Genomic DNA, 230,686 nt, shown 5'->3' with positions numbered 1-230,686 from the left:
ATCACTGTGGAATAATTTCTCCTAATTTTGAGCCGTGGAGAAATCGACCGGGCCAGGATGCTCGAAAGGACTATTGCGTGACCTGCGGCCCGGCTGTGGTAAACCAAGCCCTGGTTCAGATTATGAACCAGGTATATCGGGATGTCTTGTACGCCGATGATAATACCCGCAGTCAGAAGATTGAGAGCGGATACGAAGTGATCAGGCGCAGCTCGTTCATATCGACCAGGGCGTTGGCGTCGGATGAGCGAGCCGTCGCATAGCGGGCTTGGATCGTAAGATTTTTAGCTTGTCCTGATTGAATGACATACTTTAGATCGATGTCTCGCTCCCAATGTTTGACATTTGGCCCATAGCGGTTCGCATAAAGATGATTGGCTTGCGTTCCATCGATGTCCCAGCCTTTAACATACCGCGCCATCAGGCTCAGGCCCGGAATGCCGGACGCAGCAAAGTCGTAGTCATATCGGAGCTGCGCTGACTTCTCGTTTGGGCCATTGAAGTCGGAGTACTGAACTGAATTGGCAATCCATAACCTTCCATATTGTCCAGGAGTTCCCTGATGATCGAATGCCTCATCACCATGAACTTGCTGGAAAGCAGCGCTAATGCGATGGCCACCGTACTTTAGGCCGCCAGCGACACTCCACGTGGTGTTTACAATGTCGCCTGCTTTTTCAGCGCCTTCGCTGACAGTTCTATATGCGTTTACCGTGGAGTCCCAAGCCAACAGGTTAGTGATGGGGTAGGAGTAGGTACCACCAATGTAGTATTGGCGCCATACGTCTTCTAGCTCAGACCCATATACCAATAATGACATGCTGTTCGACGGCTTGATCACAACTCCAGCGTATTTTGCTGATCGAGCATCGATTGTGTTGTTAGCATTTGTGAACGTCAGCCCGATGGGGCTGTCGTGACCTTGGTCAACCCGCGAACTACCGCTGGTGAAATAACCGAAGTCAAACATGACTGATTGAATTTCATTGCTTTGTAGCGAAAATCCTGTGTAGCTCTGCGGCAAAAGTCGGCTGTCAGAGTAATTAAAAACAGGGTTGTCGGTCTGTTGGCTTCCATATTTTAGTACTGTATTAGAAATACGGATTTTTATAGCGGCGTTAACTCTTTGCTGGTACTCCTGGGGATGACCATCGCTGCCAACTGGCATCAATCCAGCCCCCACCCTTCCTGGGCCGCCATCGAGCTTTTGCGCAGAGTAGCTTTGGAGGTCGAATCCAACACCCACCATGCCTTGTGTAAAGCCAGATCGGTAATTGAGCATGATTGCGTGAGCCCATTCTTCCGCGTAATTCTGAGTGCCTGGAGCGCGATTGATGAAGTTTCTGTGGAAGTAGAAGTTTCTGTACAGCATGTCCAGCGCGGAATCTTCGACAAAACCTTTGGTTTGAGATTGCGCTGATTCAGACGCGGCAACGTAGAGTGGCGACGCAGCAAGCAACGCAAGCAACATTTTAACTTTCATGTGAGCCCCGACCTGATTTGGCAGACTGTAAAGTCGCATCCTATTTTTTGTTTTTTAACAACGGTCGGGCGAGCCCCGCTCGAAGGGCTCGCCTGTAAAGCATCAGCCCATCCAAGCACTCACGGGTGCTTGGGTCTCGTGCAGTTCCCTCACTGTAATCTCGACGAGGCTAGGGCCGCTATGGGCTAACGCTTGCGCAATTGCCTCCTGAACATTGTCGTCTTCACGAACGTGCCATGACTTGATCCCGTGCGCCTCGGCAACTCTGGCGCTGCTGCTATTGCTAAAGTCGACCGAGAAATACCGTTCGCCATAGCTCGCGAATTGCCCTGCTTTGATCCAGCCGTAATTACTATTACTGAGCACGATCATCGTCACGGGGATATTGAGTCGGTAGATCGTCTCCAGCTCGCTGGACGAAAATCCAAAGCTGCCGTCTCCCATGATTGCTATGCACTTCTGATGCGGTCTGGCGTAGTAGGCGCCGACGACGCCTGGAAGTGAGTAGCCCAGCCCTCCGTGGAAGCGGTTGTAGACAATGTTGTTGCCGGCATCTGGCACGTCCAGATAAGCGGAGAGAAACGGTGTAGGTGTACCAGGATCAATCACCAGTACGGCGTCGTCTGGTATAACGCTCTGGAGGGCCTTGACCACGACTTCAGGCTCGATTTGCCCCGGCTTCGAATTGAGCGGACGATGAAGGGCCGTACTTCGAGCTGCTTTCACCGTGGCGACGGCATCTAACAGGTCGGGACGTTCCACCGCCGGGTCAGATTTGGCGACTTCGAGAAGCTGCCTCAGAACGGTGCGCGCATCGCCGAGGAGGGGGAACTCGGTATTGTAATTGCAACCAATCACATGCGGATCGATGTCGATATGCCCAATCCATTTTTCACCGATTTTTGGATTTGCCCACTTTTCCGTGACGACAGAGCCTGCCCGGGTGCCGATGAAGATGATGAGGTCGCATGTTTGCATAAACGCACGTGCTTCAGCGGTCGAACCATTGGTACCTACAACACCTACCGAAAGCGGGTTGCGGTCTGAGGCTGCTCCCTGGCCGCTGATCGACGTTGCAATGGCGACGTCTAGGTAAGCGCTCAGTTCCCGCAGTTCATCCCACCCACCTGACAAAACCAAGCCGCCAGCGCATACGAAGACCGGACGTTTTGCAGCCCTGATCGCTTCTACTGTAGCTTTTACAATCTCTGGATCAGCTGCAGGCCTGACAGAGGGGAACTGATTGAACTGATCGAAGGCATAAACTTCAGCTTCATCCAGCTCGCCTTTCATCACGTCATACGGGACTGCTATGTGAGCGGCTCCAGGTGCGCCGGATGTCATCTCCAGGAACGCGGTGCGCAAGATTTTTGGCAGGCGGCCAGGCGTCTCAACCACAGAATTCCATTTGGTAATGGGCTTGAACAGGGCTTTCATGTCCAGCTCGGTCAGTACGAATTTGTCACGACCTGCGACTGGAATATCAGAGTTAATGCCCAGTACGCTCACTGACGAACCATTGGCTTCAGCAATCCCCGGTAGCATGTAGGTAGCCCCCGCGCCGCTTGGGCCCTCGCAAACGCCTATCTTGCCGGTGAGCTTCGCGTAAACATACGCCATGTAGCTCGCACAGCGTTCGTCGCGTGCAAGTACGTGGGTGATGCCGTGGTCTAGGCGGTACAGGGAGTCGTAGAAGGGAAGGCTGGTGTCGCCTGTGACACCGAAAATATGCTTGACGCCTTGGAGCTGCAACATACGTACAAGCGCATCAGCGCCGGTAACTGTCTTCGGACTATTGTTCGTCATGGGAAGATAAGCCCTTCTCTGATTTTTGTAACGGAAAGTCGTTCACCTGCTCGGTAATAAGTGAGCGGTGGAGTACGCCAGTTTCGAAATCCAGTTGTCTTTCAGGTCGCACAAGGCAGTGTTTTCTACGACGAGATCCGACTGCGCCGGCGAGTGACGTATTAATTACGCATCGATGATGAAGCACAAAGCAAGCGTAAATAAGTGTTGGTTCGTTGACTTTTAGTCAGCACGGGCTGTCCTGACAAAAAGTAATGGATAACCCACTTATATACGCTTGTCCTGGTGTGGGTGTTCCGCGAAGATGCAGAAAACGCCCCAGTCGTGAGGCTTTTGAACCAGCAAAATGGTTAGGTGAGGTGGTCACATGTCGCAAAATGGGTTCAAGCTTGGTGTGGTCATGTTGGCTACGAGATTCCCGAGGCCACTTGGTGATATTGGGAACCCAGAATCGCACGGGCTACCCGTTGAGTTCCTCGTCGCTCCAGCTGCAACGACGTCGTCAGTAGTCAGCGCCCACGCGATTCCAACAGACGTTGTAGACAGCTTCATAGAGGCCGCTAAGACGTTGGTCGATCGTGGCTGCCACGGTATTACCACCTCATGTGGCTTCGCGTGCGGGATCCATGATGAGCTACAAGCGGCATTGCCGGTTCCGATCGTCTCGTCGTCCTTGAACTTGGTACCACACCTTGCCAGCCGTTTTGGCACAAACACGCCATTGCCCGTCATCACCTACGATAGCCAGGTACTCTCAAAGTATCACTTCGGACGATTTTGGGCGCCTAACGTGGTAGTCCAAGGGATTGAGAAATCAGGTGAGCTTTACACCGTGATCAAAGGAGATAAAGAAATACTTGATGCATCGCTTGCTGAGCGGGGCGTGTTGGAGAGTGTCGAGAAGGCTTTAAGCCGATACCCAACCAGTAAGGCGATATTGCTTGAGTGCACAAATCTTCCGCCGTATAGACAGGCAATTGAGAAATATTTCGGCCTTCCTGTGTTTGATATTTTTTCAGCGCTTGAGACTTTGTTTGATAGGCCGGGGTTTCGCAACTTTGTATAACGCTTCGTCAACGAGATAATAAAATGAATGTTGTCGTGGTTGGTGCTGGTATTGTCGGAGTCTGCACAGCGATAGAGCTGGTCAAAGCAGGTGCGAAGGTGACGATTGTTGAAGCTGAGTCCCCAGGTGGTGAACAAGCCGCGAGCCATGGTAACGGGGCATGGCTGAGCCCAGCGTCTGTCGTACCGATGTCAATGCCTGGCCTTTGGAAAAAAGTACCCGGATACTTACTGGATCGAAGTGGCCCACTGACCATACGGTGGAAATCGCTGCCAGGGCTGGCCTCGTGGCTTTTGAAATTTACCCTGGCAGGCGCTTCAATTTCCAAGGTAGAGAGAACATCGAGAGCGTTGAATCAGCTTCTTCGTGACGCTCCTCACCGTCATGCTCGATTAGCTGAAGAAGCAGGCTTGAGTCACTTGATTCGCCAAGACGGTTTGCTTTATGCGTATCCGAGTAAAGAAGCCTTCGCGGATGAATCGCTGTCGTGGAAGCTGCGAAAAATGAATGGCGTTCGGTGGCAAGAGTGGGATGCGCTGAAGATAAAAAGCAAGATTCCTCACTTGGCCCCCAAATACACATTCGGTGCTTGGGTGCAGGACGGTGCCCACTGCCTTAACCCCGAAGAGTATGTGAGGGGGCTTGCGAACTACGCAGTGTCTCTAGGAGCAGACTTTATAAAAGGTACTGTGACCAAGGTTGATGTCAAGGGAAATGTGCATATCAATGGCGAGCTGCTGTCCACCGATAAAGTTGTCCTAGCCTGTGGCATTGGATCCAGAGTCCTCGCCAAAATGGTGGGAGATGACGTACCCATGCGCAGTGAGCGAGGGTACAACGTTGTGATTAAAAAGCCGGAATTCGAGCTTGCGTTCCCGGTCATGCCGAGTGACGGAAGGATGGCTAATACGTCCACCAACGATGGACTGCGGTTGTCTGGCCAGGTTGAGCTTGCCGACGAAGCGGCCGGCCCTGACTGGCGTCGAAGCGACATCCTGCTCCATCATGCAGCACAGACTTACCCATCGTTGATCGGTGAAAAATACGACCCCGCGACAATGACTCGATGGATGGGGAAGCGTCCCTCCATGTCAGATGGACTGCCAGTGATTTCGCGTTCGCGTGCGAGCGCCAGGATCGTATACGCATTTGGGCATGGTCACGTTGGGCTGGCTGCCGCACCGAAGACTGCAGAAATCGTTTGCAGCATTGTAATGGATCGCAATGCACACCCGAGTTATCGTGAGTTTTCAGTGCAGCGCTTCTTCGGGAATCTAAACTTCAACGCCTCTATCGAGAAGGAGCCGAAACTTGGTTGAGAAGGTTGTTTAAAATAGATTTATCTTGAAATACCTTGATGATTGATGTGGCTGCGATACATAATAAGCTTTACTGAGTCTTAGGCTCACTAAAATGATTACTGCCTCGAAAATAATATTTTCAAAGATACGAGGGGTGTATTAGATGAAATCGCATTTTTCCAAAAAAACTTTCCGTGCGGGCTTGTATGCAGCGCTCATTGCTGGTAGCTGCGCGACCATGCTTGCGCAAGCAGAAACATCGATGGAGCGAGTTGAGCGGACTAAAGTCCTCCGGGTCGGCGTAGTGAATGGGGCTACGCCCTATTATCACAAAAGCTTGATCACCAATGAATGGTCAGGGTTTGGCCCAGATTTTGCTAAAGATCTTGCGGCGGAATTGCACGTAGATATCAAGTACGTGGAAACGACTTGGGGTAACGCTGTTCTTGATCTTCAGGCCAACAAAATTGATGTGATGTTTGGCATGGCTCCTACCCCCGCCAGGAAGGAGACCGTCAATTTTTCAAAGCCAATTTTTCAAAATACCTACACCATGGTGTGCAAGAACGGATACCCCGAGAAGACATGGGATCAGTTTAATTCACCCGATTCGAAAATATCCGTTGATGTAGGTTCCTCAATGGATAATTTTGCGACATCGATGCTCCCCAAAGCCTCAATGTCGCGGCTTGAAAGTACCAGTGCAGCGACGATGGCCCTACAATCCGGAAGAGTGGATTGCCAGATACTCGTGATTTTACTGGCTCAGCCACTCCTCAAGAAAGTACCGACCCTCGGTACCATCCAGGTGCCTACACCTGTCCTGGCCGCGCCGGTCTCAATAGGGATGCAGAAAGAAGCGGATACTGTGTTCATGGATGTGATGAACAAGTGGGTGGAAAAAGAGCAAAAAAGCGGCGAGATTCGCAGAATAATTCTCGATAATATGCAAAAGCTTGCTGGTGTAGAGCCAGCTTCTTTCCCCGCTTCGGTCAAATTCGAGTAGCCACCATGCCTTCGTATATTTGGGATTTTTCGTTTTTAATGACCTACCAGTCCCTCTTCGTGACGGGTATTTGGTACACCTTGCTGTACACCGCCATTTGTGTCGTCTTGGGCATGCTCATCGGCGTACTTACCGCACTGCCAAGATTGTCCCGTAGTGTGTGGATCTGCAGTCCTTTTCGTGCATACGTGGAGGTTTTCCGCTGTACACCAGTATTAGTGCAGTTAGTGTGGTTTTACTACGCGCTGCCAGTTCTGACCGGAATTCAGATTTCAGCAATGACAGCAGCTGTTCTTTGTCTTTCGCTGTACGGCGGTGCGTTTTATTCGGAGATATTCCGAGGTGGGATAGTTTCGGTGGACGAAGGGCAGTCCGAAGCGGCAAGGGCGCTGGGTATGCGGCGTGGACAGGTCATGTGGCGAGTTGTATTGCCACAAGCACTGAAACGTATGGTACCGCCGCTGGTAAACCAATCGATTATGCAGCTCAAGAATACATCGCTTCTTTCGGTATTGGCGCTTCCTGATTTACTATATCAAGGCCAGGTAATCGCCCACGATTCCTACCGCCCTCTGGAAGTTTATACGGTGATCGCACTCGCTTATTTTGTCATTCTCTTGCCGGCGACCATCCTGTCCAAACGCCTTGAACGTCGCATGAGCAGAAATGTAGGAGCATAAGCATGACCACGCCCATAATTACAATCAGCAACCTCAAGAAATCCTTTGGCCAGCTCAATGTCTTGACGGACGTATCCCTCGAAGTCAATAAAGGCGAGGTTGTCGCACTTCTTGGCCCTTCGGGTTCAGGGAAGTCGACATTGCTACGCTGCGTAAACCTTTTGACTGTCCCTGATGGCGGTTCAATCAAGGTCAACGCCCATGCCATGAGTTTCGGGAATGGCCGCCATTCAAAGCTCCCCGGTGACCGGGAATTGGCCAAGTTTCGCGCCAACACTGGTATGGTGTTTCAGCAATTCAACCTCTTCCCACATATGACCGTTGTGCAAAACGTGATGGAAGGTCCGGTCACGGTGAAGAAGACGTCCAAGGAAATTGCGCGAAAACTTGCGATGGATTTGCTTCGCAAGGTGGGCCTGGCGGATCGTGCGGAGTTCTACCCGGACATGCTCTCAGGTGGTCAGAAGCAACGGGTGGCAATTGCGCGCGCGTTGGCAATGGAGCCTTCCGTCATGCTTTTTGATGAGGCGACCTCTGCGCTTGACCCTGAATTGGTTGGGGAGGTGCTCGGAGTCATGAAGTCGTTGGCGAGCGAGGGCATGACGATGATTCTTGTCACCCATGAAATCGCTTTTGCCCGTGAGGTCGCCGACAAGGTTGTCTTCATGCGCGATGGTGTGGTGGTCGAAGCAGGGCCGCCCTCTGTTGTCATCGATAATCCCAAATGCGATGCCACCAGGAGTTTTTTGAGTCATTTTTATGGAAACAGCGCAGTTGCCTGATCACGCAGGGTGGCTTCGCGGCAAGTGTCATTGTGGTGCGATATCATTTTCATTTCGCATCACAAATGACTTTTTTACCGAGTGTAATTGCACTTATTGCACGCGAAAGGCAGCGAAGCACTACAGGGTTGATTCTTCTGGGTTTAATCTCGATCACCCACAATGCAGGATGATTGCCTACAAATTCGGCACTGGGAGAGCTGAGCATTTCTTTTGTTCGCGCTGTGGGGTGCACGTTTATTGTCACCCCAGATCTGCTCCAAATGAAATAAACGTGAATCTTAATTGCTTACTGGATGCGCATATACCATGGATGTCTGGCCTTAAGGCGAAAGCGTATGATGGTCGAGCCTTGTTTCGCTGACGGGGCAGCATGATGATCTGAACATCCTCTGTTTCAGCAGCTTATCTTCAGCATCGCAGCAACGGCCTCGCTCAGCCATAAAGATTCAGGACGGGAGCACTCATGGATCTGGCGGATCCTTGAGGTAGCCCGTCCTTTGGTTCTTGTCCTCCAGATGCTCGACATGCTTGAAACCTGGCGCGACGCCGCTTCATTGCCGGCTGCGTTTGCTTGCAACCCCGATGGTTGAAAGGGCCTGGATGTAAAGGATCACCTGAAGCTTGAGCCCAAGCGCGGGCTTCAATATGCGTTCCCCCTGGGATCGAACTCAGGAGCTTCCAGCATCGTCTGCATCGCTGATCAGAGACGTCGCTGCACTGCGTGTTGTTGGCCAGCAATTTCGAACCTGTTGCCCATTTGCAGTGTCGCGTTGAGATATAATCTCACTGGCTACGGATAAGTAGTTAACTAGCAGACAAAGGCACCGTCTGGTATCAATACAAAACCGCTTTGGATCAGTGAGTCATAAGGTACAAGCTATGCGCCGTTTCCTCCCATCGCTGTCCGCATTGCAAGCTTTTGAAGCAGCAGCTCGCCATCTGAGCTTTACGCGCGCTGCGGAGGATTTGCAGATCACACAGAGCGGGATAAGTCGGCAAATATCAAACCTCGAAAAACAGCTTGGTGTGGAGCTATTCCAGCGTGCAGGGTCGAGATTGATCCTGACTGATGCAGGGAAAAAATATCTCAGAGACGTAGATGTGATGCTTAATCAGCTGGAGGAAATGACGATTGACATCGTACGAGGGCGTAAAGCTGACTCGTCGTTGAAAATTGGTGGCAACCCAACCTTCATCTCGCGGTGGCTGGCACCACGTTTGAAGCAATTCATGGTGGGCGCGCCCGGGGTGCCCATCGAGATCTCTCCGGTATCTGCTGACATTGACTTCCAAACGAGTCCGATCGACATCGCCATCATCAGGGGAGCAGGGGCGTGGGCAGGCGCAAGGGCTCTGGAGCTATTCGTTGAGGAGCTGGTCGTTGTTGCGTCTCCCGAGCTGATCGCTCCCACGAAAAAGCTCAATTTCCTGGACTTCTCCCAAATCCCGACGCTGCAAAACTCGAGTAGACCAAGTCTCTGGCTGCAGTGGCTTAGGGCCTCACGAACGGAGCACAGCGGATTGATCCAGGGTGTGCGGTTTTCACAGAGTGACATGCTGATCAATGCTGCCGTGAGCGGGCTTGGTCTTGCAGTCGTTCCAATCCATTACGTGAGAAAAGAACTGGAAAACGGCCAGCTTCACCTGCCGTTTGGCCCCCCCGTTCGATCTAGCGACTCTTACTGGATTGTCAGCCCAGAACGCAAAATGCACAAACAGCATGCTCTGATCTTTCGTGACTGGCTAATCCAGCAGGCGAGAAAAGATCCGTTCACACTCCCCAAATAAACCGCGTTGACGTGATGGTCACCGCAAGCTGTGCTAGATTGATGACCGTTTACGTGAAGTGCTTTACTAATGGGCTCAATCGTGGTGTCGAGGATGTTTTTGTAAACAGCTTGCTATCAGGATTCGAGATTTCGAGTGGCTCTAGCTTTAAAAAAATCTCCTTTAACGCGCTTTCAATTCTTGACGTAATTTAATACGAGAGGCGTGGGTCATCGAGATCACTGCGGTGGGGTTACTGGGTAGGTCAGTCTGGTCGCAATGGCTGAGAATGAGTCATAATTTAGGTCATTTCTGATTCAGATATAGCTGAAAAACCATAGATTTCAACGGTTCGCAGGCCCGATGCGTATCTCGTTTATCGCTCCGCGTTCATTGCATGTGGATGGCTCATGCCGGGCATGTGGACATTTGGCTTATTCGGTGTGCGCTAGCAGCGCAGCATTTTTGCGTAGCTGATCCAAGTAATTCGCCCATTGCTGTGCCGCCTCTCGGCGTTGTGGCAGCAATTGGGCGCGCGCGTAAACCGCGCCCAGCGCGCCCGGCATGCGGTGAGACAACGACAACTCCAATACAATCGGATCGACGCCCAAATGCTCGTGGGCGATAGTGCGGTAGGTGGCGCGGAATCCGTGCGCGGTGATGGGGTAGTCCGGCCATATCCGCTGATAGGCCTTGGCCAAGGACGTGGCGTCAATTGGGTAGCCTGGATAGACTGGTGAGACAAAGACCCAGCCATTGCCTGCTTCATCCACCACCCGCCGTTCATGGAGTTCACGCAACAGTACAAGGGCCTGCTCCGGGAGTGGCACGATGTGTTTGCTCTTGTCCAGATGGCGGGTCTTCCCGACTATATAACGCCAGTCGGCGCTGATCAGGTCGACGTCTTCCCAACGCATTTTCACCAGTTCTCCAGGGCGAACAGGCAGGATCACGAGCAGGCGCATCGCTGTGCTCACACTGCTTGGGCTTAGTTGATCCAGACGCAGCAGAAAGTGACCCAAATCGGCTGGTCGTTCGATCGCTGGATTGCTGGTCACCACATGGCGAACCTTAAGCTCTTCGGTGTTGCTCAGGGCCACGTTGCGCTCCACCCAGCCACGGCCCTCGGCAAAGCCGAGGACGGCGCGGATGATGGTACGCACGCGCTTTGCCATGGCCAATGTGCGTGCGCGGCGCAGGGTAGCGATGATCTCGATGATGTGGTCCAGCTTGATCTCGCTGACGGGGATACTGCCGATCGTGGGCAGGATGTGATTGTTCAACGCGCCGCGAAAGCCCGCGAGGGATTTGCTCACGAGGTCGTGCGATTTGAAGGCCAGCCACTGTTCGGCCACGTAACTGAAGGTGCGTTCTTCATTGAGTAATTGATCGGCGATTTTCTTGCGTTTGGCCTTCAACGGGGCGACGTGTTGGGCTACGTTCTGGCGCGCAGCTCGGGCCAGGTCGCGGGCGTCTTTCAAGCCAATGTCGGGATAACGGCCGATCGCATAGACGTTCTCCTTACCGTGCAGGCGATACCTCATCCGCCAGTACTTGGCGGCAGGCTTGCTCGACTTCTGCGAGGCCTGGACATGCAGGTACAGACCTGGCACCTCGCCGTCAGCGTACTTGCCAGGTTCGGCAATGGAGCGCAGGAATGCATCGCTGAGTTTTCGCCGCAATCCAGGCGTAGAAAGGGAAGTCGTCATGTGCGGGTACTTTTTTTCGAAACGGGAAAAGTACCCAAAAATATACCCGCAGGCGCGTCGGAAAAGAGTGGAATTCGACGGACGGCTCTGGACCATGTTAAGAAGTAAGATACTGAATTGATTGGTTTTTGTGGATCTTGATGGAAGTCAGTCACAGGCTATCGGGATCCCCAAAGAACATCTGAATCCGCGACCTCAACCAGCGCTCCGCCGGGTCATTGTCCTGCGCCCCTCGCCAAGCCATGTGCAGCTCGAAGCTGCGCACCGTTATCGGCAGGTCTTCAGCCCGCAACCCGCCCGCAGCCGTGAGTGCATCAGCGGTGTAATCGGGCACCGTGGCAACGATATCGGTCCCGGCCAGCAGGCTGCCCAGGCCGTTGAATTGCGGCACGGCCAGGACCACATGGCGCTTGCGGCCGATCTCTTCCAGCGCTTCGTCGATGAAACCGGACAGGTCGCCTGCGAACGACACCAGTGCATGGGGCCGTGCGCAGAAGTCATCGAGGGTGATGCTGCCGGGTACGCTGTCGGCGCGCAGCAGCTTGGGCATACTGCGGCGCAGCACCTTGCGCTTCGCGTTGGCGGGCAGTTCGCTGGTGTAGCTCACCCCCACCGAGATTTCACCGGAGGCCAGCAGGGTAGGCATGAGCAGGTAATTGACCCGGCGCACCACCAGCACGATACCGGGCGCCTCGGCGCGGATGCGCTTGAGCAACTGCGGCAGCAGGGCGAATTCGGCGTCGTCCGACAGGCCGATGCGGAACACCGCGTTGCTGGTGGCCGGGTCGAATTCGGCGGCGCGGCTGACTGCGGTGGAGATGGAATCCAGCGCCGGCGACAGCAGGGCAAAGATTTCATGTGCCCGCGCTGAAGGCTCCATGCTGCGGCCGGTGCGCACGAACAGCGGGTCGTCGAACAGGTTGCGCAGGCGCGACAGCGCCGCGCTGATCGCCGGCTGGCCGAGGAACAGCTTCTCGGCGGCACGGGTCACGCTGCGCTCGTGCATCAGCGTTTCGAACACGATCAGCAGGTTGAGGTCTACACGACGCAGGTCGTTTCGATTCATCGGTGCGCTTCGCCTAAAGTGGGGCAGGGGTGAATCTTAAGGCCAAAGGCTGTTAACCTGCACCGATTTGTGGGGGCCAATGCACAGAAATGTGAGGTGCCCAATCGATGACAGGCATGTCGACTATTAATAGCCACTGATGGTCTAACGGCAAAAGCCCGGATAAAGTCCGTGGTAATACGAGATTCACAAAGGCGAGGTATGCGATGTCCCGCATGATCCGGTTCCACAAGTTCGGCGCTGCCGAAGTGCTCCGCTGCGAGGAGCAGGCCGAACCGTCAGCTGCTGTCGGCGAGGTGCAGATCCGCGTCGAGGCCATTGGCGTGAGCTGGTACGACGTGCTCTGGCGACAGAACCTGGCGCCATCCCAGGCCCGTCTGCCTGCGGGGATCGGCCACGAGATGGCCGGCGTGGTGACTGCGGTGGGTGAAGGTGTCGATGACATTGCAGTGGGCGACCGGGTGGCCAGCTTCCCGGCGACCAGCGCCAATGATCACCCGGTGTATGGGGATGTGATCGTCCTGCCGCGCACGGCGATTACCCGTTACCCGGATATCCTCACGCCGATCGAAGCCAGCGTGCATTACACGCCGCTGCTGATCGCCTACTTCGCCTACGTCGACCTGGCCAGGGCCAAGGCCGGGCAGACCGCGCTGGTCACCGATGCCAGCCACTGCGCAGGGCCCGCCTTCGTGCAGTTGGGCAAGGCCCTGGGCCTCAAGGTGTTCGCTGCCACCAAGGAGCCGGAGCAGCGCGATTACCTGCTGGGCCTGGGTGCTGACAAGGTGATTGTCACCGAAGAGCAGGACTTGCTCATGCAGGTTGGCAAGTACACCGATGGGCGCGGCGTGGATATGGTCCTCGATGGCATGGGCGGCCCACAGATGTCGCTCCTTGGCGACGTGCTCGCGCCACGCGGCAGCTTGGTGCTGTATGGCCTGCAGGGGGGTAACCAGACACCGTTCCCGGCCTGTGCGGCGTTCCAGAAGAACATCCAGTTCTACGTTCACTGTATCGGTAACTTCACCGGCAAGCCGGAACTGGGCATTAGCCAGGACCAGGTTGCGTTGCAGCGCGCCCTGCGTGATATCAACCAGTTCACGGCTGACCAGTTGCTGACACCGCAGATCATCAAGGTGTATCCGTTTGATCAGGTGGTTGAAGCGCACCGGTACATGGATGAGTGTCCTTGTGGCGGCAGAGTGGTGCTGGACCTGGGCGTGGCCTGATAGACATTGGATGTACAAGGAAACCCGGGCTTGGCTCGGGTTTTTTTTGCAGGTTCACCGCTCCTTCATGATGCCACCGGGCGAATGCCTTGACCGCAACGCCCTTAAACCCAGTGCGTGTAGTTCCAGTACCTTACCTCCAACTTTCCGTGAATAGTCTATTGCTTGGGACTATTCCTACAACTAACTAGTCCCCATCCTACATAAACAGTCATTGCCACTTCGCGTGCCCGCAAATCCTTTGAACATTCTTTGTCTTTGAAACTCCCCGGCCTCTGGCGCACAGTGACTTGTCATTCGGCTGAATGGTTTTTTTACCGGCATCTGTATCTTTTAATCGTTGAGCAACGCTTGATAATGGCGTAATGATGCTTTACGCAAGGAGCGTGCAATGGAGAAGAACACCCCTGGCTTTTGGTATTCTGGCGCAGCGCCGGGCACACGCGGGGTTTCATTTTTATCAATGTCATGGCGACAGTAATTCGTCACTTCAGTTTCTCTTAAAGACTTGTAGGAAGTTTCTTCAGGCTTGATTCGCCGCTTATTCATTCATGCAAAAGTGCATCGTTGGCGGTGGAAAGCATGAAGTAGTGAGGTGACATGTGAGCAATATCCACGACCAAGCTATGCACCATATCTACCAGCAGGTGCTGGATCGCGTGCTGGGCCATATGTCCCAGGTCCAGCGCGCCTCTTTACAGCTGTTCATTCAGCGCCTGCTGGTAGCCGCAGGTGGCCCGGAATACATCGGTACCTTCAAGTTGCTCGTGCTGCTAGGCGCAGACTGCCATAGCGCCCGGCTGCTGGCGGTCTTGCGTGCGGCCCAGTTGAGCATCGCCCAGCGTGCACCTGTCACCTTTCAGTTGCAGGTGGTGGCTGTATGTCTGCCTGCGGCCAGCGGCGCGCTTCTCGAGCAACATGAGCGTGTGTTCAGTGCCTTGTTTCTGCATGACGATCCTCGTGTGCAGTTGCAGATGCTCGAAGCCGGGCAGTTGGTGTCGTTCACCCGAAGGCCCTATCTGGAGGTCGCACCCTGGGCGCTGGCGCGCGATGCCCTGCTTGTGTTCGGCCATCTTGTCGATGCGCGGCCTGAAGCACTTTTGGGCAGCCGCACGCACCTGGAGCTCGGCGCAGCGCTGTGGCTGGCGCTTGAAGGCCAGCCGGCAGTCGATGCAATGGTAACCGCCATGCCTGCGCGGCAGCGGCTGCGTTACCTGGCATGGGCGCGCAGGGGCCTGCGCCAGTCGGGTGACGGGGGGACGGCAAACCTGCATCAATGCATGGCGACGCTTGCCGAGCGGTTGAGCCAGTTGCACAACACTGCCGGCACCTCACTTGGCGAGCCCGAAAAGCCGGGCACCGGGCGCTGCTCGGAGTTTCCGATCAGGTTGATTACCATCGACGACCTGATGCCCCAGCTGCTGAGTGGCGATGAGCTGGACTCGATGATGGAATGCCGCTTCGAAGCGGTGCACAAGGCCATGCCCCTGGCGAGTTTTCTTGACCCGCTGGCCTTGGCCCAGTTGCACGAATTGCTGTCGCGCTGCAATGCGCCTGTGCAGGCAAGCCCGGCGCAGCGTCTGCATTGCGAAAGGGCGCCAGCATCGCAGCACAGCCGTTTTGCCAAGGCCTATGGCCTTGAGCGAACTCAGCTCGTTTGCATGCTGCACAGCCCGTTCGCCAACAAGGGGCGTGGGCTGGAGCGCTTTCTGCAATGCTGCCACGCCGATATGTTGGTGGCCCTGCCTTATCTGCACCGCGTCATGCAGGGCAAGCCGTGTCCCGACCCTGTCAAGGATTGGTTGGTGAACACCAGTGGTTTGTCCCTCGCCCAATTGCGGGCCATCTACGAAGGGCGTTTGAATCACAGCACCTGGGCCTTGCTGGCCAACCTGGCGCGACGTGATGTGCATCTGGGGCTACTGGCCTGCCGGCCCGCTGCTGCTTCGATTGTCTGCGGGGGCTTACCTGATGGGGCGTGAATTCGCCTACCAGACGGTGTATCGATATCTGGAAGCGCTGATCGATGAGGCCGCGCGGGGAGGGCAGCGCCGTTTGCCCTCACTGCGCGCCCTGTCGCGGCACCTGCGCGTTTCATTGGCCACTGTGCAAACGGCCTACGGGTTGCTGGAACATGAAGGGCGGGTGCTGTCGGTACCCAAGTCCGGGTACTTTGTGCCTGCGGGAGTCATTACTGGCGTAGCGGCCACTGCCGAGTCGGACCAGGCCGTGCTGGCGCATCCGGCGATGGAGCGTGTCTTGTTCGCTCACGAACGACGGCTGGCCCGACAGCGGGCCTGTTCATCCTCCGGCGCCCAGAGTTCGGGAGAAGTTCGCCTGCGGCACATACTGGCCGAACGTTATAGCCGAGCGTCCCGGCAATCCTGGCGTGCTGAGGATGTGCACCTGGGGCCCGACATGCAGGCTTTGCTGGAAACGCTGCTGGAGGCATTGGCGTTGCATGGCAGCACGGTGCTGGTCGCATCGCCGTGCTGCTGGCGTTTGCTGAGGGTTTTGCAGCGCTTTGGTCTGCACGTGCTGGAGATGCCCGTGGACAACCACGGCAGCCCCGACCTCGGCAGCCTGGCGCGCCTGCTGGGGCGTGAGTCGGTACGCATGATGGTCATACCGTCCTGCCTTGGCATGCCCACGGGGCGGTTGATGTCGCAACAGGCCCAGCGGCAGATTGCCCACTTGCTGGCCGCGCACCCTGTGTGGCTGCTGGAGAACGATCTGGACAGCGAGTACTGTTTCGATAGACCGCCTGTGGCACGTTTGCGAGACTGGGTCGACCAACGTTGGCTGTTGGTGCTGGGTTCGCTGCAGGCGTTGGTCGGTGCCGAGGCGCCCTATGCGTATGTGCTGGGCCTGCATGGCACCCTTGCCGAACGGTTTTCCCGGCGGGCGTTCCAGCTGCCGCCCGTGCGTCAGCAGGCATTGGCGCAGATGCTCGGCAATGGCGAGGTCGATGGACAGTTGAGCCGGCGTCGGCTGGAGCTGCGCAAGCGTATGGAGCATTTATGCCATCAACTCACTGTTTGCCTGGGCGGGCAAGTGGCCTTCGACATGCCTGACGGGGGGTATGTCCTGTGGGTGCGCATGCTTGAGCCAATCGCCCTCGAGCGCATCGCGGCAGCATTGTCTGGCCCGGCCTTGCAAGTCCTGGCAGGTGCGCGGTTTAGTTTGCAGGGGCGTTATCAGCACTACCTGGCTTTCACCTGGGCAGGCGACCGGCCAGAAGCGCTTAGCGAGGAGCTTCGCCGGTTGAAGCAGCTGTTGCTACCGCGTCGCGGGCGCCAGGCTGACAGCAAAAGCTGATCGCCTGCCCTGGCAGGTCACGTATCATGGCGCCCTGTTCGTTCACACTCAGGAGCATCTGCATGGGCACCCCACATTTCCGTCAACCTGTTCCACAGGATGCCGAACGCTGCTACGAGATCGAAATCGGCGCGTACGAGGGCGATGAGGCCGCGACCCTCGAAAAGATCCGCACCCGCATCGCGCAGTACCCAGAGGGTTTTCTCCTGCTTGAGGTCGACGGCCTTGTCGTAGGCTTCATCAACAGTGGCTGCGCCCACGACGTGGTGATGTCCGATGAGGCCTTCAAGGAGCTGGTAGGCCACGACCCGGCGGCCGCCAACGTGGTGATCATGTCCGTTGTGGTGGATCCGGCTCATCAGGGCAAAGGCTACGCGAAGCTGCTGATGGACACCTTCGTGCAGCGGATGACCGCGCTGCACAAGCGCACCATCCACCTGATGTGCAAGCAGCAGCATGTCGAGCTGTACCGCAAGATGGGGTATCACTACGTGAAGCCATCGCCCTCGGACCACGGCGGCATGGCCTGGCATGAGATGGTCATGACGCTCTGAGGTGGCCCGCGCACCATTCGTCGGGCGTTGGCCGACCTGACCCACGGGGCTTGCCAGCAAGCGTTATCTGTATGTATAAACAGTGTCCGTTCCTGCTGCCCGACCCCGCCCTGTGATCGCCCATTCCGTCGACGACCCGCTCTATTACCTGCATAACTTCCGCCAGGTACTGCTGTGGGTCGAACACCGTTATGCCGACCTGCTCGATACCCAGGAGCTGGCGTTCATCCAGGCTTTTGCCAGGCTCGAGGAGCCAGCCCAGGCCCTGCTTGTGCGCATGGTGATGCGCAAGGGCGAGCTGTTTCGCAGCGACCGGCTGGATTATGCCGAGATCGGCGATTCGTCTGTGGCCTTGCAGCCCCTGCAGGCGCTGGGCTGGGTGCGCGAACCCGAACAGTTGAGCCTGGAGCAATTGTTCGCCTTGCTGCGCAAGGAAGAGCTGGCCAGCGGTTTTGCCGGCCTGCTGAGCCGACCGCGTGCGGCCAAAAGCGATCTGCTCGCGCAACTGCAAGCGTTGGCGCTGGCGCCCAGGCCACTGTCCGACTGGTTCGCCAGTGCACCGGTGCGCATCGTCCAGTGGTGCCTGCAGCCGCTGTGCGATCGCATGCGTCTGCTGTTCTTCGGCAACCTGTACCAGGACTGGTCTGATTTTGTCCTGGCCGACCTGGGCGTGCTGCGTTTCGAGCACGTGCCATTCAGCCCCGGCTCGCGGGCCTTGCAGCAGCGCAGCGACGTCGACCTGGCCATGGCCTTGCACCAGTGCGCCGAGCGCTTGGAGCTGGGTGAGGCGCCTGCGTCGATCCTTGAGGCATTGGTGGGCTGGGGCAGCGACAACCCGTGGCTGGCCCGGCGTCACGCGCGCTTGCTGTTTGCCTTGGGCCAGCAGTGCGAGCGCCTTGGCGACTGGGAGCTGGCACTGACGGTGTATGCCCAGAGCAGCCATGCCCAAGCGCGCATCCGCCAGGTGCGCGTGCTGGAGCGCAGCGAGCGCTGGCAAGACGCGCATGCCCTGGCATTGCAGCTGGCTCAAGCGCCTGCCAATGCCCTGGAAGTGCAGGCGCTGCAGCGCATGGTGCCGCGCCTGGTGCGCAAACTGGGCGGGCCGGCGCAGCGCCGTCGACGTGTTACACCCGCGCCGGTGATCGAGCTCGAACTGCCGCGCGAACAGGCTGCGTTGGGTGTCGAGGAGGCGGTTCGCCAGCACCTGGCGCAAGCAGGCGGGCAGGTTCACTACGTCGAGAACACGCTGCTCACCAGCCTGTTCGGGTTGTTGTGCTGGGAGGCGATCTTTGCCCCGATCCCCGGCGCGTTCTTCAACCCCTTTCAGGCTGCACCGCAAGACCTGCATGACTGCGACTTCCAACTGCGCCGCGCCGCTCAGTTCGATGCTTGCCTGGGCCGGCTTGACGACGGCTCGCATCAGCAGGCCATCCTCGACTGCTATGCCGCCAAGCAAGGGCTGCAATCGCCGTTCGTGTTCTGGCAGATGCTCAGCCATGCCTTGCTCGTACAGGCATTGGCTTGCCTCCCGGCGGAGCACCTCAAGCAGTGTTTCCTGCGCTTGCTGCAGGACATCCGCAACAACCGTACCGGCATGCCTGACCTGATCCAGTTCTGGCCGGAGCAGGGGCGTTACCGCATGGTCGAGGTCAAAGGGCCTGGCGACCGCCTGCAGGACAACCAGTTGCGGTGGCTGGAATTCTGCGCCGAACACGGCCTGCCGGTCGCGGTCTGCCATGTGCGCTGGAGCGAAGAGCCATGAACTACCGCGTGGCGGTGCGGGCTTTGTGTGAGTTCACTGCCAAGGCCGGTGATCTCGACCTGCGCTTCACACCGTCGCCCACTGCCCAGGAGGGTATGGAGGGCCATCGCCGGGTCGTGGCCAGGCGGGCCGCCGGCTATGAGGCGGAGGTCGCACTTGAGGGTGCGTATCAGGGCTTGCAGGTGCGCGGTCGCGCCGACGGTTATGACCCCGCCGCAAACCGGCTTGAAGAGATCAAGACCTACCGTGGTGACCTGGCCCGGCAACCGGCCAATCATCGCCAACTGCACTGGGCCCAGGCCAAGGTCTACGCCTGGTTGCTGTGCCAGGCACGGCAGTTGCCCGCCATCGAGGTGGCGCTGGTTTACCTGAACGTGGACAACGACGGGCAGACCTTGATCAGCGAGCATTACCGCGCCGCCGAGCTGCACGCTTTTTTCGAAACCCAATGCCAGTGCTTTCTCGCCTGGGCCCAGGCGCAAACGCAGCGCCTGGCCGAGCGTGACCGCGGCCTGCAGAGCCTGGGCTTTCCTTACCCGCAGTTTCGCCAAGGCCAGCGGCAACTGGCCGAAACCCTGTACAAGGCGGTCAGCACCGGGCGCTGCCTGATGGCCCAGGCCAGCACCGGTATCGGCAAGACCCTCGGCACGCTGTTCCCGTTGCTCAAGGCCATGGTGCCGCAACAACTCGACAAAGTGTTTTTCCTCACCGCCAAGACCCCTGGCCGCGCGCTGGCGCTGGATGCCCTGCAACAGATCACCCAGGCTACGCCGCAGCCCGCGCTGCGCACACTGGAGCTGATCGCCCGGGACAAGGCCTGCGAGCACCCCGACAAGGCCTGCCATGGCGAGGCCTGCCCATTGGCCCGGGGCTTCTACGATCGCCTGCCGGCGGCGCGGGAGGCTGCAGCCCGGTTGCCGTTGCTGGACCGCGCAAACCTGCGCGAAGTGGCCCTGGAACATCAGGTTTGCCCGTACTACCTGGGGCAGGAAATGGCGCGCTGGGTCGATGTCCTGGTGGCCGACTACAACTATTATTTCGACGCTCACGCCCTGTTGTTTGGCCTGACCCAGGCCAACCAATGGCGCGTAGCGGTGCTGGTCGACGAGGCGCATAACCTGGTGGAGCGTGGCCGTGGCATGTACAGCGCCAGCCTCGACCAAGGGCAGTTGCTGGCGTTGCGTCAGCGCAAGCCGCCAGGGCTGGCCAGCGCGCTGGACCGCTTGAACCGCCAATGGAATGCCGTGTACAAGGCGCAGCGAGCGCCTTATCTGGCCACCGAGCAGTTGCCGGACGCCTTTGTGCGTTCGCTGCAGCAGTGCATCGGGCTGATCCAGGAGCGTTTGAACGAGTCGCCCGTGGACGTGGATGCACACATCCTGCAGTTCTATTTCCAGGCGCTGCAGTTCAGCCGGGTCGCCGAGCTGTTCGATGAGCATTTTCTGTTCGACGTGAGTCTGCGCGCCGGCCCGCGTCAGCGACGCCTGGCCACCTTGTGCCTGCGCAACGTAACGCCCGCCAAACTGCTCGGCCCGCGCATGCAGGCTGCGCGCAGTGTGACGTTGTTCTCGGCCACGCTCAGCCCGCGGCATTTCTACACTGACCTGCTCGGCATGCCAGCGGATACAGCATGGCTTGAAGTGGCCGCGCCGTTTCGCGCCGAGCAGCTCGAAGTGCGCATCGCCAGTCAGGTCTCTACCCGTTACCACGAGCGTCAGGCCTCGCTGGCACCGATCGTTGCGCTGATCGCCGAGCAGTACCAGCGCCAGCCCGGCAACTACCTGGCGTTCTTCAGCAGTTTCGAATACCTGGAGCAGGTGCATGCGCTGCTGGCCGAGCGACACCCGGCGATTTCGGCCTGGGCCCAGGCACCAGGCATGGACGAAGCCGCACGCCAGGACTTCCTCGCGCGCTTTGCCGCAGACGGCCAGGGTGTCGGCTTTGCCGTGCTGGGCGGTGCCTTTGGCGAAGGTGTCGACCTGCCGGGTAGCCGGCTGATCGGTGCCTTCGTCGCCACCCTCGGTTTACCCCAGGTCAACCCGGTCAACGAACAGTTCAAGCAGCGCCTGGGGCGTCAGTTCGGCGCTGGCTTCGACTACGTCTACCTGTACCCCGGCGTGCGCAAGGTGATCCAGGCTGCGGGGCGGGTCATTCGCGGCGATCAGGACCGTGGCGTGCTGGTGTTGATCGACCAGCGCTTCGTCGAGCCGCGCGTGCAGCAGATGTTCCCTGGCTGGTGGCAGATAACCCGCGAATAATCCTCGGCAAGGCCTTCGCACCTCGTTGCAACTCCCAGTACACTGCGTGTTCCAACCCCAACATCCGTTGAACTCGAGGTTTCTGCATGACGCTCAGTCCTTTGGCAGGCAAGCCGGCTCCGGCCAGCGTGCTGGTCGATATCCCCCGCCTGCTCACCGCTTATTACACCGGCCGCCCCGACGCTGCCGTAGCGGCCCAGCGCGTGGCCTTCGGCACCTCGGGCCACCGGGGCAGCTCGTTCGACCTGAGCTTCAATGAAGACCACGTCCTGGCCATCACCCAGGCCATCTGCCTGTACCGCCAGGAAAAGGGCATCGACGGCCCATTGTTCATCGGTGCCGATACCCACGCATTGTCCGCGCCGGCAGCCGCCAGTGCCCTGGAAGTGCTGGCCGCCAACGGCGTGCAGGTGATGCTGTCCAAGGACGATGAATACACCCCGACGCCAGCGGTGTCCCACGCCATCCTGTGCTACAACCGCGGCCGCGATGGCGGGCTGGCCGATGGTATCGTCATCACCCCCTCGCACAACCCCCCGCAAAGCGGCGGCTTCAAATACAACCCGCCCAACGGTGGCCCGGCTGACAGCGATGTGACCAAGTGGGTCGAGGCCAAGGCCAACGAATTGCTGGCCGCAGGCCTGGCCGGCGTCAAGCGTATGGATCATGGGCAGGCCCTTCAGGCCCCGACCACCCAGCGCCACGACTATGTCAGCCATTACGTGGCCGACCTGGCAAACGTCATCGACTTCGACGTCATCCGCAGCGCCAATCTACGCCTGGGCGTTGACCCGCTGGGTGGGGCAGGGGTGCGCTACTGGTCGGCGATCGCCGAGCACTACAAACTCAACCTGGAAGTGGTCAATACCGAGGTCGATCCGACCTTCCGCTTCATGACCGTGGACTGGGACGGGCAGATCCGCATGGACCCTTCCTCGCCGCACGCCATGCAAGGGCTGATCGGCCTGCGCGAGCGCTTTGATGTGGCATTCGCCTGCGACCCGGACCACGACCGCCATGGCATCGTCACCGCCGATGGCCTGCTGCAGCCGAACAACTACCTGGCCGTGGCCATCGACTATTTGTACCGCCACCGCCCGCAGTGGCGCAGCGATGCAGCCGTGGGCAAGACGGTAGTGTCCAGCGGCCTGATCGACCGCGTTACCGCGCGCCTGGGCCGTGAGTTGTATGAAGTGCCGGTGGGCTTCAAGTACTTTGCCCAGGGGCTGTTCGACGGCTCGTTGGGCTTTGGTGGCGAAGAAAGCGCCGGCGCTTCCTTCCTGCGCATGGACGGCACGGTTTGGGCTACAGACAAGGATGGCTTGATTCCCGCGCTGTTGGCCGCCGAGATGACGGCACGTACCGGGCGTAACCCGAGCCAGGCCTATGCCGACCTTACCGCGGCGCTGGGCACCCCGTTCGCTACCCGCGTGGAAGCCAAGGCCGACGCTCGGCAGAAGGCGTTGCTGAGCAAGTTGGCGCCGGAGCAGGTCAAGTCGACCGAGCTGGCCGGGGAACCCATCGAGCAGATCCTCAGCCACGCGCCAGGCAATGGCCAGGCCATCGGTGGCCTGAAGGTGATGACCGCCAACGGCTGGTTTGCCGCGCGGCCATCCGGCACCGAGGACATCTACAAGATCTACGCCGAGAGCTTCATCGATCAGGCGCACCTGCAACGCCTGGTGGCCGAGGCGCAGCAACTGGTTGATGCCGCGATCGCCTGATTGACCTGTGAACAGGGCCGCAGCGCGGCCCTGCTTGTTCAAGCCACATCGACCAGCACGATCTCACTGTCCTCGATGGCGGTCACTCGCAGCACTTCTTCCTGCTCGATCGCAACCCCATCGCGGCCCTTGGCCCGCAGCCCATTGACCTCGACCAGGCCCTTGGCCGGCACCAGATACCCTCTGCGCCCGGTGTCAAAGCGATACTCGGCCGTTTCGCCTGCCCGCAGGGTTGCCGCCACCAGGCGCGCATCGGTACGGATTTGCAGGCTTTCCTCATCGCCCGCACGGCCGCTGGCCAAGGTCACGAAGCCTTCTGCGCGCTCGCCTTTGGGGAATGGCCGAGTGCCCCATGACGGCGCGTCGCCGACGCGTTCCGGCACAATCCAGATCTGGAAAATACGGGTATCGATGTCTTCCAGGTTGTACTCGCTGTGCACGATGCCTGTACCGGCGCTCATGACCTGGACATCGCCGGCTTCGGTGCGGCCTTTGTTGCCCAGGCTGTCCTGGTGAGTGATGGCGCCTTCACGCACATAGGTGATGATTTCCATGTCGCGGTGTGGGTGCGGTGGGAACCCGCTGCCGGCGGCGATCAGGTCATCGTTCCAGACTCGCAGGTTGCCCCAGTGCATGCGCGCCGGGTCGTGGTACTCGGCGAACGAGAAGTGGTGACGGGCATCGAGCCAGCCGTGGTTGGCATGGCCAAGGCCTTCGAAAGGTCGCAGTTGCAGCATGATCGTGCTCCTTGAATGGGTGGAATGGGGCCATGATGCTTGAAAGAAAGATCGAAAATAAGCGTAAATATCGGCTGACTATGATCGTTTAATTAGATGGATGTTGCCGATGTGATTTGTGCGGTTCATCGCCTAATCCACTGATCTGCAAGCATTCGCTAGCGATTTTTTGCCGATGCGGCGAACATGCACGTCGTTTCGATTTTCAACGGAGTGACCGTGGCCCACGAGCAACCCCAGGCCCCTGCCGACCTGACCCCGCCCGCACAATTGCCCTGGCTGCGCCGCCTGGCTGCACGGCTTTTGGGCCGTGGCCTGAGCCGCTTGCAGGCGCAACACCGTGACTCCTGGTTTCTGGGGCATGCCACTGGTCAGCGCAGCGGCCACGCTGATGGCGTACGCGAAGGTTTCGAGCGTGGGCGGGTGGAAGGTTATGAGGCGGGCCGCCAGGTCCTGGTGATTCGCGATGCGCGCCCTGAGAGCGCGGCAGTACCTGGCCGGGATGACCTGTTGTTCGACGACTGGCGCCTGCCGCTGACCACCGAGCTGAAAAAGCGCTTTAAGGCCGATGTAGCCCAGCGGTTGCCCGCTCAGGCGCAGCCCAGTGCCGCTCAGTGGAAGCTGATATTCAGCGATACGCCCTCCACCTGCGTGGTGGCTGGGGCAGGGGCCGGCAAGTCCACGTCGCTGGTGTTGCGCATCCTGCTGCTGCGCCATTACCTGGGCTACGAGCTGGACGCGATGACGGTCGTCACCTTCACCCGTGAGTCTCGCAAGGATTTCATCAAGCGCCTGGTGCAGGTGTTCTCGCTGTGGCAGCTGGACCTGCCGCCGGCGCGTGCCCGCGAGCTGGTACGTACCTTCCACTCCCGCATCCTGCCGCTGGTCCGCAGCCTGCCGGGCTTTGGCCAGGTGCGTGCATTCGAGACCCTGGGCAACGACATGCCAGCGGGGCGTGAGGCGGAGGCTGAGAGCAACCTGTTCGACCTGCGCCTGAATGACGCCCAGCGCCAGCAGCTCAATCTGTGCTATCGCGACCTGCTCGCCGAAAGCCCGCGCTTTGCAGAAATCATCGCGACCCTGCGGCGTGAAGCCCTACAGCTCAAGCCGCTGGACCCGGACCACCCCGACGTGCAGAAACGCGTGCAGGTGACGCAGCTGGCTGCCCAGCGTGACGAAGAGCTGTGCGACGTGATCGAGGACCTGTGGTTCGCGGCGGGCGTGTGGCCGATCAAGGGTATCGAGCCGTGCCGTGAAACGGTCGACATCCGGGGCAGCCGGTTCCATGTGCATGGCCGCCTGGAAGGCCTGGATGCCTGGGTAGTGCTTGGGTTCGACCCGTCGGAAAGTGCACAGTACCAGCGCCCGGGTGCCAAGCTTGCAGTCCGTGCCGAATGGGCGGTCAAGCGCACGTTGCTGCAGGCGTTCTGCGACCGGCCGCTGATCTGGCTGGACAACTATGCGATGGCCCGGCGCCTGGCCGCCTCGCTGGCCGGCGACGCGGTCGCGGGCCCCGGGTTCGAGTACAAGGTCAAGGGCGAGCTGGCCCCGGCGCCGTTGCTCGATGCCTTCGTCGGTGCTGCCAACTTCATCGAAAACCTCGGCCTTGAGGTCAACACTGCGGTGGCGGCGATGCGTTTCCCCTCCGGCGACAGCGACGCATTGTTCTTCGAGGCGCTGGCACTGTACTGGAAGGCCCTCGAGTCCCATCTGCTCGACCAGTCGCCGCCGGTGATGAGCTACAACCGCATGTTCGCCCTGTTCGGTGAGAACAATCCGGAAAACCTGCACCTGTTGCCCGACCCGTTGCTCAGGCCCTTGGCGCATCTGATGATCGACGAGTTCCAGGACGTTTCGCCGCAGATCGTCAGCTGGCTGCGTGCCAGCCTGGCGGAGATCCGCCGGCGCGGACCGGCCATGCACACGGGGCGCAACGCCCAGTATTCGTCTCTGCTATGCGTGGGTGACGATTGGCAGTCCATCTATGGCTGGCGTGGCAGTTCGCCAAAGTACTTCATGGAGTTCACCAAGACCTTCCCGTCGCCGGCCAACACGCGGGTGATGCTGGTCGACAATTACCGCTCTCAGCAACTGGTCATCGAGGCTGCCGAGCATCTGGTCAAGGGGGCGCCAGCGATCACCGGCAAGAAGGCCCGGGCCGCGGGCCCTGCCGCCGAGTTGCCGGTATCGCCAGTGAAGGTATGCGAACGTGACGAAGCGGTGCTTGGCCAGACGCTGATCGAACATTACCAGCGTGGCGAATCGGTGATGATGCTGTACCGCAAGGGCGCCGACAAAGCCTTGATGAGCGAGCACCTGGCCGGCGTGCTGCAAGACGAAGCGGCATTGCCGCCCGAACAGCGGCGTCTTCGCCAGCTGACCTACCACAGCGCCAAGGGGCTGCAGGCCGATGCCGTGTTCATGCTCGGCGATTGCCAGTACCTGACCAGCTCGCCATACAAGAACCAGGTATATCGCCATGCTGGCCTTGGCCGTGCCGGTGATGCCCAACCGTTCGATACCGCGCAAAAGGAAGAGGTACAGCGCTTGGCCTATGTGGCAGTCACACGTGCCGCCAAGCACTGCTATTGGCACGTCGAGGCGGCCAGCGGCGAAGCGGCCGCGGCGCCACGGGCTTCGAGCCAGGTGGATGGCCGGCAGGCGTTCTTCGAAGACCTGCGCGGCCAATGAGCACGGCTTAGCCGGCGAGGGTTTCGGCCTGCCGGGTGAGGCTGAGCAACAGGCCATGCTCGACCTTTTGCTGCTCCTCGTTCAAGGCGCGCATGGCTCGGTCGAATTGGCCCTCATTGATCGGCACACGCCGCAGCAGGCCGTTTTCATCCAGCGGGTTATGCGGCAGCACAGGCACCAGGGCTTGCAGCACCGAGGCGTCCAGACGGGTGACTGGCTCCTCGCTGTCATTCAGGCAATGGAACAGGTAGTCATGGCCCACCCTCCAGAAATCGGTGAGCAGGCTGAAGGCTTCGCCATTGTGACGCTTGAGGTATTGCACCCAGCCTGCCTGCCCGACTATCCATACCAGGCGCCTGTCGGTTGCGGCGTCCTGGGCAAGCACTGCGCTGTGCACCCTGTCGATGATGGTGCTGTTGATCCTGGCCGTGTCCCGGTAGAGCATGCCGCGGCTGGGTTCAGGGAAGCCCAGCCGCGTTGCAAGGGATTGGCGCAAAGCAAGGCGGACTTCGATATCGTCGACCAGCCCCCGTTCCAGGTCGACGTCAGGAAAGGCCGCCGGATCATCCAGTGAATCGTAGCGGGGCAGGTCCGTGTCGAACACGCCGTTTTGCAGCGCCTGCTTGCGTAATGTCCTTCTCAGGCTGATGCGGTCGGCCAGTTCATTGACCAGCTCCCGGCGGTAAAGCTTGCGGTAGAGCGCGAGCAAGGTCTTGGCCTGATCACTGCTGTGGCCTGCGGCCTCGTGGGCCAGCACTTCGATCTCCAGTGCACTGAAGGCATCGGCACCGGCATCACCGCAGGTCGGCGGATACGCACGGGCGACGTCGGCAAGGCGTTCGCGCAGCGCCGTGTCCCGGCCGGCGTTCTCCAGCAGGGCCCAGAGCCTGCGGCGTAGGTGATCTGGCTCGTGCCGCGCCTCGGCTGACTGTACCAGGCGTTCGAGAATCCCCAGCAGCTCACCGTTTTCGCCTTGGTCGAACAGATCGCTCCAAAGCTGGTCCTGATGCGTGGAGGCGGTACTGCGCCACAGGGATTGCCATTCAGGCATGTCGGGTGCGTGCTCGAAAACCCCGACGCCGCTGGCACGCAGTTGCGCACGGGTTTGCGCATCAAGCGTGTTGAAATTGAGGTGCCAGCGCCGTTCGGGTAATTGCGCAGCGACATCCCGGGCGAATGGGGTGCGTAGAATGTCTGCGAGGTTGGGCAGGGTGCGAATACGGTTCATGGACAGGTCCAGGTGACGCAGTTGGTACTGATGCTGGCTCATCAGCTGGGTCAACCCCTCGGGCCATTGCTGCAAGCCGCAATTGTTCAGGCTCAGGGTGCGCAGGCGGCCCATGTAGCTGACGTCGGGGGCAAGATCCAGGGTGTTGAAATCCAGCATCAGTTGCTGGGGATGAACCATGGCCTGGAACGCCGAGGCCAGGGTTTGGTCGAGGGTAATGGCATTATTTCCAAGGTCCAGCACATCCAGGCGAAGGCCAGCCAGCGAGGCGATGCTGGCAGCGTCCAGTTGCAGACGGTTCCTGCGCAGGTTGAGCTCGCGCAGGCCGGGCATGGCGGCCAACGCCTCATGGGCCAGGGGCGAGAGGCCTGGCAAAGCATTTTCGGTGAGCTGGAGCGATTCTAGGCCAGGGGCCGACTTCAGCGCCTGGAACAACCCCTCGGCGTCTATGTCCGGGTTACCGCTCACCTCCAGTGCGCGCAGGCCAGGGAAGCAAGACAGGAAGCCGCCTTCCAGGCGCTCGAGCTCCAGTCCATCCAGCACCAGGGTGCGGACATGGGGCAGTCGTGCCACCAGTGCCGGGAGGATGCGCAACCGCATGCGGTCCAGCCTCAAGGTGTCCCGGCTGGCGCCACCTTCGCGGCTCCAGGCGGCGAGCAGCTTCTCGGCGAAGTGGGAACGGTCGAAGCGATCGTCCAGGCCAGACGCGTCACCGACCCATCTGCTCAGATCTTGGCGCAAGGTCCGTTGCTCGGCTTCCAGCCGGCTGATCTGTGTACCCAGGTTGCCCGCCTCTGCCAGTTCGGACTGCAGCGCCCTGAGCGCTCTTTGGTCGAGCTCAGGAAAGAGCGCGCCCAGGCGTTGCACTGCGCGCCCGGCGCCGCGGCCACTGAGCGGGTAGCCAATACGGCCGGCGGCAAGGCGCAAAGGTGAACGATAGCCAGGCTTGATTGGCTGCTGGCCAATCAGCGCAGCGCAGTGTTCGCGGTTGGCGAGGGCAAGTTCAAGCAGTTGCGTGGCGCTTGCCTGCGGATGCTGGCTAAGCAGGCCTTCGATCAACCGCTGGCTATCGCTGTTGGCCAGGTGCGGGCGGTACAGACCGATGATGGCGCGGTCCAGCCGGGTGCGGGCTTGCAATTGCCGCGCTTCTTCGGCTAACCGTAACGGCACACGTCCGGTTGCCAGGCGTGCACGTTCGGTATGGCTGGCCGCCTGGACGATCTCTTCCAGGGCACTGGGTGGCACACCGGGGAATTGCCTGCGCAATGGCTGTGCCGCTTCACTGGCCGGCTGGGCATGGTAGTTCAGCATACTGTGGTAAATCGCCTCGCGCTGGCTCTGCAGCTGTTCGCCCAGCCTGGCGTTCAGGGCCGAGCCCCACTGCTGCAAGGGCAGGTCGCCGAGCATGGCACGCACGTGTCGCTCGTCCAGCTGTGCAACGACGGCGTGGCCCAATTGACCATTCTCCAGGTCCGTGCGGGTCAAGCTGATTTCCACCTGGCCAGGGGTGTCGGGCGCGCCATAGCGCAGCGCATCGCCCCAAGGCTCGGGGCCGGTGAATACCTTCAGCACGTGATCTTGCGGCCAACCTGGCAAGCGCAGCAGTTCCGGTAGCGCGAAGTTTTTGTGGGCAGCCATTGAAAGGCCGTTGCGCACACGGTGGATCAGGCTCTGCACCTCGTTGTCCAGGCGTAGGCGCAGCAGCATGTCTTCCAGCAAGGCCGGGGGGCGCAGCCCTTTGGCATGCATGCGGCGCAGCACAAAGGCGTCTGCACCGGTACTGCGCATCGCCGTGATCAGCTCGCCGCTGTCGAGCCCCCGGCTCGTGAGGCCAAGGCGCTGCAGCACCTGCGTATCATCCCACTGCACAGGCTGCTCGTGGGCCAGTAGCCAGCGCCCGTCACCCTGGTGGTGTAGCAGTGGCGCGTAGGCGGTTGGGGCGCTGGGGTGGCGGATGCGCCATTGCTGGTCGGGGCCCTGGAACGTCTCGTAGGCCGTGCCTTCCAGCACGACGTAGCGTTTGCCCTCGAGCTCGTAATGCCCGATCGCATCGGGCTGGCCTTCTGTTGGCAGCGTGACCGGACTGGCATAGGGGCCCATGTCCGGGTGCCACAATTGCAGACGGTCTTCATGCCATACCGCTTGCATGGCATCGACGAAACCTGACGCTTTGATGGCCTTGGCGGCGCCGGCAAACCCTGCGATCGCGGCAGCATTGATGGCCAACGATTCAACCTGGGCCAGTGCTTGCGCGGTATCTCCTTCTTCCCAGGCCTCGAAACCGGTGAATACCGAATCCATCAGTTGATAAGCGAACACGCCGGTCATTACCGCGTTCAGGCCGGGCACGAAGAACGCGGCGATGTTCAGCACGTTCATGCCCATCTCCAGCCAGTACCGCAGGTGTCTCTGATGAACCTCGGCGTCGACATCGGCTGTGGGGACCGCCAGGACCCTGGCGTCGGCCTTGAGGCGGTCGAGGTGGGCACGGTAAAGGGTGGGCCACAACTCGGTTCGTGTTTGCGCTGGCACGACGTGGAGGTTGGGCGAGGTGCGTGGCCGTTGCCTGCCTTGCTCATCGGTCTCGAACAGTGCGTCCCGCAGCCTGCCCGCCAGCCTGGGCTGATCGCGCCTATAGGCGAGCCCGATCACGGTTTGGCGGAAGGTGCTGTGCACCAGGCGCTGTCGGAAATACGTGGCAGCAGCCTGACGGGAGGGGTATTCGCGCACCGGGTGCTCGCTGTCGCCTGGGAGGTAGACGATGCAGGGGGTGATTGCACCTGGCGTATCGGCGCCGATGAACAGCATCTCGTGCAACGGAACGTCGAGCAGGCTCAAACGCCAGCTGTGCAGGGGATGGCCGTCGTAAACGGGGTGAGGTACGCCATTGCACAGCTCGCTGATCGCGGCAAGGCCTTCTGCGCTCAGCAGGCCTTTGAGCCAGGCGATGTAGGCCTGCACGCGCAGTTCTTCCTGGCTGGCCCGCATCGACAGCTGGCTGATCTGCGCCTTGAGCGGGCCCTCATAGATGGCCTGCAGGTGGTCCTGATAGTGCTGCCCGAGGTTAAGATCCCGGCAGTGCCCCGCGAATTGCACCGCGGACAAACCGGCCAGCGGCGTGTCGTCATCGGGCGCGCGGGTCAGATCGCTGTAAGGCCCGACTTGCTGGGCGCTTTCGAAGTTGTGCAGGGCGGCTTCGAGCAAGCTGCGGGGTTGGCGAGGGCCTACGGGACGGGTGACGAAGGCCTCAACCTGCAGTTGCCCATCCCCGGGTACGTCCAGGCTGCCGGGGCCCGGGCCATAATTGTTGACCGTCTCGAAGGGCTGAAAGTTGTACTGGGCCTTGTCCACGGCCACGTTGAGCCCCAGCCGGCGGCTCAGCAGCGGGCTGCAGAACGCAGTGATGTCCTTGAAGCCGACAAGTGCGTTGCTCAGTTGGGTAACGCAGGTGTCACGTTGCCTGATGAGCGTGCGCAACTGCTCACGATGCGCTGGCAGCGCGGTCGCATACCAGCTGTAAGGCGCGCCATTCTCGTCCACGTAGGGCGCGCGTGCGCGTTGCACGATGCCTCTGGCGTGCGTGGGATGCAGGGTGCGGGCCCATGGGGGCAGGGCCTCGGTGATCAGGTCGTGGTGCAGGGCAATCGCGTTGTGCATGGCATGAGCCTCTTATCTATGGAGGCGGTAGTCGACACCGCTGGCGAAACGGCCGTGCGGTAGATAGTTGCCCGCAAGGGTCGGTCTCGTGCATGCATGGGTCGGTAAGAGGCCAGCAAGGCAGGCCACGCTGCGAGATGGTGGGGTGAAGGCATGGCGCCAGTGTTCAGCGAAGGAGAGTGCGATGCGTTCGCTATGCAGTCCCAAGGATCACCTGCTTGACCTCGACGGTATTGAAATAGCGGTACGCACGTGGGGCGCCGAAGACGGGATACCGGTGCTGGCGTTGCACGGCTGGTTGGACAATGCTGCCTCGTTCGAGCGGCTGGGCCCGTTGCTCGAGGGTTGCTTCGTGGTCGCCCCTGACCTGGTCGGTCACGGCCGCTCCGATCACCGGCGTCACGACAGCGGTTACTACGTGTGGGAACATGCCGAGGATATGCTGGCGGTGGCCGACAGCCTGGGGCTGGCGCGGTTTCATGTGCTTGCCCACGGGATGGGTACCGGCATCGCCTCGCTGCTGGCCGCCATGACCAGTGGCATCGCCAGCATGACCTTCCTCGACGGCATGGGGGCGCCGTTCACGGTTGCCGAGGATGATCGCGTGCAGCACCTGGCCCGTGCCTATCGGCTCAAGCGCATGGTGCAACGCAGCCGGTTGCACGGCTTTGCCGACAGCGCCGGGAACCGTTTCGACGATCTGGAAACCGCCTTGCAGCAGCGGCGCAAGCGCATCGATGCCGAACTGGCCGAGGACGCCGCACGGTTGCTGGCCATGCGTGACCTGCTGCAATTGGCCGATGGCTACTGCTGGCGTCATGACCCCCGGCTGGTGCTGCCCGAACCGATGCCACTGACCGAGCGCGAGGCGTGCGACCTGCTCAGGGAAATCCGCTGCCCGCTGTACCTGATGCTGGGCAGGCAGGGGGCATTTGCGGGCGGTGCTTTCGCGCAGCGCCAGGCAGCATTGCCCAGCCAAGCCAGGGTGTCATGGCACCCCGGTGGGCATCACTTCCACTTGGACGCGCCGGACCGAACGGTGGTCGAGCAGCTGCTACGGACCTTGGCCCGGCATGATGCCGGCCTGCTTCAGCGCCTGGTGAACGAGTAGCGGGGCGGGCCTTGCTGGGCTATGGTGGCCGGGACCTCTGTGCAATCGCCTCAAGGAGCGCCGGCATGAGACCCTTCGCCATCCAGCACATCGACCACTTGGTGCTGCGCGTCAGCGACCTGCAGCGTAGCGTGGCCTTCTACCGTGACCTGTTGGGCTGCACGGTCAGCCGGGAGCGCGAAGACCTGGGGATGGTCCATTTGGCAACCGGTACGGCCATGATCGATCTGGTCACCCTCGATGGCCCGCTTGGCCGCCCTGGTGGCGCTGCACCGGGAGCAGAAGGGCGTAACCTGCACCATTTCTGCTTGCGTATAGCGCCATTCGATGAACAAGCGCTGACCGCTTACCTGCAAGCGGCAGGCGTTGCAGTGGAGCCTGCCCAGGTGCGCTATGGCGCCGAAGGCGAAGGGTTATCGCTGTATTGCTACGATCCCGATGGCAACCAGGTCGAGCTCAAAGGCCCGGTGCCGGGTCGGGTTTGAAGTGAACGGAATTCGTCAATACTGGCAAAGTGGATATCCCGGCAAAGCCGATTATGCTTGAAATACCTTGCTGCGATCCGAGGCGGTCAGCCTCGTCGTGCTTCGCAACCAAAGCAAGCCCCTGAGGCCTGGGTGCGACGGTGAAATGGGTGTGAGGTACTCCGGCCTGCGACAACCACAATCCGGAGGCAACACATGGCGGTTCTCGACAGCGCATCCACGGGCAGTAGCGCGCCCCAACGCGGCATCACCAAGGAAGAGCGCAAGGTCATCTTCGCGTCCTCCTTGGGTACCGTGTTCGAATGGTACGACTTCTACCTCTACGGCTCACTGGCGGCGATCATCGCCAAGCACTTCTTTGCCGGGGTCAATGAAACCACCTCCTTCATTTTCGCCTTGCTTGCCTTTGCCGCCGGCTTTGCGGTGCGGCCGTTCGGTGCCATTGTGTTCGGCCGCCTGGGGGACATGATCGGGCGCAAGCACACGTTCCTGATCACCATCGTCATCATGGGCCTGTCCACTGCGATCGTCGGGCTGTTGCCCAGCTACGCCACGATCGGTGTGGCAGCGCCGATCATTCTGATCGCCCTGCGCTTGTTGCAGGGCCTGGCGTTGGGTGGCGAGTACGGTGGGGCGGCCACGTATGTGGCCGAGCACGCGCCCAAAGGCCGGCGTGGCTTCTTCACCTCGTGGATCCAGACCACTGCAACGCTGGGCCTGTTCCTGTCGTTGCTGGTGATCCTCGCCTGCCGCACGGCCTTGGGCACTGAGGCCTTCGAAGCCTGGGGCTGGCGCATCCCGTTTTTGCTGTCGATCCTGCTGCTGGCGATTTCGGTCTATATCCGCATGCAGCTCAATGAGTCGCCGGTGTTCATGAAGATGAAGGCCGAAGGCAAAGCTTCGAAAGCGCCGCTGACCGAATCCTTCGCCCGCTGGGACAACCTCAAGGTGGTGCTCATGTCACTGCTCGGCGGCACTGCCGGCCAGGCCGTGGTGTGGTACACGGGGCAGTTCTATGCGCTGTTCTTCCTTCTGCAGACGCTGAAGATCGACCCGCAGACCGCCAACCTGCTGATCGCAGGCTCGTTGCTGATCGGTACGCCGTTCTTCATTTTCTTCGGCAGCCTGTCAGACCGCATCGGGCGCAAGAAGATCATCATGGCAGGCTGCATCATTGCCGCCTTGACCTACTTCCCGATCTTCAAAGCGTTGACCGAATACGGCAACCCTGACGTGTTCGTCGCCCAAGAGCAGAACCCCGTGGTCGTCATGGCCGACCCGAATCAATGCGCGTTCCAGTTCGACCCGGTGGGCAAGGCCAAATTCACCAGCTCCTGCGACATTGCCAAGAGCCTGCTGGCCAAGCGAGCGATCCCGTACACGAACGAAGCGGCCGAGCCGGGCAGCGTGGCGCAGATCCGTATCGGTGAGCGGGTGATCCCGAGTTTCGATGGCAGCAGCCTGGCGGCGGCTGACTTGAAGGCCCAAAGCGACGCCTTTACCGCAACCCTGACGGGCGCCTTGAAGCAGGCGGGTTACCCCGAGAAGGGCGACCCTGCGAAGATCCACTACCCGATGGTGCTGTTGCTCCTGACCATTCTGGTGATTTACGTGACCATGGTCTATGGGCCGATCGCGGCATGGCTGGTGGAGCTGTTCCCGGCGCGTATCCGCTACACCTCGATGTCGCTGCCGTACCACATCGGCAACGGCTGGTTCGGTGGGTTCCTTCCTACCGTGGCATTCGCCATGGTGGCAGCCACCGGGGATATCTACTACGGGCTGTGGTACCCGATCGTGATCGCGGTGATGACAGCGGTACTGGGGATCTTCTTCCTGCCCGAGACCAAGGACCGGGATATCACGTGAACCTGCTGCAGCGCTTTCAAGCCCCATCGCCGGCTGGCCGGTGATGGGGCGGTCACTGAACGCAATCAGTCGAAATACCCACGCAGGCTGAAGGCATAGCCCAGATCCACGTTCTGGGCCTGGCCACGGCTCAGGCGTTTGCTCAGCACGAACTCGAATGCCGGTTCGTACAGCCCGTCGCGTACTACGGCGCCGCCCAGTACCTCGACGTCGTACCAGCCATTGTCCAGCTCGATGATCGGCCGCCCCGGCACTTGGTAGCGGGCCAGCAGGTCGCCGAGGGTCTTGTTGGTGAAGTGCTGGAGGATGCGCCAGGTGTACACCATCACCGCACGGTTTTCGACCTGCAGCACATAACCACCACGCCGGTGTTTCAGTCGGCTGCCGGGTTCGAGCAAGGCGGGGGTATCACCCTCCAGGGTGAAGATGATGTGGTAGGGCAGGTTGTCGATCCCGGCCATGGGTATAACGATGCCTTCGCTCACCGCCCTGTCGCCGCTGTCGGTGTGGGTGAACTCGCTGGCCAGGTCATCGGGCAGGTGGTTGTCATGCTTGAAGCGGTCAAGCAACTGAATGTCCCCGACCAGGAAATAATCGACCAGGTCGTTGAGGACTTCGCTGAATTCGTGGCGCATTGGTTTTCCTTGTTCTGGCGCACCGGGAATAGCGGCAACTGTAGCCAATGGCAGCTTGGGCTGCCATTGCCCACGGTCAATGCTTTTGAGCGATCTGGATCAGGTTGCCGCAGGTATCGTCGAACACCGCGACGGTGACCGGGCCCAGGTCGGTGGGTTGCTTGGTGAACCTCACCCCGGCCTTGCACAGGCGCGTGTACTCGGCCTGAATGTCGCGCACGCCGAACGTGGCTGCCGGAATACCGTCCTGGCGCAGCGCGGCCTTGTAGGACTTGGCCGCAGGGTGGGCATCGGGTTCCAGGAGCAGCTGAACACCGTTGGGCTCGTTGGGTGAAGTGAGGGTGAGCCAGCGGTGCTGGCCCATGGGGATGTCGTCCTTGGGCTCGAACCCCAGTACGTAATGGTAGAACGCCAATGCCTTGGCCTGGTCGTCGACGAGGATGCTGGTGACAACGATTTTCATAGGCTCACACCGTTCCTGTGGCTGTTCACCCTTCAGTAAAGACGTTTTGCAGCCGGGCGTGGCAGAGCGAGAATATGTTCAAGCCATAGGCAAATCCTTCATCCCCGGGGCGCCCTTGGCTGCGGCGGCGCGGTAAAGTGGCAGGATAATTCCAAAGGCGCCCCCACCGGCGCCAGAGAGGTGCCTGTGGCTTCCTATACCCTGCGACAACTCAAATACTTCGTCACCACTGTCGAGGCCGGCAGCGTCGCCGAGGCCTCGCGCCAGCTGTACATCGCCCAGCCGTCCATCTCCACAGCGATCAAGAGCCTGGAGGAAAGCTTTGGTGTACAGCTGTTCATCCGCCACCACGCCCAGGGCGTTTCGCTCACCCCCAGTGGCAAACGCTTCTACGCCAAGACCAAATCATTGCTGCAGATGGCCCACGAGTTCGAGCAGAACGCGCTGGCCGACAACGATACGGTGGCTGGGCAGATCGACATCGGCTGCTTCGAAACCGTAGCCCCGTTGTACCTGCCACGCCTGATCGCCGGGTTTCGCGAACGCTACCCGGGGGTCGATATCCGCCTGCGCGACGGCGAGCAGCAGGAACTGATCCAAGGCCTGACGGCGGGTACCTTCGACCTGGCGTTCCTCTACGATCATGACCTGGATGGCACCATCGAGGCTGAGCCGCTGATGCCCCCTCAGAAGCCCTACGTGCTACTGCCGGAAAAACACCGCTTTGCCGGCCAGTCGCAGGTGTCGCTGCGTGACTTGTGCCCGGAGCCGATGATCCTGCTGGATGTGGCACCGAGCCGAACCTACTTCGTCAGCCTGTTCAACGAGATGGGCCTGACGCCGAACATTGTCTTCAGTTCGCCGTCGATCGAGATGGTGCGGGGAATGGTGGGGCAGGGGTTCGGGTTTTCGCTGCTAGTGACCCGGCCGCATTCTGAATGCACCTATGACGGGCAGAAGCTGGTGACGGTGGACATCGTCGAGCCGGTGGCGCTGTCGGGGCTGGCAGCGGCGCGGTTGAAGCGGGTGCAGTTGACCAAGCCGGCGCAATTGTTCGTGGAGTTTTGCCGCGAGGAACTGGGCAGGATGTAGCTGACCGGGGCGCAGCGCGCCCCAGCCACCTCACTCGATCAAGCCTGATCCGGCACCACCGCGATCACATCGATTTCCATCAGCCATTCAGGCTGCGCCAAGCCCGCCACGACCAGCCCGGTGGAAATCGGGAACACGCCCTTGAGCCACTTGCCCACTTCTTTGTACACCGGCTCACGGAAGCGCGGGTCGGTGATGTAGGTGGTGGTCTTGACGATGTGCGACAGGTCGGAGCCTGCTTCTTCAAGCAGTTGCTTGACGTTTTTCATCGCTTGTTCAGCCTGCGCCCGAGGGTCGCCCAGGCCTACCAGGCGGCCCTCGAAATCGGTACCGACCTGGCCGCGCACATAGATGGTGTTGCCGGCGCGCACGGCTTGGCACAAGTCGTTGTCCAGGGTCTGGTTAGGGTAAGTGGCCTTGGTGTTGAACATGCGGATGCGGGTATGGGTAGGCATCAGTGGGCTCCGAGGGTGCTGACGTTGCTGATCGAGGTAGGTTGCTGCTCATCCGCTTCACGCTGTTCGCGGTCGCGGTAGGCCAGGTAAGTACGCTGGGTGGCGATGTGCCCGGCGACGTGCTTGGCATCGTGCCAGACGCCCCAGATGAACGAGGAACCACGGCGCGACAGCCACGGCAGGCCGAGGAAGTACACGCCCGGTTCACGGGACACGCCGCGCTGGTGCTGGGGCTTGCCGTTGGCGTCGAAGGTGTCGACCTGCAGCCAGCTGAAGTCCACGCCGTAGCCGGTGGCCCAGATGATGCTGGTGACATTGGCTTTGGCCAGGTCCAACGCCAGCAGCGGGTTGCTGATGCAATCCGGGTCCGGCAGGCGCTTGCGTGCTTCAGGCTCTGGCGGCAGGTCCAGGCCGTTGCGTTCGATGTAGGCATCGGCAGCGTCCAGCAGGGCCAGGTAGTTTTCGTCGCCTCGGCGGATGTTGTCGGCCAGGTTTTCCTGGAAGCGTGCCACACCGTTGTCGAACGATTGGGTCAGGCCGACCAGGGTCATGCCCTGATGTGCGAGGGCGCGGAAGTCTACCGTGTGGCCGCCCCGGGCGCCGCTGACGGCGATGGTCACGTGCTCGCGGCCCGGCTTGGCGATTTCGGCATCCCATTCGCCCAGCACGCCCAGCCACCAGCAGAAGTCACGGTTGCGATACGCCCGTGGCGGGCGATCGTGGGCGCCGACCGACAGGTACACCTGGCGCCCGGCGCGCATCAGCTCTTCGGCGATTTGCACGCCGGAAGAGCCGGCACCTACCACCAGCACGGCGCCTTCAGGCAGTTGCTTGGGGTTGAAATAGGCGGCGGAGTGGATCTGGTGCAGGTGCTCGTCCTTGGGCGCGATGGCCGGGATGACCGGGCGCTGGAACGGGCCGGTGGCGGCCACCACACGGTTGGCGCGAATCACCCCCTCATTGGTCTCGACGGTGAAGCCTGGGCGGTCGGCATTGCGCACCACCTTCTTCACCTCGATGCCGGTGCGCACCGGCAGGTTGTATTTGCGCACGTATTGCTCGAAGTAGTCGGCAACCTGGTCCTTGCCGGCGAAGGCGTCGGGGTCCAGGTTGAATTCAAGGCCAGGGAAGCGGTCGTGCCAGACCGGGCCATTGGCGACCAGCGAATCCCAGCGACCAGTGCGCCAGGCCTCGGCGATACGCTTGCGCTCCAGCACCAGGTGCGGCACGCCGAGCTTGCTCAAATGTTCGCTCATGGCCACGCCGGCCTGGCCGGCGCCGACGACGAGGGTGTCGATTTCGATTGTGTTCATTGTCATGTCCGAGCCCTTGTTCAGGCGGTTTTTGTCAGGTCGGTTTGGAGGACCGCCGTTACCTGGGGCCAGACTAGGGATGCACGGAAAATCGCGAAATTAGTATTTAACGAGTACTTGCCGATAAAACGGCGAAGGCCTTGATGCGCAAGGGCTACAGCGGAGTTTGCTAGGGTTTTCAGGCGGGTGTGCAGGGCTGTGCACGGCCTTAGTTTTTTCCTGCTCAAGGCACAGGAAAAAGGTGGTTTCGCTCACTAAAAGGTTCTGCCCAGAATGCCTGCAATCGCCCAGAACAACAGGAGCCACTTCATGACCTTCTCCATCATCGGACGCTGCCAGGAAACCGGCCAGGTCGGTATCGCCATCAGTTCGTCGAGCATCGCCGTCGGGGCGCGTTGCCCTTGGGTACGTGCAGGCGTCGGTGCCGTTGCCACCCAGAACATCACCTTGCCGGCGCTTGGTCCGCAGATCCTCGATGCCTTGGAGCAGGGCCAGCTGCCGCCTGCCGCAGCGCTGGACCGGGTGCTCAGCGCCAATGGCTGGAGCGAGTACCGCCAGGTCACGGTGATCGACAGTAATGGCCAGGTGGCGCTGTTTACCGGCAAGCAGGCGTTGGGTGTGCACAATGCGGTGGCCGGTGAGCAATGCGCGGCGGCTGGCAACCTGTTGTCGTCGGTACAGGTGGTCGAAGCCATGGTGCAAGCCTTCGAACAGGCCGGCGGGCACTTGGCCGATCGCCTGCTGGCGGCCATGCATGCGGCAATGGCGGCAGGGGGCGAGGCAGGCCCGGTGCACTCGGCGGCGCTGAAGATCGCCGGCGAGCTGACCTGGCCGCTGGTGGACCTGCGCGTGGACTGGGCCGATGAAGACCCGATCGGTGTGCTCGAGGGTTTGTGGCAGGCGTACCGCCCGCAGATGCAGGACTACGTTACCCGCGCGCTGAACCCCACCACTGCACCGAGCTATGGGGTGCCGGGTGATGAGTGAGTTCAGCAGCCGCGCGCTGTTGGCCCGGCTGATCGGCTATGCCACGGTCAGCCGCGATTCCAACCTGCAGTTGATCGGTTTCATCCGCGATTACCTGGCCGAACAGGGCGTGGCCAGCGAACTGTTCCATAACCCGGAAGGCACCAAGGCCAACCTGTTCGCCACCATCGGCCCGGCTGATGTTGGCGGCGTGGTGCTGTCCGGACATACCGATGTCGTGCCGGTGGATGGCCAGGCCTGGACGGTCGAACCGTTTGCCTTGAGTGAGCGCGATGGGCGCCTGTATGGCCGTGGTACCGCGGACATGAAGGGTTTCATTGCCTCGGTGTTGGCGGCGGTGCCCGCATTCGTTGCAAAGCCGCTGCGCATGCCGGTGCACCTGGCGTTTTCCTATGACGAGGAAGTGGGTTGCCTGGGGGTGCGCTCGATGCTCGCGGCGCTCGAACAGCGGCCTGACAAGCCGCGGCTTTGCCTGATTGGCGAGCCGACCGAGCTGAAACCGGTGCTCGGCCACAAAGGCAAGCTGGCCATGCGCTGCCAGGTGCACGGCGCGGCGTGCCATTCGGCCTATGCACCCTATGGGGTGAATGCCATCGAGTATGCCGCCAGGTTGATCGGCAAACTGGGCGAGATCGGTGACGCGCTGGCGCTGCCCGAACAGCACGACAAGCGCTTTGACCCGCCGTTCTCGACGGTACAGACAGGCACCATCAAGGGCGGTAGGGTGCTGAATATCGTGCCCGAGGAATGTGCCTTCGACTTCGAGGTGCGCGCCTTGCCAGGCTTCGAAGCGCAGGCGGTGGCCGATCAGTTGCAGGCCTATGCCGAGGCCGAATTGTTGCCACGCATGCGCACCGTGAGCGCCGCCAGTGCCATTTGCCTGGAGCCGTTGAGTGCGTACCCGGGGCTGGCCACGCCTGCCGACAGTGAGGCGGCGCGGTTGGTCGCCTTGCTCAGTGGCTCGGATGAGTTCGGCACGGTGGCGTTCGGGACCGAAGGCGGGTTGTTCGATCAGGCAGGCATCCCCACCGTGGTGTGTGGCCCGGGGAGCATGGAACAGGGGCACAAGCCGGACGAGTTCGTCAGTGTCGAACAGTTGCAGGGGTGTGATGCGATGCTGTCGAGGCTGGTGGATTACCTCAGGCAGGATTGAAAAAGGGGCCGCACAGCGGCCCCCGGGGGGTCAGAAGGTCGCTTTGACCTGCAGGCCCACCACCAGCGCGTTGTCGATGTCCTGACCGGAGAACGCACCCGGTTCGATGATGTATTGCACATCCGGACGCAGGTTCAGCCACGGCGTCGCCTGGTAGCCATAGCTCAGTTCGATCAACTGCTCGGCGCTGTCGATGTCGGGGAACTGTTGCCCGGCATCGAAGGCGGCATCTTCCAGTACGTCACGGCTGCGCGGGTTCGGCACGGCGCGGCCATAACCCAGCGCCACGGTGTCACGCGGGCGGCCCTCGAACGGCTTGTACAGCACCACACCGGCGCCATACCACTTGGTGAATGGCGAGGCTGCCTTGCTCGACGCCGAGTACTGGCCGAAGGCATGCAGGCTGCGGCCCGGCGAACCGGCATCGTTCCACACTGCCTGGTCGATCAGCAGGTAATGGCCACCACGGCCGGACACCTCGTCGTCGCTGCCAATGCGTTTGACGTCAGAGCTGTCGTAGTAGTAGCCCAGCTTGTATTCACCCGGCAGTTCACCCTGCAGCTTGTAGATCAGCTCGACCGGCACCACGGTGCCTGTGGTGTGCTTGGGCCCCAGGTGCCAGGCGCGGCTGGAGTTGCCATTGCTTTCGGGGTCGACGTTGAACGCCGCCACGCGCAACTGCCACGCCGGCGACAGGTCGTACTTCACACGCACGCCCAGGTGGGCGTTGGGGTAGTTGGCCCAGCCGCTGCCACCGGACATGTTCAGCGGGTGGCCGCAGAAGCCGGCGTTCATGAAGTTGCACAGGATGCCACTGTCCAGGCCGCCGAGGTCGTTGCCCATGGCCATGTAGCCGAGCTTGACGTTGAGCGCCGGGGTGAACAGGGTGCGCTCGTAGCTCAGCTCGGTCAGGCGGGTGTACAGGCCACCGTAGTTTTCCTGGATCGGCAGACGGTTGCCCACCAGGTCTTCCGAGGCGCTGTTGCCGCGACGGTCGTTGATGGTCAGCTGGACCTTGCCGCCGTTGTCCAGGCCATACAGTTTCGACAGGTCGAACTGCACGCCGAACTTGAGGTTCTGCGAATAGCGCGCCGAGCGGTGCAGGCCACCGTGGGCGTTGTAGGCGGTCTCACCGCTGTAGTCGCCAGTGACCTTGATGCCGTCTTCTTCAAGCTGGTGGCGCAGGCCGCCCCAGTCTCCGGTCATGGTGCTGCGGGTCATCAGGTCGCCGTCGGCCAGGGCGGCGGTGCTGGCCAGGGCCAGCAGAAGGGGGGCGGTGATGCGAATAGCGGATGGCATTGCTGGGTCTCGAATTGATCTTTCAGGGGCTCATCACCCGCAAGCCGGCTGGCCCAGGCGCTTGCGACGAACCTGGGACAGCCGGCTTGCCGGCGATGAAGGCGACGCGGATTACGGCAGGGCGTAAGAAATCACGTAGTCGCCACGGTCAGTCGACTGACGGGCGCCACCGGCAGTGACCACCACGTACTGCTTGCCCGTCTTGGGCGAGACATAGGTCATCGGGCCACCCTGGCTGCCGACTGGCAGGCGGGCCTTCCAGATCTCGTTACCGTTGCTGCTGTCATAGGCGCGCAGGTAGAAGTCCTGGGTGCCGGCGATGAATACCAGGCCGCCTTGGGTCGACAGGGTGCCGCCCAGGGTCGGCAGGCCGATCTTGATCGGCAGGTGCATGCGGATACCCAGCGGGCCGGTATCTTCAACGGTGCCTACCGGTACCTGCCAGGCCACCTGGCGGGTCTTCATGTCGATGGCGGTCAGGGTGCCGAACGGTGGCGCCTGGCAAGGGATACCAGCGACCGACAGGAAGCGGTTCTTGTTCACCGCATAAGGGGTGCCCTTGAGCGGTACGGCGCCCATGCCGGTGTTCAGCGCTTCACCACCGCCAGCGGCCGCGCCTTTGTTCTGCGACGGGATCATCTGGATCCACAGGCCCAGGCGCATGTCGTTGACGAAGATGAAACCATGGACCGGGTCGGTGGAAATGCTGCCCCAGTTCATGCCACCCAGCGAACCAGGGAAACTCAGCGACAGGTCGGTGCCTGGCGCGGTGTACAGGCCGTCATAACGCATCTTCTTGAAGTCGATGCGGCACAGCAGCTGGTCATAGGGCGTTGCACCCCACATGTCCGACTCGGTCAGGGTCTGCGCGCCGATCTGCGGCATGCCAACCGATTTTGGCTGGGTTGGGGAGTAAGGCTCGTTCGGGATGTTGCTCGGCTTGACCGGAACTTCGTCAACCTGGGTCAGCGGCTTGCCGGTGGCGCGGTCGAGCACGTAGATCTGGCCGGCCTTGGTGCCGATCACCACCGCAGGCACCGACGTGCCGTCGTCCTTGGTGAAGTCGATCAGGCTTGGCTGCATCGGCAGGTCGAAGTCCCACAGGTCGTTGTGCACGGTCTGGAACACCCACTTCTCGTTACCGGTGGTGGCGTCCAGGGCCAGCACCGAAGCGCCGTAGGTGTGGTCCAGCTTGCTGCGTTCGACACCGTAGATGTCGGTGGACGACGAGCCCATCGGCAGGAACACGGTGTTCATCGCCGGGTCGTAGGACATCGGTGCCCAGCTGTTCGGAGTGCTGCGCACATAGGTGCTGCCGTCAGCCGGCGCGTTGCGGTCTTGCGGGTTGCCCGGGTCGAACGCCCAGCGCATGGCGCCGGTGAACACGTCGAAACCACGGATCACGCCACCTGGCATGTCGGTCTGGACGTTGTCGGCGACACGGCCGCCTACCACCACAGTGGTACCGGCCATCAGCGGTGCGGACGACAGCTGGTAGTAGGAGTCCGGCACGTCACCCAGGCCAGCCATGAGGTTGACCTGGCCGTTGTTGCCGAAGCCTTGGCAGAACTCACCGGTGTCGGCGTCGACCGCGATCAGTCGGCCGTCGATGGTGTTGGTCAGCAGGCGGCGCTGGCAGTTGGCGCCAGCCGGGACGCTACCGACGGTGATCGGCGAGCTGTTTGGCTGGGTCGGCTGGGCGAGCGGCGCGGTGGCGTCGAAGTAGGCCATGCCACGGCAACGTTGCCAGACCTTGGACTGGGCGTTGATCTCGTTCTTCCACAGCTCTTTGCCGGTGTCGGCATCCAGGGCGATCAGGTTGTTGTGCGGGGTGCAGATGAACACCTTGTTGCCAACCTGCAAGGGGGTCAGCTGGTCCTCGGCACCGTTGCCGTCGCTGACGGCGACGTCACCGGTGTGGTAGGTCCAGGCGACCTTGAGCTTGTCGACGTTGTCGCGGTTGATCTGGTCCAGTGCAGCGAAGCGGCTGCCACCTTCGGTATTGCCATAGTGAGCCCAGTCCTTTTGCTCCTTGCCGGCTTCGACCGGGGTCATGCCCGGGCCTTTGCCGGTGGGTGCGACGCTTGGATGGGCAACGAACATGTTGCCCACAGCGATCACCAGCACCACGGCCAGCACGCCGGCGATGCCGTAGGCACCACGGCCGGTGCTACCGCCATTGGCACGTACCAGCTGTGGGTAGACGAGCGCCACCACCAGGCCGATCGCACCGAACATGAACAGGCGCGAGAACAGCGGCCAGAACACCAGGCCGGCATCGAGCAGCGCCCACAGTGCGGTGCCGACCAGGAACACAGCGTACAGCCAGGCACCGGCTTTCTTGCGCCGGGCAATGAGTACACCGGCGATGGCCATGGCCAGGCCGCCGATCAGGAAGTACCAGGAGCCGCCAAGGCCCGCGAGCTTGACGCCGCCGGCAGCCAAGAGGAGGCCGAGCAGGGCGATGATCACGCCCAAGCCGACCAGGATGATGTTTGTGACGCCAGAGGCGCGCGGTGTTTCGTTCATGCCAGGGATCTCAGCAGGTGGAATGAGCGCAGTTTAAGCCCTTAGCAAGCTAATTAACAAGTTGGTACATTATGTTCTGAGTCTGATTGTCGCAGGCTTGAACTTGCTGGGTTGTTGCGAAAAGTCTAGATCAGGCAGTGAAAAGTGCATAAAAGGTTCAGCTAATCGGCATCCAAAATTATCTGCCGCGCGAGTGCCAGGCACTTCGACAGGGGGTGTGCAGCACAAAAAAAGGAACCGCAACGCCAGGGAGAGAAGCGTTGCGGTTCAAGGGGGAGCTGCTTAGCGCTGAGTAGCGGTGGCTGTGTTGCCGTTGCCCATCTGGGTGATGGTGGCGGCCTGGTTGGCGCCGCTTTGGTCGACCAACGCCGTGTTGCCGGCGCCGCCCTGTGTCACGTAGGCGACGTTGGCGGTGTCGGCCTGCTTGATGGTTGCGCTATTACCACTGCCGTAGAGCTGGGTGGTGAAGCTCTGGTTGGCGTAGCCGGACTGGTCCAGGTTGATGGTGTTGCCGGTGCCGGTGGTGTCGCCGGTGGCATAGTTGTCCATCCCGCGCTGGTCAGCGATCAGGATGTTGTCGGCGCCGTTCTGCTCGAAGTACAGCTCGTTGTTACTGTCGGCCTGCTTGGTTTCCATCGAGTTGTTGGTGCCTTTCTGGCCCAGGGTGGCCAGTTGCAGGCTACCGTTCTGGGTCAGGTTGACGGTGTTTTCCGTGCCTTTCTGGTTGATCACGGCGGTCTGGTCGCTGCCGAACTGCCCACCCAGTTTCTCGCCTTTCCAGTTGCTGGCCATGACCTTGTTACCGGTGCCTTGAGTGGTCACGGTCAGGCTCTGGTTGTCACCGGTCTGGTAGGTGTAGTGCAGGTTGCTGGTGCCGGACTGGGAAATGCTGGTGGTCGAGTTGGTGGTCTCGAACTGATCGGACCAGCTGGCGTTGGACTTGCCTTGTTGATAGAGGCTGGCAGTGTTGTCCTGGCCCAGGCTCTGGTCGATATAGCCTTCGTTGAGCTGGCCATTCTGGTTGACGGTGGCCTGGCTGCCGACTTGAGTGTCCTGCCAGACTTCCACCGAGTTGCCGGTGCCGTTCTGGTCGATGCCGATGAAGCCGCCAGTGCCGTCGCGCTGGTCGCCATAGGCCCAGTTCTGCTTGCCTTGCTGGTAGATCTCGATATTGCCGTCGTTGTGCGTCAGGTGTTCGGCAGCGGCATAGTTGTCCTGGCCGTCCTGGTTCACCAGGCTTTTGTTGTTGCTGCCGCCGAACAGCTGTTCGACGAAAGCTTCGTTGCGTTGGCCGTTTTGCTGGGTGGTTGCCTGGCTGCCCAGCTGGGTGTCCTGCCACACGGTCGAGCGGTTCTCGGCGCCTTGTTGCATCTGCAGCGCCTGGTTGTTTTCACCCAACGACTGGCTGGCGAAGGCGTCGTTGTAGGTGCCCTCGGCTTGCTGGGTGATCTGGCTGCCATTTTCGAACAACTGCTCGCCGTAGGCGGCGTTGTACGAGCCACTGGCGGTCTGGTCGATGTGGCTGGTGCTGGTGTCTTGCACCGCCAGGTGGTTGTGACCCTTGCCGGTCTGGGTCTGGGTGGCTGAGGCGAAAGGCGCGACGGTCTGGCTGACTTCGGCGATGTTCTGGTTGCCGGTCTGCGACTGGGTCGAGGTGCTGTCCTCCGCCATGACCTGGCCGGCCACGGCCAGGAGGATAGCGGCACTTAGGGGAGCGAGCTTGAACATGGTGGTGCCTCCAGGTCTATCGGTATTGAGTGATCTGAACATGCTGGCCATCGCCGGCCTGGGTCACGGAACTGCTCAGCCCCGAGCCGGCTTGTACGATGCTGGCGCTGTTGTCGTTACCGATCTGCTCGATGCTGGCGTTGTTGCTGGTGCCGCTCTGGCGGATCGACGCGCTGTTGCCATTTCCCTGTTGGCTGATGCTGGCCATCAGGTCACTACCTTCTTGCAGGATGTAGGCTTCCTGCGCGCCCCCGGCCTGAACGATGCGGCCCAGCAGGGCCTGGCCGTTCTGGTCGAGGGCGGCGCGGTTGCCTGAACCCAGCTGCTCGATCACTGCCATTTGCCCGGCACCTACCGGTAACAGGCGGATGATCACCGGGTCACCGAGGTCGCTGCCGGCAGCGAGGTCGGCGTTGTCCATCAGATCATCGGCCTGAACCTGGCCGGCGAGGGCGAGGCACAGCAGCAGTGGGTGCACGCGTTTCATGACGTTCTCCTGGCCTTAGCGCACCGCGACGTTGACTGTGCGTGTGGTGCCTTGGCTGCTGGTTACGGTTGCCGTAGGCGCGGCAGTCGGGATCAGCGTGGTGCTGTTGCCCACTGCCAGGCGCCAGCGTCCGGTCACCGGTACCGTGACGGTGCCAAGGACCTGCTCACCCGTGGTGGTGCTTACGCGCACGGTGACGGTGTTGCCGGTGGTCACCGACGAGGTACCGCTGATGTCCCAGTTGAAGCGGTTATTGGAGCGCGCGGTGACCGTTGCCGCGGTGACCGCGAAGGTTTCAGCGGCCGGGCGTGGCGACACGTTGACGGTGACGGTGCCGGGGTTGGACAGCGCACCGATCGAGTCACGCACCTGGTAGGTGAAGGTGGTGGTGAACGCCGCGGTGACCGTCGCCGGTGGCGTGTAGGTCACCGTGCTGCCGTCGGTACTGACCGTTCCGCGGCCTGCAGCGGGTTGCGTGACGTTGTCCACTACCAGTGGCGCGTTGCCTTCCGCGTCGGCGGCGCCTGCCAGTACGTTGATGCTCAGGGGCACGCCCAGTGTCGCGACGGTCTGGGCGGCCACGGTTGGCGGCTGGTTCGGCGCCACGTTCACGGTCACGGTGGCCGGGGTGGACTTCAGGCCCTTGGCATCCATCGCCTGATAGCTGAAGGTGGCGACCAGGGGTTGCGTGGCGCCGGCCGGCGGGGTGTAGGTGACCGACGTGGTGCCGTTGAGCACGACACCGCCAAGGCCGGTACCTGGTTGGGTCAGGTCGCTGATGGTCAGCGGCACGTCACCGTCCGGGTCGCTGTCGTTCTGCAACAGGTTGAGGGTCAGCGGCACACCGACGCTGGTACTGCCGGTATCGGCCTGGGCCAGCGGCGCCTGGTTTTCGGCTTCGACGGGCGCATTGCCGACCACGATCACTGGTTCCACATCGCTGCCGCCATGGGCGGACTTGATGGTGACAGTGGCTGGCGGCTGGCTGAGGTCGTTGACGGTCAGGCTCTGCAGGGTGCCGGATTTGGACAGGCGGCCATAGCCTTGGGCAACCAGATCCGGGACTACGACCTCGTCGCTGGAGCGTGCTTCGATCACCAGGCGCTTGTTGGTCCAGTCGTAGCGCGCAGTGTCCACTTTCACCACGTCTGTCAGCTTGCTCGACAGCGAAGTGGGGCGTGTGCCACCGGTCGCCGTGCTGCCGGTCACCACCACCACTGGCGGCGGCGCGATCTGGCTCAATTGCTGGGTGAAGAACAGCCCGTTGTTATCCGCAAGCAGGCTGAACTGGCAGGGCGAGGGCGGCGTTCCGACCAAGGCCAGGCCATTGCGCATGCACACATCAGCGTCGTTCGGCGCCTTGGCGAAGACTTCGATCCGGGTGCCGGCACCGTTGCGCGAGTAGGTGGCGCGCTCCAGGGTGACCGGCGTTTGCGCACGCTGGTCAAGTACCTTGCCCGATACGGTGAACACGTTGGTCTGGATGGTCCCGGCCGGCCCTTGGATACGTACGAAGTTGGTGTTGAACGGGCTACCGGTGACGGCCTCGGTGAGGTTCGGGTCGCCGATGAAGGTTTCGCTGGCCCCGGTGTCCGGGTTGACTTCGGTATAAGGGCCACCGACGCCGCGCAACCACGGCCCGAGGTTGCCATTGAGCGCTCCGCTGAAGACCCCCGGGGCGCCGATACCGATGTCGCGGGTAATGTTGATCGCCCGCCGACCGGCGGCGGTCACGTTGACCGTCTCTACACCGTATGGGTGGGTGATGACATAGGTGCCGGTAGTCGGTACCGAGGCGCGGATGCGGATACGGGCAAAGCTTTGCTGGTCACCGTCTACCGGGTTTTCCGCAGCGAAAGCGGCTTCCAGGCCGGCGACGTAGACTTCCAGCTCATAGCCACTGTTGCCAACCTGCGGGATCGAGGTTTCAGCCAGGAACCAGAACATCTCTGGGGGCCAGTTGTCGGGGAACACCAGGGGCAACGCGTCGTCGTAGACACCCGGTTCAGGCAACAGGGTACACATGTAAGCGGGTGCGCCCGGCGCACCCGGGGCCCGCGTGCTGGTAGCGCGCGACTGGCACAGCTCCAGGGACAGGTTGTCGGCGTCCTTGTACCACATCGGGTAACCACCGGTGGCAAAGGTGTAGGGGCCCGGGTCTACCTCCGACAGTGCGGCCCACGCCGCGCTGGTCACAGTGAGGGAGAAACCGGCGGCCAACAGCGCACGGCGTTGCCAAGTGTTCATGCTGCCTCCTTGAAGGCGGAGCCTTTGTCTGTTCATGGCACCAGCACCACGTCTTCGCTGTCGCTACCGCCGTTGGCACTGGTGACCTGCACCGTGGCCGGAGGGATGGGGGAGAGCGAGGTGCTCAGCGTTTTCACTGCACCACTGCCCGCCAGGTCGCCGATCAGCGCGCCGTTGCCGGTGTGGGCGGTGAGGACTGGGGGGCTGGTCTCGTCACTGGAGCTGGCCACCAGGGTCAGCTGGCCGCTGGCCAGGCTGAATTCGGCACGGGTGATGGTCACCAGATCGGTCAGCGGCAGATTGACGGTGGCCAGGCTGCTGGTGGGGATCGCCACACTGTTGTCAGCGGTCAGTGTCAGCGAAGTCGGCAACAGCGGGTTGAGGACGGACTGGGCATACCAGGCGCCGGTACTGTTGGCTTCGGTCAGGCTCAGGTTTGGCGTCTGGCTGGTCAGGGTGACGGTGGCCGGTGGCGGCGGGGCCATGACGAACACATCCTGCTGGGCACGCAGGTCGCCGTCCTCGGTATGCCGCGAGTAGGTACTGCGCAGTGGCATCACCGGGGTTGGCCGGGCAACGTCGGAGAGCTTGCCGGAGATCGAGAACAGCTCGGTGCGCAGGTCTATGCCGCCGGGGCCCTCGATACGTACGTAGTTGGTGTTGTACGGGCTGCCGGTGACGGGCTCCTCCAGGTTCGGGTCGCCGATGAAGCGCTCGCTGCCTTCGGTGTAGGGGCCGTTGACGCTGCGCAGGAACGGCCCCACGTCACCTTTGAGCGCGCCGCTGAAATCACCAGCACCGGCGATGCCGATGTCGCGGGTCATATTGATCGCCCGATCGCCGGCGGCGGGCACGTCGAACACGTCCACGCCGTAGGGGTGCGTGACGATGTAGGTGCCGGCGGTCGGCACATCGACGCGGATACGCACCCGGGCGAAGCTGACCTGGTCGCCTTCGACCGGTTCCTCGGCGGCGAACGCCGCTTCGATTGCCGTGCCGTAACTCAGGTCGATGCCGCGGGCGGCATCGACGATGGCGGCGTCGGCGGTGAACCAGAAGGCTTCGTCGGGGAAGTTGCTGGGAAACACGATGGGCTGGGTGTCGTCGAATACACCCGGCGTCGGCAGCAGCGTACACATGTACGCCGGTGCCCCAGGGGCGCCGGCAGCACGTGAGCTGACGGTCTTGGTCAGGCACAGGTCAAGGGTTCGCCCGTGGGTATCCTGGTACCAGGCGGCGAAATTGCCATTGGCGGGGTCATAGGGCCCGGGGTCGACAGCGTACAGCGCTGCTTGAGCCGGGAGCTGGAGCATGCTGGCGAAAATCGCCACTGCCAGCGGAGTGGGTATCGGTCGGTGCATGAGTCATTTTCTCCTGCAAACGGGCCCATGGACTTGGGGCGTCTGACAGGAGATCGGCAACAGCCGTGCCAAAAGTTTGAAACAAGCTCAAGGCCACGTATTCTCTGGCTTCCAGCTTGGATGTGGCGGTTTGCTGAGGTGTTTTCGGTGGGTTGTGTTCCCCAGGGTTGGGGGATTGGGGATGATCATTTGCAGGGCAGCGCCGTCAAAGCAATCGACGCCCGGATCAACGATGCTGCACTAGCCGGCTGCCGGTGACAGGGCTGGTGCAGTCGGCTAATGGCTCACCCCTGCAACAGGTCAGGGCTGTTGAAATTGTTCAAGCGCGGGTCGCCCTCGGGGCATTCCAGGGCCTGCAGCGGCGCCAGCAACAAGGCCTTCTGCAAACTCCGCTCACCCGCCGCCCAGGCCTGCTCCAGCAGCGGCAGCACGCTGCGCGGCAGCACGCTGAACATCGGTTGCCAATACCCGCCCTGACGTACCATGGCCGCACTGTCATTGGCCACTGCCAACTGCACCAGGTCTTCGATCAGGCGGCGGTCGATCAGCGGTGCATCGCACGCCAGCACCACCACCCACGCATGCCTGGCCGCCGTCAGGCCGGCAATCACCCCGGCCAACGGGCCGGGGAAGTCTGCTTGTGCATCGCACACCAGCTGGTCGGCGAACGGGCGATAAAGGTTGTGGTTGCGATTGCAGGAGATCACCACATCGTCGCAAAGGGGGCGCACCACCCGCTGCACATGCGCCACCAGCGGCTCGCCACGCCAACGCACCAGCCCCTTGTCACGGCCACCCATGCGCTGGCCACGGCCACCGGCAAGGATCAACGTGGTGAAGGGCGGCAGGGGTTCGGTCATCGGTCTGGTTCCTGAAGATAGGCCAGCGCACCCTCCCACGCTGCAGTGCAATTGTCCAGGCTGACCGGTAAGCGCCACCTGACATATTTGCCAGTTGTGCTGACAGGGCGATCTTCATTCAATGGTAGTCAGAGGCAGGCAATGCACAGGCCCATTCCGTTACGCCAAGGAGCAAGGACATGAATAAAACTGAATTGATTGCCCAGGTAGCAGATAAAGCTGACCTTACCAAGGCCCAAGCTAGCAAAGTTGTCGACGCCATGATCGAAGCCTTTAATAAGTCATTGAAAAAAGACGGGGAGATCAAGCTAGTTGGGTTTGGCACTTTCAAACGCGATGTACGTGCAGGGCGCAAGGGGCGTGACCCTAGGACGGGTGAAGAGATCAACATCAAGGCGGCCCCCGTTGTCAAATTCAAGGCTGGTAAAAAGTTGAAAGACGCCGTGGCGTAACAGGATCCGAACCGTCATTAGCTGCTCGCGCCGCCCAGTGCAGCGGTGACCAAGGGGGCTGGCGATGCAGCCCCACTGGTCTCACGTATTGTCGCCCCTTGCCACCTTAGCCCCGGGCGTTTCATGACGGGTGCGAGCCAGGCGCATCACCACCACGAAGAACACCGGCACGAACACCACGGCCAATGTGGCGCTGAGCATCCCGCCGATCACCCCGGTGCCAATCGCCTGCTGGCTCGCCGAGCTGGCGCCAGTGGCGATGGCCAGTGGCACCACGCCGAGGATGAACGCCAGCGAGGTCATCACGATCGGCCGCAGGCGCAGGCGCGCGGCCTGCACAGCGGCGTCAAAGGGTTCCACGCCTTGGTCCACCAGGCCTTTGGCGAACTCGATGATGAGGATGGCATTCTTCGCCGACAAGCCGATCAGGGTGATCAAACCGACCTTGAAGAACACATCGTTGGGCATGCCGCGCAGGGTCACCGCCAGGACTGCGCCGAGCACGCCGAGCGGTACCACCAGCAGCACGGCGGTAGGGATCGACCAGCTTTCGTACAGCGCCGCCAGGCACAGGAACACCACCAGCAGTGACAGCGCCATCAGCAACGGTGCCTGGCTGCCGGACAGGCGCTCCTGCAAGGACAGGCCGGTCCATTCCAGGCCGGCACCGGCCGGCAACTGCGCGACCAGGCGCTCGACTTCGGCCAGGGCCTCGCCCGAGCTATAGCCGGCTGCCGGCTCACCGGAAATCGACACCGCCGGGTAGCCGTTGTAACGGGTCAGCTGCACCGGGCCACTGACCCATTTGGCCTGGACGAAGGCGCCCAATGGCACCATTTTGCCGCTGCTGTTGCGTACGTGGATCTTCAGCAGGTCCTCCACCTGGCTGCGCTGGTCGCCTTCGGCCTGCACCACCACCCGCTGCATGCGGCCCTGGTTAGGGAAGTCGTTGACGTAGTTGGAGCCCACGGCGGTGTCCAGCACCGCGCCGATGTCGGCGAACGATATGCCCAATGCATTGGCCTGGCGGCGGTCGATTTCCAGCTGTACCTGCGGGCTTTCGGCCAGCGAAGCCTCGCGTACGTTCACCAGTATCTTGCTGCTCGCGGTGCCGGCCAGCAGTTCGTCACGTGCCGCCATGAGTGCGGCATGGCCCATGCCCCCACGGTCCTGCAGGCGGAACTCGAAACCGGTGGACTCACCCAGCCCGTCGATAGGCGGCGGCAGCACGGAGAAAGCGACCGCGTCGCGGATCCGGGAAAATGCAGCGCTGGCGCGGTCGGCAATCGCCTGGGCACTGTCGTCGGCGCCGCGTTCTGCCCAGTCCTTCAGGGTGGTGAAGGTCAGCGCCGCGTTCTGCCCGCTGCCGGAGAAGCTGAAACCGAGAATCACCGTGGTGTTGCCCACGCCCGGCTCCTGGGCGTTGTGCGCCTCGATCTGCGCGGCTACCTGCTCGGTACGCATGCGGCTGGCGCCTGGTGGCAGCTGGATGTCGGTGATGGTGTAGCCCTGGTCTTCAGTGGGCAAAAACGCCGTGGGCAACTGGCTGAAGCCGTAGCCGAGCACTGCCAGCAGCAGGCCATACACCAGCAGGTAGCGGCCGCTGCGCTTGAGGGCGTGCACTACCCAGCGCTGGTAGCCGTCGCTCACGCGGTCGAAACTGCGGTTGAACCAACCGAAGAAGCCCTTGCGTTGATGGTGGCCGCCCTTGGCCACCGGTTTGAGCAGTGTGGCGCACAGGGCAGGGGTCAGGCTCAGGGCCAGAAACGCCGAGAACAGGATCGACACCGCCATCGACAGCGAGAACTGCTGGTAGATCACCCCGACAGAGCCTTTCATGAAGGCCATGGGCAGGAACACCGCCACCAGCACCAGGGTGATGCCGATGATGGCGCCGCTGATCTGGCCCATCGCCTTGCGCGTCGCGGCCTTCGGCGGCAGGCCTTCCTCGGCCATGATCCGTTCCACGTTCTCCACCACCACGATGGCATCGTCGACCAGGATGCCAATGGCCAGGACCATGCCGAACAGCGTCAGCACGTTGACCGAGAAGCCCAGCGCCAGCATCACGGCGAAGGTCCCCATCAGCGCCACCGGCACCACCAGGGTCGGGATCAGCGTGCAGCGCAGGTTCTGCAGGAACAGGAACATCACGGCGAACACCAGCAGCATGGCTTCGAACAGGGTGCTGATGACCTGCTGGATGGAGACTTTGACGAAAGGCGATGTGTCATACGGGATGTCGTACCTGACCCCCTCCGGGAAATACACCGACAGCTCCTGCATCTTCGCCCGCACCAGGGTGGCGGTTTGCATGGCGTTGGCGCCCGGCGCCAGCTGCACGCTGAAGGCGCTGGCCGGCTTGCCGTTCAGGCGTGTGCCGTACTGGTATTCCTGGGCGCCGATCTCGACCCGCGCCACATCGCCGATGGTCACCGTCGAGCCGTCTGGGTTGGCGCGTAGCACAATGGCGGCAAACTCCTCCGGCGTGCTCAGCTGGCCTTTGACCACCACATTGGCGGTGATCTCCTGGGTGCTGCGGGCAGGCAGGTCGCCGATGCTGCCGGGTGCCACCTGAGCGTTCTGTGCGGCGATGGCGTTGGCCACATCGTTGGGCGTGAGGCTGAAACCGATCAGCTTGCCCGGGTCGATCCAGATCCGCATGGCACGCTCGGAGCCGTACAGCTGAGCTTTGCCGACGCCCTTGAGGCGGCGAACTTCGTTCATCACGTTGCGCGCAAGGATGTCCGACAGGGCGGTTTCATCGAGGCTGCCGTCTTCAGAGGTCAGGGTGCCGAGCAGCAGAAAGCCGGTGGACACTTTCTCCACCTGCAGGCCCTGCTGGGTCACCGGGCGCGGCAAGCGAGACTCTACGACCTTGAGGCGGTTTTGCACGTCGACCTGGGCCAGGTCAGGGTTGGTCCCTGGCTCGAAGGTGGCAGTAATGGTGGCGCTGCCCAGGCTGCTCTGCGACTCGAAGTACAACAGGTTATCGGCGCCGTTGAGCTCCTGCTCGATCAGGCTGACCACGCTCTCGTCCAGGGTGGCGGCGGACGCCCCCGGGTACACGGCATAGATTTCCACCTGCGGCGGGGCCACGTTAGGGTATTGGGCCACCGGCAGTTGCGGGATGGCCAGGGCGCCAGCCAGCAGGATGAACAACGCGACCACCCAGGCAAATACCGGGCGGTCGATGAAAAATTGCGGCATGGGTCAGGCCCTCACTGGCCGTTGTGCTGGGCGATGGGTTGGCTGCCCTGGGCCGTGTCGACCTGGACCTGGTCACCGGCCTTGACATGTTGCAGGCCCTCGACCACCACACGTTCGCCGGCGGCCAGGCCTTCATTGATGATCCAGCGGTCGCCTTGGGCGTTGCCCAGTACCACTTGGCGTTCACTGATGCGCGCCTGCGCGTCGACCACCAGCACTTTCGGCACACCCGCGCTATCGCGCAGGATGGCGCGCTGGGGCACACTGATGCCTTTGGGCTGCACGGCCTGCTCCAGGCGCACGCGCACGTAGCTGCCGGGCAGCAGGTCCAGATTTGGGTTGGGGAACTCGCTGCGCAGGGTGATCTGGTTGGTGCTTGGGTCGACGCTGATGTCCGAGAACAGCAGTTTGCCGGGCAGCGGGTAGGCAGTACCGTCATCCTGGATCAACGTGGCGCTTGCCTCTCCCTTGCCTGCCTGCTGCAACTCGCCTGCGCGCAGCGCGCGGCGCAGGGCGTTGAGCTCACGGGTCGACTGGGTGACGTCGGCGTGGATCGGGTCCAGCTGCTGGATGGTCGCCAGGGGCGTGGCCTCGTTCTGCCCCACCAGTGCGCCTTCGGTGACCAAGGCGCGGCCGATGCGCCCGGAGATCGGTGCGGTAACCGTGGCGTAACCCAGGTTCAGGCGCGCCCGTTCCAGCGCAGCCTTGGCTGCGGCCACTTCGGCGTCGGCCTGAAGGAAGGCCGCGCGGGCGTTGTCGTACTCCTGGCGGCTGACGGCCTTGTCGTCGACCAGTTCGCGGTAGCGCTGCTCCTGCAGGCGGGCCTGGTACAGGTTGGCCTGGGCCCTGGCCAGTGCGGCGCGGGCGCTATCGTGGTCGGCCTTGAACGGTGCCGGGTCGATCAGAAACAGCACGTCGCCCTGCTTGACGTCGCTGCCTTCGCGGTAGACCCGCTTGAGCACCACGCCCGCCACGCGTGCGCGCACTTCGGCGGTACGCGGGGCAAGCATGCGCCCACTGAGCTCCGTGCTGATGGCCAAAGGTTCAAGCTGCAGGGTTTCCACCCGCACCTGGGGTACCGGGGGCTGGGTAGCCTGCTCTTCGGTATCGTTGCAGCCGGCTAGGAGCAGGGCCAGAAGCGCCGCGAGCGCCAAGGGGCGCAGGCGATGGACAAGAATGATAGGCATACGGATCTTCCGATGATGACCGGCTGTATGCTAAGGCAGGCGGGGCGCGGGTGCCTGTTAATACCTGTAGGACGTGTGTGAAAAAGTGTGAAGAAAAATCCTGCACTCCTGGGGATTCTATATTCTTGCCGCACATGCCTCATTGGCCTCCTTCAGCCCGTACCAAGCCCTATGCCAAACATTCTTCTGGTCGAAGACGACAGCGCCCTGTCTGAATTGATCGCCAGCTACCTGCAACGCAACGACTTCCATGTGCGGGTGATCGCCCGGGGCGACCATGTGCTGGACGCGCTGCGGCAAGATAAACCCGACCTGGTCATCCTTGACCTGATGCTCCCGGGTATCGACGGCCTGCAGGTGTGCCGCCTGCTGCGCCACGAATCGCAAAGCCTGCCGATCCTGATGCTGACGGCCCGCGACGACAGCCACGACCAGGTATTGGGGCTGGAGATGGGCGCCGACGACTACGTGACCAAACCGTGTGAGCCGCGGGTGCTGCTGGCACGGGTGCGCACCTTGCTACGGCGCAGCAGCGTCCATGAGCCACGGCTGGACAGCGAGCAGATCCTGGTCGGTGGCTTGCGCATCGACCTGGCCGAGCGCCTGGTCAGTTGGCGCGGCGAAGAGGTGGAACTGTCCAGCGGTGAATACAACCTGCTGGTGGTACTGGCGCGCAATGCCGGGGAGGTGCTCAGCCGTGACCGGATCCTTCAGCAACTGCGCGGCATCGAGTTCAACGGCACTGATCGCTCGGTGGACGTGGCCATTTCCAAGTTGCGGCGCAAGTTCGACGACAGTGCCGGCGAAGCGCGCAAGATCAAGACCGTGTGGGGCAAGGGTTACCTGTTCAGTCGCGTCGAATGGGAGTGCTGAAGCAGCATGCTGAAGATTCTGGTGCGCCTGTACCTGGTGATCATCGTCGCCTATGCCGGTGCTCTGTTGTTGATTCCAGACGCCATCGTCGGCCTGTTCCATGACCGGTTCATGGCCTACAACCTGGACCAGGCCAAAGGCGTGCAGTCACTGATCGTGCGCCAGTTCCGCCAGGCCCCGCGCGAGCAATGGCCGGCGGTCGAACAGGACCTGGCCGAGGCGTTCGCGCCGCTGCAGGTGAGCCTGTTGCGTACCGATCAGGCCAACTTGAGCGCGCCAGAGCAGGCGCGTCTGGCCCAGGGCTTGTATGCGGTGCGCATCGGCGACTGGGGTTACTACCAAACGGTGCTGGCGCCGCTGGAGGAGGGCTGGCTGGTAAGCCTGCACTCGCCACCGGACCCACTGGACATCAACGTGCTGTCCTGGGGCGTGACCGTGCTGATCGGCGCCGCACTGCTCGGCTGCCTGCTGCTGTGGCTGTGGCCTCACTGGCGCGACCTCGAGCGCCTCAAGGAGACGGCCAGGCGCCTGGGCCAGGGGCAGATGGCCGAGCGCACGCATATTTCCCCGCATTCGAACATCGGTGAGCTGGCCGGTGTGTTCGACACCATGGCCAGCGATTTGGAGCGCCACGTCAATCAGCAGCGTGAGCTGCTCAACGCCGTGTCCCATGAGCTGCGCACGCCGCTCACCCGCCTGGACTTCGGCCTGGTGCTGTTGTTTGACGAAGTGCCGCCCACCAGTCGCAAGCGCCTGCTGGACTTGGTCGGGCACGTACGCGAGCTGGATGAGCTGGTACTCGAACTGCTGTCCTACAGCCGGCTGTACAACGCCGACCAGGCCCGTGAGCGGGTCGAGGTGTCGTTGCTGGAATTGGTCGACAGTGTGCTTGGTGGCTTTGCCGAAGAGCTCGACAGCCGGGGCATCCGCTGGGAAGTGCGCGCCGATGATGGTTTGCCCCGTTTTGTGCTTGACCCGCGTCTGACGGCCCGGGCCGTGCAGAACCTGGTGCGCAATGGCATGCGCTATTGCGATCAGAGCCTGCTGCTGTGCCTGCGCCTGGAAGAGGACGGCGCTTGCCTGTTGACGGTCGAGGACGACGGTATCGGCATCCCGGCCGAAGAGCGCGAACGGATCTTCCAGCCGTTCTACCGCCTGGACCGCAGCCGGGACCGAAATACCGGCGGCTTCGGCCTGGGGCTGGCGATCAGCCGGCGGGCCATCGAGGGGCAGGGTGGGACATTGACCGTGGCGCAGTCGGCGCTGGGTGGGGCGCAGTTCAGGATTCGTCTGCCAGCAGCTTGGTAAACTTACACTTTCAATAGCGAATAATTTCTTCGCGGATGTAATAGCGAAGGTAACTTTTCTGAAGTAATAACCGAACTTTTTCTCACCCCCCGTAAATGCTCGACCGAAATTTTTAGAATCATTCACGGGGTTAGTTTTTTCCAATGGATGATGAGATTTATGTGCCTTCCTTAATGACGGATTGAGAGGTCCATAGATGTCTGAATTATCCTGCAAGAGCTGTATCCCGGATGCGGCTTTCGGTCAAAGCGGAAAAGTTGAGATAGTCTTCCCCGGTAACGTCGCCAGCGGCGTGCACGGTATGGCGTTGAATAATGGCCGCCTGTTCGTGGTGGCCCGGGTCAGCCACGGCTTTGCGGGCCAGGTCGCCTTTGCCGGTTTGACCGAGCAGGGCCAGGTGGACCCAAGCTTCGGCCAGCAGGGCTTTGTCATGGCGCCGTTCGGTAAAGACCATGCGGCCAAGCCGATCGAGGTCATCGCCAGTGCCGGTGGTGACTTCGTGGTGCTGGCTGAAGACCGTTCGCAGTCGGCTGGCTTCCCCATCCTGGGGCGCTACAAGCCCAATGGCGAGCCGGATCGCAGCTTCGGCGAGGCGGGGGTGGTAACGCTCAAGCTGCCAGGGCTGCTAGCCAACGATGAACCCTTTGGCCTGACCAAGCTGGCCGATGGGCGGCTGCTGGTCGCCATCACCCGCTTCGACCACGAGGCGAACAGCGTGGGCCTGCTGGTGCGTTTGCTGGCCGATGGCAGCCTTGACCCCTCGTTCCATGACAACGGCGTGTTTGTCTTTGCCTTGAACGATGCGTCCAACCTGTGGTTCGAGGGGGCCCTGCAGCAACAGGATGGCCGGGTAGTGGTCTGGGGCTCGACCGATGCGGCAGGGCTGCTGCTGCGCCTGGGCCTGGATGACCTGCCCGACGCTGGCTTTGGCGAGGGCGGCTGCGTGCGTCTCACCGCGCCGCGTGGTACCCAGCGGGCGAGCATCGAGTTCTATGACGTGGTCGAGGGTGAGGGCGGCGACCTGGTGGTTGCCGGCGCCACCGACAGCCGGCCTTATCTGGCAGTGGTCGGGCGAGTCACGTCGTCGGGGCAGTTGGATCCGTCCTTCAACCACGGTGATGTGCTGGTAACCGCCGCCAGCAGCTTTGGCTCCCGTTGGGTCCGCAGCCTGCAGCGGGACGGCCGAGTCACGGTCTGTGCTGGCTTGACCGGTATTCCTTACAACGAACGCGAGACCGAGTTTCTGGTAGGGCGCCTGTTGGCAGATGGGCAACTGGACCCGGGCTTCGGCAACGGTACCGGCCTGAAGCGCACCAACATCGAAGCGGGCGCAGACGTTGCACACTGTGCATTGAGCCCGGACGATCAGCGCCTGATCCTGGGCGGCACTGCGAACGTGCCGGGTGAGAACAGCAAGGCCTACCTGGTGTGCTACTTCGTTTGACGCGATACAGGCAAGGGCTGATCAGCCCTTGCCTTGCGGGTCGAGCGCTTGCTTGTCGGCCTCCTGCTGCCAGAGTACGTAGCGGTCCTTACCGGCATGCTTGGCCTGGTAAAGGGCTTGGTCGGCATGCATCAACGCCTTGCTCAAGGTGTCCCCGGCGACGATTCGGGTCAGGCCAATGCTGATCGTCACCGGTTGTGCGTCCACGTCCTTGCGCACCCGTTGGCACAACATCGCGACGCGCCGCTCGGCGTCTTGCTGGTCGAGCCCGGCGAATAAAATGACGAACTCTTCACCGCCCAGCCGGGCAAATTCATATCCCTGCATCGTGGTCTTGATGTGCGCGGCCACGCGCTTGAGCACGTCATCGCCGACGTCATGACCAAAGCGGTCGTTGACCTTCTTGAAATTGTCGATATCGATCATCGCCAGGTATTGCCCCGGCGGCGCCTGGTGCAATTGGCGCTCGGCCTTGACCATGAACGAGCGGCGGTTGGGGATTTCGGTGAGCACATCTACATAAGCCTGTTCGAGCAGCAACCTGGACATGTAGAAGTTGTGCAGCTTGGCCTGGCGGATGCGCAGGTAGCTGTAGATCACCAGGCCGCTCAAAAACACCGCATAGCTGAGCAGCATGGCGGCTTCAAGTTCGTCGAGGTCGATGTTGGTACCGTAGAACGGGTTGAGCATGGCCCAGGTGATGACCATGGCGCAGAAGAACGACCAGCGCCGGACTGGCAGAACCGAGACGCTGTACAGCACGGTGGATGTGCCCAGCACCAGCCAGACCGGGCGCAGGGCGATAGGCAGGCCTTCGATGACCAGGCGCATGCCCAGGGTGATGACGGTGATGAACAGCAGGTTGAGTACGTCGAAATGGTGGCTCCGGCGGGTGAAGCCCAGGACTACCGTGAGGCTGCACAGCAATGCCATGAACAGGCCGGAACGCCAGGTGAAGCCCTGGTTGCCCAGGTAGCTGACAATCAGGTTGAAGACTAGCCAGACGGCGATGCTGACGCAGAAAATCAGCTGGCAGAAGCGCCGCGAGTTGTCGAACTCATGCTGGCGGAACTCGGCGCGCAGTGCAGCGGGCGCGACCTGCTGGCGAACGTGGTCCTCGATGGTCTTGAACATGCCTGAGTTCCTGCTCAAACGGCCACTCACTCTAATGACAGTACACCGCGAGCCCAAGGCCGATAACGCAGCGCGAATACCGCTTCGGCATGGCATCCGCCGGTCAGCACAGGCTCAGCCGCCTGCGCCCGAAAAGCCTGCCCCGGGCCACTCACCTGGCGAAACGCCTCACGCACCACACCCACGCGGCACGGCAAGGCCTGCTCGTACCCTTGGCGCACCAGTAGTGGCAGCCGCTCGGTGCCGGCGCCGTCCTGCCACCACACAGTCAAGCCCAGCTGCGCCAGTTGATCCAGCCATGCGGCATTGACCCGCGGCGCCAGCCTGCCGGCACTGAAGGCACTGAGGTGCAGCGGTTTGTCCAGCTGCCGGTTGAATGCCTGCAACTGGCTGTACAGCGCCTCACGGCGCTGGGCGTCATGAAAGTGCAGGTCGTCCAGTTCCATCGGCAGGTACCACCCCACCACATCGAGGTTCCAGTCCTGGCGTAGCTGCTGATAGTGACTCAAGGAGCGTCCCAACTGAGCCTTCCAGTAGCTGCTCAGCCCCTCGCTGTCGGACTGCTCGATGCGCGTGTAATAATCCGGGTCCATGTAAAGCCCGAGCACCAGCTCCAGGCCTTGCGCGCGGGCCTCGCGCAGGCTGTTGGCCAGCCAGCCCTGGGCGCCGCCAAAATCACTGTCGCCATAGGCGCTCCATTGCACGATCAGGGTCTTGCCACCCTGCGCCGCCGTGGCCTGCCACAGTCGCTGCCACTGGGCCGGGCTGATGTCGGCATCGCGGTTCAGCGGCTGATAGAACAGGCGTTGGTCTGCCAGGGCCGGCAGGCACAGGGCGAGCATGCAGATTGCCAGGAAGGTACGCATCAGAAAGTCATCTCCGCGCCAACCAGCACACCGTCAGCCCGCTGGTAGAGGTTGCCTCCCAGCGACTGCTGATATTCGGCACGCACTTTCAGCGTGCCGCGGTAAGCGTTGTAGCGATCGTCGTCGAACCACCACTGCCAGCGCAGGCCGACACCGGCGCGGGCATCCTGGCGCCAGTCGTTGCTCGGGTCCTGGCTGGAAAATTCGACGAATCCGTATGGCATCAAGGTCTGCGGCGAGCTGCCAGGCAACTTCCAGGCATGGCCCTGTTGGTAGCGCGATAGCCAGGCATGGTCGCCGGCACGGGTCCACCAGGCAGCGTCCAGGTAGAGGAAACGTTCGTTCCAGTCGTCTTCGTCGACCCGCCAGTCGTTGCGCCAGGTGCCCTGGTCGAGGAACGACGCCGTCGCGCGCAATAGCAGGTCATTGCTCGACTCGGCATGGTTGCGCAAGTCGCTCCAGTTGCCGCCGACCTTGCTCGGGCTCAGCAGCTCGCCCAGGCTCAGGCCGCTGTAGTGCTCGGTGTCGATCTGCCGCTGGTGGTACAGCTCGGCATACAGGTTGAGGTTGGCCTGGCCGAGCGGTTTGTAGCGCAGGCCAACCCCGGTGCCCATGCTTTGCGCGTAATCGGTGCGGCTTTGGCCACCGAACAGCACCCGGCCGTACACCGACAAGGTGCTGCCGTCGCGGCTGGGTTCTTCGCCCAGGGCGTGGTCCCACATGGCCATTTGCACATTCTGCGATTGCGCCCGGCGGGAAGTGCCGCTGCGCTCGCCGTTTTCGAGGAATTTGTCATTGGTCGAGGTGCCGGCGGGCGACCAGGTGCTGGCCAGGGAGACACTGTCGCGGCGCGACAAGGTTTCGTGGGCGCGACGCTGGCGGTATTTGCGCGCTTCAAGGCTGCCGAACTCATCGTCGGCATCGACCAGATGCTGCTCCACATCGAGGATCCGGCGCAGTTCGCGGCGGGCCGAAGCGCTGTCTTGGGCTTCGTCATAACGCAGGGCGAGGGTTTCGCCAATGCGGTAATCCTCAGGAAAGTCGCGGGTAGCCTGCTCCAGGTACGGGATCGACTGGCGGCGCAGGGTTTTGTCGGGGGAACTGGCCAGGCGCATGCCGTAGTCCGCGCGGTAGCGTGGCTGGTCGGGGGCCAGACGCACCGCTTCGGCAAGCCAGGCGCTGCTCTGGGCGGGGTCGCCTGCCAGCTGCGCGGTGCTGGCAGCCGCGTAGAAGTGCTCAGCGCGTGGGTTGTGCGCCAGCGCTTGACGCTGGAAACCCAACGCCGTCTGTGGGTCGCCCTGGCGTTGCGCGATCGCGGCGCCGAGCGCCCAGTTGTCGGCGCTGTCGTGTGCAGCACCATCCCAGTAACGGCGGGCAGCCTGGATGTCGCCGGCGTTCAAGGCCCCAGCGGCGGCGGTCAGGCGGGCGTTGTCAGTCCAGGCGCTGTCCGGCAGGCTGCGCCAGATGGGCAGGGCGGCTTCGGAGTCGCCAGCAGCTTCCAGGGCGTAGGCCAGCGACAGGCGACTACCCCTGTCGCCCAAGCGTTCGGCAGCCTGGTAATAGACCACTGCTTCACCGGGTTGCTCAGGCATCGCGCAGCGACCCAAGGCGCGGTACTGCCCGGCTTCGGTGGGGGTGGCCGCAATGGCCTGGCGCACGGTGTCGCACTGGCCGGCCTCGGCCAGGCGGCCGAGCAACTGGGCGCGGGTGCTGGCATCCACCCTGGGTATCAGGCTGAGCATGCGCCGGGTGTCCAGCGGGCCGTCGTTGCGTGCATACAGATTGCCCAGGCGCTGCAGCAGCGAAGGCGTCAGACGGCCTTGCCGGCGGTCGTAGGCCTGCTCCAGCAGGCCTCGGGCACGGTCGCCATGGCCTTGCTGCAACAGCAGGAACGTGGCCTGTTCGAGTGCCGCCAGGTCACCGCTTTGACGGTAACGCTGCTTCCATTCGGCTGCAGTACGTGGTTGCGGTGCTGGCGCAGGGTCGCCATAGAGGCGCTGCTTGAGCACCGCATAGGCGCGGGGATCCGCGCTGATCTGGCAGCCCTTGAACTGCGCGCGGGCGACATCCGGGTCGTGGCGTGACAGCCAATCGACGGTGTCCAGGCACGGGCGCTGCAGTTCGTTGCTCAAGCGCCGGACCAAGGGCGCATCATCGCCTTCACGGGCCAATTCCCAAAGCTGCTGGCGCAGTGCCGGGTCCTGCAGTTGCTCGGCGGGCAGGCTTTGCAACCAGCGCTGGGCCTGCTCGTTATGGCCCACGGCAATGGCCCGGCTGGCCATCGCCAGCCGGGTCTGGTCGGCGATCGCGGGCGAGGGGGCGCTTTGCAGGAGCTTGCTCAGGCCCTTTTCATCGAGTTGTTGAACGTACGCATTGGCCAGCCGCTGCCAGTCCTCTGCCGGCAACTGGCCGTGGTCGGCCAAGGGTTGCAGCTGTTCGATGGTCTGCTTCCAGTTGCGCAGTTGCTCGGCGAAGTTGGCCCGGGCAAGGCGCAGCACCTGGCCGTCGTCGCGCGGCGGCAGCTGGTTGAGCCAGTCCAGGGCCCGGCCGGCGCCTCCGAACTTGGCCAGGCTCAGGCTGTAGGCCTGCCACAGGCGTACCCGCTGCATGCTGTCGGCCGTGGCTAGCCAGCTTTCCACCTGGCTGGCGGGCGGTGGGTCCTGTTCGATCCAGGTCAGGCGCAGTTCCAGCAGGGCATTGGCGTATTCGGGGCTGCCACCGAGTTGCTCGGCCAGGGCTTGGGCGTCCTTGTAGCGGCGCTGGTGAGCCAGTGCCTCGACCAGCAACGCGCGGGCCTCGTCATTGTTCGGCACCCGGCCCAGTACATGGCGGGTCAGGCGCTCGACTTCGGCCCAGTTGTCCTTCTTCGCTTCGCGGTAACTGCGCTCCATGAACGGGTAGCTGGTAAAGCGCTGAAAATCGGTCATCGGCGCCGCCAAGGCAGGCAGGGCGCAGGAGCACAGCAGCAGGCTGGTGAACGTGAGGGTCAAACGCGGCTTCATGCCACCTCCCTGATCAGGTCGAAGGCAGCTTGCTGCTCGCTGGCCTGTTCGGCGAGCGCCTGCTCCAGCACGGTCTCGGTGATGATGCCGCGTGCGATCAAGTGCTCGCCGAGGCTTTGCTGCTCGGGGTCGAAATCGATCAGCGCCTGGTTGAACAGCGTCACCGGCACCATGCCGCGCACCTGCAGTAAGGCACCGAGCATGACCTGGTGAGTGCTGACCTGCTCGATCAGTTCGGCGTTGTCCTGGTGCCTTTCCAGCACTTCCAGCATCTGCCGGGTCTCTGCCTGTTGCCAGGGGCTGGGGTAGTGATAGCGCAGGCCCAGCGTTACCCGGCCCTGTGGCGCCAGCCGGTAGTTGACCGGGCGCTTGAGCTGGCGGCTGATGACCCCCAGCGAGACCTGGCTGACCGGGCTTTCGCTGGCCAGCACCAGGGTGTCGCCCTCTTCGGCTACCGGCAGTACGCCATAGTGCGTCGCCAGGCGGCGTGGCAGTAGCGCGATCAGTTGCCGATCGAGCTTGAACGGGTTCAGGGGGGCCCAGGGCAGGTCGAGTTGTTCGGCGAGGGTCTGCACCAGCTGTTCGCTGGTCAGCCAGCCACGCAGCAGCAGTTCGCGGCCCAGACGCCGCCGTACCGGGCTGGTGATGGCCTGTTCGAGCTGCGCTTCGCTGATATAGCCCTTGGCGACCAGGCGGTGCCCCAGCGGGGTACGGGCCGGTGAGGCGATGGCAGGGAATTCGTGGGTGGTCTTGTCCCAGGCCACCCGGCGCGAATCGCCCATCTCCATCACTTGCCGCAGGGCGCGCAGGTTGGCGAAGAAGTTGACGAAGTTGCTCCACATCATCCGTGGGGCCGACAGCAGCCCCTCGCCGATGCCGTAATAGCGGGTGACGAACCAGCCACGCTGGAACAGACGGTTGATCAGCAGCAGGCCGTTGAGCCAGAGCAGTGTGGTCAGCAGTTGGCTGTCGCTGAGGATCGACATGAAGCGCCAGGATTGCGGGGCAATCACCGTCACCAGCCACATCGCCAGCAGCACCAGCAGCAACAGGTTGACCAAGAAGCTCAGCAGGTAGGCGAACAAGCCTCGGCGGTCGCGCCAGAGGAAGTAGTTGAGCGCGCCTGTTCGGCTCCAGCCCAGGTTGCTGGTGCCCTGGAAGACGATGCCGACGATCCAGCGGGACTTTTGCCGGATGGCATGCTGCCAATCGCGCGGGAAGTGCTCGCGCACGCAGATCACCTGGGCGAACTCGCGGCTCATGCCGGGGCGCCATTCCCGCTTGAGAGCCAGTGCAGGGTCGGTGACCGAGTAGCGGGCAAAGATGCACTTCATGCCTTTTTGCTTCAGGCGAAAGCCGATGTCGTAATCCTCGGTCAGGCTCTGCACGTCGAAGGCGATGCCGTCACCGTCCTCGAGCAGGGCGCTGATGGCACGGCGGCTGAAGCAGGTACCCACCCCGGCACTGGGCACCTGGCCGGTAAGTGCCTCGCGGACGATCACGTCCTTGCCGTGGTTTTCGGCGAACTCGTCCACGTAATGCCCGGCGGTGAAGCCACGCCATTGCGGCGCGTACGGGTACACCGGGATCTGGATCATGTCCTTGGCGGGCAGCAGGTAGTTGAACAGCCGCAGCTCCATGGGCGAGATCACGTCCTCGGCGTCATGCAGGATGAAGCCTGCGAACTCGATACGCGCGTCGCTCTGGAAACGCAGGATGGCGTCGATGATGTTGTTCAGGCAGTCAGCCTTGCTGGTGGGGCCGGGGCGGGCGCAGACCACCTTGTGGACGTTGGGGTAGTGCAGGCACACGGCATCGACGTCGGCCTGGGTTTGTGGGTCGTTGGGGTAGGTGCCGACAAAGATCTGGTAGTTCTCGTAGTCGATGGTCGAGGCCGCCAGGCGCGCCATTTCACCCACCACGCCCACTTCGTTCCAGGCCGGGACCATGATCGCCAGGGGCTTTTCCGGCACCTCGAACAGGCGCTTCTCGTCGGCCCTGGCGTACTTGTCATAGATACGCAAATGGCGGAACAGCTTGCGGCACCAGTAGCACAGGTCGATGAACAGGTCGTCCAGCCCGAGCAGGAACATCAGTGCGGCGAGGATGATCGCCAGGATCTTGAGGCCAAACAGTACGTAGGTGAGAAAATCGACGAAAGCCAGGCTCATGCGTCATCCCGTTTGCTCAGGCTTTCCTCGAACCAGCGGCTCAGGCGCTCGGCGATGATTTCGCTGGCGTGGCCGTCACCGAATGGGGTGAATACGCGGGCCATGCGCGCGTAGGCCTGGTCATCGTCCAGCAATAGGCTGGTTTCCTTGACGATGCGCTCGGTCTGCGTGCCGACCAGCTTCACCGTTCCGCCTTCGAGCACTGACGGCCGTTCGGTGACCTTGCGCAGCACCAGCACCGGCTTGCCCAGGGCCGGGGCTTCTTCCTGGATGCCACCGGAGTCGGTGAGGATGATGTGAGCGCGGTTCATCAGCCATACGAAGTGCTGATAGTCCTGTGGCGCTATCAGGTGGATGTTGTCACGCCCCGAGAGCAGGCCGTAGACCGCTTTCTGCACTTGCGGGTTGAGGTGTACGGGGTAAACGAACTGCACATCGGGGTATCGCAGGGCCAGTTCGGCCAGCGCCAGGCAGATACGTTCGAAACCGGCGCCGAAGTTTTCCCGGCGATGGCCAGTGATCAGCACCATGCGCTGATCGTCCTGCAGGTGGTGCAAGGGCGAGTCGGCGGCGGGGTGCCATGCGGTTTCCTTCAGGTATTCACGCATCCACAGCAAGGCGTCGATGACGGTGTTGCCGGTGACTTCGATATGTTCCAGCGGTACGCCTTCGCGCAGCAGGTTGTCGCGGGCCTTGGTGGTGGGCGCGAAGTGCAGGTCGGCGATCACCCCGGTCAGGCGCCGGTTGGCTTCCTCGGGCCAGGGTTGCTGCAGGTTGCCGGTACGCAGCCCGGCCTCGACGTGGCCGATGGGGATATGCCGGTGGAAGGCGGCAAGGCCGGCGATGAAGCTGGTGGTGGTATCGCCGTGGACCAGCACGATGGTTGGCTTGACCTGTTCATAGGCCGTGTCGATCGAGCCCAGCAGGTCGCGGGCAAGGCCATTGAGGGTCTGGTTCTGGGTCATCACCTTCAGGTCCTGATCGACGCTCAGGCCAAAGGCGGTCAGCACTTGTTCAAGCATCTCCCGGTGTTGGCCGGTCGAGCAGATGTGCAGATCGATGTCGGGCCACTCACGCAGAGCCCTGGCCAGTGGGGCCATCTTGATCGCTTCTGGGCGAGTACCGAATACCATCATGACGGTGTTGGCCATCGTGTAGTTCCTCGTACGATTCCCTGGACGAAGGTGTGCGACCTTGCGCCGCCTGCAATGGGTAGATACAAGCAGGCAGGTGCCGGGTTGTCCAATGCACGCGCGTTCGCAGCCAACGGCATACGTTGAGCGCATCAAGGCGAGGTCGATTCAGGCCGCCAGGCGGCCGGGTTCCAGGGGGGGATGGGGTGGTGCGGAAACGGTCATGCTAGTTTTTCTTGACTGGATGGTCAGTCAAAAAAGTATTTCTGACTTTTTCTTGCAGGCGGCTTCTTGTAACTTGGGAGGCCTTTTCTAGAGGGATCTGAACATGCAAGGCAAGGCACGCAAGATCGTCCAGGCCATGCTCTACGAGGCCATTGCCGTGGCCTGCGTGGCGCCGGCGCTGGAGCTGGCATTCGGGGCCGGCATGGCGCAATCGACCGTGCTGTCGATCCTGATGTCGGGCATCGCCATGAGCTGGAACATGGGCTTCAACTGGGTGTTCGAGCGCTGGGAAGCACGCCAGCCCAAACGCGAGCGCACGTTCTTGCGCAGGGTGCTGCACGCACTGGGCTTCGAAGGCGGGCTGGTGGTGATCCTGCTGCCGCTGGTGGCGTACTGGCTGGATGTCAGCCTATGGGCAGCGTTGCTCACCAACATGGCGTTGTTCGTGTTCTTCTTCGTTTATGCTTTCGTGTTCCAGTGGGGGTTCGACAAGGTCTTCGATGTGCCGCTCTCGGCACAGCAAGCCAAGTGTTGACACGCCGACGTACAGCGGGATAAGTTCCCACCCCATGAACACTTTCCCGCACGTGAACGCCATTATTATTACCGCCATTATCAGTTTGGCGGGCTAGCGCGTACGTGCACCTAACCCGCCCTGGAGGCGGGTTTCCACTCTTCGACTCCTGGGCAACGTGAAAACAGCCAAGGAGTTGCACCCGATGACCAGCCTCAACGTCAGCCCCCGTACCCCGCTTAGCCCTCAGCAGCTGCTGTCGGAGCAGGTGCGGCGCATTTTGTCCGCGCCGGTGTACGACCTGGCCATCGAGACCCCTCTGCAAGCGGCGCCGGCGTTGTCTGCACGCCTGGGCAACCAGGTGTTGCTCAAGCGCGAAGACCTGCAGCCCACGTTCTCGTTCAAGATCCGTGGTGCCTACACCCGGCTGGCGCGTCTGACCACCGCCCAGCGCGAGCGCGGTGTGATCACCGCATCGGCAGGCAACCACGCCCAGGGTGTAGCGCTGGCGGCCTCGCATCTGGGCATCAAGGCGACCATCGTGATGCCGACCACCACGCCATCGCTGAAGGTCGAGGGTGTGCGTTCACGGGGTGGGCATGTGGTGCTGCACGGTGAAAGCTTCCCCCATGCGCTGGCCCATGCACTGACCCTGGCCGACAGCGAAGGCGCCACCTTCGTCCCCCCGTACGATGACCCGGACGTGATCGCAGGGCAGGGCACGGTGGGCATGGAAATCCTTCGCCAGCAGCCCGGTGCGCTGGATGCCATCTTCGTACCGGTCGGTGGCGGGGGCCTGGTGGCAGGCATCGCCGTGTACGTGAAGTACTTGCGCCCTGAGGTCAAGGTGATCGGCGTGGAGCCTGAGGACTCCAATTGCCTGCAGGCCGCCATGGCTGCCGGGGAGCGGGTGATCCTGCCGCAGGTCGGCACCTTCGCTGATGGTGTGGCGGTTGCCCAGGTCGGCGCGCACTGCTTCGAACTGTGCCGGCATTTTGTCGATGAGGTGGTGACCGTCAGCAGCGATGAGCTGTGTGCGGCAATCAAGGACATCTATGACGACACCCGTTCCATCACCGAGCCGTCTGGCGCTCTGGCTGTTGCAGGCATCAAGAAGTACGTGGCCCGCGAAGGCGCGCAGGGGCAGACGCTGGTAGCGATCGATTCCGGTGCCAACGTCAACTTCGACCGCTTGCGCCACGTGGCCGAACGCGCCGAGCTGGGTGAGCAGCGCGAGGCGATCATCGCCGTGACCATCCCCGAGCAGCCCGGCAGTTTCCGCGCCTTTTGCCAGGCACTGGGCAAGCGCCAGATCACCGAGTTCAACTATCGCTACTACCCCGGCAAGCAAGCGCGGCTTTTTGTCGGTGTGCAGACGCACCCGCTGCACGACCCGCGGGAGAACCTGCTGGCACAGCTGGCCGAGCAGGGTTACAGCGTGCTCGACCTGACCGACAACGAGTTGGCCAAGCTGCATGTGCGCCATACCGTGGGTGGCCATGCGGCGCCGGGGGCCGATGAGCGGGTGCTGCGCTTCGAGTTCCCGGAACGGCCGGGCGCGTTGTTGGGCTTCCTGGAGCGGCTGGGCAAGCGCTGGAACATCAGCCTGTTCCATTACCGCAACCATGGCGCGGCCGAAGCGCGGGTGTTTGCCGCCCTGGAGGTGCCAAAGGATGAGCAGGCAGGGCTGCCGCTGGCGCTGGATGAGATGGGCTATCGGTATTGGGATGAAACCGACAACCCGGCTTACAAGCTGTTTCTTGGATGATCGGGCGCTGTTGAGATCGAAGGCCGCGCACGGGGCGCGCGATCTCAACAGCCCCGCAATACTCAACTCATAGGCCGGCACGCGACAACGGCCGGCTCAGCGCTCGCGCATGAAGAACCCGGCCACGAACTTGCGGAATGTCTCCAGGCTCTTGAAGTCGGCGTAGCGCTTGAAGTTCTCGGCGTCCGGTTCCGGCCCCACCGGCTGCTCCAGCAGCGACACCGACAGCACGCGGTCCTGGTCGGAGGTCAGCACCAGTTCATCCATCACCTGGCCACCGATCACCGGCCTGCGCATCTGCACCTTCACCCCCTTGCTGGCCATCCAGTCAATCAACGACACCAGGGCCTTGAGCGGCTCACGTTCCTCGTCGCGGTAAACCGGGAACAGGTGAGCGCGCGACAGCACCGGCACGCTGGCCACGTGGATCAGTTCATAGAAGTGACTGCCTGCGCTGGTGGGCGAGTACAGGGTCAGCGCCAGCAGCGGCCCGGATGCCCGACTGCCGCCCCAGTACAGATGGTGCCCCTGGAAGTCGAAACCGTCCTCGCTGCGGTTGTTGAACAGCTTGCGGCCCTTGATCTGGTCGACGCAGTCCAGCAGCAAACCGTGGCGGCGGTGGCTGCCGAACACCGTGGCTTCGCGCAGGCGGGCCTTGAGCATCATCATGTGCTTCATGTCCAGCCGGGTTTCCAGGTAGTTGCTGGCGGGCACGCGTTCGAGCAGCGGGTAACGGCTGGCGACGCTGCGCAGTTCGGCGAACTGGCTGGTCAGGTCTTTCTTCAGGTGCGTGGCGTAGAGGTTCAAGCCGCTGGTTTCGATCCAGGTCAGCAGCAGTGAGAGCAGGCGCTGTTGATCGCGGCGTTCATTGCCATCGCCGGCGCCGCCCGTGCTGTCGCTGGCCTTGCGGAAGTCGCCGAGCAGGCGCAATGGTGTGTCTGGCGCCAGCCAGGCGGCGGGCGGGGCAGGGTCTTGCTCATGGTCGGCGCCCTCACGCTCGTCTTTGCTGAACGGGCAGCCGGGTGCATGCTCGGCGGTGCCGGGGTTGTTCTTGAGAAACAGCGTGCCGGTGCTGCCATTGAGGGTGACATTGAGCACCGGCAGGGCGTCCTTGCGGCAATCGCATGCCAGCCACTGGTTGGCGCTGCGCACCTTCATCAGCCACTGGTTGGCCTGTAACAGGCCGGGGCCTGTGAGGGTGCCGGTGGCGAATGCCTGCAGCAGTGCCTCTTCGGCCGGGGTCAGGCTACGTACCTGCGCGGCGGTTTTGTCGATGATTCGCATGAAGCAGCTCCAAGCTACGAGCCACAAGCTTCAGGCAAAGTTGCGCCGCTTTCAACCAATCGCTCAGTTGCCGGCGAACAATGTTGCGGCGCGGGCGCGAATTTCGTCGGGGCTGAGGTCTTCTTTATGGGTGGAGACGAACCACATGTTGCCGAACGGGTCTTTCAACGTGCCGCTGCGGTCGCCGTAGAACTGGTCCTTTACCTCATGCAGGGGGCTCGCTCCTGCTGCGATGGCCTGGGCGTAGACCTTGTCGCAGTCCTCCACGTACAGGTGCAGGCCAACGGCGACACCGTTGAGTGACTGGCTGGGCGCCAGCCCTCCGGCCATGTCGCATGGGTCGGCGAGCATCAGCGAAGAATCGCCGATCTTCAGCTCGGCGTGCCCTACACGGCCGTCCGGGCCCTCTAGACGGAACATTTCGACCGCGCCGAAGGCTTGCTTGTAGAAGTCGATGGCCTTGGCGGCATCCTTGATGCCCAGGTACGGGGTGATGCTGTGTTGGCCTTGTGGAATCGGGCTGGCTGCCATGTTCGACACTCCTCTGAAATGAATGCGAAAGGGGCAGGTAGCGCCCCTTTTGCATAGAGTCGGTCAGGCCGCTCGAAGATCGACAGGGTCGCTAGATCGTTTGTCTATAAGCATGGCCGGGTCAGAAGATGTAATCGGTGGTGAGGAAGGTCGATTGCCGGTTGCGGATGATTTCGCTGATCAGTTCCTTGTTGGCTTCCTGGAAGCGGGTCGCGACCAAGGTACGGATGGAGAACACGCGCAAGGCGTCATGCACCGATAAGGTACCCTCGGCGCTGTTCTTGCGACCATTGAAGGGGTAGGTGTCCGGGCCGCGCTGGCACTGGGCATTGAGGTTGATACGGCCGACCTGGTTGGCAAAGATATCGACCAGGCTGCCGATGGTCTTCGGGTCGTTGCCGAACAGGCTCAACTGCTGGCCGAAGTCGGAATCGAGCACGTAGTCGATCACCGTCTGCAGGTCGCGATAGGGCACCACGGGTACCACGGGCCCGAATTGCTCCTCGTGGTACACCCGCATGTCGCAGGTTACCGGGTAGAGCAGGGCAGGGTAGAAGAACGACCCGCGGCTGTGCCCACCCCCCTCGTTGACCACCCGCGCGCCTTTGCCCGTGGCATCTGCCACCAGGGCGTCGAGGTAATCGACCTTGCCCGGCTCCGGCAGCGGCGTCAGGGCCACCCCTGGCTCCCAGGGCATGCCTGGCTTGAGCGCAGCGAGCTTGCGCTGGAATTTGTCCAGAAACGGTTCGACCACGTCCTCATGGACGAACAGGATCTTCAGTGCGGTGCAACGCTGGCCATTGAACGACAACGCGCCGGTGACCGCTTCTTCGACTGCATTGTCCAGGTCTACCTGGGGCAGCACGATGCCGGGGTTCTTGGCATCGAGCCCCAGGGCGGCGCGCAGGCGGTGCGGGCGCGGGTGGAGCTTTTTCAGGTCGCTGGCGGCCTTGTGCGTGCCGATGAAGGCGAACACGTCGACCTTGCCGCTGGCCATCAAGGCACTGACCGTTTCGCGCCCGCGGCCATAAATGACGTTGATCACCCCCGGCGGAAAGCTGTCACGGAACGCTTCGAGCAGCGGGCGAATCAGCAGCACGCCGAATTTGGCCGGTTTGAACACCACCGTGTTGCCCATGATCAGCGCGGGAATCAACGTGGTGAAGGTTTCATTGAGCGGGTAGTTGTAAGGCCCCATGCACAAGGCCACGCCCAGTGGCGCGCGGCGGATCTGGCCGAGCGTGCCCTGTTCGAGTTCGAAGCGGCTGGACCGGCGGTCGAGGTCTTTCAGGGCGTTGATGGTGTCGACGATATAGTCGCAGGTGCGATCGAACTCCTTCTCGGAGTCCTTGAGGTTCTTGCCGATCTCCCACATCAGCAGCTTGACCACGGCCTGGCGCTGTTCGCGCATGCGCGCCAGGAAGGTTTCCACATGCTGGATGCGTTCGGCCACACGCATGTTCGGCCACGCGCCGCGGCCTTTGTCATAGGCCTGTACCGCGGCGTCCAGTGCCGTCAGGGCCGTATCGGCATCGAGCAGCGGGGCGCTGCCGAGAATCACCTGTCGCTCGCCGCCGCCTTCCTTCAGCCAAACCGGGCTGCGCACGGTGGCCAGCGGGCCGTCCCAGCGCCTCAGTTCGCCATTGACCAGGTAATCGCGTTGCTCCAGGGGGGCATCCAGCTGCCAGGGGGCCGGGACATCCCCGGCAGCAGGAAACAGCGAATCGAGCAGATGGTCCATGTGTGCTGCACCTCACAAGTCTGGGTAGGTGAATCGCTTCAGCTTCGAGGATGCACCCGCCGAAAGAAAAATACCAGTCTGGCTCAATATTGCCCGCAGTGTGCCGATACAGCATTAATCGAGCGCATTCGAAGGCCTATGACTCCGTCCAATACCCCACTACCTGATGAGCCGCCGCCCACCGGCCTGCCGCGCCGCTCCCTTGGCAGCCTGATGCCGGTAGGCTTTGCCCTGGTCGGCATCGCCCTGTCGGTGCTGCTGGGCAACCTGGACGTGCAACGCCAGCCTGGCGGCCTGATGGCCAGCCCGCTGGTCTCGCCGCTGCTCTGGTTCGCCCTGGCCTGTACGGGTTTGACCAGCCTGTTCCTGGCCTTGATCAACCGCAAGCAACGCCAGCTGCAGCAACGCAACCGAGAACTGCGTAGCTCCCAGGCGCAGCTTGAACGGCTGGCCCATTACGACACCATCACTGGCTTGCCCAACCGTGTGCTGTTCCAGCAACAGCTGGCCGAGGCCATTCTCAAGGGCGATGGCCTGGCTGTGCTGATGCTGGACATCGATGGCTTCAAGCAGGTGAACGACAGCCTCGGTCATGCCATGGGTGACTTGCTGCTGCAGCAAGCCACCGCGCGCTTTTTGCAGGAGCTGGACGCGGCTGACCGGGTATGTCGCCTGGGCGGCGACGAGTTCGTTTTCATGCTGCGCGGCACCCAAGGCCAGGTCAGCCATCAGGTGGGCCATCTGCTGCGTTGCCTGCAGCGGCCGTTCGACCTCAACGGCAGCACCGCCCTGGTGACCGGCAGTATCGGGCTGGCCAGGTGCCCGCAGCATGGCGAGGATGTCGGTAGCCTGCTGCGTCACGCCGATACGGCGATGTATGCAGCCAAAGAAAGCGGGCGCAACGCCTGGCGCCCTTACCACACAGACATGACAGCCCGCCTGCAGCAGCGCCTGGAACTCGAGCGCAACCTGCGCCGTGCCTTGCAGGCGAATGAGTTCGAGCTGTGGTATCAACCCAAGGTCGACCTGTTCAGCGGCTGCGTGCAGGGTGTCGAGGCATTGCTGCGCTGGCGCGACCCGGTCCATGGCCTGGTGTCACCTGCCGAATTCATTCCGTTGGCCGAGCGTACGGGCTTGATCATCCCGCTAGGTGAGCGGGTGTTGGCCCTTGCCTGCGCTCAGCTGGCCGCCTGGCGTGACGAGGACCGCCTACCCGGGCCCATGGCGATCAACGTGGCGGCGCTGCAGATCGAGCGCAGCGACTATGTCTCCAGCCTGGCCCAGGCGCTGGAGTGTCACGGCCTGGCGCCGAGCCTGCTGGAAGTGGAAATCACCGAAAGTCTGCTGATGGAAAGCCAGCAACAGGCCTGTGAGGTTCTGGCCCAATTGCAGGCCATGGGCGTGACCACGGCCGTGGACGACTTCGGCACGGGCTATTCTTCCTTGGCGTATTTGCGAGCGCTGCCGATCGATCACCTGAAGATCGATCGTGCGTTCATCAAGGACTTGCCGGACGATGACGATGCAGTGGCCGTGGCCCGGGCCATCATCGACCTGGGCCACGCGCTGGGCTTCCGGATCACTGCCGAGGGCATTGAAACCCAGGAGCAGTATGACTTCTTGCGCAACGCCGGCTGTGACCAGGGCCAGGGGTATCTGCTGGCCCGGCCAATGCCGGCGGCGGACCTTGCGCGCTGGCTGGCGACCCGTACCGAGCGGGGCCGCCAGGGCAGCGCCTGACCCGCCTCAGAGGTCCAACAGCAAGCTGGCTGGCGAGTCCAGCGCCAGCTCGCGGAAGGCGGGGTCTGTATCCATCCGCTCCAGGCGGCGCCACAGTGATTCCAGGCCCGTCAGGGTGTCATCGTAGTCGGCCGCGTCGTCGATCAGTTGGCGCAGCGCGCGTCGGTAGTGCACAGGCACCCGCGTCCAAAGCTGCAGCCGCCTTGCACTGGCGTCGGCCAGCAGTGGCTGGTAGTCGATATCCGACACCAGCAGGTCCGCACCCTGCAGTTGGTAATACTCTTCAATCTGCTCGCGAATGTGCGGCCCAAGCGCTGGGCTTTCCAGAGTCAGGGCATTGGCGGTGTCAACGGGCAGGGTGAAGCCCGGCGCCAGGCGTTGGAACTGGTTCTCGGACAGGTCGATGATCAACGCCGACTCCAGGCGCTCAAGGCCTTGGGGGAGTTCGGTCAGGCCGCAATTGACCATGAACACCGAGCCAAGCCCCGGCAGGTGCTGCAGGTTCGGCGCCTGGAGCAATGGGTTCTGAGACAGGTCCAGCACCCTCAACCCGGTCAGTCGCTCCAGCGCTGCCTGTGCGCGGGCGTCCCAGCTGATGCGGTTATGTTCGAGGTCAAGCCATTGCAGGTTGCCGGGTACCCGAAGTTCTGGAACCGCGTCGAAGCGGCAACGACTCAAGGTCAGGCGCTGCAGTTGGGGCAGGCTTTGCAGCCAGTGTGCGGGCAACTCGCTCAGGGCGTTGTTACCGCTGAGGTCAAGGTCGGCGATGTGGCTCAAACCCGTTGGCAGCGTGAGGGACGCCAAGTCGCTGTTTTCAAGCTCGAAGTTTTTCAGGTCGAGGGCGTGGATGCGTTGGCCGGTGGACAGCACACGGATCGAATTCTGCTGCCAGGCATTGAGAATCTTGCGCACGGCGGGCCGGCGCCGGGGAACGGCCGCCGCCCATCGATCAAGGTCGATGCGTACCTGCCTCAAGGCGTCTTCGCGAATTTGCAGTTCCGTTTCCGCAGAGCGCATCGTGTTACGCCAGTCTGCCTGCAAGCGTTCGACCTGCTCCTGGGTGATGCTGGGGTAAAGCCTGCGCAAGCGCGCCGGCACGCTCCGATCGAAGAACGGTGAACTGGGTACCTGCGGGGAGAGCGGTGCGCCACCGCGCAACCGGTGACGCAGGGCAGGGCGCTTGGCCTGGGGCCCCCAGAGGCGCAGTGGCCATTTCTCCCGCTCGGCAGCGGCCAGGTGTTGCGTATGCTCACCCAAGGCTTGTGCGCTGCCCCAGGCCGCTTTCAGTTTCGCTGGCGCTGCGCTGTACAGCGCTTGGTAGGCGTCGCGGTACACGGGCCCGGCCACCGGGCGCTCGCCCTTGAACACTTCGTACCCCAGGTCAGACCTGAGCAACACGCAACGCTCGCTGGCCTGTTGCGCGCCGATGGCCGCCAGTAGGCGGCCCTCGGGATGGGTTTGGCGGATTTCCAGGCGCACGGGGTCTGGCCAACCGGAATGCCGCTCAATGCAGGCCAGTAGCAAGCGTTCGCTGTCGCTGTCGGCCAGGCGTGGCTGGTACAGGCCCTCCAAGGCCCGAGCCAGGGGTAGATCACGGGTGATCTGCTGGGCTTGCTCGTGCAGCCAGGCGGGGAGCGCACCCTGCGAGTGCCAATCGGCCAATGCCTCTGGTGAGAGGCGCGCCAGCAGGCGCCTGGCCAGCGGTGGTGTCAACGGCGCATAGGCCTGGCACAGCCGCTGTTCGGCGGCGCTTGCCGTACGCTGGTAAATGCGCGTCAGTGCCGCGCCGCCCAGCTCGGGCATCTGCTCGGCCAGCGTCAGGCGCTCCAAACTATCGGCGAGCAGTGCAGGCGTGGCCTCACCGGCCAGGTGGACTGCCAGCAACTGTGCCCGGTCCACGCCACTGATGACCATGGCCTGCTGCAATTGCACATCGTCCAGGGTATCCACGGGCAAGCCGAGGCGCCGTATGCACTGGCTGTCGGACCAGCCCTGGGGCACCTCGTGCTCCCCCCGCCAGGCGCCCTCGCCGTTGTGTTCCAGCAACGGTTGGTAGGCCTTGGGGTCAGTCGGGTGGATTAACCTCCAGCGCGGGTCGGTCCCACGCTGGGCTACTTCATACTGTTGCCCCTCCATGCGGATGAACTGCCTGCCTTGATGGGCTTGCAGCCCTTGCGGGTCGGCATCAGGTTCTGCAGGTAACGGCTCGGTACGCGCGTAGCCTGTCAGGTCCGCTCGCCAGAGTCGCTTGCTGCCGTCCTGCAGCTTCACCGGTTCGAGGCTTTCCATCAGCGCGCTGTTGAACAGCTTCGGCAGCACCTTGCCTGCTGCATGCAACCCGCCGATCGCAGCCAGGTTCAAACCGACCGCCTCGATGTGCTGCAAGGCCAGGTGGCGGTCGCCGATGCTCCACGCCTGGTAACCCTCGAACACCTCGCCAAGCAACTGGCAGGCGACTACCCCTGTCATCAGGGTGCCGACCCCGGGTATGAAGAAACCTGCAATCATCAGTGCGTTCAGGCCGATGCTTTGCCACTGGGCCATGCGCCGCTGGTGCGCCTGCCGGTCGAGCGCTGCGCTAGGCACTGCCAGGGCTGCGGCCTCGGCCTTCAGGCGTGCCACATGGTCGTCGTAGAGAAACCTCAGCAGGGGCGCCTCGATGGGGGCAAGGGTCAGGTGCAGGTCGGCGCCCTCGCGCATCGACCACTGTTGATCCAAGGCACTGGTACCTGCGGCGTCGAGGTTCTGCTGCAGCAGGTCGAAGAAGCGATAGCACTGCACCGATGACACGTAGCGCTGGAAAGCGCGTCGGTACCCCGCTTGCAGCAAGTGGGTGGCCAGGTGCGCATGCACCCTTGCAAGGCCGGGGAACTGCAACAGGCGCTGCTCATCACCCGGCAGGTACAACAGCAACCCCGCCTTGCCAGCGTCGATGATCAGGACTTCGTGCAGCGCGATGCCGAACAGCGATGGCTGCCAGCAGGGCAGAGGTGCATCGCCCAGGAGCGCCTCGATGACGTCACGGCCGGTGCCGCTGATGGTGTGGCGCAGCAAGGCCATGTCGGCGGCAAGCCGCAGGCGATCGCGCAGGGTGTTCATGAAAGCTGCGCGTACTGGGCTCGAGGGTGTTTCGAAGATCGTCTGCAGGTGTTCCTGATACCGCTGCCCAATGTCCAGGTCGCGGCAACTGCGGGCGAAGCTGCTGGGGGAAAGCGGCAGCGGCTTGATGCGATATGCCTCGGACGGCAGGTCGATATCCACCAACGTATCGCTGTCGCCCAGGGTGGTCTGGCCGACGACCGTGGTTGCTTCGAACTGTGCATCACCGGCCAGTACCAGGGCACTGTCCTGGCTGAACGTAGGCTGCTGTTCAAAGTTGTGCAGGGCGGCTTCGAGCAGGCTGGTGGCTGTGTGGCCAGTGACGTAGGTGCCGAACGTGAACATGCGTTGAACATGGATGAGTTGGGTACTGCGCAGCGGCACCGACAGTTGGTGCTCGGTTTTGAGTCGTTGTCCGAGCAAGTCTTCGGCAAATTCGGCAACGTTCTGCAGCCCAGCCGTGGCGCGCGCCAGGTGGTAGTGCGAGTTGTCCAGCCGGCGCTGGCTGGCAAGCACTGCTTCGCGCAGATCAGGTGCAGCATTGGCGAACCATGGCAGTTGTTCATCCAGGCCTTGTGCGGGCAGCACGCTCTCGCGCAAGCGCTGCCAGTGTTCAGGGTGCAGGGTTCTGGCCCATGCCGGTAGCTGTGCCTGGATCAGTTGCTGATGAGGGTTGTGATGGTCGAGATCAGTCATCGTCGGTACCTGCCTGAGGGAAAGAGCCGGTAGCAGGCACCGATTGCAGCGCAGCGGTGAGGTAGTTAACTACCCATTGCAGTAATTAATGGCTAGAACCGTGCAGGAAAGAAAATTGACGTCATGAAATGAAGGCAGGTGATTGCAAAACGCCGCTTGCTAATGCGCGGGCTTGCATCTTAAATTGTTACTGAATGTTAGGCCGGCAAGGGGCAATGTTGCCGGAATATCAGTCGCTTACGTCACTGTCTTGAGCAATAACCCGCTTCTCTTCCGATAAGGCCGTTTGAATTCAAAGGACGTCGAAGAAGAAATGAAAGCGCACATGATGGCCGTAGCTCGAAAACTCATCTCGCCTTCGCTGCGTTACGAGATCAGAACCGTATCAAACGTGTTACGCGACATGCTGGGGCGGGCGTGCTTTTGGCATTGGGAGGTCGCCCGGTTCAGGCTGCAGCAGGAAAGCCCCTACGAGATTCTGTACATCGGCCGAAAGCAACAGCGTGAGATGGCCAAGCTGTTGATAGGCGGCAAGGCGCAGCAGCAGGCACCAAAACCCGAGGGCTCGGCGGGCAGCTTGCCCAGCCGCGTAGTCGTCAGTGAGTTACCCACCCTCGGTGCGCTGTCCGTTCCGCACTACCTGAGTGCCGTTGTACCGCTGGGGCGCTCGCTGGACGATATCACCGCGCGCTATGACAGTGAATTGCGTCGCAGTATCCGCAAGAACCGACCGCTATACGAGATGAGGCAAACGCTGGCTGATGACGAAATTGCGATGGCCGACCGTGATCTGCTGCGGCCGTATGCCAGCGCCCGGCAAGGCATTCATGCGGCGCAGTTTCCCACCGAGGAGGTGTTCCGCCTCGCCAAGGGGGTCGGCCGCCTGGACTTGATCACGTTGAACGGCGAGGTGGTTGCCTGCCACCTTGGTTGTGAGATAACCCGGGCGGGCAAGCGCTACTGGAGCACGTTACGTTTCGGTTACTGCGAAGCCGTGTTTTCCGATGCCAAGAAACTGCGTGAGGTCAACTCCATCACCACCTACATGGCATTGGAGTGGGCCTTGGCCAATGGCTTCGACTACTACGACATCGGCCTTTGTCTGGCGCGCCCGGACGATGGGTTATTGAAGTGGAAACGCCGGCGCGGGGGGGATATCGACTCACTCGGCAACCACGCTTACATGTTCATCCGGCTACCCAAGACGGGCGTGGCGCGTTTTCTTTGGGACACGCCGCTGTTTGCGGTCGAAGGCGACAAGTTGACGCTGCACCTCGGTTTACCGGAAGGGTCCAGTGATGAAGCGCTCGCCAGCCGCTACCACGAAATGGTGTTTGGCGGCTTGCACAAGATATACCTGTATGGGGCTAAAAGTTCGGGGGAATTGTTCTTCGAGAACTTGCGTCAACGCTATGCGAACTTGAAATCACCGCCCACGATGGAAAGGGTGTTTTCCAACTAACTTAGCGTCAAGGCCGGCCTGGATAAGGACGTTACTTTCGATCTTTTTTTGGCGCTCTTATAACAGGGGCTTTCCATGGGTAGCGATATTTCTAAGTTCAGTTCGACGCTGATCTCCAGCGACACTGCCTGGACACTGGCGGCCTACAAACACATGGCGAGAAAGCGGCTTGCCCGAAAAGCCGATATCGACATAAAAACGCGCGCGGTTAAAACCTGGGACATTGCACCCGGTGAGACCACCGTCTCCCCACCGGCGTTTTATCTGCCCAACCAGTTGGAGCGTGTGACCGGCTGGGAGGCCAAGCGGTTTTTCCCGCATGTTCACCCCGCCAGCACCATGCAAGGCGGTATTCGTACGCAGCAAGGCCCGACGCGGGGCTACCTGCTGAAGGATGTATGGCTGATTGACGGGGCTTTGTACAAAGACGATGCCACCCACTGGCTGTCGTTGAAGCCCAGCACCTTTCCGCGGGTAACGGTGGACTACGAAATCGAGCGCGGTGCCGTGTATTGCACGCAAAACGGCAACACGTGGTTCGGTACCTGGTTGATGGAAAATTGCCCGACCTACGCACTGGCGCGCAACGAGGGCATCCCTGTTACCACGGCACCGTCGGCCAGGTTTCCACTGTTCACTCAGGCCCCCGGTTACGAGGCATGGCTGGACATGCAACCCTTGCGCTTGCGTAGCGCCTTTTTCAAGGAGCTGGTGCTGTTCGATGACGTGAGCAACAACAGCAGCCGGCATCGGCGCTACCGCGCCATGGGCGACAAGTTGCTGTCGCATGTGGACCCTGTGACGCACCCCGGCGTGTTCATTCTGCGCGGCTGTGAAGGGGAGTTGCGGTTCATGCGCAATGAACTCGAGGTCGCCGAACACCTGCGCAGGCACCGAGGCTTTCGAGTCATCGACCCACTCAAATGCGATGTGCCGACCATCGTCGCGGCGTGCGCAGGAGCCAGGACGGTGATCGGCGTGGAAGGCAGCCAGCTGGTTCACGGCGTCAACGTACTGCGCTCAGGCGGCTCGCTGCTGACGCTGCAGCCGCCCAACCGCTTCGTCAGCTACTACAAGTACCTGACGGACCGTGACCATCAGCATTTCGGCTTTGTGGTCGGTATGCCGCAGGGTGATGGCTTCACGATCGATATCGATGAGGTCGAACGTACCCTCGATCTTTTCCCGTCATAAGCGTGACGCGAAGCGCAATGATTCGCACTGTTTCTCGTCTTTGAAACACATCGTTCAAGTCGCGCCTGGCTGTGTCTATCCGCACGCGAGCCATTGGGGGCCTAGATGAAAAACTCTTTTTTCCGCCATTTCAATGCGTTGCTACAGATTGGCCACCCTCAAAAAAGCCTGCATCTTCTGCATGTCGAAAATTTGACTAATCAGGGGGTGGTCGATTGAGATTTATTATGGTGTCGGAACGTTGACGTAATGGCATCGTGCCCATAAGCTCAAATCAACAGCGATTCATTCCTCCGCCAAAAAACCCATAATAAATTTTCCTCTTCGTAGGAGGGGACCATGCGCTCAACACTGTTCATCAAATCCATCTTTTTGTTGGTGTTATTGAGCGGGGCGGCACGGGCGGCTGACTCTTATATGAGCCAGACCAACATTGTTCCTCTGGCGACGGCAGGCTGGGTGTTTGCGTTTGCGGTAATCGGGTTTGTCGCAGTTGCCAACAGAAAGAAAATTTGAGGACGTTGCTATTACAAATACGAAGTACTTAACCGTGGTGCCAGTGAATTGACGCTAGATATGGGATGTTTAGGTCAAAGACGGGATCAGTCGCTTGTCAATTTTACAGCTGTTGCTATATTCCAGTAGCTGACGCCCCAGGCGCAAATTGGCAGTGGCAGGCGAAGCGGCATTGCGGTAACAGGGCCTCCTGGATGCTTGAGGCCGTCGCAGCGCGATAACGGCTGCGAAGTGGAGCGAGAGGTTTAGTGTCGTTCTCATTCAGTGCTCTTGAACCTGGGCCGCAAGGCCGGAGGGATCCCTGATGGCGCGTTTGCTGATTTCCATTTTCTGCGTATTGGTGGCTTGGTCCGGCAGCAGTGTTGCTGATCAAGGCAATTCGGCGTATCTGCTCAGCCCTGGTGACCGGGTGCTGATTTCGGTCTGGCAGGAGGACACCCTTCGCCAGGAAACCGTCGTACTGCCCGATGGCAGCATCACCTTCCCACTGGCCGGCCGCATCGATGTGGCCGGCCTGGACGTCACGGCGGTTGCCGCCAAGGTCACCGCCGGCCTGAAACCCTACCTGGCCGATCCCAACGTAAGCGTCGTCGTCACTGGCACGGCGGGCAACCTTGTGTATGTGCAAGGCAAAGTCATCAAGCCAGGGCCGGTGCCCATGGCAGGCCCTACGGCGGTGCTTCAGGCGCTGAGCATGTCGGGTGGAATGGACAAATTCGCCGACGAAAGTGCCATCAAGGTCATCCGCGGCAGCGGCCCCTCACAAAAGGTATTGCCGGTGCGCTACAAGGATCTGGTTTCTGGGCGCGACATGTCCACCAACTTCCAACTTCAGGCTGGCGATACGCTGGTCGTACCTTGACCCTTCCAATATATAAGAATCTCTAGTGCCTATTTTTAGACCAACGCATATTGCAACGGCAATGATGATGTTGCCGTTGTCTGGGGTGGTTCACGCCGCCATTTGGCAGTCTTCAGTCGTGGTGCCCACGTCTGTCGAGTACGACAGCAACCCATTGCTCCTGACGTCCGAGGAGGAAGGTGTGACGCGTACCATCATTGCGCCCGACTACAGCCTGATCGGTCAGTTCGACCGCGACCAGTTGCGTCTGGGCCTGGGTGTCAACGTGCTGCGCTCATCCGATCGGTCGATCGTCGATGACCGAGAAGACCCCAAGTTGAGCCTGGGGTGGCAGCGCGAAACCCAGACCGGAGGCTTCGGTTTGCTGGCGCGTTACGAGGAAAGCTCCACGCTGTCCGGTGCGGTGCAGGACACCGGTGTGGTCACCACCGACGGCACGCAGAGGATGTCCACGCTCGAGGGCAACTGGAGCAGTGCGGTGACCGAGCGCAGTACGCTGGCCAACGTCCTTACCTATTCGCATGCCCGTTATGACATCAGTTCGCTGACCGGTTACGACGAGTTGTACAACACATCGACGTGGACCTACGCCTGGAGTGAGCGCACCGACATCATCACCGGTTTCGACGCCAGGCGTTATGAGCCGCAGGACGATACCACCGCAGTGTCTTCCAACAGCTACAGCCCGAACATCGGCGTCAGGCACCGTTTTTCCGAACGGTTCGAAGGCGAGGTGCATGTCGGCGTCAACAAGACCACGGGGTCTGGCGGCGGGCGCCGCGGTGAAGGTGGCATGTCGCTGTTCTACCGGGGTGAACGTGCCGACGCCAGCTTCAGCGCTGAGCGCAGCACCGTAGCCAACGCCGAGGGCGGCTTCGCCGAGCTCGACATGGTGCGCGGCAGCTGGAGCTACCTGGTCACCGAGGTCGACCGCGTAGGTGTGGATGCCTCCTGGCAGGACAGCAAAGGGGTGTCGCCAAACACCTTGCAAACCTATGGCGTGTGGGCCAGCCGCGCATTCTCACCGGCCTGGGACCTGCGTTTTTCGTTGATGTACAAGCAGCGCCAGCAAGACGGCTTGCCCGATGCTGACGCGACCATTGCCGGATTGACGTTGACGTACAGATATCCCGACATCTGACTCTCGCACGGGTGGCCACCATGAAATCGGACTACGAGCTTTCCCTTAAAGATTACATCGCCATCATCAAGGACCGCGCCTTGTTGCTGGGGGTGAGCATCGTGGTCGTGATTGCGGCAACCATCGGGGTGGCCGTCACGGTGCCGCCCCTTTACCAGTCGACCGGCACCATCCTGGTGGAGTCGCAGCAGATTTCCCCGGAGCTGGTCTCGGCCAACAACAACAGTTTTGCCGATGAGCGTATCGAGGTCATTCGTCAGCGCGTCATGACCCGCGAGAACCTGCTGAAGATCATCGACAAGTACAATCTGTTCGCCGACAAGGGCAGGCAGTTCAGCGAAACCGACAAGATCGAGCAGATGCGCAGCGCCATCGCCGTGGCCACGCACAGTACCTATGTCAAAGGGCGTGGCGAGGCGACGGTCGCGTTCACGGTTTCGTACGAGGACAAGCGCCCTGAAGTTGCCAAGGAAGTGGCCGACGAACTGGTGACGCTGTTTCTCAACGAAAACATGAAGCAGCGCACCGAACGGGCAACCGAGACCACTGAATTCCTTACCCAAGAGGCGAACAAGCTGGGCGCCGAGTTGGCTGCACTCGAGAACAAGCTGGCGGATTTCAAGCAGGCGCACGCCAATGCCTTGCCTGAGAACCAGCAGTTGCGCATGAGCATGTTGTCGCGTTCGGAGCTGGAGTTCCGCGAGGTCGATCGTGACTACAAGGCCGCCCAGGAAGAGCTGCGTTACCTGGAACTGGAACTGGCGGCTGCCAATGCGGGGGTGCCCGCACAGGCGGCTGGCGGCAGGCCTGCCGCGGCGGACCAACCCCAGGACCTGGCCAGCCTCAAGGCCGAGTATGCCCGGCTGTTGACCAAGTACACCCCGGCGCACCCCGATGTGGTGGCCGTCAAACGCAAGATCGACCTGCTCAAGGCGTCGGGCGAGAAGGGGATCGCCGCTGCGGCGGCCATGAATCTCGACGCCGCCAGGGTACGCACCAAAATGGCGGCTACTCAGTCGCGCATCGCATCGCTTGCTGAACAGAAACGGCAGCTGACGGCCAAGATGGAAGGCTATGAGGCCGATATTCTCGAGGCTCCGCAGGTGGAGCGCGGCTTGGTCACGCTGATGCGCGACCATGACAACGCGCGCAAGAAGTACGAGGAAATCCGCAACAAGGAAATGGGCGCGAAGATCACCGAAAGCCTGGAGCAGGAAAACAAGGCCGAGCGCTTCGTGCTGCTGGAGCCACCGTTGATGCCGGAAAAACCGGTCAAGCCCAACCGCAAGAAAATTGTCGCATTGGGCCTGGTGTTGGCGCCGGCAGTGGGTGGCGGGCTGGTGATGCTGCTGGAAATGCTCAACCAGCGTATCCGCGGTGTCGGTGCCCTGGAAAGCGTGCTGGGCAAGCGCGTGCTGGTGGCCGTGCCGTACATTTCCACCCAGGCCGATGTAGCCAGGCGCCGCAAGTGGCGAGTGCTGCTGGCCATCGCCGGGTTGTTACTGATTGCTATGCTGATGGTGGTCGTCCATGTGTTCTACATGCCACTGGACCTCTTGCTGTTTAAAGCTATGGCTCGGTTTGAATAGGGAAGCGCAGCGATGGACAGAATTACGCCGGCTATCGGAAAGAACATTCATCAGGTTTCTCCCTCTCCCGCTGAAACGCCAAAGGCGCCGCTCGTGCCGCAGCAGCCCGAAGCCTTGGGGCAATTCGACTACGTGCAGACCAAGGTGGTGCCGCTGCGGGCGGAGCACCTGGAACGCAACCGGATCGTCTCCTACAACAAGAACTCGAACATGAGCGGGGCCATCGACCTGCTGCGCACGCAAGTGTTGCAGGCCATGGAAGAAAACGGCTGGCGGACGTTGGCGATCACGTCGCCGACACCCGAGGCGGGCAAGACGGTGCTGGCTGTCAACCTGGCCATGAGCATCGCCCACCACACCACCAAGACCGCATTGCTGGTGGACTTCGACCTGCGCCGACCCAGGGTTGGCAGCAGCCTTGGCCTGCCCATGGACAAAGCGCTGAATGAGCTCCTCAAAGGCGAGGCCTGGCTGGAAGAGGTTCTGGTCAACCCGACCTTGCCGCGGTTCGTGGTGTTGCCGACGCGCGAACCGATACCGATGTCCACCGAGATGTTGTCATCGCCCAAGGTCAACAGCCTGATCAGCGACCTGCGCGACCGCTACGACTCGCGCATCTGCATTTTCGATCTGCCACCGCTGTTGAGTTCCGACGATGCATTGACCGTCTTGCCGAAGTTCGACTGTGTGCTGCTGGTGGTGGCCAACGGGGTGAACAGCAAGAAGGACATCGAAGACTGCCTGCATCATCTGGCGACAGCGAACCTGATCGGGGCGGTATTGAACAAGGCGGATGAGCAACCGCGGCCTTACTACTGAGTCTTTGATCGCCGATGCAAGGAGCTGGCTGACCAGGCTTGCTCCTTGCTTGCGCTTGCTGTTGCGCTCACCTCATTGCCAGGGGTATTGAAGCTCCCATTCCCAGGCGTGCCGCACGATCTGCTCCAGTGAATCGAAGCGTGGCTGCCATCCCAGCACCCCCCTGGCCCGTGCAGCGTCCGCTACCAGCCTGGCCGGGTCGCCATCGCGGCGGGCTGCCTCGACCACGTTGATCTGCCGCCCGGTCACGACCCGGGCGGTGTCGATCACCTCCTGCACGGAAAACCCAAGGCCATTGCCCAGGTTGAACGCCGTGCTTGCGCCACCGGCCAACAGGTAATCCACCGCCAGCGCGTGTGCCGACGCCAGGTCGGCCACATGCACGTAATCACGGATACAGCTGCCGTCGGGGGTGTCGTAATCATGGCCGAACACAGTGATGGCATCGCGCCGGCCAGAGGCCGCCTGCAGGATCAAGGGGATCAGGTGGGTTTCCGGTTCGTGGCATTCACCCAGCAAACCTTCCGGGTCGGCGCCCGCCGCATTGAAGTAACGCAGGCACACCGAGCGCAACCCGTAGGCGCGGTCGAAGTCCTGAAGGATCTGCTCCACCATCCACTTGCTTCGCCCGTAGGGGTTGATCGGCACCTTGGGGTGCTGCTCATCGATGGGGATGTACTGTGGGTCGCCGTAAACGGCTGCCGTAGAGGAGAACACCAGGTGCTCGATCCCCGCTCGCACCATGGCATCGAGCAGGGTCAGCGTGGCAGCGACGTTGTTCTGGTAATACTTGCACGGGTCGCTGACCGACTCGGCCACCTGGATGAACGAGGCAAAATGGAAAACCGCATCGAAGTGGCAGTCGTCGAACAGGGCATCGAGCGCGTGCGTATCTGCGATATCCAGCTCGACCCATTCGATAGCGGGGCCGGTGGCCACGGTATCCGCTACCACCACTTCATGCCCGGCGGCCAACAGGTGCTTGACCATGTGTGAGCCGATGTAGCCTGAACCCCCGACAACCAAGTACTTCATCCAATCCTCCTGGAACAGAAGCAGCGTCGAATGCCTGGAATACAGGTCTGAATTGACTCTAGATGGCGATATGCCCTATTTCAAGAAAAGCCAGTTGGCCATGCTGCGGCCATTGAAACGGATGATGTAACGCCCCTGTTCGTAGCTCGACGCCAGCACCTGCTCCTGGCCGTCGGGCGTGCGGCCGTAGAGTTTCAAGCCTGCTGGTGCCTTGACGCTCAGGGTGCCTTCGAGCGGCTCGACGTGAAACGGGGTCATGTCGTCGGGCCGGGGCACGGCACGGGTACCCAGTGAAATCAGCAGGCTGCGCGACTGGTTCAACGGCTTGGTATCGAGGCTTTGTACTACCACGCTGGCATACGCGGTTTTCAGCTGCAGCTGGATGTCGCCAAGGTCCATGGCCTGGCCACCCAGCCAGCCGGTCGCGGCCTGGGTCGAGGGCGTGTCGATGGTGTACACGCCCCGTTGCCAGTTGCGCCGCAGTTGCCCGGTGTCGGTGACCGACTCGCGGGCGTTGGCATCGAGCAGTGACTGGTCCGGGTCGTGCAGTACCTGCGCATCGGCGGGAATGGTACTGGCCTGCAGCCACGGCAGTTGCGCCGTCTGGGGCATGGCGATCTGCAGTTGGCCCTTTTCCATGGCGGTGCGCAGCAGCACCGAGGTAGTGGGTGTGATCGCCCTGTTGAACAAGGTCTCTGCAGTGGGTGCGAAGACGTAGCGGGTTGTCGCCAGCTGCACGTCCTCGCGGCGGTAGAGCAGGGCGGCGGCAGGCAGGGTAGCCATCAGCGCCGGGTCGTTGTAGGCATTCCAGTTGTCTGCGCGGCGCCACTGGCTGAAAAAGGCCTGCTGGCTGTAGGCGTACTGCATGATGGCGTCCCAGCCCTGGTGGCTGGCCGTGGCAGCCACATACAGCGGCAACGAGTGGCGGTCAGGCAGCGGGAAGGGTTCGGCGTTCCACTCAGTGACCGTCATCGGCAGGCCCACCACCTGAGCGGCGCCGAGCCAGTTGATCAAGCCATCGCTGGTCAACGGGTTTTTCTCCAGCTGCCCGATGCCGCCATAGCTGTGGGCATCGATCACGTCACCGGTGGTCAGCGACGGCAGCGAGGACAAGCCGTTGCCCCCCCAGGTGCTGGTGGTGGAGATGGGGACCTTGACCCCGATGTTGCGCAGGTCAGTGATCATGTCGGCGAACACCCGGTGTTCCAGGTCGTTGAGAAACAGCTTCGAGGGCCCGTGCTCCCAGGCGCGCCAGGTCTTGTCCGCCGGCAGGTCCTGGCGGCTGGCGAACGCCTTGGCTTGGTCCATGTACAGCCGGCTGTGGCGGGGCACGCCTTTGTCCGGCAACAGCGCGTTGCCAAAGTGCTGGGTGATGTCGTTTTCGTTGGTGAGCAAAATGGCCGCGATGGCCGGGTCGTCCTTGTAGGCAAGCCCGGTATAGCGGTTGACGTGGGTCATGTAGCGCTCGGCGAAGCGCTTCATGGCCTGGGCAATGGTGACGTTGACGTAGGCATAGCCCTTCACGCCAGCGACGCCTTGCTCTTCGGGCAGCTCATCGAAGGCGTAGATGTTGTCGTTGGCGGTCAGGATGCGCGAGACGTTCATGTCGAGCCAGACATACACGCCTTCGTCCTTGAGGCATTTGATCCACCAGTCGATCTTCCTCAGCGATTCGGCGTCCAGTTGCTCGGTATTCTTGATCTGCGTGAGGTCGCCGAAGATGTTCGGGCTCACCCACGGCGAGTCATGGTGGTGCAGCCGTACCAGGTTGAAGCCCAGCGCCGACAGCCGCTTGGCCTGCGCCTTGATTTCATCGTCCGGTGTCTTGAACAGCGCATAGGCCGACAGGTTGGTGCCCCAGAAACGCGCCGGGGTGTTGTCGGCGAACACCAGTCGTTCACCCGAGGCTTTGACGAAACCACGCTTGCCGGCTGGTTTTTCCCCTGCGTTGAGAAACGATAGGTCCACCGGTGACGTGCGCCAGTCCAGCTGGTCGTCCGGCCATTGCGTGGGGTCGGCCAGGCCGAAGCGTTCGCTGGGCGTGGGGCCGATGGCGACGTCCCGGGTCACGGTCAGCGCCGCCTCGATCTGTTGGCGGCCAGGCAGAATCGGGTCGGTGTAGAAAAAGGTTCGCACCTGGCTGGTGTCGCCGCGCTCGAAATAGACCTTGGCCAACGGCGGATCGAAGCGCATTTCCACGTGCGGGCCTTCGCTGTTCTTGCCCCAGGCCCAGCCACGGTTGCCGGGCAACAGCACCGGATCGCCCATGTCCCCGGCGATCAGCGCGGGGTCGAAGCGCCAGACGATGCCACCGCCCATGACGTCGTCTTGCTTGCTCTGTGCCTGCAGGTCGAAGTGCCAGGTCAAGGTTTGCTCCTGGTCCTTCTGGATATCGGCCTTGAGGTCGAAATCAAGGTCCTTGTTCCGCCCCGTCAGGGTGTAGCGGTAAGGCCCCTGAACCTTGAGTGTGGGGTAGAAGCCCGTCCAGCTCCAGTCTGCCCCCCAGAAGTCGAAGCTTGAGACAAAGGCCGGGCCGCCGCCGCGCGTCAGGGTGGGCAGGCCGTTCTGTTCGTCGACACTGACAACCCAGTCCGACGCCATGCCGGCCAGCGGCAGCATCAGCAGGCCAACCAGTGCCGTTGCCCGGGCCAAGGGGCAGAATGAAGTGCCGGTCATTGAACTACCTCGGTTGCAGGGTGGCGTTGGCTGGGTGTTCGGCATCGGCAAAAACGTGCCTGCGTACCATCTGGATGTAGGCGATGCCGAGCCCGGCAATCGACCAGTACACCACCGGGATGACCGTGATGCTGCTGACCGTGAAAATGGTTACCAGAATGCCCAGCAATGTCGCCAACAGCACGCGGCCGAGCTGACGGTAAGGATCATTCCTGTCGGGGAAGGTGCGCATGCTCTTGTTGATGCCCATCAGCACGCAGGCGAAGAACGCTACGAACAGCCCCAGCCCCACCAGGCCGATCCGCAGCGCCAGGCCGATGTAGGTGTTGACGATGTCGATGATGCCTTCGCCCTGAATCATCGATTGCATTTCCGGCGTGTTGCGGAAATCGAACGAACCAAACAACGGGTAGCGCTGAATGACGATCCACGAATTGTCGAGCAAACGCTCGCGGTAGGTGATGTTCTCATTGTCCACGCTGCCGATGAACGGCAGCAGGTCGAGGATCTTGTCGCCGCCAGGCACGACGGTCAGCAGCGGAATGCTCAGCACCCCTGCCAGGGCGAGCAGGGACAGGCGCGTGACCGCACGCTTGCCCATGGCGATATACACGACAATCATCACTGCCGCGCCCACCCAGGGGCCGCGAGACAGGGGGGCAAACAGGCCGGCGGCCAGCAGCAAGGCCCCAAGGTTGCGTTGCAACTGGCTGCGCACAAAGCCCTGCACGAACAGGAACAGGCCAATCGCAACCGTAATCACATAGCCCAGGGCAATGGCCTGGCCGGCGGTGACGCTGGCACGCAAGGAACCGCCCCGGCTCAGGTAGCCCTTCATGCTCCATTCCACACCCAAGGCGTCGAGCAGGGCGTTGTACAGCAGCCAGTGGCGGGCGTACTCAGCCACCGCCAGCAGCGACAGGACCATTGCCGCAATGACAAAGGCCAGCATCGCGTCCTTGAAGTCGCTGAGCTCTCTCAGCCCGCGGCTGGCGACGTAGTAGGGCAGGAACACGTCGACATACAGGTACACCGCCTGGCGCAGGGTATCGGTAATCGTGGTCTCGCGCAGGTACAGCAGCCCCATCAGCAACAGGCTGGCGGCCAGCAGCTTGTCGGCCCACAGGCGGCCGAAACGCAGCGTGCCGCTCTGCTTGCTCAGCACCAGTGCGGCGGGAAGCAACACGCACAAGGTCAGGATGCGTTGATGGTTCAGCTCGATCAGGTAATTGACCACGCCAAACCCAGGCACTTCTTTCGAAGCGGGCGGAATGACGAACAGCAACAGGAAGAACAGCGCCATGGGGTTGCGCTCCCGGCGCCTGGCCGTGAGCAGAATGACGGCGGCAACGGCGGTGTAGATCCAGTAGCTGTGCGCGAAGAAGGCCACCAGTGTCAAGGCGAACCACAGGTTGCGGCGGCGCTTGAAATCGCCCTCGGCAATCAGGTCCGTCGCCGGGCTGCGCGCGAGAAAGAACACCACGCAAGCCAGGAACAAAATGACGATCAGCGCACGTAAATGTTCGGGCATGGGAGAGTTCACCTGTCCCTGGGTGGATGGGCACTAGCATCATGGCTAATTGAAACTATAGTGACTTCTAGCCATTCAGTCAGAGATTCAACTCATGCCGTCGATTGATGTGCAAGCACCTGCCAGTCTGCGCAAGCGTGCCATGGGCGCAGGCGCATGGAACCTGGTCTCGCTGGTGGCCTCGCAGGTGCTGCGCCTGGGCGGCAACCTGATCATGGCGCGGATACTGCTTCCGGAAATGTTCGGGGTCATGGTCATTGCCACGACCGTTTCTGTGCTGTTGCACCTGCTGTCCGATGTCGGCCTGCGGCAGAACATCATTCAAAGCCACCGCGGCGACGACCCCTTGTTCCTCAACACCGCCTGGACGGTGCAGATCGTGCGCGGCTTCACGCTGTTCACACTGACGCTGCTGCTGGCCCTCGGCGCCTGGTGGGCGCAAGTGGCCGATCTGTGGCCGGCGCATTCCACCTATGCTGCCCCAGAGCTACCGCTGGTGCTGGCGGTGACCGGCATTTCAGCGATCATCTGGGGGTTCCAGTCCACCAAGATAGACGTCGCGGTACGCGCCTTCCAGCAAAAGCGCGTGGTGCTGATAGAACTCGCCTCGCAGGTCGTCGGGTTGATCACGATGCTGGTCATCGGGTATTTCACCCGGTCCATCTGGTCTCTGGTGATCGCCGGGCTGGCCTCGGCACTGGTTGGCACGCTGCTGGGCCACTTCGCCTTGCAAGGCCCGCACAACCGGCTGCAATGGGACCGTGCAGCGCTGACTGAACTGATCGTGTTCGGCCGCTGGATTCTGCTGTCTTCGATGGTCGGGGTGCTGGCGATGTATGGCGACCGCATCTGGTTCGGCGGCACGATGACGGTGGCGCAGCTTGGGGTGTATTCCATAGCCGTGCTGATTCTGGGGTCGATCCAGACCGGCCTGCTCAAACTGGTCGGGTCAGTGGCGCTTCCGGCCTTCAGCGAGGCGGCCAGGGAAGGTGACCATGCGCGGCTGAAAAAACTCTACTTCCACTTCAGGCTGCTGGTCGATCTGGTCATGCTGTTCCTGTGTGGCGGCTTCCTGACCGCCAGCCCACTGCTGATCGGCTGGATGTACGATGATCGCTATGCCGACGCAGGCCCAATGCTGGCTATTCTGTCGCTGTCGTTCTTCACCTTGCGCTATACCTTGGCACATCAGTTGTGGATTGCCTTGGGCCATACCAAGTACCAGGCCATGGACAACATCATCCGGCTCGTCTCGTTGTGGACACTGATACCGTTGTTGCTGTTCATAGGCGGAGTGAAGTACGCCATTTGGGGTGCCGCGCTGCATACCTTCCCGACGCTGGCACTGATTGTCTATGTCAATTCCAAGCTGAATATCTGGAGTTTCAAGCGTGAACTGGTAGTGCTACCGATGTTGGCGGTCGGTGCAGTGTGTGGGTTGCTGATCACGCGCTTTTTCGAATGGCTCTGAAGCCTTCCCGGCAGGCTGCTCAATAAGAAACCGGGCTAGATAAAACCAACGGCATAGGTCTTGTGATCATGGGGAAGCTACAGTTTCTTGGTCGGCAATTGGGTCGTCGCGGCTTTCTTCGCAGTGGGGTAGTGCTGGGGGCCGGCGTAGCCGTTTTCGGTATTGGCGCCCGGGTAGCGCGCGAGCCTGCGCAAAAGGGCGGGTTCGTCGTGATCAACGGGTGGGTCTTGCCTAGCGAATACTTCAAGGACAGTCGAGCATGATCAAGGACTTCCAGGCTGAGAAGACCCTGCGCAAGGCCTACGACGTGTGCATCATCGGTGCCGGCCCGGCCGGCATCACCCTGGCCCTGCAATTGGCGCAGGCGGGGTGGAGCGTGGCGCTGCTCGAAGGGGGAGGGCATGAGTATGAACCACGCTCGCAGAACCTCTACGCCTGCAGTTCGACCGGCCTTGAGCTTTATGCCGAACAGACGCGCCTGCGTTACCTGGGCGGCACCTCCAATCATTGGGCAGGCCGTTGCCGCCCGTTCACGGCTTCGGATTTTGCCGTAGCACCGCCGGTGGGCCTTCCGGGCTGGCCGATCGATTATGCGCAGATCGAGCGCTACCTGCCGGCGGCCATGGCGATCGTCGACTTGCCGCACGGGGCTGATTTCAAACCCGAGAACACTGGCCTGAACGGGGGCGAATTCGACGCTGATTGTTTTCTGCTGAGCCCGCCAACACGGTTCGCGCAAAAGTATGCGTCGGCGCTCACAGAAACGCCTGGGCTGGAAGTGTTCATCAACTGCAACTGTGTCGACCTCGAATTCGATCAGGCCTCAGGGCAGTTGCAGGCAGCGGTAGTGTGCGATTACGACAAACAGCGCGAGCGTGTCGTGGCCAATCAGTTCGTCTTGGCGATGGGGGCGATCGAGAACGCCAGGCAATTGCTCAACAGCGCTTCGCTTGTGAAGGCGGGGGTGGTGAAAAAAGAAGGCCTGACCGGACGTTGCCTGATGGAACACCTGAACATCGACCTGGGCACCTTCATTCTCAAAGATGGCGTGGGCACCGAGCAACGCCAGTATTACACCACCGATGCATTCGTCGCTGAGTACCAGGCCGGCAAGGGCAATGTCTCTGCTACGGTACTGGCCGATGTGCAGACCTACGGTAGAACGGCTGAGGTCAAATACTTTCTGGAAAACCTGGCGTGTCAGATGGGGCTGGCCAGCAAGATCGAGTTCGTCGCCAAGTTCAGCTGCCCCGGCGATGGCGTGCTGACCACGATGATCGAGCAGTTCCCGGATGCGCAAAGCCGGCTATCGCTGCTCGACGAAAAAGACGAGCTGGGCGTTGCCAAGGTCAATGTCAATTGGGTGCTCAGTGCCACCGACAGGCATACCATCAAGTGCATCGGCGCGGAACTGGCCAAGCAGTTCGCCCAGGCGGGACTGGGCTTCATCAAGCTCAACGATTATGTCTATGACACCGAACTGCCCTTGAAACTGTCGCCCCATGCCCATCACATGGGCACGACACGCATGGCGGCATCCCCCGAGTTCGGCGTGGTCGACGCCGACTGCAAGGTGTTCGGCAGTGAAAACCTCTATGTAGCGGGCAGCAGCATTTTTGCTACGGGCGGCGCCTCGAACCCGACGATGCCGCTGTTGCAATTCGCCCTCAGATTGGCCGACCACCTCGATACGAAAATGAGGGCGGCCAGTGGCGCGATGGCTTGAAGGGATGAGCAACGTGGGGAAGGGTTGAGTGCGACAGGGTCAGCATGAACAAGAATGAGACCGGTTCGCCTCAGGGACAGTCCAGGACCGCTAGAAGTGCGAGGGTAGCAGAATGATTGGATGGATACGCAATGCCATGACGCAGTATGTCTACTCAACAGGACGGGGAGGTTCGGCTTACAAGAAATTCTGCAACCCCACACCCTTGGAGTGGGGCACCTACCTGGCACGGTGGGGCAAATTCCACTCGGTGGGCAGCAATGTGTATATCAACTGCGGCTGCAATGTAACCGACCCCACGCTGGTGCGTATCGGCAGCAATGTGGGCCTGTCGGACTGTACCTTGATCGGCCACGACGGTGTGGTTGCGCTGATCGAGATCTGTTACGGCAAGCACCTGGATTCGGTCGGCTACATTGACATCAAGGACAACTGCTTCGTCGGGCATGGCGCGATCGTCATGCCGCGCGTGACCATCGGGCCTGACTCGGTGGTTGCCGCCGGGGCAGTCGTCACCAAGGATGTACCGCCTGGCACGGTAGTCGGCGGTAACCCGGCCAGAGTCATCTGCACCACCGAAGAGCTGATCACCCGGGTCGAAGCGCGTTGCAATGCCTACCCCTGGATCGAAACGGTCAAGCAGCGCAAAGGCGCTTACGACCCGACGGTAGAACCTGCACTGGCGCGCCAACGCAGCGAGTATTTCTTCGGAGACGGCAGCAATGGATAGAAAACCCGTCGATGTGATGGTCGTCAATTTCAATACCGCATCGTTGCTGCAGCCGATGTTCGATGCGCTGCGCCAAGCCGGCAGTGAACGGTTGGCCAGCTATCTGGTAGTGGACAACGCATCCGTCGACGATTCGGTGCAGCGCCTGGCCGAGGTCTGCCCCGAAGCTGTGCTGCTGAGCAACACGCACAATGTCGGTTTTGGCCGCGCCAACAACCAGTTGCTGGCGCACCTGCAGGGCAAGTACGCGCTGTTGCTCAACACCGACGCTTTCGTCGCTGCCGACAGCCTGCAGAAAACCATCGATTACATGGACGCGCACCCGGACTGCGGCGTGCTGGGCGTGCGCCTGGTGGGGCGCGATGGTGATCTGCAGCCCAGTTGCAGGTACTTCCCCACGCCCTTGAATGTGTTTGTCGCGCGTACCGGGCTGGGGCGCTTTTTCCCCGGGGTGAAGATGGTCGACGAGATGACCTGGGACCATGCCTCGGTGCGTGAATGCGACTGGTTGCCGGGCTGTTTCTACCTGGTGCGTCGTGAAGTGCTCGATCAGGTGGGCCTGTTCGACCCGCGCTACTTCCTTTATTACGAGGAAGTCGACCATTGCAAGCGGGTCAAGGATGCCGGATGGAAGGTGGTGTTCTACCCGCATACCACCGTCGTGCACATCGGCGGGGAGAGCTCCAAGTCGGTCGCCGAGCTGGAGGCTGCGAGCCGGCAGATCTCCAGCTACCAGATCGAGAGCGAGCTGCTGTACTTTCGCAAGCACCATGGCGTGCCGGGCCTGATCCTGCACATGGTGCTGGTAAGCCTGGGTGACCTGGTGCTGGCGCTCAAGGCACTGCTCAAGGGGCGAGGCTGGGGCGCGATAAAGGCCTGTTGGCTGCACACGCGCGCCACCTGGTCGCTGTTGCTCAGGACCCAGTTTGCCAGCCAACCCACACGGTAGGTGAAGCCATGTTCCAGAACATACGCGCGGACTTGCGTGCACACGGTGGAGATTGGGGGGCCCAGGGCTTCTGGGTGCTGGTGGTCTATCGCTTTGGCCGTTGGCGCTACGGGGTGCGGCCGGCGCTTCTGCGCAAGCTGCTGTCGTTTGTCTACAAGGTGCTGTTCAAATTCGTGCAGATCATCACCGGCGTCGAGTTGCCCTGTGAAGTGGTGATCGGCCGCAACTTCGTCATCGATCATTTCGGCGGCATCGTCATCAGCGGCTATGCGCGGTTCGGCGATGACTGCCGGATCCGCAACGGTGTGGTGGTTGGCCTGAAGAACGTCAATGAACCGATTGCGCCCATCTTTGGCAACAACGTCGATATCGGCGCCGGGGCCAAGGTGCTGGGCAACATTCGCATCGGCAACAACGTCGCGATCGGCTCCAACGCGGTGGTGCTGATCGATGTGCCGGACAACTCACTGGCCGTGGGCGTACCCGCGACCATCAAGGCGAGAAAACCCAGCGAAGCGATGGAGTTCACATGAGCCAGGCAATGGCTGACCGTACACGGGGTGGTTTGATCAAGCGTTGCGAGTGAGGTCCAGGGTGACAGGCATTGGCGTAGTGGTTATCGGCCGTAACGAAGGCCTTCGTCTGGAGCGCTGCCTGGCGTCGTTGGCAGGTCGTGCGGACAAGGTGGTGTACGTCGACTCAGGTTCCACGGATGGTTCCGTGCAACGGGCATCGGCCCTGGGTGTCGAGGTGCTGACGTTGGACATGAGCAGACCTTTCACGGCCGCGCGTGCACGCAACGAGGGCTTCGCCTGCCTGCAAAGGGCCCTGCCTGCCGTGCGCCTTGTGCAGTTCGTCGATGGCGATTGCGAAGTGGATGCCGGCTGGCTCGCCACGGCGCGAGCCTTTCTCGACGCCCACCCGCAGGTGGCGGTGGTGTGTGGGCGGCGCCGCGAGCGCTTTCCCCAGCACTCGGTCTACAACTGGCTGTGTGACCTGGAGTGGGACACCCCGGTGGGTGAAACCAAGGCCTGTGGCGGTGATGCGCTGATGCGTGTGGATGCCTTCGTGGCCGTCGCTGGCTATCGCTCGGCGCTGATCGCCGGGGAGGAGCCCGAGCTGTGCGTGCGGCTCAGGGCGGCGGGCTGGAAGGTCTGGCGCCTGGCTGCTGAAATGACGTTGCACGATGCCGCCATGACACGCTTCGGCCAGTGGTGGCGGCGCAGCGTACGCGCAGGCTACGCCTATGCCGAAGGTGCCTGCCTGCATGGGGCGCCGCCGGAACGGCATTGGCTGCGTGAGTCACGCCGTGCCTGGTTGTGGGGCCTGGGCATTCCACTGCTGGTTGCACTGGCAAGCGTCTGGGCGGGCCCGTGGGCACTGTGGTTGCTGCTGGTCTACCCCTTGCAGATGCTGCGCCTGGCGCGCCGTGGCGGCAGGTCGGCGCGGGAAAACGCAGTGCAGGCGGCCTTTCTGGTGCTGGGCAAATTCCCGGAGATGCTGGGCCAGATGAGGTTTGTGCTGAACAGGTACACGGCCGGCAACCCGGCGTTGATCGAGTACAAATGAGATGCCTAAGATGCTCGGATCGTTAGCCAAAAGCGTCCTCACCTTGCAACCGGGCTACTCGCTGCGGGCGCTCAACAACAAGTACAAGCTGGGCGCAGCCATGATCAGGCAGTGGCCGGACTTGCGCACCTTCATGCAGCGCATGTCCGCTGCGCTGGGCAACGAGCGCTTTGCCCGGCTAGGCGTGGACTGCATCGGGGTGGTGCAGTGGCCATACATCAGCAAATGCTGGGATGCCCGTGAGCGGCTCGATGTGGTGGCCTCGCACTATGAGGTGGTCGTCAGCCAATTGCCGGCACTGTTGCTGTTGGGGCGCGAGGAACGCCGAGTGGTCTGTGACCTGTCGGCCTACTCCAAGGATTGTGCTCTGGTGCTGGATCGGCCGATCTGGTTCAAGCGTGAGGGGGAATTGGTGATCAACCTGTTCCAGGCTGACCTGCGCGTGGCGTCGTTGGCGTTCACCCTGTGCCGCACAGAGGGCGAGTTGTGCCTGTTCATTGGCGCCGTGCAAGGTATTCATAAAGGCATCGACAGCGAAACCTCCCTGAACATCTACCGCGACCTGACCAAGGATTTCGAAGGGTTGCGCCCCCGAAGCTTTCTGCTCGAAGCCCTCAAGTGCCTGGCCAGAACGGTCGGGGTCGCGCGCATCCATGCTGTCGGTGATCAGTGCCGGCACCACCGCCACCCCTATTTCGGGGTTGATAAGGCTCAGGACCTGGCAGCCAACTATGATGTGATATGGCAGGAGAGCGGTGCCGAGGCGTCGCTGCGTGAGGGCTTCTTCGAGCTCCCCCTGGCGCCTGCCAAGCGTAATCTGGAGGACATCGCGCCGAAGAAACGCGCCATGTACAGACGCCGCAACGCGCTACTGGACGACGTTTTCGCCAAGATAGAAGCAGCACTGCCCGGCACCACCACGCAAACAGCGCTGCCGTTGCATCCTCAGCTAGCCTGTAGTCAGTGAGCCACAGCATGAGGTAAAGGTCAGGGCGTCGCCGAAGCGGCCCGACCCTATCAGTAAACGGATTTCGATTTGGGGGCGTATGCGCATTGCTTATTTCATCAATCAGTATCCCAAGGTCAGTCACAGCTTCATTCGTCGCGAAATTCTGGCGCTCGAACGTCAAGGCATGGAGGTTCAACGCATCGCCCTGCGGGGTTGGGACGCCGAGTTGCAGGACGATGAAGATATCGCCGAGCGGGGCAAGACCCGCTACGTGCTGCAAGGGGGCCTCAAAAGCCTGCTCAAACCGATGCTGCAGGTAGCGCGCGCCGAGCCGCGGCGTTTCCTTTCAGCGTTGCGCCTGGCGTTGAGCATGGGGTTGCGCGCCGATCGAGCCTGGCCTTATCACCTGGTCTATCTGGCTGAAGCGTGCCGTGTCGTGCAGTGGCTGAAAAGCGCTGCTGCGGAGCACGTGCACGCGCATTTCGGCACCAATTCCACCGAGGTGGTCATGCTGGCCAACACCCTCGGTGGCCCCCGCTACAGCTTCACCGTGCACGGGCCGGAGGAGTTCGACAAGCCGCAATTCCTGCACATGGCAGAGAAGGTGCGCCGCGCCGCATTCGTCGCTGCGGTGAGCTCGTACGGGCGCAGCCAGTTGTTTCGCTGGGTGGCCCATGAGCACTGGGTCAAGGTGAAGGTGGTGCATTGCGGCCTGGAGCGCAGTTTCCATGAAGGCCCGGCCATCGCGCCCCCGGCAGCGCCGCGGCTGGTATGCGTAGGGCGCCTGTGCGAGCAGAAGGGCCAGCTGCTGCTGCTTGAAGCCGCCCGGCGCCTGTTCGCCGACGGGGTGGCGTTCGAACTGGTGCTGGCCGGCGATGGTGAAATGCGTGAGCAGATCGACGCGTTGATCGCCCGCCATGGTTTGCAGGGCCAGGTGCGCGTCACGGGCTGGATCAGCAGCGCCCAGGTCCGGGAAGAAATCCTTGCTGCCCGCGCGCTGGTGCTGCCGAGTTTCGCCGAAGGGCTGCCTGTGGTCCTCATGGAGGCCATGGCCTTGCGTCGTCCGGTATTGACGACCTTTGTCGCTGGCATCCCCGAGCTGGTTCGGCAAGGGGAAAACGGTTGGCTGTTCCCGGCAGGCGAAGTGCAAGCGTTGGCCGAGGCCATGGCGGATTGCCTGGCGCAGCCTGCCCAGGCCCTGCAGCAGATGGGCCAGGCTGCCTACGAGCGCGTGCTCCAGCGTCACGATATCGATACCGAAGCGGCCAGGCTGGTTCGCTATTTCAAGGCAATTGCATGATTACTTTATTGAGTTGGCTGTTAGGCATCGTGGCATTGCTTGTGCTGCTGCCGGTGCTGGTGCTGTTGGTCCAGGTGCTGTTGGCTTGCCTGCCGGCGCGGCCGGAGCCACAGCTCAAGGGCGCACGGCCACGGGTGGCGGTGTTGGTACCGGCGCACAACGAGGCGCTGGTCATCGCGTCTGCACTGGCGAGCATCGCCGGGCAATTGCGCGAGGGCGACCAGTTGCTGGTGGTGGCGGACAACTGCAGCGACGATACCGCCGCATTGGCGCGGGCTGCCGGTGCGCAGGTGATCGAGCGTCAGGACCCGCACCTGCGTGGCAAGGGTTATGCGCTGGACTACGGCGTACGGCATCTGGCGCACAACCCGCCGCAGGTGGTGCTGATCATCGACGCCGATTGCCAGGTGAGCGCCGGTGCCGTCGAGCGCCTGGCGCACAGTTGCGTCGAGTCTGGCCGGCCGGTGCAGTCTTTGTACCTGATGCATGCACCTGCAGGCGCTGGGCTGAAAGTGCAGGTCGCCGAATTCGCCTGGCGCGTGAAGAACCTGGTGCGCCCGCGTGGATGGGCTCGGGCAGGCTTGCCGTGCCAGTTGATGGGGGCGGGCATGGCGTTCAGTTGGCAGGACGTGACAGCGGCCAACTTGGCGACCGGCCACCTGGTCGAAGACATTAAGCTGGGCCTGGAGCTGTGCCGCGATGGCAAACCCCCGCTGTTCTGCCCGGCGGCCACTGTCACCAGCCAGTTCCCGACCAGCCAGGAAGGCCTGAACAGCCAACGCACCCGCTGGGAGCATGGCCATCTGGGGTTGCTGCTGACGGAGGGCCCCGGGTTGATCCGCCGCTCGCTGGCGCAGGGTAACTGGCCTTTGCTGGCCATGGCCGTGGACCTGCTGGTACCGCCCTTGGCGCTGCTGGCCTTGGCCATGGTGGTGGTGTTCAGCGTGGCATGGCTGGCATTTGCGGTCCTCGGCATTGTACTGCCGGCAGTGCTTGCCACCATCAACCTTGCGCTGTTGCTGGCCGCGGTGGTGTTGGCCTGGTGGCGCTTCTCGCGTGAGGTGATCCCGTTTTCCGTATTGCTGTATGCGCCGTTCTACGCGGCGAGGAAGATTCCCCTGTACCTCGGTTTTCTGCTCAAGCGCCAGGTTGAATGGGTGCGCTCGAAACGGGATGACAGCTGAATGGACGCATGGCCTTGGGTGCGACGCTGGAAGACGATCATCGACAAGCTGCGCGTGGTCGATGACGCCGCTGATGAGCGGCAGGTGCTGCAGGCACTGAGCGCGCCGCGCACGGCCACGGTGTTGGGCTTCGTCAATGCCCATGCCATGAACCTGGTGGCTGCCAACGCCGACTACTGCACCGCGCTGGCGGCAGCGGACGTGCTGCTGCGCGACGGGTCGGGCATCGCGATACTGTATCGGCGCCTGGGGCTGGCGCCCGGGCTGAACATGAACGGCACCGATTTCATTCCCGAGTTGCTGGCTGCGTTCAACGGCAGGCGGGTAGCGTTCTGGGGCACCCAGGAGCCGTACCTGAGCCGGGCCGCCGACCAGGCCGAAGCGCTTTACGGGGTAAACGTCGTGTCGCTGCATGACGGCTTTGCCAGTATCGACACCTACATCGACCTGGCGCGGCAGCAGCAGCCGGAACTGATCGTGCTGGGCATGGGCATGCCCAAGCAGGAGAACGTCGCAGCGCGCCTGGCTGAATTGGGCAGGCCCTGCCTGATCGTCTGCGGCGGAGCGATCCTGGATTTCATGGGCGGCAAGGTCACCCGGGCGCCGGACTGGTTACGCCGCTTGGGCGGCGAATGGGTGTACAGGCTGAGCAGGGAGCCCAAGCGGCTGTTCGTGCGCTATGTGGTTGGCAATCCGCTGTTCCTGCTGCGGGCGTTGCTGTTCGGCAAAGCGACCCTGACAGGGCCGTGAGCGAGGCGGATTGAGCCCCGCACTGCCTGCCGGGTACTGCTACAGTGATATCAGGCGGCGCGGGGAGTCGTGGCAGCTTTTTTGACTGATCTGGTGTTGGATCTAAGGTTGGTTGTATCGCACGGGTGTAATGGCAACAGGTGGGTCACGCACATAAAAAGAGGCCTCATAATGGTATTCGAGCCTAGAAGCAGCCGTTCTTTGCTGCAGCGAAGAAGTAGTGTGAGTAACGCCATTCAAGCCGGCCTCGATGGCATCGCCGTCACCAGTGTTGCGTGGTATCTGATCTATGACCAGTTTGGGTATATTACTTCAGACTACGTGATCATGCTGTTGCTGCTGATAGGTGCGCTGGCCGTCATTTATGATCACTATGCCATTTATCGTAGTAACGTTGGCCTGTCCGTCAAAGCCTTCCGGTTGTTCAAGGCGTGGTCTGCCACGTTTTGTTTCTTAGTAGTTATCGCGTTTCTCACCAAACAGAGTGAAACCTATTCGCGGCTGTTGGTCGTGCAGTTGTTTGTGTTTGGTTACATTGCCCAGTTGCTCCTGCATATTGTGGTGCGCGAACTGCAAAAGCGCTTTACTGCTCATGCTCGCCAGGACAACGCGTTGATTATCGGCGGGGGCGATCTGGCGAACTTCCTCTACCAGAAAATCAGCAACAACCCTTGGTTTGGTGAGCGGGTGGTCGGTTGTGTGCTGATCGATGAGCAACTCGATGGGCAGGACACGGCCGATGCAAAGTTGCGCCTGCCGGTATTGGGCCGTATTGCCGACCTGGACGAGCTCATCGCCAAGCACGCGATCCGCACGGTCTATCTGGTGACGCCGCTGGGCGGCTCTGAGCTGATCAACGATGTCTACCTGAAACTCTTGGACAAGTGCATTGCGGTCAACTGGGTGCCCGATATCTTCTCGCTGCGCCTGATCAACCACAGCGTCCGTGAGATTGCCGGCATCCCGGTATTGACGTTGTCGGAAACTCCGCTCACCGGCATGAGCCTGTTCCTGAAGAACCTGGAAGACCGCGTGCTGGCTGCGTTCATTCTGCTTTGTGCCTCGCCGGTACTGCTGGTGGTGGCCGCGATCATCAAGTTCGACAGCCCGGGGCCGGTGTTTTTCCGCCAGGAACGTACCGGGTGGACGGGGGAGTCGTTTCGCATCTGGAAGTTTCGCAGCATGCGCGTCCACCAACCCGATGCTGGCGTGGTCCAGCAGGCGCAGAAGAATGACCCAAGGCTGACCCGGGTCGGCGCCTTCATCCGGCGCACCAGCCTGGATGAGTTGCCGCAGCTGTTCAATGTATTGACGGGCGAGATGTCGCTGGTGGGCCCGCGTCCGCATGCGCTGCAACACGATACGTTGTACTCCCAGGACATCGTCGACTACTTCGCCCGCCACAACATCAAGCCCGGCATGACAGGCCTGGCACAGGTGCGGGGCTACCGGGGGGAAACCAAGGACATCGAACAGATGATCCAGCGGGTGAACTCGGACATCGAGTACATCAATAACTGGTCGCTCTGGCTCGACTTCGTGATTCTGGTTCGAACGCTCAATGCCTTTACCGGCAAGCAGGCCTACTGAAGCCGCTACTCGACCACGTGCCATCCAAAGGGGCAGGGATCCATGAACAGGTTGTCTTGGCTGGGCGGGGTTGTGTCGAGGGTAGCGAAGGCCGAGTGGCCGATTTTTCTGTTATGGGCGTTTCTGCTGTCGCCGTTGTTCGTCAAGCTGTTGGTCGAGTGCAATTGCTCGAAAATGGATTTGTTGGTCATCTACACACTGGCCATTTCAGTGTTATGGCTGCTGGCCACGCGGTTCGTTTCAGCCAATCAATTCAAGGTTCATCTTCTGTTGTTGCCATTCTATCTGGCGGCCAGTGTCGATCTGTTCCTGGTTCTGAACTTTGGTTCGCGCTTGACGGCAGCCTATCTTTTTATCGGGCTGACCAATTACAAAGAGGCGACTGATTTTCTCAGTACCTACTGGCATTCGATCAGTGCGGTACTGCTGGTATTCGTGCTGTGTTATGGCGTTGGCTTGGCTGGCTTGTACCGGCGCACGTTTTACAAGAACAAGGCGATTTTTGGCTTGACGATAAGTGCCTTGTTGGTCGGGTATGGCGCCTATTTCTACAAAACCGTCAAACTCAATTCGCTGGGCAAGAGTGCAGTCCTGGACCTGGCAGCCAAGGATCAAAGTACCCCGGTAGGTTATTTGTCGCAAATCGGCTTGACGGTCACGTTGTATGCCGAGTCCAAGCGCTATATCAAACAGCGCCTGGAGTCCGAGGTGAAGATAACTGCAGTGTCGGACGCCGCTGATGTCGAGACCCTCGTGTTCGTCATCGGCGAGTCCTCACGGCCACACAACTGGTCGCTGTATGGTTACCACCAACCCACCACGCCGAACCTCGACAAAGAGGCGGGGGTGTTCAAGTTCGACAGCATGTGCACCACGGCACCGTATACATCGGTCGCCGTGCCCTCATTGCTCAGCCTGGCGCCGATCAAGCACTGGGACCTGATCGCCTCGACCAAATCCCTGGTTGGCATCTACCGCGCCGCCGGCTACAAAACGTACTGGCTGTCTTCCCAGGAAGTCGACAGTTTTGGCGGGATCATTCCGCAGATTGCTGCTGAGGCGCAGACCCGCCAATACTTTGAGCGCAGCTACGACGGCGCCTTGATGCAAGCCTACGAAGACATCATCCGGCAGGGCGGCAGGCAGAAACAGGCCATCTTCATTCATATCAAGGGCAGCCATTTCGATTATGCCCGCCGCTACCCACGCGAGTTCGGCAAGTTCAAGCCGGCGAGCGACAGCGCGAAGGACCGGATCACCGCAGATTACGATAACTCGATCCTGTACACCGACTGGCTGTTGGGCCGGATCATCGATCAACTCAAAAGCAGCCAGCGCAAGGCGTTGTTGGTCTATTCGTCTGACCATGGCGAGAATTTGCTGGATGACAACCGCGGTCTGTTGGGCCATGGCATGGGCAATGAGTATGACCTTTCGGTGGCCGCGTTCATCTGGGCTTCCGGCAGCCTGCTGCAGCGGCAGGCGCACGTGCTGCACAAACTTAAACAGCGGGAAGGGCAAACCGTCAGCATTTCCTCCCTTGCCCATACGTTGTTGAACATCACGGGCATTTCCATGCCGGGTTATGACAGCGCCCAAGACCTGTTGAGCGACAACTTCGTCCCGTCCAAATGCCCACATGTGCTGGCCGGTGAGTACGTGCCCTCGTTTGATTTCGATGTGAAGCGCGTTGCAGTGGAATGATCACGCGGGTGTGCGGGTGGTCACGTCACGTGCTTGAACAGGGTGCTGCATGCGAAAGCTGTTGGCCTCTTCCACCAGCCAGTCGTGCACCGCACGAGCGCCCGGCTGGTTCAGCCCGCCTGGCGGGTAATGCACCACATAGCGCTTGTGGTTGGCGATCGGCACACCGAACGGCACGATCAATGCGCCCCGTTCAAGCTCATCATTGAGCAAGGTGCGGCGGGCTATGGCCACGCCGATCCCGGCGATCGCCGCTTCGATCGTCAAGTGATTGCGGTTGAAGGTATGCCCGCGTCGCACGTCCAGCCCTGGCGCACCGATGCCCTCCAGGTAGAACTCCCATTCGGCAAAATCCGAACTGCCGCGCCAGGCGGTGATGTCGTGCAGCAGGGGATAGTGGGCAAGGTCCGCAGGCCCGTGCAAGGGCGGGCGGCCGCGCAGCAAGGCTGGCGAGCAGACGGGGAAGACCTGTTCATCCAGCAGCGGCGTCGAGAGCATGCCCGGGTAGCTGCCATCATTCAGGTCAATGGCCAGGTCGAAGTCGCCTGGGTTCAGCGCCTGCGCGCTGTCTTCGGCCACCAGACGCAACTCGATATCCGGATACCGCTGCTGAAAGCGCGGCAGGCGCGGTGTCAGCCACTTGGCCAGGAACGAGGGAATCGAGCGTACGCGCAAGGTGCCGCGGATTTCGCCTGCATCCAGGCGCAGCAGTTCGGCTTCGATGCTGCCGTAGGCCTCGGCCACGGTCTGCGCCAGGCGCTGCCCCTCGGCGCTCAGCTCAACCCCGCGCGCACGCCGCAGGAACAGGCGGTAACCAAGGCGCTCTTCCAGTTGGCGCATCTGCTGGCTGACCGCGCCGGGGGTGATGTGCAATTCCTCGGCGCAGCGGGTGAAGGAGAGGTGCCGGGCTGCACAGGAAAAAACATGCAGCCAGACGAACATCTGGCCGTTCATTTGTCGTCGCATCGTTTAGCTCTGCTAAAGCCTTGCTTAGAAAGTTTCGTTGGTCATCAACAGGTGAGCGCGGCAGTATCGCGCAACTTCGCAGTAGCGTTCAATTTATCCAGACAGCCGCGTAACGGTGTTTCAGCCCGGCGCGGTCAGGCATTAGTATGGCTATCAGTGTTTTCGACCTTTTCAAAATCGGCATCGGCCCGTCCAGCTCCCACACCGTCGGCCCCATGCGGGCAGCCGCCACCTTTGCCCAGGCACTGCGCACCCAAGGCTTGCTTGGCCAGGTGCGGCGTATAGAAGTGCGCCTGTATGGGTCGCTTTCCGCTACGGGCGTGGGCCATGCTACAGACCGCGCCTGCCTGCTCGGCCTGATGGGGCAGTGGCCGGACCGCATCGACCCGGCCACGATCGACTCACGTATCGCTCAGGTGATGCAGGAGCACTGCCTGATGCTCGACGCCAGCCACCCGCTGACCTTCATGTATGCACGCGACATGCTGCTGTTGGACGAGAACCTGCCCTATCACCCCAATGCCATGACCCTGGGGGCCATGGGCGAGCAGGGCAGCCTGCTCAGCCAAACCTACTATTCCGTTGGCGGCGGCTTCATTGTCGAGCAGGGTGAAATCGACGCGCCGCACAACCAAGCGGCTGCTGTGACGCTGCCCTACGAATTCTCCAGTGCGGCCCAGTTGCTGGCGCTGTGCAAGGCCCATCAGCTGAGCGTTGCCCAGTTGATGCTGGCCAATGAATGCGCGTGGCGCAGCGAAGCCGAGGTACGCGAAGGGCTGCTGCGGATATGGGCCGCAATGCGTGAGTGCGTCGACAACGGCCTGCGCAACGAGGGCATTCTGCCTGGCGGGCTTGGCGTCAAACGCCGCGCTGCACGCTTGCATCGCAGCCTGCAGGAACTGGGCAAACCCAATGTGATCGGCTCGACTTTGAGCGCGATGGAGTGGGTCAACCTGTTCGCCCTGGCGGTCAATGAAGAGAACGCCGCCGGCGGGCGCATGGTCACCGCGCCGACCAACGGCGCGGCGGGTATCATCCCTGCGGTGTTGCACTATTACATGAAGTTCAACCCCGCCGCCAGCGACGACGATGTGGTGGCGTTCCTGCTGGCCGCTGCCGCTGTCGGCATCCTGTGCAAGAAGAATGCATCGATCTCCGGTGCCGAAGTGGGCTGCCAGGGCGAGGTGGGTTCGGCATGCTCGATGGCTGCCGCCGGCCTTGCCCAAGTGCTGGGCGCTACACCCGGGCAATTGGAAAACGCCGCCGAGATCGCCCTGGAACACAACCTGGGCTTGACCTGTGACCCGGTCGGCGGGCTGGTCCAGGTGCCGTGCATCGAGCGCAATGCGATCGCCGCGGTCAAGGCGATCAATGCTGTGCAGATGGCCTTGCGCGGTGATGGCGAGCACTTCATCTCGCTGGATCGGGTGATTCGCACAATGCGTGATACCGGCGCCGACATGCATGCCAACTACAAGGAAACCTCGCGCGGTGGCCTGGCGGTGGCGTTCGTCGAGTGCTGAGTCAGCCCAGCACCTCGCGCACCCGATACCACAGCATCCCCAATGCCAGCAGCGGTGAGCGCAACGCCTTGCCGCCCGGGAAGGTGAGGTGGGGCACGGCGCTGAAGACATCCAGCCCCTGGCTGTGCCCCACCGCGATCCCTTCAGCCAGCAGCCTGGCCGTCCAGTGGGTCACGTTCAGGCCATGCCCGGAGTAGCCCTGGGCGTAGTAGACATTCGGGTACTGGCTCAGCCGCCCGACCTGTGGGAAGCGGTTGGCGGTGATGCCGATCATCCCGCCCCACTGGTAATCGATGCGTACCTCGGCCAGTTGCGGGAACACCTTGAGCACCTTGGGCCGCATGTAAGCGGCGATGTCCTTCGGGTCGCGCCCTGAATAATGGCAGGCCCCGCCGAACAGCAGCCGACGGTCTGCGGTGAGGCGGTAGTAATCCAGGCCGACCTTCTGGTCGCACATCGCCATGTTCTGCGGTATCAGCGCCGTGGCCACGGCCTCGGGCAGTGGCTCGGTGGCCACCACGTAGCTGCCGGCAGGCAGCACTTTACCGCTCAGGCGTGGCTCCAGTTCGTCGAGGTGCGCGTTGCAACCGAGCACCAGGCTGTGTGCCCTGACCTTGCCCCGAGCGGTATGCAGGGTGACCGTGGCGCCGTGCTCGATGCGCAGCACCGGGCTCTGCTCGAAAATGCGTACCCCCAGGCAGTGCGCCGCGCGCGCTTCACCCTGGACCAGGTCGAGCGGGTGCAGATGGCCCGACCCCATGTCCACCAGCCCGCCGGCGTACTGGTCGCTGGCAACGATTTCGTGCAGCCGCTCACGCTCGACCAGGCGCGTTTCATGGCTATAGCCAAGCTCCGCCAGGTCGCGTTGCTCGTCCTTGAACGCCGCGAACTGGGCAGGTGTATTGGCCAGCTCGCAGAAGCCCCAGCGCAGGTCGCAGGCAATGCCGTACTGCTCGATGCGCCTGGCCACCAGGGCCACCGAGTCGATGCCAGCCTGTTTCAGGTAGCGCACGCCATCCTGGCCGACGTAGCGGGCAAAATCGCTGACGTCATGGCCGATGCCGCGGATCAGCTGGCCACCGTTGCGCCCGCTGGCGCCCCAGCCGACGCGCCGTCCTTCGAGCAGGATCACCGACAGGCCACGCTCGGCCAGCTCCAGCGCGGTATTGACCCCGGTCAGCCCACCGCCGACCACGCACACATCCGCGGTCAGTTCGCCGTCCAGGCTAGGGTAGGGCGCGGTATCGCGCGCGGTGGCAGCGTAGTAAGACGCAGTGTGTTGGGTATCGAATGGCATGGCGCGCTCTCGGCTCAGCGGTTGGACTTGATCTTGCTCCAGGAACGGGTCATGACACGCATGATCTTCGGGCTCGGCGTGCTGGAAATGTACAGTTTGTCCAGCACCTCCTGGGGCGGGTAGATCTCGGGGTTGTTGACCAGCGATTCATCCATGTAGGCCTTGGCGTCGGGGTTGGCATTGGCATAGCCGACCGTGGCGCTGACCTTGGCGATCACCTGCGGTTCGAGCAGGTAGTTGATGAAGGCCAGCGCCTGCTCGGGGTTGCTGGCGTCCTTGGGAATGGCCAGCAGGTCGAACCACAGGTTGCTGCCTTCCTTGGGGATGCTGTAGGCGATCTTCACGCCGTTTTTCGCCTCGACTGCGCGGTGGGCGGCCTGGAACACGTTGCCGGAATAGCCGAACGCAATACAGATGTCGCCGTTGGCCAGGTCCGAGACATATTTGGACGAGTGGAAGTAGGTGATGTAAGGGCGCAGTGCAAGCAGGTGCGCTTCGGCCTTGGCGTAGTCAGCCGGCTTTTCGCTGCGCGGGTCCATGCCCAGGTAATTGAGCATGGCCGGGAACAGTTCATCGGGCGAGTCCATGAAGGCCACCCCGCACTGTTTGAGTTTCTTGAGGTTCTCGGGCTCGAACAGCACCGCCCAGGAATCGATACGCTCGATGCCCAGTGCAGCTTTGACCTTTTCGACGTTGTAGCCGATGCCGTTGGTGCCCCACAGGTAGGGCACCGCGTACTGGTTGCCGGGGTCGTTCTGTTCGAGTTGCTTGAGCAGTTTGGGGTCCAGGTGCTTCCAGTTCGGCAGCTTGCTACGGTCCAGTGGCAAGAAGGCGCCGGCCTGTGCCTGGCGGGCGAGGAAGTGGTTGGACGGCACGACCACATCGTAGCCGGTGCGCCCGGCAAGCAGTTTGCCCTCCAGGGTTTCGTTGGAGTCGAAGACGTCATAGACCACCTTGATCCCGGTCTTGGCCTGGAAGTCGGCCAGGGTGGTATCACCAATGTAGTCGGTCCAGTTGTAAACGCTGACCGTGGGCTCAGCCTGGGCGGCTGCACCGAACAGCAGGGTGAATGCTGCGGGAATCAGGGCTTGCAGATGACGCATGTCGACACCTCGTTGGTCTTGTTCTTTGCGTTGGGTGGTAGGGGCTGCACAGCAGCCCCGAAGATCAGACGCTGAGCAGCAGGAATTCACGCTCCCACGAACTGATCACACGTTTGAAGTTTTCATGCTCGGCACGTTTGACCGCCACGTAGCCCTGGACGAACTGCTTGCCCAGGTAGCGCTGTACGGTCTGGCAGTCCTCCATGTGCTGCAGCGCGTCCTCGATGGTGATCGGCAGGCGCAGGTTGCGCCGCTCGTAGGCGCGGCCCTGTACTGGCGCACTGGGCTCGACCTTTTCGACCATGCCCAGGTAGCCGCAGAGCAGGCTCGCGGCGATCGCCAGGTAGGGGTTGGCGTCGGCGCCCGGCAGGCGGTTTTCCACGCGCATGGCGTCCGGGCTGGAGGTCGGCACGCGCAGGCCAGCGGTGCGGTTTTCCTCGCCCCATTCGACGTTGACCGGCGCCGAGGTGTCCGGCAGGAAGCGGCGGAACGAGTTGACGTTCGGCGCAAACATCGGCAGCAGCTTGGGGATGTACTTCTGCAGGCCGCCGATATGGTGCAGGAACAGCTCGCTCATGCTGCCATCGTCATTGGCGAACACCGGTTTGCCGCTGGCGATATCGACCACGCTCTGGTGCAGGTGCATGGCACTGCCCGGTTCATCGGTGATCGGCTTGGCCATGAAGGTGGCCGTAACGTTGTGCTTGAGCGCTGCCTCGCGCATGGTGCGTTTGAACACGGTGATCTGGTCGGCCAGGTCCAGCGCATCGCCATGGCGGAAATTGATCTCCATCTGCGCCGGGCCGTCTTCGTGGATCAACGTGTCCAGGTCCAGGCCTTGCAGCTCGCACCAGTCATAGACGTCTTCGAACAGTGGGTCGAATTCGTTGGCGGCGTCGATGGAGAACGACTGGCGCCCGCTTTCGGCGCGGCCGGAGCGGCCCAGTGGCACTTGCAGTGGCAAGTCCGGGTCTTCGCAACGCTTGGTCAGGTAGAACTCCATCTCCGGAGCGACGATCGGCCGCCAGCCCTTGTCGGCATAGAGCTCGAGTACTTTCTTCAGCACGTTGCGCGGCGACAGTTCGATCGGGTTGCCCTGTTTGTCGAAGGTGTCGTGGATCACGATGGCGGTCGGTTCGATGGCCCAGGGAATCTGGTACACCGCAGTCGGGTCAGGGCGGCAGACCATGTCGATGTCAGCGGCATCGAGCAGGCTGTAGTAGATGTCATCGTCTACGTAGTCGCCGGTGACGGTCTGCAGCAGCACGCTCTCGGGCAGGCGCATGCCACGCTCATGGAGAAACTTGGCGGTCGGCGCGATCTTGCCGCGGGCGATGCCGGTCAGGTCGCTGATCACGCATTCGACTTCGGTGATCCGGTGTTCTTTCAGCCAGGTGGAAAGCTGATCGAAGGGGGCGTTCATACAGACCTCTTGGTTGGGTTTTTGTGGCACTGGTGTGCAGGAGCCTTCCCACATGCCGTGCTGAGGGCTATCTTGGGCGCAGCCCCCATGGGCAATCTATCCACTTTCTTCGGCAATGAATGCACCAAAAGAGTGCAATTAGGACGCAGCGTGACAACGCCCAATGCCTTGCAGGTTCAGGCCTTCCACACCACCGATGTCACCGAGCAGGTGCGCGCCACCCCCGGTTGGCAGCAGCAGTACCGGCAGATGTCGCCCGGCAACTTCAGCGGCCAGCTGCGTTGCCTGGGCCTGGATGGCGTGCAGGTGTACGAAGAGCGCCTGAACACGCGGGTCGAGCAGTTTTTCCGTGCCCCCAGCGGCGCGCTGGCGTTCTGCTTCGACCGCAGCGAAAACAGCCTGTACCTGCTCAACGAACAGAGCCGGAATATCTGGATCACACCGGAGAACTACCAGGAAGTCGCGGTGGTCTTCGACCAGGCCTTCCTGGCCAGCCACGGCCTCGACCCGCAGCGCCTTGACGGCTTGTTCATGGTGCCGCTGGGCAGCGGCCAGAATGCGCTGTTCGGCAGTTGGCTCAGCGCTACCCTGACCCGGCTGGGGGAAGCGGATTGCCCGCTGGCGGGGCAAGCGTTGGCCGAGCAGTTGCTCGAAGACTGCCTGTTCATCCTGGACAACGCCTGCCAGCGGCTGCAGGGCGGGGCGCTGGGGCGGCGGGGAGAGGAGCGGGCGATCATGCAGCGGGTCAGCGAGTGGGCGGCCGACTGCCCGGAAGAAACCCTCAACCTGGTGGAGTTGGCGGACGTTGCCGGCGTTTCCCTGCGCCAGTTGCAGCAGGCATTCAAGGCCTTTACCGGTATGCCGCCGGCCCATTGGCTGCGGCTTCGCCGGCTCAACGGGGCTCGGCGTGACCTGTTGCGCGGGGGCGGGGTGACGGTGGCCGAGGTGGCCATGCGCTGGTCGTTCTGGCATTTGGGGCGCTTTTCCGAAAGCTATCGGCAGTTGTTCCGGGAGTTGCCCAGCGAGACGCTCAAGCGGGGCCGGCCTGTTCGCGGTTAAACCCAGCATTGCTTCGCCAAAGTTGCTATCGTGCCCGCCAGTTTCCACCCGAGGTCCCGATGTTCTACCTGCCTTTGCCCAGCGATCAGGCCGAGCGCCTCGCCAGCGCGCCCCCTGCCACCGACTTTTTCCCTGGCGCCAGCCTGCTGCAGGCGGCCGCCGTGCTGTTCGTGCAGAACCTGCCGCGCCAGCCTGCCAGCCTTTCAGCGGACGCACAGGAACGCCGCTTCGCTGAAATCGTGCGCATCGCCAATGAGGTCGAAGCGGCAGCACCGGGCCGTTTTCAGGGGCAGGTAGCGCAGCATTTCGACCGCGAAGCGTTTGCCATGGGCCTTGGCATGCTGGGTGAGAACGGCGTCGCGCTGGTATCGCCCGAGGTCGACTACGCTGCAGACGATTTTCAGGACGACGAAGGCCAGTGGAACTTCCAGTTCGCTGACAGCTACCGGCAACGGGTCACGCCGTTGCACCCGGTGTACCTGCCGTCGTTGGCCAGCGACCTCATGCTCAGCGATCAGCAGAACCGCCTGCTGCGCGAGTTTTTGTCCGGGGTGGACGAGTCGGTGGCGGTGCAGGGCTTTGCCGGGACTGGCAAAACCTTCCTGATTCACCAGTTCGCGCGCCTGCTCGACCCGCAACGCACGTTGCTGCTGGCGCTCACCGAGGGCCAGCTCAGGGCATTGCGGGCACGGGTCAAGGACGCTGAGGCGTACACGGCGATGACCTTTGGCCAACTGGCCGATGAGATTCTCAACCGCGACCTCACCAGCAACGGTTGGCGCCTGCGTGATCCTTACCGGACCAAGTTGTCCTGGCGCCCGCAGGAGGCGCAGGTGGTGAAATGGCTGGCCATCCCTGATATCGGCCCCTTGGCCGCCCGGGACGTGGTCGCCCTTTGCATCAAGGCCGTGCGCAGCTTTTGCCGTAGCGGCGATAGCCAGATGCAGCTGCATCACCTGCCCTGGGCGGGCCCGGGAACCTCGCCGTTGGATCAGGAAGTGCTGCTGGAAAAGGCCAGGCTGTACTGGCAGGAACTGATTCGCCCATCGTCGCGCGAGATCCAATTGCCGGTGCGTGATTATCATCGGGTCAAACTGTTGTCGCTGACGGCCGAACAGATCGACAGCCGCTATACCCATGTGATCGTCGATGAAGCCCACGAGTTGTCTGCACCCATGGTCGCCGTGCTGGATCGCAGCCCGCAGTCGGTCATTGCCCTGGGCGATGAGCTGCAGAACCTCAATGGCCTGAGCCCGCACCATGGCGGCTTCATCCGCCAGCGTTACATCGACCATTCCTTGCGCGCAGGGCCTGCCATGGACAGCGTGCTCAACCCGTTGATCCAGGCCCACCCGGCGGCCATCCAGGCAGCCTTCAGCGGCAGTGCCGAGCATTACACGCGGGTCAGTTTCTTCGACACGGTGACGGTGCCGGCGCAGCCCACGGCGTTGATCGTCGATGACGAGTGGGGGTTGTTCGGTTGGTTCCAGCGCCTTACCCATCAGGGCGTGCCATTCGTGCTGCTGCAAAGCGCACGCAAGGATTTCGAGCTGTTCGTCGAGGATTGCATCGAGTTGTACCGCTACGGCACGCGGCCGCGTCACCCGATGCTGTTTCGGTACCCGAGCTGGCAGGCCCTTGAGCAAGACAAGGGTGAGGACAAGGCGTTCGTTGCCGTGGCCAACATGCTGCGCAAGGGTTACACCCCGGAGCACTTCGCCAAGGCCAAGAGCCGCTACCGCTGGGACAAAGCGCCCAAGCTGTTCCTTGGCCGCGTGCGCGATGTGAAGAACATGGAGTTCGCCCGGGTGATGGTCTCGCCGGAGCTGATGGTTGCGCCGGTAACGGCCGGTAATCGCAACGAGCGGGCCCGCATGCTGGCGGGGCTGTACACCGCGTGTTCGCGGGCGCGGCATGAGCTGATCGTGCCGGGGGGGATGCTGGACTGGGTCAAGGACCAGGTCCGCGATTGAGTAGGCCGGGGCCGCTGCGCAGCCCAATCGCCGGCAAGCCGGCTCCCACCTGGATTGCGCCGAGTTTTAGAAATGGGTAAGACCGTTGCTTCCACAGGTAAAGCGCAGGCCTGAAGAACTACGCGGCCTCCAGTGGGAGCCGGCTTGCCGGCGATTGGGCTGCAGAGCAGCCCCGGTTCAGCACATCAGTTGCGGTCCAGCCACACGGTTTGGGCGTTGGTGAACTCGCGCACGCCGAAATGCGACAGCTCACGGCCGAAACCACTCTTCTTCACCCCACCGAAAGCCACGCGGGGGTCAGAAGCGCAGTAACCATTGATGAACACCCCACCGGTGTCCAGCGCTGCCGTCATGCGCTCGGCCAGGGCATAGTCTGCGGTGTAGATGGTCGATGCCAGGCCGAATTCGCTGTCGTTGGCCAGCTCCACTGCATGTTCGGCATCGCGGGCAGTGATGATCGCGGCCACCGGGCCGAACAGCTCCTGCTTGAACGCGGTCATGGCCGGGGTGACGTCGGCGAACACGGTCGGAGCATAGAAGTTGCCCACCCCTTCGAGCTTGTTGCCGCCCAACAGCAGGGTGGCGCCTTCGGCGAGGGTCGCCTGGACCTGTTCATCGAGCTCGTCGCGCAGGTCGTAGCGTGCCATCGGGCCGATGTAGGTGTCATCTTCCAGCGGGTTACCGACCTTCAACTGGCGCGTTGCCTCGACGAACTTGCGGGTGAATGCCTCGACGATGCGCTCTTCCACGATCAGGCGCTTGGCTGCGGCGCACACCTGCCCGGTGTTCTGGTAACGGCCGACCACGGCGGCTTTAACCGCAGCGTCCAGGTCAGCGTCGGCCAGCACAATGAACGGGTCTGAGCCACCGAGCTCGAGCACGCACTTCTTCAGCGCAGCACCGGCCTGGGCGCCGATGGCCATGCCGGCACGCACGCTGCCGGTCAACGTCACGGCAGCGATGCGCGGGTCGTTGATGGCGCGGGTGACACCGGCCGGGGTCACGTTGAGCACCTCGAACACGCCTTCGGGCAAGCCTGCATCTTTGAACAGCTCGCCCAGCAGGTAGGCACTGCCCATGACGTTCGGCGCATGCTTGAGCACATAGGTGTTGCCGGCCAGGATCGCCGGTACGGCGCCACGCAGCACCTGCCAGATCGGGAAGTTCCACGGCATCACCGCCAGGATCGGGCCCAGCGGACGGTATTCGATACGCGCCTTTTCCACCTGGGTCGGCTCGGCCGCAAGCATCGCCGGGCCGTGCTCGGCATACCACCGGCACAGGCCGACGCACTTGCTCACTTCACCCCGGGACTGGCTGATCGGCTTGCCGATTTCGCGGCTGATCATCTGTGCGAAGGTTTCGGCTTTGGCCTCGAGGGTGTCGGCCAGGGCAAGCAGGTACTCGCTGCGCTGACCCAGCGACACTTGGCGCCACTGGCGGTAACCAGCCTTGGCACGTTGCAGCGCCGCTTCCAGTGCGGCGTCGGTGTCGAAAGGGTAGTTGCCGATCTGCTCGCCGCTGTGCGGGTCGATGGAGATGGCGTGGGTCAGGCTGCTGATCTCGCTCATGGCTGGACACTCATTGTTGTTCATGGGTGAAGCCAGACTAGTGGGCTAGGGCTTTAATGAAAACTGAATAATAATGAGCGAAACATTCACGTTTGGAGAATGACTGTGGACCTGGTGCAACTGGAGATCTTCAAGGCCGTGGCCGAGCAGGGCAGCATCAGCGCCGCCGCCCAGCACATTCATCGGGTGCCGTCCAACCTGACCACGCGTATCAAGCAGCTGGAGGAAGACCTGGGTGTCGAGCTGTTCATCCGGGAAAAAAGCCGGCTGCGCCTGTCGCCGGCTGGCTGGAACTTCCTCGAGTACACCCGGCGCATCCTCGACCTGGTGCATGAGGCTCGGTTGACGGTGGCGGGCGAAGACCCGCAAGGCACCTTCGCCCTGGGCTCGCTGGAGAGCACCGCAGCGGTGCGCATACCGGCATTGCTGGCCGCCTATAACCAGCGCTACCCGAAAGTCGATCTGGACCTCTCCACCGGGCCGTCGGGGACCATGCTTGAAGGCGTGCTGTCCGGGCGCCTGGTGGCCGCATTCGTCGATGGCCCGTTGCTGCACCCCACGCTTGAAGGCATGCCGGTATTCGAGGAAGAGATGGTGATCATCTCGCCCCTCAACCACGCGCCGGTAACCCGAGCGCAGGATGTCAACGGTGCGAGTATCTATGCCTTCCGTGCCAACTGCTCGTACCGCCATCATTTCGAGAACTGGTTCGTCCAGGACCAGGCGGTACCGGGCAAGATCCACGAGATGGAGTCCTACCACGGCATGCTCGCCTGCGTCAGCGCCGGTGCCGGCCTGGCCATGTTGCCGCGCAGCATGCTCGACAACATGCCGGGTTGCAGCACGGTCTGCGCCTGGCCGATGTCGGAGGATTTCCGCTACCTCAAGACTTGGCTGGTGTGGCGCCGTGGTACCGTCTCGCGCAGCTTGAGCATGTTCGTCAAGCTGCTCGAGGAGCGGCACGCTGGCTGAGACGGCGCTGCATATTAGCCATTAGTGGCAATTTACTTCCAACTTCCTGATTACTTGGACGATAATCAGAAAAGTATTACCTCGTGTGACCGGTTGGATGCACCGGTCACCGTAAAAATCGAGGGGCGAGAAGCCCCCGCTTGCCCGTGTTGACCATCAGGAGATGTCATCGATGAAAACCCGTTTCGCCACTATGCTGGCGGCCGCCGCATTGGCTTTTTCCGGGGCCAATCTGGCCCAGGCCGCGCAGGTGTCCGGCGCCGTGGGCGCCACCAGCCAGGGCGACATGACCTACCGTATCGGCCTGGCCTTCGACTGGGACAAGAAATGGCTGCAAAGCAGCACCGGCTTCGTGTCCGGTTACTGGGACGCGGCCTACACCTACTGGGAAGGTGGTGAGGCCAGCGGTGCCCACTCGCTGTCGTTCAGCCCGGTGTTCACCTACGAATTCAGTGGCTTCACCTACACCCCGTATGTCGAGGCAGGTATCGGTCTGGCAGCATTTTCCAAGACTGATGTCGGTGATCAACGCCTGGGTTCCTCGGTCAACTTCGAGGACCGCATCGGCTTCGGCCTGAAGCTGCCGGGCGAGCAGAAAGTCGGCATCCGTGCCATTCACTACTCCAACGCCGGTATCAAACAGCCCAACGACGGCATCGAATCCTACTCGCTGTTCTACAGCACGGCGTTCTGAGACTGCGGGCCGCGCCAGCGGCCCCGGCCATTTCAGAAGGTGTACGATACCCCGGCTTGCACCGTACGCGGTGCACCTGGGTACACGTAAGTGTTGAACGCCCCCTCGTCGTAGCCTTTGTTGAACACGTTGTTCACATCCAGGTTCAGCCGCACATGCTCGTTGACCTTGTAGAAGCTGTGCAGGTCCACCACGCTGTAGCTCGCCATGGTGTAGGTCGTGGCGGCGGTCTGCCCGGCACGCTCATCGATGTACTTCACCCCGACCCCCAGCCCCAGGCCCTTGGCCAGGCCGTCCTGAAACTCGTAGGTGTTCAGCAGGCTGAAGCTGTTGCGCGGAATGTTCGCCAGGCGCGTACCGCTGGGTACGGTGTTGTCCTGGGTCACCTCGGCGTCGACGTAGGCATAGCCACCGATCACACGCCACTCAGGAGTGAGGTTGCCGGCAATGTTGATGTCCAGCCCGCGGCTGCGCACCTCACCGGCGGCGATGCTGTAGGTGCCGGACGGGTCGTTGGGGTCGCGGGTCAGCACGTTTTCCTTGACGATGTGGTAGACGGCCGCGTCGATGCTTAGCGGGCGATCCGGCGCTTCCCACTTCATACCCAGCTCATACGACTTGCCTTTCTCAGGGTCGAAACCACTGCCTTGCAGGCTGGCGCCACTGTTGGGCTTGAACGAGCGCGCGGTGTTGGCGTAAACGGCAAGCGTGTCGGTGAGGTCATACAGCAGGCCGAAACGGGGGGTAACGCCGTTTTCACCCTTGCTGAAGTCGCCAGCGTTGTTCAGCTTGTTGTCGTAATCATGCTCGTAGCGCTCGAAACGCACCCCGGCGAGGGCTTTCAGGCGCTCGGTCAGGGCGACCTGGTCCTGAATGAAGGCCGCCCAAGTCTTGAGGTTTTCCTTGTCGTGGGTAGTCGTGCGGGTCAGGGCAGGGCGGGGCTGGCCCAGCACCGGGTCGAAGATATCGATCGGATAGGCGCCGGCACCGGCGGCCGAGCGTTGAATGATCGAGCTGTAGTCGTAATCTTCGTATTCGATACCGGTCAGCAGGGTGTGGGCAAAACCACCCGTGTCGAAGTGGCCGGTCAGGTTGAGCTGGTAGTCACGGTCGGTCCATTCGAGCTTGCGGTAGTTGAAGTTGCGCCCAAGGGTGCGGCCATCGGCCTGCAACGCATTGGCCTCCACGGCGTTGCCCTTGAGTGAGCCATCCAGCCACTGCATGCCGCCGCCCAAGGTCCAGTCATCGCTGAGCGCGTGCTCGAAGCGCAACTGCGCCATGTTGTTGTCGTTGTGCAGCAGGTTGTCGCTGCCTTTTTCCCAGATATTGGTGTCACGCGAGGCGCTGCCGCGCTGGCCGGGCAGGCGGGTGAGGCCGCGGTCGAGCGGGTGATTGTTGCGCATGAAGTCGCCCTCGAAGACGATCTTCGTGGCGTCGTTGACCTGCCAGCTGAGCACGGGCGCAATGTCGTAGCGTTCACTTTCGACATCATCGCGGAAGCTGTCACCCCCTTCGCCCAGCACGTTCAGGCGGTAGGCGAGCGAGCCATCTGCGTTGAGCGGCCCAGTGGCATCGAGCGTTGCCCGGTGCATGCCTTGATCGTCGAGCTGGCTGCCCAGGGTCACCTTGGGCTCGGCCAGTGGCTGCTTGCTGACCACGTTGAAGGTCCCGCCTGGATCGCCACGGCCATACAGGCTGGTGGCCGGGCCGCGGATCACTTCCAGCCGCTCGACACTGTTGGCATCGGGGGCATTCGGGTAGCCACGGTTGATCGGGAAGCCATTGCGGTAGAACTCGCCCGTGGTGAAACCGCGTACCGTGAACGTGGTCAGGCCCTGGCCGCCAAAGTTGTTGGCGCGACCCACGCCGCCGGCGTAGTCCAGGCCGTCCTGCAGCCGCGTGGCGCCGGTGTCTTCGAGTACGCCCTTGGGCACGACGCTGATCGACTGCGGTACTTCGTGCAGCACGGTGTCTGTACGCGTGGCGCTGGCCGAACGATTGGCTTTGTAGCCGTCTACCGGCCCATCGGCGCGTTCACTGTCGGCGATACCGCTGATGTTCAGGGCCTGAAGTTCGATCTGGGCGGGGTCACCGAGTGATTCGGGCTCGGCGAACGCGAACGGGGAGACAGCATGTAGTACACAAAGCGAAACGAACGTGCGACGCATCGACGGTACGATCCTGAACTAGGGCGCGGGGAAGAGTAATTAAGCGGCGCAAAGGTACTACGAATCATTATCAAATGCATTGTTTTTAAGTGGAGCGGGAGTGCCAGTTGCGTGCCGCTCGTTCAATCGATTTCCGCTGTCAGATCGAGCGCAGCGCAGCCCGCGCTCGATCGGACCACCGCAAAAATCTCAGCCGATGCGTCAACGCACGCCTTTGACCGCCAGCACATTGCACAGCGGATGCTCCAGCACATGCGCCGTGGTCCCGCCCAGGAACGGCTGCAGGGCGTCATGCCGGTGGTTGCCCATCACGATCACATCGACCCGGCTGTGGCTGACGAACTGGGCAATCGCCCGAATCGCCGCGCCTTCCAGAAAGTGCCGGCGTTCCAGCGGGATCTGGTGATGATCGCCAAGGCGATTGAACGCTGCCCGTTGCGCGGTGCGCACGTTGCCCTCGAAGCCAGGCATGGTCACCGTGCCGGCGCCGAAGTCGGCGAGGTGGGTTCTGGCCGCATCGCACACATGCAGCAGGTGCATCTCGGCGTTGCACTGCAGCGCCAGGGCGTGGGCGCAGTGGATCACCTGCTCGTCCAGGTGTTCGCCGGCACCGTGGCTGTTGAGGTCGACGGCGACGGCGATTTGCCGGGGCAGTGGCAGGCGAATGTCGCTGACCAGGTGCACGGCCACCGGGCTGTCCTTGAGCAGTTGCCAGTCCAGCGGTGTGACCAGCAGGCGCTTGAGCACCGGTTCGTGCTGTACATCCTTGATCAGCAGGTCACAGCCCAACTGCTCGATGCGCTCGATCACGCTGCCCAAAGGGTCGCGGGTGAGCAGCAGCTCGGTGGACACATCCAAGCCGGCATCGCGCAATTGCTCGGTGGCGTCGGCCAGCCATTGGCGGTTGTCGGCAAGCAGTCCCTCGCGTTCACGGCCGTCGCTCATCAGGCCAAAGGTGTCGACATCGTCGACGAAGACATTGATATCCAGCAGGGCATCACTGGATTCAGCCAATGCCGCCGCGCGCTGCAGCGCGGGCGTATAACGCATCTGCGGGCCGAGCATCACTAACAAACGGTTGAACTGGCTCATCGCACACCTCCACGTGTGGGCAGCCCCCCGGTTCATGCCTGTCGATCTGGTCTGTTCAGTCTAGGCGGGAGCGGGCTTGCCCGCGAATGCCCAGGCGTCTACCGGCACAGTGTTTGTCGGGTATGATGCCACCCCATCATTTTCACGAGGCCCGTGCCATGTCCCTGAGTGCTGAACAGACCGGCGAATTCCGCGCCTTCGCCGAGCAGTTAGCCGATGCCGCTGCCGCCGCGATCCAGCCGTATTTCCGTGCCAGCCTGGACGTCGAGGACAAGGGTGGGCGCCTGTACGACCCGGTGACGGTGGCCGACAAGGCGGCCGAAGATGCCATGCGTGCGCTGATCCAGGCGCGTTACCCGGAACACGGCATTCTTGGCGAAGAGCAGGGTGTGGCAATCGGCAGCAGCCCCTTGACCTGGGTGCTCGACCCCATCGATGGCACCCGCGCCTTCATCACCGGCCTGCCATTGTGGGGGACGCTGATCGCCCTGAACGATGGCAGCCGCCCGGTGCTGGGGGTGATGAACCAACCTTTCACCGGGGAGCGTTTCGTCGGCACCGCTGATGGCGCGTGGCGTAGCGGCACGCCATTGAAGACCCGCACCTGCACAGACCTTGCCGCGGCAACCTTGATGTGCACAACGCCAGACATGTTCGACACGCCGGCGCGCAAGGCTGCGTTCCAAGCCGTGGCTGACCAGGCGCGGCTGATGCGCTACGGCGGCGATTGCTACGCCTACTGCATGCTGGCCTCGGGGTTTGTCGATGTGATCGTCGAAGCGAGCCTGCAACCGTATGACGTGCAGGCGCTGATGCCGATCATCGAAGGGGCGGGCGGGGTGATCACCGCGTGGGATGGCAGTTCGGCGCAGCACGGCGGCTGTGTGGTGGCCTGTGGTGACCCGGTACTGCACGCCCACATGGTGCAGATGCTGCGCCACGCCATGTGAGCCTTGCTGGCAAGGGTTCATGGCCAGCCGCAAGGCAGGCGTGAGCAAACGGGCGAGCAGGCGCACTGACGTTCGGTCACCGCACCATCGCACTTTTTCCGCTTTACGGGCTCTATGCTTGGCCAGGCCGCGCCGATCCCCGGCGCGGCCGCCGATTTCGACCCGGTGCCGATGGTTGCAAGCAAACCCGTATTCTTCCCACGCCTGCTGCTGGCAGGCGCGCTGGCCTGCCTGGGCGCCTGCACCCAGCAGCAAGGCCAGGACATCGTCAGCCAGTTTGGCAATGGCAAACCCAGCGAGCTGTTCCAGACCAGTGTCGACCGCATGGCGACGCTGGCCATGCGCGACAACCTGCAAAGCCTGTTCCTGCTGATGAACAAGCTGTACCTGCGCAACCCCAGCCAGTGGAAAATGTCCGGTTACCTCGATGCCACCACTGCAGAACGGCAGATCCGCATCGCCATCGAACAGCGGCAACCCTTGGCGCAGTTAGGCAACCGTCGTGACCTCGCTGCCTTGAGTTACGCGCTTAGCCCGGAGTTTCGCGGCGATCGTGTCGGGGCGTTCATCTACGCCATCGGCAGCATGCTGATTACCGCGCACGGCGGGCGAACCGAGTTCTACATGACGGACACCATCGACCCTTTGTTCGTCAACAACGCCGCCCGCAACATCGAAAAGGCTACCTGGATGCTCAGCCAGCGCCAGGATGCCAATGGGGTATTGCTGTTGTTTTCCAACGAGATCTCGGAGGAGGGCAGCAACCTGAGTTTCGCGGTGGAGTTTGGCAAGATCGTGGCGCGCCTGGATTTGCTGGCGCAACTGTTGGATGAGCGCTACCGGCGGATCGGGCTCAACTACGCGCAAAGCCTGTTGCTGATGAACTTCCTGCCGGTGCAGTGAACGCCGTCACAGCAACGCCTGAATCGCATTCCGATAGCGCTGGCCGGCGCGGCTCATGCTGTTGTTGTGGCTGGCCCCCGGTACCAGCAACAAGGTCTTGGGCTGCTGCGCTGCCTCGAACAACTGCTGGCTGAAACGCGGCGGCACGAAACGGTCGTCCAGGCCGTGCACCAGCAGCAGCGGCAGGCCAACGTCCTTGATCTTGTCCAGCGAATCGAATTTCTGCGACAGCAGCCAACGCACCGGCAGGGTGGTATCGGCCACGGCAGCGGCGACATCGCCCAATGACGTGAAGGTCGACTCCAAGATCAGCCCCCGTGCGGGCACTGCACCGCCTTCTTTCTGCGCCTGGCGCGTCAGGTCGGCAGCCAGCTCCACCGCTACCGCGCCGCCCAGCGAATGGCCAAAGATCAGGCGTTTGCCCGCATCCGGCTGCAGCTGGGCAAAACGCTCCCAGGCAATGCGTGCGTCTTCATAGACGGTCGCCTCGGACGGCAGGCCGCCGCGGCTTTGGCCGAAACCTCGGTAATCCACGGCCAGCACCGAATACCCCATGGCATGCAGCTGTTCGATGCGAAACAGCTGGCCGGTGAGGTTCCAGCGTACGCCGTGCAGGTAGAGGATGGCCGGCGCATCGGCGCGGCGGGCCGGCCACCACCAGGCGTGCAGGCTCTGGTTGGCGGCGAAGCTGCGCGGGCGCAGGTCCAGTTCCTGCACGCCACTGGGCAGGCCACGGAACCAGCTGGCCTGGCCTGGCTCGATGCGGAACACCAGTTCACGTTCCTTGTGCTGCAGAACGGCGCAGCCGGCTGGCAGGCCGACAACCAGGAAGGTGGCGCACAGCCAGGTGAGCCAGCGACGGCGCAGGTGGGTGAATAAGGTAGTGGGCATGCGGTTTTGTAACAGATACCCAGGTTCGGATGTCGGAAAAGTTACCGGGTGGACGTGCAGGTTGGTTGCAAACTATTTCGTGCGATAACCGCCCAAACGCTGCTTTCGCCTATCCGATAGCCGCCCACCCAATCCGAACATCGCATTGCTCAGCTGCGCCCATTTGCTTAGTGTGTCAGCTAGCCACCGGCGGTCAGCTGCCCCCTGAAACCCGACCCCGGCCCGGTAGAATGACCGTTGACCGCAACCACAGGCCCCGGGCCAGTAGGACGCGGCGCCCAGAACAATAACGATACCGAGTGCCTTGCCTATGGAAAGCCGCCTGCTGAGCGAGCGCAGTAGCGTGTTCCATCACGCCGACCCCTATGCGGTGTCCGATTACGTCAACCGCCACGTCGGCCAGCACTGCATCGGCCTGTCGCGCAGCACCCACCCGCAGGCCAGCCTCAGCCACCGCAAGTTCGCCGAACTCGACCTGTGCCGTATCAGCTACGGGGGCAGCGTGCGGGTCACGTCACCGGCCCTGGAAACCATTTATCACCTGCAGGTGCTGCTCCATGGCAACTGCCTGTGGCGCGGGCCACAGCGCGAACATCACCTGGTGCCAGGCGAACTGCTGCTGATCAACCCCGACGACCCGGTGGACCTTACCTATTCCGAAGACTGCGAGAAGTTCATCCTCAAGGTACCGACGCACATGCTCGACTCGATCTGCGAGGAGCAGCGCTGGCAGCGGCCTGAGGGCGGGGTGCGTTTTTTGCGCAACCACTACCGGCTCGAAGAGCTGGACGGTTTCGTCAACCTGCTGGCCATGGTCTGCCATGAGGCCGAGGTGAGTGATGCGCTGCCGCGGGTGCAGGGCCACTACAGCCAGATCGTCGCCAGCAAGCTGTTGACGCTGATGAGCACCAACATCCGCCGGGAAAGCCTGGGCACGCCGGGGGCCAGCCTGGAGCGGATCCTCGACTACATCGAGCGCAACCTCAAACTGGAGCTGGCAGCCGAGACCCTGGCCGAACAGGCCTGCATGAGCGTGCGCTCACTTTATGCGTTGTTCGATCGCCACCTGGGCACCACGCCCAAACAGTACGTACGGCAACGCAAGCTGGAGCGGGTGCATGCGTGCCTGAGCGATAGCAGTTGCGCGGTGCGCAGTGTGACGGAACTGGCGATGGATTACGGCTTCCTGCACCTGGGGCGGTTTGCCGACACCTACCGTGAGCGTTTTGGGCAGCTGCCTTCGCAGACCTTCAAGCAACGGCGCTGAGTTGACGGGGGCAATCGCTGGCAAGCCAGTCACTTCGAATAAAGCCCTGCCAACCTGGCGGGCAGGGCTTGACCTTGGGGGCCGGTGAGAACCATCACAACGGATAGTGCTTCAACTCCCTGGCAATCAACATCCGCTGGATTTCGCTCGACCCTTCATAGATCTGCGTGATGCGCGCGTCACGGTAATAGCGCTCGACGGGGTAGTCTTCCAGGTAGCCATAGCCGCCATGCACCTGGATCGCCATCGAACACACCCGCTCTGCCATCTCCGATGCGAACAGCTTGGCCTGCGACGCCTCCGACAGGCAGGGTTTGCCCGCGCTGCGCAGGCGTGCGGCATGCAGGATCAGCAAGCGTGCGGCATTGACCTGCACCTGCATGTCGGCCAGCAGGTTGGCGATGCTCTGGTGCTCGTTGATCGGCTTGCCGAACTGCACCCGGTCGCGGGAATAGGCCAGCGCCGCCTCGAACGCGGCGCGGGCGATACCCAAGGCCTGGGCCGCGATGCCGATACGCCCGCCTTCAAGGTTGGACAAGGCAATGGCCAGGCCCTTGCCACGCTCACCCAACAGGTTGGCGGCGGGGATGCGGCAATGGTCGAAGGTGACGGCGCAGGTGTCGGAGGCGCGGATACCCATCTTGTGCTCGCTGCGGTCGACCTTGAACCCCGGGTTGTCGGTGGGCACCAGGAATGCCGAAAGGCCTTTCTTGCCAAGCGCTGGATCAGTCACGGCGAAGACGATGGCCAGGCCCGCGCGGCGGGCGTTGCTGACGAACTGCTTGGCGCCATTGATCACCCATTGGCCGTCGATCAATTCGGCGCGGGTGCGCAGGTTGTGCGCTTCAGAGCCGGCCTGCGGCTCGGTCAGGCAGAAGCAGCCGATCACTTCACCGCTGGCCAGGCGCGGCAGCCAGGCTTGCTGCTGCTCGGGGGTGCCGTAGGCCAGCAGCGGGCCGCAGCCCACCGAATTGTGGATGCTCATCATCGCCCCGGTGGCGCCGCAGCCTGCGGAAATTTCCTCCACGGCCAGAGCATAGGCGACGTAGTCGGTGTAGCTGCCCCCGAAGTCTTCCGGCACCACCATGCCCAGGAGCCCCAGTTCACCCATCTTGCGCACCACGCCGTCATCGATCCAGCCGGCCTTTTCCCAGGCCTGGGCATGCGGGGCGATTTCGCCGCGGGCGAAGTCCCGGGCCATGTCGCGGATCATGATCTGCTCTTCGCTCAGTTCTACGTCTTGCATCTGAGTACTCCCCGGCTCACAGGCCTTCGAAGAATTGGTCGACGCGCTGGCGTTGCAGCCCCGCCAGGGTCGGCGGGTTCCAGCGTGGTTGTTTGTCCTTGTCGATGATCAGGGCGCGCACGCCTTCGATGATGTCGCCGTGGCGGAACCATTGGCGGTCCAGGTGCAGCTCCATGGCGAAGCAGGCTTCCAGCGGCAGGTGACGGCCGCGGCGCAGCATCTCCAGGGTAACCGCCATGGCCAGTGGCGAGCGGCTTTCCAGCTGGTCGGCAGTGGCCAGTGCCCATTGGTGGCTGTCGCCGATGCTGACTGCCCGCAATTGCTCGATGATCGCTGCCACATCAGGCTGAGCGAAGTAGTGGTCGATGACCGGGCGCAGGCTTTCCAGTGGTGCGTCGTCCAGCACCTGCTTGCCCAGCCTGGCCAGCAGCCCCTGCAGGGCCTTGAGCGGATGGGCGCCGAGGTCCAGGCGGTCGAGGCCATCATCGAGTTCAGCGAGTTTTTCGCTTGGCAGGTACCAGTCGGCCAGCCCGCAATACAGCGCGTCGGCCGCCTGGATCTGCGCGCCACTGACGCCCAGATAGGTGCCCAGCTCGCCCGGGATGCGTGAGAGGAAGTAGCTGCCGCCAACGTCCGGGAAATAGCCGATGCCGACCTCGGGCATGCCCAGCCGGCTGCGCTCGGTGACGATACGCAGGTCGCAGCCCTGTGCCAGGCCCATGCCGCCACCGAGGGTGAAGCCGTCCATCAGCACCAGTACCGGTTTGCGGTAGCGGTGTATCACCAGGTCCAGGGCGTATTCCTCGACGAAGAAGTCTTCGTGCAGCGTGTCGCCGGCCTTGTAGCTGTCATGCAGCGAGCGGATGTCGCCGCCGGCGCAAAAGCCTTTGGGGCCTTCGCCGCGCAGCACCACGGCTTGCACGTGCGGGTCATCGGCCCAGCGGTCCAAGTGCTGGCGCAGGCTGCGCACCATGTCGAGGGTCAGGGCATTGAGGCCACTGGGGCGGTTGAGGGTGAGGTGGCCAATCTGGTTGCGGACCTCGGCCAGAACATGGGCCGTTGCCGAGGTATGAGCGTGCGCGGTCATCGCGTTCTCCCTGCTTTGTTATTGATTTTCCAAGTGAAGTCTGGAGTGCGCTGGAGGATCGATGGATCCTGTCATGCAAAATTGCCCTGCACAATGGATATATCTGCAGGTGAGGCGTGCGTTTTTGCCAGGGCTCCGGCGTTGAGTCTTTCAGGCTAGTGCACCGCAGGCAAGCCAAGTGCAATCATTACCCTGAGCGTAACGATAACGCCACCAGCTTGATTGATCGCTCAACCGCCCAGTCCTACTGTGCCTCTACGACAGCGAACCGTGGAGTCACCCATGACCATAACGAAGAATCCACCGCCGCAGTGGTCCAGGCGGCGCGCCGAGAAGCAGCGCCGCCTGGAGCGGGTCCGTCACCTGGCCGACGGTGTGGTGCTGCCGACCGAGCGAATCGTCGAGGCACTGGAGCTGTTGATCGCCCCAGGGGACCGGGTGGTCCTCGAAGGCAACAACCAGAAGCAAGCCGACTTCCTCTCCCGTTCGCTGGCCAAGGCCAACCCCGAGCAACTGCACGACCTGCACATGATCATGCCCAGCGTCAGCCGTGCCGAGCACCTGGACCTGTTCGAACGGGGCATCGCACGCAAGCTCGACTTTTCGTTCGCAGGGCCCCAGAGCCTGCGCATCGGCCAACTGCTCGAAGACGGCCTGCTCGAAGTCGGCGCCATTCATACCTACATCGAGTTGTACTCGCGCCTGCTGGTCGACCTGATCCCCAATGTCACGCTGGTCGCCGGGTTCATGGCCGACCGAGACGGCAACCTGTACACCGGCCCCAGTACCGAGGACACCCCGGCCCTGGTTGAGCCGGCAGCCTTCAGCGATGGCCTGGTGATCGCCCAGGTCAACCAGCTGGTCGAGCGCGTCGACGACCTGCCACGCGTGGACATTCCGGCCTCCTGGGTAGACTTCGTGGTGGTCGCCGACCAGCCGTTCTACATCGAGCCACTGTTCACCCGCGACCCGCGGCACATAAAACCGGTGCACGTGCTGATGGCGATGATGGCCATCCGTGGCATCTACGAAAAGCACAAGGTGCAGTCGCTCAACCACGGCATTGGTTTCAACACGGCCGCCATCGAGCTGATCTTGCCGACCTACGGCGAGTCGCTGGGCCTCAAAGGCAAGATCTGCCGCAACTGGACGCTCAACCCGCACCCCACGCTGATCCCAGCCATCGAGACCGGCTGGGTCGAAAGCGTGCATTGCTTTGGCACTGAACTGGGGATGGAGGACTACATCGCGCAACGCCCGGACGTGTTTTTCACCGGCCGCGATGGCTCGCTGCGCTCCAACCGCATGATGTGCCAGCTGGCGGGGCAGTACGCGGTCGACCTGTTCATCGGCGCCACCTTGCAGGTCGATGGTGATGGCCATTCCTCGACCGTCACCCGGGGCCGCCTGGCCGGCTTCGGCGGCGCGCCGAACATGGGCCACGACCCCCGCGGCCGGCGCCACGCCACTGCGGCCTGGCTCGACATGACGGTGCCCGACACCTTGCTCGAACGCGGCCGCAAACTGGTGGTGCAGATGGTCGAAACCTACCAGGAAGGCGGCAAACCGACCTTCGTCGAAACCCTCGACGCCGTGGACGTGGCGAAGAAGGCCGGCATGCCGCTGGCACCGGTGATGATCTACGGCGATGACGTCACCCACCTGCTGACCGAAGAGGGTATCGCCTACCTGTACAAGGCGCGCAGCCTGCAAGAGCGCCAGCAGATGATTGCCGCCGTGGCCGGGGTCACCGCCATTGGCTTGCGCCACGACCCCAAGGACACCTTACGTCTGCGCCAGCAAGGCCTGGTCGCCTTGCCCGAAGACCTCGGCATCCGCCGCACCGATGCCAGCCGCGAACTGCTCGCGGCACGCAGCATCGCCGACCTGGTGGAGTGGTCCGGTGGCCTGTACAACCCACCTGCACGGTTCAGGAGCTGGTGATGCAACTATTCGATCTGCAACCGTATGCTCCGTTTCACCGGGCCGCGCGCCCGCTTGAACACTGCCCGATCCCTTTGGCAGCCGGCTTGCCAGCGATCACGCCGGCCGCTGATAGCGCAATTCCCCTTGCCGACCACCTGGCCGACCTGGCGGTCGAAGCGCTGATCGACGAGGCCGACCTGTCACCCAAGCCTGGCCTGGTGGACCGGCGCAGCAGCGGCGTGCACAGCGACATGACGCTGGCCATGATGCATGCCTCGGCGCTTGCCCTTTGGCCTTGCTTGCGGCAAATGGCCGGCGCCGCCCAGGCCCATGGCGAGGTTGGCCCGGCGCTGCGCATCGAGCTGGGCCGTATCGGCCGTGAAGGGGAGGCCGCGATGCTGGCCACCACCTGCGGCGTCAACACACACCGTGGCGCGATCTGGGCCCTGGGCCTGCTGGTGGCCGCCCAGGCCCTGGATGCTACGGCCGACGCGAGTACCGTCGCAGCCCGTGCCGGGCGCATCGCTCTGATCGAGGACCCAGCCGCCGCCACCCACGACAGCCACGGCACCCAGGTACGCCGCCGTTACGGCGCCGGCGGTGCCCGCGAACAGGCGCAGCAGGGCTTTCCTGCCATCATCGGCCACGGCCTGCCGCAACTGCGCCGCAGCCGCGCCAACGGTGCCAGCGAAAACCACGCACGCCTCGATGCCTTGCTGGCGATCATGGCCGCGCTGAGTGATACCTGCGTGCTCTGGCGCGCCGGCCCGCAGGGCCTGCAAACGCTGCAGCAGGGCGCCCGCCGTGTGCTCGCAGCCGGTGGCAGTGCCACCCTCGACGGCCGCCGCCTCTTGCGCCTGCTGGACACCCAACTGCTGCAACTGAACGCCTCACCGGGCGGTGCCGCCGACCTGCTGGCTGCCTGCCTGTTTCTCGACAAAGCCGGGAGCCTGTGACATGGAAACCCTGACCTTTCAATTCCCTGCCGCCGAGCCTGGCCGTGGCCGCACCCTGGTGGGTTGCGTCAGCTCGGGCGACCTGGAAGTCCTGATGGAACCCGGCACCGCCGGCAGCCTGAACATTCAGGTGGTGACCTCGGTCAACGGCAGCGGCGCCCGCTGGGAGCAACTGTTCCAGCGCCTGTTCCAAGGGCGTACATGGCCGGCGGTAAACATCGACATCCATGACTTTGGCGCCACGCCTGGGGTGGTACGCCTGCGCCTTGAGCAAGGTTTCGAGGAGATCGCCCATGACTGACACCGAACGCATGCTGCAAAGCCGCAGCTTCGTCGAACTGGGGGCGCGCCAGCGTGCCCGCACCTTGCTCGACCCGGGCAGTTTTCGCGAGCTGCTCGGCCCGTTCGAGCGGCTGATGTCGCCGTGGTTGCCGCGCCAGGGCATCGTGCCCCAGGCCGACGATGGCGTGGTCATCGCCAAGGGCTTGCTGGGTGGCCGCAACTCGGTCATCGCCGCCATCGAAGGCGCCTTCCAGGGGGGCAGCATGGGCGAAGTGGGCGGGGCCAAGATTGCCGGTGCCTTGGAGCTGGCCATCGAAGACAACCGCAACGGTATCCCGACTTGCGCCGTGCTGCTGCTGGAAACCGGCGGGGTGCGCCTGCAGGAGGCCAACCTTGGCCTGGCGGCGATTGCCGAGATCCAGGCAGCCATCGTCGAGCTGCGCCGCTATCAGCCGGTGGTGGGCCTGGTCGCAGGCTCGGTGGGCTGTTTTGGCGGCATGTCCATCGCTGCGGGGCTGTGTAGCCACCTGCTGGTGACCCGAGAGGCGCGCCTGGGCCTCAACGGCCCGCAGGTGATCGAGCAGGAAGCCGGCATCGCCGAGTACGACGCCAAGGACCGTCCCTTCATCTGGAGCCTGACCGGTGGCGAGCAGCGCTACGCCAGTGGCCTGGTGGATGCTTATGTGGCCGATGACGTCGACAGCGTTCGCCAGCAACTGCTGCAGTTGCTCGACGCCCCCAGTGCCGACCGCGCAGGTCGTCATGCCTGGTACCTCGAACGGCTCGCAAGCCTGGGCAACGCCTGCCCGCAACTGGATGCCGCTGCCGTACGCGCCCTTTATCAAGGAGATGCCCCATGAACCGTGCCCTGAACTGGCTGCCAGGCTTGGCCGGCGGCGAAGCACTGTCGGGTTATCCCGCTTCGCTGCGGGTCATCGACGGCGAACTGGACAACCGCCCGGCGCGCTTCATCGCCGTGGTGCCGGATGCGCACAACCCGTTCCCCCGGGCGCGCAACGGTGAGGTCGGCCTGCTCGAAGGCTGGGCCCTGGCCAAGGCGGTGAGCGAGGCGATCGAACTGGACCGCGATGGCGAGAAGCGCGCCATCGTCGCGGTCATCGATGTGCCCAGCCAGGCCTACGGCCGCCGCGAGGAAGCCCTGGGCATCCACCAGGCGCTGGCCGCTGCGGTGCAGGCCTATGCTCAGGCACGCCTGGCGGGCCACCCGGTCATCGGCCTGCTGGTGGGCAAGGCCATGTCTGGCGCGTTTCTGGCCCATGGCTACCAGGCCCAGCGGCTGATTGCACTGGATGACAGCGGGGTGATGGTGCATGCCATGGGCAAAGCGGCGGCGGCGCGGATCACCTTGCGCAGCGTCGACGAACTGGAGGCCTTGGCCGCCGAGATTCCGCCGATGGCCTACGACCTGGCCAGCTATGCCTCGCTGGGCCTTTTATGGCGGCGCCTGCGCGTCGATAACGCGGATACCCCGAGCGCAAGCGATCTGGCCCAGGTGCGTGCCTGCCTGGCCGAAGCGCTGCGCGATATCGGCAACAGCACCGACCTGACGTCACGTTTGGCCGGCGAGCACCGCAGCGCTTCGCGCGAAGTGCGTGCACGCTTGCGCAGCCAGTGGCAGGAGGCCTGAGATGAGCGTGCCGCAGCCACATGACCTGCTCTGGGGGATGGCCCCGGCCGCGCTCCCTGACGATGCCCCTGCCTGGGCGACGCAGGTACTGGCAGCCGGGCAACCGGTGGTGGTGCGCCGAGCGTTCTGCGCGGCAGGGTGGGTGGCGGTGGGGTTGCGCGGGGAGGGGCGCGCCCAGCGCCTGGGTGTGCAGATGCGCCTGGCGGACATTCGCCGGCATCTGCGCCCGGAAGCCTTGCGCGGGCAGGGCGCGAGCCCCTGGCCTGCGCTACAGGCGCTGGCCAGCGTGGCCCCGCTGCTCGACGCCAGCGGGCTGGCCTGGGGGCCGACAGGCGGGGTGGGTTACCAACTGGCTACCGGGGTCGAGGTGCTGCACGCGGCCAGCGACCTTGACCTGCTGCTACGCACACCGCGGCCCATGAGCCGGGCCGCGGCGCGTGAGTTGCTCGATAGCCTCGACTGCGGGCCTTGCGGTATCGATGTGCAACTGCAAACCCCCGCAGGTGGCATCGCCCTGCGTGAATGGGCCGGGGCGGCACCGCGTGTGCTGCTCAAGTCGGCGCTTGGCGCACGGCTGGTGGCCGACCCGTGGAACCTGCTGGAGTGCGCAGCGTGAGCAGCCTGTTCGCGTTCCCTGGGCAGGGCGCCCAGCAGGCGGGGATGCTTCACCGCCTTCCCGAGGGCTCGGCAGCGTTGCTGGAGGAGGCCAGTGACACCCTCGGTGAACAGGTGCTGGTCCTGGACAGCCCGCAGGCATTGCAAACTACCCGCGCCGTGCAGTTGTGCCTGCTGTTGGCCGGGGTGGCCTGGGCGCGCACGTTGTTGCAGCGCAGCCCGGCGCCTGAGTATGTGGCAGGGCTGTCGATCGGCGCCTACCCTGCCGCCGTCACGGCGGGCGCCCTGGCGTTTGCCGATGCCGTACGCCTTGTGGCCCTGCGCGGTGAGCTGATGCAACGGGCCTACCCTCAAGGCTACGGCATGACGGCCCTCAGTGGCCTGGACCTGGCCAGTGTCGAGCGCTTGCTGGCGCAGGTGGGCGGCGAGGTGTACCTGGCCAACCTCAACAGCGACAACCAGATCGTCATCGCCGGCAGCGACAAGGCCATGGCCGAGGTCGCCGCCAAGGCGCGCAGCCGCGGCCAGGGCGTGGCCCGGCGCCTGGCGGTCAGCGTGCCGTCTCATTGCCGCTTGCTCGACGGCCCGGCGGCCGAGCTGGCACAGGCATTTGCCGGTGTGCAGATAAACCGCCCACACATCACCTACCTCAGTGGCAGCAGCGCGCGGCCGCTGTTCGATCCGCAACGCCTGCGTGACGACCTGGCCGGCAACATGGCCCGGCTCGTCGATTGGCGTGCTACGTTGCGCAACGCCTATGAGCGCGGCGTGCGCCTGCACCTGGAGCTACCGCCCGGCAGCGTGCTGACCGGCCTGGCCCGCCCGGTGTTCGAGCAGGGGCGTGTACTTGCCCTGGAGCAAACCCGATTCGATACAGTGGACGCCCTGCTGCGTCAGGAGGTCAGCCAGCGCCCATAAATGCCGTGTTTTTCGAAGGACAACAACAAGCAACTTCGACCCAACGCGAGGACAACAACAATGATCATTTACGGTGTGGCCTTTCTGGCCCTGTGTACCCTTGTAGGCCTGTTCATCGGCGAACTCCTGGGCAAGCTCCTGGGTGTCCCAGCCAACGTCGGCGGTGTCGGCATCGCCATGCTGCTGCTGATCTTCATCGGCAGTTACCTCAACAAGCGTGGCCTGATCAAGGCCAAGTCCGAACAGGGCGTGGAATTCTGGAGCGCCATCTACATTCCCATCGTGGTCGCCATGGCCGCCCAGCAGAACGTACTGGGTGCGCTGTCCGGCGGGCCGATGGCGATAACGGCCGGCGTCGTGGCGGTGATCGCAAGCTTCGCCATGGTGCCGCTGCTGGACCGCATCGGGCAAAAGAAGCCTGAGGCGGGCACCGACAAACCCCTGACTGCTGCGCAACGGTGACCGCCATGTACGAATCGATGATGAAAGTGATCAACGGGTATGGCCTGGTCAGTGGTTTCGCAGTGATCGGCGTAACCATGTGGCTGTCCTACTGGCTCTCCGACAAGCTGACCCGCGGGCGTCTGCATGGCTCTGCCATCGCGATTTTCCTCGGCCTGGCATTGTCTTACGTCGGTGGGGTGATGACCGGCGGGCAGAAAGGCTTGGTGGACATTCCGCTGCTGTCTGGCATCGGCCTGCTGGGTGGGGCCATGTTGCGCGACTTCGCCATCGTCGCCACGGCTTTTGGCGTCAACATCGAAGAACTCAAGCGCGCCGGGCTGTCCGGGGTGATCGCGTTGTTCTTCGGTATCGGCACCTCGTTCGTCGCAGGGGTAGGGGTGGCCATGGCCTTTGGTTACACCGATGCGGTCAGCCTGACCACCATCGGCGCCGGGGCAGTGACCTATATCGTCGGGCCGGTGACGGGCGCTGCGATTGGTGCAAGCTCCGAGGTGATGGCGCTGTCGATTGCCGCGGGGCTGGTCAAAGCCATCCTGGTCATGGTGGTGACGCCCTTCGTGGCCCCGATGATCGGTTTGAACAACCCGCGCACCGCGGTGATCTTCGGTGGCTTGATGGGCACCTCCAGCGGCGTGGCGGGCGGCCTGGCGGCGACCGACCCCAAGCTGGTTCCCTATGGCTGCCTGACCGCAGCGTTCTACACCGCCCTGGGCTGCCTGCTGGGCCCTTCACTGCTGTACTTCTGCATGCGTGGCCTGATGGCCTAGCCGAGCCTTGCCGTGGTGGTTCTGCCGAACCGCCGCGGTGCGCGGCGCTCAGTTTTCCCGGCTGTACATTCGGCACTCCGCCAGCAGTGCCAGCAGGTTGGGCTCGCGCTCGCGGGCCTTGAGGAACACCACACCGATATGCTGCTGCAGCCGGTAACGCGGCTGCAGCGCAATCAGCTTCACACGGTTTTCGTACACCGCGGCAATGCGCCCGGGCAACAGCGCAAAGCCCACCCCCGAACTGACCATGCTCAGGAGGGTGAAGATGTCGTTCACCTGCATCGCCACCTTCGGCTCGAACCCGGCCTGCTGGAACACCCGTGCGCCATCGCGGTGGGTGGCAAAGCCTTGGGTCAGGGTGATGAAGGTGGACTCGGCCAGGTCCGCCAGGTCCACTTCCTGTTGCTCGGCAAACGGCGAATCGGTGGGTACGGCGAGGTAGATATCGTCGGAGAACAGCGGTAACTGCTCGCAGGCAGGGTCGGCCACGCTTTCATCCAGCGACACCAGCACCGCTTCGAGTTCATGATTCTTCAGCCGCTGCAGCAGGTCGACGTTCGAGCCCAGGGTCAGGTCGATGTTCAGTGCACTGCGCCGCAGCTTCAGGCCCATCACCAGTTTGGGCACGGTCTTGACGGTCAGCGAGTACAGCGCCCCGAGGCGGAAGCGTTCGGCGTAGAAGCCGGCCGCCTCGCGGGTCTGGCGCACCATCTGCTCAGCGTCCTGGATCAACTGGCGGGCCTTCTTCTCCAGCACATAGGCGCTTTCGAGCGGAATCAGCTGACGACCTTCGTGCTTGAACAGCGGGCAGCGCAGGGCGCTTTCCAGCGAATGAATGGCCCGGTGCACGCTGACCGCGCTGGTAGACAGCTCGGCGGCGGCGCGGCCGAGGTTGCCGCTGCGCATGAACGCGAGGAAGGTCTCGAGCTTTTTCAGGGTAAGTTCTTCGTCGATCAGCATGTACAGGCCCTGAAATGAAAGAGCTGCAGAGCATGCCACAACCTCACCCCGAAGGGTGATGGCCGGCCCCGGCATCCCATGCAAGAATCCCAACCATGACCACCCCGGCATGGGACAACGACAATGAGCAAAGACCGGCTGAAATCGCCCGACTGGTACGCGCAGATGGGCCGTGTCATCGACGCCCAAGGCACGCCGGGCTTCGTCGAGGCGTTGTTCGCCGCGCTCAAGTTGCTGGCGCCGTGCCAGGCCATCACGGTGTTTCTTTACCCACGCAAGGGCCTGCCCTCGGCGCTGTTCGTCAAGGACGAGGAGGGCCCATGGCTGCCGGAAGGCAACGTGCAGCGCTACCTGGAAGGCTACTACCTGCTGTGCCCGTTCTACCGTGCCTGCATGGACGGTGTGGCGGCCGGCTGCTTTCGCCTCAGCGACGTTGCCCCGGACCATTTCAAGCGCAGCGAGTACTACCTGTCGTTCTACCAGCACGCACACCTTGAGGACGAACTGAACTTCATCGTCCCTCTGGATGAACATCTAAGCATCGCCGTGGCCCTGGCCAGTACCCGCCGCCTGGACCGTCAGCAGGTCAGCGACCTCAAGTGTGTGGCGCCCTGGGTGGTGGCCGTGGTGCGTCGCCAGTGGAGCCACCTGGATGTCGACGCCGTGGGCGGGCGCTTTGAAAGTGCCCTGGGCCGGCAGATCAACGCCGCGCTGAACAACTTCGGCTCTTCACTGCTCACGGAGCGCGAGTGCCGTATCGCCCAGTACCTGCTGCGCGGCCACTCGACGCGCTCGCTGGCCGAGCGCCTGGGCATCAGTGAAGACACGGTCAAGACCCACCGCAAGAATCTCTACACCAAGCTGGACATCGCCAAGCAGTCCGAGCTGTTTTCGCTGTTCATCGATTCGCTGGCCCAGGCCCAGGAAGGCCTGAGCAAGGACCCGCTGGAAAGCTACCTGCGAAGGCGCTGACGGCGCCACGTCCACCCACATCTACAACACCTGCAACCGGCCGCACGCGCGGCCGAAAGGGAGACCTGCGTGCATACGAAAAGCGATTGGCAGCAGCGCGCTGCACGGCAAAGCTTCATCACCACGGCGCTGATCGACGGCCGCCCGCTGGCCCCGCAGTCCGGGGAGACCTTCGATGCCATCAACCCGGCCAACCGGCAGTTGCTGGCCCAGGTCGCCGCGTGCGGCGATGCCGAAATCGACCAGGCAGTGCGTGCGGCGCGGCGCGCCTTCGAGCAAGGCCCCTGGGCGCGCATGGCACCTGCGGCGCGCAAGGGGGTGTTGCTGCGCCTGGCCGAACTGATGATGGCCCACCGCGAGGAGCTGGCGCTGCTCGACTCGCTGAACATGGGCAAGCCCGTGATGGATGCCTACACCATCGACGTGCCAGGCGCGGCCAACGTATTCGCCTGGTACGGTGAGGCGCTGGACAAGGTCTACGACCAGGTCGCGCCAACGGCTGGCAATGCCCTGGCCACGGTCACGCGTGAAGCGCTGGGTGTGGTCGGCGCCGTGGTGCCATGGAATTTCCCGCTGGACATGGCTGCCTGGAAGGTCGCCCCGGCACTGGCCGCCGGCAACAGTGTGGTGCTCAAACCCGCCGAGCAGTCGCCGTTCTCTGCCCTGCGCCTGGCCGAGCTGGCGCTGGAGGCAGGGGTGCCCGAAGGGGTGCTGAACGTGGTGCCGGGCCTGGGTGAAAGCGCTGGCCGTGCCCTTGGCCTGCACCCGGATGTGGATTGCCTGGTGTTCACCGGGTCGACCCAGGTGGGCAAGTACTTCATGCAGTACTCGGCGCAATCAAACCTCAAGCAGGTGTGGCTGGAGTGTGGTGGCAAGAGCCCGAACCTGGTGTTCGACGACTGCCAGGACCTGGACCTGGCAGCGGAGAAAGCGGCCTTCGGCATCTTCTTCAACCAGGGCGAGGTGTGCTCTGCCAATTCGCGCCTTTATGTGCAGCGCTCGGTCCACGACGAATTCGTCGAGCGCCTGCTGGCCAAGGCCCGCCAGTGGCAGCCCGGCGATCCCCTCGACCCGGCCAGCCGTGCCGGCGCCATCGTCGACGACGCGCAGAGCGCACGCGTCATGGCGGCCATCGAGCAGGCCCAGGGCGACGGCGCCCGCCTGTTGTGCGGCGGCCAGCGGCTGAGCTTCAACGGCTCGAACAACTTCATCGCGCCGACGGTGTTCGCCGACGTGCGTCCGGATTCGGCCCTGGCCCGCGAAGAAGTATTCGGCCCCGTGCTGGCGATCACGGCCTTTGACGACGAAGCGCAGGCCGTACGCCTGGCCAACGACAGCGTTTATGGCCTGGCCGCTTCGCTGTGGAGCGACGACCTCAACCGCGCCCACCGCGTGGCCCGGCAGTTGAAGGCGGGCACTGTCTCGGTCAACACGGTCGATGCCCTCGATGTGGCGGTGCCCTTTGGTGGCGGCCGCCAGTCGGGCTTTGGCCGCGACCTGTCGCTGCACGCCTTCGACAAGTACACCCAGCTCAAGACCACCTGGTTCCAGCTGCGCTGACCCTCACTCACGGAGAACGACAATGAACGCCCCCTTCCAGCCGCAACGCGACACCCGCGACTACCAGGCCAGTGACGCGGCCCACCACATCCACGCCTTCCTTGACCAGAAGGCGCTCAACGCCGAAGGCCCGCGGGTGATCACCCGCGGCGAACGCCTGTACCTGTGGGACAACGACGGCAGGCGCTACCTGGACGGCATGTCTGGCCTGTGGTGCACCCAGCTGGGCTACGGCCGCAAGGACCTGACTGCCGCCGCCGCCGCGCAGATGGACCAGCTGGCGTACTACAACATGTTCTTCCACACCACCCACCCGGCGGTGATCGAGCTGTCCGAACTGTTGTTCAGCCTGCTGCCCGGGCACTACAGCCACGCGATCTACACCAACTCCGGCTCCGAGGCCAACGAAGTGCTGATCCGCACCGTGCGCCGTTACTGGCAGGTGGTCGGGCAACCGAACAAGAAGGTCATGATCGGCCGCTGGAACGGCTACCACGGCTCGACCCTGGCCGCCACAGCGTTGGGTGGCATGAAGTTCATGCATGAAATGGGTGGGCTTATTCCGGATGTGGCGCACATCGATGAGCCGTACTGGTACGCCGAAGGCGGCGAGCTGAGCCCGGCCGAGTTCGGTCGTCGTTGTGCTTTGCAACTGGAGGAAAAGATCCTTGAACTGGGTGCAGAGAACGTTGCCGGTTTCATCGCCGAGCCGTTCCAGGGCGCGGGCGGGATGATCTTCCCGCCGGAAAGCTACTGGCCGGAAATCCAGCGCATCTGCCGCCAGTACGATGTGTTGCTGTGCGCGGACGAGGTGATTGGTGGCTTTGGCCGTACCGGTGAATGGTTCGCCCATGAGTACTTCGGTTTCGAGCCTGACACGCTGTCCATCGCCAAAGGCCTGACGTCGGGTTATGTGCCCATGGGTGGCCTGGTGCTGAGCAAGCGCATCGCCGAGGCGCTGGTGGAGCGGGGCGGGGTATTTGCCCACGGCCTGACGTATTCCGGCCACCCGGTGGCAGCCGCAGTGGCCATCGCCAACCTCAAGGCGCTGCGCGACGAAGGCATCGTGCGCCAGGTCAAGGACGATACTGGCCCATACCTGCAGCGCATCCTGCGTGAGGTATTTGCCAACCATCCGTTGATTGGCCAGGTGCAGGGCGCGGGGTTGGTGGCGGCGTTGCAGTTCGCCGAGGACAAGGGCAGCCGCAAGCGTTACGCCAATGAGAATGACCTGGCCTGGCAGTGCCGCACCTACGGGTTCGAGGAAGGTGTGATCATTCGTTCGACGCTGGGGCGGATGATCATGGCGCCGGCGCTGGTGGCCACGCATGGCGAGCTCGATGAGCTGGTGGACAAGACGCGCATGGCCGTGGACCGGACGGCGCGGGGCTTGGGGATTTTGTAAGGTTCCGAGGAGGGCTCGCGTTGCGAGCCATCGCCGGCAAGCCGGCTCCCACCTGGATTGCGGCGGCTTTTGGAAATTGGGCAAGACCGTTGCTTGCACAGGTAAAGCGCAGGCCTGAAGAACTGCGCGGTCGCGGTGGGCCGGCTTGCCGGCGATGGGCCTTTACAGGCCCACCCTCAGTGCGGTGCCCGGGGGATGGTCTTGAGCAGGTCTTCCGGACTGATGTGCCCGACGACCTGTGCCACGGCACTGCCGGGTGTCGGCAGGTCGATGATGTGGCTCTTCATCTTGCCAACCACATGCATTTCGCATGGCTTGCAGTCGAACTTCAGGGTCAGCACTTCATCACCCTGGATCAGCTGCATCGGCGCCACCTTGGTGCGCACGCCGGTCACACCCTTGGCTTGTTTGGGGCACAGGTTGAACGAGAAACGCAGGCAGTGCTTGGTGATCATCACCGGCACTTCACCATGCTCCTCGTGCGCTTCGTACGCCGCATCGATCAATTGCACGCCGTGGCGGTGGTAGAAGTCGCGGGCCTTTTGGTTGTACACGTTGGCCAGGAACGACAGGTGCGACTCCGGGTAAACCGGCGGCGGCGTGGTCTCGGCCTTGCGCCCGCCACGCGGGTGGGCCTTGATGCGCGCTTCGGTAAGCGCCTCGATGGCTTCGCGGCGCAGGGCCTTGAGCTGCGAGTTGGGGATGAAGTAAGCCTGCGGTGCGTCCAGCACGATGGCGTTGGCGTGGTACATCGTGGTACCCAGCTGGCCGAGCAGGTCGTGCAACTGGTCCAGGGCCTGCTGGGGCTTGTTGGCTACGCCGAACGGGCCATCCAGGGCGACCTGCACACTGACGCCTTCCTCACTGCAAACCCCCAGCATCAGGCGCTGCTCGGTGAGCACGGCGTGCCACTCCACACCGACACGGCGCTCGGCCGAGGTGCGCTGCAGGGCCTGCTGCCAGTTGTGGTCCAGGTTGCGCGACAGCGGGTGATTGGGCCGCAACTGATGCAGGCCTTCAGGCATCTCGTTGGGTTCGACCCGGTAGCGGTAGCGCTTGTGGCCGTCTTCTTCGAACTCGCCACGCGGCTCAGCGATGTTGGCTCGGAACCCCACCACTTCACGCTTGACCAGCACGTTGAGGCCATCGCCGTTGGTCAGCGGTACTTCGGTGACCACCTGCAGGTCGCGCTTGCCGACTTTTTCCACCACACCTACCGGCAGGCCGGTGAAAGTGGGTGAGTCGAAGGCGCCGATGTCCACCTTGCGGTCGGTGACGAAGTAGTCGGTGCTGCCACGATGGAAGGTCTTGTCAGGATCGGGGACGAAGAAGTGCTCGGTGCGGCCGCTGGAGGCACGGGCCAGGTCCGGGCGGTCTTCGAGAATGGCGTCGAGCTCTTTGCGGTAGTGGGCGGTGATGTTCTTCACATAGCCCATGTCCTTGTAGCGGCCCTCGATCTTGAACGAGCGCACCCCGGCATCGACCAGGTCGCGCAGGTTGGCGGTCTGGTTGTTGTCCTTCATCGACAGCAGGTGCTTCTCGAACGCCACCACGCGGCCCTGGTCGTCCTTGAGGGTGTACGGCAGGCGGCAGGCCTGCGAGCAGTCGCCACGGTTGGCGCTGCGGCCGGTCTGGGCGTGGGAAATGTTGCACTGGCCGGAGAAGGCCACGCACAGCGCGCCGTGAATGAAGAACTCGATGGCTGCATCGGTCTCGGCGGCGATGGCGCGGATCTGCTGCAGGTTCAGTTCACGGGCCAGTACCAGCTGGGAGAAGCCGGCCTGGTCGAGGAACTTGGCCCGCTCCAGGGTGCGGATGTCGGTCTGGGTGCTGGCATGCAGCTCGATCGGCGGGATGTCCAGTTCCATCACCCCCAGGTCCTGCACGATCAGTGCATCGACGCCGGCATCGTACAGCTGATGGATAAGCTTGCGCGCCGGTTCCAGCTCGTTGTCGTGCAGGATGGTGTTGATGGTGGTGAACACGCGGGCGTGGTAACGCCGGGCGAACGTCACCAGCTCGGCGATTTCGCCGACTTCGTTGCAGGCGTTGTGGCGCGCGCCAAAACTCGGGCCACCGATGTAGATGGCGTCAGCGCCGTGCAGGATCGCTTCACGGGCGATGGCCACGTCACGGGCAGGGCTGAGCAGTTCCAGGTGATTCTTTGGAAGGGACATGTCGTTATAGGTTCGGGCTGTCACGGTAGGGCGGCATTGTAGCGGGGAAATGGGCCAGTGGCATGCTCTGCCTGCCCAGAGGTGCTTGGCCGGTACTGCGTGCTGCTTGGGTTGGGGCCGCTTTGCAGCCCCTGGCGGTGGTACCGGCTGTGTCAGCCCTTGGCGGCCATGGCGGTCACTTCCACACGCATTTGCGGGTACGCCAGCGCCGCCACGCCCACGGCAGCACGCACCGGCCACGGCTTGCTGAAGAAACGCTGGTACACCTCGTTGAAGGCGGCGCGGTCGGCCATGTCGGTGAGGTAGATAGTCAGGTGCATGACCCGGTCCATGCCGCTGCCGGCCTTTTCCAGGGCCTCTTTGAGGGCCTGCAGGGTGCTTTCGCTCTGCTGCACGATATCGCCGTCCAGATCAGCAGGAATCTGGGTGGTGACCAGCACGCCGTTGAACTCGGCGACGTCGGAAGAAATGGATTCGGCATCGGAGTCGGGGGTGAAGATGATGTCGGTCATGAAGTGTTTGCCTTGCGACGGAAGGAAAGCCGCAAGCCTACGCGAGCACGGCGCAGGGGTCGAGCCACAGGGCGCCGCTTGGCCCATGCGCATTGTAATACCGCGCCACGGCGGTCAGAATCGCGCCGATTGTTGAGCAAGGGGCTTGAGTTGAACGAACAGACATTGTCCATGCGCCTGGAGCGCGTGGCGGCGCATGTGCCGCAGGGCGCGCGCCTGGCCGATATCGGCTCGGACCACGGCTACCTGCCGGTGGCCCTGGCGCTGCGTGGCACGATCGAAGCGGCCGTGGCCGGGGAGGTGGCGCATACGCCTTATGCGTCGGCCCAGCGCAATGTGCGCCGCAACGGCCTTGACGAACGCATCACCGTTCGCCTGGCCGATGGCCTCGAGGCGATCCAGGCGCAGGACCGCATCTCGGCGGTCAGTATCTGCGGCATGGGTGGCGACACCCTGTGCGAAATCCTGGAGCGGGGCAAGGCACGCCTGAGCGGCAGCGAGCGTTTGATCCTGCAGCCCAACGGCGGTGAGCGCGAGCTACGGGCCTGGCTGATGGCCAACGGGTATCGGATCGTCTGCGAAGAGGTGTTGCGTGAAAACCGCTTCGATTACGAGATCATCGTTGCCGAGCCGGGCGCAGCGGTGGTCTACAGTGCCGAAGAGTTGTATTTCGGGCCGGTGCTGATGCGTGAGAAAAGCCCAGCGTTCGTCACCAAGTGGCAACGCATGCTGCGTCAGAAGCAGCAGACCCTGGCCAACTTCGAACGCGCCCGGGATGCGATCGCGCAACACAAGCTGCAGGACTTTGCCAGGCAGGTTGGCTGGATCACCCAGGTGCTGGCCTGAGTCATTGCTGCGAGCAGTTACCCATTTCCCGGTAGTTGACCTCGTGGGTCTGGCCCTGATGGTCGACGTAGACCATGTGCGCGGTGCCCACCTGGCAATCGGCAATGTTGCTCGCCGGGGAGATCGAGACGACTTTGGCGACATCCAGCGGCATGCCGTATTCGTAGTTGGCGCTGTCGCTGGCGACCGGTTGGGCGGCGGCCGGGGCGGCCAAGGCACCGAACGAGGCAAAGGCGGCAGCGCACGCAAGCAACGCGATCGAGCGTTTGATGTTCATGGAAAGCTCCTTCATCAATGTTTCACCCATGATGTATTGCTTTGCTGCGCACAATAAATGGGCTAAGTCGTGATAGATTCCTGCCTTTAGTGTACGAATAAGCACGAACCAAGGAGACCAGCCCCCATGGACATGCTGCACGCCATGCGTACCTTCACCCGGGTAGTGGAGTGCGGCAGCTTCGCCGCCGCGGCCAACGCCCTGGACATTTCTGCCGCCCAGGTGTCGCGGATCGTCGCCGAGCTGGAAAACCAGCTGCAGACCCGCCTGCTGCACCGCACCACCCGGCGCCTGCGCATGAGTGAGGCCGGCGAGCGGTTTCTGGAACGCTCGCGGCAGATCATGCTGTTGACCGAGGAGGCGGTGGGCGAAGCGCGTGGCGCGCACCTGACCCCCCGTGGCAGGCTGCGCCTGCATTGCCCGCACGGCCTTGGCCTGTTGCTGATGCCGCTGGTGGCCGGTTACAACGCCCTATGCCCGGAGGTGGTGGTGGAGCTGACCCTGTCCCAGCGCAACCCCGACCCGCTGGTCGAAGGCCACGATGTGGTGATCACCCTGAACGAGGCGCTGCCCGACTCGCAGCTGATCGCTGTGCCGCTGGGCACCGTGTTCAGTATCCCCTGCGCCGCGCCCAGTTACCTGGATGCCCATGGCGTTCCCGAGCGGCCCGAAGACCTGCATGAACACCGGTGCCTGCGCATGGCGTACCCGATGTATGAAGGCGACTGGGTATTCCCGGAGGGGTTGGACCATTGCGTTATCTCGCCGCGCGACGGCTTCATGACCAACGTCGCCGACGCGATGCTGGTGGCCAGTGAACTGGGCATGGGCATCGGGCTATTGCCGTTCTACACCGCCAGCCAGGCGATCGAGCAGGGGCGCTTGCGGCGGCTGCTGGCGCCTTACCGTCTGCGCGAGTGTGCGCTGTATGCCATGTATCCCTCGCGGCACTACCTGGATGCCAAGGTGCGGACCTGGATCGACTATCTCAAGGAGCAGCTACCGGCACTGTTCGCAGGGCATGAACAGATTGTCGATGACACCCAGTACTGGCGTTGAATCAGATCCGGGGCTCTCGCGGAAAAGGTGGCAGTAAACACCGACCCCTATTGGCGCATGTGCCAATTTTTGCCCGGCATTGGTGCAAAATTGGCGTACAGAGGGCATGGCTACCTACCTAATCATTAGCTTGCATACGAGTTGGCGCAGTACTTGCTGTCACTTTGCCATTGTGGTGTCGCGTATGGTGAAGATAATGTCGCTTTCAAGTGGTTCCATGCAGTTGTCATCGGGTGAGCAGCGTTGGCTGCCGTGGTTCGGAAAAACCGGCAAGCTCAGCATGGGCTGGTCGTGCGGGCTCAACCGAGCGATGTATCCGGTCATCGAGCAGACTTTCGAAGCCATGGCCCAGACGCGCATGCAATTGCTGCAAAGCTGGGCGCGAGAACAGTGGGAGCACCTGGCCGAACTCGCTGAGAACCTTGCCTCGTCAGTGGCTCACGCCGACCGCACTGCTTTGCTGGACAAGCTGGCCCAGGCGAACGACTTCTCGGAACTCTTCGTCGTCGATACCGATGGCAGGGTTGTGCTGTCGAGTTGGGCGCAACGAAGCAATGGCCAACCCATCGCACAGTGTGGCGCTTTGGCCCAAGGGCTGAAAGCGCCGTTCCTGCACGGCCCGTATGTCGATCCGCTGACCTTGCAGATCGGCCCTTCTTCATCGCGGTTTCACGATGAAGTCACGTTGATGTTCTATCAACCGCTCAAAGCCCAAGGGAAGGTTTACGGTTGCCTCTGCGGCCGGGTGCCCAACGATGTGGTGGGCGACCTGATCCAGCGCGAAGCCGGGCATATCTATGCCGAGTCCGGTGACAATTACCTGTTCATGGCGCAATCGCATTTCGACCCTGCTATTGCACCGGGCACCGCCCTGTCGCGCTCACGTTTCGAGGATGGCACCTTCACCCACGGGGAGAACCTCAAGAGTGGGGTGCATACGGCGTGGAGCACCGTGCAGGTCCAGCACCACACCGAGCTCGAACTGCGGTTTACCGACCCTGCCACCGGCGAGCTTCATCCCGGTGTGCGGGAAACCATCCGCCAGGGCGCCAACCTGTTCGTGACTTATCCTGGCTATTCGGACTATCGCCATGTGCCCGTGGTGGGCAAAGGCGTCACATTCCAGTTGCCGGGCTCGCCGGACCGCTGGGGCATGATGTGCGAAGCCGATCTGGAGGAGGTCTATCGGCGCCGCTCGCTCAGCTACGGGTTGATGAAGCCCTACATCGCCATCATGGCGGGCGTGTTTGGTTGCAACTTTTTGGTGCAACACTACGCGGGCTTCGGGCAAGGCATCGCCGATGCGTTGCTGGCGCTGGCCATGCTGGCTGCCACGCTGCTGTTCAGTGCAGTGGGGCCAAGGCGGCTGGCTGCCAGGTTCAATGGCATGACCGATGTGCTGCGTACCATCGCCGAGGGTGAGGGCAACCTGCGCCAACGCCTGGACACCACGACCATGGCCAATGACGAAAGTGGCGACATGGCGCGCTGGATCAACAGTTTCATCGACCGCTTGGACTCGGTAGTAGGCCAGGTGGTCAAGGCCAGCCGCACGGTGGGCGCCACCAACCAGATGATGCTGGGCCGCAGCCACGAAGCGAGCGTCACCTCCACCGAGGTGGCCGAGGCGGTGCACCAGATGATGATCATCATGGAGGAGCAACTGGGCGAGCTGCAGCAGGCCTCGGTCAGCGCAGAGCAGATGAAGCAGGCCATGGACGAGGTGGTCAGCCGTGCCCGCGAGCAGTACCTGGCGGTACAGGCGGGCACCCAGTCGATTCGGGATGTGGTAGCGCGCTCGTCTTCCAGTGTGCAACTGCTCGACAGCCGGATGGCGCAGATCAGCAACATCAGCGGGCTGATCAGCGACATCACCAACCAGACCAACCTGCTGGCCCTCAATGCCGCCATCGAGGCCGCCCGCGCGGGCGAGCATGGCCGAGGTTTCGCGGTGGTGGCCGATGAAGTGCGCAGCCTAGCGGCGCGTACGGCGCGTGCGGCCGACGACATCCGGCACATGGTCACCGGGCTGCAGAGCGAAACCGGGCAAGCCGTCAGCTTCATGGAGCAGGGCGTACAGAACGTCGATGACAGCCTACGCCTGGCCGAGGACGCTTCATCGGAGAACGTCCAGCTGCACCAGGCGGTAGAGAGCATGTTCCTGATCATCCAGCAGCTCAACCAGCGCAGCCTGGCTTATGGCAAGACCATTGAGCAGGTCAACCAGTCTTCCAGCGAAATGCGCCAGACGGCGGTGGTCCTGCAAAGCAGCGCCGAGACGGTGAAGGCCAATGCCAGCAAGCTGCAGAAGCTGGTCGGGCAGTTCGAGGTCAGCAGCGACACCAGGCCGGCCGCGGCGGCTTGAGGGCCACTGGGATGCTCCGGTTTCACCGCATCTGGCCGCCTTACGTTATCATCCGCGGCCACGACCGGAGCAGCCCATGGCCAAAGACATCGATAACCCTTGCGTCTCGCTTTGCCAGCTCAACAGCGAGCTGTGCGTGAGCTGTGGCCGAACCCGTGATGAAATCCGCAAGTGGCGCGGCATGAAACGCCCGGAGAAGATGGCCACCGTGCAGCGCGCTGCGACGCGGATGAAGGCCATCGTCAAGAAAAACGCCAAGCGCCAGGGCAACGAGTGATATACCGGACCGCCCAGGGCCTGAATACATCCCTTAAGATGTTGCCTGCCTGATCAACCCTTTGTACCGAGTGGCACCATGAACCGTCGCAAGAAAATCAAACAGTTGCTGCAAGCACACCAGAAAAAAGCCGCCGCCAAACTGGCACCGCGCAGCAAGCCTAAATACATTTGCAAGGCCGATCGGTTGAAGCTGGCAGGTGAAGCCGGTACCCAGTGCCCGCCAACTCTTTGCCCGGAGCGTGATGCCGTATGTTGAAGTCGCTATTGGCCATTGGCGTCGGTGCCATGGTCGGTGCCTGGTTACGCTGGGGGCTGGGCGTCAAGCTCAATGCACTTTTCCCCGCCGTGCCGCCCGGTACGCTGCTGGCCAACCTCATTGGTGGCTACATCATTGGCTTGTCCATCGCCTTCTTCTCTGCATCGCCGTCGCTCAGCCCCGAATGGCGCCTGCTGCTGATCACCGGGTTTTGTGGCGGCTTGACCACGTTCTCCACTTTTTCCGCAGAGGTCGTGTCGCTTATCCAGGAGGGGCGTATTTCATGGGCCCTGGGCTCCATCGCTGTGCATGTCACGGGTTCTTTGTTGATGACTGCAGCAGGCCTTGCGACGTTCTACTTCTTCAGCGGGCGCTAAAAATCGGAGTAAAGCTGCTGCGGTTCCATTAGCATTGGGCGCTTGTCTGCTGCCTTGCAGGCACGATGAGCCCACCCTTGTCTTTTGAAACCGACGCTGCCCTCAATGACTGCCTTCTACCTCAAGTTCCTGATCACCCCGACCCTCATGCTGGCCATCTCGCTGGCCGCCAGGCGCTGGGGCACGCAGATCGGCGGGCTGCTCTCCGGGTTGCCAGTCACCTCGGCATTGGTCATGTTGTTCCTCAGCCTTGAACAGGGCCCGGGTTTTGCCTTGCAGGCGGTGCCTGGCGCATTGGCAGGGGTGGCTGCGGTACAAGCAACCTATCTGTTCTACTTCCTGGTGACACGGCGTGTGTCCGCCTTCACCGGTTGCATCACGGCCCTGGCGGTTTACGCCTGTACCGCCTTTATGATGAGCCGCTTGGGTGGGGTAGCATTGTCCGTCGGCGTGACGTTGGTCCTGCTTACACTGATCATCATCCTCAGCTCGAACAACACGCAGACCGGCGCCGCCAAGGTTGTGCCACTGCCGCGCTGGGTGATTCCCATGCGCATGCTCACGGCAACCCTGCTGTTGCTGGCGATCACTGCCAGTGCCCAATGGCTGGGGCCGGTGGCCAGCGGCCTGCTGGCACCCATCCCGGTGATCGCCTGGCCGCTGGCGGTGTTCGCCCATGTTCAGGGTGGCCACCAGGAGCTGGGGGCGATCGTGCGTGGCAATGCCATCGGCGCTGTAGGGGTGCTGGGCTTCTACCTGGCGGTGAAAAGCTCGATCGAGCCGTTGGGTACGGTACCGTCCATTACGGGTGCAGTCGTGCTGGCCGTGGTGGCAACGTTCGTGCTGGCGAAAATGCTCGGCAAACGCTGAGGGGAGGGCAGCCGTAGGGTTTCAAAGCCCTGCCCACAGGCCCCGCAGCATCTGCCAGCGCATTTCAGGCCTTCTGCTTTGCTTCACGCGGCGCGCTGCTCACCCTTGAGCATCTTTTTATGCGCTTGCATGGCTTGGCCCATTTCTTCCAGCAGGTCTTTGCTCAACAGCTTTTTCGCAGTGGGAAACAACTCGTCTTCCTCTTCTTCGATATGGTGCTCGAGCAACTCTTTCATCACTTTGACCCGGCCAGCGAATTCGAGCGTGCCGGTTTCGGTGTGCAGCAGGTCGGGTAACACCAGCGCGTCGACGGTGCGGTGTTCCTCTTTCGCCTCGTAATACATTTTCGCTTCTTCCTTGCCCCCGGCCTGTTTGATGGCTGGGTAAAGGATCTCTTCTTCCAGTGCGGTATGGATCTGCAACTCCTGTTCGATCCGGTGCAGGAGTTCGGCACGCTTTTTCACGGCGCGTTCGGTGGTCGAAGACAGTTCGTCCAGCAGCTTCTTAACCAGCTTGTGGTCCTGGATCAGCAGATCGATAGCGTTCATGTGGCACCTCATCGCGGTTTGGGAATCAAGGCCTTGGGATCAAAGAATGGGTTTGCCGCCAGTCACGGCATAGCGCGCGCCGGAGATGTAGCTGGCCTCATCGGAGCCGAGCAGGACGTAAACCGGGGCCACCTCGACCGGTTGGCCCGGCCGGCCCATCGGATAGGCTGACCCAAAGTTCTTCACCGCCTCATCGGGCATGGTGGCAGGGATCAGTGGGGTCCAGATCGGGCCTGGTGCCACACTGTTGACCCGCACCCCTTTGTCCCCCAGCAACTGGGCCAGCCCGGCGGTGAAGTTGGCGATGGCACCTTTGGTAGTGGCATAGGCCAGCAACTGGGGTGACGGGTCATCGGAATTGACCGAACTGGTGTTGATGATCGAGCTGCCTTTGGGCATCGACGGGAGCGCCCGCTGGCAAATGCGGAAAATGGCCGTGATGTTCACGTCGAACGTCATGACCCATTCGTCATCGTCGATTTCATCGAGGCTTTCGTGCGCCATCTGAAACGCGGCGTTATTGACCAGGATATCGATACGGCCGAACTGCTCCACGGTCTTGTCAACGATGTCGTAGCAGTGCTGTTTATGGGCCAGGTCCCCAGGCAGCAGGAGGCAGCGCCGGCCAGCAGCCTGGACCCACTGGGCGGTTTCCTGCGCATCGTCGTGCTCATCGAGATAAGCGAGGGCAATGTCAGCGCCTTCGCGGGCGTAGGCGATGGCGACTGCACGGCCGATCCCGCTGTCGGCACCGGTGATCAGCGCTATCTTGCCGGTGAGCCGACCGCTGCCGGTGTATGTGTGCTCTCCGCAGTCCGGGGTGGGCTCCATCTTGCGCTGTGAACCCGGAACGCTTTGCGGTTGTGAGGGAAACGGAGGGGTGGGGTAGTCACGCATGGTGCAAGCTCCTGCAGTTGGAAAGCGCATACCTGTTCGAAAGATGCCACAAGGGTTTGTTGAGCTCGATCGTGCATTGGACCGACGGGCGGTTGGGGGGGCTTCGTGACTGAATTTTCATTGCCTACCCGGTTCTACCGCTTAAGCGCCTACCGCCATCCGTGGTATGGCTCAGCTACTGCCAGGAGTCGCCACGTGCCGCGAATCATCACCCCTACCACCCCTGAACACGAGATTGATGCACACAATGCGAGGATGTTTGGTTCGCCGAAGGAGCGGCTGGACTTCTACCGCAGGGAAATCCAGTACGAAACCACCATCCTGGCCAACCGCACCGATGCCTATCTGGCCGCTCAGTCCTTTCTGGTCATCGCTTTCGTGTCGTCCATGGGCAACCTGAACCAGAGCTGGGGGGAGATGTTCACCCTCCTGGTGCCTGCCTTTCTGGCTTTGCTGGGCGTGATGAGTACGCTCAATGCCTGGCCAGGCATTCGCGCGGCGTATCGCATCATCGATCACTGGCAGGTCAAGCAAAGCAATCTGCTGCTCAGTGAGCCCATGATGGGCTTGGCCTACGATGAATCGCCGCTGTTCTGCGAGGCGGAAACCTCCCGGGCAGGGCACCGTAAGTCACTGCTCTTTTCGCTGCGTACGCCTTGGCTCTTTCTCGGTTTCTGGCTGTTGCTGGGCAGTTACTCGATTTATATCCAGCTGGCATGATCAGATTCACTGCTGGGAGTTGCACCAAAGCGATAAGCGGTGGTACACCAGATCCGATGTAGCCTACAGCCGCTTCTGCAGGGGCTAACCTTAGAACGGCATTTCTCAGCGCCCTGGATGACTATTGATGCAGCAGCTGCCCCCTGATGAGACCATTCGTGCCGCCCTCAGGAGATCCCAAGCCCGGCTGCAAAGGCAGCATGAGCTGGTGGTCGAGTACGCGGTCATGTCGCTTAAATCCACCAACCTGGATGAGTTGCTGGACCAGGCTTGCGCATTGGTCGCAAAAGGCATGCAAACCCGATTCGCCAAGATCCTCATGCCCATTCCCGATACCGACCGGTTCCTGCTGACGCATGGGGTGGGGTGGGATGAGGCCGATATCGGCCACGCTACCGTGGGCGCCGACGAGGCCAGCCCTGCCGGGTTTGCCATGCAGACCTACCGGCCTGTGATTTCCAATCATCTGGGCCAGGAACATCGCTTCAGAACGCCGGAATTGCTGAAAAAGTACGGTATCGAGCGTGCCATCAACGTGCCTATCAGGGGCGCATTGCTGCCTTACGGGGTACTCGAGGCAGACAGTAGCGATGGTGAAGACTTCATTGAAAGCGATCTGGTCTTCCTTGAAGGTATCTCCAACGTCATCTCCATGGCGGTAGAGCGGCTGACCGCAGGGGCTGACGCTCAGTTGGTCGACCCCTATTCGGAAAGCATGCTCAACGCCAGCCCGGACTGTGTGAACGTGCTGTCCAGCAGCGGTGACATCGAGTTCATGAACGAGGCTGGGCTGGCGTTGATGCACATCGACGACCTGGCGCAGGTCAAAGGCCAGCCATGGTTGCAGCTTTGGCCTGACGAGTCGCGCCCGGCCGTGCAGGAGGCTTTGCAAAAGGTCGCCAGAGGCGAGTCGACCCGCTTCGAAGGGGTCTGCCCTACTGGCCAGCAAGTGCTCAAATGGTGGGACGTCACGGTCGCCCCGGTCCTGGGCGCCGATGGCCAGCTGGAAAAGATCATTGCCGTATCCAGAGACATTACCGAACGGCACTATTACGAGGCCCAGTTGCTGTCGCTGATCGATTCTCAGAATTCCAGGCTCAACAAGACCGACCTGCATCTCGAAGAAATCCATCACCGCGTCAAGAACAGCCTGCACCTGGTCAATACGCTGCTGCTGTTGCAAGCGAACCTGACGCCGGATGCCGCGGTAAAGCTGCAGCTGGAGACGGCGGCGGGGCGGGTCTTGACCATTGCCAGCGTGCACGAACGGCTCTATCAAACGGCCGATCAGGAGGTACTTGCCTGCGACTACCTCAGCGCCTTGCTCGGTGACCTGGGAAGGGCGCTGGCCGATCGCAAGATCGTCCTTGACGCTGACCCGTTCACCCTGCTGCCGGCGAGGATGGCACCGCTGGGGCTGGTCATTTCAGAACTGATCACCAACGCCCTGAAATACGGCAAAGGCACCATCGAAGTCAGTGTCCGCGATGCCGGTGATCACGCCTTGATCACCGTGACCGACGAGGGTGATGGTTTTCCTGCTACCTATCCCAAACCGAGCGGGACGGGCCTTGGAATGCGGCTTGTCAGAAGTTACTCAGGCTATGGAAGCTCGGCGATCTCGATCGATGCCTACAAAGGCAAAAGCACCATCCACGTTCGCTTCAAACTTTGACGGCCAAGCGCGCCCGGCGTCATGTCTGGAATGCACTGATACCCGTGAATCGAGCGCCGCCTGGGCGGCGCCCGATCCCCTGAGCCCCGCCTGCTGCTACAGCACTTTGTCCAGCGTTATCGGAAACGCTCTGACGCGCTTGCCGGTGGCATGGTAAACGGCATTGGCAACCGCCGCCGCGACCCCCACGATACCGATCTCGCCCACCCCCTTGGAGCCAAGCTCATTGACGATGTCGTCATCCTCGTCAACGAACATCACCTCGATATCAGCGATATCGGCGTGCACCGGGATGTGGTACTCGGCCAGGTTGTGGTTGAGGATGCGCCCGAGCTGATGATCGGTTTGGGTCGCTTCCTGCAACGCCATGCCCAAGCCCCAGACCACGCCCCCGAGGATCTGGCTACGGGCGGTTTTCGGGTTGACCACACGCCCGGCGGCCACTGCGCTGACCACCCGGGTGACCTTGATCGTACCCAGGGCCTCGTCCACCTGTACCTCGACGAAGACGGCCGAATGGGTAGCGGTCGAGAACGGCGTGCGTCCGGCACCAGGCTCGGCGTCGATCTGCACCTGCAGCTCGCCGTCCGTGGACGTTGCGGCGATGCTGGCGATGGCGATACGGTGTTCCCCCGCTTGCAGGTAGCCTTGCGCGAAGGTCATATTTTCTACCGGTATTGCAGCTATTTCGGGAAAATTGTGCCGTGCGAGTTCCAGGACCTTGGTGCGCAGGGTCTGGCAGGCCTGCTGCACCGCCGAACCCACTGAGGACACCGTGAACGAACCACCCTGCAACGGCGCGGGCGGCAGTGAGGAGTCGCCCAGCAGGAAGGTCACGTCCTGTGGCAAGACCCCGGCAGCGTCCGCAGCAATCTGGGTCATCACGGTATAGGTGCCGGTGCCTATGTCGGTGGTAGCGCTACTGACGGTCAAATGCCCGCGGCTGTCGAAGCAGGCCCGGGCGCTGGCCTTCATCTGCAACGCTTCCCAGACCCCACCCGCCACGCCCCAGCCGATCAATTGCTGGCCCTGGCGCATGCTGCGTGGCTTTGAAGTACGTTTGCCCCAGCCGAAGCGCGCGGCGCCCTGGTCATAACAGGCCAACAGCTCTTTGCTGGAATAGGGTTTGCCGTCGTTGCCATTGTGGCTGGCGAAGTTGCGGCGACGCAGTTCGAGGGGGTCAAGGTTCGCGGCACATGCCAACTCATCCATCGCGCACTCCAACGCCAGCACGCCGGACGCGGCACCCGGCGCACGCATGTCCAGCGGGGTGTAGACATCCAGCGGCGCAAGGCGATAACTGAGCGCAACGTTGTCGCAGTGGTAGAGCATGCCGCTCCATTCCACCAGGTGTTCGGTGAAGTCTTCGAAGCGCGAGGTCTGGCCGAGCGCGTCGTGGGCAACCGCCAGCAGCTTGCCATCGGCCGCCGCGCCCAGGCGCAGCCGTTGCTGGGTACGGGGGCGGTAGCCGAAGGTGAACATCTGTTGGCGTGTGAGGGTAAGGCGCACCGAACGTTTCAGGTGCAGGGCTGCCATCACGGCCAGCGGCAACTGGTATTGCGGCCGCAGCCCGGAGCCGAAGGCACCGCCGACAAAAGCGGCGAGCACCCTGATGTTCTGTTTGGGCAGGCCGAACACCTTATGCAAGTAGTCCTGACAGTTCTGCGTGCCCTGGGTCTTGTCATGAATTTCCAGGGTGTCTCCCGCTTTGTAGAGAACGGTCGACGCGTGGGGCTCCATCGGGTTGTGATGCTCGATGGGCGTGTCGTAGGTGGCATCGACCCGTACTGCGGCTTGAGCGTAATACCCAGCGAAATCACCGCGGGGCTCTGGCGTTTCAGCGGGTGCCGGGTGCGTCTGGTCGAGCACCGCGCCCAGGTCGGTCTGGTGCGGCTCTTCGCTGTAGTCGATGCGCACCAGGGCGCCGGCATGGCGTGCCAGTTCAAGGCTCTCGGCGACCACCAGTGCCAGCGGTTGCCCGCTGTACAGCACACGGTCGTTGAACAGCGGCCGGAACGGGGAGCCTTCGGCCGAGTCGGCATCACTGTAATCGTCGTCATAGCTGGAAATGCGTGGGCGATTGGCGTGGTGCAGCACCGCGACCACGCCGGGCAACTGCATTGCCTGGGTCGTGTCGATGGCGCGCACCCTGCCGCGGGCGATGGTGCTCGATACCACACTGGCGTGCAGCAGCCCCGCCTCGGGGTACTCACCGGCATACCGCGCTGTGCCAGTCACCTTGGCCACGCCATCCACTCGGTCCAGGGGTTTGCCCACCACGTGGGTCGTCAGGCTCATGGCGTTGTCCTCTGAATGCTGGTGCCCCCCGCGGCTTCACTGAGCGCACGGACGATCGCGCGTTTGGCGAGTTCCACTTTGAATGCGTTGTGGCTCAGCGGTTGAGCCGCTTGTAGCCACGCTTGGGCCGCGCGCTCGAAGAGCGCCTCGGAAACCCTTTGCCCTTGCAGGGTCATTTCCACGGCCCGGTCTCGCCAAGGCTTGTGCGCCACGCCTCCCAGGGCCACCCGGGCGTCCTGGATCACTTCGCCATCAAGCTTCAGTGCGGCGGCGACGGACACCAGGGCAAATGCGTAGGAGGCACGGTCACGAATCTTCAGGTAGCGGGCGTGCTGCGCAAATTCAGGGGGCGGCAACTCGATCGCGGTGATCAGCTCATCGGCTGAGAGGTGGTTGTCGTGTTGTGGTGTGTCGCCCGGCAAACGGTGAAAGTCGGCAAAGGGTATCTGCCGCGTTCCCGCCCGGCCTTGCACGTGGACCACCGCATCGAGTGCTGCCAGTGCCACACACATGTCCGAAGGGTGGGTGGCGACGCAGGCATCGCTGGCGCCCAGGATGGCGTGGCTGCGATTGAGGCCCGAGCGGGCAGGGCACCCGCTGCCCGGCTCACGTTTGTTGCAAGGGGTGCCGGTGTCATAGAAGTAATAGCAGCGGGTGCGCTGCAGCAAGTTGCCCCCGGTGGTCGCCATGTTGCGCAGCTGCGGCGATGCGCCGGCAAGGATCGCCTGGGACAGCAACGGGTAGTGCTGCTCGATCAAGGCATTCCAGGCCAGGTCGGCGTTGCTGACCAACGCGCCGATCAGCACGCCGCCGTTCGCAGTGGGCTCGATACCTTTCAAGTCCAGGGCAGTGATGTCGATCAGGCGCGCCGGGCGGACCACGTTCTCCTTCATCAGATCGACCAGGTTGGTGCCGCCGGCAATGAAACGGCTGGCGCCGTCCGCCAGGTTCACCGCTTCGCTGACCGAAGATGGCCTGTGGTAGCTGAAAGGCGTCATGGCTTCGGCCCTCCCTGCGGCTCGACGGCAGCCTGCATCAGCGGCAATGCCTCTTCGACCGCCGCGATGATATTGCTGTAGGCGCCGCAGCGGCAGAGATTGCCGCTCATGTGCTCGCGGATGTCTTCACGGGTGACGGCGCGGCCTTCGTGGGCCAGCCCGACGGCAGAACAGATCTGACCGGGAGTGCAATAGCCGCACTGGAAGGCGTCATGGGTAATGAAGGCGCGCTGCATGGGGTGCAGTTGCTCGCCTTGGGCCAGCCCCTCGACCGTGACCAGGTCGGCGCCGTCGCACATCACGGCAAGGGTCAGGCAGGCATTGACCCGCTTGCCGTCGCGCAGCACCGTGCAGGCGCCGCACTGGCCATGGTCACAGCCTTTCTTGCTGCCGATCAGGTCGAGTTGCTCGCGCAGCAGATCGAGCAGGGTGGTCCAGGGTTGGACGTGCAGCGACGTGCGTGTGCCGTTGAGTGTCAGGCTGATGGGATGCCCATCGACACCCTGTTGGGAGTTGGTGCTCATGGGAAAACCTCACGGTCAGGAATGCATTCGCGCAATCAAGTGCGTCTATTCCCTGCGACTGGAAGGTTTTGCCAAACGTTCAGGTTTTATTCGGGGCTTGCGGTCATGCGCCGTGCTGGCAGGCTATGCCATCCATGGCAAACGGGCTCAACGGGCGACGGCTTGTTCTTCTGCCGAGGCGCCGAAGGACAGGTAGTACGCCAACCCCACGAAGATCGCGCCACCCACTGCGTTGCCAAGGAAGACTGCCGCCAGGTTGTGCACCAGCTGCCCCCAGCTCAGGTAACCGGCGAAGATCGCTGCCGGGATCAGGAACATGTTGGCCACCACGTGCTGGAAGCCGATGGCGACGAAGGCCATGATCGGGAACCAGATACCAAGCACCTTGCCGCTCATCTCACGGCTGGCGTAGGCCAGCCAGACTGCCAGGCACACCAGCCAGTTGCAGCCGATGCCGGAAACGAAGGCATGGAGGAAATCGGCGCTGGCCTTGCTGGTTGCCGCGGCCAGCGTCTTGCTCAGGTAGGCACCTTCAGTGAGCCCAAGCAAGTGGCCAAAGCAGTAGGCCACGAACAGCGCGCCCAGCAGGTTTGCCACGGTCACCAGGCCCCAGTTGCGCGCAACGTCCACCAGGCGGATGCGCCGGGCGAACATCGCCAGGGGCAGGCTCATCATGTTGCCGGTGAGCAACTCGCCGCCGGCCAGGATGACCAGGATCAGCCCGATCGGGAATACCGCGGCGCCCAGCAAGTTGCCCAACGAGGCCCAGGGCGCAGGGATCATGGCGCTGACATGGATGTCCAGCAGAAACCCCATTGAAATGAAGGCCCCGGCCAGAAAGCCCAGGATGAGCGTGGCACGGGCGCGCATGTGGGCTTTGCGGGTGCCGGCTTCGATGACCAGCTCGGTGATGCGGGAGGGGGTATTGACGGACATTTCAGTAACTCGAACGCAAGGACGGCGGTCACGCCATGAGGCATGTTCGCGGTCGGGGGTTAACAGAGGGCGCAGGGCAGTCAGCGAGGTATTCAGCAGAAGGGCAACACAGACAAACTCGATCGACTTCGTGGAGCGGGGCACGTTATCTGAGGCAATTTGACGCAGTCAAATCGATAGACTGGATGGCTTGATAGAGGCACTCGATGATGGGGGAGATGTGGGCGCTGACCTGATACCTGTCAGGGTTCGCAGCGCGTGCCGGCATCGAACCGGCCACCGTTGAAAACGTGGGGCTTGGGCTGTTGAGAAAACTCAGGAGGTAGTGCTGGGGGCCACGCTGCGCGAAAACCCCCGAGGCTTCGATTGCAGTGAAAATCAGCGGCGATAGTAGTGATGATCGGCTTCATAGCGGTGGTGCATGGCCCGCTCATGGCGGCGGTGCCACTCGCGGCGGCGTTCGGCTTCACGGCGCGCCTGCTCACGGCGCCACTGGTCGCGGCGCCATTGGTCACGACGCCAGTCGTCTCTGCGGTCGTGCCAGTGGCCGTCGCGCCGGTAACGGTCATCATGGGCCAGCAGCGCAGCGGGTTGGGCGGCTGTCATGCTCGCCAGGCTCGGCCAAGGGTTGTTGGCGGCCTCGTTGTACGCCTGAACAGGGGTGGCTTCGGTGGCAACGCGCGGCGCGGGTGCTTTCGCCGGTGTTGCGCAGGCCGAGCCCATTGCCGCGAACGCGAAGAGGCCGAGCAGCACTATCCGTGGAACTTGGAATTTCATGAGCGAAGACAACCTCTGATGGACATCGGGACGTTGGGCCATGGCGTCGCGGGCAAACCCAGGGGCAGCCAGCGACGTTCATCTGCCTGTTCACATAGACCCGTAATCAAAAAAAAGTTCTGGAAAACCGTAACTTAGTCATCTGGGTTGCAACGCCGTGTGCTCGTCCAAGGGCGTCATCGGCCGCCAGCAACGGTATACTCCGTACCTTTGCCAGCGCCCCGGAGACAGCCATGCGGCAGGTTTTACTCATCATCGACGTACAGTCCACCTTCAGCCCGCCCGAGTGGCTGGTCGATGGTGTGCGTGCGCTGTCTGCGATGATCCCGACCATTGCCTCGGTGCAGTTGCACGATGAACAGGTCACGCCGTTCGAGCGGCAACTGGGCTGGCACCCGGCAGCAGAAGACGAGAGCCTGGTCGAGGCCGACAAGGTCTTTATCAAGCATGGTTACAGGCAGACTGCCGAGACCATCGAGTACATCAGGGCGCTAGGCGTGGAACGGGTATTGGTCTGCGGGTTGCAGACCGAGACGTGTGTGCTTGCCGCCGGCTTCGCGCTGTTCGACGCGGGGCTCATGCCGACGTTGATCACCGACCTGACCGTGGGGTCTTCCCTGGATCGCTCAGGGAAAATGGGCATCGAGTTGTGGAAGCATCACTTCGGTAACGTCATCACCCGGGCTCAGGTGCTGGCCGAAGGGGGCGTCTGAACACGCTCCAGGCTGGTCGCTGATCCACACGAGTGGGCGCGATGGATCAGCGCTGGCCATGCGCTTGAATGTTTCTGAATCGAGCATGGCGCTTACCTGGCCGACCTTGGCAAGCAGCTGGTCGGCGAAATCTGGGTTGATGATGCCGCTGTCTTCCACGGACACACCATGACCTTCGTGCTGGATCGCCAGATGGTAGTGGTTCACGCCGTGGTCGTTTTGGCTGCTGGCCAGCGTCACGATGCAGCTTGGGCCGAGCACCGTGGCCAGGCGTCGCTGCACCTGCTCTAGCAACGCGTGGGGTAATTGTTGTTGCAGCATGGAGGGATACCTGCCAGGCGAGTTCTAGGGGGAGTCAGCTTAGGCAAACGGACTGTCAACTTGGGTTAAGCCGGGGTAAAAGCGTGTAAGACTCGCGCCCAGGGCACCACCCCGCTCCTGGCAAAGTCAGAACGTCTGCCCCAACGAGAACTGGAATATCTGCGTCTCGGCGTTCTCCGGCTTCTTCACCGGCGTGGCAAGACTGAACGTCAGCGGCCCCATGGGGCTGTACCAGGTCACCCCGACGCCCAGTGACACCGCCAGTTGGTCCAGGCTCACGCTGCCGCAACCCTGGGTGGTGGACAGGTAGCAGGTGTCGGAAAACACGTTCCCAGCGTCCACGAAAACCGAGCTGCGCAGCTGCCGCTGGTCCTTGATGAAGGGCATCGGGAAGATGTACTCGGCGCCGCCGGTTATGAGGATGTTGCCGCCCAGTGCATCGGTGTCGCGGTCGGAGTAATAGGCCTGGCCGGCACTTGCGTAAGTACCGGTGGCCGGCGTATTGCGTGGGCCCAGCGAGCCATCCTTGAAGCCGCGCACCGAGCCCTGGCCACCGGCTGTGTAGTTCTCATAGAACGGCAGGCCTTCGGTGGAGCCGTACCCATTGCCATAGCCCAGGCTGGTATGCAGGCGCAGCGTGGTGCGGTCACTCAGCGGCAGGTAGGTCTGGCCGCTGTAGTCGAGCTTGTAGAACGACAGATCGCTGCCGGGCGTGGTGGCCATCAGCGTCAGGCTCTGAGAGTGGCCTCGGGTTGCCAGCACGCCTTTGTTCAAGGTCGACTCGGACCAGCCGATCGAAGCCTTCAGGTTGTTGAAGCTTTCGCCCTCGCGCTGGATGAAGTCATAGATCTCGTCGGCGCTGTAGGTGCCGGGTGAGATGTCGTCGTGTTGCAGGGTCAGGCCGTAGGTCAGGCGCGATGTTTCGCTGATCGGGTAGCCCAGGCTGACGCCCGCGCCATAGCTGTTGATGGCGTAGTAGGAAACACCGTCATCGTAGTAATCGCTGTAGTCGGTGCTGCTGTAGAACAGGTTGTAGCCCAGGCTTACGCCATCGTCGGTGAAGTACGGGTTGGTGAAGCCGAAGTTGTACTTGGTCTGGTATTCCGAGCGGGTCAAACCGATGGAAACCTTGTTACCCGTACCGAGGAAGTTGGTCTGGCTGATCGAACCGCCCAGGATCAGGCCGGCGCTCTGGGCGAAGCCCACGCTGGCAGTGATCGAGCCGGACGCCTGCTCTTCGACGCTGTAGTTGACGTCGACCTGATCGTCGGTACCCGGCACTGGCGGGGTCTCGACGTTGACTTCCTTGAAGAAGCCCAGGCGCTCCAGACGGGTCTTGGACTGGTCGATCAGGTAGGTCGAAGCCCAGCCGCCTTCCATCTGGCGCATTTCGCGGCGCAGCACTTCGTCTTCGGTCTTGGTGTTGCCGCGGTAGTTGATGCGGTTGACGTAGGCACGCTTGCCCGGGTCGACCACGAACATGATGTCGACGGTGTGGTCTTCGTCATTGGGCTGTGGCACGCCGTTGACGTTGGCGAACGTGTAGCCTTCGTTACCCAGGCGGCGGGTGATCAGCTCGGACGTGGTGGTCATCACCTTGCGCGAGAACACCTGGCCCGGCTGCACCAGCAGCAGCGACTTGACCTGGTCTTCCGGCACCTTCAGGTCACCCGACAGCTTCACGTCACGAACGGTGTACTTCTCGCCTTCGTTGACGTTGACGGTGATATAGACGTGTTTCTTGTCCGGGGTGATCGACACCTGGGTGGAAGCGATGTCCATGTTGATGTAGCCGCGGTCCAGGTAGTAGGAACGCAGGCGCTCCAGGTCACCGGAAAGCTTTTCGCGGGCGTACTTGTCGTCGTTCTTGAAGAACGACAGCCAGTTGGTGGTCTTGAGCTCGAACAGCTGCGACAGCGCTTCATCGTCGAACACGGTGTTGCCAACGACGTTGATGTGCTGGATGGCAGCGACGGTGCCTTCGTTGATCTTGATCCTCAGGGCAACCCGGTTGCGCGGCTGCGGCACCACCTCGGCGTCGACCTCGGCTGAGTAGCGGCCCTGGGCCACGTACTGGCGCTGCAGCTCGTTACGCACGCCTTCGAGGGTGGCACGCTGGAAGATCTCGCCTTCGGCCAGGCCCGACTGTTTCAGGCCCTTCATCAGGTCTTCGGTGCTGATCGCCTTGTTGCCTTCGATCTCGATGCTCGACACCGACGGGCGCTCGACCACGTTGATGATCAGGACATCGCCGTCGCGGTTCAGCTGAATGTCCTGGAAGAAGCCGGTCTTGAACAGCGACCGGGTCGACTCCACCAGGCGCCGGTCATCGGTCTGATCGCCCACGTTCAGGGGCAAGGCACCGAAAACGCTGCCGGCGGATACCCGCTGCAGGCCGTTGACCCTGATGTCGGCGATCCTGAACGGCGCGGCCTGGGCCACGCAGGCTTGTAGCAGCAGGATGGGGAGCAACAGACGCGGGTAGTTCATCGGGGGTTCCAGGCGGGCGTGAGGGAGGCTGAGCAGGCTCGGCGAAGGCGCGCGGCGGCTGCCAGGCAAGCGGGCGATGAGGATAAGGGCGGGCTGTGTTTGGCGCGGTTAACCCAAGGTAAAGATGTGTAAAGTTCGCCCTGCTTGCGGTGACAGCCTGGCGCGGCAGGGCGATCATGCGCGCTTTGCAGCCCTGCCTACGCGTACCCCCCATGATTCCTGTGCTTTTGGTCGATGACGACCGTGAACTCACCGAAATGCTTGCCCTTTACCTGGCCCGCGAAGGCTTTGAGGCAACCGCCGTGGCAAATGGCGAAGAGGGCGAGGCTCACGCGTTGAGCGGGGCTTTTCGCATCGTGGTGCTGGACGTGATGCTGCCGGGCATCTCAGGGATCGAAGTATTGCGGCGTATTCGGGCTCGCAGCCAGGTCCCGGTGCTGTTGCTCACCGCCCGTGGTGACAACATCGACCGCATTGCCGGCCTGGAGCTGGGCGCCGATGACTATGTGCCCAAGCCCAGCTCGCCGGGCGAACTGGTGGCGCGCCTGCGTGCGATCCTGCGCCGGGTGCAACCGCACGCGTGGGCTGAAAGCCAGGCTGGCGAAGTCCTCGGCACAGGGGCGCTGACTTTATGGCCAGGGCGCCGCAAGGCCCAGTGGGCGGCGGCTCCTCTGGACCTGACCGGGACTGAATTCAGCCTGCTCGAAGCGTTGGCTCGCCAGGCGGGCCGACTGGTGAGCAAGCAAGAGCTGTCGCTCAACGCCCTGGGCCGGCCGCTGACCCGTTACGATCGCCGCATCGATGTGCACATCAGCAGCATCCGACAGAAACTCGGGCCACGCGCCGACGGCAGCAGCTGGATTCAGAGCGTACGGGGCATGGGCTACATGCTGATCATCGAATGATGCGCCGGCGCCTGTTCTGGAAGCTGTTCCTGGCCTTCTGGATGGCCAACTGCCTGACGTTCCTGGTGGGCGCGGGGGCCTTCATGCTCGACGACCTGCGTGGCGACACCCCGGCGCTGCGTTCGCTGCTGGTTACCGAGCTGAACATGTTGCACAGATACGGAGAGCAGGCTGGCCGCCAGCTGTTGCGGGTTTCGCCCCAGCCTGAAGGTGTTCAGGTGGGGCTGTATGACGGCACCGGCCACTTGCTGGCAGGCAGGCCTGTACCCGAGGCCCGCTTCGAGCGGGCGCTGCTCGACCAGGGCGGTCGGGCGTTGGTGTTGCGTGCATCGGTGGCGACCCGCCTGGACGAACTACCACGCCCGCGGAGCATGGGCCCGCTGCTCACCGGGACCTTGATGAGCGCACTGTTCGCCTTGCTCTGCAGCCTTTACCTGACCAAGCCTTTGGCATGGCTGCGCGAGGCCATGGAGCAGGTCGCCCAGGGCCGGTTCGAGGTGCGCGTCAAGCCGCGCCTGGGCAAGCGCCGCGACGAGATCGTCGACCTTGCCGAAGGCTGCGACCGCATGGCCAGCCAGCTCAAGGCGCTGGTCGAGGCTCAGCAGCAACTGCTGCATGATATTTCTCATGAACTGCGCTCGCCACTGACCCGCATGCACGCGGCCATCGGCTTGGTACGCCAGCAGCCGGAGCGTGCTGAGATGCTGGAACGCATCGAGCGCGAATCCCGGCGCATGGATGACCTGATCGAGCAACTGCTGACCCTGGCACGTGTCCAGTCACAGCCGGGCGATGGCAATAGCCAAGCGTTGGATGTGGTCGAGTTGCTGGCGCAGATCGTCGAGGATGCCCGTTTCGAGGCCAGCATGAAGCAGTGCCAGGTGTCGCTGAGCGCGGATGCAGCATGGTTGACCTGCGGGCATGAGGAACTGCTGTATCGCGCCTTCGAGAACGTGGTGCGCAATGCCGTACGCTACACAGCGCCTGGGACTGAAGTGCGGGTGCTGGCGCTGCTGGCCGACGGCGGCGACCAGCTGGAAGTGGCCATCATCGACCAGGGCCCGGGCGTGGCCCCGGCGCGCCTGCAGAGCATCTTCGAGCCGTTCGACCGGGGTTTGGACAGCGGCAGCGATGGCTTCGGCCTGGGTTTGGCGATCGCCCGTCGGGCAATCGCGCTGCATCAGGGCTCGATCAGCGCCCAAGCGGGCGAGGGAGGGGGGTTGCGGGTGAATATCCAGCTGCCGAAGCGGGTGTGAGCGAACCCCCAGCCGCCGCCTGATTCGCAGCCGACTAGCGCCCGAGCATGACCGTCTGCAGCCTTGCCTGCGCCTGCTGCACGGTCTTGGCCTGGTTGTTCAGGTCCGCCAGCAAGGCATTCAACTCAGCCTGAACGGTTGGGTCGGACACTTTCACGATGGCCCCGTTGATTTCTATCTTTTCCTTGTGCGCATCCACGTAGTCGGCCACCTTCAGGCTGCTGTCCAGGGTGCCGTTGATTTGCGGCAGCACGTCCAGGAAGGTGTCGGCCGGGACGCTGACGGTGCGCTCATAGGCCTTGTCGTACACCACCTTGAGGTCTTCCGGCTGCTTGAGCTGGGCATGGGCGGTGTCCGCCTTGGCCTTTTGCTCTTGCAGCTGGTTGCCCATGTCGTTCAGGCCGGTCTGCACGGCCTTGATGTCGTCACGGCGGGCAGTGACGTCATTGAGCGAGCGAACCGCGCCTTTTTGCAGCAGGTTGCCCAAAGGCTGCACTGCGGCATCCATCGCGCCGTTGAACTGGGTGATGACGGCGTAGTGATCGCTGTAGGGGCCAAATGCCTTGGACTCGTCTGCGCTCAGCTTGGGCACATGCACGCCTGGCTTGTCGACGATACGGGTCTGCAGGAATTCGCTGAAGGCGGCCCGTTGCTTGGGTTCGCTGTCGCCGCAGGCGGCAAGTACCAGGGGCAGGGCAAGGGCGAGCAGCCAGCGGGGCTTGAATGGGACGTTCATGTCGGTGAATCTCCTGAGTGCATGGGTAGGCCTGCGCACCGGCAAGCGCTGCGCGGCGGTGCAAGGGTAGCGTTTCTCAGCCTGCGGATCCAATCCGGCATTCACGGCCTCTCCAGGGCCACCCGCTTTACCTGTCGGGCAACTCGAACCCAGGGATCTGCCGCCCCAGCTTGCGTGCCTGGACATGCAGCACGCGCATCAGGTGCAGGGCCGCCTGTGACGGCGGGTCAAAACGCGAATGGACGAAGCTGATATCGAAGTGAATCTCGTCGGCCAAGGGCACCACGGCCAACCCGCTGTCCTGTGCCACGAATTCATCGATCACGCTGATACCCATGCCTTGCTTGACCAGCGCCACGGCCTCGTTGGCATTGGTGAACGACAACAGCGAGTCCAGGTGCAGGCCACGGCGGGCTATTTCCTCGGCCAGCAACTTGCCGAACGGCATGTCCGGGCGGAACAGCAGCAGCGCATGGCCTTCCAGCTGCTGCAAGCTCAGGCTTGGCTGCTGTGCCAGGGGATGATCGACGGGCATTACAGCGACCATGCGCCCACGCATGAATGCCTGTGAATGCAGGTGGTCGTGCACCACCGGCAGGGCGGCGATAGAGAGGTCGACCTTCTTCGACAGGATCTGGTTGGGCATCTCGCCCATCAGCGAGGTCTGCCATTCGATCTGTAGTGCAGGCGCCTCACGCTTGAGCTGGGCCAGGGCGGTGGGGATTACCACCGTCGACAACGAGGCGCTGCAGGAGATCCGCAGCTTGCGATGGGCGCCGGTGGCCAGCGCCAGCGCGCATTCATTGACTTGCAGTGCTGCCTGATACACCCGCTCGACCTCACGGAACAGGATCTGCGCCTCGGCGGTGGGCACCAGGCGGTTGTTGATGCGCTCGAACAGGCGGTAGGCCAGGCGCCCTTCGATGTAGCCGATGAGCTTGCTCACCGCCGGCTGCGAGACATACAGCATCTTCGCGGCAGCGCTGATCGAGCCGGTCAGCATGACCGCCCGAAACACCTCCATGTGCCGCAGTTTGAATACCAGTGCACTGGCGTCGCTGCCTTCTTTGCCGGGAAGCATGAGCATTACCTTAGGTTATGGTCTTCGCCATCTGTGTATGAGCGCCTCGGCGACGCCCGCAGTATCGTGGGCCCAGGCTAATCGCCCGTGGTGGCGAACAATAACAAGATCTGCAGGCAAGCGCAGTGGCGCTTGAAGGAGCCGCCTTTGGACATCTTTGATGAACCGAAGATCGATTGCCATAACCATTTGTTTGACCCTGCACGCTTCGCCTATCACCCCGATGCGCCGTACGCACCGTCCGGCCAGGAGATCGCGCCGCTGGAGCAGTTCAACCAGGTGATGGAGGCCTATGGCGTGCGCCATGCCTTGTTGGTTGGGCCCAACAGTGGCTACCACACTGACAACCGCTGCCTGCTGCATGCCTTGGCGAGCGCTCAGGGCCGCTTCAAGGGCATAGCGGTGGTCGAGCGCCACATCAGCCTCGAGCAACTGGCCGCACTGCGTGAGCAGGGCGTGGTCGGTGTGGCGTTCAACCCGGCAATGTATGGCGTGCAGAGCTTGAACGACGCCGGGCCGTTGTTCGGCAAGCTTGCCGAACTTGGCCTGTTCGCCCAGATCCAGGTGTGCGACGACCAGCTCGTCGAACTGCTCGGCCTGATCCAGGGCAGTGCGGTGCGGGTATTGATCGACCATTGCGGGCGGCCGGATGCGGCCGGCGGTACCCGACAGGCCGGCTTTCAGGCATTGCTCCGGCTGGCGCGACAGGGGCGGGCCTGCGTGAAGCTCTCGGGCATGCAGAAATTCGCCAGCGCTGCTGCCCTGCATGAGCAAAGCAGCGTGTACGTACACGAGTTGATCAACGCCTTTGGCCCGCATGCCTGTGTGTGGGGTTCGGACTGGCCCTTCATCCGCCAGCATAGCCGGGTGGATTACGGCCCCTTGCTGAAGTTGGCCGAGCGCTTGATGCCAGACCCCCACCTGCGGCGCACCATCATGTGGGAGACCCCAAGGCGCCTGTTCGGGTTTGCCTGACGCCTGCACCTTTGCCATTCCAAGAACAAGAGAGCAATTGCCATGAATGCTGACCAGCCTATCGGCGCCGAGGTGTTCGACACCCCCGCGCGCCAGCAGCAACGTACCCGAACCCGCTTCATGATCCTGGCGCTGATCTCAGGCGGCACCATGATCAACTACCTGGACCGCAGCGTGATGGGCATCGCCGCGCCGAGCATCAGTGCCGAACTGGGCCTCAACGCGGCGATGATGGGGGTGATCTTCTCAGCGTTCTCCTGGACCTACGCGGCGGCACAGATCCCTGGCGGCATACTGATCGACCGGCTGGGCACCAAGCTCACCTACTGGCTGGCACTGACGCTGTGGTCGCTGTTCACCGGCCTGCAGGGCCTGGCCCAAGGGTTTCTGTCCTTGCTGGGCATGCGCTTTCTGGTCGGTGTGACAGAAGCACCGTGCTTCCCTACCAACAGCCGCGTGGTGGCGACCTGGTTCCCGCAAAGCGAGCGGGCCAGGGCGACCGGTATCTATACCTTTGCCGAGTACACCGGCCTTGCGTTCCTGACACCCTTGCTGTTTTGGGTCTTGCACGCCTACGGCTGGCGCTTTCTGCTGATGGCGGTCGGGTTACTGGGCGTGCTCTACGGGTTGGTCTGGTGGCGTAAATACCACGAGCCGCACCAGTCCACCACGGCCAACCAGGCCGAGCTCGATCATATCGCTGCCGGCGGTGGGGTGGTCGATGGTGGCCAGAAAGCCACTGTCTTTGCGTGGTCGCAGATCCCGGCGCTGCTCAAGCACCGCAACATGCTCGGTATCTGCCTGGGGCAGTTCGCCTGTAACTCGACCAATGTGTTCTTCCTGACCTGGTTCCCGACCTATCTGGTCACTGAGCGGCACATGCCTTGGCTTAAAGTCGGTTGGGTAGCGGTGCTGCCGTTCATCGCCGCTTCGCTGGGCACGCTGGTCGGCGGCTGGCTCTCCGATGCCTTGCTGCGCCGGGGCTACTCGCTGAATGTGGCACGCAAGCTGCCAGTCATCGCCGGCCTGCTGACCGCCTCGGTGATTGTCCTGGCCAACTATGTCGAGTCGGACGTTCTGGTCATCGCCATCCTGTGTATCGCCTATTTCGCCCAGGGCATGTCCGCCCTGGCCTGGATGATCGTTTCCGACATCGCGCCCAAGGGCTTGCTGGGCCTCAGTGGTGGGCTGTTCAACCTGTTCGCCAACGCCGCCGGCATCGTTACCCCGCTGACCATCGGCCTGATCGTGACGGCCACCGGGTCCTTCGTCTGGGCCTTGGTCTTCGTCTCCTCGATCACCGCCCTTGGCGCGCTGTGTTACCTGTTCATGGTGCGTGACCTGCGTCGCCTGCCGGATATTCCCTGTGTTGAAAAAGGAGCTGAACAATGAGCCAACCCCTGCAAGGGCAAACTGCGATCGTGACCGGTGGCATGCGTGGCATCGGCCTGGCCATCGCCCAACGGCTGCACTGCGCCGGTGCCCAGGTGGTGATCTGGGACCTCGAAGTGGATGGCTGGGACAGTGTCGGCAACGGTTTCGAGCCAGTGCTGCGCCAGGCCGTGGATGTCGCCTCACTGGCCACGGTCGAGGCGGCATTCGCTGAGGTGCTGGCGCGCGTGGGGCAGGTCGAAATCCTGATCAACAACGCTGGCATCAACGGGCCGGTGGTACCGTCCTGGGAGTACCCGCCGCAGGCCTGGGACAAGGTCATCGCCATCGACCTGAATGGCGTCTTCTACTGCTGCCGAACGGCCATCCCGCATATGCGCGAGCGCGGTTATGGGCGGATCGTCAACGTGGCATCGATGGCGGGCAAGGATGGCGTGCAGTACATCAGCGGCTATTCGGCTGCCAAGGCCGGGGTCATCGCCTTCACCAAGGCCGCAGCCAAGGAACTGGCGCAGGAGGGTGTGTCGCTCAACTGCATCGCCCCGGCGATGGTCGAAACGCCGCTGATGGCTGAGATGACGGAGGAGCATATCGCGGCGAGCAAGGCCAAGATACCGATGGGGCGTTTTCTCAAGGCTGAGGAAATTGCCAACATGGTGGCCTGGATCGCCGGGCCGGAATGCAGTTTCACCACAGGCTTCGTGTTCGACCTCAGTGGTGGGAGGGCGACCTATTGAGGCCCCTTGCGGTTGCCCACCTTACCGCGCTGGACCTTGCGCCGCAGGCGTTGGTGCGTGAGGCTGGCAGTGCCGGTTTCAACGCCGTGGGCTTGCGGCTGCACCCGGTGATGCCGGGGGCGCAGGCTTACCCGCTGGCGGCGGGGGGGCAGGCGTTGCGAGAGGTGAAGGCCGTGATGGCTGGTGAGGGTGTGAGTGTTGCCGACATCGAGTTCGTCTCGCTGACGCCGCAACTGCAGGTTGGCGATTGTTCAGCCTTGCTGGCCGCAGGTGCTGAACTGGGCGCCACCAGCCTTACGGTATCCGGGGATGACGAAGACCGTGTGCGGCTTGCGCACAACTTCGCGGCGCTGTGTGAAATGGCCAAGGCGTATGGCTTGCGTGTGGATCTGGAGTTCATGCGCTGGAGGCCGGTGGCCACCCTGCAGCAGGCGTTGGCTGTGTTGCACATGGCTGGGCAGGACAACAGCGCGGTACTGGTGGATGCGCTGCATCTGTTCCGTTCGGGCGGGAATGTAGCGGCACTTGCCGACGTCGACCGGCGCTACCTGCGGGCGGTGCAACTGTGCGATGCGCCGCTCACGGCGCCGGCTGAGGCACTGATTATCCAGGAGGCGCGTGAAGGGCGGTTGTTGCCGGGGCAGGGGCAGTTGCCACTGGCAGCACTGTTGGGCGCGTTGCCGGTGGAGGTACACGTGAGCGTGGAAACGCCTTCGATGATGCTTGGCGGTGAAAACCGCTTGCAGCAGGTGCTTGCAGCGACGCACGGTTGGTTGAGCAGTGCTGGCCTGCAGTGAGGCCTGTTGAAGGCTTGCATTCGGTTCTCCACCGATTGCAGGGGAGGCCGGTGGTGTGTAGCTAGCGCTGCGGGTGCAAGCCATAGGCTGTTGCCACCCACCCGGTGGCCCGGACCTCGCCGAAGGTATGTCGGGCTGGGGTTGGAAAGGGGCCGGCAGTCGCCCCCGACGGCGACAACCAACCGGACGGCGCACACCGCTAGGGCGATGGCCCTCACCTATGGTATACAACCCATAACACCACACCACCATCACCTGGCGCCTGGAAGCGTTCTGGGTTGGTCGGTGACTTTCCTGCAACTGCTCCTTTTATAGAGAAACGGAGATTCGAAGATGACCGCCACCGACCGTCTGAGCCTGCTTCAGTATGAGCACCTGGGCCTGGACGATGTAGCCGCCGCTGAATTCAAGGTCGCTCTGGGTGAACTGCGCAAGTTGGCACTGGGTGACCGCTACGAACACCACGCCGCGCTCCATCTGGGCGATATCGCCGAAGCCGAAAACCGTCAGCAACTGGACCAGACGAAAAACTGGGGCATAGGCTTCCTGCAGGGGCTGACCTGCGCGCAGACGCTCACCGAAGAGCAAGTCAGGGCACTGCGCGGCGTGTTCCAGGCGGCGGCCAAGCGGTCTTTGGCGCGCATGCCCGGATAAATTTCTGGCAGCCAGCTGATTCTCGTCCAGAATCTTTAGAGCATGCGGGCAGCAGTACAGCAGACGTGCGCAGGATGTGGCAGCCTTTCGCGACCACGGCTGGCCGCCTAAGGCCCCAAGCACCGAGGGTTGTAGATGGTCGAGCGGTGGTCCGGTCGGTCTTTGCTGCTTTGGCTTTTCTTTTTTCTGCTGCCTCAGGCCTGGGCAGCGGAGGATGCGTGTCGGCAACTGACCGCCACCGGCAATCCGGAATACCCCCCTTACCTGTGGCGCGACCCGACCAACCCCCAACGACTGATCGGGGCCAACGCCGACCTGCTTGATCACCTGGGCCGGGCGCTCGGGCTGGAAATGCAGGTGGTCTACGGTGGGCCCTGGTCGCGGGCCCAGGAAGAGGTGCGCAAAGGCCGTATCGATTTGATGGCCGGTTACTTCCTGACCCAGGCGCGTCAGCAGGAGGTAGACTTCATCAGCCCGCCATTCCTGCATACCCCAAGCGTTGTCTGGGTGCGCCAGGACGCGGCCTTTGCTTACCGTGGCTGGTCAGACTTGAAGGGGCGCAAGGGCGGCACCCTGGTCAGCAACAGTCATGGCCAGGCGTTCGATGACTATGCCAGGGCCAACCTCACCCTCGAAGCGGTTCCCAGCGCCAGGCAGGCGTTCGAGAAGCTGCTGCACAAGCGTAACGACTACCTGATCTATGAGCAGTACCCCGGTATGGCGATGGCGCGGACGCTGGGTATGGAGACGCAGCTGAAGGTGCTTGACCCGCCGGTTTCCAGTGAGGGTTTGTACCTGGCGCTGTCCCACGCCTCGCCGTGCAACCAGCCCAGGCTGCGTGAGCGCCTGGCGCAGAAAATGAAGGAAATCGTCGCTGGCCCGCTGCCTGGGCAGCTACTGGCGAAGAACCTCGAGCGTTGGAAACAGCAGCAAGCGGGCGGGCCGCACTGAGGCGGCGTGCGCGCGGCGGCGGTGTTCAGTGATGGGCGCACGTTGATATCATGCACTGGCTTCCCGAGCCCGCTTGGCCGTGGTCACATTGGCCGCGCTGGGCAAGGCCACGCCGTTCTTGATGGCCAGCACCTCGGCCATGACGCTGACCGCGATCTCTGCAGGGGTCTTGCTACCGATGTAGATGCCGATTGGGCCATGCAGGCGTTTGAGTGAGGCCTGGGTCTGGCCGAAATGCTCGACCAGGCGTTCGCGGCGCAGCTGGCTGTTACGCCGCGAGCCGATCACACCGATGTAGAAGGCTGGGCTGTGCAAGGCTTCGAGCAGGGCCAGGTCGTCCAGCTTGGGGTCATGGCTAAGGCCAATGATGCAACTGCGCAGGTCCGGGGCAAAGGCCCTGACCATGTCGTCCGGCATGCCGACCAGCTTCTCCACGCCCGCGACATTCCAGCCATCCATGTATTCACGGCGAGGGTCACAGACGGCCACCTTGAAGCCATTGAACAGCGCCATGGTCGCCAGGTATTCGGCCAGTGCCCCGGCACCGATCAGCAGCATGCGGTAGCCGGGGCCCAGGGTATTGACCATTCGCTGGCCATCGAAGCTGAACTGCTCTGGCGCATACGTGGTGGTCAGGCTTGTGTCACCGGTGCCAAGGTCCAGCTGGCGACGGACCAGGTTGCCAGCGTCCAGTTGCGCCAGAAGCTGCTCAAGGCAGGGCAACGAAGGGTTGAATTCGAGTATCAGCTCCAGGGTCCCGCCGCAGGGCAGGCCAAAGCGATGGGCCTCGTCGGCACTGACGCCGTAACGCACCACGCGCGGCAGCCCTTGCGGCATGCCCTCGCCGTTGTAGGCGGTGGTGTAGCGGTGCACCAGGTCATCCTCGATGCAGCCACCGGAAACGCTGCCAATGACCCTGCCATCGCCACGCAGGGCCATCATCGAACCCACCGGCCTGGGCGATGAGCCCCAGGTACGGGCGACGGTTGCCAGCAGCACCCGTTCGCCTGCCTTGAGCCAGTCACAGGTGGTGCGCAGGACCAGCAGGTCGATGCTTTCCATTGACGGTTATTCCTCAGCGCATGTGCAAGATGATCGGGCTGCTGCTCGCCGGGTCGGTATCCCCGCGCAGCTTGCTGACGGCCTGCGCATCGACCGCACCGCCGTGGTTGCCCCAGGTACCGCGGACGAAGCTCAGTACATCGGCGATCTCCTGGTCCGACAATTGCTCGCGGAACGCCGGCATGCGGTAGGCATCCGGCAGCCCTGCGGCGACGATGCGTTGCGAGCCATTGAGGGTGATGTTGATCGCCGACGCATCTTCCTTCGCCAGCGACGAGGTGGCCCCCGCCAGCGGCGGCATCCATTCTGCCTGGCCCTTGCCGTCCAAGCCGTGGCAGGTGGCGCAGCGGGTCACGTAGGTGTGGGCGCCCGGGCTGTTCAGGCGTTCGCCGGCAGACACCGCCTGGTATTGCCACGGCGCGCCGTCACGTTGTGGGTCGCCCGGCAACGATTTGAGGTAGCGGGCGATCGCTGCCAGGTCGTCATCGCTCATGAACTGGGTGGAATTGTTGAACGCCTCGGTCATCGAGCCATAGACCACCGCATGCTGATTGCGCCCGTGTTTGAGGAACTGCACGATCTGCGCCTCGCTCCAGCGGCCCAGGCCAGTATTGTGGTCGTTACGCAGGCTGGGTGCGTACCAGCCATCGAGCAGCGCACCGGCCAGGAACGGCTTGCCCTCTTCATCCAGGGCTTTTTCGTTGAAGGCCAGGCCCCGCGGGGTATGGCAACTGCCACAGTGGCCGGGCCCCTGAACGATGTAGGCACCTCGGTTCCACACCGCGTCCTGCGTCGGTTTGACCGCGTAAGGTTGGTCTGCTGCGAACAGGCCGTTCCACAGCGCGATCGGCCAGCGCATGTTCAACGGCCACGGGATATCGCTGGGGATGTTCGCCTGCTGTGCAGGCTGCACACCTTTCATGAAGAAGGCATACAGGGCCCGCACATCATCATCACTGAGCTTGGCATACGAAGGGTAGGGCATGGCCGGGTACAGCCGCCGGCCGCCCGGCGCGACGCCGTGACGCACGGCGCGGTCGAAGTCGGCGAGGCTGTAATTGCCGATGCCCGTCGCGGGGTCGGGCGTCACGTTGGTGGCGTGTATCGCCCCCAGTGGTGTGGCCATTTCCAGCCCACCGGCAAACGGCTTGCCGTCGGGCAGGCTGTGGCAGGCGACGCAGTCGCTGAGCCTGGCCACGTACTCACCACGGCTGACCAGCGCCGGGTCGAAGCTGGTGCTCTGTTCGGTGACGAAGGGCGAAGCGGGCTCACGGGTGACATACCAGGCCAGCAGGCCGGCGGCGACCAGGCACGGCAGCGCCAGCCAGCCTGCGGTTCTTGCGAATCGACTGTGGGTCATGGGGCGTTCCTTGTCCGGTCAGCTGAAGGTATGGCGGCTCATGGGCAGGCTGCGGATGCGCTGGCCGGTAAGCTGCGCCACCGCGTTGGCCACTGCTGGCGCCACCGCAGGCAACGGCGGCTCGCCAATGCCCCCCATCTTCGCGCCGCTTTCGACAATGCGCACATGTACCCGGGCCATGCGCGAGGCAGGCAGGATCGGATACAGGTCGTAGTTGCGCGCACGCGGCTTGCCATCGATGAACACCGCTTCCTCGACCAGCGTCTGCGACAGGCCGAGTGCCACGGCGCCGTTGACCTGGGCTTCGATGATCGCCGGGTTGACGATGCTGCCAGGGTCGATCGCCTGCCAGATATCGTGGACCTTGACCTGGCCATCTTCGATCGACACTTCAGCGATCACGGCAGCTTCCGAGCCGAATGGCGAGGCCATGGCCACACCTCGTGCCCGCTTGCTGCCGTCTTCAGCGGTGAACGGCCCGCGCTTCCAGCCACCGGACAATTCACCCACCGCTTGCAGCAGGTTGGTCAGGCGAGGGTTGTCGCGCAGCAGGTGCAGGCGCAACTCGAAGGGGTCCTTGCCGCCCTTGTCGGCCAGTTCGTCCAGGAAGGACTCATAGAAGAAGTCGTTCAGCGAGTTGCCCACCGAGCGCCAGTAACCCAGCATCGCCGGGCCCTTGACGTAGATCTGTGCAATGCGCTTGTTGGCGATGGCGTAGGATTTACCCGACAGCCCTTCGAGCGCCGTTGGGTCGATCTTCTCGCCTTGCTTGCCTGCCAGGGCCTCGGTCGGGCCCTCTGTGGCACTCACCGCTTCGATGGCCACTGGCAGGCCATCGGCATCCAGCCCTGCGCGGAACTTGACCACCGCCACCGGTCGCAGCACATCGCGCAGGAATTCTTCCTCGCGGCTCCAGATCAGCTTGACCGGGCGGCCGACGGCCTTGGCCAGCAAGATGGCCTGCGGGTACGGGTTGGCCGAGTCATACAGGAAGTGGCGACCGAAGAACCCACCCAGAAGCGGGGAGTGCAAGGTGATCTTTGCAGGGTCCAGGCCGGTGCGTTTGGCGATGTCGTCACGGAACATGTCCGGCGCCTGGTTGGGCAGCCAGACCTCCAGTGAACCGTCGGGGTTGTAGCGCGCCAGTGCGGACGGCGGCTCCAACTGGGCGTGGTTGAGGTACTGATTGTGGTAGGTGGCCTCGACCTTGGTCTTGGCGTTGCCGAGTGCCGCGGCCAGATCGCCCTCGCTTTCGTCGTCGCGGGCCGGGCCAGTCTGGGCGGCCAGGTGCTCGCGCCAGGCATCGCTGGAAAAGTCGGCGGGCATGGCGCGTACCGTGCTGTCGGCGCCGGGTTCCTGCCAGTCCACCTGGACCGCTTCGACCGCACGCTTGGCGTGCCACCAGCGTTCGGCCACCACGGCAACGGCGCCTGGCAACTGATGCACCGAATGCACGCCTTTCATGGCCTTGACCTGCTCTTCGTTGCGCAGGCGGCCCACGGTCATGCCCAGGCGCGGGGCATGCTGCACAGCGGCGTGGAGCATCCCCTCGAGCTTGATGTCGATGGTGTAAAGCGCTTTGCCGGTGGATTTGTCGTAGGCATCGACGCGCGCCACCGGCTTGCCGATCCAGCGGAACTGGCTGGGGTCGCGCAGCGTGATGCCGGCCGGGTCCGGTACCGGCAGGTCCATGGCCCGTTCAGCCAGTTCGCCATAGCCCAGCGCACGGCCCGAGGCAGCGTGCAGCACTTTGCCAGGCTCGGTGGACAGCTCGCTCACCGGTACGCCCCATTGTTCTGCTGCGGCCTGCAGCAGCATGGCCCGGGCGAGGGCGCCGAGGCGGCGCATGGTCGGGTAGCTCATGCGCACCGACATGCTGCCGCCGGTGATCCGCATGCCGTTTTCCATCACGACGTAGGCTTCGCCCGGCGGGGCACTGTCGACCACGAATGTGGCAGGGTCCGCGTCCAGTTCTTCGCCGACGATCTGCGCCATGGCGGTATAGGTGCCTTGGCCGCCTTCGATGAACGGGCAGAGCAGGCGTACCGTGCCGTCCTGGCGGATTTCCAGGAATGCAGGTACCTGGGTGCCGCGCTCCTGGGCGGCGGCCGTCGCCGCCTGGACCCGGCTGGTGCCCAGCGGCAGCCCGAAGCCCAGGACCAGCGCGCCTACGGCGGTACTGGCGAGAAAACGCCGACGCGACAAGTTGACCGTTGCCCCTGGCGGTAGGTCGAGCAGCGCTGCAGGGGTACCGACAGGCGTATTCATCAGGCCTTCTCCCCTTGGGCAAGTTCGTGCACGGCGGCATGGATGGCGTTGTACGTGCCGCAGCGGCACAGGTTGACCATCGCCGCGTCGATTTGCGCATCGCTCGGTCTCGGGGTGTGCTTGAGCAGCGCGGTGGCCGCCATCACTTGCCCGGACTGGCAGTAACCGCATTGGGCCACCTGGTGCTCGACCCATGCCGCCACTACGCGCTTGCCCACCGCATCGGCCTCGATGGCTTCGATGGTGGTCACTTCACGCCCGACCACGCCGGCCACCGGCGTGACACAGGCCCGTACCACATTGCCGTCCACCAGCACCGAACAGGCGCCGCACTGTGCCAGGCCGCAGCCATACTTGGTGCCGGTCAGGCCGAGGTCGTCGCGGATCACCCACAGCAACGGCGTGTCGGCGTCAGCCTCGACCTGGTAGGTCTTCTGGTTGATTCGAAGTTCCATGGCTCACCTGCTGATCATCGGTTGTCATTGTGTTGTCGTGCAGGGAATACGTTGCTCCCCAATCCGCAAACGCTAGCACAGCGGTGTGTGCGGCGGCCTGCCGTTTACCGAAGGTTCAGAGAATCAGGCAAGCAATCCGTTGAAATGCGCAATCGTGTGCGGTCGCGGTCAGGTGCGCAGACAAACAGGACTTCCAGCCGAAAAAACCGGATAATGCCGGCCAATTTCGTTTTGCACGTTCAAATCACGGTGTTCCCGCATGGAAATCAAGGTCAACTTTCTCGACAACCTTCGTCTTGAAGCCAAATTCGACGACTTCACGGTGATCGCCGACCAGCCGATTCGCTACAAAGGCGATGGCTCGGCCCCGGGGCCGTTCGACTATTTCCTTGCCTCATCGGCCCTGTGCGCCGCCTATTTCGTCAAGCTGTACTGCCAGACCCGGGGCATCCCTACCGAAAACATCCGCCTGTCGCAGAACAACATCGTCGACCCTGAGAACCGCTACAACCAGATCTTCAAGATCCAGGTCGAGTTGCCGGAAGACATCTCCGAGAAGGACCGCCAGGGCATTCTGCGTTCCATCGACCGCTGCACGGTCAAGAAAGTGGTGCAGACCGGCCCTGAGTTCATCATCGAGCAGGTCGACAACCTCGATGCCGACGCCCAGGGCCTGCTCATGCCGGTCGCCGACACCACCACCTACATCGCCGGCAAGGACCTGCCGCTGGAGCAGACCATCGCCAACATGTCGGGCCTGCTCGCCGGGCTGGGCATGAAGATCGAGATCGCCTCCTGGCGCAACATCGTGCCCAACGTGTGGTCGCTGCACGTGCGCGATGCGCAGTCGCCGATGTGCTTCACCAACGGCAAGGGCTCGACCAAAGAGGCCGCCCTGGCCTCGGCGCTGGGTGAATTCATCGAGCGTTTGAACTGCAACTTCTTCTATAACGACCAGTTCTGGGGCGAGGACATCGCCAACGCGCCGTTCGTGCATTACCCCAACGAGCAGTGGTTCAAACCCGGCCCCAAGGACGCGCTGCCAGGTGAGATCCTCGACCCATACTGCCTGCAGATCTACAACCCGGACGGCGAGCTGCGTGGTTCGCACCTGTATGACACCAACTCGGGCAATACCGAGCGTGGCATCTGTTCGCTGCCGTTCGTGCGCCAGTCCGACGGCCAGGTGGTGTACTTCCCGTCCAACCTGATCGAGAACCTGTTCCTCAGCAACGGCATGAGCGCCGGCAACACCCTGGCCGAAGCCCAGGTGCAGTGCCTGTCGGAGATCTTCGAGCGGGCGGTGAAGCGTGAAATCCTCGAGGGCGAGCTGTGCCTGCCGGATGTGCCGCAGGCGGTGCTGGCCAAGTACCCAGGGATCGTCGCGGGCATCCAGGGGCTTGAGGAGCAGGGCTTCCCAGTGTTGGTCAAGGACGCGTCGCTGGGCGGTGAATTCCCGGTCATGTGCGTGACCTTGATGAACCCGCGTACCGGCGGCGTGTTCGCCTCGTTCGGCGCCCATCCAAGCCTGGAAGTGGCGTTGGAGCGCAGCCTTACCGAACTGCTGCAGGGCCGCAGTTTCGAGGGGCTCAACGACTTGCCGCAGCCGACCTTCGAAAGCCACGCGCTGACCGAGCCAAACAACTTCGTCGAGCACTTCATCGACTCCAGTGGCGTGGTGTCGTGGCGCTTCTTCAGCGCCAAGGCCGATTTCGAGTTCGTCGAGTGGGACTTCTCCGGCCAGGGTGAAGATTCCAACGCCCAGGAATCCGCGACCCTGTTCGCCATTCTCGAGGGCATGGGCAAAGAGGTGTACATGGCGGTGTACGACAACCTCGGCGCCAACGCCTGCCGCATCCTGGTACCGGGTTACTCGGAGATCTACCCGGTCGAGGACCTGATCTGGGACAACACCAATCGTGCCCTGGGTTTCCGTGCCGACATTCTCAACCTGCATAGCCTGGACAACCGGGCGCTGCGCGCGCTACTCAAGCGCCTGGACAACTGTGAGGTGGACGACTACACCACCATCACCACGCTGATCGGGGTCGAGTTCGATGACAACACGGTGTGGGGGCAGTTGACCATCCTTGAGTTGAAGCTGCTGATTTGCCTGGCGTTGAAGCGTTTCGAGGACGCCAAGGAGCTGGTCGAGGCGTTCCTGCAGTTCAACGACAACACTGTCGAGCGCGGTTTGTTCTACCAGGCACTGAATGTGGTGCTGGAAGTGGTGCTCGATGACGAGCTGGAAATGGAGGACTACGAGGCCAACTTCCGCCGGATGTTCGGCAACCCGCGCATGGATGCCGTGCTGGGTTCGGTGGACGGTAGCGTGCGCTTCCATGGTTTGACCCCCACCAGCATGAAGCTGGAAGGGCTGGACCGCCATCTGCGCCTGATCGAGAGCTACAAGAAACTGCATGCCGCCCGGGCCAAGGCGGTGTGACAAGGCTCTAGCCGCGCGACCTGCCGCGTTGCGCCTGTGCTAGTTCTTGCACTTGGCCATGACCACCTGGCAGGTCTTGGGCGTTCCGCCGGACCTGCCGGCGTAGCGGATGCAATTGTTCATCGACTTGTGTCGGGCCATGCTCAAGGTATCGCCCCACGCCAGGCCGCCTTCTCCCAGGGTGGGCACGGCCTTGGCGAAACAGTTCGAGCCCAAGGCCGCTGTCGGGTAGCGAGCCTGGCTCTGTTTGTTCGAACATCCGCCCGCCAGCGTAAGGCTCAGGCCAAGCAGGGCATGTGCGGCCCACAACGCATACGGTCGTGCTGTATCAGCGCTCATGCCATTTGCCTCATGTGGTAAGGGGTGAAATCTTTCAGGATGTTTCTATCAAGCCAAGCGGTGAACTAACCGGACGTCAAGGTGATCCTTTGCTAAGCGCACCCCGCGCACGCCTGACGGACCGGGCCCTCGCGCCTGTCCGCCAGCCCTGGTCACTGACTGAGTAAGGAGGCGCCGTGACCGCTACCGAGCAAACCCTCTACCGCTGCACGCCCAGCCCGTTGCATGCAATCCTGCTGGCCGGCACGGTGCCGTTGTTTCTTGGCGCATTGCTGAGTGACATAGCCTATTTCAAGAGCTACCAGATCCAGTGGAGTAACTTCGCCTCCTGGTTGATTGCCGGCGGCCTGCTGTTCTGTGGCCTGACGTTGCTGTTCGCGCTGGCCAACCTGGTGCGCGCCGAGCGCAAGGGCGGGCGGCCGACGCTGTACTTTCTGCTGTTGCTGGTGACTTGGGTACTGGGCCTGATCAATGCGTTCGAGCACGCCAAGGATGCCTGGGCAGTGATGCCTGCGGGCCTGGTGTTGTCTCTGATCGTCACCGTGCTGGCCTGCGTGGCGGCCTGGCTGGGCATGAGCAACCTGCGTTCGGGAGGTGCGGCATGAAACCTTTGCATGCATTGCCTGTTTTAAGTGTAGCGCTGCTGTTGAGCGCCTGCGGTGGCGACGGCGAGGCGACCCAGGCCCTGGGCCCCGACCCGAAACTGCCAGCGCCTGAGCGTGGCCTGCTGCCGAGCATGAAGATCGCCGAGCCGGCACACTGGGGCGAGCAGAAGCCGACCGTGCCTGAGGGTTACAGCATCACCGCCATCGCCACTGACCTGAAAATCCCGCGCCAGAGCCTGGTACTGCCCAATGGTGACATCCTGGTGGCCGAAGGCCGTGGCGGCAGTGCAGCCAAGCTCAAGCCCAAGGACGTCATCGCCAGCCAGATCAAGGCCAAGGGCAATACGCAGGTCAAGGGTGGCAACCGCCTGACACTGCTGCGGGACGCCGACGGCGATGGCACCTACGAGGTGCAGACAGTATTTGCCGAGAACCTCAACGCGCCGTATGGCCTAGCGTTTGCCGACGGCAAGCTGTACGTGGCCAACCAGGACGCTCTGGTGCGTTTCGACTACCAGGACGGCCAGACCAAGGCCGCTAGCCCGCCGACCAAGGTCACCGACCTGCCGGCCGAGATCAATCACCACTGGACCAAGGCGCTGACCATCAGCCCCGATGGCCGTTATCTGTATGTCGGTATCGGGTCGAACAGCAATATCACCGAGCGGGGCATGGAAGCGGAGATCGACCGCGCCATGGTCTGGCAGGTCGACGCAGCCACCGGCGCCCACAAACCCTACGCCACCGGCTTGCGCAACCCAACGGCGCTGGCCATCCAGCCTGGCAGCGGGCAGCTGTGGACCGTGGTCAACGAGCGCGATGAACTCGGCCCGGACCTGGTGCCGGACTATCTCACCTCGGTGCGTGAAGGTGGCTTCTATGGCTGGCCCTACAGCTACTGGGGGCAGAATGTCGATGAGCGGGTCAAACCGCAGAACCCCGACAAGGTGGCCGCCGCGATCAAGCCCGATTACAGCCTCGGTTCGCATGTGGCCGCGCTGGGCGTGGACTTTTCCATACCGGCCATGGGCGAGCGCTTTGCCGACGGGGTGTTCGTGGGCGAGCACGGCAGTTGGAACCGGCCAAACCCTGTGGGCTACAAAGTGATCTTCGTCCCGTTCAGCAATGGCAAGCCTGCCGGCGAACCGATCGACTTCGCCACCGGCTTCCGGGCCGAGGACGGCAAGACCCGCGGCCGGCCGGTCGGGGTGACGGTCGATCCACGGGGTGCGCTGATCATCGCGGACGACCTGGCCAATACCGTCTGGCGGGTCACGCGCAATCGGTAAGTCCAGCTATGGTGTAGGAGCGGCGCGTGAAGCGTTCACGCGCCAATCTTGTGTCGACTACAAGGAAGCAGGCCTATGAATGCTCTTTGCACACTCGCTCGCGCCGTTGCGCTTGCCACGCTCGTGGGTACCGCCAGTTTAACGGTGCAGGCTGCCGATATACCGATCGCCAGTGAAGCACTGGAAAGCCATGTGACCACACAGGTCACGGCCATAGACCAGGCCAACCGGCAGGTGACCGTCAAAGGCCCGGACGACAAGGACGTGACGTTCCAGCTCAGCGAAAACGCCAAGGCGCTGCCCAACCTCAAAGTCGGTGACCAGGTCGATATCTACGTGACCCGTGCAGTGGCCTATGTGCTGAACACTGAGGTGGGCGGGGCGCCCAAAGCCAGCGATGAGTCGGGAACCATCCGCGCCACCATGGCCAACCCCAACCCGGGCGGTGAGGCATTCCGCCAGGTGCGGGTAACGTCGCAGATCAAGAAGATCGACCTCAAGACCCATGAGGTGAGCCTGCTACCGCCGCAAGGCAAGTTGCAGGTGGTCAAGGTCGAGGACCCTGAACTGCAGGCACGCATGAAAAACCTCAAGGTCGACCAGACGGTCGATGCGATCTACACCGAAGTACTTCGGGTCGAGACATCCCGCTGACCTATCGCCGGCCCAGGCAGGGCGAGCCTAGCACCGGGCCGGCATCATTGATCGGTATCCATCATCCATGTGGCGAATAACCTGAGTGCAGGATTTCGATTTCCATAACGCCGGTCGATTTGCAGATGATGTACCAACCCTGTCTTCAGAAGAGTACATCCATGCCTAACAAGGCCCTGCTTATCGCTTTCCTTCCCTTGCTGTTGGCGCTGCTCGCCGGGGTCGTGCTGCCCTACCAGGCCGCCAGCAACGCTGCCGTCGGCCGTGCGCTCGGGCACTGGCTTTGGGGCGCCTTCACGTCATTGACGGTCAGTTCGGTGGTGGTCATCGCGGCCTTGCTGATCCTGCGGGTACCGCTGCCCGACCTGGGCAAGGCAGTGCAAGGCCCATGGTGGCTGTGGATCGGCGGCGTGCTTGGCGCCCTGTACGTCGCCGCTGCCGCCGCCTTGACCCCCAAGCTCGGCGCCGCAGGCTTTCTGGTGCTGGTGGTGGCCGGGCAGATCCTCACGTCGGTGATTGTCGACCATTTCGGCCTGATGGGCGTTGCCAGCAAACCGGTGAGCCTGCCTAGGCTTGCGGGGGTGGTGCTGATCCTGGTTGGGGTGTTCCTGGTGCAGAGCACCTGGGCCGCCAGCCCTGCGTCTGCCGCAACGGCCAGCGTCAAACAGCCCGAAGGATGATCAGCGGCCGGGCTGGCAACAGGTCCAGACCGTCTCCCGCAACCAGCGATGCCCTGGATCGCTGTCTTTTCGAGTGTGCCAGGCCTGTTGATAGGCCAGGTTCGGGATTGGCAAGGGGGGGGCGAACTGGCGCAGGGCCTTGTGTGGCCGCATCGGGCCCACTGCGCGCTTGGCCACGGTGAGGATCAGGTCAGTGCCGGCGAGCACGTCGACGGCGGCGCTCCAGTGCGGCAGCGCCAAGGCGATGCGCCGGCGCAGGCCCCGTTCACCCAGTGCGCGCTCGATCTCGTCGTGGGCGTCCGGGCGCATGGCCATGAGCACGTGCGGCCGTGCCAGCCAGTCCTCCAGCGCAAGGCCGCCTTTGCCCGGCAATACCTGCCGGTCGGCAATGCTGACGAAGCTGTCCTCGAACAGTGTTTGCGCGGTAATGCCTTGGGGCAGTTCGGGGAAGATGCCCAAGGCGAGGTCGAGTTCGCCATCAAGCAACTGCGCCATCATCGCCTCGCGGCTGGCCTGGCTGATGGCCAGGTCCACGCCCGGTGCTGCCTGACGCAGGTGGCGGACCAAGGGCGGCAGGATGAGCCGTGAGGCGTAATCGGACAACGACAGGCGGAACCTGCGCTGGGCCTGAGCGGGGTCGAAGCGTGGTGTGGCCAGCAGGCTGTTGAGGCTGCCCAACGCGTCCTGCAAGGGTTTGATGAGGGACTGGGCGCGTGCGGTCAGGGCCATGTGACCGTTCTGGCGGATCAGCAGTGGGTCGTCGAAATGCGCGCGCAGTTGTGCCAGTGCATGGCTGACTGCCGGTTGGCTACGGTGCAGGCGGATGGCAGCGCGTGTCACGTGTTTTTCGCTCAGCAGTGCGTGCAGGGCCAGCAGCAGGTTAAGGTCGATCTTGCGCAGTTCATCCATGGTGCGAATGGCCAGTGGGGTATTTGGGGGCTTCGTATCAGCCTAACAGATGTGCACAGGCCTGAGCGGTTAGGCCCCGCTGGCAGCGATAAACGCCAGCCAAAGCAGCATCGAGCAATCTCCGGCGCTATAATCGCCGCCCGTTTTACAGTAATCCGAGCATTCCAATGGGTCTTTCCGCAACCGTCACACCCGAACCGCGCCGTCTGCGCGCCCCCCTGATTGCCTTGGCCCTGCTGCTGGCCGGTGCCTGGTTCCTCAACCTCAATGCCGGTTTCAAGCAGGTCTTGCTGCTGATCCTTGGCGCCGCCCTGGGGCTGACGCTTTACCACGCAGCGTTCGGCTTCACGTCGGCCTGGCGCGTATTCATCACCGAACGACGAGGTGCCGGCCTGCGTGCGCAGATGGTCATGTTGGCCCTGGCCGTACTGTTGTTCTTCCCGGCATTGGCGGCTGGCAGCCTGTTTGGCAACCCGGTCACCGGGCTGGTGGCGCCAGCCGGGGTGTCTGTGGTGTTTGGCGCTTTCATCTTCGGCATCGGCATGCAACTGGGCGGCGGGTGTGCCTCGGGCACGCTGTTCACCGTTGGTGGCGGCAACGCCAGAATGCTGGTGACGCTGCTGTTCTTCATCATTGGCTCGGTCACGGCCACGCACCATGCCGACTGGTGGTTCGCCTTGCCATCGTTGCCGGCCACCTCGATCGTCCAGGCCTGGGGCGTCGCGCCGGCGCTACTGGTCAGCGTGGCGGTATTCGCGCTGATCGCCTGGGCGACGGTGGTACTGGAAAAACGCCGCCATGGCGCCCTCGAAGCACCTGTAAGCAGTGAGCACCAAGGCCTGCGCCGCTTCCTGCGTGGCCCGTGGCCGTTGCTGTGGGGTGCTGTGGCCCTGGCCTTGCTGAACTACGCCACGCTGGCCCTGGCAGGCCGCCCGTGGGGCATTACCTCCGCTTTTGCCTTGTGGGGCGCCAAGACCCTTTCCAGCCTTGGGGTGGACGTCGGCAGTTGGGTGTTCTGGCAGGCCCCGGCCAACGCCAAGGCGCTGGCAGCGCCGCTGTGGCAAGACGTGACCACCGTCATGGACCTTGGCATCGTGTTGGGTGCGCTGCTGGCGGCTGGCCTGGCAGGGCGTTTTGCGCCGAGCCTGAACATCCCGCTGCGCTCGCTGATCGCCGCAGTGCTCGGTGGCCTGCTGCTCGGCTACGGTTCGCGTCTGGCCTACGGCTGCAACATTGGCGCGTACTTCAGCGGCATCGCCTCGGGTAGCGTGCATGGCTGGCTGTGGCTGGTCGCGGCCTACACCGGGAACATGATTGGCGTGCGCCTGCGCCCGTTCTTCTTTGCCGGTGAGCGCCGGCCAGCGGCGCTGACGGGTTGTTGAAAACAGTGTGGCCCTGGTCGCCGGCATTTGGCGGCCGGGATCTGTCTGGTTCGACCTTCATCGTGTGGGAACACTGCAGTCAAGAGGCGTGCAAGGTGGGGCCGCCTGAGCTTGAATTGTCTCAGGTTCTTTATGAGATTAATTGTTCAACTATCTGATTAATAAACCTTTAACGTTTTGCGACTGCGTGGTGTACGCATTGTTCGTAGTAGGTTTGCTTGATGGCTGCCGGCTTTAACCGCGAGCGGCTGTTGTAGGTCTGTTCGGTGATGCCAAAGGCGGTCATGCGCATCCACGGCTTGGCGAACCGGCGTACCTGCAGTTTCTTGCGCGTGGCATACAAGGTCACGCCGGAAAGCTTGGCCCGCTGGGCCTCGGCGGCGATCTGCGAGCCCCAGCTACACACATGGCGGTCGTTCTGGCTCAGCGCTCTGGCCTGGGCGCCGAAGGCAGTGGTGGCCAGCAGGCAGCCGGCTACCGTTGCTAGAAATACTCGCATGTTGCTGTCCTAAGCATCTGAAGAAGAACGGAGTTTGCCCTCGCTTCAAATGCCTGGGGGCCAGTACGTTTAGGGTCAAGTGGTGGCGATGCGCAGGCGATTTGCCAGTGTGGGCCGCAGGCTATACAGCGCAAGCCCGGCGACCCAGATCACCGAGGCGCCATAGTTCAGCCTTTGGTACAGGCCGAACAACTGCCCGTCCTGCGCCGCTTTGGCCATCAGGGCGGCAGTGGCGATCGCAATTACCACACAAACCAGTGAAAAGACCCCCAGCGCGGGTGAGCCGGCCACGCGTTTCCCGGCCCATGCCCACAGCGCACTGGCCAGGGTCAACGAGAGAAACATGATCAAGCCGAAGAGGTTGTGCAGTTGCTGCGACAGGGAAGGTTGCGCAGGCGCACAACCCTGATCGCATGCAAACCAACCGGTGCCGGCGCTAGCGAGCCCATGCAGCAGTACCAGTGCAGCGCTGGCCAGGGCGAGCTTCGAGCCACGCCAGCGCCGCGCCAGGCCCCAGGCGAACAGGGTAAACAGCACCGCGAGGGGGAAGTTGTTGAGCAGGGGTGACCAGCGTTGGGTTGGGGCGCCCACTGCGCCCAGCTGGCTCATGGCCTGCTGCAGATGGTCGTAGCCGGGGTAGGCCTGGGCGGTGAACCAAACGCCAAGCAGCAGCCAGGACGGAATGATCAGCCCGCAGCAGAGCAGGCAGCGATCGAAGGTTTTCATCAGCGGTTTTCCTTCCATGGAGTGACCAATCGATGCCTATACAGTACCGGGATGTGTGCCGTCTGTCCTGGCTCCTTCGCGGTTAGGTCCGTTGCTGCGCTGCTAAATTCCGACGCCCTTTGTGCAGGGGGCATTGCGTCCATAAATACCGCGTCGGATGGATGTGATCGTACAACTGCTTGCGCTATCATGGCGGCTGTCTTTCAAGGTGAAAAACAGGGCATGACAGAGCAACAGGTACAGGCAAAGACCCGGCGCAAGCCGCGCAGTCTGGCTCAGGAACTGGTCACGGTGCTGACCGAGCGTATCCGTAGCGGCCAGCTAAAGCGTGGCGACAAGCTGCCGACCGAGTCGCAGATCATGGCCGAGGAGGGCGTGAGCCGCACCGTGGTGCGTGAGGCGATCTCGCGGCTGCAGGCGGCCGGGCAGGTCGAGACCCGCCATGGCATCGGCACCTTCGTGCTGGATACGCCTGCCACGGGCGGCTTCCGCATCGACCCGGCCACCGTGGTCACGCTGCGTGAGGTGCTGGCGGTACTGGAGCTGCGCATCGCCCTGGAGATCGAGTCGGCAGGCCTGGCGGCGCAACGGCGCAGCGAAGAAGAGCTGGCAAGTATGCGCGCGGCGCTGGACGAACTCAACGAGGGCGCGGCCCATGCCACGGATGCCGTGTCGGCGGACTTCCAGTTCCATCTGCGTATCGCCCAGGCCAGCGGCAACCACTACTTCGCCGATATCATCAACCACCTCGGTACCAGCATCATCCCGCGCACCCGGCTCAACTCGGCGCGACTGGCGCATGATGACCAGGCCCACTACATGAGCCGGTTGATGCACGAGCATGAGGCGATCTACGAAGCTATCGCCCGAAGCGACAGTGAAGGGGCCAAGATGGCCATGCGCATGCACCTGAGCAACAGCCGGGAGCGGTTGCGTCAGGCGCATGCGGAAGCTGAAGCGCAAGGGGTTTGATAGCGCGGCTGGCTGTGCGGGCCCCATCGCCGGCAAGCCGGCTCCCACAGGGATTGCGTCAGCTTTTAGCAGTTGAGCAAGGCAGGTACTTCCACAGGTAAAGCACAGACCTGAAGAGCGACGCGGTCGCGGTGGGCCGGCAAGCCAGCTCACAGGGATTTGCGTCAGCTTTTAGCAGTTGAGCAAGCCAGATGCTTCCACGGGTAAGCGCAGGCCTGAAGATCTGCGCGGTCGCGGTGGGAGCCGGCTTGCCGGCGATAGGGCCGGTAAATCCAATGCAAGCGTTAAAAGAAAGCCCCGTAAATACGGGGCTTTTAATCGCATCAGAGCATTCAGAGCGCGCCGTCACTCCATTGCCCATTCACCAGGCGGCGCAGGCCCAGCGGGTTGTTGTCACGCAGTGCCTCGGGCAGTAGCGACTGCGGATAGTTCTGGTAGCACACCGGGCGCAGGAAGCGGTCGATGGCCAGGGTGCCGACTGACGTACCGCGGGCATCGGAGGTGGCTGGGTACGGCCCGCCGTGGACCATGGCATCGCACACTTCCACGCCGGTCGGGTAGCCATTGATCAGGATGCGGCCAACCTTTTCTTCCAGCAGCGGTACCAGCCAGGCAAATGCTTCGAAGTCTTCAGGCTCACCGATCAGCGTAGCGGTCAGCTGACCACGCAAGCCGAGCAGGGCGGCGCGCAACTGCGCGGTGTCCTGGGCTTCAACGGCAACGGTGGTCGGGCCAAACACTTCTTCCTGCAGCAGCGGGTCGGCGTCCACCAGCAAGCGGGCGTCAGCCTTGAACAGCTGTGCACGCGCCTGGCTGCCTTCCTGAGGCTGGCCTGCCAGGTGTTCGATGCCGGCGTGGGCCTGCAGGTGCTCCAGGCCGCTCACGTAGCTGCGCAAGCCACCGGCATTGAGCAGGGTCTGGCCGGCTTGCTGGTCCAGGTGCTGGCCGAGGTCGGTGAGCAACTGGCTGAACTGTGGCGATTGCAGGCCGATGACCAGGCCCGGGTTGGTGCAGAACTGGCCAGCACCCAGGCACACGGAGCCGGCCAGCTCGCGGGCAATGGCGTCGCCACGTTTGGCCAGCGCGCCCGGGAGGATGATCACCGGGTTGATGCTCGACATTTCGGCGAATACCGGGATGGGTTGCGGGCGCTCTGCGGCCATGCGGCACAGTGCGTCCCCGCCCTTGAGCGAACCGGTGAAGCCGACCGCCTGGATGGCCGGGTGCTTGACCAGCCACTCACCCACGCCACCGCCAAACACCATGTTGAATACACCCTTGGGCATGCCGGTGCGTTCGGCAGCGCGAACGATGGCCGCCGCGACCAGGTCGGCAGTGGCCATGTGGCCGCTGTGTGCCTTGAACACCACCGGGCAACCGGCGGCGAAGGCTGCAGCGGTATCACCGCCCGCGGTGGAGAAGGCCAGTGGGAAGTTGCTGGCGCCGAACACGGCGACCGGGCCGACGCCGATGCGCATCTGGCGCAGGTCTACGCGGGGCAGCGGCTGGCGTTCAGGCAGGGCCAGGTCAATGCGTGCACCAAGGTAGTCGCCACGGCGCAGTACCTGGGCGAACAGGCGCATCTGGCCGCTGGTGCGGCCTCGCTCACCTTGGATGCGCCCGGCGGGCAGGGCGGTTTCACGGCAGACTACGGCGACGAATGCGTCGTCCAGCTCGTCCAGTTCGGCAGCGATGGCATCGAGGAACTCGGCACGACGTGCCGGGGCCAGCTGGCGGAATTCGGCAAAGGCCGCTGCCGCCGCTTGGGCCGCCTGGTCCACCTCGGCCTCGGTGGCTTGGGCGAAGCTGTAGGGCAGGGCCTCGCCCGTGGTGGCGTCCAGGCTCTGCAGGCGTTGCGCGCCAGCGGCGCTGCGCTGGCCGGCGATGAAGTTGTGGCCAAGAATCTCAGGCATGGTGTGCTCCTGTGTTTGGAAGGGTTGATCAGTAAAGGGCGCCTGACCTGTGCGAGCCGGCGTACCGGTGATCACTGGCCAAGCCCGTGCCCTGCACCGCACAGCCTGCATCGCCGGCAAGCCGGCTCCCACAGGCGAGCGCGCGCCATTTGCATACCGGGCAAGGCCGAACCATCAGGTGATTGGCGCCGGGTTGAACAGGGTGATGTCGTTGTGCAGCCGGTGTTGTTCTGCCCAGGTCTGCTTGCGGCCACTGGCCACGTCCAGGTAGTAGTGGAACAACTCCCAGCCCAGTTCCTCGATGCTTGAACGACCACTGGCAATGCGCCCGGCGTCAATGTCGATCAGGTCCGGCCAGCGTTGGGCCAGTTCGGTGCGGGTGCACACCTTGACCACCGGCGCCATGGCCAGGCCGTAGGGGGTACCGCGACCCGTAGTGAATACGTGCAGGTTCATCCCGGCCGCCAACTGCAGCGTGCCGCAGACAAAGTCGCTGGCGGGCGTTGCGCAGAAGATCAGGCCTTTGCGGTTCACCCGCTCGCCTGGGCCGAGCACGCCCTGAATGGCGCCGCTGCCGGACTTGACGATCGAGCCCAGGGATTTTTCGACGATATTGGACAGGCCGCCTTTCTTGTTGCCTGGCGTCGTGTTGGCGCTGCGGTCGGCAGCACCTTGCTGCAGGTAACGGTCGTACCAGTCCATCTCGCGCACCAGTGCGTCGGCGACCGCCTGGTTTTCCGCGCGGGAGGTGAGCATGTAGATGGCGTCGCGCACCTCGGTAACCTCCGAGAACAGTACGGTGGCGCCGGCCCGCACCAGCAGGTCGGCGGCATAGCCCAGCGCCGGGTTGGCGGTGATGCCGGAGAATGCATCGCTGCCGCCGCACTGCATGCCCAGGATCAGCTCACTGGCCGGCACGGTCTGGCGGCGGCGCTTGTCGAGCTTTTGCAAGCGCGTCTCGGCCAGGCCCATGATCTGTTCGATCATTTCGCTAAAGCCAAGGCTGGCGTCCTGCAGGCGATACAGCCACGGCTCGCTGAGGTCCACCGAGGGGTCGTTGTCGTGCATCACCTGGCCGGCCTGCAGCTTCTCGCAGCCCAGGCTGATGACCAGCGCTTCGCCACCCAGGTTGGGGTTGCGTGCCAGGTTGCGCACGGTGCGGATCGGGATGTAGGCATCACGGGCGTTGATCGCCACGCCGCAGCCATAGCTGTGGGTGAGGGCGACCACGTCATCGACATTGGGGTATTTGGGCAGCAATTCACTGCGGATGCGCTTGACCGCATGCTCCAGCACACCGGTCACACATTGCACGGTGGTGGTGATGCCCAGGATGTTGCGGGTGCCGACGGTGCCGTCAGCGTTGCGGTAGCCTTCGAAGGTAAAGCCATCCAGCGCAGGCAGAGGCGCCGGTACTGCATCGCAGCGCGGCAGGCTGTCCAGTTCGGGGGCGGACGGCATGGCCAGTTGGCTTTCCTGCACCCAACTGCCTTGGCGCAGGTCTTCCAGGGCGTAACCAATGATCTGCCCATAGCGCTTGACTGGCTCGCCTTTGGCGATCAGCACGGTGGCCACTTTGTGGCTCTGCGGGACGGCTTCTACAAGGGTCAGGCCATCGGGGAAGCGCGCGCCTTCACCCAAGCCACCGTCGTTGACCACTACCACGACGTTATCGTCGTCGTGCAGCCGGACGTAGCGGGGCGAGTCGGAATGTTCGATCAACTGCATGTTCGGGCCCTGTTCGTGATGTTCTCAGGCTTTGTACATCCGCCCGCACCGGCATTGCCGGCCGCAGGCGTGCTCACTCAGTGACGTGCGTCAGCCAGTTCGCCCGGGGCGGCAGGCTCAGCGTCTGGCTTTGCACCTTCACGCAACTCGATACGCTTGATCGGCCCGACGATGACCAGGTAGCTGAAGATCGCTACCAGGGCGTTGGCGCCAACATACACCAGCGCCCACTTGAACGAGCCGGTGGCGCTGATGATGTAGCCAATGACGATCGGGGTGGTGATGGACGCAATGTTGCCGAAGGTGTTGAACAGGCCGCCGGACAGCCCTGCGATCTGCTTGGGCGAGGTATCGGCGACCACGGCCCAGCCCAGTGCGCCGATGCCTTTGCCGAAGAAGGCCAGGGTCATGAAGCCGACCACCATCCATTCCGCTTCGACATAGTTGCAGAAGACCATGGTGGTCGACAGCAGCAGGCCACAGACGATCGGCAGCTTGCGCGAGAAGGTCAGTGAGTTGCCGCGGCGCAGCAGCCAGTCAGACAGCACACCACCGAGCACGCCGCCGATGAAGCCACAGATTGCCGGCAGCGAGGCGATGATGCCCGCCTTGAGGATGGTCATGCCACGCTCCTGCACCAGGTACACCGGGAACCAGGTCAGGAAGAAGTAGGTGATGGCATTGATGCAGTACTGGCCCAGGTACACACCCAGCAGCATGCGGCTGGTCAGCAATTGCTTGATGTAGCCCCATTTCGGGCCGTCGTTGCCACGCTTCTGGTCCATGTCCACCAGGCCGCCGTTCTGCTCGATGTGCTCGAGTTCTTGCGGGCTGATGCGCGGGTGTTGGCGCGGGTTGTAGATGGTTTTCAGCCAAACGGCGGAGAACACGATGCCCAGTGCACCCATCACCACGAACACGTGCTCCCAGCCGAAGCTGAACACGATCCAGCCCATGATCGGGGCGAACAGCGCGGTGGCGAAGTATTGCGCTGAGTTGAAGATCGCCGACGCCGTGCCGCGTTCTGCGGTGGGGAACCAAGCCGCGACGATACGGGCGTTGCCCGGGAACGACGGCGCTTCGGCGAAGCCGACCAGAAAGCGCAGGGTGAACAGGGTGACCACTGCCCAGGCGACCGGCAGACCACCGACAAAACCCTGCAACAGGGTGAACAGTGACCAGGTGAAGATGCTGAAGGCATAGACATTCTTGGAGCCGAAGCGGTCCAGCAACCAGCCACCAGGAATCTGGCCGGCAACGTAAGCCCATCCGAAGGCGGAGAAGATATAACCAAGGGTTACGGCGTCAATGCCGAGGTCTTTCTGCAGGCTGGAGCCTGCAATGGCGATGGTGGCTCGGTCGGCATAGTTGATCGTGGTCACCAGAAACAGCATGAACAGGATCAGGTAGCGCACATGCGTCTTTTTAGTCGCTTGCATGCTGGCAATACTCCCACTAGTTATTTTTGTGCGGGCTCACAAGTTTTAGTCGGAGTGGGGGTAGCCCACTCCGGGTGCGGCATTGGCAGGCCGCGGGGTGCGCTTATTGCGGACCCATCTTGTCCATCAGAGCTGCGAGCATTTCGTATTCTTCAGCGGTCAGGTCGGTCAGCGGCGTGCGCACCGGGCCTGCGTCGTAACCGGCGATCTTCGCGCCTGCCTTGACGATGCTCACGGCATAGCCAGCCTTGCGGTTGCGGATGTCCAGGTACGGCAGGAAGAAGTCGTCGATCAGCTTGCCAACGGTGGCGTGATCGTCGCGGGCGATGGCGTGGTAGAAGTCCATCGCGGTCTTCGGGATGAAGTTGAACACCGCCGAGGAGTACACCGGCACGCCCAGGGCTTTGTAAGCGGCAGCATACACCTCGGCGGTCGGCAGGCCACCCAGGTAGCTGAACCGGTCACCCAGGCGACGACGGATCGACACCATCAGCTCGATGTCACCCAGGCCGTCTTTGTAACCGATCAGGTTCGGGCAGCGTTCGGCAAGCTTTTCCAGCAGGTCGGCGTTCAGGCGGCAGACGTTGCGGTTGTACACCACCACGCCGATGTTGACCGACTTGCACACCGCTTCGACGTGGGCAGCGACACCGTCCTGGCTGGCTTCGGTCAGGTAGTGCGGCAGCAGCAGCAGGCCCTTGGCCCCCAAGCGCTCGGCTTCCTGTGCATACTCGATGGCCTGGCGGGTAGAGCCACCGACGCCGGCGAGGATCGGTACAGAGGTGGCGCAGGTGTCGACGGCGGTCTTGATCACCTGGCTGTACTCGCTGGCGGCCAGGGAGAAGAACTCACCGGTGCCACCGGCGGCGAACAGGGCACTGGCGCCGTACGGGGCAAGCCATTCCAGGCGCTTGATGTAACCCGCCTGGTTGAAGTCGCCCTGGGCATTGAAATCGGTGACCGGGAAAGACAGCAGGCCGTGGGAGAGGATGGATTTCAGTTCTTGTGGAGTCATTGTTATTGGCATCCTGTGGCGCTTGGGTGAAGGGTGTTGTTTTGCGTTGGAGGTAAGTTATCGTACAACCTGTTCGATGACTAGTCCCTCTGCACAAAATTTTTCCGAGCATGAGGGGCGCTGGAGGGATGGTAGGTATAGAGACGGAGGTCCGTGTGGGGCGTTGCGAGTCCCGCCACGCGGGCTGCACTGGAGGCGAGGGTGCGGGAAGTCTGACGACGACTATCTAAACAGTCATCGTATCTCTAGGTTGGCGGGGTAAAAAGGATCGCGGAGACAGGCGCAAGCCCGCCGCCCGCAGCCACGGGAAGTGTTCTGGGACCAGCAGAGGGTGACCGGGGAAGCGGGGGCGGCCTTGCGCCGCCCCGCGATCAAAACTAACGAAGCTGAGGGTCAGGCGGCCTGTTGGCGCTTGATCTGGGACTTGCGCACCTGTGCGCGGCAGGCGTCGCCGAAGGCCTGGAAGATCTTGATCGAATCAGGATTCTTCGCCGCTTGCCACTCCGGGTGCCACTGGACGGCGAACAGGAAGGGCGAAATGCTCGGACCGTGAATCGCTTCGACCAGGCCATCTTCGGCATGGGCGATCGGCTCGATGCCGGTACCCAGGTTACGCAGGCCTTGGCCGTGCAGCGAGTTGACGCGGATCTCGTCGGTGCCAAGGGCGTCGTGCAGCCAGCTGCCCGCCTTGATCTTCACACCATGCACCTGAGCGTATTGCACCTCGACCGGGTCTTCCGGGTTTTCCCGGTGGTCGTTGAAGCCGGGTTCAGCGTAAACCTTCTGGTAAATGTCGCCGCCCAGGGCGACGTTGATTTCCTGCATGCCACGGCAGATACCGAAGATGGGCAGGCCGCGCTTGAGCGCTGCCTTGACCAGCGGAATATCGAACAGGTCGCGGTTGACGTCCTGGCCTTTGCCTGGGGTCTGGTTTTCCTGGCCATACAGGCTCGGCTCGATGTTGCTGCCGGCACCGGTCAGGTAGACGCCGTCGGCCATGTCCAGATAGGTCTCCAGGTCATCGACGCCACAGCAGGTGGGCACCAACACCGGGACGCAATCGGCGAAATCGACCAGCGGGGTGATGTATTTGTGGGTCATGACCTGGTAGTCATGGCCTTTGCGCTCTTGGCTGCCCATGGTCATCAGGACGACGGGTTTGCGCAGGGAAGGTTGCTTGTTGCCAATGTTGCTGTTGGACATATGTCACCTTATGACAGGTTCGACCTGCCGTTGTTTTGCAGGTGCACGGCGCGGGGCCTGGTGTGCTACCTGAAGCCCCGAGCACTGCCGGCTCGTCAGAGGCGACGATGCCGGTCGGGGCTTGTAGATAGCTTGCCAGAGCCGTTCGATATGTCAAACGACTGAAATGGGCTAAAGCGCCTGAATTCGGGGGCTAAAAGCCTTGCGAGCCTCAGGCGGCAAGGGTTTGACAGGGGGTTAGGTCAATTATATTTAACGACGCAGTTGGGTCATTGCAGCCGTGCAATAAAGGGGCTTTGTGCCGGGTTTGCTGGCCTAATCGCCGGCAAGCCGACTCCCACAGGTAGGGCGCTGATCTTGAAAGCGCTCATTTCCACAGTGGGGGCCGGCTTGCCGGCGAAAGGGCCAGTGGCCTCAATGAAGGATCTGTGCCAGAAAACTGTTGGCCCGTGCCGTGCGCGGCTGGTTGAAGAAGACCTGAGGCGGGCTGTCTTCGATGATCTGCCCCCCTTCAAGGAACAGCACCCGCTCGGCAACCTGCCTGGCAAAGCCCATTTCATGGGTGACACAGAGCATGGTCATGCCGGTACCCGCCAGTTGTACCAACACATCCAGCACTTCAGCGACCATTTCCGGGTCCAGCGCCGAGGTTGGCTCGTCGAACAGCATGATCCGCGGTTTCATGCACAAGGCACGGGCGATGGCCACTCGTTGCTGCTGGCCGCCGGACAGTTGGCTGGGGTATTTGTGTGCCTGGTTTTCGATGCCGACCTTGCGCAGATACATCCGTGCACGCTCCTCGGCGTCCTTGCGGGACAGGCCGCGCACGCTGGTGGGGGCCAGCAGCCAGTTGTCGAGCACGCTCATGTGCGCAAACAGGTTGAAGTGCTGGAACACCATGCCGATGTCGCTGCGTACCTGGGCGGCCTGGCGCGTGTTGGCGGCCAGATCGGTGCCGGCTACCTGAATGCTGCCTTGTTCGGCAATCTCCAGGCGGTTGATGCACCGGATCAAGGTGGACTTGCCGGAGCCGGAAGGGCCGCACAGCACGATGCGCTCACCTTCGCGCACCTGCAGGTCGATGTCGCGCAGCACATGGAACGCGCCATAGTGCTTGTTCAGGCCCTCTATGCGGATCAGCACCGGGCGTGGGTCGTGTTCAGGGGCAAGGCTGGCAACGCTCAAAGGGGCGGTCATGTTGTTGTTCTCCCGCGTGGTGTCAGTCGAAACGTGCCGCGCTGTAAGGCGCAGGGTCGGTGAAAGGGCGCTCGCCCGTGAGTAGTTCAGCCACCAAGCGGCCAGTGACGGGGCCCAGCGTCAGGCCGTGGTGGGCGTGGCCGAAGTTGAACCACAGGCCCTTGTGCCGCGGCGCCGGGCCGATCACCGGGCGCATGTCCGGCAGGCAGGGCCGACGGCCCAGCCACGGGGTGTCATCCAGACGCTCACCCAGTGCCGGGAACAACGCGCGCGCGAGCGCTTCGCAGCGCTTGAGCTGAATTTCGTTTCCCGGGGCGCTGCTGGCAGCGAACTCGATGCCGGTGGTCAGGCGTATGCCGGCGGCCATCGGTGCCAGCACGTAGCCGCCCTGGGTGTCGCAGATCGCGTGGTGCAACTGGGCGCCGTTACGGGTGCTGTAATGCATGTGGTAGCCGCGCTTGATACCCATCGGGATCGTATAGCCCAGGCGCTCATAAAGGTCTGCCGACTGTGGCCCAAGGCACGCCACCACTTCGTCGGCCGTGACCGGCCCACGCTGGCTTTCGACCCGCCATTGGCTGCCGACCTGGCGCAGGCTGCGCGCATCGCCATGCAAGAACTGCCCGCCACGCTGAACGAATAGCGCAGCATAACCACGGGTGAGGGCGCCGGGGTTGTTCACGGTCTTTGGGTCGAGCCAATGGATGCCGCCAACGACGGCGCTGTCGAGCTGGTGCTCGCGTGCCTGCAGTTGATCACGTTCAAGCAGTTCATAATGCAGGCCGTAGCGTGCAAGGCCCTTGACCTCGGCCTTGGCCTGCTCGAACAGTGCCGGGTCGCGGTACACCTCGATCCAGCCCTTGGTCTGAACCAGGCTTTCGAGCCCCGCGGCGGCAATCAGGGCGTCATGTTCTTCGACGCAGCGTTGGACCAGCGGCAGCATGTCGGCTGCGGCCTCGGCCAGCCGCCCCGGTGCCGACTGCCGCCAATAGCGCAGCAACCAGGGCGCGGCTTCGGGCAGGTGCAGCAGGCTGTAGCGCACGTCCGGCTGGCGGTTCAGGCCATAGCGCAGCAGGGCTGCGAATTGGCGGGGGAAGGCATAGGGGATGACGCTGGAGCGTTCGATCAGCCCGGCGTTGCCATGGCTGGTGCCGCATCCGGGTTCATCGCGGTCGATCAGGACCACCTGGCGCCCGCGGGCCTGCAGGTGCAGCGCGGTGCTGACGCCGACGATACCGGCGCCCAGGACAAGGGTCTGGCAATGCATGATTGTATCCTTCGGTCAATTCAGGTGGCGGCCCAGGCGGGCCTCCAGGTGTTTGAGCAGGCGCCGCACCAGTTCGACGATCACCAGATAGAGGACGGCGGCCCACAGGTAGATCTGGAAGTCGAAGCTGCGCGAAAACGCCAATTTGGTCACGCCCATCAGGTCGTAGATAGTCACCAGCGAGGCGATGGCGCTGGCCTTGATCATCAGAATCAGTTCGTTGCCCAGCGGGCCGATGGCCACCAGCAAGGATTGCGGCAAGATGACCTTGAAGAAGGTGGTGGCGCGTTTGAGGTTCAAAGCCCTGGCCGCTTCGTACTGCCCCGGGGCCACTGCCATCAGGCTGCCGCGGAAGATTTCGGCCTGGTAGGCGGCAGTGTTCAGGGTGAAGGCCAGCAGGGTGCAGAACCAGGCTTCGCGGAAGAACCACCAGAGGCCAAGGTCCTGCCAGAAGCCCTTCAGCGAACCAAGCCCGTAGTACAGCAGAAACAGCTGGGCCAGCAGGGGGGAGCCACGGAAGAAATAGATGTAGCCGGCCGCCAGGCGTTGCAGCAGCAGTTTGCGCGACATCCGGGCCAAGGCCAGCAGCAGGCCGAGCACGGCGCCGAGGGTAAAGGAAATCGCCACCAGTTTGGCCGTTACCAGCAGCCCGTCGATGAACCGTGGGCCGTAGCGCTCCAGCAGGTCAGGGTCCAGTACCAGGCTCAGCCATTGTTCGGCACTCATGCGCGTGCTCCTTGCAGGTGGCGGTTGCTGCGCCGTTCGATGTAGGCGAATACCCGTCCCGACAGCGCCGAGAACAGCAGGTAACCCAGGCAGGCGACCCCGTAGAAGAACATCGGTTCTTTGGTCACGCTGACCGCAAGGTTGGTCTGGCGCATCAGGTCGACCAGCGAGATGGTCGAGACCAGCGAGGTATCCTTGAGCAACGACAGCCAGTTGTTGGAGAGCCCCGGCAGGGCAATGCGCGTCAGTTGTGGCAGTACCACCTTGAAGAATGCGGTGCGCTTGCCCAGGCCCAGGGCCGCACAGGCTTCAAGCTGGCCCTTGGGCAGGGTCTTGAAAGCGGCCAGCCAGATTTCGCTGGAAAAGGCGGCGAACACCAGGCTGAAAGCGATCATCGCTGCCAGGAAGGTATTGATCAGGAACTCACCTTGATAGCCCATGGCGGCCAGCAGTTGTTGGGCGGCGATCTGGCAACCGTAATAGATGATCAGCAGGGTCAGCAGTTCGGGCAGGCCGCGGAACACGGTGGAGAACGTGGTGGACCAGGCGCGCACCAGGCGCTTGCGTGAGCGCGCCGCCAGGGCTACGGCAAGCCCTAGAGGCAAGCCGATGGGCAGGCAGGCGAGGGCCAGTGACACGGTCACCAGAGCGCCGGCCAGCAGCGCCTGGCCCCAGCCACCACTGGCGAAGGACAGCAAGGACAATTGTTCGAGCATGGCATATCCCTTGTGTTCACTAGCCGGGCCCCATCGCCGGCAAGCCGGCTCCCACCGATACCGCATCGCCCTTGGGGCTGCTGGCAAGCCTGCCTCACCGATACCTTGCAGGCCTTGAGGCGGTGGTAAGCCGGGTGCCAGCGATGGTCCACAGCCTGGAAAATCTGCGGCGGCTTGCCAGCGATGGGGCCCTGACAGTCAGTTGTAGATATCGAAGTCGAAGTACTTGCTGGCGATTTTCTGGTAGGTACCGTTGGCGACGATTTGCGCCAATGCGGTATTCAGGCGCTGGCGCAGTGCTTCATCGTCCTTGCGCACGGCGATGGCGGCATCGGCCTTGGTCCCGGCTACGTCACCCAACACCTTGCAGCAATCCTGACCGTTCTTGTTCATCCACTCATGCAGCGGAAACTTGTCGGCGATCACCCCGTCCAGGCGGCCGGCGGCGAGGTCGGCATTGGCCTCGTCCATGGTGGGGTAGAGCTTCACGTCAGCCCCCGCCTTGCCATACACATCTTCGGCGTAGATCGCCTGGGTCGAGGACGACTGGGCACCCACGGTGTAGCCTTCGAAGGTGGTCTGCGCATCACTGATCTTGCTGTCCTTGGCCACGGCAACGGTCAGCGGGGTACGGTAGTAGTGGTCGGTGAAGGCGATTTTCTTGCGCCGCTCCTGGGTATCGATCATCGAGGCCACCACCGCATCGTACTTGCGTGCCATCAAGGCCGGGATGATGCCTTCCCAGTCCTGAGCCACCAGGGTGCATTCGACTTTCATCTGCTCGCACAGGGCGTGGGTGATGTCGATGTCGAAACCATGCAATTGGTTGTCGGCATCCACATAGTTGAAGGGCGGGTAGGCCCCCTCGGTGGCGAAGCGCAGGGTTTCGGCGCTGGCGTTAGCCGCCAGCAGTAGGGCACATGCACCCACCATAGCCATGGTCTTGTTCATCTCGCACCTCTTGCACTCTTGCTATTGTTGTTTTCCCGTCGTGTAGCCGACGAATTCGTTATGTAGAGCGGCAGTTGCTTCCAAGCGTTTTTCAACATCAGGCCCGAGCTTCTTGCAGACCTCGTTGACCATGAGGTGCACCCACGACAGCATGGCCGAGGTGGACTCCCAGAACAGGTTGAATTCGGTGGGGATGCGGAAGACCTCGTCGGCATTGGCGTCGGCCCAGTCGCAGAAGGTGTCGGTCACCAGCGTGACCGGTATGCCCGCCTGGCGGGCCTTCTGGCACAACAGCAGGGCATGGCGGGAATAGCGGCGCGCCTCGAACACCACCAACGCGCTGTTTTCCGGGCGCCCGAGCAGCACCTCGCCAAAGTGCCCGGCGCTGCCGTCGACCACCTGAACGCCGTCGCGCAGGTAGTGCAGCAGGTGGGCCATGCACTGGGCCACACCACGCTCGGTCTGGAAACCGGCGATGAATACCCGCGGCCTGTCTGCCAAGCGCTGCGCGGCTGTGTGCCAGGGTTCGCTGCGGCTGTATTCATGCACCCGTACCAGCGCGGCAATTTCCAGTTCAAGGCTGCCTGCGCGGGTGTTGTCGTCGTGCTGCTGGCGGTATTCCTGCAGGCGGTCGCCCACCAGCCATGGGCCATCACCCAGGTCGCTCTGAAGGTCTTGCTTGAGCGCCTTGAGATGGGCATAACCGAGGGAGCGGCAGAAACGCCCGACACTGGATTCGCTGACGCCGAGCTTGGCGGCAATGCTGGCCGAGGTCTGGAACGGCAGCTCATGGAGATTGGCGAGCATGTAGCTGGCGATCTTGTGGCCAGAAGCAGTCGCGGCTTGCAGGCTGTGTTCCAGGCGTTGTCTGATCGGTTGGCTCATGCTGTTGCTCCCGGCGAGGCGTGAGCAGAAGATGGATGTTTTCTGTCATGCCGTCAACATTTGACAGATAGCTGTCACATGCCGGAAAGTTTTTGTCGCTGCCCACGCTGTCGCCATTCCAATTCCAAGAAAGGAGCTTCAGATGTCTGCACCTTCCACCCACCCCGCCGTGCGCATGCCATTCGCCGAACTGCGGGGGTTGTTGCAAGCGATCTTCCAGCGTCACGGCTGCAGTGCGGCAGTGGCCGACGTCCTTGCCCACAATTGCGCCAGCGCACAGCGCGATGGTGCCCACAGTCACGGGGTGTTTCGTGTGCCTGGCTATGTCTCGACCCTGGCCAGCGGCTGGGTGAATGGCGGTGCGATACCCCAGGTGGTCGACGTTGCGGCAGGTTTCGTTCGGGTCGACGCTGGCGGTGGTTTTGCCCAGCCGGCCCTGGCCGCGGCGCGTGCACTGCTGGTCGAAAAGGCTCGCAGCGCCGGTATCGCGGTACTGGCGATTCACAACTCACACCATTTCGCAGCGCTGTGGCCCGATGTGGAGCCGTTTGCCGATGAGGGGCTGGTGGCACTGAGCGTGGTCAACAGCATGACCTGTGTGGTGCCACACGGTGCCCACAAGCCGTTGTTCGGCACCAACCCGATTGCCTTTGCCGCGCCGTGCGCGGGGCATGACCCTATCGTCTTTGACATGGCCACCAGCGCCATGGCCCACGGGGACGTGCAGATCGCTGCGCGGGCCGGCCAGCCGTTGCCGGAGGGCATGGGCGTGGACGCCGACGGCCAGCCGACCACCGACCCCACGGCCATTCTGGAGGGCGGTGCGCTGCTGCCCTTCGGCGGGCACAAGGGCTCTGCATTGTCGATGATGGTCGAGCTACTGGCGGCGGCGCTGACTGGGGGGCATTTCTCCTGGGAATTCGACTGGGCGAGCCACCCTGGGGCGAAAACACCGTGGACCGGGCAGCTGATCATCGTCATCGACCCGAGCAAGGCCGAAGGCGAGCGGTTTGCGCAACGCAGCCGGGCGCTGGTCGAGCAGATGCAGGCCGTGGGGGTGTCGCGCATGCCGGGCGAGCGGCGCTACCGGGAGCGGGAAATTGCCCAGCGTGAAGGGGTGGCGGTGACTGAGCTTGAGCTGCAGGCGCTCAAGACGCTGGCGGGCTGACATGCCGCAAATGAGCGCTGTGCAATCTTGCATAGACAACCTTGCACAATAGGTGATGTTCCTGCCCGCCGACTCCGGGTATCCTCACCTGAGCCTTTCCGAACTGTCCTGATCCAAGGAGCTGCACGCTGTGTTCAAACATGTCGATGCCTATGCCGGCGACCCGATCCTCTCGTTGATGGAAACCTTCAAGGCCGACCCGCGCGCCGACAAGGTCAACCTGAGTATCGGCCTTTATTACGATGAGGCCGGCGTGGTGCCGCAGCTCGAAGCAGTGGATGCCGTTGAAAAACGCATCGCCGGCGTGGCCCACGAGGCCTCGCTGTACCTGCCGATGGAAGGCCTGGCCAGTTACCGCCAGGCGATCCAGGCGCTGCTGTTCGGTGCCGACCACCCAGCCGTGACCGGCAAGCGCGTGGCGACCGTGCAGACCGTCGGCGGCTCCGGCGCGCTCAAGGTCGGCGCCGATTTCCTCAAGCGTTACTTCCCGGCCTCCGAAGTCTGGGTCAGCAACCCGACCTGGGACAACCACCGCGCCATCTTCGAAGGTGCAGGGTTCAAGGTGCACAGCTATCCGTACTTCGACCAGGCCAGCCGTGGCGTGGACTTCGATGGCATGCTGGCGACTTTGCAGACATTGCCAGGCAACAGTGTCGTGCTGCTGCATCCGTGCTGCCATAACCCCACCGGTGCCGATCTTACCCAGCACCAGTGGCAGCAAGTGGTGGAAGTGGTCAAGGCGCGCCAGTTGATCCCGTTCCTCGACATCGCCTACCAGGGCTTCGGCGAGGGGTTGGTGGAAGACGCGTACGCCATCCGCGAAATGGCCCGGGCCGGCGTACCTTGCCTGGTCAGCAACTCGTTCTCGAAGATCTTCTCGCTGTACGGTGAGCGGGTAGGGGGCCTGTCGGTCGTCTGCGACGATGAAGACACCACCCAAAGCGTGCTTGGCCAGCTCAAGGCGACTGTACGGCGCAACTACTCCAGCCCGCCCAACTTCGGCGCTCAGCTGGTGGCTGGCGTGCTCGGCGATGCAGCGCTGAATGCGAAGTGGGCCGCTGAAGTCGAGGTGATGCGCAAGCGTATCCTCGATATGCGCCAGGCCCTGGTCGATGCGCTGGCCGTGCTGCTGCCAGGCCAGGACTTCCAGTTCTTCCTGCGCCAACGTGGCATGTTCAGCTACACCGGTTTCAGCGTCGAGCAGGTCCGTCGCCTGCGCGACGAGTTCGGGGTGTACCTGATCGACAGCGGCCGGGTGTGCATGTCCGGCCTGCGCCCTGCCAACCTGCAACGGGTGGCCGAAGCGTTCGCTGCCGTCCAGAAGTAACACTGCGCCATACCGCTCCTGCAAGGCCTCGCGAGCGCCCGCAGGAGCGGCCTTGTGGCGCGACAGCGCCCCAAGGTGACCTCATAGTGCAACCCGCTTGTAAAGACAAGTGCAACCGTCCCTCGGGCGGGGCTTCGCATCCGCACGGTTTCAGTGCACAATCGCGCCCCTCTTTTCTGGTTGGGGTGTGCGAGGCCTCTGTTTCGCCATTCCCAGCCCTGTTGCAGTCTTGCGAGTGGAGTTGCACCCGGAATGAACGAGCAGGCCCCAAGCGTTGATCAACGCTTCGAATCGACCCCGGCTGCCCTTGGCAGCTGGTCCCGTCATGACACTACCTGGATGCTGGGGCTGTTTGGCACCGCCATCGGCGCAGGCACCTTGTTCCTGCCGATCAATGCGGGCCTCGGTGGTTTCTGGCCGCTGCTGATTCTCGCCGCACTGGCGTTCCCGATGACCTATTTCGCCCACCGCGGCCTGACCCGGTTCGTACTGTCCGGGCGTGGTGACGGCGACATCACGGACGTGGTGCAAGAGCATTTCGGCATCAAGGCCGGTGCATTGATCACCGTGCTGTACTTTTTCGCCATCTTCCCGATCCTGCTCATCTACAGCGTGGCGCTGACCAACACCGTCGCCAGCTTCATGGAGCATCAGTTGCACATGACCCCGCCGCCGCGGGCGTTATTGTCGTTCGTGCTGATCCTCGGTCTTCTGGCCATCGTACGCTGCGGTGAGCAGGCCACGGTGAAAGTCATGAGCCTGCTGGTGTACCCGTTCATCGTCGCCCTGGCGCTGCTGGGCCTTTACCTGGTTCCGCACTGGACCGGGGGGATCCTCGATAGCGCTTCTCAGTTGCCATCGGGCTCGGCTTTCCTGCACACCGTGTGGCTGGCGATCCCGGTGATGGTGTTCTCGTTCAACCACTCGCCGATCATCTCGGCCTTTGCCGTGGACCAGAAGCGCCGGTATGGCGACCACGCTGACGAGCGCAGCGGCCAGATCCTGGCCCGCGCGCACCTGCTGATGGTGGCCATGGTGCTGTTCTTCGTGTTCAGCTGCGTACTGACCCTCGACAGCGCTCAATTGGCTGAAGCCAAGGCGCAGAACCTGTCGATCCTGTCTTACCTGGCCAACCACTTCAGTAACCCGACGATCGCTTTCGCCGCGCCGCTGATCGCCTTCGTCGCCATCGCCAAGTCGTTCCTGGGGCACTACATCGGTGCCAGCGAGGGCCTGAAGGGCATCATCGCCAAGACCGGCGCACGCCCGGGCGCCAAGGCGCTGGACCGTGTGGTCGCCGCGCTGATGCTGGTGGTGTGCTGGATCGTCGCCACCCTGAACCCGAGCATCCTGGGCATGATCGAGTCGCTGGGTGGCCCGATCATCGCCGTGTTGCTGTTCCTGATGCCGATGTACGCGATCCGCCGCGTGCCATCGATGCGCAAGTACAGTGGCGCGCTGTCCAACGTTTTCGTTGTGGTGGTTGGCCTGGTCGCGCTGACGTCCGTGGTGTACGGCCTGCTGGGCTGACCCGTCCTTCGCGCTGATCAATGTCCGGGCTGCCTGGTGCAACCCGGACATTTTTTTGTCCACAAAAACTGTCAGGCAATAGAACAATTTCATTTAACCCCATAGGCACCCGGGCGCCTTCATGCTTAACTCAGTGTCCTTTTCAAACCCCGCATAAGGATTTCGTCCATGGCTCAAGTGACTCTCAAAGGCAACCCGGTTCAGGTCAACGGCGAGCTGCCGCAGGCCGGTGCCCAGGCTCCCGCCTTTTCCTTGGTAGGTGAAGGCCTGGCCGACAAGTCGCTGAAGGACTTCGCCGGCAAGCGCAAGGTGCTGAACATCTTCCCAAGCGTCGACACCCCGACCTGCGCCACCTCGGTGCGCAAGTTCAACGCCCAGGCCAACGATGTGGCCAACACCGTGGTGCTGTGCATTTCCGCCGACCTGCCGTTCGCCCAGGCGCGCTTCTGCGGCGCTGAAGGCCTGGAGAACGTGAAGAACCTGTCGACCCTGCGTGGTCGCGAGTTCCTCGAAAACTACGGTGTGGCCATCGCTGACGGCCCGCTGGCTGGCCTGGCTGCCCGTGCCGTGGTGGTGCTGGACGAAAACGACAAGGTGCTGCACAGCGAGCTGGTTGGCGAAATCGCTGACGAGCCGAACTACGACGCGGCCCTGGCGGTATTGAAGTAAGGAGCGTATAGGGCTGATGCCAGTCAGCGGGGCTAGTCAGGGATGCTGACGCGGCCCGTCGCTGCCTGGCATTGAGCCTGGGGCAGGCTATGTTCCCGGCTCCGGCTGCGGAACTCTCCAGCGCCTTGCCTTTCCAAGCAACACCCTGTAACGGCCCGGAACACACTCCGGGCCGTTTTCATTTAAAGTTCAAACTCTTGGCAACGTCAGGCAAAGGTAAACCTCTGGTAAAGGGCCTTTGCTAAAAGAGTGCCAGTGCTTATCGTTCACCTTCCCCAGTCGTCATTCCGAACAAGGTTCGTTCAACCCATGCAAGTTTCCGTCTCCCGATCCCCTCGTCGCTGGCTGGTTGGCCTGCTGATCCTGCTGCTGGTGGCCTTGCTGGCCTGGTGGTTGTGGCCCGCTGCAACGCCTGGCCAACATGAACCGGGCGGCGGGCGGCCGGGCAAAGGGATGGGCATCGGCATGGGGCGCCCCGGTTTCGGGGGCTCCACAGAGGCAGTGCCCGTGCGCGTAGAACCCGCACGGCTGGGCGACTTCCCGCTCTACTACAAGGCGCTTGGCACGGTCACCGCCACCAACACCGTCAACGTACGTAGCCGCGTTGCCGGTGAGCTGGTGAAAATCCACTTCAAGGAGGGCCAGCAGGTCAAGGCTGGCGACTTGCTCGCCGAGATCGACCCGCGCTCCTACCGCATCGCGCTGCAGCAGGCCGAAGGTACGCTGGCGCAGAACCAGGCACAGCTCAAGAACGCCCAGGTCGACCTGGCGCGGTATAAAGGCCTGTACGCCGAGGACAGCATCGCCAAGCAGACACTCGATACGGCCCAAGCTCAGGTGGCGCAGTTCCAGGGGCTTGTCAAAACCAACCAGGCTCAGGTCAACGATGCCCGCCTGAACCTCGAATTCACCCAGATCCGCGCGCCGATCAGTGGCCGGGTGGGCCTGCGTCAGCTCGACCTGGGCAACCTGGTGGCGGCCAATGACACCACCGCACTGGTGGTCATCACCCAGACCGAACCGATCAGCGTCGCGTTCACCTTGCCGGAAACCGAGCTGACCACGGTTCTGGAGCGCTATCGCAGCGGTGCAAGCCTGCCGGTCGAGGCCTGGGACCGTGGCGACAGCAAACTGCAGTCCACGGGTGTGCTGGCCAGCATCGACAACCAGATAGACATCACCACCGGTACCCTGAAGTTCAAAGGCCGCTTCGAGAACAAGGACATGGCGCTGTTCCCCAACCAGTTCGTCAACGTGCGCCTGTTGGCCGACACCCTCAAGCAGGTCGTCATGGCCCCGGCGGCGGCCATCCAGTTCGGCAACGACGGCACCTTCGCCTATGTCGTCACTGCCGACAACACGGTGAATGTGCGCAAGCTCAAGGTTGGCCCCAGTGACGGTGAGAACAGTGTCATCCTCGAAGGCCTGAAGGCGGGTGACCGCCTGGTGCTCGAGGGCACCGACCGTCTGCGCGAGGGCTCCAAGGTCGACGTGGTTGAGGACAGCTCGCAGGTACCGGCCACGCCTGGCCAGCACCTGCAGGGGCAGGACAGCAAAGGCTCGGCCCAGACCAGCGAAGCGGCAGGCAAGGCGGGCGCATGAACCTGTCGCGTCTGTTCATCCTTCGCCCGGTCGCCACCACGCTGAGCATGCTGGCCATCGTGCTGGCCGGCCTGATCGCGTACACGCTGCTGCCGGTTTCGGCTTTGCCGCAGGTCGATTACCCGACCATCCGGGTCATGACCCTGTATCCGGGCGCCAGCCCGCAGGTGATGACCAGTGCCGTCACGGCGCCGCTCGAGCGCCAGTTCGGCCAGATGCCGGGCCTGACCCAGATGGCATCGACCAGTTCTGGCGGTGCCTCGGTGCTGACCCTGCGCTTCAGCCTGGACATGAACATGGACGTCGCCGAGCAACAGGTACAGGCTGCGATCAACGCCGCCAGCAACCTGTTGCCCAGCGACCTGCCGGCCCCTCCGGTGTACAACAAGGTCAACCCTGCCGATACTCCGGTGTTGACCCTGGCCATTTCCAGCAAGACCATGCCGTTGCCCAAGCTCAACGACCTGGTCGATACCCGTGTAGCGCAGAAGCTGGCGCAGATCAGCGGCGTGGGCATGGTCAGCATCGCCGGTGGCCAGCGCCAGGCCGTGCGCATCAAGGTCAACGTCGATGCGTTGGCCGCCAATGGCCTGAACCTTGAAGACGTGCGTACCCTGGTCGGTGCCTCCAACGTCAATCAGCCCAAAGGCAACTTCGATGGCCCGACCCGGGTGTCGATGCTCGATGCCAATGACCAGCTGCGCTCGCCCGAGGAGTACGCCAACCTGATCCTGGCGTACAACAACGGTGCGCCGCTGCGCCTCAAGGACGTCGCCGAAATCGTCGACGGGGCCGAGAACGAACGCCTCGCAGCATGGGCCAACCAGAGCCAGGCGGTACTGCTGAACATCCAGCGCCAGCCCGGTGCGAATGTCATCGAGGTGGTCGATCGCATCAAGGACCTGCTGCCGTCGATCACCGACAACCTGCCAGCCGGCCTCGAGGTGGCGGTGCTGACCGACCGCACCCAGACCATCCGCGCCGCGGTCAAGGATGTGCAGCACGAACTGCTGATCGCCATCGTCCTGGTGGTGATGGTGACGTTTGTCTTCCTGCGCCGCGTCAGTGCCACCATCATCCCGTCGATTGCCGTGCCGCTGTCATTGATCGGCACCTTCGGCGTGATGTACCTGGCCGGCTTCTCGATCAACAACCTGACCCTGATGGCCTTGACCATCGCCACCGGTTTCGTGGTCGATGACGCCATCGTCATGCTGGAGAACATCTCGCGGCACATCGAGGAGGGCGAGACGCCCATGCAGGCTGCGCTCAAGGGCGCGCGGCAGATCGGTTTCACCCTGATCTCCCTGACCTTTTCGCTCATTGCCGTGCTCATCCCGCTGCTGTTCATGGCCGATGTAGTGGGCCGGCTGTTCCGCGAATTCGCCATCACGCTGGCGGTCGCTATCCTGATTTCCCTGGTGGTCTCGCTGACCCTGACACCCATGATGTGCGCACGCCTGCTCAAGCGTGAACCCAAGGAAGAGGAGCAAGGCCGCTTCTACCGCGCCAGTGGTGCGTGGATCGACTGGCTGACCGAACACTATGGCCGTGGCCTGCAATGGGTGCTCCGGCACCAGCCGCTGACCTTGCTGGTGGCGGTCGCCAGCCTGGCGCTGACCGTTTTCCTGTACATGGTGGTGCCCAAGGGCTTCTTCCCGGTCCAGGACACCGGGGTGATCCAGGGTATCTCCGAAGCGCCGCAGTCCACCTCGTTCACCGCCATGAGTGAACGCCAACAGTCGCTGAGCGCGATCATCCTGCAGGACCCGGCGGTGCAGAGCCTGTCGTCCTACATCGGTGTGGACGGTGACAATGCCACCCTCAACAGTGGGCGTCTGCTGATCAACCTCAAGCCCCATGGCGAACGCGACGTGACGGCCGGCGAGGTGATCAGCCGCTTGCAGCCTCAGCTCGACAAGCTGGTCGGCATCCGCCTGTTCATGCAGCCGGTGCAAGACTTGAGCATCGAGGATCGTGTCAGCCGCACCCAGTACCAGTTCAGCTTGTCTTCGCCCGATGCTGACCTGCTCGCGCAGTGGAGCGCCAAGCTGGTCACTGCGCTGCAACAGCGCCCGGAACTGCAGGACGTGGCCAGCGACCTGCAGGACAAGGGGCTGCAGGTGTACCTGGTGATCGACCGTGACATGGCCAGCCGCCTGGGCATCGATGTGTCGCAAATCACCAACGCCCTGTATGACGCCTTCGGTCAACGGCAGATCTCGACCATCTATACCCAGGCCAGCCAGTACCGGGTGGTGCTGCAGTCGCGTGATGCAGCAAGCATCGGGCCGCAGGCGTTGGAGTCGATCCATGTCAAAGCCAGTGACGGGGGGCAGGTGCGCCTGTCGGCCCTGGCGCGCATCGAGCAGCGCCAGGCGCAGCTGGCGATTTCCCACATCGGCCAGTTCCCGGCTGTGATGATGTCGTTCAACCTGGCCCACGGCGCTTCTCTGGGCGAAGGGGTCAAGGTGATCGAGCAGGTACAGCAGGAAATCGGCATGCCTATCGGGGTGCAGACCCGCTTCCAGGGGGCTGCCGAGGCCTTCCAGGCGTCGCTGTCGAGCACCTTGCTGCTGATCCTTGCCGCCGTGGTGACCATGTATATCGTGCTCGGCGTGCTGTACGAGAGCTACATTCACCCGATCACCATCCTTTCGACCTTGCCGTCGGCGGCGGTCGGCGCCTTGCTGGCGTTGATCCTCAGCGGCAACGACCTGGGCATGATCGCCATCATTGGCATCATCCTGCTCATCGGCATCGTCAAGAAGAACGCGATCATGATGATCGACTTCGCCCTCGAGGCCGAGCGCAACCAAGGCATGAGCCCGCATGACGCCATCTACCAGGCTGCGCTGCTGCGCTTCAGGCCGATCCTGATGACCACCCTGGCCGCGCTGTTCGGCGCAATACCGCTGATGCTGGCCACAGGTTCGGGCGCCGAGCTGCGCCAGCCGCTGGGCCTGGTCATGGTCGGCGGCTTGCTGGTCAGCCAGGTGCTGACGCTGTTCACAACGCCGGTCATCTACCTGTACTTCGACCGCCTGGCACGCCGCTGGCGCCCGGCCACCGACGCGAAGCAGGCCGAAGCATGAACCTGTCCGGCCCGTTCATTCGCCGGCCCGTGGCAACCATGCTGCTGAGCCTGGCGATCATGCTGCTCGGTGGCGTCAGTTTCGGCCTGCTGCCGGTTTCGCCGTTGCCACAGATCGACTTCCCGGTGATCGTGGTGCAGGCCAACCTGGCTGGCGCCAGCCCTGAGGTGATGGCTTCAACAGTCGCCACGCCGCTGGAGCGCAAGCTTGGCAGTATCGCCGGTGTCACCACCCTGACCAGCAGCTCCAACCAGGGCTCGACCCGGGTGATCATCGGCTTCGAGCAAGGGCGGGACATCGACGGTGCCGCGCGCGAGGTTCAAGCGGCGATCAATGCCACGCGCAACCTGCTACCCAGCGGCATGCGCAGCATGCCGACCTACAAGAAACTCAACCCGTCGCAGGCGCCGATCATGGTGCTGTCGCTGACCTCGGACGTGTTGCAGAAGGGCCAGCTTTACGATCTGGCTGACACCATACTGTCGCAGAGCCTGGCTCAGGTCAGTGGGGTAGGGGAGGTACAGATCGGCGGCAGTTCGTTGCCGGCTGTGCGCATTTCCGTCGAGCCGCAACTGCTCAACCAGTACAGCCTGGCCCTGGACGACGTGCGCACTGCGGTAGCCAACGCCAACCAGCGCCGGCCGATGGGTTACGTCGAAGACAGCGAGCGCAGCTGGCAGGTACGGGCCAATGATCAGCTGGAAAAAGCCAAGGATTACGAACCGGTCGTGATCCGGCAGGAGAACGGTACGATACTGCGCCTGTCCGACGTGGCGACCATCACCGACGGCGTCGAGAACCGCTACAACAGCGGCTTTTTCAACGATCAGAGTGCCGTGCTGTTGGTAATCAACCGTCAGATCGGCGCCAACATCATCGAGACCGTCGACCAGATCCACGCGCAGTTGCCGGCCCTGCAGTCGCTGCTGCCGGCCAGCGTGCAGTTGAACGTGGCCATGGACCGTTCGCCGGTCATCAAGGCCACCCTCAAGGAAGCCGAGCACACGCTGCTGATCGCCGTGGGGCTGGTCATCCTCGTGGTCTACTTGTTCCTTGGCAGTCTGCGCGCCTCGTTGATCCCCAGCCTGGCGGTCCCGGTATCGCTGGTGGGTACCTTCGCGGTGATGTACCTGTGCGGTTTTTCGCTGAACAACCTGTCGCTGATGGCGTTGATCCTCGCCACAGGCCTGGTGGTGGACGATGCCATCGTGGTGCTGGAGAACATTTCGCGGCATATCGAGGACGGCCAGCCGCCGATGCGTGCGGCGTTCCTCGGCGCCAAGGAAGTCGGCTTTACCTTGCTGTCGATGAACGTCTCGCTGGTGGCGGTGTTCGTTTCGATCCTGTTCATGGGCGGCATCGTGCGCAGCCTGTTCCAGGAGTTCTCGATTACGCTGGCGGCGGCGATCATCGTCTCGCTGGTGGTGTCGCTGACCTTGACCCCGATGCTCTGTGCCCGCTGGCTCAAGCCCCACCGCGCGGACCAGTCGCGTTTGCAGCGCTGGAGCGATAACCTGCACAAGCGCATGGTCGAAGGCTACGATCGCAGCCTGGGTTGGGCCCTTCGCCACAAGCGCCTGACCTTGATCAGCCTGCTGGCGACCATCGGCCTGAACATCGTGCTGTATGTGGTGGTGCCGAAAACGTTGATCCCGCAGCAGGACACCGGGCAGCTGATGGGCTTCATCCGCGGTGACGACGGGCTGTCGTTCACCGTGATGCAGCCGAAGATGGAAATCTACCGCCGTGCCTTGCTGGCCGACCCGGCCGTGCAGAGTGTTGCCGGGTTCATTGGCGGCAACAGTGGTACCAACAACGCCATGGTCCTGGTGCGCCTGAAACCGATCAGCGAGCGCAAGATCGATGCGCAGCAGGTCATCGAGCGTTTGCGCAAGGAAATGCCCAAGGTACCTGGCGGTCGGCTGTTCCTGATGGCTGATCAGGACCTGCAGCTGGGCGGCGGTGGCCGTGACCAGACTTCGTCGCAGTACCTGTACACCTTGCAGAGCGGCGACCTGACAGCGTTGCGCCAGTGGTTCCCCAAGGTGGTGGCAGCCATGCGCGCGCTGCCCGAACTGACCGCCATCGACGCCCGCGACGGTTCTGGTACCCAGCAGGTGACCCTGGTAGTCGATCGCGACCAGGCCAAGCGCCTGGGCATCGACATGGACATGGTCACCACCGTACTGAACAACGCCTACAGTCAACGGCAGATCTCGACCATCTACGACAGCCTCAACCAGTACCAGGTGGTGCTTGAGATCAACCCGAAATACGCCTGGGACCCGAGCAGCCTGGAGCAGGTGCAGGTGATCACCAGCGACGGGGCGCGCGTGCCATTGTCGACCATCGCCCATTACGAGAACAGCCTGGCGAACGACCGGGTCAGCCATGAGGGCCAGTTCGCTGCCGAAGACATCGCCTTCGACATTGCCGAAGGCTACAGCGCCGACCAGGCAATGGCCGCGGTGGAGCGGGCGGTGGCCAAGCTCGGTCTGCCCGAAGAGGTGATTGCCAAGCTGGGTGGCACCGCAGATGCCTTCGCCAAGACCCAGCAAGGCCAGCCGTTCATGATCCTTGGCGCATTGGTGCTGGTGTATCTGGTACTGGGCATACTCTATGAGAGCTACATTCACCCGCTGACCATCCTCTCCACCTTGCCCTCCGCTGGCGTGGGGGCCTTGCTCGCGCTTTACGTCACCGGGGGCGAGTTCAGCCTGATCTCGCTGCTGGGGCTGTTCCTGCTGATTGGCGTGGTGAAGAAGAACGCCATTCTGATGATCGACCTGGCGCTGCAACTGGAACGCCAACAGGGCCTGACGCCTGAAGAGTCGATCCGCCGCGCCTGCCTGCTGCGCCTGCGGCCGATCCTGATGACCACGCTGGCGGCCATGCTGGGCGCCTTGCCCTTGCTGCTCAGCCGCGCCGAGGGCGCGGAAATGCGCCAGCCGCTGGGGCTTACGATCATCGGCGGCCTGGTCTTCAGCCAAGTCTTGACCCTGTATACGACGCCGGTGGTGTACCTGTACCTCGACCGCCTGCGCCACCGATTCAACCATTGGCGCGGCGTGCGCACCGATGCCGCTCTGGATACCCCGCTATGAACTTTGCCCATTCTCCACTCCACCGTGCCCTGCAACTGCTGACCTGCGGGCGTGGTTCGCGCCTGGTCGGTGCCGGTTTGTGCGTGGCGCTGCTGAGCGCCTGTACCCTGAGCCCGGACTACCATCGCCCAGAGCTGAGCACGCCGGCGCAGTTCAAGCAGGCCGAGGGCTGGACCCAGGCCAACCCGTCCGATGCCATCGCCCGTGGCGCGTGGTGGGAAATCTATGGTGACCCCGGGCTCAACGCCTTGGTCGAGGAGCTCAACCGCAGCAACCAGAGTGTGGCTCAGGCCGAAGCCCAGTATCGCCAGGCCCAAGCGCTGGTGCGCAGCAGCCGTGCGTCGTTGTTCCCAAGCCTGGACCTGACAACCAGCAAGAATCGCTCGGCCCAGGGTACCGGCAGTTCGAGCTCCAGCCTGTCCAACAACAGCAGCGGAATTCGCAACACTTACAACGCGCAGCTTGGCGTGAGCTGGGAAATCGACCTGTGGGGCAAGTTGCGTGAGACCATGAACGCCAACGAAGCCAGTGCCCAAGCAAGCTTCGCCGACCTTGCCGCAATCCGCCTAAGCCAGCAGTCTGAACTGGTACAGAACTACCTGCAGTTGCGCGTGATCGATGAGCAAAAGCGCCTCCTGGAAGCCACCGTCGCGACGTATGAGCGGTCGTTGCGCATGACTGAAAACCAGTACCGCGCAGGCGTCTCCGGCCCTGACGCCGTGGCCCAGGCCCGCACCCAGCTCAAGACCACCCAAGCTGACCTGATAGACCTGGCCTGGCAACGTGCACAGTTCGAAAACGCCATTGCCGTGTTGCTGGGCAAGGCCCCAGCGGAGTTTGCCCTCGCCGACAGCAACAGCATCCCGGCGTTGCCGCAGATTCCGGTGAGCCTGCCGTCGCAACTGCTGGAACGTCGCCCGGACATCGCTTCGGCCGAACGCAATGTGATGGCCGCCAACGCCAACATCGGCGTGGCACGTGCCGCGTATTTCCCGGACTTGAGCCTGAGCATGAGTGGTGGCTATTCCAGCAGTACCTTCAATGATTGGATACAGTTGCCCAACCGTTACTGGTCGGTAGGGCCGCAACTGGCACTGACACTCTTCGATGCCGGCAAGCGCAGCGCGGAGGTTGATCGCACGGTCGCGGTATACGACCAGACCGTGGCGCAGTACCGCCAGACCGTGCTCGACGGCTTCAAGGAAGTCGAGAATTACCTGGTACAGCTAAAGGTTTACGGCGACGAGGCGGTCGTGCGCCAGGAAGCTCTGGATGCTGCGCGTGAATCGTTGCGCCTGACCGACAACCAGTACAGGGCCGGGCTGATCGGTTATCTGGATGTCGTCAATGTCCAGACTACGGCACTGAGCAACGAGCGCAGCGTGTTGAACCTGTTGCAGGGGCGGCTGGTGGCCAGCGTGCAGCTCATCGCTGCGCTGGGCGGTGGCTGGGATGCCGAGCAAGCGTTTGCCGAGCAGGAGTGAAGGCAGGCCTGAGCCAAGCCTTTGGTCTATTTTTATGAGCGCCGTGTGGAGAGTGGGAAGCCGACAGATGGCACTTTAATGTCATTGGCTGATCCGGGCGCTCTACGGCAGGCCTAACGGCCTGTTCGGGTAATTTTTGGATCCATTTTCGTGTCCAGAAATCCCGTGCGTTTCGCCAAAGCTTGAGTACAATCGTCAGCTTTTTCGGGCCCCCCTTGTCCCGCCGCTGGAACTCTCGATGCTGACCGGTAGTTACTCTTCTTCGCTGGTGCTGATCTCACTGTGCGTGGCCATTCTGGCCTCCTACACCGCCCTGGACCTTACCGGCCGCATCGCTACTGCCCGAGGCAGGGCGGTGCTCATCTGGATGGGCGGTGGAGCGTTGGCGATGGGGATCGGCGTCTGGTCGATGCACTTTATCGGCATGCTCGCCTTCAGCCTGCCGATCGATCTGGGCTATGACGTTGGCCTGACAGCATTGTCATTGTTGATCGCCGTGCTCTCCTCGGGGTTTGCCTTGTGGCTGGTGAGCCAACCGAGCCTGCCGTGGCTGCAACTGGGGTTTGGCGCGCTTATCATGGGCGCCGGCATCAGCTGCATGCATTACACCGGGATGGCAGCGCTGCGCATGTTACCGGGCATCGACTATGACCCGACGCTGTTCGGCGCCTCGCTGGCGATCGCTGTGGGCGCGTCGGCGGCGGCACTGTGGATCGCTTTCCGGCTGCGCCAGCATACCCCTTACGTGCGCCAGATCCGAGGGCTGGCGGCTGTGCTGATGGGCATTGCCATCGTTGGCATGCACTACACCGGCATGGCCGCAGCCAACTTCCAGAAGGGCAGTTTCTGCGGCGCCCTGGCAGACGGGTTGCAAGGGGACGGGCTGGTCTATCTGGTGCTCATCACTACCTTGGCGGTGCTCGCAGTGGCGTTGCTGACTTCGGTACTCGATGCGCGCCTGGAGGCACGCACAGCAGAGCTTGCGCGGTCGCTGACCCTCGCCAACCAGGAACTGACCCAGTTGGCGCTGCATGACACGCTGACCGGCCTGCCCAACCGCACGCTGCTTTCCGACCGTATCGAGCAGGCGATCGGCAAGGTGGCGGAGCAGGGCGGTTGCTTTGCGCTGATGTTCATCGACCTGGACGGCTTCAAGCCGGTCAATGATGCATTTGGTCACCATGTGGGCGACCTGCTGCTCAAGGCAGTGGCCGCACGCTTGCGCGGCCACTTGCACAGCCAGGATACGCTGGCGCGCATTGGCGGCGATGAATTCGTGTTGCTGGTGGCACTGCAGGAGCCTGCAGATGCCATGGATGTGGCGGTCAAACAGGTCAACCTGATATCACGGGCGTTCCGCGTGACCGAGCATGACTTGCAATTGACGGCGAGCGTGGGCATTGCCCTGTATCCGGGTAATGGCCAAGACCAGCTGGAGTTGCTGCGCAACGCGGATGCTGCCATGTATCACGCCAAGAGCGCCGGCAAGAATGGCTACAGCTTCTTCGACATTTCCATGAACAGCAATGCCCGCCAACAGTTGCAGCTGCTGCAGGACCTGCGCATGGCTTTGGAGCAACGCCAGTTCCGCCTGCACTACCAGCCTAAATTCGCTGCGCGGGCTTGCCAGGCGATCGGCGCAGAGGCCCTGTTGCGCTGGCAGCACCCGCAGCACGGTCTGTTGCTGCCGGATCGTTTCATTGGCCTGGCGGAAAAAACCGGCCTGATCATCCCGATTGGCGAATGGGTACTGGACGAGGCGTGCCGGCAGATGCGCCAATGGCTTGACCAAGGGCATGAAAACTGGCGCATGGCGGTCAACCTGTCCGCGATCCAGTTTTGTCATGCCGGCCTGGTTGACAGCGTTGCCCGCGCCCTGCGCGACAATGATCTGCCAGCCAACAGCCTGACCCTCGAGATCACCGAAACCACTGCCATGCATGATGCCGATGCCAGCCTGGCGGTGCTGCAGCGGCTGTCCGACATGGGGGTGGACCTTTCCATCGACGACTTTGGTACCGGCTACTCGAGCCTGATGTACCTCAAGCGCTTACCCGCCAACGAGCTGAAGATTGACCGCGGCTTTGTCCGCGACCTGGAGCAGGACAGCGACGACGCAGCCATTGTCTCGGCCATCGTGGCGTTGGGCCAGGCGTTGGGCTTGCGTATCGTTGCCGAAGGTGTGGAAACCGGTGGCCAGCAGGATTTCCTGACGCGCCTGGGCTGTGATTCGCTACAGGGTTACCTGCTGGGGCAGCCGGTGCCGGCCGAGCAGTTCATGGGGACATTGCAGGTATTGCAGCAAACCCCGGAGGCGGTCGCCTAGCCGGCGTCACGCAGGGCGAAAACCGGTACGAAGGCATCCATTTCGGCTTCTACGGCCTCAATGATGCGTTCGACATCGGCTGCCGCCATGATCGCCGTGCAGGGGATGCCGGCAATCGCCAGCAGCGTTTCGCCCGTGGCACGGTCGAACAGGCGCGCGATCATGCTGCGTGGCGCATCCATGTTGGCCTCGAAACCCAGCGGGTGGAAGTGCCAGCGCATCACCTGGCAGGCGTTGGGGAACGTCATCTTGTTCATGCCAGCCTCCTTGTCCTTTTCTGGGCGGGTGATCGGGGAGCCGCGCGCGGCCGCCGGGAAACTAAAGATAGCACCCCACGGCCCGCTGTTCTGCCGAAAGTACGCCAAATGCACTGACCCTTGACCCTCGTCACAAACAGCGGGTGTTCGCCGTTTGGCAGCAAATGGCCAGGCAAACGTTTTCGTTGGCAGGCGGTGCCAGAGGTGGCGAAGGGTTCTGCTACTTTTAACTCCATTCGGCACACTTCGTTTTCGGACGAGCGGTGCGAGCTGGGCAGACAAGGAGACAGTCATGCGCTATTCCAGGCTCACTCAACGCATCGCCGGTGAAACCGCTGCTGCCTGGGACATCCACTATCAGGCACAGGCCCTGCGTCGCGAAGGGCGCGAGATTTTCCTGCTGTCGGTGGGCGATCCTGACTTCGACACGCCGAAGGCCATCGTGGATGCTGCGGTCAGCAGCTTGCGCCGCGGCGACACTCACTACAGCGATGTGCGTGGCAGCCTGGCCCTGCGCCAGGCGATTGCACGCCGCACCGGCCCTGAGGTCAGTGTCGAGCAAGTGATGGTGCTCGCTGGCGCGCAGTGTGCCCTGTATGCCGTCTGCCAATGCCTGTTCGGGCCGGGGGATGAGGTGATCGTCGCTGAGCCCATGTATGTCACCTACCACGGTGTATTCGGCGCTTGCGGCGCGCGGCCGGTGCAGGTGGCCGTAAGCCCGGAGCACGGCTTTCGGCTCGACCCGCGCGCCGTGGCGCAAGCGATAACCCCGCGTACCCGCGGGCTGCTGCTGAACACGCCGCACAACCCGACCGGCTGCGCCATCTCCCCGCAGGACATGCTGCAGCTTGCTCAGCTTTGTCGCGACCATGATCTGTGGCTGGTGTGCGATCAGGTCTACAGTGGCCTGCTGTACGACGGCGAAGCGGTCGCCCCTGCGCAACTGCCCGGCATGCGCGAGCGCTGCGTGATCATTGACAGCGTGTCCAAGTCGCACGCGATGAGCGGCTGGCGCGTGGGGTGGGTGGTCGGCCCCCCGGCGCTGACCACCCACCTGACCAACCTGGCCATGACCATGTTGTTTGGCTTGCCAGAGTTTGTCATGCAGGGGGCTTGCGTAGCGTTGGAGCATGACTTGCTTGCGGTACAACAGATGCGCAAGGCCTACCGCGAGCGGCGCGACCTGGTGTGCAAGGCCTTGGCCGATTGCCCTGGGGTGCGTGCCCACCGACCGGCGGGGGGCATGTTCGTGATGCTTGATATCCGCGAAACCGGGCTGAGTGCCCAGGCCTTCGCCCAGCGGCTTTTGATAGAGGAGGGCGTCTCACTGCTGCCGGGCGATGCTTTCGGGCCCAGCGCGGCGGGGCATGTGCGCATGGGGCTGGTGCTGGCGGCCGAGCAACTGCAAATGGTGTGTGGCCGGATCGGCGCTTGCGCCCGGCGCATACTAGCCGAGCAGGCCGGCAGCGATATTGATGGTAAAGCCGAGGATTGCCGTGTTGAACACGAAGCCTACCAGTGAATGTGCCAGCACCACCCTGCGCATACCCCGGCTGGCTACGCCGATGTCGGAGGTTTGTACGGCGACGCTGATGGTGAACGAGAAGTAGTGGAAGTCCCAGTAGTCGGGGTTGCGTTCACCGTCGGCGAAACGCAACGCGGGTGCCTGCGGCGCGCTGTTGTAGAACAGCCGGGCATAGTGCAGCGTGAAGATACACCCGATGAGCAGCCAGGAGCCCGCCACGGTCAAACCGGTGTAGAGGTAGTGCAGGGCTTGGTCACTGCCCTGCAGACCGCGGCTTGAGACCAGTTGCAGGGTGACCGCCGCCAGGCTGGCGATGGCGGCAATGCACACGGTGAACAGCACCACCCCGGCGTTTTCGTCCTCGACCTGAGCCACCTCGCGAACCTTCTCGGGCGTGGCTCGCCAGGTCAGCCAAAGCACCAGCAGCAAATAAAGCCAGACCCCCAGGTTCCAGCCAGCGAGGATGCGTTGCACGATGTCGCTGGCAGGAATCAGCCACGCACCAAGGATGCCGATCAGCGCAGCGAAGCTCAGGCGGGGGTGGGTACGGGTCAGTCGGTGCAGTGCCATGGTGCCTCATCGACAGGGAGTCATGGCTACCACGATAGTCCATGGGATACCATTTCAGCTCATGCCAGTGTCCAAGTCCCTGAGCTTCAAGGAAATGGCGCAGGCCGCTTTACGCCTGGAGCGCTCGATGACGCTCCGGGCTTCGCTACAGGATTCATGTTTTGTCCGACCTCTCGCAAAATCCACTCTTGCAGTACCTCGCCCGGTTGGCGCCTTCCAGCCAGCAAACCATGCGCTACATCCTGCAGGACGCTGCTGACCGGCTGGGCTTCGCTGACTGCAACCTCGTCGATATTCCCTGGCACAAGCTTGAGCCAGGGCACGTGATCGGCCTGGTCGCAGCGCTGCGCACCGATGGCTATGCGCCCAACAGTTCGTCACTTTATGTCAATGCAATACGTGGCGTGATGAATGAAGCCTGGCGCCAGGGCCTGATCGATCATGAGCAGTTGCTGCGCATCCGTGAGGTCAAGCCGGCCACCGGTAGCCGCCTGCCGCCGGGGCGCAACCTTCGCCGTAGCCTGATCCGCGAGCTGATGGAGGTGTGCGACGCCGACCCGCGCCCGCAGGGCGTTCGTGATGCGGCGATCATTGCACTGCTGTATGGCACCGGCATGCGCAAGTCGGAGTCGGTGGACATCGACCTGGAACAGGTGGACTTCGAGGCACGCAGCCTGCAGGTGTTGGGCAAAGGCAACCGCCAACTGATCAAGTATGCGCCGCCCTGGGCTTTCGCAAAATTGCAGGCTTGGCTTGAACTGCGCCGGCAGTCGCTGCCAGAGGGCGCGTCGGACGATCCCTTCCTGTTCAATCGCATCCGCCGTGGCAACCACATTACCCGCGCGCGCATCACCAAGCATGCGATCTACTACATTGCCCGTCAGCGCGGGGCGCAGGTGGGGGTGAAGATCATGCCGCATGATTTTCGCCGGGCGTTCATCACCCGGGTGATCGAAGAACACGACCTGTCGATTGCGCAGAAGCTGGCGCATCACGCCAACATCCAGACCACTGCCAGCTATGACCGGCGCGATGACAACGAGCGGCGGCGGGCGGTGGACCGGTTCGACTATTGAGCGCCCGGGCCACCCCTCAGGCCCGCACCGTGCCAGAGGGCACCGGCCTTGCCCTGGTGCGTCGGCAAGCCGGTGTCGTGGCAGGCGGTGCCGGCTAGTGGATGCTCGACGCCAGCTCGAAGATTGGCATGTACATCAGAATAACGATCACCCCGATAAGCAACCCGATGAAGGTCATCAGCAGCGGTTCGAACAGCTTCACGAACCACTCCACCCAGCGGCCTATCTCCTGGTCATGGAAATCTGCGCAGCGTTCAAGCATCTCGCCCAGATTGCCGGATTGCTCGCCCGCTCGCAGCAGGCGTAGTGACACAGGCGTGACCAACTGCCCGGCTTCCAGCGCTTGCGACAACGGCAGCCCTTCACCCACCCCGCAGCAGGCCCGCTCCAAACCTTGCGCTGCAGCGCTGCCCAACAGCCCACGGGCCATGCCCATGGCCGTCAGGATGGGGATGCCGCCTTGCAGCAGAATGCCCAGCGAGCGATAGAAGCGCGCCAATTCATACATCATCAGGCGCTGATGCAGGGCTGGCATTCGCCGAACCTGGCGTGACGTCCAACGCCGCAGCAGGGGGTTATTGCGCAGCAGCACCAGCGCGCCGATGCCACTTGCTGTGGCCAGGGCCAGGGGCAGCTGCTGAGCATGCAGGAACAGGCCGATCTGCATCAGCATGCGCGAGAGCCAGGGCAGTTCGCTGCCCATGCCCTCGAACACCAGGCTGAAGCGTGGCACCACGTAGCCGAGCAGGAACAGCACCACGCCACCGCCCACCAGCAGCAGCAGCAGCGGGTAGACCGAAGCCCCAACCAGTTTTTGCCGGACCAGATCCAGGCGCTGTCGGTATCCGATATAACGGTGCAGGGCGTCACCCAGCGCCCCGGTGCGCTCGCTGGACTGGACCAACGCCACGTACAACGGCGGGAATACCCGCGGCTGCTGGCCCAGGGCCTGGGACAGCGAGCGGCCTTCGTACAGCTGGCCAACCAGCGCCGCTAGCACTTTACGGCTTGCCGCGGTGGGGGCTTTTTCCGCAAGGCTTTCCAGGGCATCGATCAAGGGCAGGCCGGCATGTAGCAGCGTGGTCAGCTCCTGACTGAAGAGTAACAGGTCGAATGCGGCCTGGCGGCGCCATGGCAGGTGCCCCAGCACGCTACCCTGGCTGCGCACGCTGACCACACGCAGCCCCTGGTCTTGCACCTTGCGCCGAGCCTGTTCGGCATCCTCGGCATCGATGTTCAATTGAACCACGCCCTCTCTACCCAGGGCCTTCAGGCTATAGCGCATGGCCTTGCTCCTCATTGCCAACTGGTAATTTCGGCGTTTTCACCGTCGCCACCGGGCTGGCCATCCTTGCCCATGGACAGCAAGTCGTACTCGCCGCCGTTTTCGCCTGGCTGGCGGTAGATGTAGGCACGGCCCCACGGGTCCTGTGGAATCGCTTTCTGCAGGTAAGGGCCTGACCAGCGGGCCTCGCCACTGGGGGCGGCAACCAGCGCCTGCAGGCCTTGCTCACTGTTGGGGTAGTGGCCGACTTCCAGGCGATACAGGTCCAGGGCCTTGCCCAGCCCTTCGATCTGCGCCCGTGCCACCTTGGCCTCGGAACGGCCCAACTGGCTGAAGTATTTGGGCGCGACGATACCGGCCAACAAGCCCAGCACCACCAGCACTACCAGCAGTTCGAGCAGGGTGAAGCCACATTGGCGTTTGGGTTTGCGCTGCATGGTGAAGCCCTCCTGCATGGGGACATGCCCTTTCGGGTTTTCATGCGCCATGCAACAGCCGTGCACGTCTGCCTCGGGGCCTTGCGCCATGCGCCATGGCAAGCGGCACATTGCTTGCGTCGTAGCAGAAAAGCCCGGGTTTTCCGGGGTATTTCCCCCATATCGGGGGGCACGGCGGGGAGGCGACCGACATGCGTGGGATTATCCTGGGATTGATCTGGCTGGCAGGGGCCAGCGCACAGGCTGATGTGTACATTGCCATCGATGCCAAGGGCGGTTACGTGCTGACCAACGTCCACCGGCCCGGGCGCAACTATGAACGGGTGATTCGCGAACCCGTTGCTCAGGCTGGCCCGGCCAATGCGCAATTGATCACCGGGCGCCCCTACGCTGACTTGGTGGCGGCGGCGGCGCGCATGCACAACGTTCCACAGGCACTGCTGCATGCGTTGATCAAGGCAGAATCAGGGTACAACCCGAAGGCCCGCTCGGCGGCCGGGGCAGTAGGGCTGATGCAGTTGATGCCGGGTACGGCGAAGGAGATGGGGGTCGAGGATGTGCTTGACCCGGAGGACAACGTGCAGGGTGGGGCCCGCTACCTCAAACGCATGCTCAACCTATTCGACAACGACATCACCCTGGCCGTCGCCGCCTACAATGCTGGCCCGGATGCTGTGCGCCGACGTGGAGCGGTGCCGCCCTTCGCCGAAACCCGGCGGTATGTGCCCAATGTGCTGCGCGAATACCGCAAGTTACAGGGGCTGGCAGTGGACTCGCCGTTGTGATGGGCACCTGCTGGCAGGCAGCCTTGCATCGGCCTCGCGCAAATCAATGTCATGGATTCCCCAACTCTGGGCTATAACCTTTCAAAGGTGCTCAGCAGTGGTAGCCGCCATGGACATCGCCTCCCGTTCCGACCCACTCGAGTCACCCGCCAGCCCTGACGCCGGCACACCGCGCAAGCCGTTCAACCTTTTGCGTTGGTACGCCTGGGTCAGCTTGGCCATCATCCTCTCGGTGGCCGCAGGCCTGGGGTTGATCTCCAGCCGTTTCATCATCCACGAAAGCGTCGAGCGTGACGCGCTGCTCACCGCACAGTTCATTACTTCGATCGCTGACGCTGAAGTGCGCCATGTGGCGATCCCCAATGTGCGCACCATGGGTGAACTGCTGGACCCGCGTACAGACCTGGACCCTTTGCCAGGCGTAGACCCCGTGGCGCGGCGCAGGGCCCGCGGCGAATTCCTCGACCACATCGCGCACTTGCCAGACATGCTGCTGGCCAACATCTACGCCCCGGACCGCACCGTGATCTGGTCGAGCAATCCGGCGCTGACCGGCAAGCTGATTCAGGGCGATGAGGACCTGGATCGGGCGTTCGAGCACAAAATGCGGGTTTCGGCCAGTTACCACGGCTTCGAAGAGGCCCGCTCCGAACAAAAGTTCGTGACCCCGCCTGAGCAGTTGTTCATCGAGAACTACATTCCGCTGTTCGATGCAGAAGGCGAGCACGTGGTGGCGATGGTGGAGATATACAAGGAACCCCATGACCTGATCGTGCGCATCGAACATGGCCTTGTGCTCATCTGGCTGGCCATCACCGTGGGCGCCGGGGTGGTCTACATCGGCCTGTACGGCATCATGCGCCGCGCCGCCCGGTTGATGGCGGTACAGCAGAAACGGCTGATCAGCAATGAAACCTACGTTGCGCTTGGCGAGGTGTCCTCGGCCGTGGCCCACAGCCTTCGCAACCCGCTGGCCAGTATCCGCTCCAGCGCCGAGCTGGCTCAGGTGTTCGACGAGGGGCCGGCGCAGCGCAACATCAACGAGATCATCAGCCAGGTCGACCGCATGTCCCAGTGGATCCGCCAGTTGCTGCAGTCGCTGCGACCGCTGGATGACAAGACCATACCGGTGGACCTGCCTGCAGTTCTGCAAGACAGCTTGCAAACCTTCGCCCTGCCGCTGGCACGCAGTGGTGTGACCCTGGACTTGAAGCCGCTTCCGGCAGTACAGGTGCTGGGGCAGCCGGAATTGCTCGGGCAGATTTTCAACAGCCTGATCGCCAACGCTCTGGAGTCGATGGAGCAGGGCGGACAGCTGCGTGTCGAGGTGGTGAAGCAGGACAGGCGCAGCGTTACCCTGCGCCTGGCCGACACCGGAAAAGGCATGAATGAAAAGCAGCAGCGCATGGCGTTCAAGCCCTTCTTCACAACCAAACAAGGCGGGCTCGGGGTCGGGCTGGTACTGGTCAGACGGATCATGGAGCGGTTCGGTGGGTCGGTTCGGTTGAGTAGCCGCGAAGGCCATGGCACTCAGGTTTCACTTCACTTTCGGCTTGCCAAGACCTAATAAATAACATCAGTAACTAATGTTAAGTTCATGATCTGTAAGCTATTTATGTCTTTTGGGTAAGATCACCCAAAAGTGGGGAATCATTCTAGAAGCCAAATCAAGTACCGTATCTAAGTGCCTGACTATCAAGGGTTTTTATTTATCTTTTGCCTGTGGCTGATTTTTTGCAGGAAGACCTACGCGATAAATGGTGGCTGCTGCAGGTGTGGCGAAGTGATATCAATTAGCTACGCACGGTAGAGATGCTGGTGACAGCCTTCTGAACGGAATCCTTGCTCGGGAACGACGCGATGCAGACGCTGGAAACCGATGTTCCCGACAAACCCGTCGCCCAGCCCGGCAGTGGCCTGGCTGCGCCGCTCCGCGAATTCAACCTGCTGCGCTGGTTTTCCGTGATCAGCCTGCTGATCATCACCTCGGTGGCAGTTGGCCTGGGCTATGTCTCGACCCGCTTCGTGGTCCGCGATAGCGTGGAGCGCGATGCCATGCTCACCGCCCAGTTCATCCAGGCCATGGCCCAGGCCGAAGTGCGCCATTCGCAATTGCCACCCGGCACCACCCTGGGTGAACTGCTCGATCCGCGCCTGGACCACCAGCATCTGCAAGTCAGCCCGCAGCTGGCCATGGCGACCCGGGTCGAGTTTCTCGATCATGTCGAGCACCTTCCGGATACGCTGCTGGCCAATGTCTATGCCCGTGATCGCACCATCGTCTGGTCCACCAACCCTGAACTGGTGGGCAAGCGCATCGAGGCTGATGGCGACCTGGACCACGCCTTCCGCTCGCGCAAGGCGGTCTCTGCCAGCTACCACAAAGTGGAGGATCACCGCGAGGAGCAGAAGTTCGAGCGTGAGCCCAACTACCTGTTCATCGAAAACTACATCCCCTTGTTCGACAGCCAGGGTCAGCAGGTGCTGTCTATGGTCGAGATCTACAAAGAGCCACAGGACCTGATTCGACGTATTCAGCGCGGTTATGTGCTGATCTGGGCCTCGACCCTGGTGGGCGGGGCCTTGATCTACTTTGGCCTGTTCTGGATCGTGCGTCGCGCAGCCTCAATGCTGCATCAGCAACAGGATCGGCTGGTGGCGAGTGAAACCTATGTCGCCCTTGGCGAAATGTCCTCGGCGGTGGCCCACAGCCTGCGCAACCCATTGGCCAATATCCGCTCCAGTGCCGAGTTGGCACAGGAAATCGCCAATCCGCAGGCGCAGCAGAATATCGTCGACATCATCAGCCAGGTGGATCGCATGTCGCGCTGGGTGCGCGAGCTGCTGGTGTCATTGCGCCCGACCAGCGATAAGCCCGAGGCCGTGGACCTGGTAGCCGCCATCAAGGATACCCGCCTGGCGTTCGCCCAGCAGATCGAGCGTAACGGCATCCACTTTTCCTTCGACGGGCCCCAGGCACTGTGGGTGGCCAGCCAGCCTCTGCAATTGACGCAGATCCTCAACAGTTTGTTTTCCAATGCCATCGAAGCCATGCCAATGGGCGGCGAGTTGCGGGCCAGCGTCAGCACCCAGGACGGACGCCGCGCAGCATTGCTGCTCAGTGACACGGGCAAGGGCATGAGCACGCAGCAGCAACGCATGGTCTTCAAACCGTTTTTCACCACCAAGCAGGGCGGCCTCGGTGTAGGCCTGGCGCTGGTTCAGCGCATCATGGAGCGTTTTGGCGGCTCGGTCAGCCTGAGCAGCCGTGAAGAGGAAGGAACCCGCGTCAGCCTCACTTTCAATATCGCAGCGGGAGGGGAACATGGAGCACAGCATCCTGGTAGTCGAGGATGATGAAATCCTTGCCAACAACATTCGCACCTATTTGAACCTGAAGGGCTTCGAGGTGACGGTGTGTCACAGTGCGGAGCTCGCGCTGGAGCAGCTCAAGCGGTTTCAGCCCGACGCCGTACTCACCGACAACTCGCTGCCCGGTATGAATGGTCATGACCTGCTGCGCACGCTGGTGGCGCAGATGCCGGAGCTCAAGGTCATCATGATGACGGGCTACGGTAACGTCGAGGACGCCGTGCAGGCGATGAAAGAGGGGGCGTTCCATTACCTGACCAAGCCTGTGGTGCTCGCCGAGCTCAAGCTGACGCTGGAAAAGGCCTTGGCCACCGAGCGCATGGAGCGCACGCTGTCGTTCTACCAGGAGCGCGAGGCGCAGAAGTCCGGGCTGCAGGCGCTGATTGGCGACTCGCCGGTGATGCTCACCCTCAAGCACACGCTGCGCCAGGTGCTCGATGCGGAACGGCGCATGGCTAATGACGACCTGCCGCCGGTGCTGGTCGAAGGCGAGACGGGTACCGGTAAGGAACTGGTGGCGCGTGCCCTGCATTTCGATGGCTCACGCAGCAAGGGGCCGTTCATCGAATTCAACTGTGCCTCGATCCCGGCCAACCTGCTTGAGGCGGAGTTGTTCGGGCATGAGAAGGGCGCCTTCACTGACGCCAAGGAACGGCGTGTAGGGCTGGTGGAGGCCGCAGACGGCGGCACGCTGTTTCTCGATGAGATCGGCGAGATGGACCTGGTGCTACAGGCCAAGCTGCTGAAACTGCTGGAGGATCGCAGCATTCGCCGCATAGGTGCGGTCAAGGAGCGCAAGGTTGACCTGCGGGTGATCAGCGCCACCAACTGCAACCTCGAACAGATGGTGCAGCAAGGCAAGTTTCGCCGGGACCTGTTCTTCCGCCTGCGCATCATCGCCCTGAAAGTACCGCGGCTGCACGCGCGGGGGCAGGACATCCTGCTGTTGGCGCGGCATTTCCTCGCCCATCACGGCCGTCGTTACGGCAAACCCAATCTGCGCTTCAGCCCCGAGGCTGAGAATTTGATGCTCGGTTACAGCTGGCCGGGCAACGTGCGCGAGTTGCGCAACATGCTGGAGCAGACGGTGTTGCTGGCACCCAATGAAGTGGTGCAAGCGCACCAGTTGAACCTGTGCCTGAGCTTGGTCGATGAGCCGCTCACACAGCCGACTGCCACCGTATACGAGATGCCGCGCCATGAGCCTGAGCCTGGAACCAGCTTGCCGGACATGGAACGGGATTTGGTGTGCAGGACGCTGGACCGCACCGATTGGAACGTGACCAAATCGGCGCGGTTGCTGGGGCTGTCGCGGGACATGCTGCGTTACAAGATCGAAAAACTGGGGCTGACACGGCCTGAAAAGCGCCAGTGGTAGGGGGTTTGGAGCGGCGGTCGTGGGTTGCCGATTCCGCCCTCGTCGCGGGAAACCCGCGAAGAGCGCGGTACTGATCAGCGCTGACCGCCGTCCGATCCATTGCTACCTTGGCCACCTGTGCCTTCCGACCCACTGCCCTCCATACCAGGCAAATCGCGGTTTTCATTCTGCATGGCAGGCGGGCTTTCAGGGTCGCTGCCCTGTATTCGCGGATCGGTATCGCGCGGCACGGGGTTCTCGATCGGGTGGAGGGTGCTGTCCACGCCCGGCTGGGGTGCCGGGGTGTGCGGATCATCAGGATGGGTCGGCCCGGCGCCGACCGCCAGGGCTAGGGGGGAGGCGAGCAGGGCAGCGAGTAACAGGCTAGTGCGCATCATGGGCAGGCTCCTTTGCGAAGGTAGGGCACGTACTCCTGTTGGGCCCTACACAAAACGCCAAGGTGCCATTGCCCCGATAAGCGGTCACACCACCGTTGAAAGCAGCATGATGAAGATGATGCCGACCACCGAGAGGATGGTCTCCATCATGCTCCAGGTCTTGAAGGTCTCGGCCACGGTCATATTGAAGTACTGCTTGACCAGCCAGAAGCCTGCGTCGTTGACATGGGACAGTATGAGCGAACCGGCACCGGTGGCCAGCACCAGCAGTTCACGGTTGACGCCGGGCACCAGGTCGATGACCGGGGCAACGATGCCTGCGCCGGTGATGGTGGCGACCGTCGCCGAACCCGTGGCGATACGGATGACCGCAGCAACCAGCCATGCCAGCATGATCGGGGAAATTTCTGCCTGTACCGCCATCTGGCCGATCACGTTGCCGACACCGGTATCGACCAGCATCTGCTTGAAACCGCCGCCTGCACCGACGATCAGCACGATGGCAGCTGTGGGCGCCAGGCTCTGGTCGAGCATTTTCATGATCTGCTGGCGGTTGAAGCCGCGGGCCGAGCCGAAGGTGTAGAAGGCCAGCAGCAGCGCAGCGAGCAGGGCGGTGATCGGGTGACCGATCAGGTCCATCCACTGGCGCACGATGTGCTCGGCCGGCAGCACGACGTCAGCGAACGTCTTGAGCAGCATCAGCACAACCGGCAGCAGCACGGTGATCAGGGTGACGCTGAAGCTCGGCAGGTTACCCTGGTCCGACTCCTTGGCGATCTGATCCATCAGTTCCTGTGACGGATTGCCGGGGATGTAGCGGGAGATGAAGTTGCCGTACAGCGGGCCGGCGATGATCGCCGTGGGCAGTGCGACCAACAAGCCATAGAAGATGGTCTTGCCGATGTCAGCGTTGAAAATGCCGATCGCCAACAGTGGGCCCGGGTGCGGCGGCACCAGGCCGTGCACCACAGAAAGCCCGGCCAGCAACGGGATGCCGATCTTGATCAGCGATACACCGGAGCGCCTGGCAACGATGAACACCAAGGGAATCAGCAGTACGAAGCCGATTTCGAAGAACAGCGGGATGCCGACCAGGAATGCGGCAAACATCATGGCCCAATGCACGTTCTTCTTGCCGAAGGCGCGAATGAGGGTTTGTGCGATCTGGTCGGCGCCACCGGAGTCGGCCATCAGCTTGCCGAGCATGGTGCCCAAGGCGAGGACGATGCCGACAAAGCCCAGTACGCCACCGAACCCGTCCTGGAACGACTTCATGACCTTGGCCACCGGCATACCGGAGGTCAGGCCGAGGAAGCCGGCGGCGATGGTCAGGGCGACGAAGGGGTGGACTTTGAAATGGGTGATCAGCAGGATCAGCCCGACGATGGTTACCAGAGCGTCGAGCAGCAGGAAGGTATCTGTAGCCAGTCCGAACATGGTTTTAATGCCTCGGTCTTATCGTTGTTTTTGGCGTTGCTTGAAATTGAACGCTCGACGCTTTCAGGCGTCGGGACAGCGCTGTCTTTGGTGAGCCGGGAAAACCGCCAGG

The 230,686-nt window shown here is 62.7% G+C and carries 188 protein-coding genes; 106 read left to right on the top strand and 82 right to left on the bottom strand.

Going from position 1 to position 230,686, the window contains the following annotated elements; all coding sequences use genetic code 11:
• Window positions 1-172 precede the first annotated feature (172 nt).
• Together ABRP30_RS14835 and ABRP30_RS14830 are read right to left on the bottom strand one after the other, a co-directional pair.
• The gene (locus tag ABRP30_RS14835) at window positions 173-1,483 is read right to left on the bottom strand and encodes an OprD family porin (protein WP_349975700.1); all 1,311 of its coding nucleotides are present in this window, start codon (window positions 1,481-1,483) and stop codon (window positions 173-175) included.
• A 102-nt stretch (window positions 1,484-1,585) separates the two neighbouring features.
• The gene (locus ABRP30_RS14830; protein WP_349975699.1) at window positions 1,586-3,289 is read right to left on the bottom strand and encodes a thiamine pyrophosphate-binding protein; all 1,704 of its coding nucleotides are present in this window, start codon (window positions 3,287-3,289) and stop codon (window positions 1,586-1,588) included.
• Window positions 3,290-3,656: 367 nt separating this feature from the next.
• Between ABRP30_RS14830 and ABRP30_RS14825 the strand changes: the two genes are divergently transcribed.
• The 6 genes from ABRP30_RS14825 (at window position 3,657) to ABRP30_RS14800 (ending at window position 9,915) form a co-directional block, all read left to right on the top strand.
• Window positions 3,657-4,355, top strand: a complete 699-nt coding sequence (locus ABRP30_RS14825; protein ID WP_349975698.1) for a hypothetical protein — start codon at window positions 3,657-3,659, stop codon at window positions 4,353-4,355.
• 23 nt (window positions 4,356-4,378) lie between these two features.
• Window positions 4,379-5,674, top strand: a complete 1,296-nt coding sequence (locus ABRP30_RS14820) for an NAD(P)/FAD-dependent oxidoreductase (protein WP_372490312.1) — start codon at window positions 4,379-4,381, stop codon at window positions 5,672-5,674.
• A gap of 145 nt (window positions 5,675-5,819) precedes the next feature.
• On the top strand, window positions 5,820-6,662 hold the full coding sequence (locus ABRP30_RS14815; protein WP_349975697.1) for a transporter substrate-binding domain-containing protein: 843 nt from the start codon (window positions 5,820-5,822) through the stop codon (window positions 6,660-6,662).
• A 5-nt stretch (window positions 6,663-6,667) separates the two neighbouring features.
• Window positions 6,668-7,342 carry an amino acid ABC transporter permease gene (locus tag ABRP30_RS14810; protein WP_349975696.1) on the top strand — a complete coding sequence of 225 codons (675 nt, stop codon included), beginning with the start codon at window positions 6,668-6,670 and terminating at the stop codon, window positions 7,340-7,342.
• Window positions 7,343-7,344: 2 nt separating this feature from the next.
• The gene (locus ABRP30_RS14805; RefSeq protein WP_349975695.1) at window positions 7,345-8,124 is read left to right on the top strand and encodes an amino acid ABC transporter ATP-binding protein; all 780 of its coding nucleotides are present in this window, start codon (window positions 7,345-7,347) and stop codon (window positions 8,122-8,124) included.
• Between the two features lie 882 nt (window positions 8,125-9,006).
• Window positions 9,007-9,915, top strand: coding sequence for a LysR substrate-binding domain-containing protein (locus ABRP30_RS14800; RefSeq protein WP_349975694.1), 909 nt, complete (start codon window positions 9,007-9,009; stop codon window positions 9,913-9,915).
• 413 nt (window positions 9,916-10,328) lie between these two features.
• On the opposite strand, the gene ABRP30_RS14795 is transcribed toward ABRP30_RS14800, so the two are convergent.
• Both ABRP30_RS14795 and ABRP30_RS14790 read right to left on the bottom strand, forming a co-directional pair.
• Window positions 10,329-11,603, bottom strand: a complete 1,275-nt coding sequence (locus ABRP30_RS14795) for an integrase arm-type DNA-binding domain-containing protein (protein ID WP_349975693.1) — start codon at window positions 11,601-11,603, stop codon at window positions 10,329-10,331.
• 151 nt (window positions 11,604-11,754) lie between these two features.
• Window positions 11,755-12,669: a LysR family transcriptional regulator gene (locus tag ABRP30_RS14790; protein WP_241803743.1), complete on the bottom strand. Its 915-nt coding sequence runs from the start codon at window positions 12,667-12,669 to the stop codon at window positions 11,755-11,757.
• A 206-nt stretch (window positions 12,670-12,875) separates the two neighbouring features.
• Here ABRP30_RS14790 and ABRP30_RS14785 point away from each other — a divergent pair, with 206 nt between their 5' ends.
• A complete protein-coding gene (locus ABRP30_RS14785; protein WP_349975692.1) occupies window positions 12,876-13,898 on the top strand; it encodes a zinc-dependent alcohol dehydrogenase family protein in 1,023 nt (340 codons plus the stop codon).
• 333 nt (window positions 13,899-14,231) lie between these two features.
• Here the strand turns inward: ABRP30_RS14785 and ABRP30_RS14780 are convergent, their stop codons facing one another.
• Window positions 14,232-14,447, bottom strand: a complete 216-nt coding sequence (locus ABRP30_RS14780) for a hypothetical protein (RefSeq protein WP_267816493.1) — start codon at window positions 14,445-14,447, stop codon at window positions 14,232-14,234.
• A gap of 53 nt (window positions 14,448-14,500) precedes the next feature.
• Between ABRP30_RS14780 and ABRP30_RS14775 the strand changes: the two genes are divergently transcribed.
• The 6 genes from ABRP30_RS14775 (at window position 14,501) to pgm (ending at window position 23,514) form a co-directional block, all read left to right on the top strand.
• A complete protein-coding gene (locus tag ABRP30_RS14775; protein WP_349975691.1) occupies window positions 14,501-15,880 on the top strand; it encodes a hypothetical protein in 1,380 nt (459 codons plus the stop codon).
• A complete protein-coding gene (locus ABRP30_RS14770) occupies window positions 15,870-17,216 on the top strand; it encodes a PLP-dependent aminotransferase family protein (RefSeq protein ID WP_349975717.1) in 1,347 nt (448 codons plus the stop codon). Before ABRP30_RS14775 ends, ABRP30_RS14770 begins: the two co-directional genes overlap by 11 nt.
• 62 nt (window positions 17,217-17,278) lie before the next feature.
• Window positions 17,279-17,770: a GNAT family N-acetyltransferase gene (locus tag ABRP30_RS14765; protein WP_349975690.1), complete on the top strand. Its 492-nt coding sequence runs from the start codon at window positions 17,279-17,281 to the stop codon at window positions 17,768-17,770.
• A 112-nt stretch (window positions 17,771-17,882) separates the two neighbouring features.
• The gene (locus ABRP30_RS14760) at window positions 17,883-19,532 is read left to right on the top strand and encodes a VRR-NUC domain-containing protein (RefSeq protein WP_349975689.1); all 1,650 of its coding nucleotides are present in this window, start codon (window positions 17,883-17,885) and stop codon (window positions 19,530-19,532) included.
• Complete coding sequence (locus tag ABRP30_RS14755) at window positions 19,529-21,790, top strand: ATP-dependent DNA helicase (protein WP_349975688.1); 2,262 nt, start codon at window positions 19,529-19,531, stop codon at window positions 21,788-21,790. The genes ABRP30_RS14760 and ABRP30_RS14755 overlap by 4 nt, the downstream gene beginning before the upstream one ends.
• Before the next feature lie 86 nt (window positions 21,791-21,876).
• Complete coding sequence (gene pgm / locus ABRP30_RS14750) at window positions 21,877-23,514, top strand: phosphoglucomutase (alpha-D-glucose-1,6-bisphosphate-dependent) (protein WP_349975687.1); 1,638 nt, start codon at window positions 21,877-21,879, stop codon at window positions 23,512-23,514.
• A 38-nt stretch (window positions 23,515-23,552) separates the two neighbouring features.
• Here pgm and ABRP30_RS14745 read toward each other — a convergent pair whose 3' ends face one another.
• A complete protein-coding gene (locus ABRP30_RS14745) occupies window positions 23,553-24,251 on the bottom strand; it encodes a pirin family protein (protein WP_241803736.1) in 699 nt (232 codons plus the stop codon).
• A gap of 186 nt (window positions 24,252-24,437) precedes the next feature.
• On the opposite strand from ABRP30_RS14745, the gene ABRP30_RS14740 reads away from it, so the two are divergent.
• Window positions 24,438-26,942: a UvrD-helicase domain-containing protein gene (locus ABRP30_RS14740; protein ID WP_349975686.1), complete on the top strand. Its 2,505-nt coding sequence runs from the start codon at window positions 24,438-24,440 to the stop codon at window positions 26,940-26,942.
• Window positions 26,943-26,949: 7 nt separating this feature from the next.
• Here ABRP30_RS14740 and ABRP30_RS14735 read toward each other — a convergent pair whose 3' ends face one another.
• The gene (locus ABRP30_RS14735) at window positions 26,950-31,827 is read right to left on the bottom strand and encodes an NEL-type E3 ubiquitin ligase domain-containing protein (protein WP_349975685.1); all 4,878 of its coding nucleotides are present in this window, start codon (window positions 31,825-31,827) and stop codon (window positions 26,950-26,952) included.
• Window positions 31,828-32,011: 184 nt separating this feature from the next.
• On the opposite strand from ABRP30_RS14735, the gene ABRP30_RS14730 reads away from it, so the two are divergent.
• The 3 genes from ABRP30_RS14730 (at window position 32,012) to ABRP30_RS14720 (ending at window position 35,292) form a co-directional block, all read left to right on the top strand.
• On the top strand, window positions 32,012-32,938 hold the full coding sequence (locus ABRP30_RS14730; RefSeq protein ID WP_241803734.1) for an alpha/beta fold hydrolase: 927 nt from the start codon (window positions 32,012-32,014) through the stop codon (window positions 32,936-32,938).
• A 65-nt stretch (window positions 32,939-33,003) separates the two neighbouring features.
• The gene (locus tag ABRP30_RS14725) at window positions 33,004-33,423 is read left to right on the top strand and encodes a VOC family protein (RefSeq protein ID WP_349975684.1); all 420 of its coding nucleotides are present in this window, start codon (window positions 33,004-33,006) and stop codon (window positions 33,421-33,423) included.
• A gap of 195 nt (window positions 33,424-33,618) precedes the next feature.
• Window positions 33,619-35,292 (top strand): MFS transporter, encoded by a 1,674-nt coding sequence (locus ABRP30_RS14720; protein ID WP_349975683.1) that lies wholly within the window; start codon window positions 33,619-33,621, stop codon window positions 35,290-35,292.
• Window positions 35,293-35,357: 65 nt separating this feature from the next.
• Here the strand turns inward: ABRP30_RS14720 and ABRP30_RS14715 are convergent, their stop codons facing one another.
• Window positions 35,358-35,927, bottom strand: a complete 570-nt coding sequence (locus ABRP30_RS14715) for a hypothetical protein (protein ID WP_267816467.1) — start codon at window positions 35,925-35,927, stop codon at window positions 35,358-35,360.
• A gap of 76 nt (window positions 35,928-36,003) precedes the next feature.
• A complete protein-coding gene (locus ABRP30_RS14710; RefSeq protein ID WP_349975682.1) occupies window positions 36,004-36,390 on the bottom strand; it encodes a VOC family protein in 387 nt (128 codons plus the stop codon).
• 186 nt (window positions 36,391-36,576) lie between these two features.
• Here ABRP30_RS14710 and ABRP30_RS14705 point away from each other — a divergent pair, with 186 nt between their 5' ends.
• Window positions 36,577-37,482: a LysR family transcriptional regulator gene (locus tag ABRP30_RS14705; RefSeq protein WP_241803729.1), complete on the top strand. Its 906-nt coding sequence runs from the start codon at window positions 36,577-36,579 to the stop codon at window positions 37,480-37,482.
• A gap of 38 nt (window positions 37,483-37,520) precedes the next feature.
• Here ABRP30_RS14705 and ABRP30_RS14700 read toward each other — a convergent pair whose 3' ends face one another.
• A complete protein-coding gene (locus ABRP30_RS14700) occupies window positions 37,521-37,937 on the bottom strand; it encodes a RidA family protein (protein ID WP_241803728.1) in 417 nt (138 codons plus the stop codon).
• Window positions 37,937-39,256, bottom strand: a complete 1,320-nt coding sequence (locus ABRP30_RS14695) for an NAD(P)/FAD-dependent oxidoreductase (RefSeq protein ID WP_349975681.1) — start codon at window positions 39,254-39,256, stop codon at window positions 37,937-37,939. The genes ABRP30_RS14700 and ABRP30_RS14695 overlap by 1 nt, the downstream gene beginning before the upstream one ends.
• A 303-nt stretch (window positions 39,257-39,559) precedes the next feature.
• Between ABRP30_RS14695 and ABRP30_RS14690 the strand changes: the two genes are divergently transcribed.
• Both ABRP30_RS14690 and argE read left to right on the top strand, forming a co-directional pair.
• Window positions 39,560-40,237 carry a DUF1028 domain-containing protein gene (locus ABRP30_RS14690; RefSeq protein ID WP_349975680.1) on the top strand — a complete coding sequence of 226 codons (678 nt, stop codon included), beginning with the start codon at window positions 39,560-39,562 and terminating at the stop codon, window positions 40,235-40,237.
• On the top strand, window positions 40,230-41,390 hold the full coding sequence (gene argE, locus ABRP30_RS14685; RefSeq protein WP_349975679.1) for an acetylornithine deacetylase: 1,161 nt from the start codon (window positions 40,230-40,232) through the stop codon (window positions 41,388-41,390). Before ABRP30_RS14690 ends, argE begins: the two co-directional genes overlap by 8 nt.
• Window positions 41,391-41,420: 30 nt before the next feature.
• Here the strand turns inward: argE and ABRP30_RS14680 are convergent, their stop codons facing one another.
• The 7 genes from ABRP30_RS14680 to mobA form a co-directional block, all read right to left on the bottom strand.
• The gene (locus ABRP30_RS14680; RefSeq protein WP_349975678.1) at window positions 41,421-42,689 is read right to left on the bottom strand and encodes a carbohydrate porin; all 1,269 of its coding nucleotides are present in this window, start codon (window positions 42,687-42,689) and stop codon (window positions 41,421-41,423) included.
• A gap of 111 nt (window positions 42,690-42,800) precedes the next feature.
• Window positions 42,801-45,218 (bottom strand): glucose/quinate/shikimate family membrane-bound PQQ-dependent dehydrogenase, encoded by a 2,418-nt coding sequence (locus tag ABRP30_RS14675; protein WP_349975677.1) that lies wholly within the window; start codon window positions 45,216-45,218, stop codon window positions 42,801-42,803.
• A 282-nt stretch (window positions 45,219-45,500) separates the two neighbouring features.
• On the bottom strand, window positions 45,501-46,946 hold the full coding sequence (locus tag ABRP30_RS14670; protein ID WP_349975676.1) for a curlin: 1,446 nt from the start codon (window positions 46,944-46,946) through the stop codon (window positions 45,501-45,503).
• A 16-nt stretch (window positions 46,947-46,962) separates the two neighbouring features.
• A complete protein-coding gene (locus ABRP30_RS14665; protein WP_349975675.1) occupies window positions 46,963-47,433 on the bottom strand; it encodes a curlin in 471 nt (156 codons plus the stop codon).
• A gap of 15 nt (window positions 47,434-47,448) precedes the next feature.
• Window positions 47,449-49,680 (bottom strand): Ig-like domain-containing protein, encoded by a 2,232-nt coding sequence (locus tag ABRP30_RS14660; protein WP_349975674.1) that lies wholly within the window; start codon window positions 49,678-49,680, stop codon window positions 47,449-47,451.
• A gap of 32 nt (window positions 49,681-49,712) precedes the next feature.
• Window positions 49,713-51,041 (bottom strand): hypothetical protein, encoded by a 1,329-nt coding sequence (locus ABRP30_RS14655; RefSeq protein WP_349975673.1) that lies wholly within the window; start codon window positions 51,039-51,041, stop codon window positions 49,713-49,715.
• Between the two features lie 284 nt (window positions 51,042-51,325).
• Window positions 51,326-51,901 (bottom strand): molybdenum cofactor guanylyltransferase MobA, encoded by a 576-nt coding sequence (gene mobA, locus ABRP30_RS14650; protein WP_349975672.1) that lies wholly within the window; start codon window positions 51,899-51,901, stop codon window positions 51,326-51,328.
• Window positions 51,902-52,080: 179 nt separating this feature from the next.
• Between mobA and ABRP30_RS14645 the strand changes: the two genes are divergently transcribed.
• Complete coding sequence (locus ABRP30_RS14645; protein WP_372490311.1) at window positions 52,081-52,353, top strand: HU family DNA-binding protein; 273 nt, start codon at window positions 52,081-52,083, stop codon at window positions 52,351-52,353.
• 81 nt (window positions 52,354-52,434) lie between these two features.
• Here ABRP30_RS14645 and ABRP30_RS14640 read toward each other — a convergent pair whose 3' ends face one another.
• A complete protein-coding gene (locus ABRP30_RS14640) occupies window positions 52,435-55,563 on the bottom strand; it encodes an efflux RND transporter permease subunit (RefSeq protein WP_349975671.1) in 3,129 nt (1,042 codons plus the stop codon).
• Window positions 55,564-55,574: 11 nt separating this feature from the next.
• On the bottom strand, window positions 55,575-56,750 hold the full coding sequence (locus tag ABRP30_RS14635; RefSeq protein WP_349975670.1) for an efflux RND transporter periplasmic adaptor subunit: 1,176 nt from the start codon (window positions 56,748-56,750) through the stop codon (window positions 55,575-55,577).
• Between the two features lie 171 nt (window positions 56,751-56,921).
• On the opposite strand from ABRP30_RS14635, the gene ABRP30_RS14630 reads away from it, so the two are divergent.
• The 3 genes from ABRP30_RS14630 (at window position 56,922) to ABRP30_RS14620 (ending at window position 60,375) form a co-directional block, all read left to right on the top strand.
• Window positions 56,922-57,623 (top strand): response regulator transcription factor, encoded by a 702-nt coding sequence (locus tag ABRP30_RS14630; RefSeq protein ID WP_241803706.1) that lies wholly within the window; start codon window positions 56,922-56,924, stop codon window positions 57,621-57,623.
• Between the two features lie 6 nt (window positions 57,624-57,629).
• Window positions 57,630-58,931, top strand: a complete 1,302-nt coding sequence (locus ABRP30_RS14625) for an ATP-binding protein (RefSeq protein WP_349975669.1) — start codon at window positions 57,630-57,632, stop codon at window positions 58,929-58,931.
• Between the two features lie 196 nt (window positions 58,932-59,127).
• A complete protein-coding gene (locus ABRP30_RS14620; RefSeq protein ID WP_349975668.1) occupies window positions 59,128-60,375 on the top strand; it encodes a delta-60 repeat domain-containing protein in 1,248 nt (415 codons plus the stop codon).
• A gap of 21 nt (window positions 60,376-60,396) precedes the next feature.
• Here ABRP30_RS14620 and ABRP30_RS14615 read toward each other — a convergent pair whose 3' ends face one another.
• The 5 genes from ABRP30_RS14615 to wecB are packed head-to-tail and all read right to left on the bottom strand — an operon-like array spanning window position 60,397 to window position 68,699.
• Window positions 60,397-61,509, bottom strand: coding sequence for a GGDEF domain-containing protein (locus ABRP30_RS14615; RefSeq protein WP_349975667.1), 1,113 nt, complete (start codon window positions 61,507-61,509; stop codon window positions 60,397-60,399).
• 26 nt (window positions 61,510-61,535) lie between these two features.
• On the bottom strand, window positions 61,536-62,375 hold the full coding sequence (locus ABRP30_RS14610) for a DUF4434 family protein (protein ID WP_349975666.1): 840 nt from the start codon (window positions 62,373-62,375) through the stop codon (window positions 61,536-61,538).
• Entirely contained in the window at window positions 62,375-65,377 is a 3,003-nt protein-coding gene (locus ABRP30_RS14605) for a phage receptor (RefSeq protein ID WP_349975665.1), read from the bottom strand. Before ABRP30_RS14605 ends, ABRP30_RS14610 begins: the two co-directional genes overlap by 1 nt.
• The gene (nrfB, locus tag ABRP30_RS14600) at window positions 65,374-67,548 is read right to left on the bottom strand and encodes a cyclic di-3',5'-guanylate-activated glycosyltransferase NrfB (protein ID WP_349975664.1); all 2,175 of its coding nucleotides are present in this window, start codon (window positions 67,546-67,548) and stop codon (window positions 65,374-65,376) included. Before nrfB ends, ABRP30_RS14605 begins: the two co-directional genes overlap by 4 nt.
• Window positions 67,545-68,699 (bottom strand): non-hydrolyzing UDP-N-acetylglucosamine 2-epimerase, encoded by a 1,155-nt coding sequence (gene wecB / locus ABRP30_RS14595; protein WP_349975663.1) that lies wholly within the window; start codon window positions 68,697-68,699, stop codon window positions 67,545-67,547. The genes nrfB and wecB overlap by 4 nt, the downstream gene beginning before the upstream one ends.
• A gap of 310 nt (window positions 68,700-69,009) precedes the next feature.
• On the opposite strand from wecB, the gene ABRP30_RS14590 reads away from it, so the two are divergent.
• Both ABRP30_RS14590 and ilvA read left to right on the top strand, forming a co-directional pair.
• Complete coding sequence (locus ABRP30_RS14590) at window positions 69,010-69,441, top strand: PACE efflux transporter (RefSeq protein ID WP_349975662.1); 432 nt, start codon at window positions 69,010-69,012, stop codon at window positions 69,439-69,441.
• Window positions 69,442-69,625: 184 nt separating this feature from the next.
• Window positions 69,626-71,188, top strand: coding sequence for a threonine ammonia-lyase, biosynthetic (gene ilvA, locus ABRP30_RS14585; RefSeq protein ID WP_349975661.1), 1,563 nt, complete (start codon window positions 69,626-69,628; stop codon window positions 71,186-71,188).
• A 96-nt stretch (window positions 71,189-71,284) separates the two neighbouring features.
• On the opposite strand, the gene ABRP30_RS14580 is transcribed toward ilvA, so the two are convergent.
• The 3 genes from ABRP30_RS14580 to ABRP30_RS14570 form a co-directional block, all read right to left on the bottom strand.
• Window positions 71,285-72,472 (bottom strand): hypothetical protein, encoded by a 1,188-nt coding sequence (locus ABRP30_RS14580; protein ID WP_349975660.1) that lies wholly within the window; start codon window positions 72,470-72,472, stop codon window positions 71,285-71,287.
• Window positions 72,473-72,535: 63 nt separating this feature from the next.
• Window positions 72,536-73,003, bottom strand: coding sequence for a VOC family protein (locus ABRP30_RS14575; RefSeq protein ID WP_349975659.1), 468 nt, complete (start codon window positions 73,001-73,003; stop codon window positions 72,536-72,538).
• A 121-nt stretch (window positions 73,004-73,124) separates the two neighbouring features.
• Window positions 73,125-74,744, bottom strand: a complete 1,620-nt coding sequence (locus ABRP30_RS14570; RefSeq protein ID WP_349975658.1) for an NADP-dependent glyceraldehyde-3-phosphate dehydrogenase — start codon at window positions 74,742-74,744, stop codon at window positions 73,125-73,127.
• A gap of 138 nt (window positions 74,745-74,882) precedes the next feature.
• Between ABRP30_RS14570 and ABRP30_RS14565 the strand changes: the two genes are divergently transcribed.
• Entirely contained in the window at window positions 74,883-76,484 is a 1,602-nt protein-coding gene (locus ABRP30_RS14565; protein ID WP_349975657.1) for an EAL domain-containing protein, read from the top strand.
• A 6-nt stretch (window positions 76,485-76,490) separates the two neighbouring features.
• On the opposite strand, the gene ABRP30_RS14560 is transcribed toward ABRP30_RS14565, so the two are convergent.
• A complete protein-coding gene (locus tag ABRP30_RS14560; protein WP_349975656.1) occupies window positions 76,491-80,279 on the bottom strand; it encodes a leucine-rich repeat domain-containing protein in 3,789 nt (1,262 codons plus the stop codon).
• Between the two features lie 313 nt (window positions 80,280-80,592).
• Here ABRP30_RS14560 and ABRP30_RS14555 point away from each other — a divergent pair, with 313 nt between their 5' ends.
• From ABRP30_RS14555 to ABRP30_RS14525, 7 genes are all read left to right on the top strand, one after another.
• Entirely contained in the window at window positions 80,593-81,741 is a 1,149-nt protein-coding gene (locus ABRP30_RS14555; protein ID WP_349975655.1) for a hypothetical protein, read from the top strand.
• A gap of 75 nt (window positions 81,742-81,816) precedes the next feature.
• Entirely contained in the window at window positions 81,817-82,935 is a 1,119-nt protein-coding gene (locus ABRP30_RS14550; protein WP_349975654.1) for a glycosyltransferase family 61 protein, read from the top strand.
• A 339-nt stretch (window positions 82,936-83,274) separates the two neighbouring features.
• Window positions 83,275-83,451 (top strand): EPS-associated small membrane protein EppA, encoded by a 177-nt coding sequence (eppA, locus tag ABRP30_RS14545; RefSeq protein ID WP_012314771.1) that lies wholly within the window; start codon window positions 83,275-83,277, stop codon window positions 83,449-83,451.
• Window positions 83,452-83,755: 304 nt separating this feature from the next.
• Window positions 83,756-84,313 carry a polysaccharide biosynthesis/export family protein gene (locus tag ABRP30_RS14540; protein WP_241803679.1) on the top strand — a complete coding sequence of 186 codons (558 nt, stop codon included), beginning with the start codon at window positions 83,756-83,758 and terminating at the stop codon, window positions 84,311-84,313.
• A 25-nt stretch (window positions 84,314-84,338) separates the two neighbouring features.
• A complete protein-coding gene (locus ABRP30_RS14535) occupies window positions 84,339-85,454 on the top strand; it encodes a hypothetical protein (RefSeq protein WP_267816404.1) in 1,116 nt (371 codons plus the stop codon).
• A gap of 20 nt (window positions 85,455-85,474) precedes the next feature.
• Window positions 85,475-87,043: a Wzz/FepE/Etk N-terminal domain-containing protein gene (locus ABRP30_RS14530; RefSeq protein ID WP_349975653.1), complete on the top strand. Its 1,569-nt coding sequence runs from the start codon at window positions 85,475-85,477 to the stop codon at window positions 87,041-87,043.
• Between the two features lie 12 nt (window positions 87,044-87,055).
• Entirely contained in the window at window positions 87,056-87,862 is an 807-nt protein-coding gene (locus ABRP30_RS14525) for a CpsD/CapB family tyrosine-protein kinase (protein ID WP_241803674.1), read from the top strand.
• A 72-nt stretch (window positions 87,863-87,934) separates the two neighbouring features.
• On the opposite strand, the gene galE is transcribed toward ABRP30_RS14525, so the two are convergent.
• From galE to ABRP30_RS14510, 3 genes are all read right to left on the bottom strand, one after another.
• Window positions 87,935-88,897 (bottom strand): UDP-glucose 4-epimerase GalE, encoded by a 963-nt coding sequence (galE, locus tag ABRP30_RS14520; protein ID WP_241803672.1) that lies wholly within the window; start codon window positions 88,895-88,897, stop codon window positions 87,935-87,937.
• Window positions 88,898-88,972: 75 nt separating this feature from the next.
• Complete coding sequence (locus ABRP30_RS14515) at window positions 88,973-91,573, bottom strand: glycosyl hydrolase family 5 (RefSeq protein ID WP_349975652.1); 2,601 nt, start codon at window positions 91,571-91,573, stop codon at window positions 88,973-88,975.
• 4 nt (window positions 91,574-91,577) lie between these two features.
• Window positions 91,578-93,104, bottom strand: coding sequence for an O-antigen ligase family protein (locus ABRP30_RS14510; RefSeq protein WP_349975651.1), 1,527 nt, complete (start codon window positions 93,102-93,104; stop codon window positions 91,578-91,580).
• A 94-nt stretch (window positions 93,105-93,198) separates the two neighbouring features.
• Here ABRP30_RS14510 and ABRP30_RS14505 point away from each other — a divergent pair, with 94 nt between their 5' ends.
• The 12 genes from ABRP30_RS14505 to ABRP30_RS14450 all read left to right on the top strand — a co-directional run bounded on the left by ABRP30_RS14505 (window position 93,199) and on the right by ABRP30_RS14450 (window position 107,026).
• Window positions 93,199-94,575 carry an oligosaccharide flippase family protein gene (locus tag ABRP30_RS14505; protein ID WP_349975650.1) on the top strand — a complete coding sequence of 459 codons (1,377 nt, stop codon included), beginning with the start codon at window positions 93,199-93,201 and terminating at the stop codon, window positions 94,573-94,575.
• Window positions 94,576-94,834: 259 nt separating this feature from the next.
• Window positions 94,835-96,301 (top strand): FAD-dependent oxidoreductase, encoded by a 1,467-nt coding sequence (locus ABRP30_RS14500; protein WP_267816392.1) that lies wholly within the window; start codon window positions 94,835-94,837, stop codon window positions 96,299-96,301.
• 112 nt (window positions 96,302-96,413) lie between these two features.
• The gene (locus ABRP30_RS14495; RefSeq protein WP_267816390.1) at window positions 96,414-97,031 is read left to right on the top strand and encodes an acyltransferase; all 618 of its coding nucleotides are present in this window, start codon (window positions 96,414-96,416) and stop codon (window positions 97,029-97,031) included.
• Complete coding sequence (locus tag ABRP30_RS14490; protein ID WP_241803661.1) at window positions 97,024-97,980, top strand: glycosyltransferase family 2 protein; 957 nt, start codon at window positions 97,024-97,026, stop codon at window positions 97,978-97,980. The genes ABRP30_RS14495 and ABRP30_RS14490 overlap by 8 nt, the downstream gene beginning before the upstream one ends.
• A gap of 8 nt (window positions 97,981-97,988) precedes the next feature.
• On the top strand, window positions 97,989-98,513 hold the full coding sequence (locus tag ABRP30_RS14485; protein ID WP_241803660.1) for a serine O-acetyltransferase: 525 nt from the start codon (window positions 97,989-97,991) through the stop codon (window positions 98,511-98,513).
• A 61-nt stretch (window positions 98,514-98,574) separates the two neighbouring features.
• On the top strand, window positions 98,575-99,549 hold the full coding sequence (locus ABRP30_RS14480) for a glycosyltransferase family 2 protein (protein ID WP_241803657.1): 975 nt from the start codon (window positions 98,575-98,577) through the stop codon (window positions 99,547-99,549).
• Window positions 99,550-99,559: 10 nt separating this feature from the next.
• Window positions 99,560-100,516, top strand: a complete 957-nt coding sequence (locus ABRP30_RS14475; protein ID WP_267816386.1) for a VirK/YbjX family protein — start codon at window positions 99,560-99,562, stop codon at window positions 100,514-100,516.
• Window positions 100,517-100,595: 79 nt separating this feature from the next.
• Window positions 100,596-101,798, top strand: a complete 1,203-nt coding sequence (locus tag ABRP30_RS14470; protein ID WP_267816384.1) for a glycosyltransferase family 4 protein — start codon at window positions 100,596-100,598, stop codon at window positions 101,796-101,798.
• Complete coding sequence (locus ABRP30_RS14465) at window positions 101,795-102,982, top strand: glycosyltransferase family 2 protein (protein ID WP_349975649.1); 1,188 nt, start codon at window positions 101,795-101,797, stop codon at window positions 102,980-102,982. The genes ABRP30_RS14470 and ABRP30_RS14465 overlap by 4 nt, the downstream gene beginning before the upstream one ends.
• On the top strand, window positions 102,983-103,732 hold the full coding sequence (locus tag ABRP30_RS14460; protein WP_349975648.1) for a WecB/TagA/CpsF family glycosyltransferase: 750 nt from the start codon (window positions 102,983-102,985) through the stop codon (window positions 103,730-103,732).
• A gap of 171 nt (window positions 103,733-103,903) precedes the next feature.
• Complete coding sequence (locus ABRP30_RS14455; RefSeq protein WP_349975647.1) at window positions 103,904-105,322, top strand: undecaprenyl-phosphate glucose phosphotransferase; 1,419 nt, start codon at window positions 103,904-103,906, stop codon at window positions 105,320-105,322.
• Window positions 105,323-105,364: 42 nt separating this feature from the next.
• Complete coding sequence (locus ABRP30_RS14450; RefSeq protein ID WP_349975646.1) at window positions 105,365-107,026, top strand: phosphoethanolamine transferase; 1,662 nt, start codon at window positions 105,365-105,367, stop codon at window positions 107,024-107,026.
• On the opposite strand, the gene ABRP30_RS14445 is transcribed toward ABRP30_RS14450, so the two are convergent.
• Complete coding sequence (locus tag ABRP30_RS14445) at window positions 107,027-107,992, bottom strand: LysR substrate-binding domain-containing protein (RefSeq protein ID WP_241803647.1); 966 nt, start codon at window positions 107,990-107,992, stop codon at window positions 107,027-107,029.
• A 146-nt stretch (window positions 107,993-108,138) separates the two neighbouring features.
• Between ABRP30_RS14445 and ABRP30_RS14440 the strand changes: the two genes are divergently transcribed.
• Window positions 108,139-109,515 carry an L-serine ammonia-lyase gene (locus tag ABRP30_RS14440; protein WP_349975645.1) on the top strand — a complete coding sequence of 459 codons (1,377 nt, stop codon included), beginning with the start codon at window positions 108,139-108,141 and terminating at the stop codon, window positions 109,513-109,515.
• Between the two features lies 1 nt (window position 109,516).
• Here the strand turns inward: ABRP30_RS14440 and ABRP30_RS14435 are convergent, their stop codons facing one another.
• From ABRP30_RS14435 to ABRP30_RS14425, 3 genes are all read right to left on the bottom strand, one after another.
• Complete coding sequence (locus ABRP30_RS14435; protein ID WP_349975644.1) at window positions 109,517-110,812, bottom strand: FAD-binding oxidoreductase; 1,296 nt, start codon at window positions 110,810-110,812, stop codon at window positions 109,517-109,519.
• A gap of 14 nt (window positions 110,813-110,826) precedes the next feature.
• Window positions 110,827-111,915, bottom strand: coding sequence for a polyamine ABC transporter substrate-binding protein (locus tag ABRP30_RS14430; protein ID WP_349975643.1), 1,089 nt, complete (start codon window positions 111,913-111,915; stop codon window positions 110,827-110,829).
• A 64-nt stretch (window positions 111,916-111,979) separates the two neighbouring features.
• The gene (locus ABRP30_RS14425; RefSeq protein ID WP_267816368.1) at window positions 111,980-113,338 is read right to left on the bottom strand and encodes a glutamine synthetase family protein; all 1,359 of its coding nucleotides are present in this window, start codon (window positions 113,336-113,338) and stop codon (window positions 111,980-111,982) included.
• Between the two features lie 150 nt (window positions 113,339-113,488).
• Here ABRP30_RS14425 and ABRP30_RS14420 point away from each other — a divergent pair, with 150 nt between their 5' ends.
• Window positions 113,489-114,397 carry a helix-turn-helix domain-containing protein gene (locus tag ABRP30_RS14420; protein WP_267816367.1) on the top strand — a complete coding sequence of 303 codons (909 nt, stop codon included), beginning with the start codon at window positions 113,489-113,491 and terminating at the stop codon, window positions 114,395-114,397.
• Window positions 114,398-114,456: 59 nt separating this feature from the next.
• Entirely contained in the window at window positions 114,457-116,370 is a 1,914-nt protein-coding gene (locus ABRP30_RS14415; RefSeq protein WP_349975642.1) for an AAA family ATPase, read from the top strand.
• 185 nt (window positions 116,371-116,555) lie between these two features.
• Here ABRP30_RS14415 and ABRP30_RS14410 read toward each other — a convergent pair whose 3' ends face one another.
• Entirely contained in the window at window positions 116,556-117,941 is a 1,386-nt protein-coding gene (locus ABRP30_RS14410) for an aldehyde dehydrogenase family protein (protein WP_349975641.1), read from the bottom strand.
• Window positions 117,942-118,046: 105 nt separating this feature from the next.
• Between ABRP30_RS14410 and ABRP30_RS14405 the strand changes: the two genes are divergently transcribed.
• Window positions 118,047-118,913, top strand: a complete 867-nt coding sequence (locus ABRP30_RS14405) for a LysR family transcriptional regulator (protein WP_267823986.1) — start codon at window positions 118,047-118,049, stop codon at window positions 118,911-118,913.
• A gap of 172 nt (window positions 118,914-119,085) precedes the next feature.
• Window positions 119,086-119,607: an acyloxyacyl hydrolase gene (locus ABRP30_RS14400; RefSeq protein ID WP_372490310.1), complete on the top strand. Its 522-nt coding sequence runs from the start codon at window positions 119,086-119,088 to the stop codon at window positions 119,605-119,607.
• Between the two features lie 32 nt (window positions 119,608-119,639).
• On the opposite strand, the gene ABRP30_RS14395 is transcribed toward ABRP30_RS14400, so the two are convergent.
• Both ABRP30_RS14395 and ABRP30_RS14390 read right to left on the bottom strand, forming a co-directional pair.
• Window positions 119,640-121,775 (bottom strand): TonB-dependent siderophore receptor, encoded by a 2,136-nt coding sequence (locus ABRP30_RS14395; RefSeq protein WP_349975640.1) that lies wholly within the window; start codon window positions 121,773-121,775, stop codon window positions 119,640-119,642.
• A 201-nt stretch (window positions 121,776-121,976) separates the two neighbouring features.
• Window positions 121,977-122,867 carry a universal stress protein gene (locus ABRP30_RS14390; RefSeq protein WP_349975639.1) on the bottom strand — a complete coding sequence of 297 codons (891 nt, stop codon included), beginning with the start codon at window positions 122,865-122,867 and terminating at the stop codon, window positions 121,977-121,979.
• Between the two features lie 158 nt (window positions 122,868-123,025).
• On the opposite strand from ABRP30_RS14390, the gene hisN reads away from it, so the two are divergent.
• On the top strand, window positions 123,026-123,817 hold the full coding sequence (gene hisN, locus ABRP30_RS14385; protein ID WP_349975638.1) for a histidinol-phosphatase: 792 nt from the start codon (window positions 123,026-123,028) through the stop codon (window positions 123,815-123,817).
• A gap of 171 nt (window positions 123,818-123,988) precedes the next feature.
• Window positions 123,989-124,720 carry a hypothetical protein gene (locus ABRP30_RS14380; RefSeq protein ID WP_267823982.1) on the top strand — a complete coding sequence of 244 codons (732 nt, stop codon included), beginning with the start codon at window positions 123,989-123,991 and terminating at the stop codon, window positions 124,718-124,720.
• Between the two features lie 6 nt (window positions 124,721-124,726).
• On the opposite strand, the gene ABRP30_RS14375 is transcribed toward ABRP30_RS14380, so the two are convergent.
• A complete protein-coding gene (locus tag ABRP30_RS14375) occupies window positions 124,727-125,611 on the bottom strand; it encodes an alpha/beta hydrolase (protein ID WP_349975637.1) in 885 nt (294 codons plus the stop codon).
• Between the two features lie 310 nt (window positions 125,612-125,921).
• Here ABRP30_RS14375 and ABRP30_RS14370 point away from each other — a divergent pair, with 310 nt between their 5' ends.
• Entirely contained in the window at window positions 125,922-126,878 is a 957-nt protein-coding gene (locus ABRP30_RS14370) for an AraC family transcriptional regulator (RefSeq protein WP_349975636.1), read from the top strand.
• 94 nt (window positions 126,879-126,972) lie between these two features.
• Here the strand turns inward: ABRP30_RS14370 and ABRP30_RS14365 are convergent, their stop codons facing one another.
• Entirely contained in the window at window positions 126,973-128,124 is a 1,152-nt protein-coding gene (locus ABRP30_RS14365) for an acyl-CoA dehydrogenase family protein (protein WP_267816353.1), read from the bottom strand.
• Window positions 128,125-128,140: 16 nt separating this feature from the next.
• Window positions 128,141-129,211, bottom strand: coding sequence for an enoyl-CoA hydratase/isomerase family protein (locus ABRP30_RS14360; protein ID WP_267816351.1), 1,071 nt, complete (start codon window positions 129,209-129,211; stop codon window positions 128,141-128,143).
• A gap of 282 nt (window positions 129,212-129,493) precedes the next feature.
• On the opposite strand from ABRP30_RS14360, the gene mdcA reads away from it, so the two are divergent.
• Genes mdcA through madM form a run of 9 tightly spaced genes read left to right on the top strand, consistent with a single transcriptional unit; the run spans window position 129,494 to window position 136,788 of the window.
• Window positions 129,494-131,155: a malonate decarboxylase subunit alpha gene (mdcA, locus tag ABRP30_RS14355; RefSeq protein ID WP_267816349.1), complete on the top strand. Its 1,662-nt coding sequence runs from the start codon at window positions 129,494-129,496 to the stop codon at window positions 131,153-131,155.
• Window positions 131,155-132,093: a triphosphoribosyl-dephospho-CoA synthase gene (locus ABRP30_RS14350; protein WP_349975635.1), complete on the top strand. Its 939-nt coding sequence runs from the start codon at window positions 131,155-131,157 to the stop codon at window positions 132,091-132,093. The genes mdcA and ABRP30_RS14350 overlap by 1 nt, the downstream gene beginning before the upstream one ends.
• 1 nt (window position 132,094) lies before the next feature.
• On the top strand, window positions 132,095-132,394 hold the full coding sequence (locus ABRP30_RS14345) for a malonate decarboxylase subunit delta (RefSeq protein ID WP_012314731.1): 300 nt from the start codon (window positions 132,095-132,097) through the stop codon (window positions 132,392-132,394).
• Window positions 132,387-133,235, top strand: coding sequence for a biotin-independent malonate decarboxylase subunit beta (locus ABRP30_RS14340; protein ID WP_349975634.1), 849 nt, complete (start codon window positions 132,387-132,389; stop codon window positions 133,233-133,235). The genes ABRP30_RS14345 and ABRP30_RS14340 overlap by 8 nt, the downstream gene beginning before the upstream one ends.
• The gene (gene mdcE / locus ABRP30_RS14335; protein WP_267816339.1) at window positions 133,232-134,023 is read left to right on the top strand and encodes a biotin-independent malonate decarboxylase subunit gamma; all 792 of its coding nucleotides are present in this window, start codon (window positions 133,232-133,234) and stop codon (window positions 134,021-134,023) included. The genes ABRP30_RS14340 and mdcE overlap by 4 nt, the downstream gene beginning before the upstream one ends.
• Before the next feature lies 1 nt (window position 134,024).
• Window positions 134,025-134,639 carry a malonate decarboxylase holo-ACP synthase gene (locus ABRP30_RS14330; RefSeq protein ID WP_349975633.1) on the top strand — a complete coding sequence of 205 codons (615 nt, stop codon included), beginning with the start codon at window positions 134,025-134,027 and terminating at the stop codon, window positions 134,637-134,639.
• Entirely contained in the window at window positions 134,636-135,556 is a 921-nt protein-coding gene (mdcH, locus tag ABRP30_RS14325; protein ID WP_349975632.1) for a malonate decarboxylase subunit epsilon, read from the top strand. Before ABRP30_RS14330 ends, mdcH begins: the two co-directional genes overlap by 4 nt.
• A 60-nt stretch (window positions 135,557-135,616) precedes the next feature.
• Window positions 135,617-136,018, top strand: coding sequence for a malonate transporter subunit MadL (gene madL, locus ABRP30_RS14320; protein WP_267816334.1), 402 nt, complete (start codon window positions 135,617-135,619; stop codon window positions 136,016-136,018).
• A 5-nt stretch (window positions 136,019-136,023) separates the two neighbouring features.
• A complete protein-coding gene (gene madM / locus ABRP30_RS14315; RefSeq protein ID WP_267816333.1) occupies window positions 136,024-136,788 on the top strand; it encodes a malonate transporter subunit MadM in 765 nt (254 codons plus the stop codon).
• Window positions 136,789-136,836: 48 nt separating this feature from the next.
• On the opposite strand, the gene ABRP30_RS14310 is transcribed toward madM, so the two are convergent.
• On the bottom strand, window positions 136,837-137,748 hold the full coding sequence (locus tag ABRP30_RS14310; RefSeq protein ID WP_241803619.1) for a LysR substrate-binding domain-containing protein: 912 nt from the start codon (window positions 137,746-137,748) through the stop codon (window positions 136,837-136,839).
• A 123-nt stretch (window positions 137,749-137,871) separates the two neighbouring features.
• Between ABRP30_RS14310 and ABRP30_RS14305 the strand changes: the two genes are divergently transcribed.
• The 3 genes from ABRP30_RS14305 (at window position 137,872) to ABRP30_RS14295 (ending at window position 141,685) form a co-directional block, all read left to right on the top strand.
• Window positions 137,872-138,720, top strand: coding sequence for a helix-turn-helix transcriptional regulator (locus ABRP30_RS14305; RefSeq protein WP_349975631.1), 849 nt, complete (start codon window positions 137,872-137,874; stop codon window positions 138,718-138,720).
• 69 nt (window positions 138,721-138,789) lie between these two features.
• Window positions 138,790-140,280, top strand: coding sequence for an aldehyde dehydrogenase (locus ABRP30_RS14300; protein WP_349975630.1), 1,491 nt, complete (start codon window positions 138,790-138,792; stop codon window positions 140,278-140,280).
• 22 nt (window positions 140,281-140,302) lie between these two features.
• Entirely contained in the window at window positions 140,303-141,685 is a 1,383-nt protein-coding gene (locus ABRP30_RS14295) for an aspartate aminotransferase family protein (RefSeq protein WP_349975629.1), read from the top strand.
• 176 nt (window positions 141,686-141,861) lie between these two features.
• Here ABRP30_RS14295 and ABRP30_RS14290 read toward each other — a convergent pair whose 3' ends face one another.
• On the bottom strand, window positions 141,862-143,862 hold the full coding sequence (locus ABRP30_RS14290; RefSeq protein ID WP_349975628.1) for a U32 family peptidase: 2,001 nt from the start codon (window positions 143,860-143,862) through the stop codon (window positions 141,862-141,864).
• A gap of 152 nt (window positions 143,863-144,014) precedes the next feature.
• A complete protein-coding gene (locus ABRP30_RS14285; RefSeq protein ID WP_241803614.1) occupies window positions 144,015-144,374 on the bottom strand; it encodes a RidA family protein in 360 nt (119 codons plus the stop codon).
• Between the two features lie 150 nt (window positions 144,375-144,524).
• Between ABRP30_RS14285 and ABRP30_RS14280 the strand changes: the two genes are divergently transcribed.
• A complete protein-coding gene (locus ABRP30_RS14280) occupies window positions 144,525-145,220 on the top strand; it encodes a tRNA (adenine(22)-N(1))-methyltransferase TrmK (protein ID WP_267816323.1) in 696 nt (231 codons plus the stop codon).
• A gap of 1 nt (window position 145,221) precedes the next feature.
• Here ABRP30_RS14280 and ABRP30_RS14275 read toward each other — a convergent pair whose 3' ends face one another.
• Complete coding sequence (locus tag ABRP30_RS14275; protein WP_267823980.1) at window positions 145,222-145,491, bottom strand: DUF2790 domain-containing protein; 270 nt, start codon at window positions 145,489-145,491, stop codon at window positions 145,222-145,224.
• Window positions 145,492-145,623: 132 nt separating this feature from the next.
• Between ABRP30_RS14275 and ABRP30_RS14270 the strand changes: the two genes are divergently transcribed.
• The 6 genes from ABRP30_RS14270 to ABRP30_RS14245 all read left to right on the top strand — a co-directional run bounded on the left by ABRP30_RS14270 (window position 145,624) and on the right by ABRP30_RS14245 (window position 150,703).
• On the top strand, window positions 145,624-146,556 hold the full coding sequence (locus tag ABRP30_RS14270; protein ID WP_267816321.1) for a LysR family transcriptional regulator: 933 nt from the start codon (window positions 145,624-145,626) through the stop codon (window positions 146,554-146,556).
• A 106-nt stretch (window positions 146,557-146,662) separates the two neighbouring features.
• On the top strand, window positions 146,663-148,921 hold the full coding sequence (locus tag ABRP30_RS14265) for a methyl-accepting chemotaxis protein (RefSeq protein WP_372490309.1): 2,259 nt from the start codon (window positions 146,663-146,665) through the stop codon (window positions 148,919-148,921).
• Window positions 148,922-148,997: 76 nt separating this feature from the next.
• Complete coding sequence (locus tag ABRP30_RS14260) at window positions 148,998-149,198, top strand: DUF1289 domain-containing protein (RefSeq protein ID WP_241803610.1); 201 nt, start codon at window positions 148,998-149,000, stop codon at window positions 149,196-149,198.
• A 78-nt stretch (window positions 149,199-149,276) separates the two neighbouring features.
• Window positions 149,277-149,456 carry a DUF2986 domain-containing protein gene (locus ABRP30_RS14255; RefSeq protein WP_267816317.1) on the top strand — a complete coding sequence of 60 codons (180 nt, stop codon included), beginning with the start codon at window positions 149,277-149,279 and terminating at the stop codon, window positions 149,454-149,456.
• The gene (gene crcB, locus ABRP30_RS14250; protein ID WP_267816315.1) at window positions 149,450-149,833 is read left to right on the top strand and encodes a fluoride efflux transporter CrcB; all 384 of its coding nucleotides are present in this window, start codon (window positions 149,450-149,452) and stop codon (window positions 149,831-149,833) included. Before ABRP30_RS14255 ends, crcB begins: the two co-directional genes overlap by 7 nt.
• 105 nt (window positions 149,834-149,938) lie before the next feature.
• On the top strand, window positions 149,939-150,703 hold the full coding sequence (locus ABRP30_RS14245; RefSeq protein ID WP_267816313.1) for a hypothetical protein: 765 nt from the start codon (window positions 149,939-149,941) through the stop codon (window positions 150,701-150,703).
• A gap of 83 nt (window positions 150,704-150,786) precedes the next feature.
• Here the strand turns inward: ABRP30_RS14245 and ABRP30_RS14240 are convergent, their stop codons facing one another.
• Both ABRP30_RS14240 and ABRP30_RS14235 read right to left on the bottom strand, forming a co-directional pair.
• The gene (locus ABRP30_RS14240; RefSeq protein WP_241803606.1) at window positions 150,787-151,251 is read right to left on the bottom strand and encodes a hemerythrin domain-containing protein; all 465 of its coding nucleotides are present in this window, start codon (window positions 151,249-151,251) and stop codon (window positions 150,787-150,789) included.
• Between the two features lie 39 nt (window positions 151,252-151,290).
• Complete coding sequence (locus ABRP30_RS14235) at window positions 151,291-152,148, bottom strand: SDR family oxidoreductase (RefSeq protein ID WP_241803605.1); 858 nt, start codon at window positions 152,146-152,148, stop codon at window positions 151,291-151,293.
• Between the two features lie 195 nt (window positions 152,149-152,343).
• On the opposite strand from ABRP30_RS14235, the gene ABRP30_RS14230 reads away from it, so the two are divergent.
• Both ABRP30_RS14230 and ABRP30_RS14225 read left to right on the top strand, forming a co-directional pair.
• The gene (locus ABRP30_RS14230) at window positions 152,344-152,868 is read left to right on the top strand and encodes a hypothetical protein (RefSeq protein WP_241803604.1); all 525 of its coding nucleotides are present in this window, start codon (window positions 152,344-152,346) and stop codon (window positions 152,866-152,868) included.
• Between the two features lie 127 nt (window positions 152,869-152,995).
• Entirely contained in the window at window positions 152,996-154,543 is a 1,548-nt protein-coding gene (locus tag ABRP30_RS14225) for a sensor histidine kinase (RefSeq protein WP_267816308.1), read from the top strand.
• Window positions 154,544-154,639: 96 nt separating this feature from the next.
• Here ABRP30_RS14225 and ABRP30_RS14220 read toward each other — a convergent pair whose 3' ends face one another.
• The 5 genes from ABRP30_RS14220 to ABRP30_RS14200 all read right to left on the bottom strand — a co-directional run bounded on the left by ABRP30_RS14220 (window position 154,640) and on the right by ABRP30_RS14200 (window position 160,076).
• On the bottom strand, window positions 154,640-156,841 hold the full coding sequence (locus ABRP30_RS14220) for a xanthine dehydrogenase family protein molybdopterin-binding subunit (protein ID WP_267816305.1): 2,202 nt from the start codon (window positions 156,839-156,841) through the stop codon (window positions 154,640-154,642).
• Window positions 156,838-157,839 (bottom strand): xanthine dehydrogenase family protein subunit M, encoded by a 1,002-nt coding sequence (locus ABRP30_RS14215; RefSeq protein ID WP_267816302.1) that lies wholly within the window; start codon window positions 157,837-157,839, stop codon window positions 156,838-156,840. Before ABRP30_RS14215 ends, ABRP30_RS14220 begins: the two co-directional genes overlap by 4 nt.
• Complete coding sequence (locus ABRP30_RS14210; protein WP_267816300.1) at window positions 157,836-158,363, bottom strand: (2Fe-2S)-binding protein; 528 nt, start codon at window positions 158,361-158,363, stop codon at window positions 157,836-157,838. The genes ABRP30_RS14215 and ABRP30_RS14210 overlap by 4 nt, the downstream gene beginning before the upstream one ends.
• A gap of 147 nt (window positions 158,364-158,510) precedes the next feature.
• On the bottom strand, window positions 158,511-159,299 hold the full coding sequence (locus ABRP30_RS14205) for a formate/nitrite transporter family protein (RefSeq protein WP_267816298.1): 789 nt from the start codon (window positions 159,297-159,299) through the stop codon (window positions 158,511-158,513).
• Window positions 159,300-159,677: 378 nt separating this feature from the next.
• Window positions 159,678-160,076, bottom strand: coding sequence for a hypothetical protein (locus tag ABRP30_RS14200; RefSeq protein WP_267816296.1), 399 nt, complete (start codon window positions 160,074-160,076; stop codon window positions 159,678-159,680).
• A 233-nt stretch (window positions 160,077-160,309) separates the two neighbouring features.
• Here ABRP30_RS14200 and ABRP30_RS14195 point away from each other — a divergent pair, with 233 nt between their 5' ends.
• Window positions 160,310-160,789, top strand: a complete 480-nt coding sequence (locus tag ABRP30_RS14195; protein ID WP_267816294.1) for an isochorismatase family protein — start codon at window positions 160,310-160,312, stop codon at window positions 160,787-160,789.
• On the opposite strand, the gene ABRP30_RS14190 is transcribed toward ABRP30_RS14195, so the two are convergent.
• Both ABRP30_RS14190 and bamA read right to left on the bottom strand, forming a co-directional pair.
• The gene (locus ABRP30_RS14190) at window positions 160,703-161,110 is read right to left on the bottom strand and encodes a hypothetical protein (RefSeq protein ID WP_267816292.1); all 408 of its coding nucleotides are present in this window, start codon (window positions 161,108-161,110) and stop codon (window positions 160,703-160,705) included. The genes ABRP30_RS14195 and ABRP30_RS14190 overlap by 87 nt on opposite strands.
• 126 nt (window positions 161,111-161,236) lie before the next feature.
• Complete coding sequence (gene bamA, locus ABRP30_RS14185) at window positions 161,237-163,600, bottom strand: outer membrane protein assembly factor BamA (RefSeq protein WP_267816290.1); 2,364 nt, start codon at window positions 163,598-163,600, stop codon at window positions 161,237-161,239.
• Between the two features lie 212 nt (window positions 163,601-163,812).
• On the opposite strand from bamA, the gene ABRP30_RS14180 reads away from it, so the two are divergent.
• The gene (locus ABRP30_RS14180; RefSeq protein WP_267816288.1) at window positions 163,813-164,505 is read left to right on the top strand and encodes a response regulator transcription factor; all 693 of its coding nucleotides are present in this window, start codon (window positions 163,813-163,815) and stop codon (window positions 164,503-164,505) included.
• Complete coding sequence (locus ABRP30_RS14175; RefSeq protein WP_267816286.1) at window positions 164,502-165,761, top strand: ATP-binding protein; 1,260 nt, start codon at window positions 164,502-164,504, stop codon at window positions 165,759-165,761. The genes ABRP30_RS14180 and ABRP30_RS14175 overlap by 4 nt, the downstream gene beginning before the upstream one ends.
• A gap of 34 nt (window positions 165,762-165,795) precedes the next feature.
• Here ABRP30_RS14175 and ABRP30_RS14170 read toward each other — a convergent pair whose 3' ends face one another.
• Together ABRP30_RS14170 and ABRP30_RS14165 are read right to left on the bottom strand one after the other, a co-directional pair.
• Window positions 165,796-166,497, bottom strand: coding sequence for a DUF3053 domain-containing protein (locus ABRP30_RS14170; RefSeq protein ID WP_267816284.1), 702 nt, complete (start codon window positions 166,495-166,497; stop codon window positions 165,796-165,798).
• Between the two features lie 127 nt (window positions 166,498-166,624).
• Window positions 166,625-167,578 carry a LysR family transcriptional regulator gene (locus ABRP30_RS14165; protein WP_267816282.1) on the bottom strand — a complete coding sequence of 318 codons (954 nt, stop codon included), beginning with the start codon at window positions 167,576-167,578 and terminating at the stop codon, window positions 166,625-166,627.
• Between the two features lie 147 nt (window positions 167,579-167,725).
• Here ABRP30_RS14165 and ABRP30_RS14160 point away from each other — a divergent pair, with 147 nt between their 5' ends.
• From ABRP30_RS14160 to ABRP30_RS14135, 6 genes are all read left to right on the top strand, one after another.
• On the top strand, window positions 167,726-168,553 hold the full coding sequence (locus ABRP30_RS14160) for an amidohydrolase family protein (RefSeq protein ID WP_349975626.1): 828 nt from the start codon (window positions 167,726-167,728) through the stop codon (window positions 168,551-168,553).
• 42 nt (window positions 168,554-168,595) lie between these two features.
• Window positions 168,596-169,945: an MFS transporter gene (locus ABRP30_RS14155; RefSeq protein WP_267816278.1), complete on the top strand. Its 1,350-nt coding sequence runs from the start codon at window positions 168,596-168,598 to the stop codon at window positions 169,943-169,945.
• Window positions 169,942-170,682 (top strand): SDR family NAD(P)-dependent oxidoreductase, encoded by a 741-nt coding sequence (locus tag ABRP30_RS14150; protein WP_267816276.1) that lies wholly within the window; start codon window positions 169,942-169,944, stop codon window positions 170,680-170,682. The genes ABRP30_RS14155 and ABRP30_RS14150 overlap by 4 nt, the downstream gene beginning before the upstream one ends.
• Window positions 170,679-171,479, top strand: coding sequence for a sugar phosphate isomerase/epimerase (locus ABRP30_RS14145; protein ID WP_267816274.1), 801 nt, complete (start codon window positions 170,679-170,681; stop codon window positions 171,477-171,479). Before ABRP30_RS14150 ends, ABRP30_RS14145 begins: the two co-directional genes overlap by 4 nt.
• A gap of 333 nt (window positions 171,480-171,812) precedes the next feature.
• Window positions 171,813-172,133 (top strand): hypothetical protein, encoded by a 321-nt coding sequence (locus ABRP30_RS14140; RefSeq protein WP_012314688.1) that lies wholly within the window; start codon window positions 171,813-171,815, stop codon window positions 172,131-172,133.
• 135 nt (window positions 172,134-172,268) lie between these two features.
• Window positions 172,269-173,084, top strand: a complete 816-nt coding sequence (locus ABRP30_RS14135) for an ABC transporter substrate-binding protein (protein ID WP_267816270.1) — start codon at window positions 172,269-172,271, stop codon at window positions 173,082-173,084.
• 48 nt (window positions 173,085-173,132) lie between these two features.
• On the opposite strand, the gene ABRP30_RS14130 is transcribed toward ABRP30_RS14135, so the two are convergent.
• The 4 genes from ABRP30_RS14130 to ABRP30_RS14115 are packed head-to-tail and all read right to left on the bottom strand — an operon-like array spanning window position 173,133 to window position 178,229.
• Window positions 173,133-174,146, bottom strand: coding sequence for an XdhC family protein (locus tag ABRP30_RS14130; RefSeq protein ID WP_267816268.1), 1,014 nt, complete (start codon window positions 174,144-174,146; stop codon window positions 173,133-173,135).
• A gap of 13 nt (window positions 174,147-174,159) precedes the next feature.
• The gene (locus ABRP30_RS14125; RefSeq protein ID WP_267816266.1) at window positions 174,160-175,506 is read right to left on the bottom strand and encodes a cytochrome c; all 1,347 of its coding nucleotides are present in this window, start codon (window positions 175,504-175,506) and stop codon (window positions 174,160-174,162) included.
• Between the two features lie 18 nt (window positions 175,507-175,524).
• Window positions 175,525-177,774 (bottom strand): xanthine dehydrogenase family protein molybdopterin-binding subunit, encoded by a 2,250-nt coding sequence (locus ABRP30_RS14120; protein WP_267816264.1) that lies wholly within the window; start codon window positions 177,772-177,774, stop codon window positions 175,525-175,527.
• Window positions 177,774-178,229, bottom strand: a complete 456-nt coding sequence (locus ABRP30_RS14115) for a (2Fe-2S)-binding protein (RefSeq protein WP_267816262.1) — start codon at window positions 178,227-178,229, stop codon at window positions 177,774-177,776. The genes ABRP30_RS14120 and ABRP30_RS14115 overlap by 1 nt, the downstream gene beginning before the upstream one ends.
• Before the next feature lie 259 nt (window positions 178,230-178,488).
• Here ABRP30_RS14115 and ABRP30_RS14110 point away from each other — a divergent pair, with 259 nt between their 5' ends.
• On the top strand, window positions 178,489-180,675 hold the full coding sequence (locus ABRP30_RS14110; protein WP_349975625.1) for an OsmC domain/YcaO domain-containing protein: 2,187 nt from the start codon (window positions 178,489-178,491) through the stop codon (window positions 180,673-180,675).
• A gap of 39 nt (window positions 180,676-180,714) precedes the next feature.
• On the opposite strand, the gene ABRP30_RS14105 is transcribed toward ABRP30_RS14110, so the two are convergent.
• On the bottom strand, window positions 180,715-181,014 hold the full coding sequence (locus ABRP30_RS14105) for a hypothetical protein (protein ID WP_267816258.1): 300 nt from the start codon (window positions 181,012-181,014) through the stop codon (window positions 180,715-180,717).
• A gap of 176 nt (window positions 181,015-181,190) precedes the next feature.
• Here ABRP30_RS14105 and ABRP30_RS14100 point away from each other — a divergent pair, with 176 nt between their 5' ends.
• The 4 genes from ABRP30_RS14100 (at window position 181,191) to ABRP30_RS14085 (ending at window position 184,242) form a co-directional block, all read left to right on the top strand.
• On the top strand, window positions 181,191-181,619 hold the full coding sequence (locus tag ABRP30_RS14100; protein WP_174141128.1) for a DUF2231 domain-containing protein: 429 nt from the start codon (window positions 181,191-181,193) through the stop codon (window positions 181,617-181,619).
• Complete coding sequence (locus ABRP30_RS14095; RefSeq protein WP_267816254.1) at window positions 181,616-182,908, top strand: sorbosone dehydrogenase family protein; 1,293 nt, start codon at window positions 181,616-181,618, stop codon at window positions 182,906-182,908. The genes ABRP30_RS14100 and ABRP30_RS14095 overlap by 4 nt, the downstream gene beginning before the upstream one ends.
• A gap of 75 nt (window positions 182,909-182,983) precedes the next feature.
• Window positions 182,984-183,562, top strand: coding sequence for a hypothetical protein (locus ABRP30_RS14090; protein ID WP_267816252.1), 579 nt, complete (start codon window positions 182,984-182,986; stop codon window positions 183,560-183,562).
• Window positions 183,563-183,723: 161 nt separating this feature from the next.
• Window positions 183,724-184,242: a DMT family transporter gene (locus tag ABRP30_RS14085; protein ID WP_267816250.1), complete on the top strand. Its 519-nt coding sequence runs from the start codon at window positions 183,724-183,726 to the stop codon at window positions 184,240-184,242.
• Here the strand turns inward: ABRP30_RS14085 and ABRP30_RS14080 are convergent, their stop codons facing one another.
• Window positions 184,243-185,151: a LysR family transcriptional regulator gene (locus ABRP30_RS14080; RefSeq protein ID WP_267816248.1), complete on the bottom strand. Its 909-nt coding sequence runs from the start codon at window positions 185,149-185,151 to the stop codon at window positions 184,243-184,245.
• Between the two features lie 167 nt (window positions 185,152-185,318).
• On the opposite strand from ABRP30_RS14080, the gene ABRP30_RS14075 reads away from it, so the two are divergent.
• Window positions 185,319-186,533, top strand: a complete 1,215-nt coding sequence (locus ABRP30_RS14075; protein WP_267816246.1) for a YeeE/YedE family protein — start codon at window positions 185,319-185,321, stop codon at window positions 186,531-186,533.
• A gap of 169 nt (window positions 186,534-186,702) precedes the next feature.
• Here ABRP30_RS14075 and ABRP30_RS14070 read toward each other — a convergent pair whose 3' ends face one another.
• On the bottom strand, window positions 186,703-187,032 hold the full coding sequence (locus ABRP30_RS14070; protein ID WP_267816244.1) for a hypothetical protein: 330 nt from the start codon (window positions 187,030-187,032) through the stop codon (window positions 186,703-186,705).
• A 75-nt stretch (window positions 187,033-187,107) separates the two neighbouring features.
• Window positions 187,108-187,758 carry a DUF998 domain-containing protein gene (locus ABRP30_RS14065; RefSeq protein WP_267816242.1) on the bottom strand — a complete coding sequence of 217 codons (651 nt, stop codon included), beginning with the start codon at window positions 187,756-187,758 and terminating at the stop codon, window positions 187,108-187,110.
• A 222-nt stretch (window positions 187,759-187,980) separates the two neighbouring features.
• Here ABRP30_RS14065 and ABRP30_RS14060 point away from each other — a divergent pair, with 222 nt between their 5' ends.
• A complete protein-coding gene (locus tag ABRP30_RS14060) occupies window positions 187,981-188,730 on the top strand; it encodes a FadR/GntR family transcriptional regulator (RefSeq protein ID WP_267816240.1) in 750 nt (249 codons plus the stop codon).
• 332 nt (window positions 188,731-189,062) lie between these two features.
• On the opposite strand, the gene ABRP30_RS14055 is transcribed toward ABRP30_RS14060, so the two are convergent.
• The 11 genes from ABRP30_RS14055 to ABRP30_RS14005 form a co-directional block, all read right to left on the bottom strand.
• Window positions 189,063-190,643: an aldehyde dehydrogenase (NADP(+)) gene (locus ABRP30_RS14055; protein WP_267816238.1), complete on the bottom strand. Its 1,581-nt coding sequence runs from the start codon at window positions 190,641-190,643 to the stop codon at window positions 189,063-189,065.
• 174 nt (window positions 190,644-190,817) lie between these two features.
• Window positions 190,818-192,371 carry a galactarate dehydratase gene (gene garD / locus ABRP30_RS14050; RefSeq protein ID WP_267816236.1) on the bottom strand — a complete coding sequence of 518 codons (1,554 nt, stop codon included), beginning with the start codon at window positions 192,369-192,371 and terminating at the stop codon, window positions 190,818-190,820.
• Between the two features lie 77 nt (window positions 192,372-192,448).
• Window positions 192,449-193,810, bottom strand: a complete 1,362-nt coding sequence (locus ABRP30_RS14045) for an MFS transporter (protein WP_241803574.1) — start codon at window positions 193,808-193,810, stop codon at window positions 192,449-192,451.
• A 103-nt stretch (window positions 193,811-193,913) separates the two neighbouring features.
• Window positions 193,914-194,825: a 5-dehydro-4-deoxyglucarate dehydratase gene (gene kdgD, locus ABRP30_RS14040; protein WP_241803573.1), complete on the bottom strand. Its 912-nt coding sequence runs from the start codon at window positions 194,823-194,825 to the stop codon at window positions 193,914-193,916.
• 393 nt (window positions 194,826-195,218) lie between these two features.
• A complete protein-coding gene (locus ABRP30_RS14035; protein WP_349975624.1) occupies window positions 195,219-196,028 on the bottom strand; it encodes a type 1 glutamine amidotransferase in 810 nt (269 codons plus the stop codon).
• 414 nt (window positions 196,029-196,442) lie between these two features.
• Window positions 196,443-197,225 (bottom strand): amino acid ABC transporter ATP-binding protein, encoded by a 783-nt coding sequence (locus ABRP30_RS14030; RefSeq protein ID WP_324288779.1) that lies wholly within the window; start codon window positions 197,223-197,225, stop codon window positions 196,443-196,445.
• A 22-nt stretch (window positions 197,226-197,247) separates the two neighbouring features.
• A complete protein-coding gene (locus ABRP30_RS14025) occupies window positions 197,248-198,492 on the bottom strand; it encodes an FAD-binding oxidoreductase (RefSeq protein ID WP_267816230.1) in 1,245 nt (414 codons plus the stop codon).
• 15 nt (window positions 198,493-198,507) lie between these two features.
• Window positions 198,508-199,218 (bottom strand): ABC transporter permease, encoded by a 711-nt coding sequence (locus ABRP30_RS14020; protein ID WP_267816228.1) that lies wholly within the window; start codon window positions 199,216-199,218, stop codon window positions 198,508-198,510.
• Entirely contained in the window at window positions 199,215-199,934 is a 720-nt protein-coding gene (locus ABRP30_RS14015; protein WP_267816226.1) for an ABC transporter permease, read from the bottom strand. The genes ABRP30_RS14020 and ABRP30_RS14015 overlap by 4 nt, the downstream gene beginning before the upstream one ends.
• 198 nt (window positions 199,935-200,132) lie before the next feature.
• Window positions 200,133-200,885, bottom strand: coding sequence for a transporter substrate-binding domain-containing protein (locus ABRP30_RS14010; RefSeq protein WP_267816224.1), 753 nt, complete (start codon window positions 200,883-200,885; stop codon window positions 200,133-200,135).
• Between the two features lie 21 nt (window positions 200,886-200,906).
• The gene (locus ABRP30_RS14005; RefSeq protein ID WP_241803567.1) at window positions 200,907-201,770 is read right to left on the bottom strand and encodes a MurR/RpiR family transcriptional regulator; all 864 of its coding nucleotides are present in this window, start codon (window positions 201,768-201,770) and stop codon (window positions 200,907-200,909) included.
• Between the two features lie 142 nt (window positions 201,771-201,912).
• On the opposite strand from ABRP30_RS14005, the gene ABRP30_RS14000 reads away from it, so the two are divergent.
• The 9 genes from ABRP30_RS14000 (at window position 201,913) to ABRP30_RS13960 (ending at window position 218,075) form a co-directional block, all read left to right on the top strand.
• On the top strand, window positions 201,913-202,938 hold the full coding sequence (locus ABRP30_RS14000; RefSeq protein WP_267816222.1) for an Ldh family oxidoreductase: 1,026 nt from the start codon (window positions 201,913-201,915) through the stop codon (window positions 202,936-202,938).
• Between the two features lie 130 nt (window positions 202,939-203,068).
• Window positions 203,069-204,265, top strand: a complete 1,197-nt coding sequence (locus tag ABRP30_RS13995) for an amino acid aminotransferase (protein WP_267816220.1) — start codon at window positions 203,069-203,071, stop codon at window positions 204,263-204,265.
• A gap of 252 nt (window positions 204,266-204,517) precedes the next feature.
• Complete coding sequence (locus tag ABRP30_RS13990; protein WP_267816218.1) at window positions 204,518-205,795, top strand: serine/threonine transporter; 1,278 nt, start codon at window positions 204,518-204,520, stop codon at window positions 205,793-205,795.
• 168 nt (window positions 205,796-205,963) lie between these two features.
• A complete protein-coding gene (tpx, locus tag ABRP30_RS13985) occupies window positions 205,964-206,464 on the top strand; it encodes a thiol peroxidase (RefSeq protein ID WP_267816216.1) in 501 nt (166 codons plus the stop codon).
• Between the two features lie 309 nt (window positions 206,465-206,773).
• On the top strand, window positions 206,774-208,066 hold the full coding sequence (locus tag ABRP30_RS13980; RefSeq protein WP_349975623.1) for an MdtA/MuxA family multidrug efflux RND transporter periplasmic adaptor subunit: 1,293 nt from the start codon (window positions 206,774-206,776) through the stop codon (window positions 208,064-208,066).
• Window positions 208,063-211,161: an MdtB/MuxB family multidrug efflux RND transporter permease subunit gene (locus ABRP30_RS13975; RefSeq protein WP_349975622.1), complete on the top strand. Its 3,099-nt coding sequence runs from the start codon at window positions 208,063-208,065 to the stop codon at window positions 211,159-211,161. Before ABRP30_RS13980 ends, ABRP30_RS13975 begins: the two co-directional genes overlap by 4 nt.
• Entirely contained in the window at window positions 211,158-214,265 is a 3,108-nt protein-coding gene (locus ABRP30_RS13970; protein WP_267816210.1) for an efflux RND transporter permease subunit, read from the top strand. Before ABRP30_RS13975 ends, ABRP30_RS13970 begins: the two co-directional genes overlap by 4 nt.
• Entirely contained in the window at window positions 214,262-215,749 is a 1,488-nt protein-coding gene (locus tag ABRP30_RS13965) for an efflux transporter outer membrane subunit (RefSeq protein ID WP_349975621.1), read from the top strand. Before ABRP30_RS13970 ends, ABRP30_RS13965 begins: the two co-directional genes overlap by 4 nt.
• A gap of 238 nt (window positions 215,750-215,987) precedes the next feature.
• Window positions 215,988-218,075, top strand: a complete 2,088-nt coding sequence (locus tag ABRP30_RS13960) for an EAL domain-containing protein (protein ID WP_349975620.1) — start codon at window positions 215,988-215,990, stop codon at window positions 218,073-218,075.
• Here ABRP30_RS13960 and ABRP30_RS13955 read toward each other — a convergent pair.
• Complete coding sequence (locus ABRP30_RS13955) at window positions 218,072-218,332, bottom strand: DUF1652 domain-containing protein (RefSeq protein ID WP_267816204.1); 261 nt, start codon at window positions 218,330-218,332, stop codon at window positions 218,072-218,074. The genes ABRP30_RS13960 and ABRP30_RS13955 overlap by 4 nt on opposite strands.
• A gap of 292 nt (window positions 218,333-218,624) precedes the next feature.
• Between ABRP30_RS13955 and ABRP30_RS13950 the strand changes: the two genes are divergently transcribed.
• Complete coding sequence (locus ABRP30_RS13950; protein ID WP_349975619.1) at window positions 218,625-219,854, top strand: aminotransferase class I/II-fold pyridoxal phosphate-dependent enzyme; 1,230 nt, start codon at window positions 218,625-218,627, stop codon at window positions 219,852-219,854.
• Here the strand turns inward: ABRP30_RS13950 and ABRP30_RS13945 are convergent.
• Window positions 219,780-220,427: a DUF1345 domain-containing protein gene (locus ABRP30_RS13945; RefSeq protein ID WP_349975618.1), complete on the bottom strand. Its 648-nt coding sequence runs from the start codon at window positions 220,425-220,427 to the stop codon at window positions 219,780-219,782. The genes ABRP30_RS13950 and ABRP30_RS13945 overlap by 75 nt on opposite strands.
• A gap of 161 nt (window positions 220,428-220,588) precedes the next feature.
• On the opposite strand from ABRP30_RS13945, the gene xerC reads away from it, so the two are divergent.
• Window positions 220,589-221,503 (top strand): tyrosine recombinase XerC, encoded by a 915-nt coding sequence (gene xerC, locus ABRP30_RS13940; protein ID WP_267816197.1) that lies wholly within the window; start codon window positions 220,589-220,591, stop codon window positions 221,501-221,503.
• Between the two features lie 94 nt (window positions 221,504-221,597).
• On the opposite strand, the gene ABRP30_RS13935 is transcribed toward xerC, so the two are convergent.
• The gene (locus ABRP30_RS13935) at window positions 221,598-222,788 is read right to left on the bottom strand and encodes a type II secretion system F family protein (protein WP_267816195.1); all 1,191 of its coding nucleotides are present in this window, start codon (window positions 222,786-222,788) and stop codon (window positions 221,598-221,600) included.
• A gap of 11 nt (window positions 222,789-222,799) precedes the next feature.
• Entirely contained in the window at window positions 222,800-223,225 is a 426-nt protein-coding gene (gspG, locus tag ABRP30_RS13930) for a type II secretion system major pseudopilin GspG (RefSeq protein WP_267816193.1), read from the bottom strand.
• Window positions 223,226-223,416: 191 nt separating this feature from the next.
• Between gspG and ABRP30_RS13925 the strand changes: the two genes are divergently transcribed.
• The 4 genes from ABRP30_RS13925 to ABRP30_RS13910 all read left to right on the top strand — a co-directional run bounded on the left by ABRP30_RS13925 (window position 223,417) and on the right by ABRP30_RS13910 (window position 228,760).
• Window positions 223,417-224,010 carry a lytic transglycosylase domain-containing protein gene (locus ABRP30_RS13925; RefSeq protein ID WP_349975617.1) on the top strand — a complete coding sequence of 198 codons (594 nt, stop codon included), beginning with the start codon at window positions 223,417-223,419 and terminating at the stop codon, window positions 224,008-224,010.
• Between the two features lie 109 nt (window positions 224,011-224,119).
• Window positions 224,120-225,577 (top strand): ATP-binding protein, encoded by a 1,458-nt coding sequence (locus tag ABRP30_RS13920; RefSeq protein ID WP_349975616.1) that lies wholly within the window; start codon window positions 224,120-224,122, stop codon window positions 225,575-225,577.
• Between the two features lie 293 nt (window positions 225,578-225,870).
• The gene (locus ABRP30_RS13915) at window positions 225,871-227,367 is read left to right on the top strand and encodes a HAMP domain-containing sensor histidine kinase (RefSeq protein WP_349975615.1); all 1,497 of its coding nucleotides are present in this window, start codon (window positions 225,871-225,873) and stop codon (window positions 227,365-227,367) included.
• The gene (locus ABRP30_RS13910; RefSeq protein WP_349975614.1) at window positions 227,336-228,760 is read left to right on the top strand and encodes a sigma-54 dependent transcriptional regulator; all 1,425 of its coding nucleotides are present in this window, start codon (window positions 227,336-227,338) and stop codon (window positions 228,758-228,760) included. The genes ABRP30_RS13915 and ABRP30_RS13910 overlap by 32 nt, the downstream gene beginning before the upstream one ends.
• Before the next feature lie 74 nt (window positions 228,761-228,834).
• Here the strand turns inward: ABRP30_RS13910 and ABRP30_RS13905 are convergent, their stop codons facing one another.
• Window positions 228,835-229,137 (bottom strand): hypothetical protein, encoded by a 303-nt coding sequence (locus ABRP30_RS13905; protein WP_349975613.1) that lies wholly within the window; start codon window positions 229,135-229,137, stop codon window positions 228,835-228,837.
• A gap of 84 nt (window positions 229,138-229,221) precedes the next feature.
• Complete coding sequence (locus ABRP30_RS13900) at window positions 229,222-230,574, bottom strand: GntP family permease (RefSeq protein WP_349975612.1); 1,353 nt, start codon at window positions 230,572-230,574, stop codon at window positions 229,222-229,224.
• Between the last annotated feature and the right edge of the window lie 112 nt (window positions 230,575-230,686).

The organism is Pseudomonas sp. WHRI 8519 (genome assembly GCF_040224055.2).
GTDB lineage: Bacteria > Pseudomonadota > Gammaproteobacteria > Pseudomonadales > Pseudomonadaceae > Aquipseudomonas > Aquipseudomonas putida_X.
This window is presented reverse-complemented; position numbering and strand designations above follow the sequence as displayed.

Coding starts and splice junctions, on each gene's coding strand:
- ABRP30_RS14835 (WP_349975700.1), bottom strand. CDS start 1,483: ATGAAAGTTAAAATGTTGCTTGCGTTGCTTGCTGCGTCGCCACTCTAC.
- ABRP30_RS14830 (WP_349975699.1), bottom strand. CDS start 3,289: ATGACGAACAATAGTCCGAAGACAGTTACCGGCGCTGATGCGCTTGTA.
- ABRP30_RS14825 (WP_349975698.1), top strand. CDS start 3,657: ATGTCGCAAAATGGGTTCAAGCTTGGTGTGGTCATGTTGGCTACGAGA.
- ABRP30_RS14820 (WP_372490312.1), top strand. CDS start 4,379: ATGAATGTTGTCGTGGTTGGTGCTGGTATTGTCGGAGTCTGCACAGCG.
- ABRP30_RS14815 (WP_349975697.1), top strand. CDS start 5,820: ATGAAATCGCATTTTTCCAAAAAAACTTTCCGTGCGGGCTTGTATGCA.
- ABRP30_RS14810 (WP_349975696.1), top strand. CDS start 6,668: ATGCCTTCGTATATTTGGGATTTTTCGTTTTTAATGACCTACCAGTCC.
- ABRP30_RS14805 (WP_349975695.1), top strand. CDS start 7,345: ATGACCACGCCCATAATTACAATCAGCAACCTCAAGAAATCCTTTGGC.
- ABRP30_RS14800 (WP_349975694.1), top strand. CDS start 9,007: ATGCGCCGTTTCCTCCCATCGCTGTCCGCATTGCAAGCTTTTGAAGCA.
- ABRP30_RS14795 (WP_349975693.1), bottom strand. CDS start 11,603: ATGACGACTTCCCTTTCTACGCCTGGATTGCGGCGAAAACTCAGCGAT.
- ABRP30_RS14790 (WP_241803743.1), bottom strand. CDS start 12,669: ATGAATCGAAACGACCTGCGTCGTGTAGACCTCAACCTGCTGATCGTG.
- ABRP30_RS14785 (WP_349975692.1), top strand. CDS start 12,876: ATGTCCCGCATGATCCGGTTCCACAAGTTCGGCGCTGCCGAAGTGCTC.
- ABRP30_RS14780 (WP_267816493.1), bottom strand. CDS start 14,447: ATGAATAAGCGGCGAATCAAGCCTGAAGAAACTTCCTACAAGTCTTTA.
- ABRP30_RS14770 (WP_349975717.1), top strand. CDS start 15,870: ATGGGGCGTGAATTCGCCTACCAGACGGTGTATCGATATCTGGAAGCG.
- ABRP30_RS14765 (WP_349975690.1), top strand. CDS start 17,279: ATGGGCACCCCACATTTCCGTCAACCTGTTCCACAGGATGCCGAACGC.
- ABRP30_RS14755 (WP_349975688.1), top strand. CDS start 19,529: ATGAACTACCGCGTGGCGGTGCGGGCTTTGTGTGAGTTCACTGCCAAG.
- pgm (WP_349975687.1), top strand. CDS start 21,877: ATGACGCTCAGTCCTTTGGCAGGCAAGCCGGCTCCGGCCAGCGTGCTG.
- ABRP30_RS14745 (WP_241803736.1), bottom strand. CDS start 24,251: ATGCTGCAACTGCGACCTTTCGAAGGCCTTGGCCATGCCAACCACGGC.
- ABRP30_RS14740 (WP_349975686.1), top strand. CDS start 24,438: ATGCACGTCGTTTCGATTTTCAACGGAGTGACCGTGGCCCACGAGCAA.
- ABRP30_RS14735 (WP_349975685.1), bottom strand. CDS start 31,827: ATGCACAACGCGATTGCCCTGCACCACGACCTGATCACCGAGGCCCTG.
- ABRP30_RS14730 (WP_241803734.1), top strand. CDS start 32,012: ATGCGTTCGCTATGCAGTCCCAAGGATCACCTGCTTGACCTCGACGGT.
- ABRP30_RS14725 (WP_349975684.1), top strand. CDS start 33,004: ATGAGACCCTTCGCCATCCAGCACATCGACCACTTGGTGCTGCGCGTC.
- ABRP30_RS14720 (WP_349975683.1), top strand. CDS start 33,619: ATGGCGGTTCTCGACAGCGCATCCACGGGCAGTAGCGCGCCCCAACGC.
- ABRP30_RS14715 (WP_267816467.1), bottom strand. CDS start 35,927: ATGCGCCACGAATTCAGCGAAGTCCTCAACGACCTGGTCGATTATTTC.
- ABRP30_RS14710 (WP_349975682.1), bottom strand. CDS start 36,390: ATGAAAATCGTTGTCACCAGCATCCTCGTCGACGACCAGGCCAAGGCA.
- ABRP30_RS14700 (WP_241803728.1), bottom strand. CDS start 37,937: ATGCCTACCCATACCCGCATCCGCATGTTCAACACCAAGGCCACTTAC.
- ABRP30_RS14695 (WP_349975681.1), bottom strand. CDS start 39,256: ATGACAATGAACACAATCGAAATCGACACCCTCGTCGTCGGCGCCGGC.
- ABRP30_RS14690 (WP_349975680.1), top strand. CDS start 39,560: ATGACCTTCTCCATCATCGGACGCTGCCAGGAAACCGGCCAGGTCGGT.
- argE (WP_349975679.1), top strand. CDS start 40,230: ATGAGTGAGTTCAGCAGCCGCGCGCTGTTGGCCCGGCTGATCGGCTAT.
- ABRP30_RS14680 (WP_349975678.1), bottom strand. CDS start 42,689: ATGCCATCCGCTATTCGCATCACCGCCCCCCTTCTGCTGGCCCTGGCC.
- ABRP30_RS14675 (WP_349975677.1), bottom strand. CDS start 45,218: ATGAACGAAACACCGCGCGCCTCTGGCGTCACAAACATCATCCTGGTC.
- ABRP30_RS14670 (WP_349975676.1), bottom strand. CDS start 46,946: ATGTTCAAGCTCGCTCCCCTAAGTGCCGCTATCCTCCTGGCCGTGGCC.
- ABRP30_RS14665 (WP_349975675.1), bottom strand. CDS start 47,433: ATGAAACGCGTGCACCCACTGCTGCTGTGCCTCGCCCTCGCCGGCCAG.
- ABRP30_RS14660 (WP_349975674.1), bottom strand. CDS start 49,680: ATGAACACTTGGCAACGCCGTGCGCTGTTGGCCGCCGGTTTCTCCCTC.
- ABRP30_RS14655 (WP_349975673.1), bottom strand. CDS start 51,041: ATGCACCGACCGATACCCACTCCGCTGGCAGTGGCGATTTTCGCCAGC.
- mobA (WP_349975672.1), bottom strand. CDS start 51,901: ATGACCGAACCCCTGCCGCCCTTCACCACGTTGATCCTTGCCGGTGGC.
- ABRP30_RS14645 (WP_372490311.1), top strand. CDS start 52,081: ATGAATAAAACTGAATTGATTGCCCAGGTAGCAGATAAAGCTGACCTT.
- ABRP30_RS14640 (WP_349975671.1), bottom strand. CDS start 55,563: ATGCCGCAATTTTTCATCGACCGCCCGGTATTTGCCTGGGTGGTCGCG.
- ABRP30_RS14635 (WP_349975670.1), bottom strand. CDS start 56,750: ATGCCTATCATTCTTGTCCATCGCCTGCGCCCCTTGGCGCTCGCGGCG.
- ABRP30_RS14630 (WP_241803706.1), top strand. CDS start 56,922: ATGCCAAACATTCTTCTGGTCGAAGACGACAGCGCCCTGTCTGAATTG.
- ABRP30_RS14625 (WP_349975669.1), top strand. CDS start 57,630: ATGCTGAAGATTCTGGTGCGCCTGTACCTGGTGATCATCGTCGCCTAT.
- ABRP30_RS14620 (WP_349975668.1), top strand. CDS start 59,128: ATGTCTGAATTATCCTGCAAGAGCTGTATCCCGGATGCGGCTTTCGGT.
- ABRP30_RS14615 (WP_349975667.1), bottom strand. CDS start 61,509: ATGTTCAAGACCATCGAGGACCACGTTCGCCAGCAGGTCGCGCCCGCT.
- ABRP30_RS14610 (WP_349975666.1), bottom strand. CDS start 62,375: ATGCGTACCTTCCTGGCAATCTGCATGCTCGCCCTGTGCCTGCCGGCC.
- ABRP30_RS14605 (WP_349975665.1), bottom strand. CDS start 65,377: ATGAAGCCGCGTTTGACCCTCACGTTCACCAGCCTGCTGCTGTGCTCC.
- nrfB (WP_349975664.1), bottom strand. CDS start 67,548: ATGAGCCTGGCTTTCGTCGATTTTCTCACCTACGTACTGTTTGGCCTC.
- wecB (WP_349975663.1), bottom strand. CDS start 68,699: ATGGCCAACACCGTCATGATGGTATTCGGTACTCGCCCAGAAGCGATC.
- ABRP30_RS14590 (WP_349975662.1), top strand. CDS start 69,010: ATGCAAGGCAAGGCACGCAAGATCGTCCAGGCCATGCTCTACGAGGCC.
- ilvA (WP_349975661.1), top strand. CDS start 69,626: ATGACCAGCCTCAACGTCAGCCCCCGTACCCCGCTTAGCCCTCAGCAG.
- ABRP30_RS14580 (WP_349975660.1), bottom strand. CDS start 72,472: ATGCGAATCATCGACAAAACCGCCGCGCAGGTACGTAGCCTGACCCCG.
- ABRP30_RS14575 (WP_349975659.1), bottom strand. CDS start 73,003: ATGGCAGCCAGCCCGATTCCACAAGGCCAACACAGCATCACCCCGTAC.
- ABRP30_RS14570 (WP_349975658.1), bottom strand. CDS start 74,744: ATGGACCATCTGCTCGATTCGCTGTTTCCTGCTGCCGGGGATGTCCCG.
- ABRP30_RS14565 (WP_349975657.1), top strand. CDS start 74,883: ATGACTCCGTCCAATACCCCACTACCTGATGAGCCGCCGCCCACCGGC.
- ABRP30_RS14560 (WP_349975656.1), bottom strand. CDS start 80,279: ATGACTGATCTCGACCATCACAACCCTCATCAGCAACTGATCCAGGCA.
- ABRP30_RS14555 (WP_349975655.1), top strand. CDS start 80,593: ATGAAAGCGCACATGATGGCCGTAGCTCGAAAACTCATCTCGCCTTCG.
- ABRP30_RS14550 (WP_349975654.1), top strand. CDS start 81,817: ATGGGTAGCGATATTTCTAAGTTCAGTTCGACGCTGATCTCCAGCGAC.
- eppA (WP_012314771.1), top strand. CDS start 83,275: ATGCGCTCAACACTGTTCATCAAATCCATCTTTTTGTTGGTGTTATTG.
- ABRP30_RS14540 (WP_241803679.1), top strand. CDS start 83,756: ATGGCGCGTTTGCTGATTTCCATTTTCTGCGTATTGGTGGCTTGGTCC.
- ABRP30_RS14530 (WP_349975653.1), top strand. CDS start 85,475: ATGAAATCGGACTACGAGCTTTCCCTTAAAGATTACATCGCCATCATC.
- ABRP30_RS14525 (WP_241803674.1), top strand. CDS start 87,056: ATGGACAGAATTACGCCGGCTATCGGAAAGAACATTCATCAGGTTTCT.
- galE (WP_241803672.1), bottom strand. CDS start 88,897: ATGAAGTACTTGGTTGTCGGGGGTTCAGGCTACATCGGCTCACACATG.
- ABRP30_RS14515 (WP_349975652.1), bottom strand. CDS start 91,573: ATGACCGGCACTTCATTCTGCCCCTTGGCCCGGGCAACGGCACTGGTT.
- ABRP30_RS14510 (WP_349975651.1), bottom strand. CDS start 93,104: ATGCCCGAACATTTACGTGCGCTGATCGTCATTTTGTTCCTGGCTTGC.
- ABRP30_RS14505 (WP_349975650.1), top strand. CDS start 93,199: ATGCCGTCGATTGATGTGCAAGCACCTGCCAGTCTGCGCAAGCGTGCC.
- ABRP30_RS14500 (WP_267816392.1), top strand. CDS start 94,835: ATGATCAAGGACTTCCAGGCTGAGAAGACCCTGCGCAAGGCCTACGAC.
- ABRP30_RS14495 (WP_267816390.1), top strand. CDS start 96,414: ATGATTGGATGGATACGCAATGCCATGACGCAGTATGTCTACTCAACA.
- ABRP30_RS14490 (WP_241803661.1), top strand. CDS start 97,024: ATGGATAGAAAACCCGTCGATGTGATGGTCGTCAATTTCAATACCGCA.
- ABRP30_RS14485 (WP_241803660.1), top strand. CDS start 97,989: ATGTTCCAGAACATACGCGCGGACTTGCGTGCACACGGTGGAGATTGG.
- ABRP30_RS14475 (WP_267816386.1), top strand. CDS start 99,560: ATGCTCGGATCGTTAGCCAAAAGCGTCCTCACCTTGCAACCGGGCTAC.
- ABRP30_RS14470 (WP_267816384.1), top strand. CDS start 100,596: ATGCGCATTGCTTATTTCATCAATCAGTATCCCAAGGTCAGTCACAGC.
- ABRP30_RS14465 (WP_349975649.1), top strand. CDS start 101,795: ATGATTACTTTATTGAGTTGGCTGTTAGGCATCGTGGCATTGCTTGTG.
- ABRP30_RS14460 (WP_349975648.1), top strand. CDS start 102,983: ATGGACGCATGGCCTTGGGTGCGACGCTGGAAGACGATCATCGACAAG.
- ABRP30_RS14455 (WP_349975647.1), top strand. CDS start 103,904: ATGGTATTCGAGCCTAGAAGCAGCCGTTCTTTGCTGCAGCGAAGAAGT.
- ABRP30_RS14450 (WP_349975646.1), top strand. CDS start 105,365: ATGAACAGGTTGTCTTGGCTGGGCGGGGTTGTGTCGAGGGTAGCGAAG.
- ABRP30_RS14445 (WP_241803647.1), bottom strand. CDS start 107,992: ATGCGACGACAAATGAACGGCCAGATGTTCGTCTGGCTGCATGTTTTT.
- ABRP30_RS14440 (WP_349975645.1), top strand. CDS start 108,139: ATGGCTATCAGTGTTTTCGACCTTTTCAAAATCGGCATCGGCCCGTCC.
- ABRP30_RS14435 (WP_349975644.1), bottom strand. CDS start 110,812: ATGCCATTCGATACCCAACACACTGCGTCTTACTACGCTGCCACCGCG.
- ABRP30_RS14430 (WP_349975643.1), bottom strand. CDS start 111,915: ATGCGTCATCTGCAAGCCCTGATTCCCGCAGCATTCACCCTGCTGTTC.
- ABRP30_RS14425 (WP_267816368.1), bottom strand. CDS start 113,338: ATGAACGCCCCCTTCGATCAGCTTTCCACCTGGCTGAAAGAACACCGG.
- ABRP30_RS14415 (WP_349975642.1), top strand. CDS start 114,457: ATGTTCTACCTGCCTTTGCCCAGCGATCAGGCCGAGCGCCTCGCCAGC.
- ABRP30_RS14410 (WP_349975641.1), bottom strand. CDS start 117,941: ATGAGCGAGATCAGCAGCCTGACCCACGCCATCTCCATCGACCCGCAC.
- ABRP30_RS14400 (WP_372490310.1), top strand. CDS start 119,086: ATGAAAACCCGTTTCGCCACTATGCTGGCGGCCGCCGCATTGGCTTTT.
- ABRP30_RS14395 (WP_349975640.1), bottom strand. CDS start 121,775: ATGCGTCGCACGTTCGTTTCGCTTTGTGTACTACATGCTGTCTCCCCG.
- ABRP30_RS14390 (WP_349975639.1), bottom strand. CDS start 122,867: ATGAGCCAGTTCAACCGTTTGTTAGTGATGCTCGGCCCGCAGATGCGT.
- hisN (WP_349975638.1), top strand. CDS start 123,026: ATGTCCCTGAGTGCTGAACAGACCGGCGAATTCCGCGCCTTCGCCGAG.
- ABRP30_RS14380 (WP_267823982.1), top strand. CDS start 123,989: ATGGTTGCAAGCAAACCCGTATTCTTCCCACGCCTGCTGCTGGCAGGC.
- ABRP30_RS14375 (WP_349975637.1), bottom strand. CDS start 125,611: ATGCCCACTACCTTATTCACCCACCTGCGCCGTCGCTGGCTCACCTGG.
- ABRP30_RS14370 (WP_349975636.1), top strand. CDS start 125,922: ATGGAAAGCCGCCTGCTGAGCGAGCGCAGTAGCGTGTTCCATCACGCC.
- ABRP30_RS14365 (WP_267816353.1), bottom strand. CDS start 128,124: ATGCAAGACGTAGAACTGAGCGAAGAGCAGATCATGATCCGCGACATG.
- ABRP30_RS14360 (WP_267816351.1), bottom strand. CDS start 129,211: ATGACCGCGCACGCTCATACCTCGGCAACGGCCCATGTTCTGGCCGAG.
- mdcA (WP_267816349.1), top strand. CDS start 129,494: ATGACCATAACGAAGAATCCACCGCCGCAGTGGTCCAGGCGGCGCGCC.
- ABRP30_RS14350 (WP_349975635.1), top strand. CDS start 131,155: ATGCAACTATTCGATCTGCAACCGTATGCTCCGTTTCACCGGGCCGCG.
- ABRP30_RS14345 (WP_012314731.1), top strand. CDS start 132,095: ATGGAAACCCTGACCTTTCAATTCCCTGCCGCCGAGCCTGGCCGTGGC.
- ABRP30_RS14340 (WP_349975634.1), top strand. CDS start 132,387: ATGACTGACACCGAACGCATGCTGCAAAGCCGCAGCTTCGTCGAACTG.
- mdcE (WP_267816339.1), top strand. CDS start 133,232: ATGAACCGTGCCCTGAACTGGCTGCCAGGCTTGGCCGGCGGCGAAGCA.
- ABRP30_RS14330 (WP_349975633.1), top strand. CDS start 134,025: ATGAGCGTGCCGCAGCCACATGACCTGCTCTGGGGGATGGCCCCGGCC.
- madL (WP_267816334.1), top strand. CDS start 135,617: ATGATCATTTACGGTGTGGCCTTTCTGGCCCTGTGTACCCTTGTAGGC.
- madM (WP_267816333.1), top strand. CDS start 136,024: ATGTACGAATCGATGATGAAAGTGATCAACGGGTATGGCCTGGTCAGT.
- ABRP30_RS14310 (WP_241803619.1), bottom strand. CDS start 137,748: ATGCTGATCGACGAAGAACTTACCCTGAAAAAGCTCGAGACCTTCCTC.
- ABRP30_RS14305 (WP_349975631.1), top strand. CDS start 137,872: ATGAGCAAAGACCGGCTGAAATCGCCCGACTGGTACGCGCAGATGGGC.
- ABRP30_RS14295 (WP_349975629.1), top strand. CDS start 140,303: ATGAACGCCCCCTTCCAGCCGCAACGCGACACCCGCGACTACCAGGCC.
- ABRP30_RS14290 (WP_349975628.1), bottom strand. CDS start 143,862: ATGTCCCTTCCAAAGAATCACCTGGAACTGCTCAGCCCTGCCCGTGAC.
- ABRP30_RS14285 (WP_241803614.1), bottom strand. CDS start 144,374: ATGACCGACATCATCTTCACCCCCGACTCCGATGCCGAATCCATTTCT.
- ABRP30_RS14270 (WP_267816321.1), top strand. CDS start 145,624: ATGGACATGCTGCACGCCATGCGTACCTTCACCCGGGTAGTGGAGTGC.
- ABRP30_RS14265 (WP_372490309.1), top strand. CDS start 146,663: ATGGCTACCTACCTAATCATTAGCTTGCATACGAGTTGGCGCAGTACT.
- ABRP30_RS14260 (WP_241803610.1), top strand. CDS start 148,998: ATGGCCAAAGACATCGATAACCCTTGCGTCTCGCTTTGCCAGCTCAAC.
- ABRP30_RS14255 (WP_267816317.1), top strand. CDS start 149,277: ATGAACCGTCGCAAGAAAATCAAACAGTTGCTGCAAGCACACCAGAAA.
- crcB (WP_267816315.1), top strand. CDS start 149,450: ATGTTGAAGTCGCTATTGGCCATTGGCGTCGGTGCCATGGTCGGTGCC.
- ABRP30_RS14245 (WP_267816313.1), top strand. CDS start 149,939: ATGACTGCCTTCTACCTCAAGTTCCTGATCACCCCGACCCTCATGCTG.
- ABRP30_RS14240 (WP_241803606.1), bottom strand. CDS start 151,251: ATGAACGCTATCGATCTGCTGATCCAGGACCACAAGCTGGTTAAGAAG.
- ABRP30_RS14235 (WP_241803605.1), bottom strand. CDS start 152,148: ATGCGTGACTACCCCACCCCTCCGTTTCCCTCACAACCGCAAAGCGTT.
- ABRP30_RS14225 (WP_267816308.1), top strand. CDS start 152,996: ATGCAGCAGCTGCCCCCTGATGAGACCATTCGTGCCGCCCTCAGGAGA.
- ABRP30_RS14220 (WP_267816305.1), bottom strand. CDS start 156,841: ATGAGCCTGACGACCCACGTGGTGGGCAAACCCCTGGACCGAGTGGAT.
- ABRP30_RS14215 (WP_267816302.1), bottom strand. CDS start 157,839: ATGACGCCTTTCAGCTACCACAGGCCATCTTCGGTCAGCGAAGCGGTG.
- ABRP30_RS14210 (WP_267816300.1), bottom strand. CDS start 158,363: ATGAGCACCAACTCCCAACAGGGTGTCGATGGGCATCCCATCAGCCTG.
- ABRP30_RS14205 (WP_267816298.1), bottom strand. CDS start 159,299: ATGTCCGTCAATACCCCCTCCCGCATCACCGAGCTGGTCATCGAAGCC.
- ABRP30_RS14200 (WP_267816296.1), bottom strand. CDS start 160,076: ATGAAATTCCAAGTTCCACGGATAGTGCTGCTCGGCCTCTTCGCGTTC.
- ABRP30_RS14195 (WP_267816294.1), top strand. CDS start 160,310: ATGCGGCAGGTTTTACTCATCATCGACGTACAGTCCACCTTCAGCCCG.
- ABRP30_RS14190 (WP_267816292.1), bottom strand. CDS start 161,110: ATGCTGCAACAACAATTACCCCACGCGTTGCTAGAGCAGGTGCAGCGA.
- bamA (WP_267816290.1), bottom strand. CDS start 163,600: ATGAACTACCCGCGTCTGTTGCTCCCCATCCTGCTGCTACAAGCCTGC.
- ABRP30_RS14180 (WP_267816288.1), top strand. CDS start 163,813: ATGATTCCTGTGCTTTTGGTCGATGACGACCGTGAACTCACCGAAATG.
- ABRP30_RS14175 (WP_267816286.1), top strand. CDS start 164,502: ATGATGCGCCGGCGCCTGTTCTGGAAGCTGTTCCTGGCCTTCTGGATG.
- ABRP30_RS14170 (WP_267816284.1), bottom strand. CDS start 166,497: ATGAACGTCCCATTCAAGCCCCGCTGGCTGCTCGCCCTTGCCCTGCCC.
- ABRP30_RS14165 (WP_267816282.1), bottom strand. CDS start 167,578: ATGCTTCCCGGCAAAGAAGGCAGCGACGCCAGTGCACTGGTATTCAAA.
- ABRP30_RS14155 (WP_267816278.1), top strand. CDS start 168,596: ATGAATGCTGACCAGCCTATCGGCGCCGAGGTGTTCGACACCCCCGCG.
- ABRP30_RS14150 (WP_267816276.1), top strand. CDS start 169,942: ATGAGCCAACCCCTGCAAGGGCAAACTGCGATCGTGACCGGTGGCATG.
- ABRP30_RS14140 (WP_012314688.1), top strand. CDS start 171,813: ATGACCGCCACCGACCGTCTGAGCCTGCTTCAGTATGAGCACCTGGGC.
- ABRP30_RS14135 (WP_267816270.1), top strand. CDS start 172,269: ATGGTCGAGCGGTGGTCCGGTCGGTCTTTGCTGCTTTGGCTTTTCTTT.
- ABRP30_RS14130 (WP_267816268.1), bottom strand. CDS start 174,146: ATGGAAAGCATCGACCTGCTGGTCCTGCGCACCACCTGTGACTGGCTC.
- ABRP30_RS14125 (WP_267816266.1), bottom strand. CDS start 175,506: ATGACCCACAGTCGATTCGCAAGAACCGCAGGCTGGCTGGCGCTGCCG.
- ABRP30_RS14120 (WP_267816264.1), bottom strand. CDS start 177,774: ATGAATACGCCTGTCGGTACCCCTGCAGCGCTGCTCGACCTACCGCCA.
- ABRP30_RS14115 (WP_267816262.1), bottom strand. CDS start 178,229: ATGGAACTTCGAATCAACCAGAAGACCTACCAGGTCGAGGCTGACGCC.
- ABRP30_RS14110 (WP_349975625.1), top strand. CDS start 178,489: ATGGAAATCAAGGTCAACTTTCTCGACAACCTTCGTCTTGAAGCCAAA.
- ABRP30_RS14105 (WP_267816258.1), bottom strand. CDS start 181,014: ATGAGCGCTGATACAGCACGACCGTATGCGTTGTGGGCCGCACATGCC.
- ABRP30_RS14095 (WP_267816254.1), top strand. CDS start 181,616: ATGAAACCTTTGCATGCATTGCCTGTTTTAAGTGTAGCGCTGCTGTTG.
- ABRP30_RS14090 (WP_267816252.1), top strand. CDS start 182,984: ATGAATGCTCTTTGCACACTCGCTCGCGCCGTTGCGCTTGCCACGCTC.
- ABRP30_RS14085 (WP_267816250.1), top strand. CDS start 183,724: ATGCCTAACAAGGCCCTGCTTATCGCTTTCCTTCCCTTGCTGTTGGCG.
- ABRP30_RS14080 (WP_267816248.1), bottom strand. CDS start 185,151: ATGGATGAACTGCGCAAGATCGACCTTAACCTGCTGCTGGCCCTGCAC.
- ABRP30_RS14075 (WP_267816246.1), top strand. CDS start 185,319: ATGGGTCTTTCCGCAACCGTCACACCCGAACCGCGCCGTCTGCGCGCC.
- ABRP30_RS14070 (WP_267816244.1), bottom strand. CDS start 187,032: ATGCGAGTATTTCTAGCAACGGTAGCCGGCTGCCTGCTGGCCACCACT.
- ABRP30_RS14065 (WP_267816242.1), bottom strand. CDS start 187,758: ATGAAAACCTTCGATCGCTGCCTGCTCTGCTGCGGGCTGATCATTCCG.
- ABRP30_RS14060 (WP_267816240.1), top strand. CDS start 187,981: ATGACAGAGCAACAGGTACAGGCAAAGACCCGGCGCAAGCCGCGCAGT.
- ABRP30_RS14055 (WP_267816238.1), bottom strand. CDS start 190,643: ATGCCTGAGATTCTTGGCCACAACTTCATCGCCGGCCAGCGCAGCGCC.
- garD (WP_267816236.1), bottom strand. CDS start 192,371: ATGCAGTTGATCGAACATTCCGACTCGCCCCGCTACGTCCGGCTGCAC.
- ABRP30_RS14045 (WP_241803574.1), bottom strand. CDS start 193,810: ATGCAAGCGACTAAAAAGACGCATGTGCGCTACCTGATCCTGTTCATG.
- kdgD (WP_241803573.1), bottom strand. CDS start 194,825: ATGACTCCACAAGAACTGAAATCCATCCTCTCCCACGGCCTGCTGTCT.
- ABRP30_RS14035 (WP_349975624.1), bottom strand. CDS start 196,028: ATGTCCAACAGCAACATTGGCAACAAGCAACCTTCCCTGCGCAAACCC.
- ABRP30_RS14030 (WP_324288779.1), bottom strand. CDS start 197,225: ATGACCGCCCCTTTGAGCGTTGCCAGCCTTGCCCCTGAACACGACCCA.
- ABRP30_RS14025 (WP_267816230.1), bottom strand. CDS start 198,492: ATGCATTGCCAGACCCTTGTCCTGGGCGCCGGTATCGTCGGCGTCAGC.
- ABRP30_RS14020 (WP_267816228.1), bottom strand. CDS start 199,218: ATGAGTGCCGAACAATGGCTGAGCCTGGTACTGGACCCTGACCTGCTG.
- ABRP30_RS14015 (WP_267816226.1), bottom strand. CDS start 199,934: ATGCTCGAACAATTGTCCTTGCTGTCCTTCGCCAGTGGTGGCTGGGGC.
- ABRP30_RS14010 (WP_267816224.1), bottom strand. CDS start 200,885: ATGAACAAGACCATGGCTATGGTGGGTGCATGTGCCCTACTGCTGGCG.
- ABRP30_RS14005 (WP_241803567.1), bottom strand. CDS start 201,770: ATGAGCCAACCGATCAGACAACGCCTGGAACACAGCCTGCAAGCCGCG.
- ABRP30_RS14000 (WP_267816222.1), top strand. CDS start 201,913: ATGTCTGCACCTTCCACCCACCCCGCCGTGCGCATGCCATTCGCCGAA.
- ABRP30_RS13990 (WP_267816218.1), top strand. CDS start 204,518: ATGAACGAGCAGGCCCCAAGCGTTGATCAACGCTTCGAATCGACCCCG.
- tpx (WP_267816216.1), top strand. CDS start 205,964: ATGGCTCAAGTGACTCTCAAAGGCAACCCGGTTCAGGTCAACGGCGAG.
- ABRP30_RS13980 (WP_349975623.1), top strand. CDS start 206,774: ATGCAAGTTTCCGTCTCCCGATCCCCTCGTCGCTGGCTGGTTGGCCTG.
- ABRP30_RS13975 (WP_349975622.1), top strand. CDS start 208,063: ATGAACCTGTCGCGTCTGTTCATCCTTCGCCCGGTCGCCACCACGCTG.
- ABRP30_RS13970 (WP_267816210.1), top strand. CDS start 211,158: ATGAACCTGTCCGGCCCGTTCATTCGCCGGCCCGTGGCAACCATGCTG.
- ABRP30_RS13965 (WP_349975621.1), top strand. CDS start 214,262: ATGAACTTTGCCCATTCTCCACTCCACCGTGCCCTGCAACTGCTGACC.
- ABRP30_RS13960 (WP_349975620.1), top strand. CDS start 215,988: ATGCTGACCGGTAGTTACTCTTCTTCGCTGGTGCTGATCTCACTGTGC.
- ABRP30_RS13955 (WP_267816204.1), bottom strand. CDS start 218,332: ATGAACAAGATGACGTTCCCCAACGCCTGCCAGGTGATGCGCTGGCAC.
- ABRP30_RS13950 (WP_349975619.1), top strand. CDS start 218,625: ATGCGCTATTCCAGGCTCACTCAACGCATCGCCGGTGAAACCGCTGCT.
- ABRP30_RS13945 (WP_349975618.1), bottom strand. CDS start 220,427: ATGGCACTGCACCGACTGACCCGTACCCACCCCCGCCTGAGCTTCGCT.
- ABRP30_RS13935 (WP_267816195.1), bottom strand. CDS start 222,788: ATGCGCTATAGCCTGAAGGCCCTGGGTAGAGAGGGCGTGGTTCAATTG.
- gspG (WP_267816193.1), bottom strand. CDS start 223,225: ATGCAGCGCAAACCCAAACGCCAATGTGGCTTCACCCTGCTCGAACTG.
- ABRP30_RS13925 (WP_349975617.1), top strand. CDS start 223,417: ATGCGTGGGATTATCCTGGGATTGATCTGGCTGGCAGGGGCCAGCGCA.
- ABRP30_RS13920 (WP_349975616.1), top strand. CDS start 224,120: ATGGACATCGCCTCCCGTTCCGACCCACTCGAGTCACCCGCCAGCCCT.
- ABRP30_RS13915 (WP_349975615.1), top strand. CDS start 225,871: ATGCAGACGCTGGAAACCGATGTTCCCGACAAACCCGTCGCCCAGCCC.
- ABRP30_RS13910 (WP_349975614.1), top strand. CDS start 227,336: ATGGAGCACAGCATCCTGGTAGTCGAGGATGATGAAATCCTTGCCAAC.
- ABRP30_RS13905 (WP_349975613.1), bottom strand. CDS start 229,137: ATGATGCGCACTAGCCTGTTACTCGCTGCCCTGCTCGCCTCCCCCCTA.
- ABRP30_RS13900 (WP_349975612.1), bottom strand. CDS start 230,574: ATGTTCGGACTGGCTACAGATACCTTCCTGCTGCTCGACGCTCTGGTA.